This is a genomic window from Sphingomonas sp. GM_Shp_1 (assembly GCF_026540895.1).
Taxonomy (GTDB): Bacteria; Pseudomonadota; Alphaproteobacteria; order Sphingomonadales; family Sphingomonadaceae; genus Sphingomonas.
Map to the genome: position 1 here is coordinate 55,531 of NZ_JALNUR010000001.1, position 213,878 is coordinate 269,408.

A 213,878-nucleotide genomic window follows, 5' to 3' on the forward strand; every position below is an offset into this window, starting at 1 on the left:
CTGACCATCACCGACCTCGATCCCCTGAAGCTGGGCCTGCTGTTCGAGCGCTTCCTGAACCCGGAGCGCGTGTCGATGCCCGACTTCGACATCGACTTTTGCGAAACCCGGCGTGGCGAGGTCATCCGCTATGTCCAGGAGAAATATGGCCGCGATCAGGTCGCGCAGATCATCACCTTCGGTAAGCTGAAGGCGCGCGCGGTGTTGAAGGACACCGGTCGTGTGCTCCAGATGAGCTATGGCCAGGTCGACCGCCTCGCCAAGCTGGTGCCCAATCACCCGACCGACCCCTGGGACCTGAAGCGCGCGCTGAACGGCGTGCCGGAACTGGCGAAGGAATATTCCAACGACAACCAGGTCCGCCGGTTGCTCGACCTCGCCACCAAGCTGGAGGGCCTGCCGCGTCACTCCTCGACCCACGCCGCCGGCGTGGTGATCGGCGACCGGCCGCTGGCGCAGCTGGTGCCGCTCTATCGCGATCCGCGTTCGGACATGCCGGTCACGCAGTTCGACATGAAGTTCGTCGAGGGCGCAGGGCTGGTCAAGTTCGACTTCCTTGGCCTCAAGACTTTGTCCGTCCTGCAAAAGGCGGTGCAGTTGCTCGCCAAGCGCGGGGTCGAGGTCGATCTCGGCGCGTTGGCATGGGACGACGAAGCGACCTACGCCCTGCTCCAGAAGGGCGACACGGTCGGCGTGTTCCAGCTGGAATCGGAAGGGATGCGGCGCACCCTGTCCGCCGTGCGGCCGACCAATTTCGGCGACATCATCGCGCTCGTGTCGCTGTACCGGCCGGGGCCGATGGACAATATCCCCAGCTTCGGTCGCCGCAAGCAGGGGACCGAGGAGATCGTCTACCCGCACCCGCTGCTCGAACAGATATTGTCCGAGACCTACGGCATCTTCGTCTATCAGGAACAGGTGATGCAGGCCGCGCAGATCCTGGCGGGCTATTCGCTGGGCGGCGCCGACCTGTTGCGCCGCGCGATGGGCAAGAAGGTCAAGGCGGAGATGGACGCGCAGCGCGCCATCTTCGTCAAGGGATGCCAGGAGGTGAACGGCATTCCCGCGCAAAAGGCCAACGAGCTGTTCGACTTGATCGACAAGTTCGCAGGCTATGGCTTCAACAAGAGCCACGCCGCCGCTTACGCGCTGCTCGCCTATCAGACGGCGTGGCTGAAGGCGCATCACCCGCATGAATTCTATGCCGCGTCGATGTGCTACGACATGGCGCTGACCGACAAGCTGGCGATCTTCGTCGATGACGCGCGGCGCATGGGTGTGGCGATGCTGCCCCCGTGCATCAACGCCAGCCAGGCCGAGTTCGACGTCGAGCCACATGAGGATGGCCTGGCCGTCCGCTATGCGCTGGGCGCGCTCAAGTCGGTGGGCGAGGGGGCGATGGAGAAGCTGGTCGTCGAGCGTGAGGCGGGCGGCCCCTTCGCCTCGCTGGATGCGCTGGCCAAGCGGGTCGATCCGCGCCTGATGAACAAGCGCCAGCTGGAGACCTTGGCCTCGGCGGGGGCGTTCGACGGGATCGAGCCCAACCGCGCGGGTGTCCATGCGGTCGCCGAAACCGTCCTTGCCATCGCCGCGCGCACCCATGAGGGGCGGACCAGCGGGCAGGGCGGGTTGTTCGGCGAGACGGAAGTGGCGGGCGACGCCATCAAGCTGCCTTCGGGCGTGCGCTGGACCCTGTCGCAGCGGATGGAGCAGGAGAAGGAGGCGTTCGGCTTCTACTTCTCGGCGCATCCGGTCGACCGCCATGCGCATATCGCCAAGATGCACGGCGCGCGGACTTACACCTCGCTGACCGAGCTGATCATCCCCGACGACGGCGCGCGGATCGGCGCGACCATGGCGGCGCTGGTCGAGGATGCCCGCTGGCGGACCTCGGCACGCGGCAAGCGCTACATGATGGCGCAGCTATCGGATGCGACGGGGCAGTTCCTGGCAACCTGTTTCGACGATTCCGTCGCGGCCGATCTGGAGAAGGCAGCCAAGGAAGGCGATTGCGCGCTGATCACCGTCGAACTCGACCGCCGCCCCGGCGAGGAAGCACCGCGTGTCAGCATCAAGCGGGTGCAATTGTTCGACGGCCTTGCCAGCACGGCGAAATTCGTGGTCGAGGTGACGGTGACCGACAGGATCGCGTTCAAGGCCCTGCACGCCATGCTCGACCCCTTGCGCAACGGACGCGGCGAGGTGCGGGCGCGGATCAAGGGCGCGGATGGCGATACGCTGCTGACGCTGGGGCGCAATTTCTTGCTGGACGCCGAATTGGCGAGCCATATCGAGGATTTGCCCGGCGTGAAGGCCGTCGAGATGAAGTCGTCCGAAGCGCGCTTGGCGTTGGTCGGGTAACAGCCGCTCGTCGCCCTAGCGAAGGCTAGGGCCTTTGGCGAAGGCGCTGTTTCCTCGCCAAAGATGCCAGCCTGCGCCGGCATGACGTTATGGGGCCGATCAGCCGCCGACTTCGCGCCGGTCCTGCTCTTCCTCATCGGCATCGCCATGATTGCCATAGCCCGCACCCGAGCTGTCGGCTTCGTCCTCGTTCGGGATTGAATTGGGCTGGGTAGGCTCGGGGTTGGTCGTCATCGTCGCTCTCCTTCCTGCCCCCAACGCATCGGCCGACAGGGACGATCCTCAGAATAGCTCGCCTTGCGGGCCTTTGGGCGGACGGAACCGGCTGGTGTCGAGCATGGGTCGGTCGCGGTTCAGTCCGTGCAACCGGCATGCACGGTGAAAGCGGACGCGCAGCAGCTCCGCCCAAGGGCCCTGGCCCTTCATGCGGGTGAAGAAACCCGGATCATTGTCACGTCCGCCGCGCAAGGACTGGATGATCGCCATGACCTTGCCCGCCCGATCGGGGAAATGCGTGTCGAGCCAGGCGCGGAACAGGGGCGCGACCTCGTGCGGCAGGCGGACGGGGATGAAGAAGGCGTGACGCGCGCCCGCTTCCGCCGCGCGGGCGACCAGATGTTCGATCTCGTGATCGGTGATCGCCGGGATGACCGGCGCGATCGAGACATAGGTCGGGACACCCGCCGCCGCCAATTTCGCCACAGCGGCCAGCCGTCGCTCGGGCGTCGGCGCGCGCGGCTCGACCGTGCGCGACAGGCGCGCGTCGAGCGAGGTGACCGAGACACAGACGGTCGCCAGCCCCTTAGCCGCCATGGGTGCCAGAATGTCGAGGTCGCGCACCACCCGGTCGGACTTGGTGGTGATCGTGACGGGGTGATCGGTCTCGGCCAGCACCTCCAATATCTGTCGCGTGATACGCCATTGCTGCTCGATCGGCTGATAGGGATCGGTGTTGGTCCCCAAGGCGATCGGCGTAACCGCATAGCCCGGCTTGGCGAGTTCGACGCGGAGCAACGCCGCCGCATCGGGCTTGGCGAACAGCCGGGTTTCGAAGTCCAACCCCGGCGAAAGATCGTGATAGGCATGGGTCGGCCGCGCGAAGCAATAGATACAGCCATGCTCGCAGCCGCCATAGGCGTTGATCGACTGGCTGAACGGCACATCGGGCGAGCTGTTGCGGGTCAGGATCGTCCGGGATTTGACTACCGTCACGCTCGTCCGCAGCTTGGGCGGCTCGCCATCGATCAGCGGGCGCTGGTCCAGCCAGTCGCCGTCCGCCTCATGCTCGGGCAGGTTGAAACGCCTGCTCGTCGCATTTCCCGTCGCGCCGCGCCCCGTCATTTTCGACATGGGCGCACCGTCGTGAAAGGGACCATGACGTCCGAGGAATCGCGCTTGACCATGCGGTCAGATTAGATCATCAATCGGAACGTATCAAGAACATCAGGAGGTGATCATGGCGCGGTTCGATTATCTGGAGCTTCCGGTTTCCGATCGGGCGGAAGCCAAGCGTTTCTATGCCGAGGCGTTCGGCTGGAGCTTCACCGATTTCGGGCCGGATTATGCCGCGACGATGAGCGGCGACACCGACCTTGGCCTGGACGCCGCGTCCGATAAGGTGGCGGCGCCGTTGCCGGTGATCCGCGTCGATGATCTGGAGGCGGCACAGGCGGCGGTCGAGCGCGCGGGTGGGGCGATCAGCGTGCCGATCTTCGCCTTTCCGGGCGGGCGGCGCTTTCATTTCCGCGACGTCGACGGCCATGAACTGGCGGCGATGCAGGCCGACTGATCAGCGCTCCAGCAGGCGCGGCATCAACTCGACGAAGTTGCAGGGACGGTGGCGGCTGTCGAGCTGGTCGCGCAATATGCCGTTCCAGGCGTCCTTGACCGCGCCGGTCGAGCCGGGCAGCGCGAAGATATAGGTGCCACGCGCGACGCAGGCGCAGGCGCGCGACTGGATGGTCGAAGTGCCGATCGTCTGGAAGCTGAGCCAGCGGAAGAGTTCGCCGAAACCGGGGATCATCTTGGTCGCGACCCGTTCGACCGCTTCCGGGGTCACGTCGCGCCCGGTCACCCCGGTCCCGCCGGTGGTCAGGATGCAGTCGATGCTCGCGTCGTCGATCCAGCGATGGAGTTGCGCGACGATATGATCGACATCGTCGCGCAGGATCGTCCGCTCGGCCAGGTCATGCCCCGCCTCGGTCAGCAACCCGACCAGCGTATCCCCCGAGCGATCCTCGGCCAGTGAGCGGGTGTCGGAAACGGTCAGCACCGCGATGCGGACGGGAAGGAAGGGGCGGGTGGTGTCGATGGGCATGGCGGCTTTCGATACTGGGTTTCGCGGCTGAACGCTCGGGTGGGGATATCGGGGGCGGCTGGGCAGGTGGTGGAGCGTGCGCTTCGACTTCGCTCAGCGCGAACGGGGTTGGGGGACTATTTCTTCCGTCCGGCCTGCACTTTTACAAGGGCGAAAGCCGGGATCCCGTTGGCGTGGCACAGGTAAGTTGCTCCCATCGCTCCGCAACTGGACCCTGGCCTTCGCCGGGGTGGTGCAGAGGGGGAGTGGAAGGGCGACTTTTGTACCCATCCCCATTTGGCGAGTGCCGGGGCGTGCGCTTCGACCGCGCTCAGCATGAACGGAGGTTGGGGATGGAGGCAACGCGGTCATTCCCCGTTCCGCACAACCCGCAGTCCGTCCGGCCTGAGCGAAGTCGAAGGCCAAGCGACGCCGCCCGCGACCGCGCTCAATTCGCCTGAGGGACCGCCGTGCTGGATTGCGGGCTGATCGTGGCGTTCAGGGCGATCGTCGTCTTCGGGGGCACGCTCGCCTGCGCGACGTTGGGGCGTTGCAGACGGACCGCACTGGCCCCCGGCAAGCCCGGGAAGCGCGGCCACAGACCTTGCGCCAGCGCGGAACGGCTGGGCGACTTGGCCTTGCCGGTCTGGCTTTCGTACATCCAATAGTTGCGCAGGACCATGGTGACGTATCCGCGCGTCTCCCAATAGGGAATGCTCTCGATATAGAGGAGCGGGTCGCCATTGTCGCGGACGATGCTGTTCCACTCGCCCACCGGCTTGGGCCCGGCGTTGTAGGCCGCGATCACCTTGGGCAGCAGGCCGCCGGTGATGCCGGTCATGTCGCGGAGCCGCTCCAGATGGCGCTGGCCGATATCCATATTGGTCGACGGCTTGGTCAGTGCCGAGCGGTCGATCGACACGCCGCGTTCGCGGGCGAAGTCGGTCGCGGCGGCGGGCATGATCTGCATCAGGCCGTATGCGCCCGCCGGGCTGACCACCTTGTTGCGGAACCCGCTTTCCTGAAGGGTGTGGGCATAGACCAGCGCCTTGTCGACACGCCAGCCGCTGTCGGGCTTCCAGCTCGGCGTCGGATAGCGCGCCTCGGCGGTCGCGGTGACACCGGCGGGGCAGTTGTGCGCCAGCCACACCGTCGTCGCGGGCAGGTCGAGCGATTCGGCGAGGCGGACAAGGTTGCGGAACTCGGTGGGCTGGCCGATCCGCGCCTGCTGGCGGATCACCTGATCGGCCAGGTCGGTCTCGCCGATCTCGACCAGCGCGGCGGCGACCAGGATGTTGGGGCGTCGATCCAGCGCGGCCCAGTCGGTCGCGACCAACTGTCCGCGCGGCTCCCGCTCGCCGCGCATCCCCAACGCCTGACGCGCGAGCTGGCCATAGAAGCTCTCGCGGAATTGCGAGGCGGAGCGGAGCCGTCCCTCGATCCGGTCGGGACGGCCGCAGACCATGTCGGCGCGGGCGGCCCAATAGAGCGCGGCGGCGCGCAGATCGACATCGGTGGCGCGCGCGGCGGTACCCTCGAACGCGGTCGCGGCGGTCTGGCAGTCATTCTGGCGCCAGGCCGACAGCGCGACGGTCCAGCGACCCTGCACCGCCCATTCGCCATAGCCCTCGGCGGCCTTGGCGGCCAGCGTGCGGGCATTGGCATCGTCGCCCATCAGGAAATAAATCCAGGCGACCTTCTGCTGCCATTCGGTCAGCGCCTCGGGCGACAGGCCTTGCGTCGATTCGAGCAATGCCTGGGCGGAGGGGCCGTCATCCGCCTTGACGAAGGGTTGCATCTTCACCGCCAGATCGGCGGCGATCATGTCGCTTTTCACGCTCTTGGCCCGGACGCGGCGGGGTGCGCCGTCCTGCCAGATCAGGTTATGCGCCTCCGGCAGCGGGGGCAGGTCGTGTGCGCCGCGCGACCGGGCGAGGCGGGCAAGCTGCTCGGCCTGGGGCAGTTCGGGGGCTTCATTGAGCAGCGCGACCAGCCGCTCGACATCGACTTTGGGCGAGCCCTTGGCGGTATAGAGTTCGGCGCGGGCGATCGCATGGAGCGGGCCGGGCTTCAGCGCGTCGAGTTCGAGCTGCGCATCGGTCCAGCGGCTTTCGCGGATCGCAGAGAAGACGCGGGCATATCCCGCCTTCTGATCGGGATCGAGCAATGCGGGGATGCTGGGCGGCGCCTTGGCGGGGAGGGAAACCCGCGCGTCGCCACCGGCGGCGGGTTCGGTCGGAGCGGCGGAGGCACTTTGGCCGGCGGCGATCATCGCCCCCATGGTCAGCAGATACGCAACAAGCTGCCCCGGTTTCATCCTCGCATATCCCCCATCAGCATCTGCAAGTCCTTCCAGCTTTCCGCCTTGGCCATCGGCTTCTCGATGAGGAAGCGGGGATGGAAGCTGGCGATCGCCCTGCTTTTGCCGTTCTTATGATCAAGTTCGTGTGAATGTCCGCGTGCGCTGATGAGTTCGGTCCCGAGCACGGCACGGCTTGCCGCATTGCCCAGCAGCAGCAGCCCGCGCGGGGCGACCAGGCCGACATGGTGAAGCGCGATCTCGGCCAGTCGCGCCTCCAGCCCGGCGGGCGCGCGTCCGGCCAGCGGGCGGCGTGCGCAGACCGATGCGATGTGAACCGTCTCCCGCGACTGGCCGATCGCGGCCAGCATCCGGTCGAACAACCGGCCCGGCGCGCCGGACAGGATCTGTCCCGCGTCGCCGTCGTCGCGGTCGGGGCAATCGACCAACACCATCAGCTTCGCGTCGACCGGCCCCGTCGCGGCGAGCGATATGCCGTCCCATGCCGTCTCCGGCGCGGCGTCCGACAATCGCCATGCCAGGAACGCCTCCAGCGTATCGGGAAGGAGCGTGGGTTGTGCCGGGGCCAGCGCGACCACGCCGCCATGCATGGCGGGCGTAGCACTCGCCATGGTCGGCGCAGGGGGCGTGAAGGCGATGGGCCGCACCGGTTCGGCGGCCATCCAGTCGCGGGGTTCCTCCTCGACCAGTAAGTCGACGCCCGCGTCATGCCACCAATCGAGCACGCTGGCCGCCAATGCGGTGTCGAACGTCGGAAGAGCCCCCATATGACTTGCTTCCATGCTGCAAGGTTGACGTGCGCGTCAATCTGTCGGATCGACGGTCGGGACAAGATGTTTCCCGTCCGCGCCCGGACGAACCCGCCATAGCGGGACGCTACGGCAGCGGCGCGGTCACAATGCGAGGATGCCATGAGCGAACGCGAATCGATGCCCTATGACGTGGTGATCGTCGGCGCTGGTCCGGCGGGCCTGTCGGCGGCGATCCGCCTGAAACAGCTCGCGGGCGAGCAGGGCGGCGAATTGTCGGTCTGCGTGCTGGAAAAGGGGTCCGAGGTCGGCGCGCATATCCTGTCGGGCGCGGTGATCGACCCGATCGCGCTGGACGAACTGCTGCCCGATTGGCGCGAGGATGGCTGTCCGCTGGCCGAGGTGCCGGTGACGGAGAATCTCCACTGGATATTGAGCGCGGGCAAGCATCGCAACCTGCCCCACGCGCTGACCCCGCCCTTCATGCACAACAAGGGCACCTATACCGGAAGCCTGGGCAATCTGTGCCGCTGGCTGGCGGGCAAGGCCGAGGAGTTGGGGGTCGAGATCTTCCCCGGCTTCGCTGCCGCCGAAATCCTGTTCCACGAGGATGGCCGGGTAAAGGGGGTCGCGACCGGCGACATGGGTGTGGCACGCGACGGCACGCGCAAGCCCGATTACCAGCCAGGCCTCGAACTCCACGCCAAGTACACCTTCTTCGCCGAGGGCGTTCGCGGCCATCTGTCCAAGGAGATCATCCGCCAGTTCGACCTCGCCCGCGACAGCGATCCGCAGGTCTATGGCCTGGGGGTGAAGGAATTGTGGGACATCGACCCCGCCAAGCATGTGCCGGGCCGAGTGATCCACACCCAGGGCTGGCCGCTGGGCCACGACGCCAATGGCGGCGGCTTCATCTACCACCAGGCGGGCGGGCAGGTCGCGCTCGGTTTCGTGACCTGGCTGAACTACACCAACCCTTACATCTCCCCCTTCCAGGAGATGCAGAAGTGGAAGACCCATCCGGTCATCGCCGAACTGCTGAAGGGCGGCAAGCGCGTCTCCTACGGCGCGCGGGCGATCAATGACGGCGGGCTTCAGGCGATCCCGAAGCTGACCTTCCCTGGCGGCGTGCTGGTCGGCTGTTCGGCGGGTTTCCTCAACGTACCCCGCATCAAGGGCACGCACGGCGCGATGAAGTCGGCGATGCTGGCGGCGGAGGCAGCCTTCGCGGCGGTACAGGCGGGTCGCGAGGGTGACGAGCTGACCGACTATCCGGAGGCGTTCCGCGCCTCATGGCTCTACAAGGAGCTGTCGACGGTCCGCAACGTCGTACCGCTGGTCAAGAAATATGGCGACACGCTGGGCTCCGGCCTGGCGGGCGTGACCATGTGGGCCGAGCATTTTGGCCTCAAGATGCCCTTCACCATGAAGCACAAGCCCGATCACGAAAGCCTGTGGCGCAGGGATCAGGTGAAGAAGCCCGATTATCCCAAGCCCGATGGCGTGCTGACCTTCGACCGTCTGTCCTCGGTGTTCCTGTCGAACACCAATCATGAGGAGGATCAGCCGGTCCATCTGACGCTGAAGGACGCCAGCGTTCCGATCGCGCACAACCTGCCCTTGTTCGACGAGCCCGCGCAACGCTACTGCCCGGCCGGCGTTTACGAGGTGGTGGGTGTGGACGAGGGCGATCCGAAGTTCGTGATCAACGCCCAGAACTGCGTCCACTGCAAGACGTGCGATATCAAGGACCCGACCCAGAACATCAACTGGGTCGTGCCGGAAGGCGGCGGAGGACCCAATTATCCCAATATGTAAGCGTTCGTCCCTCGTCCGGGGCCCGGCCCTTGCCCTGATCGCGGCGATCGCGGCGATCGCGTCGACCCCGGCGGTCGCTGCGGTGAAGGCGGGCCCCGAGCCGCTCGCCGCCTATCTGTCCGCGCGGGTCGCGGCAGCGGAGGGACGTTCGGCGGCGGCGGCGAGCGACTATGCGGTCGTGCTGACCAACTGGCCCGACGATCCCGCCGTCGCGGTCCGGGCCTATCGCGAGGCGATGATCAGCGGCGACGAAGCGCTCGCCCTGCGCGCCGCCCGCGTGATGGAGGCCGAGAAGGTCGCGCCGATCGACGTGGCGCTGCTCGACCTGGCCATCGCGGCCCACAAAGGCGATCGAAAGGCGTATGATGGCGCGCTGACCCGGATCGATGGCGGTGCTCTGCGCATCCTGTCGCCGGTCCTGCGGGCATGGGGTGCGTGGGACCGCAAGCAGCCGGTCGAAGCGGCACTGGACAGCGCGGGCAAGGAGCCGGTCGCGCGGCGGCTGGCCGAGGAACATCGCCTGCTGCTGGCGCTGGCCGGGCGGCGGATGGACGATCCGGCGGCGCGCGTACTGCTGGAGGCGATGCGGGCCCCCGCCGACACGCGGATCGCAGCGGCGGAGTTGATGGCGGGGCGGGGCGATGAGGCCAATGCCCGTGGCCTGTTGACCGATCCGCTGGTGTCTTCGGAGCGCGGGAAGCTGGGCCGCAAGCCCGATCTCGGCTTCGGCGTATCGCGACTGTTCGCGCGCGTCGGGGCCGAACTGGTGGGCGAGGGGCCGCGCCCGCTGGTGATCGCGCTCGCCCGTACCGCCCTGATCGCCGATCCTGGCAACGACCGGGCCCGCCTGTTGATGGCGGAGGCGCTGGCCAAGGACGAGGCCTGGGACGCCGCCATCGCCGCGCTGGAGGGCGTCGATCCCGACCGCGCCTTCGCGCACCGGGCGGCGGTGGTGCGGATCGGCCTGCTGGGAGAGGCGGGCCGCCCGGGTGAGGCGCTGATGCTGGCGAAGGGGCTGGCGACCGCGAAAACGGCGGGGGTCGATGACTGGCAGGTCTATGCCGACCAGCTGATCGCCGCCAAGCGCCCCGCCGACGCCGCCCCCTGGTATGAACGCGTGACCCGCGCCGACCCGCCGCTGCCCTGGGCCGCCTGGCTGCAATATGGCGGCGCGCTGGATCAGGCGGGGCGCAAGGACGAGGCCGATGCCGCGCTCGCCCGTGCGGTGGCGCTGGGGCCGGACGAGCCGCTGGCGCTCAACTATCTGGGCTATGCGCGGATCGAGCGGGGGGAGGACGTGGCCGGATCGCTGGCGCTGCTCGAACGCGCGAGCAAGCTGGCGCCGGACGATGCCTCGGTCACCGACTCGCTCGGCTGGGGCTATCACAAGGCGGGGCAGACCGGGCGCGCGCTGCCCCTGGTCGAGCAGGCGGCGATGGCCGAACCCGCCAATAGCGAGATCGCCGACCATCTGGGCGATATCTATTGGGCGCTGGGGCGGCATTATGAGGCGCGCTATGCCTGGCGTGCGGCGGCGCTGACCGCCGACGATACCGAGCAGGCGGCGCTGGCGACGAAGCTGGCGCGCTGAACGACGTGGCGAACGGTCTTGCCGCGCCGCGCCGGGCGACGCATGGGCGGGGCATGACCGTCATCGTCGAGACCGCCCCCGCCAAGATCAACCTGGCCCTTCACGTCCGCCGTCGCCGCGCCGATGGCTATCACGATCTGGAAACGCTGTTCGCCTTTTGCCGCGACGGCGACAGGGTGACGGTCGAACCGGCGACGACGACCAGCCTGACCCTGACCGGCCCCTTTGCCGCGGTGCTGGCGGGCGAGGCTAAGGAGGACAATCTGGTCACCCGTGCGGCGCGCCGTTTTGGCGAGCGCTTCGGCGTCACCGGGGGTCATGCCATCACACTCGACAAGCATCTTCCCATAGCCTCCGGGATCGGCGGCGGTTCGGCGGATGCGGCGGCGACGCTGCGGGCACTGGCGCGGTTGCATGACGTTCCGCTCGACCATGCCGAGCTGTTCGCGCTGGCGGCCGGTCTGGGCGCGGATGTTCCCGCCTGTCTGCTTGGGCGGACGGCGCGGGGCGAGGGGAAGGGGGATGCGCTTCGGCCGCTGCCGCCGCTCGGCGACCGGCCGGTGCTGCTGGTCAATCCGGGCGTGGCGGTATCGACGGCGGCGGTGTTCGGGCGCTGGGACCAGGTCGATCGCGGGCCGCTGGGTGAGGGCGATGCGATGGCGGTCGCGGTGGACGGACGCAACGACTTGGAGCCCCCGGCCCGCGCCATCGCGCCGCAGATCGATGCGGTGCTGGCGCTGCTGGAGGGCGCGGCGGGCGTCGACTTGGCGCGCATGTCGGGATCGGGGGCGACCTGCTTTGCGATCTTCCGCGATGTGGCGGCGCGCGACGCGGCGGCGCGGACCGCTTCGGCACGGGGCTGGTGGGTCCTGCCGACATTTTTGCAGTGAGTTTTGTTCCGCTCTTGTTCTCACGGAACAAAACACATACATAGCAGATGCGTTGAATGGACCACGCGCATGGTCTAGCGAGGGAAGCATCTGATGGCCGCCAATCTGAAAGTGATCGAAACAGGCATGGCAACCGCAAACGCAGACCGGCAAAAGGCGCTCGACGCCGCGCTCGCCCAGATCGACCGGGCATTCGGCAAGGGCTCGGCGATGAAGCTGGGGCAGAAGGAAACGATGCAGGTCGAGGCGATCTCGACCGGCTCGCTGGGCCTGGACATCGCACTCGGCGTCGGCGGCCTGCCGCGCGGCCGTGTGATCGAGGTTTACGGCCCCGAATCGTCGGGCAAGACGACGCTGGCGCTGCACGTCATCGCCGAGGCGCAGAAGATGGGCGGCACCGCCGCCTTCGTCGACGCCGAACACGCGCTCGACCCCGTCTATGCCAAGAAGCTGGGCGTCAATATCGACGAACTGATCGTGTCGCAGCCGGACACCGGCGAGCAGGCGCTGGAAATCACCGACACGCTGGTCCGCTCGAACGCGATCGATGTGCTGGTGGTCGACTCGGTCGCCGCGCTCGTGCCGCGTGCGGAAATCGAGGGTGAGATGGGCGACAGCCATGTCGGCCTCCAGGCTCGTCTGATGTCGCAGTCGCTTCGCAAGCTGACTGGCTCCATCAGCCGTTCGCGCTGCATGGTGATCTTCATCAACCAGCTCCGCATGAAGATCGGCGTGATGTACGGCAACCCGGAGACGACGACGGGCGGCAATGCGCTGAAATTCTATGCCTCGGTCCGGCTCGACATCCGTCGCACCGGCGCGATCAAGGATCGTGAGGAAGTGACCGGCAACGCCACCCGCGTGAAGGTGGTGAAGAACAAGGTCGCACCGCCGTTCAAGCAGGTCGAATTCGACATCATGTATGGCGAGGGCATCTCCAAGATCGGCGAGATCCTCGATCTGGGCGTGAAGGCCGGGCTGGTCGAGAAGTCGGGGAGCTGGTTCTCCTACGACTCGGTGCGGATCGGGCAGGGGCGCGAGAACGCCAAGACCTATCTGCGCGACAATCCCGACATGGCCGATCGTCTGGAGCGCGCCATCCGTCAGCGGACGGAAAAGGTCGCCGAGGAGATGATGACCGGCCCCGATGCCGAGGATGATATCTGAACCAGGGGAACGGCCCGCCAGCGATGGCGGGCCGTTTCGCTTCTGGCGCATATGGGGTGGGGCGATGACCAGCGGACTGGATTGGCGTGGCCGGGTCGGCGATGTCTGGGCGGCGGAATGGCGTCGCACCGATCGCAGCCTCGCCGATCTGTCGCGCCACCTGAACGCCGCGATCGCGGCGGTCGCCCCCGAACAGGGGCTGGCGCTCGATATCGGAAGCGGGGCGGGTGCGACCAGCCTGGCGCTTCATGCCGTGCGCCCCGGGTTGCGCGTGACGGGGGTCGATCTGTCGCCGGATCTGGTAACCGTCGCGCAGGGTCGGGCGGCGGACGAGGGCGGCGGGGCGGACGAGGCGCATCTGCGTTTTCGCCGCGACGATGCGATCCAATGGGCGGCGCGGGAGGGGCCTTTCGACCTCTTCGTCTCGCGCCACGGCGTGATGTTCTTCCCCGATCCGGTCGCGGCTTTTAAAGGGTTCCGCCAAGCGGCGACCGATGATGCCGCGTTCATCTTTTCCTGTTTCGATGAGCGCGGGCATAACGGCTTCGCGACCCTCGCCGATGCGGTGATCGGACACACGCCCCCCACGCCCGCCGGATATGAGCCCGGTCCCTTCGCCTTCGCCGACAGCCATAGGGTGGCGGACTGGCTGGAGCAGGCGGGATGGGTGCCGGGCGCGGCGGCGCGCCTCTCCTTTGAATATGTCGTCGGAGCGGGCGACGATCCGGTCGCTGATGCGGTCGCCTTCCTGTCGCGTATCGGCCCCGCCGCTCGGGCGATCGGTGGGGCCACTCCCGATGAACGCGACCGGATCGTCGAGGCGTTGGGGCGGGCTCTGTCGGACTATCGGGTGGAGGATCGCGTCGTTCTGCCCGCGTCCGCCTGGATCTGGCGCGCCCATGCGCGAGGTGGTGTGGGATAGGCGTGTGGCGGTCGGGTCGGCGCGCCGACGTTCGATCTTACTTAGTTCCGATCGTTCGGGCCGCACTGCCTTCATTCCTCCCCTGCAAGGGGAGGGGGACCATGCGGAGCATGGTGGAGGGGTATCCCCCTATCGAGAGCGCGAGACCCCTCCGTCAGGCCTTGCCTGCCACCTCCCCTTCCAGGGGAGGAATGGGGAATGTCGATCGGCCTTGGTCGCTCGCGAACAGGGTTCGCGCAGAGAACGCAGAGGTGTTTGGCCGAGCATCCTGCCCGCGGGGTTCAATCTTGGCACATGGATCGGATCATGGCGGCCCGGTCCTTGCCCATCCTGATCGCGGCAAGCGACGACTTCCCCGAAGCCCGGATTGGGCCCCGCAGGACGATTGATGCGTTATCGCGCGCGCATCATGGGGAACAGGCATGACGATCATCGTCCATCATCTGGAAAACAGCCGCTCGCAGCGTATCCTCTGGATGCTGGAGGAACTCCGGCTGCCTTATGAGGTGAAGCGCTATGAGCGCGATCCCAAGACAATGCTGGCCCCGCGCGAGCTGCGTGCCGTGCATCCGCTCGGCAAGTCGCCGGTGATCGAGGATGACGGCATGGTGATCGCCGAGACGGGGGCGATCATCGAATATCTGGTCGGCAAGGGCGACGGCCGCCTGGGGCCGCCCGCGCATCGAGAAGCCATGCAGCGCTGGCGCTTTTGGCTGCATTATGCCGAAGGGTCGCTGATGCCGCCGCTGTTCGTCCTGCTCGTGCTCAGCCGCATACCGGTGATGGGCAAGGCCGCGATCAAGCGCTTCCGGCCGATGATCGACCGTCATCTCGATTATATCGAAAGCGAATTGCAACGCGCGCCCTGGTTCGCGGGCGAGCAGATGACCGCCGCCGACATCATCATGAGCTTCCCGCTGGAGGCCGCGCGCGCCCGCGCCGGTCTGAACGAAAGCCGCCCCGTGACGATCGCTTGGCTGGAGCGGATCCATGCCCGCCCCGCCTATCAGGCCGCGCTCGCCAAGGGCGGGCCCTATGCCTATGCGTGAGGGCGGAGGCTCGGGTTCATCCCATGCCCCGCCCGTTGCGACTTACCCGGCGTCGCTGAACCGCAGAGGATGGTGACGCGTCCGCGCACCATCCTCTGCGCGAACGGGCTCAATGCCCCCCGATCTGCCGAAAGCTGTCCGGCGCCGGCTCGGCGGGCGTGCCCGATGGCGCCCGCAGCGATTCGACGTCCACTGGCTCGGGCGGGTCGAGCGGGCCTTCCCATTTCGCGATCACCGCACTCGCCACCGCATTGCCGATGACGTTGGTCGCCGAGCGGCCCATGTCGAGGAAATGATCGACCGCCAGGATCAGCAGCAACCCGGCTTCGGGAATGTTGAACATCGGCATGGTCGCCGCGATCACCACCAGCGAGGCGCGCGGCACGCCCGCAATCCCCTTAGACGTGACCATCAGGACCAGCAGCATGGTGATCTGCTGCCCGATCGACAGGTCGATTCCGTAAGCCTGCGCGATGAACAGCGACGCGAAGGTCATGTACATCATCGAGCCGTCGAGATTGAACGAATAGCCGAGCGGTAGCACGAAGCTGGCGATGCGCGGCGGCACGCCGAACCGGTCCAGCCCCTCCAGGATGCGCGGATAGGCCGCCTCGGACGACGCGGTCGAAAAGGCCAGGATCAGCGGCGCGCGGATATGCGCGATCAGGTCGCGGATGCGCGGCCCGATGAACAGCGTCGCGATGCCGAGCAGCACGCACCACAGCAGCAGCAAGCCGAGGTAGAAGCTGCCCATGAAGATGGCGAGCTTGCCGATCACCGACGGCCCCTGCTCGATCAGCGTCCCCGCCACCGCCGCGAACACCGCGACCGGGGCGACGCGCATGACATAGTCGGTCACCTGCAACATGACGGCGACCAGCGCATCGACCGCGCGGACCAGCGGCGCGGCGCGCTCGCCGACCGCCGTGATCGCGACGCCCAGGAAGATCGATCCGACGACGATCTGCAACACCTCGTTGGTCGCCATCGATTCGATCAGCGAGGCGGGGACCAGATGGGTGACGAATTTCTGCAGGTCGAACCCCGCCTTCACCACCCCGCTATCGGCGGTGACGGCGGGCAGCGGCAGGTTCAGGCCGACGCCCGGCTGCAACAGGTTGACCAGGATCATGCCCAGGCTGAGCGAGACGAGGCTGGCCGAAATGAACCAGGCCAGCGAGCGGAAGCCGATCCGCCCCAATGCCTTGGTATCGCCCATCTGCGCGATGCCCGACACCAGGGTCGCGAAGACCAGCGGCGCGATGATCATCTTGATCAGGCGCAGGAACAGCCCGGTGACGATCGCGAAATATTTGGCGATCGTCGTCAGTTGCGCGCTCGCCGCCGCGCTGCCGTCGTCGAGCGAAAGGTTGATCGCAAGCCCGACGATCAGGCCCAGGACCAGCCCGATGAAGATGTACAAGGTCAGCCGCTTGGCCATGCATCCCCCAATATAAGTTCCACGCGCGAGCCAAGGGCATTGCGGCGCTCAGGTCAAGGACCCTATCGTGCCCGTCATGCCGACCCTGTTGTCCCGCCGCGCGCTGATCGCGGCCGCCGCCCTGCCGCTCCTGATCCGTCCGGGGCTGTTGCGCGCCGCCGAACCCGATCTGGCGGGACTGTCCGACGTGACCGGCGGTGCGGTGCCGATCGGGCCGGAAGAACGGGCGCGGCGGCTGGCGCGGGCGCAAGGACTGATGAAGGCGAAGGGCATCGGCGCGGTCCTGATCGAGCCGGGATCGAGCCTGGTCTATTTCACCGGTGTCCGCTGGGGCCGGAGCGAGCGGCTGACCGCCGCGATCCTGCCGGTCGAGGGCGAGCCGTGCATCGTCACGCCCTTTTTCGAGGAACCCTCGGTCCGCGAGACGCTGGCCGTCCCCGCCGAGGTGCGGGTTTGGCAGGAGGATCAGAATCCCCTCGCCATCGTCGCGGGATTCCTGCGCGACCGCAAGTTGACGGGGCGTCCCGTGGGCATCGAGGAGACGGCGCGCTTCTTCGCCTTCGACGGCCTCCAAAAGGCATTGCCGGACGCGCGGCTGGTTTCGGGCAATCCGGTCGTGCGTGGATGCCGGATGGTGAAGACCCCCGCCGAAATAGCGCTGATGCAGCTGGCGACCGATGTGACCATGGCCGCCTATCGCTGGCTCCATCCGCGTGTCGAGAGGGGAATGACGGGCGCGGAGATCGGCGCGCTGATGAGCGCCGCGACCCGCAAACTCGGCGGCAGCCCGGAATTCAGCATGGCGCTGATCGGCGAAGCCTCCGCCTATCCGCATGGCAGCAAGCAGGTGCACCGGGTCGCGGACGGGCAGGTCGTCCTGATGGACTGTGGCTGCACGGTCGAGGGCTATCAGTCCGACGTCTCGCGCAGTTGGGTACATGGCACGGCCAGTACGGAGCAGCGCAAGGTCTGGGACTTGGTCGCGCGCGGGCAGCAAGTCGCGCAGAGTGCGGCGCGCATCGGCGCTCCGGCCGGGAGCATCGACGATGCGGTGCGGCGCTTCTACACCGTGCAAGGGTTTGGTCCGGACTATCGCCTGCCGGGCCTGTCGCACCGCACCGGCCACGGCATCGGGATGGACGGGCATGAGCCGGTCAATCTGGTCCGGGGCGAGGCGACGCCGCTGGCGCCGGGCATGTGCTTTTCCAACGAGCCCGGGCTCTATCTGCCCGGCAAGTTCGGCATCCGAATCGAGGATTGCTTCCACATGACCGAAAGCGGGCCCGTCTGGTTCTCGCAGCCGCCGCGTTCGATCGATGCCCCGATCGGATGATGGCCGAACTGGACGAGCATGGTTATGCCCTAAGGCCGTCGCGGCTGGATGACGGGGAAATGGCCGAACTGGCCGCGCTGTTCGCCGATTGGCCGTCCGGTCGCCCAGGCCAGCGCATCGACCCAAGGCGAGCGGCCGCGCTGACGGGTGTCCGGCAACTGGTCGCGGATCGCGCCCCCACCATGCGCCCGGTTCGAGCCTTGCTGTTCGACAAGGCGGACGGAGCCAACTGGGCACTCGCCTGGCATCAGGATCGGACCATCGAAGTCGTTGAGCGGCGCGAGGTGGCGGGCTTCGGCCCCTGGACGGTCAAGCAGGGCCGGGTCCATGTCGCACCGCCCGTATCACTGCTGGAGCGGATGGTGACAGTGCGCTTCCATCTCGATCCCGTCGACGCCGACAATGCGCCGCTGATCGTCGCGCCGGGATCGCATCGACTGGGGCTCATTCCCGAGCCGTCCATCGAAGCCGCGGTCGCACGGCATGGCGATGCGATCTGCCTGGCGGAGGCGGGTTCGGTCTGGCTCTACCGCACCCTCATCCTCCACGCTTCGGCTCGGTCCAGCCCGGGCCGGCATCGCCGGGTGCTCCAGATCGACCTGTCGGCGGACGAGTTGCCCGACGGATTGCGCTGGGCATGCGATGCGGAAAGTGTCGATGCGACGGATCGCCCCGAATGCGCGAGCGCTTGAGCGCGCGCGAAACCTCGCCTAAGTCGCTTGGCCATGACCTCGACCAACGACATCCGCCGCGGCTTTCTCGACTATTTCGGTGCGCAAGGGCACCAGATCGTGCCCTCCGCTCCGCTCGTGCCGCAGAACGACCCGACGCTGATGTTCGTGAATGCGGGCATGGTGCCGTTCAAGAACGTGTTCACCGGCCTGGAATCGCGCCCCTATTCGACCGCGACCAGCTCGCAGAAATGCGTCCGCGCCGGGGGCAAGCATAACGATCTCGACAATGTCGGCTATACCGCGCGGCACCATACCTTCTTTGAAATGCTGGGCAATTTTTCGTTCGGCGATTATTTCAAGGAACAGGCGATCACCCATGCCTGGACCCTGCTGACCAAGGTCTGGGGCATTCCCGCCGAAAAGCTGACCGCCACCGTCTATCACACCGATGACGAGGCGTTCGACCTGTGGAAGAAGATTGCGGGCCTGCCCGAGCACAAGATCATCCGCATCCCGACCAAGGACAATTTCTGGGCGATGGGCGAGAACGGGCCGTGCGGTCCGTGCTCCGAAATCTTCTACGATCACGGCGACCATATCTATGGTGGTCCTCCCGGCAGCCCGGAGGAGGATGGCGACCGATTCGTCGAGATCTGGAACCTGGTCTTCATGCAGTTCGAGCAGGAAGCCAATGAGATCGTCGGCGAACTGCCCAAGAAGTCGATCGACACCGGCATGGGGCTGGAGCGGATCGCCGCCGTGCTCCAGGGTGTGCACGACAATTACGACACGGATACGTTCAAGGCACTGATCGCGGCTTCGTGTGAACTGACCCACACCAAGGCCGAGAATGGGCAGAAGGCCTCGCACCGCGTCATTGCCGACCATCTGCGCTCGGCGGGCTTCCTGGTCGCGGACGGGGTGCTGCCCGCCAATGAAGGGCGCGGCTATGTGCTCCGTCGCATCATGCGCCGCGCGATGCGTCATGCGCATCTGCTGGGCGCGAAGGAGCCGTTGATGCACCGGCTGGTCCCGGCGCTGGTCGCCGAGATGGGCGCGGCTTATCCCGAGCTGGTCCGTGCGCAGCCGCTGATCGAGGCGACTTTGAAGCAGGAAGAGACGCGCTTCCGCCAGACGCTCGACAAGGGTTTGAAGCTGCTTGACGAAGCGACGGCGGGCATGGCGCCCGGTGCGACGCTGGCGGGTGAGACGGCGTTCAAGCTCTATGATACCTATGGCTTCCCCTATGACCTGACCGAGGACGCGCTGCGGGCGCAGAACCTGTCGGTCGACCGGGCGGGCTTCGACGCCGCCATGGCCGAACAGAAGCGCGCCGCGCGCGCCGCTTGGAAGGGCTCGGGCGCGAAGGCGTCGGATGACGTGTGGTTCGACATCGCCGAAGAGACCGGCTCGACCGAATTTCTGGGCTATGCCTCCGACACGGGCGAGGGCGAGGTGCTGGCGCTGGTCAAGGACGGTGCGCGGGTCGACAGCGCGGCGGCCGGCGAGAGCGTCGCGATCATCGTCAACCAGACGCCTTTCTATGGCGAGAGCGGCGGGCAGGTCGGCGATACCGGCACCATCTCCAGCGATACCGGGCTGAAGGCGGTCGTCACCGACACCTCCAAGCAGCTCGGCCGCGTCTTCGTGCACAATGCCGAGATCCAGGAGGGCGGGATCAAGGTCGGCGACAGCATGAAGCTGGCCATCGACACCACCCGCCGCGCCGCGATCCGTGCCAACCACTCGGCGACGCATCTGCTGCACGAGGCGCTGCGCCAGCGGCTGGGCACCCATGTCGCGCAAAAGGGCTCGCTGGTCGCGCCGGAGCGGCTGCGCTTCGACTTCTCGCAGCCGGTCGGCATGACCGCCGACGACATCGCCGAGGTTGAGACGCGCGTGAATGAGCAGGTGCGCGGCAATGGCCCGGTCGTCACCCGCCTGATGACGCCCGACGAAGCGATCGAAATGGGCGCGATGGCGCTGTTCGGTGAGAAATATGGCGACGAGGTTCGTGTCGTGTCGATGGGCGAAGATGCCGACGGCACCTACTCTCTCGAACTCTGCGGCGGCACCCATGTGAACGCGCTGGGCGAGATCGGCGTGTTCAAGATCGTCTCCGAAGGCGCGGTGTCGAGCGGCGTTCGCCGTGTCGAGGCGCTGACCGGCGAGGGTGCACGCGCCTATCTGTCGCATCGTGACGAGATGCTGAAGGCGGCCGCCGCGACGTTGAAGACCACGCCCGATGAGGTGCCCGCGCGCATCGCCGCGCTGGTCGAGGATCGTCGGCGTCTGGAGCGCGAACTCGCCGAGGCCAAGAAGGCGCTCGCCATGGGTGGCGGCGCGGGCGGTGCGGCGGCGGGGCCGCAGCAGATCGGCGACGTGGCGTTCATCGGCCAGGTGCTCGAAGGCTTCGAGGCCAAGGGGCTGCGCGGTGCGGTGGACGATGCCAAGCAGCGGCTGGGGGGACCTGGCGTCGCGGTGATGGTCGCGGTGAATGACGGCCGCGCCTCGGTCGCGGTCGGCGTCACCGACGACCTGACGGGTAAGCACAATGCCGTCGAATTGCTGCGCAAGGCGGTGGCGGCGCTGGGCGGGCAGGGCGGCGGCGGCCGTCCCGACATGGCCCAGGGCGGCGGCCCGGACGGCACCAAGGGGGCCGAAGCGCTCCAGGCGGTTCGGGACGCTCTGGCAGGCTGAAGCCATATCGAAAGGAGCAAGCGATGCGAAAGACCATTTTGAAGGCTTTGACATTGCTTGCCTCTTTCGCCGGAGCATCGAACGGTGCCGTCACGCTGGCGCAGAGCGGCGCGACGGCGAGTGACCCGGTCGTCGTGACTGCACGACCCTTGCCCGACCGGCGGCAGACCCTGCGCTGGTTCGGTTCGATCTCCGGCTATCCGTCCGGCGACGAACCGCTGGCCCGCATGACCGAGCCCTTGTGCATCGCCATTTCCGGCATGTCGGCAAAGGCCGCGGTGCCGATCGCGAACCGCATTCTGGAGCATGCCGAGCGGCTGGGGATCAGACTGGGCGGTGAAAAATGCAGCCCCAATGTCCTCGTGCTGTTCGTCGAAAACGGCGCCCGGCAGGTCGCCTGGCTCGCCGATCATCGTCCGAGCGTGTTCGGCACCCTGTCCACGCATGAGGTCAGCGCGCTGACCCGCGACAAGGGACCGGTCCATGCCTGGAGCCTGACGGCGATCACCAGCCGCGACGGCGATCCCCTGATCCAGATCGGCGGCGGGGTGCCCACGCTGCGCATTCCGACCGCCAGCCGGATCAGCCTGTCCACCAAAGCCCATATCGCCGCCGCCCTGGTGCTGATCGACAATGGTGCGGCGGAGGGAAAGACCGTCAACCAGATCGCCGATTACACGACGATGCGGCTGCTCGCTCAGATCCGCCCGCGCAAGGGCGAAGGCGTGTCCACCATATTATCGCTGTTCGATGCCGACGGCGCCGCGCCGGAGGCGATGACGCCGTTCGACTGGGGGTATCTGCGCGGGCTCTATTCGGGTCCTGGCGACCGCCGACCCATGTTCCAATATGCCGCGATGGCGCGTTTCGTCGAAGAGGAAACGGCCAAGGGAGAGCCCAAGCCGTGAGTGCCCCCAACGGACGTCGTGACCTGACCGCGGGTCCGATCGGCAAGACGCTGCTGCTGTTCGCACTGCCCACTCTGGGGTCGAGCGTACTGCAATCGCTGAACGGCTCGATCAACGCGATCTGGATCGGCCAGTTTCTGGGCGAGCGCGCGCTGGCGGCGACGACCAACGCCAATATCATCATGTTCCTGCTGGTTGCCGCGACCTTCGGCTTCGGCATGGCGGCGACGATCCTGATCGGCCAGAATATGGGTCGGCGGGATGTCGAGGCGGTGCGCCGGGTGCTGGGATCGGCGCTGGGGCTGTTCGTGGTCATCTCGACCCTGACAGTGGTGGTCGGCTGGCTGGCCGCGCCCGCGATCCTGCGCGCGCTGGCGACCCCGGCCGAGGTCTATCCGCTGGCGCTCGCCTATCTTCGCGTGATCTTCGTGGCGATGCCGCCGGGGTTCATCGGCGTGCTGCTGACCATGGCGTTGCGCGGGGTGGGCGATTCGATCACCCCGTTGAAGTTCATGGCGCTGGGCTCGGTGCTCGACGTCGTACTGAACCCCGTCTTCATCCTGGGGCTCGGCCCGGCACCGGCGCTGGGGATCGAGGGCTCGGCGGTGGCGACGCTGATCGCCAATAGCGGCTCGCTGCTCGCGATGGTCGTCTATCTCTACGCCAAGGATCTCGTCATCCGGTTGCGCGGGGCGGAGTGGCGCTATCTGATCCCGACGCCGACGCTGCTCAAGACGATCGTGGTCAAGGGCTTTCCGATGGGGCTCCAGATGCTGGTCGTCTCCACCTCGGCGCTGGCGATGATGGGGCTGGTCAACCGGCATGGCACCGCGACCACGGCGGCTTACGGCGCGGCGAACCAGCTCTGGACCTATATCCAGATGCCCGCCATGGCGGTCGGCGCGGCGGTCAGCGCGATGGCGGCACAGAATATCGGGGCGGGCCAGTGGGACCGCGTCGACCGCATCACGAATGCGGGGCTTCGGATGAACCTGCTCCTGACCGGCGTGCTGCTGCTGGCGGTGACGCTGCTCGACCGGCACGTCCTGTGGCTGTTCCTGGGCAGCGAGCGGGATGCGATCGGGATCGCGACGCGGATCAACCTGATCGCCGGATGGAGCTTCATGCTGTTCGGCGTGTCGATGGTGCTGGCGGCAACGGTTCGGGCCAATGGCGCGGTGGTGGGGCCGCTCGTCATCCTGGCGATCTCGATGTTTCCGGTCCGCTTCGGCCTTGCCAATCTGCTGGAACCCAGCCTGGGGGCGGACGCGATCTGGTGGAGCTTTCCGGCGGGCTCGCTCGCCTCGATGGTGATGACGATCGGCTATTATCGCTATGGCAATTGGCGCAAGGGGCGGATGGCCGTGGTCGACAAGCAGGAATGCGAGGAACAGGTGCTGGCGGAAGGGCAACCGACGAACAAGGCGATGCCGGTCGGATAATCGCCAGCGGCGATGCCCCTCCACCACCGCTTCGCGGCGGTCCCCCTCCCCATCGGTGATGGGGAGGATTGGGTTACTCCGCCGGGGCCATCACCTCGATGATGCCGGGCGCGATCTTCGCGGTGACCGGGGTGCGGGCGAGCACCTCGCCGTCGATCGAGATGGGCAGCGGGGGAATGGTGTTCAGCTTGATCTCCCGGCCCCGGAACTCGCGGACCTTTTCCTTGCGATAGTCGCTGCGCAGGACGCTCGCCGCCCAGTTGACGATCAGGCGGCGCTTCACATGGCCGCACACCGCCTGCACCACGATCTCACCCGAATCGACCGCCGCCGATTCCACCAACTCGGTGCCGCCATGATAGGGACCGTTGGAGATACGCACCTCGACCACGCGGAGCCGCTCGCGCTTGCCGTTCTGCTCGACGATCAGGGTGAAGGGGCGGAAGCGCAGGAACTGATAGGCCGCCCAGCCGAGATAGCCCAGCCGCCCCGCCACGCGCTTCAGACCATGGGGCACGGTTTCGGCGATCTTGGGGCTCATCCCCATGGCGGCGCAATTGGCATAATAGTCGTTGTCGATCATGCCCAGGTCGATGCGGCGCGGGCGACCGGTGCGGATCACCTCCACCGCGCCCTCGATATCGAGCGGGATGTTCAGTGACCGCGCGAAGCTGTTCGCAGTGCCGAGCGGCAGGACGCCCAGCATCACGTCATGCCCGACTATCAGGTCGACCAGCCCGCTGATCGTCCCGTCGCCGCCGCCCAGGATCAGCAGGTCGGGCTTGGCCGCCAGCAACTCGCGGACCGTCGGTTCCAGATCCTCCGGGTCCTCCACCGCGCGCGCATCGACGGGGTAGGGGAGGCCGGACAAGGCGGCGCAGGCTTGTCGGAACAGCGCCTGTCCGCGCCGCGATTTGGCATTCACCACCATCGCGGCCGATCGTATCTCTCTCACCCTCATATCCTTTCGCACCCGGAACGCTCTCATCCAACGCTTGGCAAGCGCGGTACGATCCCCCAAATGCCATAAGGATGACCGCTTCCTATCCCGCGCTTCGCCTTCGTCGTACCCGCGCCTCCGACTGGAGCCGTCGGCTGCATGCCGAGAATGTGCTGACCCCCGCCGATCTGATCTGGCCGCTGTTCGTGACCGAGGGGCAGGGGGTGGAGGAACCCATTGCCAGCCTGCCCGGCGTATCGCGCTGGTCGCTGGACGGGATCGTGGCGCGGGCGCGCGAGGCGGCGGATCTGGGCATTCCGTGCCTGGCGCTGTTCCCCAACACGCCTTCGCACCTGCGCACCGATGACGGGCGCGAGGCGCAGAACCCCGATAACCTGATGTGCCGGGCGATCCGGGCGATCAAGGATGCGGTGCCGCAGATCGGGGTGCTGACCGATGTCGCGCTCGATCCCTATACCACGCATGGCCATGACGGGCTGGTCGATGCGGCAGGCTATGTCGTCAACGACAGCACGGCCGACGCGCTGGTGCAACAGGCCCTGACCCAGGCGCGGGCCGGGTCGGACGTGATCGCGCCGTCGGACATGATGGACGGACGCATCGGCCTGATCCGTGCCGCGCTGGAGGCGGAGGGCTTCGTGAATGTCCAGATCATGGCCTATGCCGCGAAGTACGCCAGCGCCTTTTACGGGCCGTTCCGCGACGCGGTGAACACGCGCGGTCTGCTGAAGGGCGACAAGCGCACCTATCAGATGGACTCGGCCAATGCCGAGGAGGCGCTGCGCGAGGTCGCGCTGGATCTGGCCGAGGGCGCGGACAGCGTCATGGTGAAGCCGGGTCTGCCCTATCTCGACATCATCCGCCGGGTTAAGGACGAATTCCGCGTGCCGACCTTCGCCTATCAGGTGTCGGGCGAATATGCGATGATCGAGACGGCGGTGGCCGCCGGGGCCGCCGACCGCGACGCCATGGTGCTGGAGACGCTGATGGCGTTCAAGCGGGCGGGGTGCGCGGGGGTGCTGACCTATCACGCCGCCCATGCCGCGCGTCTGCTGAACGCCTGAGCCCGGCACGGGAGTGATCGCCCGATCGTCCGGCCTGCCCGCGCGCGCGCTGTTCGTCGCGACGATCCTGACCGGATCGTTCCTGCTGTTCCTCGTCCAGCCGCTGGTCGCGCGGATGGCGTTGCCCCGGCTGGGCGGCGCGCCGGCGGTGTGGAACTCGGCGATGTTCGTCTATCAGGCGCTGCTGCTCGGCGGCTATGCCTATGCCCATGCGCTGGGCCGGTGGCGACCGCGGGTTCAGGCGGGCATCCATCTGGCGTTGCTGGCGGGCGCGGCGCTGTGGCTTCCCATCGGGTTGATGGCGGTCGAATTGCCGCCCGATGCGGAGCCCGCCTTGTGGGTGCCGTGGTTGCTGGGCCTGTCCATCGGGCCGCTTTTCTTCGCGGTGTCGGCGCAGGCCCCGCTGATCCAGCGCTGGTTCGCGCTCGCCGAGCCGGGGCGTAACCCCTATGCGCTGTATGCGGCCTCCAATCTGGGCAGCTTTGCCGGGCTGATTGCCTATCCCCTGCTGGTCGAGCCAATGATGACGCTTCATGGGCAGAGTCGGTTGTGGAGCGTCGGCTACGCCCTGCTGGCGGTGATGGTGCTCGCCTGTGCGACGCGGTTGCCGAGCGGGCAGGATCGGGAGAGGGCGGAGGCGCCCGTCTCGACGGCACCGGGATGGCGGAAGGTGGCGCTGTGGACCGCGCTGTCGGCGGTGCCCTCGGGGCTGGTATTGGCGACCTCGACCTATATCACCGCCGATATTGTGGCGATGCCACTGCTCTGGGTGCTGCCGCTGGGGCTGTATCTATTGAGCTTCATCATCGCCTTCGCGACGCGGCGCGCGGCGGCGGACACGCTGACCCGGATCGCGCCCGTCACCCTGTTGCTGTTCGGCGGGGTCATCATGGGCGGCTATCCGGGGCGGCCCTATTTCAATGTCGTCGTCGCGCTGCTGCTGCTCTTCATGGTGTCGGTGGCGTTGCATACCGCGCTCTACCGGGCGCGACCGGCGGTCGATCGGCTGACTGGTTTCTATCTGTCGATGGCGGTCGGCGGCGCGCTGGGCGGTGTGTTCGCCGGGATATTGGCGCCGGTGCTGTTCGACTGGACCTATGAATATCCGCTGCTGATCCTGACGGCGGGCGTGCTGATCCCGCAGCAGTTCATGACCATGGGGTTGCGCCATGCATGGCTGCGGCATCGCCGCGTCATGCTTGTCGCGCTGGTCTTCGTCATCGGCCTGTTGCTCGGCCTCAGGCTGCTAGGGCAGGCGGAGTGGTTCGGCGAGGAGCGGCAGGGGCCGATCTTCCTGGTGATCGCGCTGCTCGCCTTCGTGACGATCGGCGCGCGGACGGGCTTTGCCCTGTTGCTGGCGGCGGCGTTGGTGCTGTTCGGCGGCTATCGCGCCCTGTCGCTGTCGATGGAGCGCGACGCCCGGATGCGCAGCTATTTCGGCGTCTATACCGTGCGCGACGAGGTCGGTCGCCGCGAACTGGACCATGGGTCGACCGTCCATGGCATCCAGCTACGCGGATCGGAAGCGCGCGAGCGGACGCCAACCACCTATTATGCCCCCGATTCCGGCGTGGGTCGGGCCATGCGCGCCGCGCCCGCCATCTTCGGACCCTCGGCACGGATCGGCGTGGTCGGGCTGGGGACCGGAACGCTCGCCTGCTACGCCCAGCCGGGGCAGAGCTGGCGCTTCTACGAGATCGATCCCGTCATCGTCCGCATCGCGCGCGACACCGGCCAGTTCAGCTATTTGCGCCGCTGCCTGCCCGATCCGGTCATCCGCATCGGCGATGCGCGTATCCGACTGGCCGCCGAGGCGAGCGATGGTTTCGACCTCCTCGCGCTGGACGCCTTCTCCTCCGACGCCGTGCCCGCGCATCTGCTGACCCGCGAGGCCTTTGCCACCTATGCGCGGGTGTTGTCGCGGCGCGGGCTGCTGCTGGTCCATATCTCCAATCGTTTCGTCGATCTGGAGCCGCTGGTGGCCGCCGCCGCGCGTGATGGCGGCTGGGCGGTCGGTAAGCTGACCTATATCCCCTCGGACCTGGACGAGCAGGAATCGGCCACCACCTCGGTCTGGCTGGCCCTGTCGCGCGATGCGGACGTGCTCCGCGCGCTGGAGGCGAGGGGCGGCGACTGGAAACTCGCGACGGCCCCGCCAAGCCTTGCGCCCTGGACCGACGATTATTCCAGCGTCCTGCCCTTCATCCGGCGGTTCTGAGCGGATCAGCTGTTCGGCAGGCTGGCGGACAGCGCCGCGATCTGCTTCGCCTGACGCTCGGCCGCGCCAGCCACCCGCTCGCGCAGCGCGGTGAGCGCGGGATAGTCCGGTTCCAGCGCGGCCGCACGCGCGATGGCGCGGTCGTCGATCTCGGTCAGCAAGCCCGAAGTCCGCGCCCGGATTTCGTCCAGCGCCGCCAGATCGGTCTGCGCGGCCAGCCAGGTATCACTGCCCACGCTCTGCCCACGAGCCTTGGCCGCGCCGGCGCGGGCCTGGTCATAGGCCTTGGCGAATTCCCCCTCCACGGCGGTCAGGCGATCGGCGATCCCGGCGATCTGCGTATCGAGCGCGGGATCGGGGCGTAGCGCGACTGGCTTGGTCACCGGCTCGGCAAAGCCCTGCTTCTCGACCGGGCGGACCGCGAGCGAGGGATAGGGCATCGTGTCGCGGTCGCGCGCGCATCCGGCCAGCATCGTGGCGGACAACAGGCCGAGCAGCGCGATCATCGGGCCGGAGCGGATTGAGGGACGGATCGAGGGAAAGGACGGATGGATCATCGCAACCATCCTAGACGGAAGAGAGCGCTTGGGAAAATGCCTCACGGACGCTTTGCGGGCGCGTTCCGAAAAAATGTGGATAACCGGGCCGAAGGGCTTGCCATGATCCCGAACCGCTTCTAAGAGCCCACCTCCACAGCGCGCCCGTAGCTCAGCTGGATAGAGCATCAGACTACGAATCTGAGGGTCGGACGTTCGAATCGTTCCGGGCGCGCCAGTGGATCATATCCGGTCTTATCAGACCCCTGCGCGCCCGTAGCTCAGCTGGATAGAGCATCAGACTACGAATCTGAGGGTCGGACGTTCGAATCGTTCCGGGCGCGCCATTTCTTCCCCGTCATCGACATACCGGCTTCCAGGCCCCGGCTTTCGCCGAGGCCTTTCGTCGTCAGCGCCAACCGAGCGCGGGGGCGATGTGGCGCAGGATGTTCTCGATCACATGCGCGTTATAGTCCACGCCGAGCTGGTTGGGCACGGTCAGCAGCAGCGTGTCGGCCTCGGCGATCGCCTCGTCCGCGCGAAGTTGCTCGATCAGGCGTTCGGGCTCGGCGGCATAGGAGCGGCCGAAGACGGCGCGCATATTGTCGATGACGCCGACCTGGTCCTGGCTGTCGTCCCGCCCGAAATAGGCGCGGTCCTGATCCGTGGTCAGCGCGAAGATCGACCGGGAAACCGACACGCGCGGCGTCCGCTGATGCCCCGCCTCGGCCCAGGCCTCGCGATAGGCGCGGATTTGCTTGGCCTGTTGGACATGGAAGGGCTCGCCGCTCTCATCGGCCTTCAGCGTGGAGCTTTGCAGGTTCATGCCCTGCTTCGCCGCCCAGATCGCGGTCGCGTTGGAGGCGGAGCCCCACCAGATACGATCGCGCAACCCCTCCGAATGCGGCTCCAGACGAAGCAGGCCGGGCGGGTTGGGGAACATCGGGCGCGGATTGGGCTTGGCGAAACCCTGCCCCTTCAGCAGGTGCAGGAACACCTCGGCATGGCGACGGCCCAGATCGGCGTCGGTCTCGCCCTGGGCGGGGCCATAGCCGAAATGCCGCCAGCCATCGATCACCTGTTCGGGTGAACCCCGGCTGATCCCCAGTTGCAGGCGACCGCCGCTGATCAGGTCCGCCGATCCGGCATCCTCGACCATGTAGAAGGGGTTTTCATAGCGCATGTCGATCACGCCGGTGCCGATCTCGATCCGCTTCGTCCGCGCGCCCACGGCGGCAAGGAGCGGGAAGGGCGAGGCCAATTGCTGCGCGAAGTGGTGCACACGGTAATAGGCACCGTCCGCCCCCAATTCTTCCGCCGCGACCGCGAGGTCGATCGACTGGAGCAGCACGTCCTGCGCCGAGCGCGTGGCGGACTGAGGAGAGGGCGACCAATGGCCGAAGGACAGGAAACCGATCTTTTTCATGGGATCAAGATAGGTCACGCGCGGTCGTGATGCACCCCGGAGCATGGCGCGCCGGGCGAAACGCTTGCTTTCCGAAAGCGCGATTGGACGCTGGGGCGGGTCGATATTGAACCATTCCTCCCCTGGAAGGGGAGGTGGCAGGCCGTCAGGCCTGCCGGAGGGGTGTCGCGCTCTCGATAGGGGGGACACCCCTCCACCATGCTTCGCATGGTCCCCCTCCCCTTGCAGGGGAGGAATTGAAGACCTGCTGCCCGCACGTCGCTGACCTTCAGGAAGATCAGCGACTGCGCCAGTCCTTGGCGATGGCCGCCTTTTCGCCTTCCGCATCCAGCGGCATGTCGGCCATCATGTCCTGCGCCGCCGCCATCAGTTCGGCGTCGGACGATCCCGCCTGGGCATAGCCGCCGCCCGCTTTGGGGGCGCTGCCCGGCATGGTTCGGCGTAGCGCCCAGCCCTTGGCGTCGCGACAGGCGATGCCGTCGGCGGCGGCGGACTGGAAGACGCGGCAGAAATCATTGTCCGTCGCGCGGAAGCTGACCGCGATCCGCACCGCGCCCTCACCCCCGCTCGCCTGTCGGTCGAGCGCGCTGGCGAGAGGCCCGGCGGCGTAAAGTCCATGCTCGGTGGCGGAAATCGGCCCCTGATCCACCTGTCGCCCCAGCAGCACCCCGACCACCAGACACGCCGCCATCGCCGCCGCCGACTGCCACAACGGCAGCGACAGGCGCGAGCGTTGGCGTAGCGGCGGCTGCATCGGCACCACGATGCCGGTCAGCATCGCGGCCAGGCGATCGGGCACGGGCTCATCCGCAATGGGCGCATAGGCGCTGGCGAGCCTGGCCTTCAGGCGCCGATGGCGGGCGATTTCGTCGGCCAGCGCGGGGTTCTCGGCGATGGCGCGTTCGACCCGCTTGGCGCTCAGGGGATCGAGCGCCCCATCGGCATAGGCCATCAGCATTTCCGGTTCGATCGTCATGCCGCTTCTCCCAGTCGCGCCATCAGCGCCTGTCGTCCCCGCACCAGCCGCGAGGTCAGCGTGCCCATGGGAATGTCGAGGATCTCGGCGGCTTCCTTATAGGCCAGCCCTTCGACCAGGACGAGCGCCACCGCCTCGCGCTGTTCGTCGGGCAGGGTGCGCATCGCGGCGTCCACCTCGTTCAGCGCGACGCGCGCCTCGGCATTTCCGGTCGCGCCGACGGACAGCCCGGCATCCTCGCCGACGAAGGTTTGCGCCGCGCGCGAGCGGGAACGGGCGGTGTCGATCCAGGCGTTGCGCATGATCCGGTACATCCAGCTATCCAATCTCGTCCCCGCCTGCCACGATCCTTGCGCGAGCAGCGCCTTTTCGACCGTGACCTGGCAAAGATCGTCCGCGTCCGCCGCATCATGGGTGAGCGATCGGGCGAACCGCCGCAATCGCGGCAGCAGCGCCAACAACTCCTTCTCGAATGCAGCCAAGCGCGGTTCCTTCAATTCAGGGATGAAACGGACGACCCGGATCGTTTAATCCCTGTTCGTCTGATCCATGTCAGGATTGTTTTTTCAACAGGAGGGCGGCGGTGGGCAAGCGGGCATTTCGGTTTCTGGGCGTGATGGCCGCCATGGGCGGCTGTGCGCTCGGCGTCGGCGGGGCCCGGGCGCAGTTGGGCGGGACGCTGCCCAACCTGCCGTCGCTGCCGGGCGGGCTCCCCTCAACCATTCGGCCGATGGTCGACGGGGTGGTCGATCCGCTGCGGCGCGGGGTCGACCGGGTGGCGAGCACGACCGCCGCCAGGCTCGATGACCTGCGCCGCGCCGCCTATGCGCAACTGGTGCGCGATCACCCCGATGCGATCGCGCTAGACCCCAACGGCTTCCCGGCGCGTGCGGGCGAGGTGGTGGTGGATGGCCCCAGCGAGGCGCTGCTCGCCGCCGTCGCGGCACAGGGTTTCAGCGTAATCGAGCGGGACGATGTGCTGGGCGTGTCCTTCGTCCGGTTGCGCGTGCCGAACGGCCTTCCGCTCAAAAAGGCGCTGGCCGTGATCGACAGGCTGGGCGGAGAGGTCAGTGCGGATCAGCTCCATTTGCCGAGCGGCGCGAGCGCGGCGACGCTCGCCGGGGGCGCGGCGCCGGAGGGGCAGGGCACGATGGTCGGCGTGATCGACGGCGGTGTCGAAGGGGCGGCGGTGATCCGCGGCTTCGCGACCGGCGCTTCCAAGCCCGACGATCATGGCACCGCCGTCGCCTCGCTCATCAGCGGCAGGGGCGGCGTCCGGGGATCGCTGCCCGGTGCGCGGATCGCGTCGGCGGATGTCTATGGCACCGACCCGGCGGGCGGCAATGCCACCGCCATCGCCAAGGCGCTGGGCTGGCTGGTCGAGCAGCGCGTGTCGGTCGCGACGATCAGCCTGGTCGGCCCCTCCAACCCGCTGCTCGCGCGGGTGGTCGCGGCGGCGCAGGCGCGCGGGCTGATCATCGTCGCGGCGGTCGGCAATAACGGTCCCGCCTCACCGCCAGCCTATCCGGCGTCCTATCCCGGCGTGGTGGCGGTGAGCGGCGTCGATGCGCGCAACCGGCCGCTGATCGAGGCGGGCCGTGCCTCGCATATCGATTATGTCGCGCCCGCCGCCGACATGCTGGCGATCGGGCTGAGCGGTCGGCGGATGAAGGTGCGCGGCACCTCCTTTGCCGCGCCGCTGGTCGCGGGACGCATCGCCGCCGCCTATCCGGCGCTGAAACCCGGTCAGGCCCGTGCCGCGCTTGCGCGCGTGGATGGGGAGGCGAAGGATCTGGGGGCGCGGGGCCATGATAAAAATCATGGTCGTGGAATGCTTTGCGAGGAATGTCGCACTCGGGCGCAATAATTTTGGAGACGTCCGGGATTAAACCCGCAGGCGGCTTCGTTGTCGTTCCAGAAGTTAAGGAGAACGATGATGAAGACGTTTCTTTCCGGTAGCGCGATCCTTGCCGTTGCTCTGGTAGCGGCGCCCGCTTCGGCGCAGTTGCTTGGTGGCGCCGGTGGCCTGGGTGGCCAGCTCGGCGGCACGGTCGGCGGTCTGACCGGCTCGGCCACCGGTGCGGGTGCGGGTTCGCTGAGCGGTATGGCGGATCGCGGCCGGGTCGCGACGGACACGGCGACCCGGACGCGCGGGTCGGCACGGGCGGATCGCAATGTCGATCTGCGTCGCGGCCGGGTGGCGGCGTCGGGCGAAGCCTCGGGCGGCTCGACGCTGGATAGCGCGACGCGGATCGGGCAGGCCTCGGGCGGCGGTAATGGCTCGGCCTCGGGCTCGCTGGGCGGCGGAGTCGATGCGCAGCTGGTCGGAACCGACGCGGTGCGCGACGCGGCGGGTCGCGGAGTGAACACCGTCGGCAACGTCGCGGGGCAGGTCCGGGATACCGCAGGGGCAGTCGGCAACCGCGCGCGTGGCGCGGTGTCCAACCTGGCCGACCGGGCGGCGAACAGCGGTGCTGCTGTGGCGGGGTCCGCGACGGGCGCGGGATCGGGCGCGCTGTCGGCGGCGGGCGGTAGCCTGTCGGGTGCGGGCAATCTGGCGCTGGCCGGTAGCGGCGCGGCGCAGGGTGGGGCCTTCCCGGTCAATCCAGGCATGGCCGTCACCGACGCCCGTGGCCGTGCGCTCGGCGCGGTCCAGTCGGTCCGCACCAATGCCCAGGGCGCGGTCGAGCGGGTTCTGGTGAAGGTCGGCAACCGGGTCGCCGATCTGCCCGCCGCCAATTTCTCCGGCTCGGGCAATGTCCTGGTCTCGGCCATGGGGCAGGGCGATGTGAAGAGCGCCGCGCAGTAATCCTGGCCGATCCGAAAGATGCGCCCGACCTCCCTCGCGAGGTCGGGCGCATCGTCATGTCCGGCTCAGGCGGGGATGCCTTGCGCGGCGGGCAGTTCGACGATGTCGGAGGATTCGGCCCACAGGTTGATGCCGCCATCCTGTGCCGCCTGGTCGATCGCTGCCAGTTCGTCGTCGGTGAAATCCAGCCGCGACACGGCGTCGAGCGAATCGTCCAACTGCTCGACCGTCCGTGCGCCGATCAGCGCGGAGGTCACGCGCGGATCGCGCAACACCCAGGCGATCGCCATCTGTGCCAGCGTCTGCCCGCGTGCCTGTGCGATATCGTTCAGACGGCGGATGGCGGACACATTCTCTTCGCTCAGCAGCGACTGCGACAGCGAACCGCCCCGGCTGGCCCGCGCATCCTGCGGCACGCCGTTCAGATATTTGCCGGTCAACATGCCCTGCGCCAGCGGCGAAAAGGCGATGCAGCCGGTGCCGAGTTCGCCCAGCGTGTCGAGCAGATCGCGCTCGATCCAGCGGTTGAGGATCGAATAGCTGGGCTGGTGGATGAACAGCGGCACCCTCTCCTCCGCCAGGATCGCCGCCGCTCGCCGGGTCAATCCCGCGTCATAGGAGGAAATGCCGACATAGAGCGCCTTGCCCTGCCGGTGAAGCTGCACCAGCGCGCCCATCGTCTCCTCCAGCGGCGTCTCCGGATCGACCCGGTGCGAGTAGAAGATGTCGACATAGTCGACGCCCATCCGCTTCAGGCTCTGTTCGCAACTGGCGATGAGGTACTTCTTCGACGAGCCGATATCGCCATAGGGTCCCGGCCACATGTCCCAACCCGCCTTGGTCGACAGGATCAACTCGTCGCGGTGTGCGGCGAAGTCGCTCGCCAGCACCCGCCCGAAATTCTCCTCTGCCGAGCCATAGGGCGGACCGTAATTGTTCGCGAGGTCGAAATGGGTCACGCCGCGATCGAAGGCGCGGCGAAGGATGGCGCGGCCCGTCTCGAACACATCGGTGCCGCCGAAATTCTGCCACAGCCCCAGGCTGATCGCGGGTAGCTTCAGGCCGCTGCGTCCGGTCCGGCGATAGGGCATCCGGCCGTCGTAACGGGCCGGATCGGCGACATAGGGGGTGGGGAAGGGCATGGGACGGTTCCTCTCGTATCGGCGCGGTTCTTATGACGCCTGGCGATAGCGGCCAATTGCCTGGGTCAAGATGGCAGTCAGGCGAGCAGATCGGCCAGCCGTGCCAGCCGCTCGGCGGGAGCGTCCAGGCGTTCCTTCAGCAGGTAGCGGCCATTCTTCTCCTCAAGTCCCTCGATCCCGTTCAAATCGACATCCTTGCCCTGCGGCGTCAGGGCGATGGCGGCGGGCCCCGCGTCGATCCGGGCGATCCCCAGCATCCGCATCCGCTCGCGCAATCGGGCGAGCGCGATCAGCAGCGCGGCTTCTTCGGGCAGTTCGCCGAAGCGATCCTCCAGTTCCGCCTCGAAATTGTCGAGTTCGGCGTCGTCGCGCAGCCGCCCCAGCCGCGCATAGAGCGAGATGCGCAGATCCTCATCGGGTATCCATTCGGCGGGCAGGCGCCCCTCGACGCCGATGCGCAGTTCGGGCGTCCAGCGCTCGACCGTCTCGCCGCGGGCGGTGCGCAGCGCGTCCTCCAGCAATTGCTGGTAGAGTTCGACGCCGATCAGCCGCATATGCCCCGCCTGCGTATCGCCGAGCAGATCGCCCGCGCCGCGCATGTCCAGGTCGCGGGCGCTGATCGCGAAGCCCGCGCCCAGCCGGTCGAACGCCTCCAGGGTGCGCAACCGCTTCAGCGTGCGCGGCGCGATGGCGTCGTCGGTCTCGGTGAACAGTAGCACCTGGCCGCGCCGGTGCCCACGCCCGACGCGCCCGCGCAACTGGTGAAGCTGCGACAGGCCGAAACGGTCGGCATGGACGATCGCCATCGTATTGGCACGCGGCACGTCGAGCCCCGCCTCGATGATGTTGGTCGCCAGCAGGACATCGCCGTCGCCGCGCCCGAAGCGGACCATCACGTCATCGATCTCGGCGGCGGGCAGCTTGCCATGGGCTTGCAGCACCACCAGTTCGGGGACGATCTTGGCCAGCTTTTCGGCCAGCGGCGCCATGTCGGCGATGCGGGGCACCACGACGAAGCTCTGCCCGCCGCGCGACCGCTCCCGCAGCAGCGCCGCCCGCAACGTCTCCGGCGAGAAGGCGGAAACGGCGGTGCGGATAGGTTGCCGCCGGGCGGGCGGGGTCGCGATGATCGACAATTGGCGCAGGCCGACCAGCGCGGATTGCAGCGTGCGCGGGATCGGTGTCGCCGACAGGGTCAGGACATGACCCGCCGACAGCGCCTGGAGCCCCGCCTTGTCGCTCGCGCCGAAGCGCTGCTCCTCGTCCACGATGATCAGGGCGAGGTCCTTATAGGCCATGCCCTTGGCCGCGACCGCGCCGGTGCCGATCACGATCCGGATACTGCCATCGGCCAGCCCGGCCTTGACCCGGCGCTTTTCGGCGGCGCTGGACAGGCGCGACAGGCCCGCGACGGCGATGCCGCTGTCGGCGAAGCGCGCGGTGAAGCTGTCGAGGTGCTGGCGGGCAAGCACGGTGGTCGGGGCGGCCAGCGCCACCTGCCGCCCGGCGAGCGCGGCGATGGCGGCGGCGCGCAAAGCGACCTCGGTCTTGCCGAAGCCGACATCGCCGACGACCAGCCGGTCCATCGGGCGCCCGGACGATAGGTCGGCGCGCACCGCCTCGATCGCGGTCAACTGGTCGGGCGTTTCGCTGAACGGAAAGCCGGCGGCGAAGCGCTCATAATCGGCGACCGGGGGATCGAGCACGGGGGCATGTTGCTCGGCACGTTCGGCGGCCATCTCGGTCAGGCGGCGCGCGGTCTCGGCGATCGCCTCGTCGATGCCGCGGCGGCGCTCATGCCAGCTCTTGCCGTCGAGCGTGTCGGCGCGAACCGCATCGTCCTCGCCGCCATAGCGCCACAGCCGATCCGCCTCGGCCACCGGCACCAGTCGCGTCGCCGATTTGGCATAGACCAGCTTGATCGCGTCCCCCGTCACTCCGCCCTGCATATCGATCGGATCGAGCCCCGCGACGGTGGCGATGCCGTGATCCTCATGGATGACCATGTCGCCGACCCGGATTTCGGCGGTCTGGATCAGCGACAGGTCGACGCGGTGGGCCTTGCCGTCCTCGCGGTCCGCGCGACTGCCGAGCAGGTCGGCGGCGGTGACGGCCAGAATGTCCTTGCGGACGAAGCCCCGCTCGGCGGGCGCGACCAGCGTCAGCAGCGCGCCGGGCTCGGCCTTGCGGACCTCGCGCCAGCTATCGACGCGGACGGAAGGCGTGCGCAGGGCATTGTCGACCCGCCGCCCGAGGAAGCGCAGGTCGCGCTCGCTTCCGATCAGGACGACGCGGCACCCTTCATCTCGCGCGGCCCGCGCCGTCTTAGCAAAGTCCCGCAAGGGCGCACGGCGTTCCACGAAGCGGGGCGGGAGGTCCCCGATCCGGCCAAGGCTCGCGGTCTTGCGATCGGCGAGCAGCGCGGACCAGTGTTTGTCCGCGATCATGTCGCGCGCGGCGCGTCGGGAGCCGCGCTTGGCGACATCGGCGCTCAGCAGCAGCAGGCGACGGCGGCGTTCGTCGGCGGCGGGCTCGATGATGATTTCGGCACCGGGCAGATGCTCGATCAGACTGGTCGGGTCGGACGCCAGCGGCGGCTCGGCGACACGGCCCAGTTCGCGGCGATCCAACTCGCCGGTGCTCCGCTGGTCGGCGGGATCGTAGGACCGGATCGCCGCGATCCGCCCGTCGGCTACTTCGATCCGCAGCGGCTGTTCGGCGTCGGCGGGAAACACGTCCAGCACCTGTCCGCGAAGCGCCACCTCGCCGGGCTCGTCCACCCGCTCGTCGGCGATATAGCCCAGGTCGAGCAGCATGTCGTGAAGCCGGCTTAGGTCGCAGGGCTCGCCCTGGGCGACGCAGGGCGGCTCGGCATCGAAGGTCGCAGGAGAGGGCAGGGCGCGCGCCAACGCCTCTCCGGAGGTGACCAGTGCGATCCGACCCCGCTTCTTCGCCGCCGATGCGGCGCGCAGGGCGTGGAGCGCCGACACGCGCTGCCCGACATTGGCGGGCGAGGCGGGCGCATCGTCTCCCGGCAGCGCGTCCGATCCGGGGCAGAACAGGATCGTCGCGTCGGGTGCGATCGCGGTCAGGATGCGGGTGACGGCCATCGCGCGCGTCTCGTCCGTCGCCGCCAGGATGATGTCGGCCCGCTCCAGCCGCTCCGCCGCGCCCGCCGCCAGTTCGGCGACCCCCAGCAGCGGATGGGGCCCGTCGCCGGACGGGGGCATGGTGGCGATTTCGGCTTCGGACAAGGAACGCACGGTGGGGGGCTCTCCCAGAACTGGTTGCGATGGCGAACGGGCGGGAGGCGCGCGTCGTTCCGCTGGGGATCAAAGACTTATCGGCGGAACCCTAAGCCGCGTCGTCACTTCATCGGCACGGCATTGATCGGCATCGATGACATGGCTGACCGCCCGCCGAGGGAGAATGACGATGGATCTGGGTATCGAGGGCCGCATCGCACTGATCAGCGGATCGGATTCGGGCATGGGCAAGGAAACCGCGCGGTTGCTGCTGGAGGCCGGAGTGCGGGTCGCGCTGACCGACAAGCCGGGCGGGACCCTGGACGAGGCGGTGGCGGAACTGACCCCGCTGGGCGAGGTGATCGCCGTGACCGGCGACGTCACCAGGCCGGAGGAGGTGAAGTCGCTGTGGCAAGAGGTTCGCGAAAGGCTGGGCGAGCCCGACATCTATATCAACGCGGCGGGCGTGACGGGCGCGCAAGGCGATTTTCTGGATATTGGCGACGATGGCTGGCTGGAGACGCTGGACATCAACCTGATGGGCGCGGTGCGCATGTGCCGCGAGGCGATCCCGGCGATGCGGCGCAAGAGCTGGGGCCGCGTGGTCCTGTTCGCGTCCGAGGATGCGGTGCAGCCCTATGTCGAGGAACTCCCCTATTGCGCGTCCAAGGCCGCGATCCTCAGCTTGGCCAAGGGATTGTCCAAGGCCTATGGTGGCGACAATGTGCTGGTGAACACCATCTCGCCCGCGTTCATCGCGACGCCGATGACCGATGCGATGATGGAGAAGCGCGCCGAGGAAAAGGGCATCAGCTTCGACGAGGCGATCGAGACGTTCCTGGAGGAGGAGCGCCCCGGCATGGTGCTGAAACGGCGCGGCAGGGCCGAAGAGGTCGCCGCCGCCGTCGCCTTCCTGGTGTCCGAACGGGCCAGCTTCATCAACGGCGCGGGGCTCCGCGTCGACTCCGGTTCGGTCTTCACCATCGCCGGATGATTTCCCCGGCCCGTCGGCATGGTCTTTCCCGTTGGGGCCGATTAGGCTGACGGGCAAGATATTCGGGGAGAGTGGCGATGCGGCGATGGGCTTGGGCGATGCTGGCGGGCGTCTCGCTGCTGGCGACCGGTGGCGCGACCGGGCAGGAGACGCAGACCGCGACGCTGGGTGCGACCAACACCCATTATGACGGAGCCATGGCGGCGCCCAAATCCGCCCCGAGCTTCGGCGACGAATTCAACCGCGCGATCGATCCCCGCCGCTGGCGCTGGGACGTGTCGGCGAACAAGCGCGGCTGGCCCAATCACGAACTGCAATATTATGTCGGGCCGAAGCGGAGCAACGCGCGGATCGAGAATGGCGCGCTGGTGATCGAGGCGCGACGCGAAGCCGCCCGCGACGAGCCGGATTGGGGCGGGCAGGATTACACCTCGGCCAAGCTGGTGACGCAGAAGACGCTCGGTTTCGGCTTTTACGAGGTTCGCGCGAAGCTGCCTTGCGGCCGGGGCATGTGGCCCGCCATCTGGCTGCTCCCCATGGACGGCGTGCGCTGGCCCGATGGCGGCGAGATCGACATCATGGAGATGGTCGGCTGGAACCCCGATGTCATCCATGCGACCGTCCACTCCGCCGCCTATAACCACGTCAGGAAGACGCAGCGGGGCAGCCAGACCGACGTACCCGGCGCGTGCACGGACTTTCACCGCTATCAGCTTGACTGGACGCCCGATATGATCACCATCGGGGTCGATGGCCGCGCCTATATGCGGGTCAAGAACGACAAGCCCGGCGGCGCGGCGGCCTGGCCGTTCACGCGGCCCTATTCGCTGATCCTGAACCTGGCGGTCGGGGGTGACTGGGGCGGGCAGAAGGGCGTCGACGATGCCGCCCTGCCGCAGCGGATGGATGTGGATTATGTGCGCTACTGGAAGCGGTAACGGGGTGTTCGTCGCCCCGCTTACAGCAGCGTGCTCGACAAGATCGCCAGCGCGATGCTGAAATAGATCACCAGCCCGGTCACATCGACCAGCGTCGCGACGAACGGTGCCGAGGCGCTGGCCGGATCGAAGCCCAGCCGTTGCAGGACGAAGGGCAGCATCGATCCCGCCAGCGAGCCGAAGGTGACGATGCCGACCAGCCCCGTCCCGACCGTCGTCGCCACCAGCACCCAATGCGGTCCGTAATCGTAGAAGCCCAGCGTCTGCCACAGCGCGATCCGTGCGATGCCGAGCAGGCCCAGTATCGCCCCCAGCGTCATTCCCGCCGGAAGCTCGCGCAGCGCCACCCGCCACCAGTCGCGCAGCCGGACCTGGCCCAGCGCGAGCGCCCGGATGATCAGCGAGGTCGCCTGGCTGCCGCTATTGCCGCCCGAGCTCATGATGAGCGGGATGAACAGGGTCAGGACGACCGCGCGCTCCAACTCGCTCTCGAAATGCTGCATCGCGCTGGCGGTCAGCATTTCGGAAAAGAACAGGATGCTCAGCCACCCGGCGCGCTTGCGAATCATCGCGAGGAAGCCGGTTTCCAGATAGGGATTGTCCAGCGCCTCGACACCGCCGAATTTCTGCGTGTCCTCAGTATGCGCGGCGACCAGTGCGTCGAGCACGTCGTCCACGGTAACGATGCCGATCGGGCGGCCCTGTTCGTCGACCACGGGCAGGGCAAGCAGGTCGTGGCGGCGGATCAGATGCGCCACCTCTTCGCGGTCGGTGCCCGGTGCGACGGTGATCGGGTCATGCCCGCGCGCGAGATCGATGGCGGGCGAGTCCGGCTCGGCGGCGATCAATTGGCGCAGCGAGACGGTCGCGACCAGTCGCCCCTGCGGCTCCAGCAGGAAGACCGAATAGACGGTCTCGCGGCTCCGTTCGACCGTTCGGATATGCGCCAGCACCTCGGCGACGGTCGCGTCGGCGGGGGAGGCGACATATTCGGTCGTCATCATGCCGCCCGCGCTGTCCGGCGGCCAGCGGAGCAGAGTGTCGATCGAGGCGAGGATGGTGGCGGGAAGGTCGGCGCGGATCGGCGCAGCGTCCTCTTCCTCCATTGCCGCCAGCACGTCGGCGGCGCGGTCCTCCGCCATTTGCGAGACCAGGGCGGCGGCGCGCGCGGCGGGCAGCAGGGCCAGGATATCGGCGGCGCAGCGGAGTTCCGGGCTGTCGAGCACGGCGACGGCGCGCGCGTCGGGCATCTGGGTCAGGGCGTCGGCCGCTTCCGCCACGGGCAGCGACTGAAGCGTATCGACGAGATCGGCGATGGACAGGCCACGCCGGGAGGAGCGGAAACCGGCGGCGACGCCGGCGATCAGATCGTTGACCATTCAAAACCTTTCGTCCGCACGACCCGGGCGGACGAAAGCCAGTTTCGCGAAACTAGCGGACGACCCCGGGGCGTGCGGCGCTACTGGAACTGTCGATGGACATGTTCTCGCTTTCTGGAACGACGCGGGGGCTCCCGCGCCTGTCGGGCGCTCTGATCCTCTGCGGCCCGATCGTCAACACCGGCGGGCCACCTGACGAATTTTTCATCCGGGCACCAAGGTTTCGGCGCGAGGGCTCCGTCTGAACGGGCAAAGCGCACAAAGGGGACTTTATTCGTGCATCGCCTGCTCTTCGCCTCGACCGCCACGCTCGCCCTGGTGGCGGGGACGGCCGCCTCGGCCCAGACCGTCATCGATACCAAGCGTACCACCCCGGTCCGTACCGCGACCGTCAATAACGGCGGCGCGGGCGATGTCAGCATCGCCGCGGCGGGCAGCGTCGTGACCACCGGCGGTACCGCGGTGACGATCGACAGCAACAACAAGCTCGCCAATGCGGGCACCATCCAGATCACCGACGCCAACGATTCGATTGGTATCGGCGCGGCGGCGGGCGCGACCGGCGAGATCGCGAACACCGGCAAGATCATCATCGACGAAAGCTACACGCCCGTCGATATCGACAAGGACGGCGACTTGGACGGCCCCTTCGCACAAGGCGCGCGGCGGACCGGCATCCGCACCGCCGGGGCCTTTACCGGGGCGATCAGCAACAGCGGCGAGATCACCGTCGAGGGCAACGACTCGGCGGGCATCTATTTGACCGGCCCGCTGACCGGGAACCTCGCCCAGTCAGGCAAGATCAACGTGCTGGGCGACCGCTCGGTCGGCGTGCGGACCGGCGGGGTGTCGGGCAATGTCACGCTGGGCGGCACCATCGTCGCGGTGGGCCAAGGCGCGGTCGGCGCGCGGATCGACGGCGATATCGGCGGTGCGCTGACCATCGAGGGCGGGATCGGCTCGACCGGCTATCGCTACACCACGCCGCCCAGCGATGTGTCGAAGCTGGACCCGGACGATCTGTTGCAGGGCGGATCGGCGCTGGTCGTGGGCGGCAATGTCGCGGGCGGCATCACCCTGGGCAACGCCACCGGCAAGACGGCGGACATCATCTCCAACGGTGCGGCCCCCGCCATGCTGGTCGGTGCGGCGGACCGGGCGATCGTCATCGGCGCGACCGGCGGCAGCACGCCCGCACCGGGCCTGGTCGTCAATGGCCGGATCACCGGCAACGGCGTCTATAGCGGCGTGCGCGCCAATGCGCTGACCATCGGCGGGCAGGGCGGCAACGTCCAGATCGCGCAGGGCGTCGCGGTCGGCGGCACGGTGCAGGCCACCGCCAATGGCGCGGAGGCGACCGCGATCCGCTTCGGATCGGGCGCCTCGACGCCGGAATTGCGGGTCGGCGGCTCGGTGACGGCGACCGGCGGCGGCACGGCCTCGGCAGTGACGACCGCCGTGCTGATCGACAGCGGCGCTTCGGTGCCGACGATCCGCAACTCGGGCGCGATCCGCGCGACGGCGGCGGGTGCGAGCGCGACCGCGATCCTCGACCGGACCGGCGGCCTGACGCTCGTCGAGAATACGGGTGCGATCGCAGGCGCCGGGGCGGACAGCTCGCGCAGCACCGCCATCGACCTGTCGGCGAACACCATCGGCGCGACCGTTCGCCAGATCGCCCCCGCCGCCGGAGCCGCCGCTCCCACCATCACCGGCGCGATCCGTTTCGGCAGCGGTGATGACCGGCTTCAGATCGGCGCGGGTTCGGTGACGGGCGACGTCACCTTCGGCACCGGCAACAACCGGCTGGAGATGAGCGGGACGGGCACCTATGCGGGCAGCGCGACCTTCGGCACCGGCGCGGACACGCTGACCATCGCCGATACCGCGCGCTTCGACGGCGTGGCCGACTTTTCCGGTCTGGGCCAGGATGTGGTGGCGATCACGGGGAAGGGCGTTTTCGCCGGACGCCTGACCAACGCCTCCCATGTCGCGGTCACGGTCGCCAGCGGCGGCGGTACCTTCGCGGCGAACGGGGCGACCAATATCGCCTCGCTGACAATGGGCGACCAGTCGATCCTCAGCGTCGCGTTGGACAAGGCCAATCCCACCGCCAATCTGATCCAGGTCGGCGGGGCGACCACCATCGGCGCGAACAGCCAGTTGGCGCTGCGCGTGTCGGGCGGGACCGATGTGACGGGCCGCTATGTCGTGTTGCGCTCGGGCACGTTGACGGGGGCGGGCAACCTGACGCTGGCACCCTCGGCCATGCCCTTCCTCTACAAGGGCGCGATCGTCGCCGCCCAGCCCAACGAGATCGCGGTGGAGGTCAGTCGCAAGGCCAAGACCGAACTGGGCCTCAGCAACGCGGGCGTCAGCGCCTTCGACGCGATCGACGCCGCGATCGGGACCGACGCCAAGCTGTCCGACGCCATCCGGGGCATTTACGACGGCGCGGCCTTCCGGGGCGCGGTCGAGCAGATGCTGCCCAATTATGCGGGCGGCGTGTTCGAGGGGGTGACGCTCGCCTCGCGCGCCGCCGCCGCGCAGCTTCGCGAGCCTGCGGGCGAGTTCAGCGAAGAGGGCAAATGGGGCTATTGGCTCAGCCCGCTCGGCTGGGATGCGTCCAAGGGCGCGCGCTCCACGCAAAGCTATGACGTGCGCGGCTGGGGTATCAGCGGCGGCATCGAGCATAAGACCGATGCGGGCAATTTCGGCGCCTCGCTCTCCTATATGAGCGGACGCGACAATGAAGGCTCGGCGATCAACCGGGTGAACCACAGCCAATATGAGCTGGCCGGTTTCTGGCGCGCCCGCTGGGGTGCGCTGGCGGCGCAGGCCCGCGGCTCGGCGGCGTTCCTGTCCTTCGACTCGCAACGCCAGTTCGACGGCGTGGTCGGCACCGAGGCGGTGCAGCGCCGTGCGACCGCCGATTGGAAGGGCATGCTCTACTCGGGGTCTGGCTCGGTCTCGTGGGAGCATTGGGTCGGCCAGTTCAACGTCCGCCCGATCCTCGCGGTCGACTATTACCGGCTGAACGAGGACGGCTATCGCGAGAGCGGCGGCGGCACCGGATACGACCTGACCGTGCGCAAGCGGACCAGCGACGAACTCGCGCTGACCGCCAGCGTGGCGGCGGGCATCAATTTCGGCGGCGACAATCGCTACGCCCAGTGGAGCCGCTTGGAGATCGAGGGCGGTCGGCGCGAGCGGGTCGCGGGGACGCTGGGCCGCACGGTCGCCAGCTTCGGCGACGGCACGCCCTTCATCCTCGATCCAGAGGCGCGCGGCGGCGGCTGGATCGGGCGGGTGCGCGCGATCACCGGCACCAGCGAAATCCGGCTGAGCGGCGAGGTCAACGCCGAACAACGCCTTGGCAACGTCGCGCTGTCCGCGCGCGCTGCCCTTCAGTTCGCCTTCTAGGCGAGTTCGTCCGCGTGCATCCCCCCTGTAGCGTGCGCGGGCGTTCGGAGCCCCACCTTGCGTCCCGGTGGGGCTCCTTTTCATGGGCGGAAGCTTCGTCTAAACGGCGGGACTTCCGCCCATCTTGTCCGGTTCAGACCATGACGCCCACCGGGATCGAGGCCGTCTTCCTCGCCAATCGCGACAAGCTCGTGCGCTTCCTGACGGCGCGCGGCGCGGGCGATGCGGCGGAGGATCTGGTCCAGGACCTGTGGCTGAAGGTGTCGGGACGGATGGACGGGCCGATCGCCAATCCGCTGGCCTATCTCTATCGCGCGGCGGACATGCTGATGATCGACCGCTATCGCTCACGCCGCCAGGCCGAGCAGCGCGACCAGGCCTGGGCGGAAGGACAGGGCGGCCCTGAGCCGCCCGCCGCCGAACGCGCGGTTGCGGCGCGGCAGACCGCCGAGCGGGTGGCCGCCGCGCTGACTGCGCTGGGCGAGCGGCCCGCGCTGATCTTCCGCAGGGTGCGGATCGACGGCGTACCCCAGAAACAGATCGCCGCCGAACTCGGCATCAGTATCAGCACCGTCGAAAGCGATCTCCGCATGGCCGCCCATGCGCTCGCCGCCCTCAAGGAACAGATCGGATGAGCCAGGACCGCCATATCGCTCTCCCCGCCACGGATGCGGTCGCGCTCGACTGGGCGCTGCGGATGGCCGATCCGGCCCGCGCGGACTGGGACGCCTTCACCGACTGGCTGGAGGCCGACCCGGCGCACGCCGAACGCTATGACCGGATGGCCGCGACCCTGCTCGATGCCGAGGACGCGCTGGCCGCGCATCCCGAACTGCTCGACGCGCCCGCACCGCTGCCGGTCGAGGAGACGCCCCGTCGCCGCCCCCTGCGCTGGATAGGCGGGGCGGTCGCCGCCGCGCTGGTCGCGACGGTCGGCGTCACCGTCTGGCCGGAGCGCGCCCAGCCCTATGCGGTCGAGACGGCGGCGGGCGAGACGCGCAGCGTGCCCCTGCCGGACGGCAGCACGATCCTGCTCGCCGGAAACAGCCGGATCGAACTGGATCATGCCGATCCGCGCCGCGCCGTCATGGCGCGCGGTGAGGCGCTGTTCCGGGTGCGGCATGACGCAGACCATCCCTTCGCGGTGCAGGCGGGATCGCTGGCGCTGGTCGATCTAGGCACGGTGTTCGACGTGCGGCTGGGCCAGGCACGGACCCGCGTGGCGGTGGCCGAGGGTGCGGTGATGGTCGATCCCAAGGGTACGGCGCTGCGCCTGGATGCAGGGCAGGCGGTCGTCGCGACGCGCGACCGGCTGGAGCGGGAAAGCGTGACCCCGGCCGATGTGGGCGGCTGGCGCGAGGGGCGGATGGCCTATGACGGCGTGGCCTTGAGCGATGTGGCGGAGGACGTGTCGCGCTTCCTGCCGCAACCCATCGGCGTCGCGCCCGCGATCGCCGCCCGGCCGTTTCGCGGCACCATCGATCTGGAGGCGGTGCGGCGTGATCCCCGTCTTCTGGGCCCGTTGATGGACGTGACCGTGCGGCGCGAGGCCGCTGGCTGGATGCTGGAACCGCGCGGGTGAGGCTGGCGGGGGGCGGGATCGTCGGGATGCTGGTCGTCGCGGGTGCGCCCGCGATGGCGGCGGACCGCGTGCCCGTCGACCTGCCCGCCGGAACCGTCGGTACGCAGGTGATGGCGCTGGGGCGGCTGGCAGGAGCGAACATCGTCGTGCCTGACGCGCGGCTATGGGATCGGCCCGTGCCCCGGCTTCGTGGCCGATGGTCGGTCGAGCAGGCGCTGGCTTTGATCGCGCGGGGCAGTGGGGCGCAGGTCCAGCGGCTGGGACCGGCAAGCTGGCGGCTGGTCCCGCGCAAGGTCGTGCCGGTCGCCAAGGTCGTCCGCCGTCGCTTCACCCCGCCGCCGCCCGAAGTCCCCCCCGGCGATGTCGTCGTCACCGCCAGCAAGCGCGACACGACCCGCGATCATTTCGCCGGGCAGGTGGTGCAGGTGGCGGGTGCCGATCTGGAACTGGGCGGGGCGGGCGGCACGTCGAAGCTGGCCGACCGGATGACCGCCATCGCCTCCACCTATCTGGGCGCGGGGCGCAACAAGCTGTTCATTCGGGGGATCGCCGATTCCAGCTTCACCGGCCCGACCCAGGCGACGGTCGGCCAATATTTCGGCGACCTGCGGCTCAGCTACAACGCGCCGGACCCCGATCTGCGCCTGGCGGACCTGGCGGCGGTCGAGGTGCTGGAGGGGCCGCAGGGGACGCTTTACGGCGCGGGGTCGCTGGGCGGGCTGATCCGGCTGGTTCCCAATGCGCCCGATCCGACCCGCGCCGGGGGATCGGTGATGCTGGGCGGATCGGCCACGACGAACGGCAGCCCCGGCGTGGACGGGCAGGCGGTGCTCAACCTGCCGCTCGTCACCGACCGGCTGGCGGTGCGGCTGGTCGCCGACAGCGCGAGCGAAGGGGGCTATATCGACAAGCCGCTGCTCGGTCGCACCGACGTCAACCGCACCCGCATCACCGGCGGACGCGCCGCGATCCGCGCCGATCTGGGCGGCGGATGGAGCGTCGAGGCGATCGGCATTGGCCAGCGTATTCGGGGTGCCGACAGCCAATATGCCGATCGCGACGGCCCACCCCTGACCCGCTCCGCCCCCGTGACCGAGGGGTTTTCGGCGGATTTCGGGCAGACGCAACTGGTGCTGTCGGGGCGGCTGGGCCGGGTGCGCTTCCGGTCGAGCAGCGGCATCACCGCGCATGACCTGATGGAACGCTATGACGCGACGCCGCCCGGCGGCCCGGTTCAGCTCTTCGCCCAGGCCAACGAGACGCGGATGCAGGCCAATGAGACGCGGGTCTGGCAATCCGCACCCGACGGATCGGGCTGGCTCGCGGGGTTCAGCTATATCCACAACCGTACTCGCCTGACCCGCCTGTTCGGCGAGCCGGATGCGCTGGTGCCGCGTACGGGCGTCGTCAACACGGTCGAGGAGGCGACCCTTTATGGCGAGCGGAGCGTGCGGCTTCTCCCCGGCCTGCTCGCGACCGGGGGGCTGCGGGTGACGCATTCGGTGCTGGACGGCGCGGGCGAGGATCTGCCCGCCGCCTTGTCGTTCCAGGCGATGGTGCGGCTGGCCGAGGTGACGGCGCGGCGGGCGCAGACGATCCTGCTGCCCTCCGCCTCCGCGCTGATCGACCTGACGCCCGGCGCGCAACTGTTCCTTCGCTATCAGCAGGGGTTTCGTCCCGGCGGGCTGACGATCGAGGGGCCGCTGGTCCGGCGCTTCCGCAACGACCGGGTCGCGACGATCGAGGCGGGGTTGCGGACCGGCCAGCCGGGGCGCGATCGCTTCGACGCCTCGCTGACCCTCGCCCATACCGCCTGGCGCGATATCCAGGCCGATTTCATCGACGCGACGGGCCTGCCCAGCACCGCCAATATCGGCGATGGACAGCTCTGGACGGTCGAGGCGCTGGCGGGCTTCAAGCTTGCCCCCGGTCTGCGGATCGAGGGGGCCGTGTCCTATAACGACAGCCGCATCGACGAGCCGTCGAGCGCGCAGGCCTTCGCGCTGATGGACGGGCTGGCCGCCGATCCTGTCACCGCGCGCGCCGCGATCCTGGCGCGGCTGAGCCAGATTCCCAACATCGCCCGGATTACCGCGCGGGCGGGGGCGGTGTATCGCCGGACACTGGCCGGTGGACGCGACCTGCGGGTCGATGGCTGGCTGCGCTATGTCGGCTCGTCGCGGCTGGGCGTCGGGCCGGTGCTGGGCGAGTTGCAGGGCAGTTATCTGGACAGCGGCGTGACCGCGCGACTGGGCCTGGGCGCGTATGGCGTGACGGCGGGGATCACCAACCTGGCCGATGTACGCGGCAACCGCTTCGCGCTGGGCACGCCCTTCACCACCGGGCGGGATCAGGTGACGCCGCTCCGCCCCCGGACGATCCGGATCGGGCTGGACGCGGCGTTCTGATCAGCGGCGCGGCGGCGCTTTCCCGAACAGCGCCAGCGGCACCGCCTGCGCCATGACGCGGTAGCCCGCCGCACTGGGATGGAGGTGATCGCCGCAGTCATAGGCCGGAAGCAGCCGCGCGGGCTGCGCCGGATCGGCCAGCGCCTTGTCGAAATCGACCACGCCGTCGAACAGGCCGGAGGTGCGGATGAAGCGGTTGATCGCCTGTCGATCCGCCTCGGTTTCCGGGCCGGGATGATAATAGTCGTTGCCCTGGAACGGCGTGATCGTCCCGACGATCAGGCGGATGCCATGCGCGTGCGCCCGCTCAGCCAGTTGCTGATAGGCGAAGGTGATCTGGCGCACGATCGCCTGATGCGTGGCCGCGTCCACCGGATGCTCGCGGGTCAGTACGCCCAGATCGTTGACCCCTTCGAGCAGCAGCGCATGGGTGACGCTCGGCCGCGCGATCACATCGCGGTCGAACCGCGCCATCAGGCTGGGGCCAAGGCCGTCGAGCAGGACGCGGTTGCCGCCGATCCCCGCATTGACCACGGAGAAGCCCCGCGTGGCCGGGCTGACCGCCAGCCGCTTGGCCAGTTCGTCGGGCCAGCGCGTGTTGCTGTCGTCGGCGATGCCATAGCCGTCGGTGATCGAATCGCCGATCGTCACGATCGTCCCGGTCTGCGCCGCATTGCGGACCTCGATATCGGACAGGCTCCACCAGCCGCCGATCTTCTGCGCATCGGGGAGCGCCGGGCGGGCGGTGGCGTCGCTCGAAATCAGGAAGGTGGTCGATCGCGCGCCCGAATGGCCGGTCGGCGCGGTGACGGCTTCAGGAAAGTAGAGGCTGACCGCAACATCGCGGCCGCGCGCGACGGGCAGGGGGATGGGGTCGGAATAGATTTCGGCCCCCGGCGGCACGATCACATCGCGCGCGCCGTCGAACAGGACGGATTGCGGCGCGGTGACGTTCGACTGGCCGGGTTGCGCCAGGCCGATGGTGGCGGCGCCGATCTTCAGCGGCGTCGAGCCGGTGATGTTGGACAGACGCAGGCGGATGGTCGCGCCGTCTGCGGTCAGATGGACGATCTGCCGGATGGTGGCGGGCCCGGCCTTGGCGACCTTCTCGGCATTGGGGCCGTCCAGCCGCATCTGCGATGCACCCCATGCCGGTGTCCAGCGAACCTCCCGCGCCGGAGCCGCCGTCGCCAGCGTCAGCCCCAGGGCGATCACTCCGGTCAGCCAACCGGTTGCCCGGTGAAAGGCGCGCGCCTTGGTCATCTCCATCCCCTCCATATCGTCGATCCGCGCTTGCGGCCTCGCTCGATGGTAGCGATAACGAGGCTATAGGCCAATGAGAAGGCCCATGAAGCGCGAACGGCTTCGGGGCTGGGAGAGAGATAATGCGCCACCTGTTCTTGTCCGCCGCGCTGACGGCGCTGATACCGGGTGCGGCCTGGGCCGCGCCGGACTGCGCGGGGCCGGTCGCGGCGTGCGAGCGGGCGACGCCGGGCAGCCTGGCACTGCTGGCACCGGGCCGGACGACGACGATCATGGTCGATGCGGGCGACGAACCCGGCGTCGCGCGGGCCGCCGGGGATCTGGTCGCGGACCTGAAGGCGGTCGGCGGCGGCGATGTTCGGCTGAGCAACACCGCCTCGAACGGGGCCAGCGTGATCGCGGGCACGCTGGGGCATAGCGCGCTGATCGACGGGCTGGTCCGGTCGGGCAAGCTCGACGTGTCGGGCCTGGCGGGGCAGTGGGAGGGCTATGTCGAGCAGGTGGTCGACAACCCCATGCCCGGCGTCACCCGTGCGCTGGTGATCGCGGGGGCGGACCGGCGGGGCACCATCTTCGGCCTCTATGACATCAGCGCCAAGGCTGGGGTCAGTCCCTGGACCTGGTGGGCGGACGTACCCGCGCAGCGTCACCCGACGCTGTACCTGACAGCGGGTCGCGTCGCCGACCATCCGGTGGTCAAATATCGCGGCATCTTCATCAACGATGAGGAGCCGGGCTTCGGCGGCTGGGCGCGCGCCAGGTTCGGTGGGGTCAATCATTTGGCCTATGAGAAGGTCTTCACCCTGCTCCTGCGGTCCAAGGCCAATTTCCTGTGGCCCGCCATGTGGGGCAAGTCGCTATGGGAGGATGATCCCGCCTCTGCCCCCTTGGCGCAGGAGATGGGGGTGCTGCTCGGTACCTCGCATCACGAACCGATGCAGCGGGCGCAGGCGGACTGGAAGCGGGAGGGGCGCGGTCCCTGGGACTATAGCAAGAATGCCGATGTGCTGCGCGCCTTCTGGCGCAAGGGCATCGAGCGGCGGGGCAAGGCCGAGGATCCGGTGACGATCGGCATGCGCGGCGACGGCGACGAGCCGATGACCGAGGGGACCGCCACCGGCCTTCTGGAACGCATCGTCCGCGACCAGCGCCAGATCATCGCCGACGTGACCAAGCGGCCCGCCGGCGAGACGCCGCAGGTCTGGGCGCTCTACAAGGAAGTGCAGGATTATTATGACATGGGGATGCGCGTCCCCGACGACGTGACCCTGCTGTTCGCCGACGACAATTGGGGCAATATCCGCCGCCTGCCGCCGCTGGGCGAGCGGCGCGCGGGCGGGGCGGGCGTCTATTACCACTTCGATTATGTCGGTGGTCCGCGCAACTACAAATGGCTGGACACCAATGCGATTCCCCGCGTCTGGCAGCAGATGCGCATGGCCGACCAGTTCGGCGCGGACCGGCTGTGGATCGTCAATGTCGGCGACCTGAAGCCGATGGAATATCCGACCAGCTTCTTCCTCGACATGGCGTGGAACCCGGCCCGCATGGATCTGGCCGCGATGCAGGCCTATCCGGCCCGCTGGGGGACGCAGCAATTCGGTCCCGCTCATGGGGCCGAAATCGGCAAGCTCCTGACCCGCTATGGCCAGCTCGCCAGCCGTCGCAAGCCCGAGCTGATCGACGCCACCACCTATGGCCTGAAGAATGGGGAATGGGCGCGGGTGCTCGACGAGTGGAATGCCCTCGACAAGGCGGCGCGCGGGGTAGAGGCGCGGCTGCCCGCCCCTCTGCGCGACGCCTATTACGAACTGGTGCTGCACCGGGTCGAGGCGATGACCAACCTGCACCGTCTGTACGAAGCGGTGGCCGCCAATCGTGCGGCGGCGCAAGGAGGGGACGGCGCGGCGGCGGAGCGCTTCGCGACGGCGGCGCGGGGCTATTATGCCCGCGATGCGGCCATCCGCCGCCGTTACGAGGTGGAGACGGCGGGCGGCAAATGGACCAGCATGATGGCGCAGACCCATATCGGCTATACCGGCTGGCAACAGCCCGATACCGACGTCATGCCCGCGCTGGCGAGCGTCGCCAAACCCCTGCCGCTACCGTCCTCCACCCCGGCGCCGCGCCTGACACTGGCGGCGGATGCCGGTCGCGCGGTCGATGGGCGCGGCATAAGCTGGCAGCGTGTGGCGGGCTTCACCGCCGAAGGCGCGGCGATGGTCGCCAACCCCGCTTCCGCGCCGGTGATCGAGCGGCCCGGCGGCGACAGCCCGCATATCGTCTATGAGCTGAACTGGGATCGCACCGGCCCCGCCAGCCTGGGCGTGGTCGCCGCCCCCGGCCTGGACGTGCGCGGAGGGGGCAGGCACCGGATCGCGGTATCGGTCGATGGGGGCGCACCGGTCCTGCTCGACCTGATGGTGGGCGAAACGGAGGAACGCTGGGGTCGCGCGGTGATCGAGAACCGGCGCATCGCGACCACTCGCCTGGCCACTCTGACCAAGGGCAAGCACCGCGTCACCCTGTGGCTGGTCGATCCCGAAGTCGTGGTGGAGGGGATCACGCTCGATCCCGCCGCCTAACCGCCGCGAAGCATCCGCATGGCCTGGGCGCGGAGGATACCGATATTCTCCGCGCTCATGCCCAGCACGCCGTGCCGCTCCTCGGGCAGATGGGCCAGCGGGTGGCCGTCGGGGCGAAAGACATAATGGTCGAACCAGGCCCGCCACGCCGCACGCTCCGCCTCCGGGCGCGCGGCGATGGCGCTCATCGCGAGCAACAGGGGAGCGAAGGGCTGGTCCGGGCCGACGGGAAAAGCGTCCCACCAGTAATTGACCAGGATGTTGAGCGATCCGCTGGCCTCCACCCGGTGCCACCACAGCTTGGGCATATAGAGCGCGTCGCCCGCCGAGAGCTCGACTGTGATCGCACGGTCTCTCGCCTGCTCGAACCGGGGATAGCGCGGATCGTCGGGCGCGGCTTCGGCGGCGAGCGCGACCGGTTGTCCAGCCATGGTGTGGTCGATCGGCCCGACATAGAGATCGCCGATCGCATCGGGCGGATAGAGGGTGAAGCGCCGCTTCCCCGCCACGACGCAGGCGATATTGTCCATCATGTCGTAATGACAGGCGATGGTCGAGGCATGGCCCATCCAGATGCGCGGCGGCACGTTCGCCGGTGCGAAGGGCAGGATATTCTCTTCCGCCAGTCCGGGCAGGACGAGCGGGATGGGAAGCGACCCGACATAGAGGGTTTCGCCCTCATTGCGGGCCGTGACGATGCGTTCGACGGCCTCGCTCAGCGGCATCGACTCGCGCCGGAAATTGAAGCCCGACAGGTCGTCGGTATAGTGATAGCGCCCCGCGATCGCGGCATCGCCGACAAAGGCCTCGATCCGCCGCCCCGCGTCGAAGCGCGCGAGATACTCGCCCAGCGCCGCCCCGCCGGTCGCGGCGATCCGCGCCAGCGGCCAGTCGCGCACCGCGCCGCGAAGCACGACCGGGCGACAGGGTTCGGCCACGAGCCGCCGAAACGCCTCCGGCTCGTTCAGCGTGGCGGGGTCGATCTCGACCGCCGCGCCGCTCACCGGACCAGTCCGCTCAGCCGGTCGTTGCGACGCCGCGCGAGGAAGGGGATGTGCCGGACCGAGCCGGTGATGGCATAGATGAGTTGCAGATCGCCCGACCGGAACAGCGCCTGCGCCGCCTCGTCAGGCAGACCGTGAAGCGCGTCGAGGCTGATCGTGTAGAGTGCGTCCAGTCTCAGGCTCTCGCCATTGTCGAACTGGAAATTCAAGTCGATCGGCTCGACCAACTTGTGCTCCAGCAAGCGCGCGATGAACTGCTCCGTCTCGGGCAGGCCGACATGCAGGCGTCGCAGCGCGCCCTGCACCCGGCGGAGCGCCGGGGCCGCGCCGCCGTCCGATTCGAAGATCGGGTCTCCTTCCATCTGCGCCAGCGCGGGATGGGTGGGGTCGATCGCGATATTCTCGCCCGAGACGTAGAAACCCTGCCGCTCCAGATCGGCGGGGCGATAGCCTGCCAGGATGGCGTTGGTCGTCAGACAGAGATTTTCGTCCGGCACCAGCCCCATCAGCGCACCCGGATAGAGGTCGCCCGTTTCCGGGTGACGCGCGAACAGGATCGGGTAATGCAGCGCGGCCGGGAGGAACTCTTCCGCCACCAATTGCACGAAGTGGCGCGTCGCATCCGGCTTGGTCGAGACGCGAAGACCGGCATGACGCGCGCTGTCCAGCAATTCCATTTCGGCCATGGCGATTCGATCCTTTCGCATCCTCTCCGGCCCGATTCTGACGATGGAGCCGGACGACGAGGCCCCGGATTTGTCGGCATCCGTCACCCCCCGTCAAGGTGTCGGACTAGCGGGGGGAGTAGCGGGTTGCGAACGCTCTGACAAATGCCTTGTTTCGAAGTCATTATAACGCTAACATCGCGTCATCGAATGGGCGGTACGGTGGCGATAACCATCGATCGCGCATTGACTATAGAACCGAAGGAGAGGGGAAGATGGTGTCTCGCACTAGCTTTGTGGGCGCATTCGTTTCGCGCCGCGGCCTGATGACCGGCGTGTCGCCGCTCATGGCCCTGGCGATGATCGCGCCGGGCGCGGCCTTTGCTCAGACTGCGGCTCCCGGAGCCGTTCGACCGGACACCCCGGTTCAAGCCAACACCACCAGCGCGCAGGAAGCCGGAACCCCGCAGGATCAGGCGACCGCCCCCAGCGCGCAGAACAATGCGCCGTCTCCCTCGGGCGAGGTATCCGAGGGCGAGATCATCGTCACCGGTCTGCGCAGCTCGCTCCAGCGCAACCTCGACATCAAGCGGACCGCGACCGGCGTGGTCGACGCCATTTCCGCCGAAGACATTGGTAAGTTTCCCGATTCGAACGTCGCGGCTTCGCTCCAGCGTCTGCCCGGCGTGTCGATCCAGCGCTCCGGCGCGCGCGGCGAGCCGACCGGCATCACCGTTCGCGGTTTCGGCGGCGACTTCAACACCACCTTGTATGACGGTCGGCGCATCTCGACCGCGACGGGTGGTCGCCAGATCGATTTCAGCACCGTTGGATCGGACTTTATCGGCCAGTTGAGCGTGTTGAAGACGCCCGACGTGACGCTGGCCTCCAGTTCGATCGGCGCGACGGTCGACATCCAGTTCCCCAAGCCGTTCGACCATCCGGGCTTCCGCGTCGCGACCAGCGCCTCGGGCTCTTTGCAGGATCGGGCGGGCAAGGTCGTCCCGACGCTGGGCGCGCTGGTCAGCGATACCTTCGCCAATGATACGCTGGGTATCCTGTCCAGCTTCATCTATACCCGCCGTGATACCGATACCAACCGTGTCTATGTGTCGGGTTGGCCGGGCGGCAACTTCGCGCCGTGCCAGTTGGTAGGCAGCACCGCCGCGACCTGCAACCCGACCACCAGCGCCACCGCCGCCGCCAGCGACCGCCGCACCCTGACCGGTTGGTTTCCGCAGCAATATGGCGCCGAGCAGCAGCGGACCCAGGACGAGCGCGTCGACGGTCGCGTCGCCCTGCAATGGCATCCGAACAACGACCTGATGGTCACGCTCGACAACAACTTCTCGCGTCAGACGATCTCCACGGACATTTACGGCTTCGGCGTGTGGTTCAGTCAGGAGTCGCTGCGCAACGTCCAGCAGGACGCCAACGGCACGGCGGTCAGCTTTACCCAGGCCGGTTCGCCGACCGACTTCACCTCGGCGATGAACAAGCAGATCCTTCAGACCAACCAGACCGGTCTGAACGTCAAGTGGGACGTCACCGAGAAGCTGACCGTCGAGGCGGACGGCGCCTATGCCAAGAGCTGGCTGAACCCCGGCAACACCATCGGCAGCAGCAACGGCGATATCGGCTATGGCGGCGCGCTGGGCACCAATCTCGGCTTCAACGTCACGGCAGACAGCAACAAGGCGTTCCCGACGATCAGCAATTTCGGTCCGGCCGGCAATGGTGGTCGCTGGGCCGATCCGACCGCGATCGGATCGCACGTCACTGTGCTCCAGACCCAGAAGAACACCGACGAACTGAAGCAATTCCGTGGCGTCGTGACTTGGAAAGAGGACAATATCACCCTGAAGGCGGGTGGCCAGTATACCGACGACACCTTCAACCTGCTGAACCGCAGCACCTTCACTAACAATTTCTGGCAGGCCTATGCCGGTTATGGTGCGCCGTCGGGTCAGGGATCGGGCATCTCGCCGCTGCCGTCGAACCTGTATCAGGGGTCGATCAGCCTCAACAACTTCATTCCGGGCTTTGGTGGCACGCTGCCGCCGTCGGTCCTGATCTACAGTCCGCAGGCCTATCAGGCTTACTTGTCGGGTCTGGGCAATCCCTACGCGCAGAACGTTCCAGGCTTCAATTATCCGACGGCAACTGACACGACCAATGGTCTGCGCGGTTTCCGGGGTCAGTTTACAGAGGCCGTAGATCCCGGCAGCATCCTGTCGGTCAATGAGAAAACCCTGTCGCTGTTCTTCAGTGGAAGAATGGAGGGCCGGATCGGCAATATGCCGCTGCATGCCGCCTTTGGTGTGCGTACCGAAAATACCCGCCTTCTGTCGATCGGCCAGGGCCGTGCGCCGATCAGCATTACGGGTAGCACCGCCGACAAGACGTTGTTGTCGATCGCCTTCACCGACGTTCAGCCGATTTCGAACCGCAGCAGCTATACCTATGTGCTGCCCTCGGTCGATCTGCGACTGGAGGTGACCGACAATCTGCAATTGCGCTTCGACGCGTCGCGCTCGCTGACCCGTCCGGGCCTAAGCCTGCTGAACCCCGTCGTCGGCATCGGCAACGGCCAGCGCGTCGGCGCCCTGTCCGGCAGCGGCGGCAACCCGAACCTGAAGCCCTATCTCGCCTCGAACTTCGATGTCGCGGCGGAATGGTATTACCAGCGCAACTCGTACATCGCGGTCGACTTCTTCCTGAAGAACGTCAGCAACTTCATCGTCGGCGGCGTGACGAACCAGACCGTCGGCGGGGTGATCGATCCGACCACGGGCAACCCGGCGGTCTTCGCCATCACGGCGCAGGTCAACGGGCCCGATGCGACGGTACGCGGCGTGGAAATCGCCTGGCAGCAGGTGTTCGGCGACAGCGGCTTCGGCTTCCAGGCCAACGGCACCTTCGTCAACACCAACAAGCCGTACGATCCCAAGCTCGTCGGGCAGAGCGGCTTCGCGGTCACGGGTCTGGCGAATTCGGCGAACTTCGTCGGCTTCTATGACAAGAACGGCTTCCAGTTCCGCACCGCGCTCAACTGGCGCGACGAGTATCTGTCGGGCTTTGGCCAGAACCAGAATACCGGCTCCTACGGCGCCGAGCCGACCTTCGTGAACCAGAGCTTCCAGGTCGATCTGACCAGCAGCTATGACGTCACCAAGAACTTCTCGATCTTCGGCGAGGCGCTGAACATCAACAAGAACAAGCAGAGCACCCATGGCCGGTTCAAGAACCAGCTGCTCGACGTGTTCGATTACGGTCGGCGCTTCACCCTCGGCGCCCGCTATCGCTTCTGACGATAGCATCTGGTGGGGATGTCGGGCTGCGGCTTGACATCCCCACCGCTTCTTGGACCTTTCGGCCCCATGGTTCAGCCCGTTCAGCATATCGTAATCGTCGGCGGCGGGACCGCTGGCTGGTTGACCGCAGGCGTCATCGCCGCGCGCCACCAGGGGCGGCGACCGCATGGCTTCACCGTCACTCTCGTCGAGTCCCCCAATGTCCCGATCATTGGCGTGGGGGAGGGGACGTGGCCGACGCTGCGCACGACGCTGCGAAAGATGGGCGTGTCGGAAACCGCCTTTTTCCGAGAATGCGACGCCTCGTTCAAACAGGGCGCGCGGTTCAATCGCTGGACCACCGGTGCCGCGGATGACGGCTATTACCACCCGCTGATGCTGCCGCAGAGCTTCGGGCAGGTGAACCTCGCGCCGCACTGGCTGGCGGGTGAGGGGGATGCGAGCTTCTGTGACGCGGTGACGCCGCAGGGGCGGATCTGCGACGCGGGGCTGGCCCCCAAGACGATCGCGACGCCCGAATATGAGGCGCTGGCGAACTATGCCTATCATCTGGACGCGGGCAAATTCGCCGATTTCCTGCGCCGCCATTGTACCGAGCAACTGGGCGTGCGGCATGTGCTCGCCGATGTCGAAGAGGTGTTGCTGACCGAGAGCGGCGACATTCGCGCGGTTCGGACCGAGCAGGCGGGCGAGGTGACGGGCGACCTGTTCGTCGACTGCACCGGCTTCCGCTCGCTGTTGCTGGGCGAGGCGATGGGGGTGCCGTTCAAGCCGCTGAACGATGTGCTGTTCTGCGACACCGCGCTGGCCATCCAGGTGCCCTATGACGATCCCGAAGCGCCGATCGCCTCGCATACCATCTCGACCGCGCAATCTTCGGGCTGGATCTGGGATATCGGCCTGCCGACCCGACGCGGTGTCGGCCATGTCTTTTCCAGCAGCCATGTCGGGCGCGACGAGGCGGAGCGGGAATTGCGCGCCTATCTGGGCGAGGCGGGCCGCGATCTGCCCGTTCGTGAATTGAAGATCCGCGCCGGGCACCGGACGCGCTTCTGGGAACGCAATTGCGTCGCGGTGGGGCTGGCCGCAGGGTTTCTGGAGCCGCTGGAGGCGTCCGCCATCGTGCTGATCGAACTGTCGGCCAAGCTGATCGCCGAACAGATGCCGGCCTGTCGCGAGGTGATGGACACGGTCGCGCGGCGGTTCAACGATACCACCCTCTATCGCTGGGGCCGGATCGTCGATTTCCTGAAGCTCCACTATTCGCTGACCCGGCGGACCGATAGCGACTTCTGGCGCGACAATTGCCGCCCCGAGACCATGCCGGAGCGGTTGCAGGAACTGATGGCGCTATGGCGTTATCAGGCGCCGTGGATGCATGACGAATTCGACCGGGTGGAGGAGGTCTTCCCCTCGGCCAGCTATCAATATGTCCTCTATGGCATGGGCCAGCGGACCGAGATCACGCCCGGCAGCCTGGCCGCCGAGACGGTCGTGGCGGAGCGGGCCCGGCGCGAGAATGACGTGCAGACCGGGCGGCTGCTCGCTGGCTTGCCGCGCCACCGCGACCTGATCCGCAAGATCGTCGAGCGGGGATTGCCGACAATTTAGTCCGTTGGGGTGTAGCGTGGCCTTCGACTTCGCTCAGGCTGAACGGCTGTTGGGATGTGTGGTCTTCGACGCCGCTCCGTTCAGCCTGAGCGAGGTCGAAGGCCAAGGGACAACCTCTCCAGTCAGCGCCCCGTCAGCGTGAAGCTGTCCACATCCATCCAACCGCCCTTCGCGCCCGGATTATAGCAGAACAGCGCGAACTGCTGCCCCTGGAACGTGCCCGTCCGCCAGTCGAAGGCGAGCGGGAAATCCCCGCCCAGCGTCCGCCAGTCCCGCCCGTCCACGCTATAGGCCACGCTCGCCTTGTCGGTCTTGAAGTCCATGTCCGTGCGCAGGAACAGGCGGTTGCCCTCGACCGGCTGCGCATCGACGCGAAGCTCGGTCTTCTGCGTCGTCCCCTTGTCGGCGGCGACATCCTCGATCACCCGCATGGTCAGGGTCAGCCGTCCGTCGCCCCCGCGCCCGACCGCGATATGGCCGCTATATTTGCCAAAGGTGCCGAAGCCGCACTGGTCGCCCGCCACGATATGAGAGGTATCGATCGCCACCACGCCGCGACCGAACGGCCCCTGTCCTTTTTGCAGCAACGTATTGCGCGCGCTCCACAACGCGGGTGCCTGCGTGGCGTGCAGCCGCAAAAAGCCTGGCCGCTCGGTCAGCGACCAGCGATCCGGCAGCGGGTTGTGGTTCCACTGCCATTGCAGGCCGAGCTTCGGCTTCGCGAAATCGTCCGAGGCGGGGAGCGAGGCGATCGGCTGCCCCTTGATCGGCTTGGTCGCGGTGGCGGGCACCCGGCCGGGCGCGTCGGGCGTGCCCCAGACCGGCCAGCCGTCCCTCCAGAAGACCGGGCTGATATTGGTCATCCGCCCGATCGCGCCCGCATCGGTCATCACGAAGCCATAGTCGGTGCCGTCGGGCAGGTCGACGATCGCGCCCTGATGCCCGCCGGTCGTGTCGTCGATCTGGTCGCGCGTTTCCCATGGTCCGAACAGGCTCCTGGCGCGCGACACCGTCATGCCGAGCCGCCGGGGGATGGCGTTGAACATGTAGTAATAGTCGCCGCGCCGGACGATCTTGGAGCCCTCCGCCCCCTTGTTGAAATAGACGACGCGCTTGCCGGTGACGGTGCGCAGATCGCGGCTGAGGCTGAGCAGCGTCGTCGTGCCGTCCGATCCGACCGACGTCATGACATAGGCGCTGCCGTCCTTGTCAATGAACAGGCCGGGGTCGAACGCCGCCTCGCTCAGCCGGTTCATCTCCCAGGGGCCGCGAATGTCGCGCGAGCGATAGATGCGCGTCTTCTCGCCCACCGGCGTCACCGCGATGTAGAAGACGCCGTCATGATAGCGCAGGCTGGGGGCGAAGATGCCTTTGCGGTACGCGCCGCCGTCCTTCAGGTCATATTGCGGCAAGCCCTCCAGCCGGTCGATGACATGGCCGACGAAGCGCCAGTTCACCAGATCGCGCGAGGTCATGATGGTCAGGCCGGGGACGTTGGCGAAGGTCGTGGTGATGAAGTAGAAATCCTGACCCACCCGGATGATGTCGGGATCGGGATAATCGGCATAGAGCGGCGGATTGGCATAGGTGCCGTCGCCGCGATCCGACTGCCACACTTGCGCGGCCGCCATCGCCGACACGCCACCGAGCGACAGCATCGCAAGAAGAAGAATCCGCCGCATCACCGCGCCTCATAGACATAGGGGCCGATCACCGTGCCGACGAAGCCGCCCGCGCGCGCCGTGCTGAGGAAGCGCACGTCGAGATCGGGTTTCAGCGTCGCGGTCTTGCCGCCGACCGCATAGTCGAACGCCATCTCTCCGCCCTTGGCATGGATGGTGAGCGTCACCGGCCCCTTGCCCGTGAAGGGCGCGGAGGCGACGAGCGTTTCGGGCGCGGTTTCGTCGCGGGTGTTCTTCCCCTCCCGCTTGTAGAGGGCGATGCGCGGCTGTCCGTCGATACGGGTCAGGCCGAAGAACAGATAGGCATAATCGTTCTGCATCGCGACCAGCCCGGCGCGGGCGCCGTCCTTGGCGGGCGCATAGCGGAGCGTGGTAGAAACATCGGCGATCGCATGTTGCTGGCGTCGTCCGACAAAGCCCGGCACGCCCTGTCGGTCGCCCAACGCATCGCCGCCGCTCATCTGCAACATGCCGTTCGCGAGCCTGTAGAAGGACGTTCTGGGCGTGCGGACGCCGATCCATTGCATCGCCAGCTTCGCGCCGTCGAACTCGTCGGTATAGCCGAAATCGCCGCTGGTCGGCAGCTTGGGCGGCGGCGAGGCGGGGAGCCCGGGCTTGGCGAGCGTCCAAGGCACCGTCTTGCCCTTGTCGAGGATGATCGGCCAGCCGTCCTTCCAGGTCACCGGCAACAGGAAGGTCTCGCGACCGATATTATAGTAATCGTCCTGATAGGGCCGCGTCGCCAGGAAGGTCGCCCACCAGTCGCCGTCCTGCGTCTGCACCAGCTCGGCATGGCCCGCTGCGCTGATCGGGTGGGGGCGCTTCGGGTCGAGATCGCGCTGGGTCAGGATCGGGTTGCCCGCGAACGGGATATAGGGGCCGCGCAACGCCTTGGACCGCAGCACCACCTGCGAGTGGTTGACGCTGGTCCCGCCCTCGGCGGCGGTCAGATAATACCAGCCGTCCTTCTTGAAGATATGCGGCCCCTCGATCCAGACCGGCTTCTTGGACAGGTCGACGCCGCCATTGATCAACTGCGTGCTCTCGCCGACCATCTTGCCGGCGCGCCAGTCATATTCCTGGACCCAGATGGCACGGTGGCCGTCATAGCGCGGCGGCTCATCGGGCGCGCGGTTGTTGACGATATAGGCGCGGTCGCCCTCCCAATAAATGGACGGGTCGATCCCCTCGAAGGGCAGCCAGATCGGGTCGGACCATGGCCCCGCCGGGTTCTTCGCGGTGATGACGAAATTGCCCCGACACTGGACGCAGGTGTTGACGATGTAGAAGGTGCCGTCGTGATAGGTGATATCGGGCGCGAACACCGCCTCCGACACCGCGCGGCCGGTAAAGTCGAGTTGGCCGGGGCGGTCGATCGCATTGCCGATCTGGGTCCAGTGGACGAGGTCGGTCGAATGGAAGATCGGCAGGCCGGGAAAGTGCGCGAAGGACGAGTTGACCAGATAATAGTCCTTGCCCACCCGCGTCACCGATGGATCGGGATAATAGCCCGAGAGGATGGGGTTCAGATACTCCCCGGCTTTCGGCGCGACCTGTTCGATGGAGCGGCCCTTATAGGTGAAGCGCTCGAACGTCGCGGTCTGGGCCGAGGCGGCGCCGGACGCGAACAGCGACAGGGCGAGGGCGGTGAGGGGGCGGCGGATCATGCGATACCCTTTCGGACGGGGGCGGCACGCAGGGCATCGGCGATGGCGGCGCGCAGCGGCTTGGGTTTCAGGGCGTCGTCATAGGGCAGGGGCCGCTGCGGCAGGCCGTCGGCGCGCGGCGCGAAGCCGTTCAGCCAGCTATGCTTGTCCCACAGCCCCCAGCACAGCAATTGGTCGAGCTGCGGATAGGCCAGCATCATGTCCAGATAGCTTCTGGCGACCGCCGCCACCTGCATATCGCGCCGGGCGATGTCCTTGGGCATTTCCCGGTCGTTGATGTCGAACTCGGTGATGAGCAGGCGATAGCCCAAGCCGGTGACCTCATCGAGGAAGCGTTTCCACTCGGCACGCTGTGCCCTGGAATGGCTGCCGTCATTGCCGAGATGGCTCTGGATGCCGAGCGCGTCGACGGGGACATTCTCTTTGCGGAACCGCTCCAGCAGGCGGAGCACGCCCGTCCGGTGGGTTTCGTTGCCGACCTCCCAGGACATATAGTCGTTATAGACACGCTGGGCGTGCGGCGCATGGTCGCGCGCCGTCTCATAGGCGATCTTGAACAGGTCGAAGCCGAGCGCCTGGTCGAACACCGTGCCCCGGACTTGGCCGGTCTTGGGATCGATCGTCTCGTTGACCACGTCCCAGCTATAGATCTGGTCGCCGAAATGCCCGGCGACCTGCGCGATATAGGCGCGCAGCCACTTCTCCGCGCCCGTCGAGCGGACCCGCTCGGCCAGCGCGGGGGAGATATATTTGTCGTAGTTCCACAACAGCGTATGGCCGCGCAGCTTCAGCCGGTGGTCGTGCGCGAAGCCCGCGATACGGTCGGCGGGCGAGAAGTTCAGATGCTCGGGGTCGTTGCCGAGGACATAGACCTTCATCTCGTTCTCAGGAACCAGCACGCCGCATTCGCGCGTGACGATCGCGGCATAGGCGGGGTCGTTGATCGGCGAGCCGCGGCCCGCGTTGATCGCGGTGCCGAACAATATGCCCTTCTGCGCGGCCAGATCGCGCAGCGGCGTCTCGTCGGCTGCCGCCCATGCCATCGACGGGAGCGCTCCCATCGTAAGGCCGCCCGCCATGCCGACCAGATGCTGACGACGGGTCAGCATCGGCCCCTTCTCATTGGGTTTCATCACCCTCTCCCTATGTCTTTGCGCCGACAGTCGCATGGTGGCCTCGAAACGGCAAGGCCATGCGATGGCGCTTTAAATCCACTCGGCTCCAGACCCTTAGTCGAGCAACCGCGCGTCGCCCCACACCACCGGCAGCGCCGCTTCGAGAGCGCTATCGGCGCGCGCGACCAGTTCGATCAGCTTGCGGCCCCGCACGTCCGCCTCGATCGTCGAGGGCGCTTCATTCAGGCCCATGGCGCGCGACCGGGTGAGCAGTTTGCCGTCGCCATAAACCTCGAACACCACGCGCCGCCCGCGTGCGGTGCCGGAATCGTCGACGCCGATCGTGGCGGCGAAGCGGCTCTGCCCCGGGTTGCGCACCTCCAGCCGCGAATTGGCAAGCACACCCAGCCCGGTGTCATAGGCTTTGCCCGCCATCCGCAGCGGCCGACCGAAAGGCGTGCGGTCCGCCTGCGCGCCGCCCCAGCCACCATATTGCGGAAAGTCGCCTGGCCCCTTGCTGCCGCCCCAGGGGCTCAACTCGTGATGGATGGTCGGATCGCCCTCGGGCGTCCGGACGCCGTCTTCCGCCGGGTTCACATCGCCCGGCGTCTCCGACAGATAATGGCCGCGCGGCAGACGACGCTCGCCGGAGACGCGGTAGAGCAGCGTCTGGTGCGGCGCGAGCGTCAGTTTCGTCTCGCCCGAAAACCCGCTCTTCTGCCCGGTCCACAGGTCGGTCATGGCGACGAGGCGATCGCCGCGCAGCTTCAGGTGATCGGCGGTCAGGACGGGCTGGACCGGCCCGGCGGTGCGGTTGAGGATCGCCACTGCCTTGTCGCCATCGGCCAGCGTCTTCACGAAGATCTGAACGTCGTCGGACAGATAGGCCGGGGTCGCCTGATGCCCCGCCGGGTCCTGGTTCAGCGCGATGATCGCCCGGCTGCCGAGAAGCGCGATCTGCTCGGCATTGGCCTTGCGCAGGTCGAAGCCGATCAACAGCGGCGCGTTCATCATCGCCCAGAGCGCGAAATGCGACCGCGCCTCGGTCATATGGTTCGCATCGAACTCGCCCGAGCCGACGAACAGCATATCGGGGTCGTTCCATGTGTGCGGATGCGCGTAGAGGGCACGGGTCGCGCTGGTGTCGAAATTGGTCAGCATGCGCGACCAGTGCGCGGTGATATCGTCGCTGGTGCGCGAGACATTGCCGATCTGCTTGCCCCAGTTGCGGACGTCGGACGATCCCCAGAGGCAGAGCGAGAAGATATAGTCGCCGTCCGGATTTTCCCGGCGCAGCGCCGTCGCCACCTGGTCGTAAAGCGCGCGCACCGCCGGAATATCGGTCCGTGCGAGCGAGTTCATGTCGATCAACGGGGGCAGTTCGCGATAATCGCCCTTGCGGACATGGTCGCTGTCCTTGCCCAGCCCGCGAATGCCGCAGCCATCGACCTTGATGTAATCGAAGCCCCATTCGCGGAAATAGAGTGCGATGTCCTGATCGATATGGCCGTAAAGCCCGACCTCGCGCTCGGCGACGCTACCCTCGGGCTGGTTGGCGAAGTTGGGCGTATAGACCTGGCCGCAACTGTTGCGCCCGATATCCGAATAGATGCCCGCCTTGAACCCCATAGCATGGAGTCGGTCGGTGAGCGGGCGGAAGCTGGTCTGCTGGTTGGGGCCGGCGGCGGCGGAGGGAAATTTGTCGGTGCGGATCACCATCCGGCCATCGGGCTGGCGACGGCGAAGCCACCAGCCGTCATCGATGTTGATGTAGCGATAGCCCGCATCGCGCAGCCCCTTGTCGACGATCAGCTCGACCGAGGCCATCACCTTGTCCTCGTCGACATCGCTGTTGAACGCGTTCCAACTGTTCCAGCCCATCGGGGGCAGGCTGGCCCGGCCGTCCTGATTGGCGCTCCAGCGTCCGGTCGGCGCCAGCGGATCGATGGCCGCCGTCTGAGCAACGCTCACAACGGGGGTCATGAGCCCCAGCAGCGCTACGCCACTTGCCAAAATCAACCGCTTCGTCCGGGGCATAGCCATCCTCCCAATCTGTTTTGCCGACATCTTGTCGGACTAAAAAGAGGCTGTCCACCGCCTGTGATCGATTGCCATGGATTTGCCGGGTGGACAGGGTGGCGGCGGGTGATAACGGTAACAGAAATAACGATATCGGGAGTGGATGGTCATGAAGGCATGGCGTGGATCGATCTTGGCCGCCCTGGCGCTATCGGCGGCGCATTCCGCTTTGGCGCAGTCGCAAGGCGGCGGCGAGCAACAGGCCGATGCGCTTGCCGAGCGGCTGGTCGCGCGGATGACGACCAACGAGAAACTGGCGCAGTTGCTCAACACCGCGCCCGCCATCCCTCGGCTGGACGTGCCCCCCTATAATTGGTGGACGGAGTCGCTGCACGGTGCGCTGGGGCCGGTGCCGACGACCAATTTTCCGGAGCCGGTCGGGCTGGCGGCGACCTTCGACGAAGCGCTGGTCGGCCAGGCGGCACAGGTCATCAGCCGCGAGGTGAGGGGGCTCCATGCGCTTGCCCGCCAGACGGGGCGGATGGGGCGGATCGGCACCGGGCTGGATACGTGGTCGCCCAACATCAACATCTTCCGCGATCCGCGCTGGGGCCGGGGGCAGGAGACCTATGGCGAAGATCCGTTCCTGACCGCGAAGATGGGCGTGGCGTTCGTTCGCGGGATGCAGGGGACCGATCCGACGCGGATCGACGTGGTAGCCACCCCCAAACATTACGCGGTGCATAGCGGCCCGGAATCGACCCGGCACGAGGCGAATGTCTATGTGTCGCGACACGATCTGGTCGACACCTATCTCCCCGCCTTCCGCGCGGCGATCGTCGAGGGTGGGGCGGGGTCGATCATGTGCGCCTATAACCGGATCGACGGCCAACCGGCATGCGGCAGCGACCTGTTGCTCAAGGAGTATCTGCGCGGGAGCTGGGGCTTTCGGGGCTATGTCGTGTCCGATTGCGATGCGGTGAAGGATATCGCCGCCAACCATCATTACGCCCCCGACGCCGCCACCGCGGTCGCCGCCGCGATGCGGGCGGGCGTCGATAACGAGTGCAACAATGCGACGCTGACCGATACGGACGGACTGACCAATCCGTACCGCGACGCCCTGTCGCGCGGCCTGATCTCGGTCGCCGATATCGACCGCTCGCTGACGCGGCTGTTCGCGGCGCGCTATCGCACCGGCGATCTGCCGGGCCTGCGTCCGCTATCGACCCAGACCAGCTCGCCCGCCGATGTCGATACGCCCGCGCATCGGGCGCTGGCGCTGGAGGTCGCGGAGAAGAGCCTCGTCCTGCTCAAGAACAAGGGCGTCCTGCCGCTCAAGCCCCAGGCACGGATCGCGGTGATCGGGCCGCTGGGCGATGCGACGCGGGTGCTGCGCGGCAATTACTCCTCCTCGCTGTCGGGGCCTGCCTTCTCGGTGGTCGACGGACTGCGGCAGGCCATGCCGGGCGCGCAGGTGCGCTATGTCCCCTTCGCCGAGACCTTCACCGACGGCGATCCGATTCCGACCAGCGCGCTCAGGACCGAAGACGGCCAGCCCGGCCTGCTCGCCCGCTATTACAACGTCGTGGGGCACATTCCCGAGCGTTTCGCCCCCGGTGCGCTGGGGGAATGGCTGAAGACCGCAAGGTTCGAGGATCGCCCGGTCGTCACCCGGATCGAGGCCAATGCCGCCTCGCGCAGCCTGGACCTGTCCTCGGTCCGCGACGTGCACCGGGCGGTCTGGACCGGCTATCTCGTTCCGCCGGAGACGGGGCGTTACCGGCTGGGCATATCCGGGTTCAACGGCGCGATGACGCTCGACGGACAGCCCTTTGTCGATCTGACCAAGGCGTCGTGGAACAGCCTGCCGACGATGCGCACCGTCACGCTGGAAAAGGGGCGGCGCTACCCGATCACGGTCACGACCGAGGCGCGTATCCTGACCGGCATCAACCTGGTGTGGAAGCGCGTGTCCGACGATCCAGCGGGCGAACTCCGTGTGGCGGCGAAGGCCAGCGACGCGCTGGTCGCGGTGGTCGGCCTGACCTCCGACCTGGAGGCGGAGGAAGCGCCGATCTCGGTTCCGGGCTTCAAGGGCGGCGACAAGACGACGCTCGACCTGCCCGCCGATCAGCAGGCGCTGCTCGAACAGGCCAAAGCCACCGGTCGCCCGCTGATCGTCGTGCTGATGAACGGCAGCCCGGTGAACCTTGCCTGGGCGAAGGCCAATGCCGATGCGATCGTCGAGGCCTGGTATCCGGGGCAGGCGGGCGGGGTGGCGGTCGGCAATGTCCTGTCGGGCAAGACCAATCCGGCGGGTCGCCTGCCGCTGACCTTCTATCGCTCGGTCGAGGATCTGCCGCCCTTCGGCGACTATGCGATGAAGGGGCGGACCTATCGCTACTTCACCGGCACGCCCGTCTATCCGTTCGGTTACGGTCTCAGCTATACCAGCTTCGCCTATGCGCCGGTGTCGGTCCAGCCGGGCGCCGACGGGGCGATGCGCTTCACGACCGAGGTGTGCAACAGCGGTCGCCGGGCGGGGGACGAGGTGGCGCAGCTTTACCTGAACTTCCCCAAGGTCGACGGCGCCCCCCGCATCGCGCTGCGCGGGTTCCAGCGGGTGCATCTGGCCCCCGGCGAGCGGCGGCGGCTGACCTTCACCCTGACCCCGCGCGACCTGAGCGCGGTCGATGCCGATGGCGCGCGGATGGTGATGAAGGGCGATTACCGCGTCTCGATCGGGTCGGGACAGCCCGATACCGGCGTGCCTGTGCGGAGTGCGGCGTTCCGGATCGACACCCCCCGGACGATCCCGGATTGATCCTCCCCGGCACGGGGAGGTGGCAGGGCGAAGCCCTGACGGAGGGGGGCTTCGACGGAACATGTCCCACGCGGCACGCCCCCTCCACCATGCTCCGCATGGTCCCCCTCCCCGTGCCGGGGAGGATAGAGATTACTTCGTCACCAGCGACCGGCCGAAGAACGGCAACACCTGCTCCTGGAACCGCACGCCGATCCGGTTGACGTGGTCGCCGTCATAGATCTCGAATGTGTGCGCGATGCCATAGCGGTCCATCGCATCGTGCAGCGCCTGTGCGTCGGCCTTCAACCCGTCCTGCGACCCGACGTCCAGCGCGATCGCGCGGTAGCTGCGCAAGGGGGCGACATATTGATCGACAAAGGCGAGCGGCGTGTTGGCCAGCCATTTGGCGGTGATGTCGTCGCGCATCTTGCCGTCCTTGACCGGCAGGTCGAGATAGAGCGGCGGGTTCTTCGGATTGGGCGACCAGGCGGCGGAAGCGGCCAGCATCGCGCGCTGGCCCCAGTTCAGCTTCTCCGATTCCCGGGGCGATGACAGGCTGGTCAGCAGCTTCTCGTCGGTCCCCTCGGGCCGGGCCATCATGCGTGGCGACAGGCAGCAGGGGCTCATCATATAGATGGCGCCGTACCTATCGGCATGCTTCATCCCGATGCGCGCCGTGCCATAGCCGCCCATCGAATGGCCCGCGAGGCCACGGGCTTCGCGGCGGGGAATGGTGCGGTAGCGCGCGTCGATCGCGGCGATCAGGTCGTGGCTGACGAACCGCTCGAAATCGCCGACCGTCTGCGAGGACGAGTACATCGATCCGTTGTGCATCGTCTTGCTGTCGGGGAAGACTAGGATCATCGGCGCCACCCCGCGCGCGAAGGCCCCTTCCACCGAGGCGGGGACATGGATTTCCCGGGTCCACTGGTCCGCGCCGATCGAATAGCCGTGCAGCGCATAGACCACCGGATAGCGGCGCGTCTTGTTCCTGGCATAGTCGGGCGGCAGGACGACGATGACGTCGCGGTCGGCGCTGTTCCCCTCCAGATTCCCCTCGATCGCCGCCGAATGAACCTTGATCCGTTCGACCGTCACCGGCTTGGCGCCCGGCACCGTGGCGGGGGTCTGCGTCGTCATTTGGGCGGGCAGCGCGGCGAGCGGCGTGCAGGCCAATCCGGCGGCGAGCAGCCAGTGCATCTTCGACATAGGACATGCCATGCGGGTGATCCTCCCTCTTGAAACGATGCCGACATGGATGTGCCGGTCTTCGATATGGTCGTGAAAAGCCGTGCCCCGCGATGAGACGGGCGGGACGGATATCGTTACCAACAATGCGGGTTCGTCCTTGTCAAGCGGGGTGGCGGAGGTTTCCCTTGGCCTTCGACTGCGCTCAGGCTGAGCGGAGGTCGGGGATAGAAGACCACACGCCGTCGCTCCGTTCAGCCTGAGCGAAGTCGAAGGCCACGCCCCGACCGCCGTGGCCGGAAAACGATGAACCGCCCTTGCATCCTCGTCGCTGATAGCGCTATCGTGCGATCAAAGCCCTGGATACGGGGCGAATGGGAGAGAGGAAGCGATGAAGCGCTTGATGATGGCCAGCCTGATGCTGGGGCTCGGCACGGCGGCCTGCGGATCGCCGCAAAATGCCGATAATGCGGCGGCGGACAATGCGGCGACCGCCGCGACCTCGAACGAGACCAATCCGATCTCGCCCGATGGCCGTCACTATCTGTCGCAGCCGCTGGTGCGCGAGATCTTCACCGCCGATCCCTCCGCGCATGTCTGGGGCGACGGAAAGATGTATATCTATCCCAGCCACGACGTGCCGACCGATACGCCCAACGACGATCTAGGCAACCAATATGCCATGCGCGATTACCGCGTCCTGCGCATGGACGAGCCGGGCGGGCCTGTCACCATCGGCCCCGTCGCGCTCGACGTGAAGGACGTGCCTTGGGCCTCGCAGCAGATGTGGGCCCCCGACGCCGCCTTTAAGGACGGCACCTATTATCTCTATTTCCCCGCGCGCGATAAGACCAAGGATCGCAACGGCCTGGGCGCGTTCCGCATCGGCGTAGCGACCTCCAGGAACCCGATGGGCCCGTTCAAGGCCGAGCCGGAGGCGATCCCCGGCAGCTTCTCGATGGACCCCGCCGTGTTCCAGGACGCGGACGGCCAGGCATATATGTATTTCGGCGGCATCTGGGGCGGTCAGCTTCAGCGCTGGAAGGACGGCAAGTACGACCCGAACGGCAGCGATACCGACCTGAAGCAGGACGATCAGCCCGCGCTGTCGGGCAAGGTCGTCAAGCTGAACCCCGACATGAAGACCTTCGCCGAGACCCCGCGCGACGCGGTGATCCTGGACGAAAAGGGCAAGCCCGTGCTGGGCGGCGCGCATGACAAGCGCTTCTTCGAGGGATCGTGGGTCTTCAAGCGCGATGGCAAATATTATTACACCTATTCGACCGGCGACACGCATTTCCTGAACTATGCGATCGGCACCAGCCCCTATGGTCCGTTCACCTATAAGGGCCATATCCTGAAGCCGGTTCAGGGCTGGACCACCCATCACTCGATCGTCGAGTGGAAGGGCAAGTGGTGGCTTTTCTACGCCGACACGCAATTGTCGAACAAGAACCACCTGCGTAACGTCAAGATGACCGAACTGACGTTCAACCCGGACGGCACGATTCCGACCCTCGACCCGTTCGTGAAGTAAGGACATCGGATGTTTCTAGGCATCGATATCGGCACCTCGGGCGTGAAGGCCGTCGTGCTGGACGAACATGGCGCCGTGGTGGGGCAGGGGACGGCGGCACTAACCGTGCAGCGTCCCCAGCCGCTCTGGTCCGAACAGGACCCCGAGGCCTGGTGGCAGGCGACGACGGCGGCGGTGCGCGCGATCGACCCGGCGGTGCGCCGGGCGGTGCGCGGCATCGGCCTTGCCGGGCAGATGCACGGCGCGACACTGCTGGGCGCGGACGATCAGCCGCTGCGCCCCGGCATCCTATGGAACGACGGGCGCAGCCATGCCGAATGCGCGGAGCTGGAGGCCAAGGCCCCCGAGCTTCACCGCATCGCGGGCAATCTCGCCATGCCGGGCTTCACCGCGCCCAAGCTGCTCTGGGTCGCGCATCACGAGCCAGAAACGTTTTCGGCGATCCGCACCGTGCTGCTGCCCAAGGATTATGTCCGGCTGCGCATGACCGGCGAAAAGGCGTCGGACGTGTCGGATGCGGCGGGTACCCTGTGGCTGGACGTCGCCGCGCGCGAATGGAGCGACGAGATCCTCGCCGCGACCGGCCTGACCCGCGATCAGATGCCGCAGGCGGTCGAGGGTACGGCACAGACCGGACGCCTCCGCGCCGAGGTGGCCGAGGCCTGGGGCATCGATCAGGTACCCGTAGCGGGCGGCGGCGGCGACAATGCCGCAGGGGCCGCGGGCGTCGGCGTGGTCAAGGACGGCGACGCGCTGCTGTCGCTGGGCACCTCGGGCGTGATCTTCGCCGCCACGCGCGAGTTCCGGCCCAATCCGGCGGGCGCGGTTCATGCCTTTTGCCACTGCCTGCCCAATGTCTGGCACCAGATGTCGGTGCATCTGTCGGCGGCGGCGTGCATCGACTGGGTCGCGCGGCTGACCGGCACGCCGGGCGCGGCGGAACTGTTCGCGCGGGCCGAAAGCGTCGGTCCGGCGAGCGGCCCCGAAATCTTCCTGCCCTATCTGTCGGGCGAGCGGACGCCGCACAACGACGCCGAGGTGCGCGGAGCGTTCCTGGGCCTCGACCATGACACCACGCCGGAGCGGCTGGCGCAGGCGGTGCTGGAGGGCGTGGCTTTCGCGCTCGCCGATGGCCTGTCGGTGCTGCGCGACGCGGGCACCGAGCTTTCGCGGCTTTCCGTGATCGGCGGCGGCGCTCGCTCTTCCTATTGGGGGCAGACGCTGGCCGCCGCGCTGGGCGTCGAACTCGTCTATCTGAAGGGTGGCGAGGTCGGCCCCGCGCTGGGCGCCGCGCGACTGGCGCAACTGGCGGTCGATGGCGGTTCGCCGGAGGAGGTCTGCGCGCCGCCGCCCGTCAGCCACACCATCGCCCCCGACGCCGCGCTCGCCGAGCGCTTCGCCCCCAAGATCGCGCGTTTCCGCGACAGCTATTCCCGCATCACTCCGAGGAACCGTTAAATGGCTACCGACTTTTTCGCCGATATCCCGACGATCCGTTACGAAGGCCCCGACAGCGAGAATGAACTCGCCTATCGGTTCTACGACAAGAACCGCGTCGTGCTGGGCAAGACGATGGAGGAGCATCTCCGCTTCGCCGCATGCTTCTGGCACACCTTCTGCTGGCCGGGTTCGGACGTGTTCGGCGGCGGCACCTTCAACCGCCCGTGGCACGCCGGCGCGAACGACAGCGCGGCGGCTGCACAGAAGCGCGAGGTCGCATTCGACTTCTTCTCGAAGCTCGACATCCCCTATTACTGCTTCCACGATGTCGACGTGATGGCCGATGCGCAGGGTGTCGCCGAGCATCGCCGCTATTTCGCCGAAGCCGTCGATCATCTGGAAAAGCTCCAGGCCTCGTCGGGCCGCAAGCTGCTTTGGGGCACCGCCAATCTGTTCAGCCATCCGCGCTTCGCCGCCGGTGGCGCGACCAACCCGGACCCCGAGGTCTATGCGTTCGGCGCGATGCAGGTCCGCGACGCGCTGGAAGCGACGCATCGTCTGGGCGGCGCGAACTACGTGCTGTGGGGCGGTCGTGAGGGTTACGAGACGCTGCTCAACACCAACATGAAGCGCGAGCTCGACAATCTCGGTCGCTTCCTGTCGCTGGTGGTCGAGCACAAGCACAAGATCGGCTTCACCGGCACCATCCTGATCGAGCCGAAGCCGCACGAGCCGACCAAGCACCAGTACGACTTCGACACCGCAACCGTGTACGGCTTCCTCAAGGCTTACGGCCTGGAGAACGAGGTCAAGGTCAATATCGAGGCGAACCACGCCACGCTGGCAGGCCATACCTTCGAGCATGAGATCGCCACCGCCGGCGCGCTGGGCATCTTCGGTTCGATCGACGCCAATCGCGGCGATCACCAGAATGGCTGGGATACCGACCAATTCCCCAACTCGGTCGAGGAACTGACGCTGGCGGTGCTGGAGATCATCCGGGCGGGCGGCTTCACCACCGGCGGCTTCAACTTCGACGCCAAGGTGCGTCGCCAGTCGATGGATGCGGTCGACCTGTTCCACGGTCATGTCGGTGGGATCGACGTGGTGGCCAAGGGCCTGCTCAACGCCGCCGCGCTGATCGAGGACGGTCGCCTGGATGCGATCAAGGCCGAGCGTTATGCGGGTTGGGACGGCGACTTCGGTCAGCAGGTGGGTGGCCTGGACCTCGCCGGGATCGCCGATCTCGCCGTGGAGAAGGCGGTCGATCCGAAGCCCCGTTCGGGCCGTCAGGAGCGGATCGAGAATATCGTCAACCGCATCGTGAACTCGAGCAAGTAAGGGGTGGGGCCGGGTGATCCGGCCCGCCTGTCGATTGGGGGCGCGTCCGATGATCGGGCGCGCCCTTTTTTGTGCCCGGTGGATGAGGGCTGGGGGCTGATGGATTCCCTTGGCCTTCGACTACGCTCAGGCTGAACGGGGGATAGTATAGCAGGCTGAACAGAGCCAACCTCCGTTCAGCCTGAGCGCAGTCGAAGGCCAAGGGCCAACGTCCGCCAAACGCGAACGCTGGCCCCGGACGTTACGCTACCCCGTTCGCCGCCATATCCCGCAGCGCCGCATGAAAGCGCCCGATCGCTTCCGTGCTGAACCCGGCAATGTTGATCCGCCCCGATCCGGCCATGTAGATGCCGTGCCGGTCGCGCAGCCATTCGACCTGGGTCGGGCTGAGCGGCAGGGTCGCGAACATGCCCTTGCCCCCGGCGACCGCCGCCAGATCGATCGAGCCGATCCGGCCACCCGCCGCCAGCGCGGCGCGCAGGCTTGCCAGCCGCTGTCGCATCGTCTCCAGTTCGTCGCGCCATTCGCGGCTCAGCGCCTCATCTTCCAGAATGATGCGCACGATGGCCGCGCCGTGATCGGGCGGCATCGACCAGTTGGCGCGCGCCAGCGACAGCAGGTTGGACAGCACCACCACGCCGGTATCGGCGTCGGGCGACAGGGCGAACAAGGCTCCGGTCCGCTCGCGATACAGTCCGAAATTCTTGTCGCAGGAATAGGCGAGCAGCGCTTCCGGCACCGCCGACAGGATGGTGCGGGCACCCGCCGCATCCTGATCGAACCCGTCGCCCAGCCCTTGATAGGCGAGATCGACGACCGGGGTCAGCGCCTTGTCGGCGACATGGCGCGCGATCGCGGTCCATCCGGCGGCATCGGGGTCGATCCCGATGGGGTTGTGACAGCAACCATGCAACAGCACCGCCTCGCCCTCCGCCGCGCTGTCCAGGCCGCGAAGGAAGCCGTCCAGATCGAAGACCTGGCTGGTCAGGTCGTAGCAGGGGATCATGACCGGCTCGACGCCCGCCTGTCGGAACAGCGGCGCGTGATTGGCCCAACTCGGGCTGCCGATCCAGATCCGGGGAACGCCCGCGCGGGCGAGCAACTCGGCGGCGAGGCGGAGCGCACCCGTACCGCCCGGGGTCTGGAGACCGACGACGCGATCGGCGGCGACGGTGTCGGCCAGGACCAGCGCGGCCAGGGCCCGGACGAAACCGACATCCCCCTCGGGCCCGAGATAGGATTTGCTGGGCTGCTCGGCGAGCAGGCGGGCTTCGGCGGCCTTGACGGCGGTCATGACCGGGGTGCGCCCTTCCTCGTCCCGGAACACGCCGACGCCCAGGTCGATCTTGTTGGCGCGCGGGTCGGCGGCGTGCTGGCCGATGATCCGCAACAGGGCATCGTCGGGTTGGCGGGTCAGGTTCGCGAAACGCATGGCAAAGCCTCTTGGAGGGAAAGGCGCGCACCATAGGGTCCCGGCGGGGAAAGGGAATGCCCGGCGGATCATGCGCGGCGGTCGCGGCCCATCCGGCGGGCGGGATGCCCGCACCCACCCACAATGGTTTGAATCATCATATCGTCGCGTTTGCGAAACTAACGCACGAAAAACGTTACATATTGATATGCATTATGGAGCGTATCCCCCGGTTGTTCGTAGACCTTGTGGACGGAAATTCCGGTGGCGCCCAGCTCGCCCTGCCATGACCGTGATGGCACGCCGATCCTGGGCCTTACCAACGGTTCGGCTCCGTCGAACCTTCAGTAGTGTCAGGCCCGGTGACGTGTGTCGCGTCATCGCCATCGTCGTGCGACCGTGACGGGTCGGCGGCGTGATGAGGATAGTTTGCGATGAACATCTGCCGGCCCATCTCGCCCGTTCGGACGATCCACCTATCGATGCCGCGACCCGTGCGGTGCGATCATCGTGCCGGTTTCATGCCGGTGGAAGACAAGCCATGACGCTCGGTCTGGTCCGCCCCGCCCAGGGTCATTCGCTGCCGGCGCTCAGCCGGTTGTCGCGGCTGGCCTCGCTCGACAAGATGGCGGAGGCTGCGCTGATCGAAGCGATGGCGCGCCCGCAGTTATTTCGTCCCCGCCGCGACCTGATGGTCGAGGGACGGGATATTGCCACCCCGCATCTGATCCTGTCGGGCTGGGCCGCGCGGGTCCGCATCCTGCTCGACGGACGGCGGCAGTTCCTGAACTTCCTGCTGCCGGGCGACGTGGTCGGGCTGTATCACCACCACAAGCCGCTCGCCCCGACCAGCATCATCACGCTGAGCGAAGTGACCACCTGCGCTCCCCCCGCCTGGGGCACGAACCCGTCGCTGGACGAAGCCTATGGCGTCGCGCATGCGCTGGACGAGGCGTTTCTGCTCGCCCAGATCGCGCGGCTGGGCCGGATGAACGCGATGGAGCGCATCGGCGACCTCATGCTGGAATTGCAGGAACGGCTTGCCATGAGCGATCTGACCCACGGCCCCAGCTTCGAATTGCCGATCACGCAGGAGACGCTGGCCGACGCGCTGGGGCTGACGGCGGTGCATGTGAACCGGATGCTTCAGGCGGCCCGGCGCGCGGGCGACCTGATCTGGTCCTCGCGGTCGATCACCATCCCGGACCCCAAGGCGCTGGCGCGCAAGGTCGGTCGCGTGCCCATTCGCGTGTCGGGAAGCTGACCTTGCGAGCCGCCCGTCGATCACCCCGACCTTCCGTCTTGATGTTTATCAAGATATTGGAAAAACATGTTTAAATAAGGAACAACCATCCTCATCCAACGCTGTCCGGGCAAGGAATGAGGAGAGAGGCTTGTGCCGGACATCGCCGACAGACCCTATGACGACGCACCCGTGTCGACGTCGAAGGACAGCGACGCCGCTGTAAAAACCGCGATCAGCGAGGGGATCGAGGAACAGGGCGACAGCCTTGCCGCCTGGGCCGTGACGATCAATCGCCCCGCTGCCGAACTCTATGCCTGGTGGCGCGACTTTTCCAATCTGGCCAGCGTGATGGAGAATGTCGATCGGATCGATGTGCTCGACGCGCAACGATCTCATTGGGTGGTCAAGGCGCCCGGCGGTTCCACCGTCGAATGGGATGCGATCGTCACCGAGGAGCGGGAGGGATCGCTGATCGCCTGGACCTCCGACGAAGCAGCCGATGTCGCCAATTCGGGCCGCGTGACCTTTCGTGACGCGGGCGCGCGGGGCACCGTCGTCTCCGCCACCATCCTTTATGACCCGCCCGCCGGGGTGATCGGCAAGCTGGTCGCCAAGCTGTTCCAGCGCGAGCCCAATATCCAGGTCCGCCGTGATTTGGCGCGCTTCAAGCAGCTTATGGAAACCGGCGAGGTCGCGACCAACGCGATGAACCCCAGACAGCTTGAGGAGCAGGGTGCATGAAGGCGCTGACCTGGCACGGCAAGCATGACGTCCGCATCGACAATGTGGACGATCCCGCCATCATCAATCCGCGCGATGCCATCATCAAGGTGACCGCGACCGCGATCTGCGGATCGGACCTGCATCTCTATGACGGATACATCCCGACGATGCAGTCGGGCGATATCCTGGGCCATGAATTCATGGGCGAGGTGGTCGAGACCGGCTCCGCTTCCACCCTGAAAAAGGGGCAGAAGGTGGTGGTGCCGTTCACCATCGCCTGCGGCTCCTGCTATCATTGCGGCAAGCATCAATATTCGGGTTGCGAGAACGGCAACCCCGCCGACAATCAGGATATCGCGCGCGAGCTTTACGGCCAACCGATGTCCGCGCTGTTCGGATATAGCCATATGACCGGCGGCTATGCGGGCGGTCAGGCGGAATATGTCCGCGTGCCGTTCAGCGACACTGGCCCCATCGTCATTCCGGACGGGGTGGAGGACGAGAAGGTCCTGTTCCTCTCCGACATCCTGCCCACCGGCTGGATGGCCGCCGAGAATGCGCAGATCGAACCGGGCGACACCGTCGCCGTCTGGGGCTGCGGCCCGGTCGGGCTGTTCGCGGTCCAGTCGGCCTTCCTGATGGGCGCGGAGCGGGTGATCGCGATCGACCACTTTCCGCACCGGCTGGAGCTGGCGCGCAAGTTCGGGGCGGAGACGATCAACTATGAACAGACCTCGACCTATGACGCGCTGATGATCATGACCGGCGGGATCGGTCCCGACGCGGTCATCGACTCGGTCGGGCTGGAGGCGCACGGCCTGTTCGTCGACAATGCGATCGACCAGATCAAGGCGTCGACCTTCCTCGGCACCGATCGCATCCACGCCATTCGTCAGGCGATCATCGCCTGTCGCAAGGGCGGGCGGGTGTCGATGCCCGCTGTCTATGGCGGCTTCGTCGACAAATTCCCGCTCGGCGCGGTGATGCAGAAGGGGCTGACGCTCAAGACCGGGCAGACGCATGTCCAGCATTACCTGCCGGGCCTGCTCGACGCGATCATGGAGGGGAAGATCGATACGACCTTCCTGATCTCCCACCGCCTACCGCTGGAACAGGCGCCCGATGGCTATCGCATGTTCCATGACCAGCAGAATGAAGTGACCAAGATCGTGCTGAAGCCCGGTCAGTCGGTCGCGAAGTGACGGAGGCCGATATGGCAGGGAAATTGGCGGTCGTGACCGGTGCGTCGAGCGGCATCGGCTATCATCTGGCGGCCTGCGCGGTGCAGGACGGTTATGACGTGGTGATCGTCGCGGACGAGCCCGAAATCCGCAGCGCGGCCAGCGAACTGGCGGGGCAGGGCGGACAGGTTCAGGCGATCGAGGCCGATCTGTCCTCGCTGGAGGGCGTGGACACCTTGCTGGCGGCGGTCGGCGGGCGGCGGATCGACGTGCTGTGCGCCAATGCCGGAAACAGCAAGGGCGGGCCGTTCCTCGACCAGTCGGTGGAGATATGGCGTCGCTCGGTCGATACCAATGTGACGGGCACCGTCTATCTGCTCCAGCGCGTGTTGTCGGCGATGATCCGGCAGGGTGAGGGCAAAGTGCTGGTCACCGGCTCGATCGTCGGTTTCATCCCCGGCCCCTTCAACGCGATCTACAATGCGACCAAGGCGTTCATCGTCAACTTCACCGAGGCGCTGCGCAACGAGATCAAGGAGCAGAAGGGCGTCACCCTGACCACCCTGATGCCAGGCCCGACCGAGACCGAGTTCTTCGCCCGCGCCGATATGCTCGACACCCGGGTGGGTGCCAGCAAGAAGGACGACCCCGCCGAGGTCGCCCGCAAGGGCTGGGACGCGATGCTGGCGGGGGAAGGGCATATCGTCCCTGGCCTCGCCAACAAGGCCCAGGTCGCCGGGGCCGGCGTGGTGCCGCAATCGGTGCTGGCCGAGGCGCATCGCAAGATCGCCGAACCCGGCTCGGCCGACCGCTGACCCCTCCAAAGGAGACCGACCATGGGCCTGTTCACCAAGGATATCGCGACGCTGGACGACCTGTTCGTCCATCAGCTTCAGGACATTTATTACGCCGAGCACCAGATCACCAAGGCGCTGCCCAAGATGATCGACAAGGCGACCGATCCGCAGCTCAAGGCCGGGTTCGAGCAGCATCTGCGCGAGACCGAGGGGCAGATCCGGCGGCTGGAACAGGTGTTCGAGATGCACGGCAATTCGCCCAAGGCGGTCACCTGCCCGGCGATCGACGGCATCATCAAGGAAGCCAATGAGGTCGCGGGCGAGGTCGCCGACAAGCGGGTCCTCGACGCGGCGCTGATCGCGGCGGCGCAGGCGGTCGAGCATTATGAGATCGCCCGCTACGGCACGCTGGTCGCCTGGGCGCGGCAATTGGGACGCAGCGATTGCGCGGCGATCCTCGACGAGACGCTGGCCGAGGAAAAGGCGACCGACGAAAAGCTTACCGGATTGGCCGAAGGCGGGACCAACGCGGCGGCGCAAGCCGCCGAACCCGCCTGACGCGCCACCGGTAGTCGGGGCATCGTCGCCGGAATACCCTTCCCCGAAGGCGATGCCCCATCCTCCCCGGCACGGGGAGGGGGACCAGCGAAGCTGGTGGAGGGGGGCTTCCACAAGGGACATGCCCTGTGAAAGCCCCCTTCGTTCAACCCGAAATCAATGGGCGAAGTGCGTCACGCCCAGCATCAGCACGATCCCGGCGACAGTCGCCAGACTGGTGCGGAAGCGCGGATCGAGCGACTGGCTGCGCGGCACCAGTTCGCACGCGCCGATATACAGGAACACCCCCGCGAAGAGCGCCATGACCGGCGCCAACATGCTCGCCGGAATGGCGATGCCCAGCCCGATCAGAACGCCCAGCATCGGCGCGATCCCGTTCAGGATCAGCCAGCGCCGCGCCGCCGTTTCCGACCGTGCGGCCAGGCTGAGGCTGACGGTATTCACCCCGTCGGCCACGTCATGGGTCAGCACCGCCAGCGCGATCATCCAGCCCGCCGCGGTATCGATCTGAAAGGCCAGGCCGATGCCCAGTCCGTCCATCAGGCTGTGCAGGCACAGCATGGCGGGCCCCAGATCGCCACGCCACGACGCCGCCGCGCGGGGGATCCGCGCCAGCAGTCGGTCGAGCAGCATATAGCCCGCCAGCCCCAGCGCGGTGAAACCCATCATCTCCCGCACCGCCCAGCGGTCGCCCGCCAGTTCCAGCGCCTCGGGCACCAGGTCGAACAGCGCCACGCCGACCACGATCCCGGCGGTCACCCCCAGCACCATGCCGATGCGATGCCGCAGGCGAAGCGCGAGCATCCCGCCCGCCAGCGTCGCCACCATCGCCGCCAGGCCGAACGCCAAAGGGATCAGCGTCATCGCGCGGACCCCATGGCGAGGGCGTGGGGATACGGTAGCGGTCGCAGCATCGCGGGTTCATGGACCAGCGCATGTGACGTTACAAGGTCACGCATGCCGAATATCGGGCACCGGTGCGGGCGGTCGCCTTCCACGGGCGAAACGCCCTATCCCTTTGCGATCGCGTCGAGAACGCGTTCGGCGACTTCGCGGCGGCAGATCAGCAGATCGGGCAGCAGCGGGTTTTCGCAATTGTAGATCAGCGGTCGGCCATCGATGCGCGAGGCATGGAGCCCGGCGGCGAGCGCGACGGCGGCGGGGGCGCAATTGTCCCACTCATATTGCCCGCCGTCATGGAGGTAGACATCGGCCCGACCCTCGACCACGGCCATCGCCTTGGCGCCGGCGGAGCCCATCGGGATCAGCGTTGCGCCCAGCCGATCGCCGACGCAACGGGCGATGTCGGGCGCCCGGCTGCGGCTGACGACGACGCGCAGGCCTTGGGGGCAGGGGGGATGGTCGGGGGGGAGGTCGTCGGTCGCGAAGATCCGGTCGCGGTCGGGCACCGCGACGGCGCCCAGTGCGGGGCGGCCATCGATGGCGAGGCCGATATGCACCGCCCACTCATCCGACCCACTCGCATATTCGCGGGTTCCGTCGAGCGGATCGACGATCCAAACCCGCCGCGCCGCGCAGCGGGCACGGTCATCCACCGACTCCTCCGACAGGATGAAGTCGTCGGGCCGAGCCGCGCGCAGCCGGTCGAGAATCAGCGTGTTGGCATCCCGGTCGCCCAATTGGCCCAGCGCCGCGCCGTCCAGCCCGCTCGACGCGCGCAGGTCCTTCAGCAGTTCGCCCGCCTCGATGGCGACCGACCGCGCGAGTTCGGCGTCGGTCACAGGTCGTAGCTCCAGATGCCCAGCACATGCTCGACGATCCGCGACGCGGCCTGTTCCGCCGTTTCCCTGGTCGTGTCGACCCGGATTTCGGGTCGCTCGGGCGCTTCATAGGGGCTGGAGATGCCGGTGAACTCGGCGATCTCACCCGCTCGTGCCTTGGCGTAGAGGCCCTTGACGTCGCGTTCCTCGGCGACCGCCAGCGGCGTGTCGATGAAGATCTCGACGAACTCGCCCTCGGGCAGCAGCGCGCGGACCATGTCGCGCTCGGCGCGGAAGGGGGAGATGAAGGCGGTCAGGACGATCAACCCAGCATTCGCCATCAGCTTGGCGACCTCGCCCACGCGGCGGATATTCTCCACCCGGCCCGCTTCGGAGAAGTCCAGGTCCCGGTTCAACCCATGGCGGATATTGTCGCCGTCCAGCAGGAAGCTATGGCGCCCCATGCTATGCAGCTTCTGCTCGACCAGATTGGCGATGGTCGACTTGCCCGAGCCCGACAGGCCGGTGAACCAGAGGACCTTTGGGGCCTGTCCCTTCTGCCGGGCATGGGCTTCGCGGGTGATGACCGCCGACTGCCAATGGACATTCTGGGCGCGGCGCAGCGCATGGTCGATCATCCCCGCCGCCACGGTCGCATTGGTCGCGCGGTCGATCAGGATGAAGCCGCCGAGCGTACTGCCCTTCGCATAGGGCTCGAAGACGATGGGACGGTCGGCATAAACCTCGGCCAGCCCGATATCGTTGAGCGCCAGCGTGTCGGCGGGGCGCTGTTCCTGGCTGTTCACATCCACGACATGGCGCGGCGGCTGCACCGTCGCGCCGACCAACTGGGTACCGAGCTTCAACGAATAGCTGCGTCCCGGCACCAGCGGCGCGTCCGCCATCCAGACGATGGTCGCGACGAACTGGTCGGCGATTTCGGGCGGGTCCTCGGCCGCGGCGATCACGTCGCCGCGCGAGCAATCGACCTCGTCGGCGAGGACCAGCGTGACGGCCTCGCCCGCGATCGCCTGTGGTCGGTCACCGTCATAAGTGACGACCCGCGCAATCTCGGTGGTCTTGCCCGAGGGGGCGATCCGTACCCGGTCGCCGACCGACACCCGGCCACTCGCGATCAACCCGGCAAAGCCCCGGAAGTCGAGATCGGGCCGGTTGACCCATTGCACCGGCATGCGGAACGACGCTGCGACCGCGCGATCGCCGTCGATGGCCACCGTCTCCAGATGCGGCAGCAGCGCCGGGCCGTCATACCAGGGCATGTCGGGCGAGGGCGTGGTGACGTTCGCGCCGGTCAGCCCCGACAGCGGGATGGCGGTGAAGCGCTCGATCCCGATGCCGCGCGCAAAGGCGGCATAATCGGCGACGATCGCGTCGAAGACCGACTGGTCATGCCCGACCAGGTCCATCTTGTTGACCGCCAGCACGATCTCCTTGATCCCGACCAGATGCGCCAGATAGCTGTGCCGCCGCGTCTGGGTGAGTACGCCCTTGCGCGCGTCGATCAAGATCACCGCCAGGTCGGCGGTCGAGGCGCCCGTCACCATGTTGCGGGTGTACTGCTCATGGCCGGGCGTGTCGGCGACGATGAACTTGCGCTTCTCCGTCGCGAAGAAGCGATAGGCGACGTCGATGGTGATGCCCTGCTCGCGCTCGGCGGCGAGGCCGTCGACCAGCAGCGCGAAGTCGATATTGGCCCCTTGCGTGCCGACCCGGCGGCTGTCCGCCTCCAGCTGGCTGAGCTGATCCTCGAAGATGGTCTTCGAATCGTAGAGCAGCCGCCCGATCAGCGTGGACTTGCCGTCATCCACCGAGCCGCAGGTGATGAAGCGCAGCATCGACTTGGCGGCATGGGTGGCGAGATAGGCGTCGATGTCGGCGGCGATCAGCGCATCGGGTTGATAGGCGGTCATCTCAGAAATACCCCTCGCGCTTCTTCTTCTCCATGCTGGCGGCCTGATCGTGATCGATCGCACGCCCCTGTCGCTCCGAGGTGGTGGTCAGCAGCATTTCCTGGATGACTTCCGACAAGGTCGCGGCCTCGCTCTCGACGGCGCCGGTCAGCGGATAGCAGCCGAGCGTGCGGAAACGGATGGAGCGTTCGACCGGCACCTCGCCGGGACGCAGTTTGAACCGATCGTCATCGACCATCAGCAGCATCCCATCGCGCTCCACCGTCGGGCGGGGGGCGGCGAAATAGAGTGGCACGATTTCGATGCCTTCCTGAAGGATGTACTGCCAGATATCGAGTTCGGTCCAGTTGGACAGCGGGAAGACGCGGATGCTCTCCCCCTTGTGGATGCGGCTGTTATAGAGGTTCCACAGCTCGGGCCGCTGCGCCTTGGGGTCCCAGCCATGCGCGGCGGAGCGGAAGGAAAAGACGCGCTCCTTGGCGCGGCTCTTCTCCTCGTCGCGCCGGGCACCGCCGAACGCCGCGTCGTATCCGCCTGCGGTCAGCGCCTGCTTCAGGCCCTCGGTCTTCCACATATCGGTGTGGCGGCTGCCATGGTCGAAGGGATTGATGCCCAGCGCCTCCGCCTCCGGGTTGCGGTGGACGATCAACTCCATGCCCGCCGCCTCGGCCGCGCGGTTGCGCAGCTCGTACATGGCGCGGAACTTCCAGGTCGTGTCGACATGCAGCAGCGGGAAGGGCGGCCGCGCCGGGAAGAACGCCTTCTTCGCCAGATGCAGCATCACGGCCGAATCCTTGCCGACCGAATAGAGCATCACCGGCCTTTCGGTCTCGGCAACGACTTCGCGCAGGATATGGATGCTTTCGGCTTCGAGCCGTTGAAGGTGGGTAAGGCCAGTCATCGGATTGTCAGATAATGTCGCCAGCGAACCGCGCGACCAACTTATCCTGTCAATCGCGATAGTCCCGCTCCAGCGAGTCCAGGATTCGTGCGCCAGCCATGAACACCGCAATGGGGCAGGCGGCGAACAGGATCTTGCCCGGAATGCCCGGATAAGCCTGAAGATAGTGCATGCCCCGCTCGACCGCGCCCAGGCCGAGGCCATAGATGACGAGGAACGCCTCGAACTTCGTCTTGATCGTGAACAGGGCGACGATGCGGGACCACATGGGTGTGGTTACACCACCGCATCGCGAACAGGCCAAGCCCTTAAGTCGCGGCCAAAATGAGACAGTCCAGTTCGCTCAACAGCGCGATCCGCGCCGTCTCGATCCGTTGGATCAGCGCGGGGTCGCCGATGTCGGCGGGGGCGATGGCTTCGGGCCAATGGGTCTTGATCACGGCGGCGATGCGGTCGAGCCTTGCATGATCGACCAGGAAACGCGGGTCGATCGTGGCGGGGTCGGCGACGACGCGCAGGCGAAGACAGGCGGGGCCGCCGCCATTGGCCATCGATTCGCGGACATTCACCACCTCCAGCCGGCGGATCGGGCCGTTGCCCGCGACATGCTCCTGCAACCAGGACCAGACCGCGTCATTGTCGCGCGCCTCCTGCGGCAGGATCAGCGTCGGCTCGCCGCCCGGCGGGGTCACCAGCTGCGCGTTGAACAGATAGGAGGCGATGGCATCCTCCAGGCTGACACGGGCGGCGGGAACCTCGACGATCTCCACCTCGGGCAAGATCGTGCGCAGGTCGTCGTAGAGGCGGGCGGGGTCGGCGAAGGCCCGCTCGTGCGCGAACAGCACCCGTTCGTTGGCGACGGCGACCACGTCATTGTGGAACGCCCCCGCCGCGATCGCCGCATCGGACTGGCGCGCGAAGAGGACGCGGTCGGGGGACAGGCGGTGCGCGCGGGCGATGGCCTCGCTGGCTTGGCGATGTTGGCGCGCGGGGAAGGGGCCACCGCTTTCGCCATAGACGAAGACCTCGACGCCGGGATGGTCGTGCGCGGCGCAGAGCCGCATGTGATTGGCCGCCCCCTCGTCGCCAAAGGGTGCGGGCACCGGCGAATGGACGATGAAGGCCGGGTCGGCGAAGGCGAGGCGAAGCTGGGCCAGGGTCGCGGTCCATTCATGGCTGCGATGCGGCATGGTCAGCAGGTTGGCGACGGTCAGGTGACACCGCCCGTCGCGCGTGTCGGGCGCGGGAGAGACGGTCGCGGCATTGGCCGCCCACATCGCCGACGCGGACAGCGCCTGAGCCTTGAGCACCGGAGAAGCCGCATCATAATCGGTCGCCAACCGCCCCAGCCAGGGATGATCGGGGCGCGGATGGGGCAGAAAAATCCCCTGCACCAGCCCCAGGTCGAGGTTCGCGCGCATCTTCGCGATCCCCTGCAATGCGGCGGCCCGGGGGTGGGAGGTCTTGCCCGCATTGCGCGTGGCGGCGAGATTGCCGTGGCTGAGCCCCGCATAATTGTGGCTGGGGCCGATGATGCCGTCGAAGTTGATCTCTCTCAGCATGGCACTCACCGATCGATATGGAGGACGCTGTCGCCGACCGACAGGTCGAGCGTGCGCGCCGTGTCTTCGGAGACGATGACCCCATCATCCCCATCGCGGATCTCACCCAGCGCGCAGCGGAAGTCGGTCAGCCGTCCGGCGGCGACCAGCGCCTCGCGACCCGAATGAACGTCGATCCCGACGACCCGGCTTTCGCGCGCATCGCGGATCGAGCGGACCTGGTCGGTCCGCGCCGTCATGGTCGGGCCGCCATCGAAAATGTCGATATAATGCTCGAAGGCGAAGCCCTCATTCTCCAGCATCCGCATCGCCGCGCGGCCCGAGGGGTGGGGCAGGCCGATCGCGGCGCGCGCGGTCTCGGTCAGCATCGCGGTGTAGATGGGATGCTTGGGCATCAGGTCGGCGATGAACTGGTGCCCGTGGATCGCGTTGAACTCGTCCGCCTGCTGGAAATTCATCCCGAAGAAGCGGCCCGCCAGACCGTCCCAGAAAGGCGATCCTCCCGCCTCGTCGATCACCCCGCGCAACTCCGCCAGCACCCGGTCGGCGAAGCGCGGGCGGTTGGCGCGTATGAACAGGTAACGGCTGCGCGCGAGCAACAGGCCAAGGCCGCCCGCACGCTCGCCGGGGTGGAGGAACAACCCGCCCACCTCGCTCGCGCCTTCCAGATCGGTGGTCAGCGACAGCATCTCGGCGCGGAAAGTGCGGTCCAGCTCGCGGCTATGCTGGGTCAGCGTGCCGATGCGATAGCTGTAAAAGGGGTGCTTCTGCCCGACATGGGTGAAGATCTGGCAGGTGCCGCGCACCTCGCCGGTCGCGCGGTCCTCCAGCATCAGGACGAACAGTTCGTCCCGGATGCTGCCGTCCGCCTCGCGTCCGAACGCATCGTGGCTGCGCGCCAGCTTGGCGGTCAGGGCGCGGCGGTCGGGGGGCAGGTTGGTGAAGCCGCCGCCGGTCAGCTTGGCCATTTCATACAGGTGACGAAGGTCGCTATCGACGGCGGGGCGGATGCGAAAGCTGCTCATGCGGCACCGATGATGCGCAGGATCGTCAGCGCCGACAACCCCGCCCGCTCGGGCAGGCTGTCGATCAGCATATACTCGTCCGGCGAGTGGATCGCGCCGCCGCGCACGCCCATCGTGTCGACCACCGGCACGCCCGCCGCTGCGATATTGTTACCGTCGCACACGCCGCCGGTCGCCCGCCAGCCGATCGACAGGCCCAGATCGGCGCCGGCCGCACGCACCGTCTCGAACAAGGCCGCTGCGCCGTCGTCTATGGGTTTGGGCGGGCGGTTGAAGCTGCCATGGATTTCGACGCCGACCTCATGCTCGGCGGCAATGCGCTCGGCGATGGCCTTCATCGCGGGGCCGGTCCGCTCGATCGCGGCGAGCGCGCGGGGGCGGAAATTGACCTGGAGCATGGCGAGGTCGGGCACGACATTGTTCGGCCCGCCGCCGTCGATCCGCGCCGGATTGACGGTGATGTCGTCGGCGGCAAGTTCGCTGAGTTCCAGCGTGATGCGCGCCGCGGCGACGATGGCGTTGCGGCCCTCGTCCGGGTTGCGGCCCGCATGAGCGCTTCGCCCGCGCACGACGATGGTGAAGTTCCCAGTTCCGCCACGGGCCCCGGCCAGCGTGCCGTCGGGAAGTGCGGGCTCATAGGTCAGCGCGGCCACCTTGTCCGCCGCCAGCCGCGCGATCAGCGCCGCCGAGGAGGCCGATCCGGTTTCCTCGTCCGAGTTGATGAGCACGTCATAGCCCAGCCGTCCGGCGAGCGGACTCGCCTCGACCGCATGGAGCGCCCCGAGGAGGACGGCGAGCCCACCCTTCATATCCGCGACGCCGGGGCCGCCCAGCCGGTTCGCGTCGATCCGCGTGACGGCCTGAAAGGGATGATCGATCGGATAGACCGTATCCATATGGCCGGTGAACAGCATCCTGACCGGCGCATCGGGGCGGACCGATAGATGCAGGTGGCGGCCATGGTCGAGCGCAACCGGACGGCCGTCCGCCCCGACCCGCTCGACCGGTTCGGGCGCGACCATGGTCAGCACGCCGGGCAGCGTGCCGAAACGCTCGGCAAGCTGGTCCGCCATCGCCTTCAGGCCGGACAGGTTCCGCGTTCCGCTGTTGATCGCAGCCCATTGCTCGGTGAGGGACAGCATCGGGTAGGCGGCGGCGGACGCCACCGCGTCCCGCTCGATCGTGTTCAGTCTCTCCATAACCATAGCCTAGGCCATGGAAGGGGGGAAGGTGAACCCCGCTGGCAAAATTGGCTTAGGCCGACATCTATCTCCCCCTCTCCCCTATCCAGGGGAGAGGGGGAAGATGCTCTTAGAAGCTGTACACCACCGAGGCGCGGGTGATCGTGTCGGTGGTCTGGCGGCCGAGCGGCGGCTCGCTTTCATATTGGACGTTGTAGGAGAATTGCGCCGACAGCGGCCCGAACACCTTGGCGTTGAGCGAGGAATTTGTGCCGACCGTGCTGTTGAACTTCTGAAGATAGGCGGACGCGGTCTGGTTGAACGAGATGGCGGGCGTCAGCTTCCAGGTGAAGTTCAGATTGCCGCGCGCCGCCAGCGCGCTTTCGATCCGGGCGTCGGTGAATTCGGTGTGGCGGAATGCGGGGCCGAGTTCAACGTCGAGCGTCATGTTGGGCTTGCGGATCGCGCTGTAACCCGCACCCGCCGAAGCCGAGAAGCGGTTGAAATAGCCCAGGAACCGGTCGCTCTCATATTGCGCGGCGCCATAGACGTAGTTGTTGGCGTCCAGTTTGAAATTGGGCTCATAGGACGCGACATAATGTTCGCGGCTGACGACCTTGAAGCTTTCCTGATAATCGCCCTGCAGGTGCAGCTTGTGCCGCCATTGCAGCCCTTCGCGGGTCAGGTCGACGATGCCGGTCAGGCCGATATTCTGGCTGTTGCCCGTCGTCGCGAAGCCGCCCAGCTCGACCCGGCCATGCCACAGGTCGAAGAACGTCGCCTCGCGGATCGTCCGGCTGCGGCTGGCGGTCTTCTCGTCGCGCCAGACATCGGCCATCGCGTCGATCGCGTCGGCGGCTTCGGGAACGGCGTTGCGGGCATAGCGGACGACGGTGGTGATGTCGTTCTCGTTGCCGCTGGCGATCGCGGCCTCCAGCATCGCGCGGATCTGCGGCGGGATCAGCGCGGGGTCGGGATCGTTCGGTTCGGCATTGGCCAGCAGGCCCAGCGCGATGGGGATCAGCAGCAGCCGCTTCGTCATGATGCGCGCCTTATGCCTTTCGCGACCCGGCGGGAATGGCGGCATCCCCATGCGGTGCGGCGAAATGCTCCGCGAAGACGACCAGCAGTTCCTCGTACAGCGCCTTCTTGAACGGTACGATCATCGCGGGCAGCGTTTCCGGCTCGGTCCAGCGCCAGGCGCGGAATTCGGGATGCTCGGTGTCGATATGGATATCGCCGTCCTCGCCCAGGAAGCGGTAGAGGAACCAGGTTTGACGCTGGCCGCGCCACTTGCCCTTCCACACCTTGCCGATCATGTCCTCGGGCAAGTCGTAGGTCAGCTCGCGCGGGGCACGGGCAATCAACTCGACCTTGTCGGCGGTGACCCCGGTCTCCTCGAACAGCTCGCGCAAGGCGGCCGCATCGGCGTCCTCGCCCGGATCGATCCCGCCTTGCGGAAGCTGCCAGGCTTCCAGCGTGGAATCGATCCGCTGCCCCACGAAAACGCGGCCGTCGCGGTTCATCAGGATGACGCCCGCGCAGGGGCGATAGGGGAGATCGGTCATCATCATTGTCCCATGGGGCGTGCCGCCACCGCCTCGGCGATCAGCGCGCGCAACGCAAGCAGGAATCCGGTCAGGTCGGCCACGCCCGAGGGGATCGCCTTGCGCAGCGTAGCGAAGCCGTGGATCGTCCCCCGCGCCTCCCGGAAGCAGACCGGCACCCCGGCGCGGACGAGCGCGGCGGCATAGGCGCGGCCCTGATCGCGGATCGGGTCGCACTCAGCGGTGACGATGACGGCGGGCGGCATGGCGGACAGATCGCCGCGCATCGGGGCGGCGCGCACATGCTGAAGATCGGCGGCATAACAGGCGACGAACCAGTCGAGCATCGCGCGGGTCAGGAAATGGCCGTCCGCAAAGTCGCGCAGCGACGGATGCGCGCGGCCCATATCGGTGGCGGGATAGAGCAGCCCCTGCGCCAGCACCGGCACGGCGCCGGGGCGGTCGCGCAAGGTCATCGCCGTCACCGTCGCCAGCGTGCCGCCCGCGCTATCGCCCATCAGGACCAGCCCCGTGGTGCCGGGCTGTTCGGCCAGCCAGCGCGCCGCCGCCTCGCAGTCGTCCGGCGCGGCGGGCCAGACATGTTCCGGGGCGAGCCGATAGTCGAGCGAGACGACCGGCAGGTCGAGCGTCCGGGCGATCTCGGCGGCGAGCGGTGCATGGGTGTCCACGTCGCCCAGCACGAAACCGCCGCCATGCAGGAACAGCACGACCGGCCCCGCCGCCCTGTCTTCGCGCGGATCGAACAGCCGCGCGGGCATCGCGCCGCCCGGCCCCTCGATGGTGAAGCGGCGGTCGGTGCCCAGCGGCCCGATCGGCGGGTCGGTCAGGTCGCGGGCCGCGCGCATCATCGCCCGCGCCGCCTGTGGCCCCAGTTCCTGCTGGGGCGGGCCGGGCAGTCGGTTGTAATAGCCGAGAAAGCGGCCGACGTCGGCGCGCAGTTCGGGCAGCGGGGCCGGGGCCCTCCTATCGCGGGTCATGGCACCCTAACTAGGGCGCATGATCCATGTCGTCCATCACCCGGCCTATGTGACCGAGGCGCCCGCCCGCTCCACCTATCGCTGGGGCAAGAATGGCGCGATCCGCGACCTGTTGCGGCGGGAGGGGGATGCGGTGGCCTGGACCGAACCCGCGTTGATGCCGCCCACATGGATCGAGGCGGTGCACGACCCCGACTATGTCGCCGAAGTGCTCGAGGCGCGAGTGCCGCCGGAGAAGACGCGGCGCATCGGCTTTCCGATCACCGAGCAGGTGGCGTACCGCGCGCGGGCGGTGCCGGGGGGAAGCTGGACCGCCGCGATGCTGGCGCTGCGGCACGGCTTCGCCGCCAATACCGCCGGCGGCAGCCACCATGCGCTGGCCAATACGGGGGCGGGCTATTGCATCTTCAACGACCTGGCGATCGCAGCGAACCGGCTGGTCGAGGAGGGGACGGTGGCCCGCGTCGCGATCGTCGACTGCGACGTGCATCAGGGCGACGGCACCGCTGCGCTGACCGCCGGGCGGAGCGATATCGTGACCTACTCCATCCATGCCGAGAAGAATTTCCCGGCGCGCAAGGCGCGTTCGACGCTGGATGTCGGACTGCCTGACGGGGTGGATGACGACGGCTATCTGGCGGCGCTGGACGCAACGCTCCGCCCCTTTCTGGACGAGCATCGGCCCGACATCATTCTGTATCAGGCGGGGGTCGATCCCTTTGCCGGGGATCGGCTGGGGCGGTTGTCGCTGACCCGTGAAGGGCTGGTGGCGCGCGAGAATCTGATCGCCGATCTGGCGCTGGTGCGGGGGCTGCCGCTCGCGAGCACGGTGGGCGGCGGTTATGGCGACGATGTGATGGCGATCGCGGAGCGGCATGTGACCGCCATCCTGACGCTCGGCAAACGATTGGGCGTCCGGGAACCGGGGGACAAGCGAAGCGTAGCGCTGGGATGAATGCTGCCCCCTCCATCCTGTGGTTTCGCCAGGATCTCCGCCTTCACGATCAACCCGCGCTGCTGGCGGCGGCGGAGGCGGGGCCGGTCATTCCGGTCTATATCCTCGATGACGACACGCCGGGCGACTGGCGGATGGGCGCGGCGCAGCGTTGGTGGCTGCACCATAGCCTGACCGCGCTGGCCGGGGATCTGGAGACGCTGGGCAGTCGCCTGATCCTGCGGCGCGGGCCGGCGGTGAAGACGCTTCGGGCTCTGATGACGGAAAGCGGGGCGGAGGCGATCCACGCCATCCGTCATTACGAACCCTGGTGGCGCGCGGCGGAAGAGGAATTGGGCGAGGCGCTGTACCTGCATGACGGCAATCATCTTGCCCGCCCCGAACTGGTCACGACCGGCGGCGGCAAGCCGTTCCGCATCTACTCCGCCTTCTGGAAGGGTTTGCAGGGCCATCTGCCGCCCGAACACCCGCTCGATCCGCCGGAGGTACTGACCGCGCCCGCGCATTGGCCGAAGAGCGAGACGTTGTCCGACTGGGCGCTGCTGCCCACCAAGCCCGATTGGTCGACCGGCTTCGACGCGGACTGGACGCCGGGCGAGGCGGCGGGGCGCGAGCGGATCGAGGATTTCGTCGCCAAGGCGACCGCCTATGACACCGCGCGCAACATGCCTTCGGAGGAGGGGAGCTCACGCCTGTCGCCGCACCTCCATTTCGGCGAGGTGTCGCCGCGCGCCGTCTGGTATGCGCTCGACCGGCATGCCGATACCGAGACGTTCCGCAAGGAACTGGCCTGGCGCGATTTCACCGATGGCGTGGTGATGGCGCTGCCCGACTATGCCGACCGCAACGGACGCGAGGCGTTCGATCGCCTTCCCTGGCGCAAGGGGAAGGAGGCCGATGCCGACTCGAAGGCCTGGCAAACGGGGCGCACCGGCTATCCCATCGTGGATGCGGGGATGCGACAACTCTGGACGACCGGCTGGATGCACAACCGGGTGCGGATGATCACCGCCTCGTTCCTGATCAAGCATCTGCTGATCGACTGGCGCGAGGGCGAGCGCTGGTTTTGGGACTGTCTGGTCGATGCGGATTACGGGAATAATTCGGTCAACTGGCAATGGGTCGCGGGGACGGGGATCGACGCCAATATGTTCGGCCGCATCATGGCCCCGCTCAGCCAGTCGGAAAAGTTCGACGCGGGCGACTATATCCGCGAATGGGTACCGGAGTTGAAGCATCTGCCCGATGCCGCGATCCACGATCCGGACGCGACGGGGTGTCGGCCCAAGGGCTATCCAGCCAAGATCATCGGCCATCGTGAAGGCCGCGACCGGGCGCTGGCGGCGGGGAAGGCGGCGCGAGGATAGGCCGGGGCGTGCGCTTCGACTTCGCTCAGCGCGAACGGGGTCGGCGACTTGATCCCAACTTCCGTTCAGCCTGAGCGAAGTCGAAGGCCAAGAGATGACATCTCGCCTACCCCCAGACACGAAAGGTCAAAGCAAACCCTTACCGCTTCCGCCGACACGCATCCGAACAATAGACCACCTGATCCCAATCCCGCGCCCATTTCTTGCGCCAGGTGAAGGGCCGCCCGCAGGCCGGGCAGGTCTTGCTCGGCAAATTCTGCTTGGCGACCCCGTTGGGCATCAGCGGGGTTCGCCGTCCAGGAAGGCGGTGACGTCGGCCAGATCGACGGTCTTGTCGAGATAGGTCCGCCCGATCCCGCGTGCGAGCAGGAAGGGCAGGGTGCCCGCCGCCATCTTCTTGTCGTGCTTCATATGCTCGACCAACGTCGCGGACGGCGCATCGATCCCGGCGGCGGCGAGGCCGTCGGGCAGGCCGATCGCGCGCAGATGCGCGGCCACCCGCTCGGCATCCTGTCGCTCGCAAATTCCCTTGCGGACCGAATAGCGGAAGGCGAGCGCACAGCCCGCCGCGACGCCCTCACCATGGAGCAGCCGGTCCGAGAAACCCGCCTCCGCCTCCAGCGCGTGGCCGAAGGTGTGGCCGAGGTTCAGGAGCGCGCGGATGCCGTTCGTCTCATGCTCGTCCGCCGCCACGATCCGCGCCTTGGCCGCGACCGAATGCGCGATGGCATGGATCCGCGCGTCCGCATCGCCCGCCAGCAGCGCGGGCGCGTTCGCCTCGCACCATTCGAAAAAGGCGAAATCGTCGATCAGGCCGTATTTGACGACCTCCGCATAACCGGCGCGCACCTGGCGCGCGGGCAGTGTATCGAGGACTTGCGGGTCGATCAGCACCATGGCGGGCTGGTGGAACGCGCCGATCAGGTTCTTGCCCGCCGAGGTGTTGATCGCGGTCTTGCCCCCTACCGACGAGTCGACCTGGGCCAGCAGTGTCGTCGGGATCTGGACGAAGCGGCAACCGCGCTTGACGATCGAACAGGCGAAGCCGACCAGATCGCCGATCACCCCGCCGCCCAGCGCGATGACGTGATCCGACCGCTCCACCCCCAGTTCCAGCAACCAGTCGCAGACATGCTCCAGCATCGCCCAACTCTTGGTCTTCTCGCCGGGGGGCAGGATGATCGCCTCGCTCTTCACCCCCGCGGCGGTCAGCGACGCCTGCAACGCTTCGAGATGGGAGCGGACATTCTCGTCCGTCACGATCGCCATGCGCCGCCCGCGCGCCAGCGGGGCCAGCCATTCGGCGGCGCGGGGCAGCAGCCCGGCCTCGATATGGATGGGATAGCTGCGGTCGCCGAGCGACACGGTGACGGTCTTCATCGTCCGATGGCTTTCAATATGGCGTTGACGGTGGCCTCGTGGGGCCCGCGCTTGCTGGTGACGTGGATGGGGGCGAGCGCATAGATCGGGTTGCGGACCGCCGACAATTCGCGAAGCACCTTCAGCGGGTCCTTGCCCCGAAGGAGCGGGCGGGTGTCGCGCCGCCTGACCCGCTCGGCCAGCACCTCGGGCGTGGCGTTCAGCCAGATGGCGGTCGCCTGTTCCAGGATCAGGGCGCGTGTCTCGTCGTTGATGAAGGCGCCGCCGCCGGTCGCGATCACCTTGGGCCGACCATCGACCAGCCGGGCGATGACCCGCCGTTCGCCGTCACGGAAATAGGGCTCGCCGAACTGGGCGAAGATTTCGGACACGCTCATGCCCGCGGCTTCCTCGATCGCGGTGTCGGCGTCGACGAAGGGCAGACGCAACCGATTCGCCAGGCGGCGGCCCACGGTCGACTTGCCCACGCCCATCAGCCCCACCAATACGATGGGTGACCCGTTCCAGCTTGCATCTACAGGGTTGTGGCTTTGCAACATTGCACTCTGCGCTATACAGCGGGCGCGCGCCCGGCAACACCGGCCGGGCTTTCACGGGTCCATTATAAGGTTTAGCGTTTCATGTCCCGTATGGTCGTTTCGCTCATCGTCCTCCTCGTCGTGATCGTCGGGGGGCTGTTCCTGCTCTCGGGCCGGGCGACCGAACGGCCGACGACTCAGGTCGAGAAGGCGGTCTCGCTTGGCAACCTGCAATAAGCGGAAGGCCGTTTTCCGCCATCTGCCCCGCGCCGTCGCGTTTCTGATGGTCGGGGCCGCCGCGCTGGCGGCGGCGCAGGATCGGCCCGAATCGCTGCTTCCCCCGGGCTTCGGCCAGCCGAGCGCGCCGCCCAGTCCCCGGCCGACGCCGCGCGGCACGGCGACCCCGCGCGTGGCGCCGGGAACCGCGCCGACCCCGGTGGCCGTACCGACGCCCGCGCGGACCCCGGCCGATCCGGTCGGCGCGCTGATCGAATCGCTGTCCACCCCGACGCCCACGCCGACCCCGTCGCCCAGCGCGACGATCGATCCGCGTACGCTGGCGGAGTATGAACTCCCCGCCTCGGCGCGGCGGTCGCTGGCGCTGGTCGGTCCCGCCGGTCCGCGTGAGGGCGCGCTGGACCAGCGGGTGTTCGCGGGCGCGGACGGGCGGGTGGCCGAGGCATTGATGCGGCGTCTGTCGGCCCCGCTGCCGTCGCGCTGGACCTCGATCCTGCTGCGCCGGACGTTGGCTGCGCAGATGATCACGCCGCGCGGCGTCAACGGCGCGGATTTCGCAGCCGAGCGCGCATGGCTGTTGCTCCGAATGGGTGAGGCGCAGGTCGCGCGCGCCGTCGTCCAGTCGGTCGATGCAGGCAATTATACCCCCAAACTCTATCAGGTCGGCATGAACGCGCTGCTCGCGTCGAGCGACCCGGCGGGGCTCTGTCCCCTGGCCGATGGCGGTGCCGCCGTTACCGGGCTGGGCGGCTACCGCGTGGCGCAGGGCATGTGCGCGGCGCTGTCGGGCGAGGCGGCGCGGGGCAGCGCGATCGTGCGGCAGGTCCGGCGTCAGCGTATCGCGGACGATTTCGACCTGAAGCTCGCCGAAAAGCTGATGGGGTCGAGCGCGGGGGGGCGTCGGGCGGTGTCCCTCGACTGGACCGGCGCGGATCGCCTGACGGTCTGGCGCTTCGGCCTCGCGACCGCCACCGGGCTGGGCGTGCCGCCCGAATATCTGTCCTATGCGGGCCCGCAGGTGCGCGGCTGGCTGGCGACCTCACCCGCTATCGCCGCGAACGACCGGGCGAGCGTGATCGATCAGGCGGCGAGCATGGGCGTGCTGTCCAACGCCGCGCTGGTCGATTTCTATTCGGCGCTGGCGGACGACGATCAGGCCAGCCGGGCGTCGGGCGCGATCGGCAATGACCTGCGCAACGCCTATGCCGCCAATGACGAGGGGCAGCGGCTGTCCGCGATCCGTTCGCTCTGGGGCGATGACGATCGCACGCCCTATGGCCGCTTGATCCTGACGGCACGCGCGGTGGCGCGGCTGCCGGTCGTGGCGTCCGACAGCGATTCGGACCGGCTGGTCGCCTCGATGCTGTCCGCCGGACTGGACCGGAGCGCGGGCCGCTGGCGCGGTGCCGTCAAACAGGGCAGCGACGCCTGGGCGATGATCGAACTCAGCGACCCGGACCGGCAGGGGCAGGTCGGCTATGACCAGGTGACGGCCTATGGCGGCAATGGCGACGCGCTGAAGCAGCGCCTCTTCTTCGCCGGGATGGCGGGGCTGGGCCGCTTGTCGCAGGGCGATACCGAACGCGGTGCCGAGGCGCTGGATGTGCGGATCGGACAGCGCAACGCCTGGACCCAGGCGCTCGACCAGGCGGTGGCGGATGAGCAGACCGGCATGGTCGTGCTGCTCTGCGCGATCGGGATGCAGACCAACGACTGGCGCGGGGTGCCGCCCCAGGCGCTGTATCGGATCGTCCAGGCGCTGCGCTCGGTCGGGCTCGACACCGATGCGCGGATGATCGCGGCGGAGGCGATCGCGCGGGCATGATGTCTCGCGACGCCGCGCTCCTCGACCGGTTTCTGGAAATGATGGCGGCGGAGGCGGGCGCGGCGGGCAACACGCTCGCCGCCTATCGATCGGACCTGCGGCTGGCGGGCGAGGCGATGGGCGGGCTCGCCGATGCGGATGAGGGCGCGCTTCGGGCACTGGCCGATGGCTGGGCCCGGCTGGCCAATACGACCGTCGCGCGCAAGGCGGCGGCGCTGCGGCGCTTCTACGCCTTTCTGCATGAAGAAGGGCTGCGGCCGGATGACCCCTCGACCGCCTTGCCGCGTCCGGGCCAGCGTCGGAGGCTGCCCAAGGTGCTGAGCCATGCCGATATCGACCGGCTGTTCGCCGCCATCGCCGAGCGGACCTCCATGCCGCATCCCTTGCCCAATGATCTGCGACTCGGGGCGCTGATCGAACTGCTTTACGGGTCGGGACTGCGCGCCAGCGAACTGGTCGCGCTGCCGCGCAATGCGGTCCATCCCGACCGGCCTTTCCTGATCCTGAAGGGCAAGGGCGGGGCGGAGCGGATGGTGCCGATCTCCGACCGGGCCCGCGCGGCGGTCGCGGCGTGGCGGAACCATGTGCCCGCCGACACGCCCTGGCTGTTTCCCGGCGGCAAGAAGCATCTGACCCGCATCCGCCTTTATCAACTGGTCAAGGCGCTGGCGGCGGAGGCGGGGATCCCGCCTGACCGGGTCAGCCCGCACGTGCTGCGCCACGCCTTCGCCACGCATCTGCTGGGCGGGGGGGCGGATTTGCGCGCGGTGCAGGCCATGTTGGGCCATGCCGATATCGCCACCACCGAAATCTACACCCATGTCGAGGCGGCGCGATTGGTCGAACTCGTCAACGCACGCCACCCGCTCGTTGATTTTCGGAACAAGCGCCCTTAGGCGCTAGGCCCATGTCAACGACCTTCCTCGATTTCGAGAAACCGATCGCCGAGCTACAGAGCCGGATCGACGAACTGCGCGATACCACCGCCGAAGGGACGGTCGATATCGGCGCGGAGATCGCCAAGCTTCAGGCCAAATCGGACAAGCTGCTGCGCGACACCTTCGCCAAGCTGACCCCTTGGCAGAAGACTCAGGTGGCGCGCCATCCGCAGCGCCCGCACTTCAAACACTATGTCGCCGGGCTGTTCGACGAATTCGTGCCGCTGGCGGGCGACCGCGCGTTCGGCGACGATCAGGCGATCATGGGCGGTTTCGCCCAGTTCCGCGGCCAGCGCATCATGGTGCTAGGCCATGAAAAGGGTGAGGATACCGCCAGCCGACTGCGCCACAATTTCGGCATGGGCAAGCCCGAGGGCTATCGCAAGGCGATCCGCCTGGTCGAACTGGCCGACCGATTCGGCCTGCCGATCGTGACGCTGGTCGACACCTCCGGCGCGTTCCCCGGCATCCAGGCCGAAGAACGTGGCCAGGCGGAGGCCATTGCACGGTCGACCGAAGCCTGTCTGGCGGCGGGCGTGCCGGTCGTCTCGGCGATCGTCGGCGAGGGCGGCTCGGGCGGTGCGGTGGCGCTGGCGGCGGGCAACCGGGTGCTGATGTTCGAGCACGCCGTCTATTCGGTGATCTCGCCGGAGGGTTGCGCCTCGATCCTGTGGCGCACGGCGGACAAGGCGGCGGAAGCGGCGGAGGCGATGCGCGTCACCGCACAGGATCTGAAGAGCTTCGGCGTCATCGACACCATCGTGCCGGAGCCGGTCGGCGGCGCGCATCGCGACCCGGCGGGTGCGATCGCCCATCTGGGCGATGCGATCCAGAAGGCGCTGGGCGATCTGAGCGGTGTCGGCCGCGACGAATTGAAGCGCGGTCGGGCCGCGAAGTTCCTAGCGATGGGTCGCCTTTAACCGGATCGGGAGCGGATGACGCCGCGCGCGTCATCCCGGACCTTGTCGGGGCGGCATCGTAAAGCGCGAACGCCTCGATAGGCCCAAGACAAAGCTTCGGGCGCTGGTGACGATTGCATTATCGAGATCGATCGGGCGGGGGATATCTCGACCCGTTGCCCTGTCAAAAAAACACTTCGGCCGGATTGCGTGCTGTCCGTAAAGGCGCAATCCGACCGAAGGGAAGTTCCGCAATATGGCGGACCCGGGCTGAACCGACGGCGACGACGTCAAGCCATTCGGTCAGCGCGCTGGATCAGGGATTCGCCAGCTTGCCGCTGATGTTGTTGAACGAGGTGTTCAGCTGGGTACCGAGACCCTTCATGGCGCCGATGGCGGCGACGGCGATCAGGGCCGCGATCAGGCCATATTCGATGGCCGTCGCACCCTTGTTGTTCTTCAACATCTTGCGGATCGTCTTCATTCCGGTCTCCGTTGTCTCTAAAACTTTGTCGATCACCCGGCTGAGCCGGAGAGCCGGATCAGCTTCGTGCCATTTAAGCGCTAAGTGGTTGACGAAGGCTTAAGTTTGCAGCCTTCGCTATGAAATCTAACCGGTGGCGTTCTGGAGATGATCGGCCAGCGTCTGCATGACGCCTTGCAGGCTTATCCCCAACTGAGACAGGCCCACGATCAGGACCAGCATGATGCTGGCGATGATCAGGCCATATTCCACAGCGGTGGCGCCGCGCGTATCGGCGCAGACACGTTGCATGGTGCGGAGGATCTCGGACGCTTTCATGGTGTACCGGCATAAGGGGGAAGAGTTAAGGAATGGTCGATAGAGCCGAAGCGGAGCCGATCGTGCCCACGCCCCTGTTCCCCGTCGTGGCCGCCGCTCTGGTCGATGAGGCGGGGCGGGTCCTGCTGCAACAGCGTCCGGCGGGAAAGACCTTGGCCGGGCTGTGGGAATTTCCGGGTGGCAAGATCGAGGCGGGGGAAAGTTCGGAAGCGGCGCTGATCCGTGAACTTCACGAGGAACTGGCGATCATGGTCGAGCCCGCCGCGTTGGAGCCCGCCGGGTTCGCGACCGAGCCGCTGCCCGGTCGCCACCTCATGCTGCTTCTCTATGTCGTACGCCACTGGTCGGGCACGCCGGTTGCGCTGGAGGCGGACGGCCTGATCTGGTGCGAGCCGGCGGCGATGGACGCATGGCCCATGCCGCCGGCCGATGTGCCGCTGGTCCGCCAGCTTCGCGCCTATCTGGCCGACAGGACCAGTTGCGTCGGCGACGCGGGCAGCGGAACGCTGTAACCGCCGCGCTCCATCGTGCCGCGATCGGGGCGATAGGAGCGGCCGCCGGGCGTCGTCGTCTCGACGAACAGCCGTGCGGTCGGCGTCGCGGGATCGGCGGGGTCCAGGGTCAGCCGGACCGTCCGCGCCGCCGGGTCATAATCGACCGCCGCGATCTTGCCCGCTTCCAGCGTCAGCCAGAGTCCGGCGGGTGCGACGAAGAAGCGGCTGCGGGCCCCGTCGCGCGGCTCGACATGGATCGTACCGCCGCTCTGCGACAGATTGCCGCCATAGCTCAACCAGCCGAGCGCGGGGTCGTCGACCAGATAGGTCGCCGCCGCATAGGCATGACCGAAAAAGCCCATGCCGTAATCGCCGCTATACGGGTCCCACTCCATCCGGTCCGGCCAGCTATGGAAGGCGGCCGAGGAGGCGCCCTGCTGGTCGATATTGGTGATCCCGCCGAGCAACCCGCCATAGGCGACGCGCAGCAGATGCATGTCGCGCGGAGCGCGGCGGAAGGAATCGAACAGCGGAATGGCGTTCAGCGTCGATCCGTAATGATGGATCTGCCGCTCCAGCCGGGGATATTTGCCGCCGTATAGAAAGTCCCAATAGCGGCGCGCATTGCCGTTATAGCCCCAATGCGGGATAGACGGGTCATAGCCCAGTATCACCTCGCGCGTGACGTCCGCCTGCGGCCCGTATCCGAAATAGCGCATCCAGGCATAGACCTCCGCCTGGCCGGTCGAGTCCCATGCCATCTCGCTGCCGAAGGGATATTTCAGGGTCCGCCAATGGTCGGCGCGGCCCTTCATCAACCGCTCCACCTCGTCCGCCTTGGCCGTCCAGCCTTCGCGTTTCAGGTCGGTCAGGATGTCGACGAAGACATCGCCCTCCATCAGCCCGAATTGCGCATAATGCGGCGCGTCGCGCATCATCGCGACGATGGTCTGATAGGCATGGTCGAGATACCAGTCCCAGCCATGCACCTTGGTCATGCCGGGATGGTTGCGGGCGATGCGGTACAGCACCCAATGCCCCGCCGCGACATGGGGGTAGTTATAGGCGCGGCCCAGATCGTCGGCCTGATCCTTCTTCCACGAGGTCCAGCTCTGCCAGTCCTTGGTGGGCTGGTAGAGATCGGGGAAGGCGGCGGGGTCGTAATAGAACAGGCTCTTCTTCACCCCGCCCGCATGGGGGCCGTCGGCGACCTGGAGGCGGCCGACCACCGTCTTGTCGACCAGTTGCTCGATCCGCGCGATTTCGGCGGCGTCGGGATTGGCGAGCTGCTTCATCACCGCCGCGACCCAGCTTCCCGCGCCGCCCTCGTCGCTCATCCCCGAAATCCAGACGCGGGGATCGTCGGTGACGATCCGGTTCGCCTCGCGGTCATAGGTCAGGATGGCGGGGGAGCGGCCGAAGGGATCGCCCTTGCCCTCGAACCATTGTCGCGTGGTCGAGAAGCGGCCGAGATCGGCCATAGTCCGCTCGAGCGGCTTGGTGACGAAATACTGCACCGTCTGCACCCTGCCATCGGCATAGTTGAGGGTCAGGCGCGCGCGGCCCCATCGCTTTCCGCGTACCGACAGCCGGGTCCATCCGGGCTTGCCGGGCTGACGCGTCACCTCCAGCGCGCCCGCCGGATAGCTGGCTATGTTGGTGATGGCGGAGGCCGCGCGGACGAACAGCGCGGCGTCGAGGTCGGTCGGCACGACATAGCCCGGAACACCCACCACCACCGGGCGCGCCTGTGCCGTCAGTGTCCGTTCGATCCCGCGAATGCTGGGCGCGGCGGCGAAGCGCAGACCGATGCGGCGGCTCTCGCCCGGCGCCAGGCGGAAACTGGTCGCCTCGTTCCAGGGTTGCCCCGCCTTGGCCCAGTCGGTTCGGGCATAGGCCGCGCTGGCGACCGTCCAGTCGTAAAATCCTTCCGAGGTCTGCGCACGCGGGCTCGCCTCGACGATCACCGCCTTGCCGCCCGTCTCGCGCATCGTCGGGACGGGGACATAGGCCTCCAGCGGGGTGTTCCGCTCGGGCAGGACCAGCAGCGCGGGGCCCGCGCCATTCAGGCGGGTGACCTGAACATAGCCCGCATCCTGCCCGATATAGGGATCGGCGAAGCTCGCCTGGGCATGGGCCTGTTCCAGCGTACGGTCGGAGATGATGTTGTCGAACACCATCGGCATGCCCAGTCCGCCGACCTCGACCGGATCGCGCGACGCGTTGGTCAGGGTGAAGCGCAAGGCGGGCACGCCGCCCTCATTCACCCATTCGCGGATGATGCGCAGCGGCAGGCCGGTGCCCATCGTCGCGGTGATGTCCGCCGCCGCCAGCACCTTGCCGCGCGCCGGGAGAGGCCGCACCGGCTTGCGGTCGCGGGAGGAGGAATAATCCTGCCACGGTCCCGCGCGGGTGCGGAGACGCAGATGGATATCGCCCAAGTGGTTATAGCCATTGCCCGCGCGCTCCTTCGACCGTCCGATCGGCAGGAAGTCGAAGCCGGGCGTGCCGATCGGCGACAGGCTCCGCGCCGTCTGGCTGGCGGGGTCGAGGCGCAGCCGGAACGCGCCGACACGCAGGGTGGACGTGGCGGAACGCACCGGAACCGCACGGCGCTTGGGCGTTTCCGCCGATCCCGCGCCTTGCCAGGCCGCCGCCATCGACAGGGTCGCCAATGTGACCGGCAGGAGCCGCAAGAGCTTGTGACGCATCGAAATTCTCTCCCTGTCGGGGTTCGCCGCGCCGCTGTTCGTCACGATTGACCCCCATGTCATCGCCCGATATAGTATACAGTATAGGCTGGAGAGCAAGATGCTGCGGACAAATAGACGCGATTGGATGCGGGGAGCGGCGACGGCCGCATTACTGGGTGCGGCACCCCGTGCGGTGGCGGCGGGCGCCTCGATCTTGCCGTCCAAGGCGGAGCCTCTGCCGCTGACGGCGGTACGGCTGCGCCCCTCGATCTATGCGACCGCGGTGGAAACCAATCGCCGCTATCTCTATCGGCTGAGCGCCGACCGGCTGCTTCACAATTTCCGCGTCTATGCGGGGCTGGAGGCCAAGGCGCCCATCTATGGCGGGTGGGAAAGCGACACGATCGCGGGCCATACGCTGGGCCATTACATGTCGGCGCTGGTCCTGACCTGGCAGCAGACGGGCGATCCCGAGATGCGCCGCCGCGCCGATTACATCGTGACCGAACTGGCCGAGGCGCAGGACAAGCGCGGCAACGGCTATGTCGGCGCGCTGGGACGCAAGCGGCCCGATGGCAAGGTCGTCGACGGCGAGGAGATTTTCCCCGAGATCATGGCGGGCAAGATCAAGTCGGGCGGGTTCGACCTGAACGGCAGCTGGTCGCCGCTCTACACGGTGCACAAGCTGTTCGCCGGTCTGCTCGACATTCATGGCGGCTGGGGCAATGCGCAGGCGCTGGACGTCGCGGTCAAGCTGGGCGGCTATTTCGCGCGGGTCTTCGCGGCGCTGGACGATGCGCGACTGCAAGAGGTGCTGGGTTGCGAATATGGCGGGCTGAACGAGAGCTTCGCCGAACTCTATCAGCGGACGAACGACCGCCAGTGGCTGGCGCTGGCCGAGCGCATCTATGACCGCAAGGTGCTCGACCCGTTGGTGGCGGGGGAGGACAAGCTCGCCAATTTCCACGCCAATACGCAGGTGCCAAAGCTGATCGGGCTGGCGCGTATCCATGAGATCACCGGCAAGGCCGAACCAGCCAAGGGCGCGAGCTTCTTCTGGGAGAGGGTGACCGGGCATCACAGCTATGTCATCGGCGGCAATGCCGACCGGGAATATTTCTCCGCCCCCGACACGATTGCGCGCCACATCACCGACCAGACGTGCGAGCATTGCAACACCTATAATATGATGAAGCTGACCCGGCATCTGTATGGGTGGAAGCCCGATGGGCGGCTGTTCGACTATTATGAACGCGCGCATCTGAACCACGTCATGGCGGCGCAGCATCCGGAGAATGGCGGCTTCACCTATATGACGCCGCTGATGTCGGGGGCGGCGCGCAGCTTTTCCTCGACCGCCGACGATGCCTTCTGGTGCTGTGTCGGCTCGGGGATGGAGGCGCATGCCAAGCATGGCGAGTCCATCTTCTGGCAGGGCGGCGAGACGCTGTTCGTCAACCTCTATATCCCCTCGGAAGCGCGCTGGGAAAAGCGGGGGGCGCTGGTCACGCTCGACACCGCCTATCCGATGGAGGGTAGCAGCGTCGTGACCTTCGCCCATCTGGCGCGGCCGGGGCGTTTCCCGCTGGCGTTGCGCGTGCCCGGCTGGGCCAACGGACAGGTGGATGTTGCGATCAACGGCCAGCCCGTTACGCCGGTGATGGAGCGCGGCTATGCCGTGGTCGATCGCCGTTGGAAGGCGGGGGACAAGGTGGAAATCCGCCTGCCGCTCGACCTGCGGCTGGAAACCACGCCGGGCGACGATACGGTCGTCGCGGTGGTGCGTGGACCGATGGTGATGGCCGCCGACCTCAGCCCTTCCGAAACGCCGTGGGATGCACCGGACCCGGCGATGGTCGGGGCCAATCCGCTGGCCTCCTTCACCGCCGCCGATGCGGCCAAACCCCGCTATGCCGTGGGCGATGCGTTCCGCCCGATGGGGCTGACCTTCGTGCCCTTCTATAGCCAGTATGACCGGCGCAGCGCCGTCTATTTCAAGCGCTTCACCGAAAGCGGCTGGAAGGCGGAGGAGGCCAATTACCTCGCCGAACAGGCGGCGGCGCGCGACGTCGCGGCCCGCTCGGTCGACGTGATGTATCTGGGCGAGATGCAGCCCGAGCGTGACCATGGGCTGACCTCTGACATCTCCTATCCGGTCTCCTATCTCGGCAAGCAGGGGCGCGATGCCCGCTCGGGCGGCTATTTCGAGTTCACCATGGCGGTGCGGCCCGGCCCGCTGATACTCCAGGCGACCTATTGGGGCGAGGAGCGCGCGCGCGACTTCGACATATTGGTCGACAATGTGAAAATCGCGACCCAGCATCTGGAGAATGATAAGCCCGGCAAGTTCTTCAACGTCGACTATCCGCTGGCCGAAGCCCTGACAAAGGGGAAGAAGAACGTCCGCATCCGCGTGGTGCCGCATGATCGCAGCACCGCCGGGCCGATCTTCGGCATGCGTCTGTTCACCGCGAAGAAGGCGACGACCGCGTGACCGGTATCCGGATGACGCTGGACGAATTGCGGACGCTCGCCCGTGCCAAGCTGCTGGGCGCGGGGCTCGCCCCCGCCCATGCCGAGGCGGTGGCGGAGACGATGGTGGCGGGCGAGCGGGACGGTTGCGCCTCGCACGGGATCTACCGGCTGCTGGTCGCGGTCTCCAGCATCGATAAGGGCGTCGTGGTGCCCGATGCCGAACCGGTCCTGACCGAACCGGCGCACGCGCTGGTGCGGGTCGATGGCGGCGGCGGCTTCGCGCAACTCGCCTTCCAGACCGGCAAGCCGATGCTGATCGAAAAGGCCAAGGCCAACGGTATCGCGGCGCTGGCGCTCAACAATGTCGTCCACTTCGCCGCGCTCTGGCCCGAGGTCGAGGAACTGGCCGAGGCGGGGCTGGTCGCCTTGGCTTTCACCCCCAGCCATGCCTGGGTCGCGCCGTCGGGCGGGGCGGAGCCGGTGTTCGGGACCAACCCCATCGCCTTCGGCTGGCCGCGCCCCGATGGCCCGCCCTTCGTCTTCGACTTCGCGACGAGCATGGTCGCGCGCGGCGAGATCGAGCTTCATCGGCGCGCGGGCAAGTCGGTTCCCGACGACTGGGGCGTGGATGCGGACGGCCATGCGACCACCGATCCCGCCGCGATCCTGTCGGGCGCGATGCGGACCTTTGGCGGGCATAAGGGATCGGCGCTGGCGGCGATGGTCGAGTTGCTCGCCGGGCCGCTGATCGGCGACATGACCAGCCGCGAGTCGATCGAATGGGACGCGGGGCGGGGCGGTTCGCCCTTGGGCGGCGAACTGATCATCGCCATCGATCCCAAGGGCTTTCTGGGTGATCTTCTGCCGGAGCATCAGGCGCGGGCAGAGGCGATGTTCGGGGCGATCACGGGGCAGGGGGCGCGTCTGCCCTCGGCGCGCCGCTATGCCGCGCGAGCGGTGTCGCTGGTCGAGGGGGTGGAGATTTCCCCCGACTTGCACCGCGACGTGATGGCGCTGAACGGTTGAACAAAGGAAATCGAGCATGATGAACCGGACCATGATGCTGCTGACCGGTGTGGCGCTGGCGATCCTGCCGGTCGGGATCGCCGATGCGAAGGTCGCGACTCCAGCGCGGTCGAGCAAGACGACGGCGAAGGCGGGAGAGACGGCGGCCGACGCCCGCTTCCGCACGCTGTCGGAGGCGGAGTATAAATGGCGCATCAGCCAGAGCGCCGCCGATGAGGACAGCGGTAGCGCCGGTTCGCGCAAGCTCCCCGATGTCGGCCCCGCCGCCCAGGCCGCGCGGCTGGCGCGGTGGGAGGCGACGGCCAAGGCGCTGGAGGCGATCGATCCCGCCGGCCTCTCGCCCGATGTCCGCACCGATTACATGGTCTATCGCGGCCAGATCGACGCGCTGCTCGCCGCCCAGCGGTTCCGCGAATATGAAAAGCCGTTGAACGCCGACACCAGCTTCTGGGGCAATCTGGCGAGTTGGGCGCGGGGCAGCTTCACCAAGGAAAGCCAGTATCGCGATTATATCGCCATGCTGCACCAGATGCCGCGCTATTTCGATCAGCAGATTGCGAACATGCGCGCCGGGCTCGACCGGGGTTTCACCGTGCCGCGCGTCACGCTGAAGGGGCGCGACATCGGCGTCGCGCAGGTGATCGATGCGGGAGCGGGCGAGGGTCAGCCCTTCTACGAGCCGTTCAAGACGATGCCCGCCAATATGGCCCCCGCGACGGCGGCGGCGCTGAGGGCCGAGGCGAAGGCGGCGATCCGCGACGATGTGCTGCCCGCGCATCAGCGGCTGCTGACTTTCCTTCGTAACGATTATATGCCGCGCGCGCAGGCCAGCACGGCGGCCTATGACCTGCCCGACGGCAAGGCCTATTACCGGTCCAAGATCCGCGAATATGTGACCGCCGACATGACGCCCGAACAGGTCCACGCCATCGGCCTGTCGGAGATGCAGCGCATCCGCGCGCGGATGGACCAGGTGATGAAGGAGGTGAAGTTCAAGGGCGACTTCCCCGCCTTCCTGACCTTCCTGCGCACCGACCCGCAATTCTACGCCAAGACGCCGCAGGATTTGCTCGACCGTGCGGCCTGGCTCGCCAAGAGTTTCGACGGGATCGCGTCGGACTGGTTCGGACGCCTGCCGCGCAGCCGGTTTGCGATCAAGCCGGTTCCTGCCGACCTCGCGCCCTTCTACACCGCCGGGCGTGGCGGGACGGGCATCTATCTGGTCAACACCTATGACCTGCCGTCGCGCTCGCTCTACGCGCTGCCCGCGTTGACCCTGCACGAGAGCGCGCCGGGCCATGCGTTCCAGATGCCGCTGGCCGCCGAGAACAAGGAGCTGCCCGCCTTCCGCCGCGACAGCTATCTGTCGGCCTATGGCGAGGGCTGGGCGCTCTATTGCGAGGCGCTGGGCGAGGATATGGGGTTCTACAAGACGCCCTATGACCGGTTCGGCATGTTGTCCTATCAGGCATGGCGCGCGGCGCGGCTGGTCGTCGATACCGGGATTCATGCCATGGGCTGGAGCCGGGAAAAGGCGCAGGCCTATCTCCACGACAATACCGCGCTGTCGGATCATGAGATCGAAACCGAGGTCGATCGCTATATCGCGTGGCCGGGACAGGCGCTGTCCTATTATATGGGGCAGCTCGCCTTTCAGCGGGCGCGGGCCAAGTCGGAAAAGGCCTTGGGAGCGAAATTCAATATTCGCGCCTGGCACGATGCGATGCTGCAACTGGGATATGTGCCGCTCGGCGTGATCGACCAGCGCAACGACCGCTTCATCGCAGAAGGCGGCAAGGGGCCATATCCCGATGAGGAATGACGATTGACCTGAGGCAAGGACCGCGCTAAACAGTATACGATATCTAAAACAATAGCAGGAAGACAGATTGTGAGCATCGGCTGGCGCGGCGTATTCCCCGCAGTGACGACCCAAATCCGGGAAGATCTGTCGATCGACCTCGCCGATACGCAGCGCGTCGTCGACGACCTGATCCGCGACGGCGTGACCGGCGTGATCGCGCTGGGCACGGTCGGCGAGAACAACTCGCTCGACTATGACGAGAAGGTCATGGTGCTGACCGGGATCGTCGAGGCGGTGGCCGGTCGCGTGCCGGTCATCACCGGCGTGTCCGAGTACGACACCCGCCGTGCCGTCCGTTACGCCCAGGCCGCCGAAAAGGCCGGGGCCGACGGCCTGATGCTGCTGCCGCCGATGGTCTATGTGCCCAAGGCGCATGAGCTGGTGAACCATTTCAAGGGCGTGGCGGACCAGACCGGCCTGCCGATCATGCTCTACAACAACCCGCCCGCCTATCGCACGGTCATCGACCAGACGGTGCTGGAAGCGCTGGTCGATGTGAAGAACATCGTCGCGGTCAAGGAATCGGCCCCGGACACGCGCCGCTTCACCGATTTCCGCAATGCGTTCGGCGATCGCTACACCCTGTTCGCCGGGCTGGACGACGTGGCGCTGGAGGGCCTGTATCTGGGCGCGCAGGGCTGGGTCTCGGGCCTGACCAACGCCTTCCCCAAGGAATCGGTCGAGCTGGTCGCGGCGTTCGACCGTGGCGACCATGCCAAGGCGATGGAAATCTATCGCTGGTTCATGCCGCTCCTCCACCTCGATGCCGAGCATGACCTGGTCCAGTCGATCAAGCTGGCCGAGCAGGTCATGGGTCGCGGTTCGGAGCGCGTGCTGCCGCCGCGCTACGTGCTGGAAGGCGAGCGCCGCGCCGAAGTGATTGCGATGGTCGAAAAGGCCGCCGCGACCCGTCCGACCCTGGGCCAGGCCAAGGCCGCCTGATGGCGACGATGCCCTCGCCCCTGGACAATGCGCTCGATGACGGGCGTCATCGGGGCGAGGGCGTCATCGTCGTCCAGACGCTGGCGGACCGTATCTTCGCCATCGTCCGGGAACGGATCATCGCGGGGGCGATCCCCCCCGACCGACCGATCCGTCAGGACGCGCTGGCCGCCGAACTGGGGGTCAGCAAGATTCCGCTGCGCGAGGCGATGGCCCGGCTGGAGCAGGAGGGGCTGCTCCACGGGGTCGCCAATCGCGGCTATATGATCGGCGCGCTGTCCGTCGAGCAGGCCGAGGATATCTACGGCCTTCGCCTGAAGATCGAGCCGATGGCGGCGGCGAGCGCGGCGCTTGTCGCCGATGACGAGGATCGCGCCAAGCTGGTCGCGGCCTTCGAGGCGTTGGACCAGGCCGCGGCCAGCGATCTCGCGCGCGTCGCCATCTGCAACCGCCAGTTCCACATGGCCATGGTCCGCCCGGTGCGGCGGCCCCTGACCATCCAGCTCGTGCGCCAGCTCGCGGTCCTGGCCGAGCGTTACGTCGTCGCCCATCTGCAACCCGCTGGGCGCGACGCGCGGGCACATCTGGAGCATCGCGAACAGCTTGAGGCCTTCATGGCACGCGATGCCGAACGGCTTCAGGGATTGCTTGATGCCCATATCCGGTCCACGCTGATCGACCTGAAAGGCGGGTTCGCACCCGTCGTCTGACAATCATAAGCCCATGGGACATGGAGCCTTGGGGCGGGGGGATTTCCAACGATGTTCGGACCGTTCAAACCGCTGGGCAGCGCGACCCAGCATGGCGAGGGGCAGGCGCTGGCCAAGACGCTCAGCTGGCCGCACCTGATCGCCCTGGGGGTCGGCGCGATCGTCGGCACCGGCATTTACACGCTGACCGGCGTCGGCGCGGAGCGGGCGGGGCCCGCCGTCATCCTGGCCTTCGCGATCGCGGGTGCGGTCTGCGCCTGCGCCGCGCTGGCCTATGCCGAACTGGCCACGCTGATCCCGGCGGCGGGCAGCGCCTATACCTTCAGCTATACCGCGCTGGGCGAGACGCTGGCCTGGGTCGTCGGGTGGAGCCTGATCCTGGAATATTCGCTGGCCTGTTCGACCGTGGCGGTGGGCTGGTCGGGCTATCTGGTCGGCTGGATACAGGCGGCGGGGGTGCATCTGCCGCCCGAGCTTCTGTCCGGGCCGCATGGCGGCGGCATCATCAACCTGCCCGCCGTGATTGTCGCGCTGTCGGTCATGGGGATGCTGGTGGCGGGGACGCGCGAGAGTGCGACGCTCAACATCATCCTGGTCATCGTGAAGCTGGTCGCGCTGGGCGTGTTCGTCGCCTTCGCGATGCCGGCCTTCAATGCCGACAACCTTCATCCCTTCATGCCCTATGGCTTCGCCGCGCATGAGGTGGACGGGGCCAAGCGCGGCGTGATGGCGGCAGCGGCGATCGTCTTCTTCGCCTTTTACGGGTTCGACGCGGTGGCGACCTCTGCCGAGGAGGCCAAGAATCCGGGTCGCGACCTGACCATCGGTATCGTCGGTTCGATGCTGGTCTGCACCCTGATCTATATGGCGGTCGCGGTCGCCGCGATCGGATCGCTGCCCTTCCAGCAACTCGCCAATTCGCCCGAACCGCTGGCGCTCGTCCTGCGCTCGCTGGGCCAGCCGACGGCGGCGCATCTGATCGCGCTCGCGGCCGTCATCGCGCTGCCCTCGGTCATCCTGGTGATGATGTACGGGCAGAGCCGCATCTTCTTCACCATGGCGCGCGACGGGCTGCTGCCCCAGTCGCTGGCGGTGGTCAGCAAGCGGAGCGGCGCGCCGACCCGCATCACGCTGGTCACCGGCGTATCGATCGCGCTGGTCGCGGGCATCTTCCGCCTGGACGAGATCGCCGAACTGGCTAATGCGGGCACGCTGCTGGCGTTCATTTCGGTCGGGGCGTGCCTGATGGTACTGCGGCGCAAGGCGCCCGAGGCCAAGCGGCTGTTCCGTTGTCCGCAACCCTATCTGGTCGGCACGCTGGCGATCCTGGGTTGCCTCTACCTGCTGTTCAGCCTGCCCAGCTCGACCATCGTTCGTTTCGCGATCTGGAACGCGGCGGGCCTGGCCTTCTATTTCGCCTATGGGCGTCGGCGCAGCGCCCTGGCGCGCGGCTGATCCCGATCGGGACGATCCCCGGCGCGCCCAGTCGCTCGCCGGGGCTTTCCAAACCGCTCGGATAATTCTATACCGAGTGTTATGAAAAACCTATTGCCCGTATGCAAGGGGCGGCCACGCGAATTCTGCACCGACAAGGCCCTGGCGGCCGCGCTCCGGGTGTTCTGGAGCAAGGGCTATGAAGGCGCGTCGATGGCCGACCTGACCGAGGCGATGGGGATCACCAAACCCAGCCTCTACGCCGCGTTCGGCAACAAGGAAGCCTTGTTCCACAAGGCGCTGGACCTCTACGAAGCCGAAAAGCTCGCTTATATCCGCGAGGCGCTGGAACAGCCGACCGCGCGGGCGGTGGCCGAGCATCTGCTGCGCGGCGCGCTGGAGGCGCAGACCAGCCAGAGCGAACCGCAAGGCTGCCTGGGCGTAATCCACTCGGTCGCCTGCGGGGCGGAAGCCGAATCGATCAAGGCCGAGGTCGTGGCGCGCCGGGCATCGGCACAGGCCGCGCTTCTCGCACGGTTCCAGCGGGCCAAGGAGGATGGCGACCTGCGCGACGGTGTCGATCCCGAGGGGCTGACGCAATATCTCTATGCGCTGTTCCAGGGGATGGCGGTGCAGGCCGGTTCCGGCGCGACGCGCGCGGAGCTGGAAACGCTGATCGAAACCGGCATGGCGCTCTGGCCGTCGCGTTAGATACCATCCGGTATGAAAGTGCTTGACGGGCTTTCAATCCGTTAATATACCACTCGGTATGGAAGGCGCTTCGGGCCTTCCGGTTCGATAACAGGCGAGACAGCACGGCGGCGGACGAAGGACTGCCGATCGCGGCGGGCACATGGCCCGGCGTGCGGGATGTCGCGCGACGCAAGGGGAAGTCTCATGGCCTATGTCGCTTTTCAGGAAATCGGTGCAGCCCGCGTCGCGGTCGATGCCGCCATCACCCAGCGGGGCGTGTCCGCGATCCGTCCCGATGCCCGCCTCTCCGCGCTGGAGTGGCAGGTCGTGGCGCTGGCCCGGCGCGACCGCATCTCCAGCCTGCGCGCGCCGTCCAAGCTGGGCCGGGCGCTGGGCAGCATCTTCGGCGACACGCGCAACCCGCGCCTCGCCGACCCCTCGCTCGAGGCGCTGCGCCGCATGGCGGTGCTGAGCTGGCACCATGGCTACAGCGTCCCGTCGCATGAAGTGCGGGCGTTCCTGGCGGCGGGCTATACCCCCGATCAATATGAACTGATGGTCGACAGCATCGCCACCGCGCTGAGCAGCGCACGGCGTCCGGCGCGGCTCGCCACGTCGGAATGACCCAGGGGTAAGGCGACGCCCTCTTGCCCTTCGCCGCGAGAGGCGTAGCTTAGGGGGCCCATCGACGGAGCAGACCATGACGGCCGAACTGCGTCTGAACGACCCCTTTTCGATCATCACCCTGCCGATGGCGGGGCCCGCGGCGGGTGCCGAGCGGGCCATGCCCTGGGAAAACCTGTTCGCCTGGCCGCGACAGGGCGATGTCCAGCTTCACTTCGATGATTCGTCGCGCGAGGCGCGGGATATCTGGGCGACTCGCCTGGACCATGCAGTGGCGCAGGCCGACAAGGCGGTGCTGCTGGTCGCGGAAGGCGCCGCGTGCCTTGCCAGCATCTGGTGGGCGCGGCTGTCGCCCAGCCATTATGTCTCCAAGGTCGCGGGCGCCTTGTTCTTCCAGCCCCCGGAGACGGCCGCGCTGGATCGCACCGGCGGCCAGCTGTTCGCATCGCCCGAGGCGGCGCTGCCATTTCCCTCGCTGATCGTCGATGGTTCGAACCATGGCTCCGCGCTGGCGACCATGTGCGGCGGGCGGTTGCTCAAGGCACCCGTCGCGGCCCCGCCGCCGACCGGCATGTGGCGTCAGGCCCAACGTCTGATCGAGCGCTTCTCGGCGGGGGTCGTCGAGCAGGATCTGCGTATCCTGCGCACCTTGGGTCACCCGGAACGCTGACAAAAAAGGCCCGGCGGGTTCATCCGCCGGGCCAGTCGATCGCCGCTGGGAGCTTCCTTTGGCGAGCAGGAGCAGTGTGAGGCCCGGTCAGGGCCCGCCACCGAGGGAAATCAGTTCGCGTTGAGTGCGTCGGCCTCCGCCACATTGTCGCCCACCACGTTGCCGAGCGCATCGTTGTCGAGCAGGGCGCCCTCGTCATTGGCCAGGACCTCATTGGTCAGCGCGGCCGACGACTCATTGTCGGTCGCCGTGATGTTCCCGGACCCGGAGGGCGAACAGCCCGCCACGCCGACGGCGGAGGCGAGAAGGATCAACGGAAAGGCATGGCGTCGCAACATCGTATCGGTCCCCTGTGTTATCCGTGTATCGCCGCTTTCCGGCTTCCACTGAGTAATACATACCAAATAGATGGGATATAACCAACGCTATTCTTTTCGTGCCGATAGCTGGGCTTTGCCGTGGCTGATCGTGATAGCGGCCGTTGCGCTCGGCTGGGCCGGGCGGGCGTCGGCGCAAGAGCCGGTGTCGGTTCCCCTGGGCGGTGCCGCCTCGCTCGCGCTCGACGCCGCGCAATATGGTTCGGTGTCCGGCCTTTCCGCCGTGCAGGCGTCGCAGGAACTGGCGGTGCAGGAGGCGTCGGTCCCGGTGACCGATGCGTTGGCGGTCGAGTTCGCGGATCGGCTCGCGGGCCTGTCGGTGGGGCATAGGCCGTTTCGGATCGATGTGCTCCTGACCGGCGATGCACCGGTGGCGGACCGGGTCGTCCCGCTGGCGGGCCAGCCGGTCGCGATCCGTTTCCGCACCGGCGCCTATGCGACCCATCACCAACTGGTGGTCGCGCTGGCGCTGCATCAGACCGAAATCCGTGCCAGCCTGACCCAGCCGCCGGGGATCGGGGTCGATCCGCGAATCGGTGCGCTGGTCGTCATGGTCGGCCAGGCGGACCTGCGGGCCGAGCCGGTCGAGGCCATGCGCGACCGGATCGCGCGGATCGCGGGCGTGCCGGTCAAGATCGCCACGCTGGAGACGCCAGATATCGATCTGGCCGATCTTCAGGGCGGCATGCGGCTGGTCGGTGTCGATCCGGCCAATGGGCGACGCTATGCCTGTACCAGCGGCTTCGTCGTGCGGCGTGGCGTGGAGAGCGCGATCGTCACCGCCGCGCATTGCCCCGACGACCTGTCCTGGATCGACGCGGCGGGGGGCGCGCATCCGCTGCGCTATGCCGGGCAATGGGGCTGGGGCTATCAGGATGTGCAGGTGAATGTCGCCGACCATGGGCTGCCGCCAGTTTTCTGGAGCGACACGGCCAAGACCGTCAGCCGGACGGTCACCGGCGCACGGGCCCGCGCCTCGACGCGTGCAGGGGATATCGTCTGCCACCGGGGCGAGCGGACGGGCTATAGCTGTGCCGAGGTCTGGATGCCTGACTTCGCGCCCGCGGGCGATCTGTGCGGCGGTGGCTGCACCCCGACATGGGTCGCGGTGCGCGGTCCCACCTGTCGCAGCGGGGATAGCGGCGGCCCGGTCTTCCTGGGCGGCACCGCGTTCGGGATCGTGAAGGGCGGCAGCTATCGCGGCGACGGCGGCTGCGCCTTTTACTATTATATGTCAGTCGATTTCCTGCCCGATGGGTGGGTGCTGGCGACCGGCTGAGGGATCGCATCGCGCCGCGCCCGCGTTTTTAGCGCCATCCACATGACAGTGATGAAGGCGATGGCATGAAAGCGATGATCCTCGACGCGCCCGGCGGGCTGGACCGGTTGCGGATGGTCGAGCGGCCCGATCCCGGCGCGCCGGGGCCCGGCATGATCCGCGTTCGCCTGCACGCGACCTCGCTCAACTATCATGATTATGGCGTGGTCGCGGGCAAGATGCCGACCGAGGATGGCCGCATTCCGATGGCCGACGGCGCGGGCGTCGTCGAGGCGGTCGGGGAGGGGGTGACCGACTTCGCCTCGGGCGACGCGGTGGTTTCGTGCTTCTTCCCCGATTGGCAGGAGGGCCCGCCGCGCGTCGGCGACTTTTCGCGCGTGCCGGGGGACGGGATCGATGGCTATGCCTGTGAGTTGGTGGTCGCCCCCGCCACGGCCTTCACCCGCGCGCCCAGGGGCTATGACCATGCCGAAGCGGCGACGATCACCACCGCCGGGCTGACCGCATGGCGCAGCCTGGTGGTGGATGGCGGGCTCAAGGCCGGGGACACGGTGCTGGTGCTCGGCACCGGTGGCGTATCGATCTGGGCGCTTCAGATCGCGCGGATGATGGGCGCGCGGGTAGCGGTCACATCCTCGTCGGACGAGAAGCTGGCGCGCGCCCGCGAACTGGGCGCGGCGCATGTCATCAACTATCGGACCCATGAGGATTGGGGCCGGAGCGTCCATGACTGGGCGGGCGAGGGCGTCGACCATGTGATCGAGGTCGGCGGTCCGGCGACGCTGGCCCAGTCGATCGACGCGGTTCGGATCGGGGGCCATATCGGGCTGATCGGCGTGCTGACCGGGATCGCCGGAGACGTGCCGACCGCCACGCTGATGCGCAAGCAGGCGCGGTTGCAGGGCTTGATCGTCGGCAGCCGACGGATGCAGATGGAGTTCGTCCGGGCGCTGGACGATGCCGCGCTTCGCCCGGTGGTCGATCGCCGCTTCGACCTTGCCGACCTGGCCGAGGCGTTCCGCCTGCAGGAACGCGGAGGGCATTTCGGCAAGATCGCGGCGACATGGTAAGGGGAAAGGGATGAGCGCCGCGACGGTCGATCCGAACTGGCCGCATGTCGTCATCGTGGGGGCGGGCTTTGGCGGGCTCGCCGTCGCGCAGGGGCTGGCCAACGCCCCCGTCCGCGTGACTGTGATCGATCGCAACAATTATCACCTCTTCGTGCCGCTCCTCTATCAGGTGGCGACCGCCGCTCTCTCCCCCGCGGACGTGGCCGAGCCGATCCGCCATGTGCTGGGCCGCTATCCCAATATCCGCGTCGTGCTGGGCGAGGTGGCACAGGTCGATACGGACCGGCGCGAGGTGGCGCTCGCGACCGGCGAGACGCTAACCTATGATCGGCTGGTCGTCGCGACGGGATCGACGAGCAGCTATTTCGGCCATGACGAATGGCGGGCTTTCGCCCCCGCCTGCAAGTCGATCGAGGAGGCGCGCGTCATCCGGTCGCGCGTGCTGGGCGCGTTCGAGGAAGCCGAGCGCGACGGCACGGCGGATCGTCAGGCGCTGATGACCTTCGTGATCGTCGGCGGTGGCCCGACCGGTGTCGAGCTGGCGGGGTCGGTGGCGGAACTGGCGCGCCATGCCCTGGCTTCCGACTTCCGGCGCATCCGCCCCGAAACGGCGAAGATCATCCTGGTCGAGGGCGGTCCGCGCATCCTGGCCGCCTTTCCCGAATCGCTTGCCCGTTATGCCGAGCGCGCGCTGGAGCGGCTGGGTGTGGAGGTACTGACCGATATGCCGGTCGAGGCGATCACGGCGGAGGGCTTGAAGGCCGGGGGCCGGTTCATCCCCGCGCGCACCGTCCTGTGGGGCGCGGGCGTGGCGCCGACCGGGGCGGCGAAGCTGCTGGGCGTCGCGCCAGGACCGGGCGGGCGAGTGCCGGTTGGTACCGACCTGAAGGTCGAGGGGCTGGACGGCGTCTATTCGCTGGGCGATGTCGCGGCCTGCCCGGGCGAGGATGGCAAGCCGCTGTCCGGACTGGCGCAGGTCGCGCAGCAGCAGGGCCGCTATCTGGGCAAGGCGCTGCGCGATGAACTGACCAAGGGGCGCGTGGCCAAGCCCTTCCGCTTCCACAATCGCGGCAATGCGGCGATTATCGGTCGGCACGCCGCCATTTTCGACTTCGGCACTTACCGGATGAAGGGTTATCCGGCCTGGATGCTCTGGGCGATCGTCCATGTCGTGCTGCTGGTCAGTTTCGCGCAGCGAATCCGGGTCAGCCTGCAATGGCTATGGCGTTACCTGACCTATCGCCGAGGTGCGCGGATCATCACCACGCCCTATGTCCGACCCCCCGGCTGAGCGGATCAGCGGCCCAGTTGCGCGCGCAGATCGACCAGCGTCGCGCCGATATGCTCGGTCAGGAAACCGGCCACCCGCGCCTCGTCGCGGGCCAGCCAGGCGTCGAGCAGTTCCTGATGCTCCTTGTGCGCCCGGGTCTCGCGCCCGGCGGGCTTGAGATGCTGGACGACATAGCGCTCGGCCAGCACCTGCAACCGCTCGATTAACTGAAAGGTCAGCGCGGCCCCCAGCGGGCGGACCAGCGCCAGGTGGAAGGCGCGGTTGCGCAGGGCGACCTCGTGCAGCGCCTCATGCGCCGCGACGTCCAGCGCGGCCAGCGCGTCCTTCGCGACCTGCTGATCGGCGGCGGTGGCGACCCGGCTGGCGCGCGCGGCGGCATCGGGTTCGAGCGCTAGGCGAAGTTCGTAGATTTCCTCCGCCTCGCTGGCCCCCAGCGAACGGACGAAGAAGCCGCGATTGGCCTGGCTGGTCAGCAGCCCTTCCTGTTCCAGACGGGCCAGCGCCTCGCGCAGCGGAATCTTGCTGACGCCCAGTTCGTTGGCGAGCGCGTCCTGGCGGATCGGCTGATCTTCGGTCAGGTCGCCGCTGATGATCCGTTCGCGAATGATCGTGAAGATCTGTTCGGACAGGGTGCGAACGACAAGGCTCATGATCTCTCTCGTGCCGACAGGCCAGGAGGAGCCTGTAATTCTGGAATAAATGTGACGAACAAGACAGCATAGACCTGTTCGAGGCTCACTGCCAAGTGTGTGATGTCAGTGGGGCGGCAGCGCGTCGCTCAACTCCGCCAGCCAGACCGATGCGCGACCGTCCGATGGCGCCCGCCAATCGCCGCGTGGCGACAGTGCGCCGCCGGGCGAAACCTTCGGCCCGTTGGGCAGGGCGGAGCGCTTGAACTGGCTGGTCTGGAAGAAGCGGGTCAGGAACCGCTCCAGCCAATGCCGGATCGTCGGCAAGTCATAGGCGACCCGCGCGTCCGCCGGCAGATCCTCCGGCCAGCCGCCCGCGTCGATATCGCGCCAGGCGTGCCAGGCGAGGAAGGCGATCTTGGACGGCTTCAGGCCATAGCGGATGACGTAATGCGCGAAGAAGTCGTTGAGCGCATAGGGGCCGATCATCGCCTCGGTCGACTGCATCGCGCCGCTGGCATCGGCGGGGACCAGCTCGGGCGAGATTTCCTGCGCCAGGATCGCGGCGAGGACCGTGTTGGTCGCGTCGTCATATTGGCCGGTCCGGATGCACCAGCGGATCAGGAACTGGATCAGGGTCTTGGGCACGCCCGCATTGACCGCATAATGGCTCATCTGGTCGCCCACGCCATAGGTGCACCAGCCCAGCGCCAGCTCGGACAGGTCACCGGTGCCCAGCACGATCCCGCCCCGCTGATTGGCCAGCCGGAACAGATAATCGGTGCGAAGGCCTGCCTGGACGTTTTCGAAGGTGACGTCGTGCACCGGCTCGCCTTGCGCGAAGGGGTGGCCCATGTCCGCCAGCATCCGTTGTGCGGCAGGGCGGATGTCGATCTCCTCCGCGCTGACGCCCAAGGCACGCATCAGCGACCAGGCATGGGCCTTGGTCCCTTCGCCCGTCGCGAACCCCGGCATGGTGAAGGCCAGGATACGCTCGCGCCCCCAGCCCAGCCGGTCGGTCGCCTTGGCCGCGACGATCAGCGCATGGGTGGAATCGAGTCCGCCCGACACACCGATGACCAGCGTCTTCGCCCCGCTGGCATCGAGCCGCTTCGCCAGCGCCTCGACCTGGATATTATAGGCTTCGTAGCAATCCGCATCCCGCCGCGCGGGGTCGTCGGGGACGAAGGGGAAGCGATGCACCGCCCGGCGCAGGCCATGATCGGCGGGTTCGGCACCATGGACGAAGCCGATCCGGCGGAAGCGCTGCTCGGGATGGCCGGCAAAGGCGGCGGCATCGTTGAACGTCCCGAAGCGCAGCCGCTCCTGCACGATCCGCTCGACATCGACATCGGCGGTGGTCAGCGCAGGCTCGCGCAGGAAGCGTTCGGACTCGGCCAGCGCCTCGCCCAGTTCGTGGACCAGACCCTGTCCGTCCCAGGACAGGTCGGTCGTGCTCTCCCCGATCCCGGCGGCGGAATAGACATAGGCGCAGGCCGCGCGCGCCGACTGGGCGGCGGCCAGCATCGCCCGGTCCCGCGCCTTGCCGATGACGATGTTGGACGCCGACAGATTGCAACAGATCGTCGCCCCCGCCAGCGCGCCCGCGGTGGAGGGCGGGGTGGGGGCCCAGTAATCCTCGCAAATCTCGGCATGGACGACGAAGCCCGGCACGTCCTCCGCCGCGAAGATCAGGTCGGTGCCGAAGGGCACGCTCTGCCCGTCCAGTTCGATGGTCAGCCCGGTCAGCCCGGCGCCGCTCGCGAACCAGCGCTTCTCATAATATTCGCGGTAATTGGGCAGGAAGGTCTTCGGCACCACGCCCAGGATCCGCCCGCGCGCGATCACGACGGCGCAATTGTACAGCCGCCCGTTGCGCGGCAGCGCCGCCCCGACCAGCATGACCGGCGACAGGGCCGCGCTGGCATCCACCATCTCGCCCAGCGCCTCCAGCGTCGCGGCGTGCATCGCACCCTGAAGATGCAGGTCGTCGATCGCATAGGAGGTCAGCGACAATTCGGGAAAGACGATCAGGTCGACCCCATCCTCATCCGCGACCCGCGCCAGATCGAGCATCGCCGCCGCATTGGCATGCGCATCGCCGACCGAGGCGGCGGGCGTGGCGGCGGCCACGCGGATCAGACCGTGGGTGTGAAGCGCGTAGAAGGGATGGTCCTGCATGCGAACGGGATAGCGGGATGGGGAAGGGGGCGCCACCCCATGCGGCTTGCCACGGGTTAGGATGGCGTAGGGCGAGGTTCGCCCTTGGCCTTCGACTTCGCTCAGGCCGAACGGCTGGCGGGATGGTCCATCTCCCTCGCTCCGTTCAGCCTGAGCGAAGTCGAAGGCCACGCCCACCCTATCCTGCTGCATTTCCCGACCGACGTCGATAAAGGCCCTCCCATTCCCATCATCCAGAGGCGTCTCATGACCGTCCAACTCTACGGCATCCCCAATTGCGACACGATGAAGAAGGCCCGCATTTGGCTCGACCAGCAGGGCGTCGCCTATCGCTTCCACAACTACAAGACCGACGGCATCGACGAGGCGACCCTGCGCCGCTGGGTCGATCAGGTCGGTTGGGAAGTGCTGCTCAACCGCGCCGGCACCACCTTTCGCAAACTGGACGAAGCGGACCGGCAGGATATCGACGCGAACAAGGCGATCCGGCTGATGCAGGCGCAGCCTTCGCTCATCAAGCGCCCCGTCCTCGACCGTGACGGCACACTGACCGTGGGTTTCAAGCCGGAACGCTACGCCGAAATCTTCTGAGCGGAGCCAAGGGGGTGGAGCCGGTCGGGCCGGGGGAGTAAGGGCCGAACCATGTCCACGACCTACACGCTCGACACCGCGACGAGTCGCGCCACACCTATGCCCGCCCCGATGAAGCGGCTGACCGTTCCCGCCATCCGCCGCGCCAAGGGGGCGACGCCACTGGTCATGCTGACCGCCTATACGGTGCGGTCGGCGCAGCTGCTCGATCCGCATTGCGACATGCTGCTGGTCGGCGACAGCCTGGGGCAGGTGATCTACGGTCTGCCCTCGACCGTGCCGGTCACGCTTCAGATGATGGCGGCGCACGGTGCCGCGGTGGTGCGGGGCAGCTATCACGCGGTCGTGGTCATCGACCTGCCCTTCGGTAGCTATGAGGCGAGCCCCGAAAAGGCGTTCGAGAATGCCGCCTGGCTGCTCAAGGAAACCGGCGCGGCGGCGGTCAAGCTGGAGGGCGGCGTGGCGATGGCGCCGACCGTGCGCTTCCTGGTCGAGCGTGGCATCCCGGTGATGGGCCATGTCGGCCTGACGCCACAGGCGGTGAACGTATTGGGCGGATATGGCGCGCGCGGACGCACGCCCGAGGAAGCGGAGAAGATCGTCACCGACGCCGTCGCCATCGCCGAGGCGGGCGCCTTTTCCGTGGTGATCGAAGGCGTGGTGGAGCCGATCGCGATCGAGATCACCAACCGCATCGCCTGCCCGACCATCGGCATCGGCGCATCGGCGCAGTGCGACGGCCAGGTTCTGGTCGGCGAGGATATGCTGGGCCTGTTCGACCGCACCGCGCGCTTCGTCCGCCGGTACGAGACGATGGGCGACCGGATCGGCGAGGCCGCGCGCGCCTATGCCGAGGATGTCCGTGCCCGCCGTTTCCCCGGACCGGAACAGATCTATGCCCCGCGCGACGGTGGATAAACCAAGGCCGCTTCCCACCGGGCTCGCTCCTCGCTAAAGGTCGCGGCTTCCAATTGCCTTGATCCAGAATAGCGGAGCCCGTCTTGGCCCTAACGCCCCAATCCAGCCAGGCCTTTATGAGCGAGGTCGACGACGAACTGCGTCGCGATCGGCTGACCAGTTTCTGGACCCGCTGGGGCCTTATCGTCGGTGCGCTGGTCGTCATCGCGCTCGCGGCGTTCGGCGGCTATCTCTATTGGCAGCATCACCGGACCCAGGCGGCGGCGGCGGATGGCGAGCAGTTGCAGTCGGCCTATGACGCGCTGGCGGAGAACGACACCAAGACGGCGGACGCCAAGCTGAAGTCGCTGGCCGCCTCGAACGTCGATGCCTACCGCGCGCTGGCGCAGTTCACCCAGGCCGACATTCTTCTCCAGAAGGACGATCTGAAGGGGGCCGCCGCGCGCTTCGCGACGGTCGCCAACGACGCCTCGCTCGCCAAGCCGTTCCGTGACCTGGCGCTGATCCGCCAGACCATGGCCGAATACGACACGCTGAAGCCCGAGGCCGTGATCGCGCGGCTGGGCGGCATGGCGGTGCCCGGCAACGCCTATTTCGGCAGCGCGGGCGAGATGGTCGCCATCGCCTATCTCCGCCAGAACAAGCGCGCCCAGGCCGGTCGCCTGTTCGGGCAGATTGCCAGCGAGAAGGATGTGCCCGATACGTTGCGGCAACGTGCGGTTCAGATGGCCGGCGTATTGGGGGTCGATGCCGTCGGCCAGAGTGAGGACACCAAGACCCAATGACGAAGCATTTCCGCACCTCGGCCGCGCTCGCCGCGTTGATGGCGCTCGGCGCCTGTGGGGTGTTCAAGAGCGCGCCGAAAAAGACCCCGACCGTGGGCAACAGGGTGCCGATCCTCGTGTCCGAAACCGGGGTCGAGGCCGATAAGACGATCGCCGATGTGCAGGTCCTGCTGCCCGCGCCCGAGACGAATCCCGAATGGGCGCAGCCCGGTGGCAACGCCGCCAAGTCGATGGGCCAGTTGGCGCTCGGCGAGCAGCCGCAGCGTCTGTGGGAAGCGACGATCAACGGCGGTTCCGCGCGTGACCCGCTGGGGGCCGCGCCCGTCGTCGCCGAGAACAAGCTGTTCGTCGTCGATGTCGAGGGCAATCTCCAGGCACTGAACGCCGAGACCGGCGCGAAGCTGTGGTCGACCGGGATCACCGAGGGCGACGGGAACCGTCTCGCCCGGTTCGGCGGCGGTGCCAGCTATGACAGCGGCACGGTCTATGCCACCGATGGCCTGGGCGATGTGATCGCGGCCAATGCCGCCGATGGCAAGGTGCTGTGGCGTGCCAAGCCGGGCGGCCCGTTGCGCGGATCGCCGACCATCGCCAATGGCAATGTCTATGTCCTGACCCAGGACAATCAGCTTTACGCGATCAACCAGGCCGATGGTAAGATCGTCTGGGCCGGGCAGGGCACGCTGGAGACCCAGGGCGTGTTCGGTGTCGCCGCCCCCGCCGCCAGCCAGGGCACGGTCGTCGCCGGTTTCTCCAGCGGCGAGCTGAACGCCTATCGCTACGAGAATGGCCGCATGTTGTGGCAGGACGCGCTGTCGCGAACGAGCATTTCGACCTCGGTGTCGACGCTGTCGGACATCGACGCCGCGCCGGTGATCGATCAGGGCCGCGTCTATGCGCTGGGCCAGGGCGGCCGCATGGTCGCGCTGGAACTGTCGACCGGCCAGCGTCTGTGGGAACAGAATTTCGCCGGCATCTCGACGCCGTGGATCGCGGGCGAGTGGATATTCCTCGTCACCGACGACGCCCGTCTGGTGGCATTGGCCCGGTCGAGCGGCAAGGCGCGCTGGATTTCGCAGCTTCAGCGTTTCCATAACGAGAAGAAGAAGAACGGCGCCATCACCTGGTTCGGACCGGTGCTGGCAGGCAATCGCCTGATCCTGACCAATTCGGAAGGGCAGATCGTCTATGCCAATCCGGGCGACGGATCGGTGCAGGCGACGGTCGAGGCCAAGACGCCCTTCGCCCTGCCGCCGATCGTGGCGAACGGGACGCTCTACGTCCTCGATCAGAAGGGCCGGATCGCCGCCTATAAGTGATGAACAGCCGTCCCTCCGGCGCGCGCCGGGGGGACGGTATGTTTTGTACCGTGACGAAAGGCTCGCCTTTCGCTAACGGACGGCGATGGCAAAACTCCCTATCGTCGCGATCGTCGGCCGTCCCAATGTCGGCAAGTCGACGCTGTTCAATCGTCTTGTCGGAAAGAAGCTGGCGCTGGTCGATGACCGGCCCGGCGTGACGCGCGACCGGCGTGAAGGCGACGCGCATCTGCTGGGCCTCGATTTCCGTGTGATCGACACGGCGGGCTATGAAGACGAAGACCCCGATACGCTTCCCGGCCGCATGCGCCGCCAGACCGAGGCGGCGGTGGGCGAGGCCGATGTCGCGCTGTTCCTGGTCGATGCCCGCGCCGGGATCATGCCGCTGGACGAGGAAATCGCGCGCTGGCTGCGCAGCTCGGACACGCCGATCGTCCTGGCCGCGAACAAGGCCGAGGGGCGTGCGGCGGAGCAGGGCATTCTCGAAGCGCTGGCGCTCGGCTTCGGTGATCCAGTCCAGCTTTCCGCCGAACATGGCGAAGGCGTGGGCGATCTGTTCGAGGCGCTGCTGCCCTTCATCGATGTCGAGATCGAGGAAGAAGAGGAAGTCGACCTCGAAAACCCCTTCGCGCCGCTGAAGCTGGCGATCGTCGGGCGGCCCAATGCGGGCAAGTCGACGCTCATCAACCGTTTCCTCGGTCACGATCGCCTGATCACCGGGCCGGAGGCGGGGATCACGCGTGATTCGATCGCGATCGACTGGGAATGGCGCGACCGCGACGGCGAGGTGCGGCAGGTTCGCCTGATCGACACGGCGGGAATGCGGAAGAAGGCCAAGGTTCAGGACAAGCTGGAAAAGCTGTCCGTCGCCGACGCCCTGCGCGCCGTCGATTTCGCCGAGGTCGTCGTGCTGCTGCTCGACGCGACCCTGGGGCTGGAGTCGCAGGATCTGCGCATCGCCGACCGCGTTCTGGAAGAGGGGCGTGCGCTCCTCATCGCGCTCAACAAATGGGACGTGGCGGAAAACCCGTCGTCGCTGTTCAACGGCGTTCGCAAGGCGCTGGAGGATGGGCTCAGCCAGGTGAAGGGCGTGCCGTTGCTCGCGGTGTCGGGGGCGACCGGCAAGGGGCTGGACACGCTCATCGAGGCGGCGTTCGAGACGCGCGCCGCCTGGTCGAAGCGCGTGCCGACCGGCGAGCTCAACCGCTGGTTCGAAAAGGCGGTCGACGCCAACCCGCCGCCCGCGCCCGGCGGCAAGCGGATCAAGCTGCGCTACGTCACCCAGATCAAGTCGCGTCCGCCGAGCTTCGTGATCTTCGGGACGCGGGTGGACCAGTTGCCCGCCAGCTATGAGCGCTATCTGGTCAATTCGATGCGGCGGGAACTGGGCTTCGGCGCGGTGCCGGTGCGCCTGACGCTGCGGGCGCCGAAGAATCCATTCGCCAACAAGGACTGAGGGCAGGGGCGCAAGCCCCGCCTGCTACTCATTCCACCCTTGGGCTAGTTCCAGCCCTACCTCCGTTCAGCCTGAGCGAAGTCGAAGGCCACGGGATTAGCTCGGCCAACTCCAAAGGGGGCTTTGTCACGAAGGGTTTTCCGTGGCCTTCGACTTCGCTCAGGCTGAACGGATGTTGGGGGTCAGTCGCCTGGACGGCGGGAACCCAAAAGCAGGAACGGGGGGCGGGCTCTGAAACCCGCCCCCGCCGCCATTACCCCTGCAAGTGCGGCGCCGCGCCCGACTTGGGGGCGTCGTTTTCCGCCATGGCGTTCAACTGGACATAGTTCTGGATGCCCATGCGCTCGATCATCTCGAACTGGCGTTCCAGCGTGTCGACATGCTCTTCCTCGCTGGCGAGGATGCGCTGGAACAGGTCGCGGCTGACATAGTCGCGGACTTCCTCGCAATAGGCGATCGCGCCCTTGAGCTGCGCCACCGCCTCGATCTCAATGGCGAGGTCGCCCTTGAGCACCTCTTCCACCGTCTCGCCGATGCGCAGGCGACCGAGCAGCTGAAAATTGGGCAGGCCGTCCAGATACAGGATGCGCTCGGCCAGCCAGTCGGCGTGGCGCATCTCGTCGATCGACTCCTTATACTCGAACTGGGCGAGCTTGTAGACGCCCCAATGGTCGAGCAGCCGGTAGTGCAAGAAATACTGATTGATCGCGGTCAGCTCGTTCTTGAGCGCCTCGTTCAGAAACTCGATGACCTTGGGGTCGCCCTTGACTGCCATTGCCTTCATCCTTCGTAAATCGGCTCGCCAACCACATTAGTGGAATATTCGTGAGGACGGCAAGGAGATTTTCACAAGTAAAAATGCGAACCATTTTCAGGTCAGCAAAGTTGTGAGGCCCGCGAATGAAGTTGCAAGGCGTTTGCAGCTTCGTATGGGCGGTAAGATAGAGCAATTGAGCTGGACGCTGGAGATATTTCTCAAGGGATTGTGCTCGCTGATCGAGGAAGTCGGGGTTTTCGAACTGCCGATGCCTCCCAATCTCGCGTCGAAGTTCAGCAAGGCTGTGTTGGCAGCGTCATCTCTGCGCGGAAATATCATTGGTTTGGAGCTGGCCAGAGCGCCTCGGCGATCGCCTATATTGCGCGGACATCGGAAGTGCTGGTCTAGCAGGACTACACGCAAGGCGCAGTGGGCCCAGGATGCACGCGGCCAGTGCAGGTAATGCACGAATGGGGATTGGTGGGCCCGGCAGGACTCGAACCCGCAACCTAGCCGTTATGAGCGGCCAGCTCTAACCATTGAGCTACAGGCCCCACCGAAAATGTCCGTAGCGTGACGACGCGCGCGTTCGCAACGGGGGATTGGCGATCCCATAAAAGAAAAAGGGCACCTTCGCGAGGAAGGCGCCCTTTTCCGACAAGCAGTCGGCGCTTCGGACCCGAGGGTCCGAGGCGGCATTACTGCATGTTGTCCGCCTTGGCGTCGGCAGCGTCACGGACGTTGTCGGCAGCGGCGTTCATGTTGTCGGCAGCGTTCTCGAGGGTCGAGGCAGCAGCACCGTTCGAGGTGTTGTCGGCAACCGCTTCGAGGTTGTCGGCCTGCATTTCCATGTTGTCAGCCAGCATGTCCGCGTTGTTTTCAACAGCGGCCGCCTCAGGCGACTTCGTGCAGGCGGCCACGGACATCAGGCCGGCGGCAGCGAGAACAAAGGCAATCTTCTTCATTCGAATGCTCCCAAGCATAAGCAATCATCGCGGCCGACCCGAATGCCGTCGCGAAGCGGCTCAAATAACGCGCGGTTCATCGCGGTCAATCCGCAAAATTCACATGACCGCAAGGTTCGCGACGAACCGATGGCACGGATCGGGCTTTTTCAAGGCGTTGGCGTTACCAAAACGTTACCGGCACAGCGCGATACCAGCGGCCATCAGCGCGGCGTAACCGGGCCGATCGCCTCGGGCGCGTTGGCGACGACCGCCAGCATCGCGGTCCAGGCCGCCACATTCTGCCGCAATGCCGCCGGATCGACCCGGTCCAGCACGTCGTCGGGCGTGTGATGGGTGTCGAAATAATCCCATCCCGACTGGTTCAGGTCGATCGCGCCGGTGCCCAGCTTCAGCGTCGGGCCGATATCGGTGCCGTCGCCGCCCAGCCCGCTGCCCCGCGTGATGCCCAGCGGCGCGAGCGCGGTCTGGAGCCGGTCCGCGACGGGCTGCGCGGTGGCGGGCAGGTTGACCTCGAACCGCCAGACCCGGTCCGCGCCGAAGTCGCTCTCCGACGCCGTGGCGTGACGCTCGTCGGCGTGCGCCTTGGCATAGGCCGCGCCACCCATGCCACCGACCTCTTCCGCGCCGAACCAGACGATGCGGATCGTGCGGCGCGGCGTGCCCGCATCCATGATCCGCTTGGCCGCCGCCGCGGTGATCGCCACGCCGCTGGCGTCGTCGATCGCCCCGGTGCCCAGGTCCCAGCTGTCGAGATGGCCGCCGACCAGCACGATCCCCGCCGACGGATCGCTGCCCGGCACCTCGGCGATGACGTTGCCCGATTCGCGCGTGCCCACCATGCGCGGGGTGAGGACCAGCTTCATGCGCACCGGCTGACCCCGGCTGGCGATTCGCTCCAGCTGTTCGGCATCGGGGACGGACAGCGCCGCCGCCGGGATCGGCTTCACGCCCCCAGGAAAATTGGTCGTGCCGGTGTGCGGAAAGCGGTGATGGTCGGTCCCGATCGAGCGGATGACGATCGCCACCGCGCCGCGCTGGGCCGCCAGCGCCGGGCCGGTGAAGCGTGCGGTGCCATAGGCGCCATAGCCCGCGCCGTCCTGCGTCCTGGGCATGGCGTTGCCGATATAGACGATCCGCCCCTTGATCGCGCTGTCCGGCGCGGCCTGGAACGCGGCCATGCTGGGGAAGACAGCGACCTCGGCGGTCAGCCCCGCCGCCGGGGTCGCCCCCGAATTGCCGAGCGCGGCGAGCGTCAGCTTCTGCGGAAAGGGGGCGAGGATCTCGGCGCTCTCCGCACCGCGTTCCCAGACCGGCATCCGATAGGGTTCGATGCGCACATTCTTGAAGCCCAGTGCGGTCAGCCGCGCGACGGCCCATTGCCGCGCGCGCGCCTCCGCCTCGGTCCCCGCCAGACGCTGGCCGACCTCGGTGGTCAACCCCTCGACGATGTCCCAGGCCACCGTGTCGGTCAACGCGGCGTCGCGCAAGGCGGCGACCTCCGGCGCGATGGCGGCGGGCGGGGGCGGTGGCGTCCGCTGTGCCAGAACGGGAGAGGACAGGGCGGTGGCGGCAAGGGCCGCGAGGAGGAATCGCTTCATGGCCCCGACTGTTGCGCAGCCAGTCCCGTTTGCCAACCGCCCGCCCACCGACTACATGGGCGGTAAACCATCCTACAGTCTAAAAGCACGGAGCCCCGCGCCGCCATGGCCGTCCAATATACCTATGTGATGAAGGGTCTGACCAAGACCTTCCCCGGCGCCAACAAGCCTGTCCTCAACAACATCCACCTTCAGTTCCTGCCGAGCGCGAAGATCGCGATCATCGGCCCGAACGGCGCGGGCAAGTCCACGCTGATGAAGGTGATGGCGGGCATGGACACCGACTTCACCGGCGAGGCCTGGGCCGCCGATGGCGTCCGCGTCGGCTATCTGGCGCAGGAGCCGCAACTCGATCCGTCCAAGGACGTGATGGGCAACGTCAAAGACGGCGTTCGTCCGATCGCCGACCTGGTCGATCGCTTCAACGCCATCTCGGCCGAGATGGGGGACCCGAAGGACGACACCGATTTCGACGCCCTGATGGAAGAGATGGGCGAGCTTCAGGCCAAGATCGACGCGGTCGACGGCTGGTCGCTCGACAGCCAGCTGGAACAGGCGATGGAAGCGCTGCGCTGCCCGCCGGGCGATGCCGACGTCACCCGTCTGTCGGGCGGTGAGAAGCGTCGCGTCGCGCTGTGCAAGCTGCTGCTCGAAAAGCCCGATATCCTGCTGCTCGACGAACCGACCAACCACTTGGACGCGGAAAGCGTGTCGTGGCTTGAGAATTACCTCAAGGAATATACCGGCAACGTCATCCTCGTCACCCACGACCGTTACTTCCTGGACAATGTCGTCAACTGGGTGCTCGAACTCGATCGCGGCCGCTATTACACGTACGAATCCAACTATTCCGGCTATCTGGAAAAGAAGGCCAAGCGGCTGGAGCAGGAAGAGCGCGACGAGGCGGGCAAGCAGAAGGCGATCGCCGACGAGCTGGCCTGGATGCGTCAGACGCCCAAGGCGCGCCAGACCAAGTCGAAGGCGCGTATCCGCGCGTTCGAGGAACTGATGGAGAAGCAGGAGAACCGCGTCGCGGGCAAGGCGCAGATCCTGATCCAGATCCCCGAGCGGCTGGGCGGCAAGGTGATCGAGGCCAAGGGGCTGACCAAGTCGTACGGCGACAAGCTGCTGTTCGAAAATCTCGACTTCATGCTGCCGCCGGGCGGGATCGTCGGCGTGATCGGGCCGAACGGCGCGGGCAAGTCGACGCTGTTCAAGCTGATCACCGGCCAGGAACAGCCCGATGCGGGCACGATCGAGATCGGCTCGACCGTCAAGCTCGGCTATGTCGACCAGAGCCGCGACGAGCTCGATCCCAACAAGAATGTCTGGCAGGAAATTTCCGACGAGCTGGAGGTCTTCCGCTTCGGCAAGCAGGAACTGGGCACGCGCGCCTATGTCGGCGCGTTCAACTTCCGTGGCCCCGACCAGCAGAAGAAGGTCGGCCAGCTTTCGGGCGGTGAGCGCAACCGCGTCCATATGGCCAAGATGCTGAAGGAGGGCGGCAACGTCCTGCTGCTCGACGAACCGACCAACGACTTGGACGTGGAAACGCTGCGCGCGCTGGAAGAGGCGCTGGAGACGTTCGCGGGCTGCGCCGTGGTCATCAGCCACGACCGCTTCTTCCTCGACCGCCTCTGCACCCATATCCTGGCGTTCGAGGGCGACAGCCATGTCGAATGGTTCGAGGGCAATTACGAATCCTACGAGGAGGACAAGCGTCGTCGCATGGGCGATGCCGCCGATCGTCCGACCCGGTTGGCGTATAAGAAACTGACTCGCTGATCCCCATCCGGACCAGCAACGCGGACGCCCTTCCCGAGCGATCGGGGAGGGCGTTTTTGCGTCCGATCGGCTCAACTCGGCCCGTAATGCGGGGGCTTCGGGTTTAAATCGATTAACCAAAGCCCTATTCTGATGCGACAAGGGTGAGGATGACAGGGGTTCGATCACGAATGGCGGTAGTGGAACAGGCGCAGGGCGACGATCGGGAAAGCGCCGGCGCGGGTCAGCTGCATTATCGCCTTCGGCAACAATCGGTGCTGGCGGCGTTCGGGATCGCGGCGTTGCGTGCACGTGATCTGGACCCGATGCTCCAGCGGGCGACCGAGCTGTGTGCCGAGGGGATGCGTTCGCGTTTCTGCAAATTCCTGGAATATCGGCCGGATCATGAGACCTTGCTGGTGCGCAACGGCGTCGGCTGGGGGCCGGGGGTGGTCGGATCGACCGAGATGCGGACCGATATGGGCTCGCCCGCCGGCTTCGCGCTCCAGACCGGGCAGGGTGTCATCTCCAACCATCTCGACCAGGAAGAACGGTTCCGCACCCCGCAATTCATGGCCGATCACCAGATCCGGCGGGCGATCAACGTGCTGGTCGAGGCGTCGGGCCGACGCTACGGCGTGCTGGAGGTCGACAGCCCCGATGAAGGGCGCTTCGAGGAGGCCGATCTGGCCTTCATGCAGGGTTTCGCCAACCTGATCGGCGTCGCGATCGAGCGGCAAGAGGCCGAGCGTCGTCTGGCCGAGGCGGTCGAGCATCAGCAATTGCTGACCCGCGAGGCGAGCCACCGGGTGAAGAACAGCCTGGCGCTGGTCTCCGCGATGCTGAACCTGCAAAAGCAGGAGGACGACGACCCCCGCGTGTTGCGGATGCTGAACGATGCGCAGGCGCGGATCACCGCGATCGCGCAGACTCACGACCAACTCTGGCGCGGCGAGCGGGTGGGGATCGTCTGCCTCGACGATCTGGCCTGCGGCATCGCAGAACAGCTGGCGCAACAGGCGCAGAATCATCAGGTTCGCTGCGATATCGAGGCGATCGAGATGAACGCCGATACCGCCATTCCGATCGGCCTGATGCTGACCGAGTTGCTGACCAATGCGATCAAATATGCCTATGACGAAGGCGGCGGCACGATCGATGTCGGGTTGCATGCGCGGGACGGCCATATCGTCCTGTCGGTCCGCGACCGGGGCAGGGGCCTGCCCGAAGATTTCGACATGAAGGCCGCATCGCGGCACAGCCTGGGCATGCGGATGATCGCCAGCCTGGCGCGCCAGTTGCGCGGCGAGGTGCGGTTCGAGGATGCGGGGCCGGGCACCTGCGCGACGCTGACCATGCCCGATCCCAGGGACTAAGCCGGATCGACATTCGGATATGCCCTTCTTTCTCCCTCGCCCCTCATAGAGGGGAGAGGGTTGCGCAGACTTCGTCTTTGCGAAAGCAAAGGCTTAGAGCAGGATGTCATGGATTCGACCCGAGCCGAGCCCCTCCCCTTCAGGGGAGGGGTTGGGGTGGGGCATCTCCGCAGGCGCCGCGTTTGTGGAAGCGCCCCACCCCCGGCCCCTCCCCTGAAGGGGAGGGGTGGAGCAACCTGATGTCATCCCGCTCTATTCGGAGCTGGGTGAGGGGTGTTGCGCTCTCGAGCCGAGCGCGCGAGCCTGCGGCTCGCTCGACCCCTCACCCAAGCTGCGCTAGCCAGCAAGCTGGCAAGCTCCGCTAACCCTCTCCCCTATCCAGGGGAGAGGGAAGAAAGAGAAGGAGCATGAATGTCGATCGGCCCTAAAATCCTCCCCTTCCAGGGGAGGAATGAGATTTACCGCACCCGCTTGACGAAGGTGCGCCCGTCCTCGCGCCGTTCGGTCTGGAAATTGGGGACGGCTTCGATCAGGTCTGACAGCCGCTTGAACCCGTAATTGCGCGTGTCGAAGCTGGAGCGATTGCCCGCGAGCTGCCCCATGGCGGACAGGCTGGCGAAGCCGCGTTCGTCGCGCTTCACGCTGTTATAGGCATCGACCAGTAACTTGAGCAGTTCGTCGTCGATCGGGCGGGGCGTGCCCGCCGTCCGCTTGGACTGCTCGATCGACGGCGGCAGCGAGTCCGACAGCGGCACGTCGGTCGCGGTCGGCTTGGCGGCCATGGCGGGGCGCGTCGCCTCGTTGATCAGCGCGCCGACATCGATGAACCGGCTGCACGCCTGCTGGAACGCCTCCGGCGTGCGGCTGTTGCCGAAACCATAGACGGGAAAGCCGTCCTGCCGGATGCGGGTGGCCAGCGGCATGAAATCGCTATCCGAAGACATGATCCCGAACCCGTCGATCCGCCCCCGAAACAGCAGGTCCATCGCATCGATGGTCATCTTCATGTCGGTGGCGTTCTTGCCCTTGGTCAGGTCGAACTGCTGCTGCGGCTCGATGCCATGCTTGACCATGACGTCGCGCCAGCCCTTCAGGCCGGGCTTGGACCAGTTGCCATAGGCGCGGCGGACATTGACCGTGCCCAACTCCGCCAGGACGGTGAGCACGGGGTCGATGGCCGCCGACTGGGCATTGTCGGCATCGATGAGCAGCGCGATGTTGCGGGTCAGGGCATTCATGCGCCCTGACTATCAGAGCGCCGCGTCAGCTTCCACGCCGCATTGCATCGACCCCGATCGATCCGCCGCCCGCCGCCGCGAGGTACAGGAAGGCGAAGCAATAGAGGATCGCCGCCTCACCGCCATTGGCGAGCGGCAGAAACCCTTGCGGCGCATGCGCCATGAAATAGGCGACCGCCATCTGCCCCGACAGGATGAACGCCACCGGGCGGGTGAACAGCCCGATCAGCAGCAGCGCGCCGCCGACCAGCTCCAGCACGCCCGCCGCCGTCAGCAATGGGTTGAGCGGCATGGGGAAGGGCGGAAGGCCGAAGAATTTCGACACGCCATGCGACAGGAAAAGCAGGCCGAACACGGCCCGGAACAGCGACAGCAGGGGGGCGGACCAGCGGGCGGGAATGGGCATGGCCGATGACTTTCGCAAACAGCCGCGCCGATCGCGGCCTTATGGCTCCATCATGGCCCATCCTTGATCCATGGCAAGTATCGCTTGCGAAACGATTCGTTACCCTACGTGCTCAGGCATCGGGATAGGTGATTGCGATCACCTCATATTCCCGCTCGCCCGCAGGCAATACGACCCGGCGGAGGTCGCCGACGCCCGCGCCCCGCAGCGCGCGGACGAGCGGGGCATTCCAGCCGACCCGGCCCTGGCCCGCATCCGCCTCGTCATCGCCGACCAGGGTCAGCACCCGTTCGTTGTCATCCTCGTCGGCGATGGTGACGGTCGCTCCGAACCACACCTTGCTGCGGTCCTCCTGGCGCGCGGGGTCGATGACCTTGGCGGCCTTCATCCGCTTGGACAGCCAGCCCAGCCGCCGGTCGATCTCGCGCAGCCGCTTGCGACCATAGATATAGTCGCCATTTTCCGACCGGTCGCCATTGCCCGCCGCCCAGGCGATGGTGTCGACCAGCTTGGGCCGCTCGACCGCGAACAACGCCTCATATTCCTGGCGCAGCGCGGTATAGCCCGCAGGGGTGATATAGTTGGGACGGTCCATCATCCCGCTCTATCGCCTGAGCGTCTCCGATCAACCCGGACGCGACTTGCCGAGATACCAGCTGAGCGGGGTCGCCCCCCGGCTGGTGGCGCGGCCGGGGTTCATCAGGTCATAGACGACCGCATTCTCCAGCACGCGCTGCACATAGTTGCGCGTCTCGGAATAGGGGATCGCCTCGATCCAGTCGACGATATCGACCGCGCCGGTCCGGGGATCGCCGTTGAGCCGCAGCCATTTGTTCACATTGCCGCCGCCCGCATTGTATGCGGCGATGGCGAGCGGATAGCTGCCGTAATTGTTGCGGATCCGCTCGAAATAGCTGGCGCCGAGCTGGATCGACAGGTTCGGATCGGTGGTCAGCGAAGCCGGCGAATAGGCCAGCCCGATCTTGCCCGACTGCTCGGCCGCGGTGGCGGGCATCAACTGCATCAGCCCGCGCGCGCCCGCATGGCTGACGGCGGCGCGGTCGAACTGGCTTTCCTGCCGCGCGATGGCGTGGATGATCGTCCAGCTCGATTCATAGCCCGACGGGACCGGCACGATGGGGAAGCCCGCCGCCGAATAGTCGGTCAGCCCGTTCTGCATCGCGCTGCGCCCCACCATCACCGCCAGATCGGGGCGGTTGATCGTGCGCGACAGATCGGCGGCGAGCAGGTGATCGCTCTCGCTCTCGGCATCGGCGGCGATCTGGCGGACAAAGGCGCTCTGGTCCTGCCACTGGCCGATATTGCCCAGGAACTTGGCGGCGCGCACCGTCTCGCGCGCGTCGAAGGCGGCGCGGGTCGCGGGCGGCACGTTGGTCGCCGCGATGGCGGGCGGGGCGACCAGCGGGCGGCCGGTGCGCTCCAGCGCCAGTTGTCCGTAGAACTGATCGCGATACTGCGCCGCGCGATTGTAGAATCCCGCCGCCTCGGTCGAGCGCCCCGCCGCCTCCGCCGCGCGACCCGCCCAGTAAAAGCCCTTGGCCCGCGTCTGGGGCGACTGGCTGCCCCGGCCATAACGGTCGAACAGCGTCATCGCATCGGCGGGCCGCGCCAGCTTCATCGCGGTCTGCCCGGCCAGCCAGACCAGGCTGGTATAGTCGTCCCGCTCGCCATAAGGCTTGGTCGAGACATCGGTCCCGGCGGGATAGGCGTCGTCCACCTGCCGCGCGATGTCATAGGCGGTCTGAAGCTGATTGTCGGACGCCGCCGCGCGGGCGTTGAGCAACAGCGTTTCGTAGAATTTCTCGACATTGCCGGGGCGGATGCTCAGATTCCGCGACCGTGCGAGCCAGGAGCGCGCGGTCAGGCTGTCGCCGGTATCGCGCAGCCACATGGCACGGTCCGCGACATAGCCCGCGTCGTTGGCATAAAGCTCCGCGGTCGAGGCCGACAGGCTGGCCGCCTCCGCCGACTTGGTGCGGAAGGCGAGGCGGGCGGCGAAGACCGGGCGTCGCGCCGAACTGGTATAGCCGAGCTGCCGGGCGGCGGCGCTGGTCTGTCCGCTCCACAGCAGCGAGTCCATCCGCGCATCATGATCCTCGGGCGTCAGCGAGGCGGCGAAGGTCGACATGACCAGCGCTTCGTCGGTCGGCGACAGCGTTCCCCGCCGCCACGCGGTCCGCGCCGCCTGTGCCGCTTCGCCCGGTGCGCCGGTCGCGAGCAACGCGCGGGCATAGGCGACGCCGCCCGCCGCCGACAATGGCGGGAAGCGGCGGAAATAGGCGACGATGCTGGACGGCGCGGCGGTGAAGTTCGCCGCCTGCCGCTCCGCCGCGCGCCGAAAGCCCGCCTCGCCCGGCCAGCCGGGATGCGCCATCAGGAACCCGGCATAGCTGTCGAAGGGCAGCGAATCGGTCTGTTGCAGCGCGCGCCACTGCGCCAGAGCCGCCGCGATCGCGCCGTCGGCCGGGCTGGGCATGCCCTGCGTACTCTGGTTGGGGCTCATATTCGCCATCTGGGTGCGATAGCGGTCGAGCTGGTCCTGCCCGCCCGGTGCGACCATCGATCCCGCCAATGTCGCGAGGAGCGCCCCCGCCTTCGTCAATGCCATCATAGTGGACAGAATAGGGACTCTACCCGTACATGTCCTGAACAAATTCCCTCATCCGGCCTAATTTCGGCGCAGCAGGAGCGCGTTTCCTCTCATGTTTTCAGGGTCCATTCCGGCGCTTGTGACGCCGTTCGACGATCGGGGCGATCATGTCGGCGGAGCATTCGACGAAGCGAAATTCCGGGATTTCGTCGAATGGCAGATCGCGGAGGGCTCCACGGCGCTGGTCGCGTGCGGCACCACGGGCGAAGCGGCGACCATGCCCAAGGACGAGCATTTCCATGTCGTCCGGGTCTGTGTCGACCAGGCGCGCGGGCGGGTGCCGGTGATCGCCGGGGCAGGCTCCAACGATACGATCGTGGCGATCGAGAACCTGAAAGCCGCGCGGGAAGCGGGCGCCGATGCCGCACTGATGGTGCCGCCCTATTACAACCGCCCCAGCCAGGAGGGGATCGCCCGCCACTTCGCCGAGCTGGCCAAGTCCGCTCCGCTGCCGATCGTGCTCTATAATGTGCCGGGCCGCACGGTGACCGATATCCAGCCCGCGACGCTGATCCGCATCGTCCAGGCGGCGCCCGAGATATTCGTCGGCGTCAAGGATGCCAGCGGCGCGCTGGCCCGCGTGTCGCATCATCGCGGTGCGCTGGGCAGCGATTTCTGCCAGCTTTCGGGCAATGACGATCTGGCGCTGGCGTTCAATGCGATGGGCGGCGTGGGCTGCATCTCGGTCACCGCCAATGTCGCGCCGCGTCTGTGCGCCGATTTCCAGGCGGCTTGCGCGGCGGGGGATATGGCCCGCGCGCTGGAACTGCACGACCGGCTGTTCCCGCTGCACGAGGCGATGTTCGCCGATGCCTCGCCGGGGCCCGTCAAATATGCGCTCAGCCAGATCATCGGACATTTCCCGACCGGCGTCCGCCTGCCCATGACCTGGCCGTCCGAGGCGGCGCGTGCGCAGGTCGATGTCGCCTTGGCGCATGCCGGACTGATCTGACCCGGCCTTTCTCGCGCCGCAATCCCGGACGAACCTCGGCGTCGCCGATCGGCGGCGTGGGGAGAGTCGGGCGATGTGGACGCTGGTGATGATCGCACTTCAGTCCGGCGCGGTGGCGGGGCCTGTGCTTCCGGCACCCCGGCGATCGCAGACGGCGAGGCGTTGTCCGCCCAGCGATGCGGGCGACGACGTGATCGTGTGCGGCCGGTCGTCCGACGCCTACCGGATCGGTACGATCCCCGACTATTCCTCGCCGACAAGGCTGCCCGAGGCGCGGACCGACATTCCCGGTCTGGGCACCCTTTCCGCCGAGACCGAGCAGGCCGGGGTCGGCGGCTTTCCCAGCAACCGGGCGATGATCCGGCTGAAGATTCCGCTGGGCGGTCGTCGCAAGCGCTGACCGTTCCATTCCGGAAACGAGACAAAGGCCGAACAGCGGCTTTTCATGTTCGGTTCGAGCGCCTACATCGGCCCGTCCATGCGCCCGAAACCCCAAACCTTCGACAAGAAGAAGATCGTCGCCGAGAACCGGCGCGCCCGATTCGATTATGCGATCGAGACGACCTATGAGGCGGGGATCGCCCTGACCGGGACCGAGGTGAAATCGCTTCGCTTCGGCGAGGGATCGATCGCCGAGGCCTATGCCGAGGTTCGCGGCGAGGAGGTGTGGCTGGTCAATTCCAACGTGCCGGAATTCAGCCATGGCAACCGCTTCAACCACGAAGCGAAGCGCCCTCGTAAATTGCTCCTTCATGAGCGCGAGATAAACAAGCTCCACGGTGCGGTGGCGCGCGAGGGCATGACCCTGGTGCCACTGATGATCTATTTCAACTCGCGCGGTCGCGCGAAGGTGGAGCTGGCTTTGGCGAAGGGCAAGAAGGCGCACGACAAGCGCGATGCGATCAAGGAACGCGATTGGAAGCGTGAGCAGGGCCGTATCCTGCGCGATCGCGGTTGATGGCTTCGGCCGTGCCCACCCTGTGGGGCCGTTCCATGGCCTGGGTCCGGCGCAACATGCCGACCCGCGATTCGATGGAGAAGAACCGGCTGCTCCGGCCGGTCGCGCACCGCGTGCTCGCGCCCGAACTGTGGCGCTTCACCCGGCGGTCGGTGCCGCGCGGCGTGGCGCTGGGCGTGGTGGCGGGCTTCCTGTTCCCGGTGGCGCAGATCGCCATCGCGGCGGTCTTCGCGCTCCCCTTCCGCGCCAATGTGCCGGTCGCGGCGCTGACCACCTTCATCACCAATCCGCTGACCACGCCGATCCTGTGGGTGATCGCCTATCGGATCGGCACGCTGCTTCTGCACAGCGACACGCCGATCAATACCCAGCCGGTGGCCGAGGCCGCGACCGGGTGGCTGCAATGGGCGTTCAGCGCCTTTCACTGGCTGTGGGAGCAGGGCCCCGCCTTCGGTCTCGGGCTGTGCGTCCTGACCGGCGGATGCGCCGTGGTCGGCTATGCCGCCTCGGCGCTCGGCTGGCGGCTGTGGATCGCGCGCAAGTGGCGTAACCGTCGGAGATCGCCTGCGATTTGATAGCGGTATCGCGCTTTGACTTGCATTTCTAACGGTTTGACTGGGCGTATCGGCTCGCTACAACAGCGGCATCCATCTCCTTTTCGGGAATTCCGATGCGCTCTCTGCTGATCGCCGCCCTCCTCACGACTGCCATTTCCCCCGCCATCGCTCAAACGAAGAACCCGGTCGACAAGGCCGCGGTCGGTCCGGTCAAGCCGGGCGCCAAGAACGGCCCCGAAATCGGTGACTTCGGCTTCGACATGGCCGGTCGCGATACCACGGTGAAGCCGGGTGACGACTTCTTCGATTACTCCAACGGCACCTGGTACAAGGCGACGACGATCCCCGCGGATCGGTCTTCCTATGGCATGTTCCATGTTCTGCAGGACCGCTCGCTGGAGCAGACCCGCACCATCCTGGACGAAGCCGCCAAGCAGCCGGGCAACAAGGCCGGTGACTTCTACGCCAGCTTCATGGACGAGGCCGCCGTCAATGCGAAGGGCGTGACCCCGGTCAAGCCGTGGCTGGACCAGCTACGCGCCACCAAGGACCGCGACACGCTGGCGGTCGAGATCGCCAAGCTCCAGCGTCAGGGCGTCGGTTCGCCCTTCGGCGTCTATATCGGCCAGGATGACAAGGCGCCCGATACTTATATCCCCAATTTCGGCCAGAGCGGCCTAGGCCTGCCCGATCGCGACTATTACCTCAAGGACGACGCCAAGCTGGCGACGATCCGCACCGCCTATCAGGCCTATCTCGCCAAGATGCTGACGCTGGCGGGCGAGCAGAATGCCGAGGCGCGCGCCGCCGCCGTGTTCAACTTCGAAAAGGCGCTGGCGAACGTCCACTGGACCCGGATCGAAAGCCGCGACGCCGACAAGACCTATAACAAGTGGATGCCCGCCGATTTCGCCGCCAAGGCGCCGGGCTTTCCCTGGGCGCAATATATGCAGACGCTGGGCGTCGCGGGCCGCCCGGCCTATCTGGTTTCGCAGCCCAGCGCGATCACCGGCGAGGCCAAGATCTATAGCGAGACGCCGCTGAACGTCCTTCAGGACTATGCGATGCTCAAGGTCCTGCGCAGCTATGCCGGTTATCTGTCGAGCGATTTCGACAAGACCAACTTCGCCTTTTACGGCACCACCCTGTCGGGCACGCCCGAGCAGCAGGCGCGGTGGAAGCGCGGCGTCGGCCTGGTCTCCAACGGCCTGGGCGAGGAAGTCGGCAAGCAATATGTCGCCAAGTATTTCCCGCCGGAATCGAAGGCCGCCGCCGATGCGCTGGTCAAGAACCTGATCGCGGCGATGGGCGACCGGCTGCGCAATCTGGAATGGATGGCGCCCGAGACCAAGCAGAAGGCGCTGGCCAAGCTCGCCGCCTTCACGCCCAAGATCGGTTATCCCGACAAGTGGCGCGATTACTCGGCGTTGCAGATCGTTCGTGGCGACCTGATCGGCAATGTCGCGCGCGCCAATGCGTTCGAGTTTCAGCGGGACCTGAACAAGCTGGGCCAGCCGATCGATCGCGGCGAATGGTTCATGACGCCGATGACGATCAACGCCTATGCCAACCCGCCGATGAACGAGATCGTGTTCCCGGCGGCGATCCTCCAGCCGCCCTTCTTCGATCCGAAGGCGGACCCGGCGGTCAATTATGGCGGCATCGGCGCGGTGATCGGGCATGAGATCAGCCATCACTTCGACGATCAGGGTCGCAAGTACGACGCGACCGGCAAGCTGACCGACTGGTGGACCGAGCAGGACGTGGCGCGGTTCAAGACCTTCACCGATGCGCTGGTGAAGCAATATGACGCGTACGAGCCGCTTCCCGGTCAGCATGTCCAGGGCGGCCTGACGCTGGGCGAGAATATCGCCGATCTGGCGGGGCTGACGGTGGCGCTCGACGCCTATCACAAGTCGCTGGGCGGCAAGCCCGCGCCGGTGATCGACGGCACCACCGGCGACCAGCGCTTCTATTATGGCTGGGCGCAGGTGTGGCGGACCAAATGGCGCGAACCCGCGCTGCGCCAGGCGCTGCTGTCCGACCCGCACTCGCCGGGGCATGAGCGGGTGTTGACGGTCCGCAACCTCGATCCCTGGTATGCCGCCTTCAAGGTCCAGCCGACCGACAAGATGGCGTTGACCCCCGAGCAGCGCGTGCGGATCTGGTAAAGTCCTGTCGGGAGACGCGTTCGGGCGCAGGATCGCGCTTGACCCATGCCGGGTCGCCGGATGAAGAGTTTCATCATGGCGATCGCGTCTCCCGAAAGATTTACCCCGGTCCGCATTGCGGCCCTCGTCTCGTTGGTGAGCGGGGTGGGGGCGGCGGCGCTGCTGTTCCTGGCGATCGGCAACTGGATCGTCGCGGCGGGATTTCTGGCCGCCGCGCTGCTCGCCTTCGGGCTGATCCTCGTCTGGCGCATCCTGACCCCCCGGGTCGAGCAGACGCGGCGGAGCGTCGACTGGGATTTCGCGCGCGTCGTCGCGGATGCCAGCCATGATGCGATCGCGGTGACCGACCGAGCGGGGCGGCTGGTCTGCGCCAACGACGCCTATGCCTCGCTCTTCCCGATGATGCCGACGCCGCCCGGCGTGCCGCTGGACGCGCCCTCGGTCGAGGCGCTGGCGCAGGCCGGGCGGGCGGCGTGGCGCGACGGGCTGGGCCGGGCGGACCGGATCGCGGTGATGGGGACCGAATTGTCGGTGCTGGTGACGCGCGCGGGCGACGAGGCCGACCTGCTCGTCTGGCGTTTCGCGGTCGCGCAGGAACAGGATCTGGCCGAAACGGTCGAGCGGTTGATCGGCGGTATCCAGGGCGATCGGCTGGGCGCGGCGGGGATCATGGCGGCGCTGATCGCTCCCGATGGCCGGGTGCGTGCCGCCAACCGGGTGCTGTGCGCCCGCGCCATGGGCGGCGAGATGATGTCGATCGTCGGCCGCGACTTCGCGACCTTCCTGATGCACGATCCCGGCGGGCAGGTCCGCTTCGCCGCCGAACTTGGCAAGGGCGACGGGCGTCGCTTGCGCGTCCTGCAAATCCCCTTTGTCGAGGGGGAGGGCGCGCCGATGCTGGTCGTCCTGCTCGACGAGGAGGAGCAACTCGTGGCCCCAGCAGGCGCCAGCGCGGGCAGCCATGTGCGGGGGCTGGTCTCGCTGATGCCCTTCGGTATCGCGCTGGTCGATCGGGACGGGCGCTTCATTCAGATGAACTCCGCCTTCATGCGCGCCGCCGGGGTGAAGGGGACGACCCCGCCGCTCTATCCGGGCGATCTGGTGGTGCGCGAGGACAAGGCGGCGGTCGCCGATGCGATCCGGCGCTTTGCCGGGGGCGCGACCCATAGCGCCGACATGGCAGTCCGCCTGAAGGACCATCCCGAGGAGCCGGTGGCGCTGACCATCGCGGGCGCGCGGGGGCTGGGCGATGCGGCGGTGCTCCTCAGCCTGAAGGACAATTCGGAGGAGAGCCGCCTGAAGCGCGAAGTGGCGCAGGCGACCAAGATGCAGGCGGTCGGCCAGCTCGCGGGCGGCGTCGCGCACGACTTCAACAATATCCTGACCGCGATCATCGGGCATTGCGACCTGATGCTGATGCGCCATGCGCCCGGCGACAGCGACTATGACGATATCCAGCAGATCCGCACCAATTCCAACCGTGCGGCCAGCCTGACGCGGCAATTGCTCGCCTTCTCACGGCAACAGACGCTGCGCCCCCAGATCCTGCAACTGCCCGATGTCGTGTCGGAGGTGTCGAACCTGCTTAAGCGGCTGCTCGGCGAGCGGGTGCGGCTGGATGTCACCCATGGCCGCAATCTGGGCCCGGTGCGCGCCGATCCGGGGCAGTTGGAGCAGGTCGTCGTCAATCTGGCGGTCAATGCGCGCGACGCGATCCTCGAGAATGAGCCGGCGGGCGGCGGTATCCTGACCATCCAGACGCGGGCGGTGTCGATGGCGGATGCGCGCGCGCTGAACAACGACATCCTGCCCGCCGCCGATTACACCGCGCTGATCATCAGCGACAACGGGACGGGCATTCCGCCCGAAATCCTGCCCAAGATTTTCGAGCCCTTCTTCACCACCAAGGAATTGGGCAAGGGCACCGGGCTGGGCCTGTCGACCGTTTACGGCATCATCAAACAGTCGGGCGGCTATATCTTCGCCGATTCGCCGCCGGGCGGGGGCGCGAAGTTTTCGATATACCTGCCCGTCCATGCCGCGCCCGCCATGCCGACCGCCAAGGCGATCCCGGAAAAACCGGCGGCGCGCGCGACCACGCCATGGGGGTCGGGCACCATATTGCTGGTTGAGGATGAGGATATGGTCCGCGCCGTCGCCGAGCGGGCCTTGTCGCGACAGGGTTATACGGTGATCGCGGCGGAAAATGGCGAAGCGGCGCTGGAGATGCTCGACAAGCATGGCAAGCCCGATCTGCTGATCTCCGACGTGGTGATGCCGACGATGGACGGCCCGACCATGGTTGGCCTCGTCCGCAAACGCTATCCCGACCTCGCCGTGCTGTTCATGTCGGGCTATGCCGAGGAGCAGCTTCGCAAGTCGATCACGCTGCCCAATGTCGGCTTCCTGCCCAAGCCATTCTCGGTCCAGCAACTGGCCGAAGCGACGCAGGCCGCACTCTCGCGGGACGGCGGATCGTAACAAGCGGCTGGCGGATGGCGCAAAGCATGATATGGCGGTGCCGATGACAGAGCCCGTGCAGATCCTCATCGTCGAGGACGAACCCCTTATCGCCATGATGCTCGAGGATTTCCTGGACGTCCTCGACAAACAGGTCGCGGGCACCGTCGACAGCGTCGACGACGCGCTGGCCCGGGTGGCTCAGGGCGGTATCGACGCGGCCATCCTCGACGTCAACCTGCGGGGCGGCCAGAAGAGCACCCCCGTCGCCGAAGCGTTGGCGGAACGCGGCGTACCCTTCGTCTTCGCCACCGGCGGATCGGACGATTCGGTCGACGAACGCTTCCGCGACCGCCCGCGCCTGCAAAAACCGTTTACCATGGACGGCGTGGCCAAGGCACTAGGTTCCCTCTAAAAAATCCTCTCCATCATCGATGGGGACGGGGACCGCCGCGAAGCGGTGGTGGAGGGGCATCGCCTCAAAGGGCTCCGCCGAGGACGCTCCTCTTGCCAGACCTTCGGCCTGTTACCCTGCCGGGGAGGACCGCCGAAGCCCGTCACGACGAAATTTGCTTGCGTCAAAGGCCCGTCTCGCGACATAGGGCTGCGCCATGACACGCCAATTCGACAAGTCCCGCCTGCCGTCCCGCCACGTTTCCGTGGGCCCGGAGCGCGCGCCGCACCGCAGCTATTACTATGCCATGGGTATCCAGGAAGATGATATCGCCAAGCCCTTCGTCGCGCTGGCGAGTGCGGGCAACAATTCCGCCCCCTGCAACACCACCCTGGATGCACAGGCCGACGCCGCGCAGGGCGGGGTGATCCGGGGCGGCGGCATGCCACGCCGGTTCAACACCATCACCGTGACCGACGGTATCGCGATGGGCCATCAGGGCATGAAGTCCTCGCTGGTCAGCCGCGAGGTTATCGCCGATTCGGTCGAGCTGTCGGTGCGCGGCCATTGCTATGACGCGCTGGTCGGCTTTGCCGGGTGCGACAAGTCGCTGCCCGGCATGATGATGGCGATGCTGCGCCTGAATGTGCCGTCGATCTTCGTCTATGGCGGCTCGATCCTGCCCGGTCGGCACCATGACCGCGACGTCACCGTGGTCGACGTGTTCGAGGCGGTGGGCCAGCATGCGGCGGGCAATTGTCCGTTGCACGACCTGATCGCGCTGGAAAAGGTCGCCTGCCCCGGTCACGGCGCGTGCGGGGGCCAGTTCACCGCCAACACCATGGCGTGCGTCGGCGAGGCGATCGGCCTGTCGCTGCCCAACAGCAACATGATGCCCGCGCCCTTCCTCGATCGCCACGGCATCGCCGAGGCGGCGGGCGAGCAGGTGATGGAGCTGGTCGCGCGCAACCTGCGCCCGCGTGACATCTGCACCCGTGAAGCCTTTGAAAACGCCGCGCGTGTCGTGGCGGCGACGGGGGGCTCGACCAATGCCGGGCTTCATCTGCCCGCGATGGCGAACGAGGCGGGGATCGAATTCGACCTGTTCGACGTGGCCGAGATCTTCAAGACCACGCCCTATATCGCCGACCTGAAGCCGGGCGGCCGCTATGTCGCCAAGGACATGTACGAGGCGGGCGGCGTCTATATGCTGATGAAGACGCTGTTGGCGGGGGGCTTCCTGCACGGCGACTGCATGACCGTGACCGGCAAGACGCTGGCCGAGAATATCGACGAGATCACTTGGAACCCCGATCAGAAGGTCATTTACGACGTGAAGACGCCGCTGTCGCCGACCGGTGGCGTGGTGGGTCTTCGCGGCAGCCTCGCGCCTGAGGGGGCGATCGTGAAGGTGGCGGGCATGAAGCGCCTCCAGTTCGAGGGCGTCGCCCGCGTCTTCGATTGCGAGGAAGAGGCCTTCGCGGCCGTCGAAGCGCGCGACATCGCCGAGGGTTCGGTCATCATCATCCGCTATGAAGGGCCCAAGGGCGGCCCCGGCATGCGCGAGATGCTGTCGACCACCGCCGCTCTCTATGGACAGGGGCTGGGCGAGAAGGTCGCGCTGATTACCGATGGCCGTTTCTCGGGCGCGACGCGCGGCTTCTGCATCGGCCATGTCGGCCCCGAAGCGGCGGATTGCGGCCCGATCGCGCTGGTTGAGAATGGCGATCTGATCCGCATCGACGCCGAAGCCGGGACGATCGACCTGGAGGTCGAACCCGCCGTGCTGGACGAGCGCCGCGCCCGCTGGACCCCGCGCGTGAACGATTACCAGTCGGGCGTGTTGTGGCGCTATGCCCAGAATGTCGGCCCCGCGCATCAGGGCGCGGTCACCCATCCCGGCGCCAAGTGCGAGCGCCATGTCTATGCGGATATCTGATCCCCGCTGGCTGGCCGGTGCCCTGGCGCTGGCCGGCTGTTCGGGTGGGCAGGGGGCGGAGCAGTCCGACACCCCTGCCGCCGCCGAAAAGCCCGGCCTGCCGATCGATTGCGCGCTGGCGGGGGCTCAGGCCTTTCGCCGCGACTGCACGGTTGAGCAGTCCGCGGCGGGGGCGGGCGTGATCCTGACGCTGCGCCATGCCGATGGCGGTTTTCGGCGGCTGCGGGTGACGCAGGACGGGCACGGCGTCGCCAGTGCCGACGGCGCACTGCCCGCCCAGGTTGCCCTTGCGGGGGGCGATCAAATCGAGGTTCGGGTCGGTGACGACCGATATCGCCTGCCCGCGACGGTCGGCACACGATGAGCCCGATCGATGGCGCGCCTGTCCTGACCGCTGCACAGATGCGCGCGGCGGAAGGCCAGGCCATGGCCGGGGGCGTATCCGAGGCGGAACTGATGCAGCGCGCCGGGGAAGGAATCGCCCGCGCGGTCGCGCGGGTGGCGGCGGGGCGTAAGACACTGATCCTGTGCGGCCCCGGCAACAATGGCGGCGACGGCTATATCGCGGCGGCGGCGTTGCAGCGGCAGGGCTTGAGCGTCCGGGTCGCAGTCAGCGACGAGCCGCGCAGTTACGGCGCGCGCCGGGCCAAGGCGGCCTGGAACGGTACCGTCGAAGCCATGGCCGATGCCGAACCCGCACCCGTGCTGGTGGACGCGGTGTTCGGGACCGGCCTTTCGCGCGCTCCCGATGCGGCGGTTCAGGCGGCCTTGCGCCGATTGGCGTCGGCGGCGTGGCTGTGCATCGCGGTCGATCTGCCGAGCGGGATCGCCAGCGACGATGGCACGCCTTTGGGTGCCGTGCCGGGCTTCGACGTGACGCTGGCGCTGGGCGCGGTCAAACCCTCTCATCTGCTCCAACCCGCCGCCGGGCTGATGGGGCAGGTCCGGTTGATCGAGATCGGCGTCGCGGTGGATACGAAAATCCGCGTGATGAAGCGGCCCGATCTGCCTCAGCCCGACGCCACCTCGCACAAATATAGTCGCGGGATGGTGGCGATCGTGGCGGGGAGCATGTCGGGCGCGTCCGAACTGGCGGCGATGGCGGCATTGCGTGCCGGGGCGGGCTATGTCCTGCATCTGTCGTCCGATCCGCCGAGTGGTTCGGCGCGTCCGCATGCCGTCGTCCGCCGGGCCTACGCCCCCGATGCGCTGCGCGAGGATCGGATCGGGGCGGTGGTGATCGGCCCCGGGCTGGGCCGGGATGAGGATGCACGGGAACGGCTGGAAACCGCGATCGCGAGCGGACGGCCTTTGGTGATCGACGGCGATGCGCTGCGGCTGGTTGATATCGCCACGCTGCACCGGCATGAGGGCCGCAAGATCCTGACCCCCCATGGCGGCGAGTTCGCGCATCTGTTCGGCGAGATGCCCGAAGGCAAGCTGGCTGCCACCTTGCGTGCCGCCGAGCGAAGCGGGGCGGTCATCGTCCATAAGGGCGCCGATACCGTCATCGCCGCCCCCGATGGTCGCGCGATCCTCTGCCCCGAGGCGAGCCCTTGGCTGTCGACCGCCGGGACCGGCGATGTGCTGGCCGGGGCGGTCGGCGCGATGCTGGCGGCGGGGATGGAGCCGCTCGCGGCGGCGGAGGCGGGGGTGTGGCTCCATGCGCAGGCGGCGCGGGCCTGCGGCGCGGCTTTCATCGCGGACGACTTGGCAGAAGCGCTTTCCGCCGTCAGAGGCTGATCGGATGAACGATATCATCATCCGCGTTGCCGCTCGAGGCGACGGCGTGACCGAAAATGGGCGACATGCCGCTTTTGCCGCGCCCGGCGACACCCTGTCGGCGGACGGCGCGGTCATCCCCGGCCCGCATCACCAGACGCCGCCCTGCGGCCATTTCCCCCGCTGCGGCGGGTGCCAGCTTCAGCATCTGGACGACGAAAGCTATGCGGGCTTCGTCACGGATCGCATCGCCGCCGCGCTGGACGCGCAAGGGCTGACGGCTCCGCTTCGCCCCGCGCATCTCTCCCCGCCGCGCAGTCGCAGGCGGGCGACGCTGCATGCCGAGGCCAAGGGGGGGCGCGTGCTGATCGGCTTTTCGGAGGAGAAGAGCCACGCGATCGTCGATATCGCCGAATGCCATATCCTCGATCCGCAACTGTTCGCACTGGTCGCACCCTTGCGGGGGCTGTTGCAGCGTCTGGGGTTCAAGCGGCGCGGCGATGTTCATCTGGCGCTGGCCGATCAGGGCGCGGACGTGCTCGTCACCAATTTCTCGCCGGATGGGCTGGAAGCGGCGGAGACGATCATCGGCTTTTGCGAGCGCCACGGCGTCGCGCGCTTCTCGGTCGATGACGGGCTGGGTGCCGAGACGCGGTGGGAGCCGGAGCCGGTGACCATCACCCTGGGCGGAGTCGCCGTTCCCCTGCCGCCCGGCGCCTTCCTTCAGGCGACGCCGGATGGCGAGGCGGCCTTGGTCGCCGCCGTGCGCGAAGCGGTCGGCCAGCCGCGCACGACCGCCGATCTGTTCGCGGGGCTGGGCACCTTCGCGCTCGCGCTGCCGGGCAAGGTCTATGCGGCGGAGGGCGCGCGGGATGCGATCCTGTCGCTGAAGGGCGCGGCCAATGCGCAGCACCGCCCGGTCTTCGCGGAGCATCGCGACCTGTATCGTCGCCCGCTGACCAAGGCGGAACTGGACCGGTTCGACGCGATCGTCCTCGACCCGCCGCGTGCGGGGGCGCGGGATCAGGCGGATGCGCTGGCCAGCGCCGATGTTTGGGCCGTCGCCTATGTCTCGTGCAACCCGGCGAGCTTCGCGCGCGACGCCAAGGCGATGGTCGATCAGGGCTGGCAGTTGCAATGGGTGCAGCCGGTGGGGCAGTTCCGCTGGTCCACCCATGTCGAACTGGCGGCCAGCTTCGTGCGTCAGCCCGCGTCCGGGTAATCCGCCGCCACGAAGAACAGCCCGTCGGACGGCGCGTTGAGCCCCAGTTGCGCGCGGTCACGCGCCGCCAGCGCCGCCGCGACATCGTCGGGCGACCAGCGGCCCATGCCGACCAGCGCCAGGCATCCGACCATCGACCGCACTTGATGATGCAGGAAGGAGCGGGCGGCGGCGCGGATATAGAGCCGTGCGCCGTCCCGCTCGACCGACAGCAGGTCCAGCGTCCGCACCGGGCTGTCCGCCTGGCAATGGACCGAGCGGAAGGTGGTGAAGTCGTGCCGCCCGACCAGATGTGCCGCGGCCTGAGCCATCGCGGCCTCGTCCAGCGGCTGAGGCACCTGCCATGCCAGCCCCGCCTCGAAGGTCAGCGGCGCGCGGCGGTTGACGATGCGATATTCATAGGACCGGCGGATGCATGAGAAGCGCGCGTGCCAGTCGTCCGCGACCTCGACACAGTCCAGCACCGCCACCGGCGCGGGCCGGGCGCGGGCGTTGATCGCCTCCATCAGCCGAAAGGGCGCGATCGGCTTGGCGACATCGACATGCGCGCGCATCGCCAGTCCATGGACCCCCGCATCGGTCCGTCCCGCCGCATGGACGGCGGTCCGCTCGCCCGTCACGGCATGGATCGCGTCCTCCAGCGTCTGCTGCACGCTGGGCCCGTGCGACTGGCGTTGCCAGCCCATGAAGGGCCGCCCGTCATATTCCACCGTCAGGGCGAAGCGCGTCAAAGCCGAGTGCCCGCCGGGATCGGAAAGCCGCGCAGCAAATCCTCGGCGCTCGATACGCCGCGTCCGGCGCGCTGGACGGTGATCGGGCGGATCGCACCTTCGCCACAGGCGATGGCCAGCCGGTCGTCCAGTACCTCGCCGACGGGACCCATCCCATCCTCGACCTCGGCGGACAGGACTTTGATCCGCTCCCCCTGATATTCGAACCAGGCGCCGGGGGCGGGGTGGAAGGCGCGGACCTGTCGCTCCAGTTCGACCGCGCTTCGGGTGAAGTCGAGCCGTGTCTCGGCCTTGTCGATCTTGGCGGCATAGGTGACGCCCTCGACCGGCTGGGGTCGGGGCGGATAGCGCTCCGGATCGGCGAGCACACGGACCATCAGTTCGGCCCCCATGGCGGCGAGTTCGTCGGTCAGCTCGCCGGTGGTCTTGCGCCCGATCCGGGCAGATCCCTCCAGCCGCACCGGACCGGTATCGAGCCCCGCTTCCATCTGCATGATGCCGACGCCGGTTACCACATCGCCCGCCAATATCGCCCGCTGGATCGGCGCCGCGCCGCGCCACCGGGGCAGCAACGAGCCATGGACGTTCAGGCACCCCAGGCGCGGCGCGGCCAGGATCGGCGGTGGCAGGATCAGGCCATAGGCCGCCACGACCGCGATATCGGCACCGAACGCCGCGAAGCGCTGCTGCTCATCGGGATTGCGCAGGCTGACCGGGGTCAGGATCGGAATGCCCAACGCCTCCGCCGCCTGCTGCACTGGCGAGGCCACCAATTGCCGCCCGCGCCGTCCGCCGGGGCGCGGCGGCTGGCTATAGCTGGCGACGATCTCGTGTCCGGCCCGTGCCAGCGCTTCCAGAACCGGGACGGCGAAGCCCGGCGTACCCATGAAGATGATCCGCATGACCCATGTCTCTCTTCGCTGGCGGGATGGCGCGCAACCCCCTATCTGTTCGTCATGGCATCCCCCGAGATCGAGGCGCTGACCCAGGCGCTGGCGCGTATTCCCGGCCTTGGCCCTCGCTCGGCCCGGCGCGCGGTTCTGCACCTGCTCAAGAAGCGTGAGGCGGCGCTGACCCCGTTGCTGACGGCGCTGGCGGCGGTGGAGGAGCGGCTGGAGACCTGTGCGGTGTGCGGCAATATCGATACCGCCAATCCTTGCGCCATCTGTGTCGATCCCCGGCGCGACGCGGGCGCGCTGTGCGTCGTCGAGGAGGTGGCCGACCTTTGGGCGCTGGAGCGGTCGCGGCTGTTTCCGGGGCGCTTTCATGTGCTGGGCGGACGGTTGTCGGCGCTGGAAGGCATCCGGCCCGAGGATCTGGCGATCGACGCCCTGGTCCGCCGGATCGAGGAAGGCGGGATCGACGAGGTCGTGCTCGCCATGAACGCCACGCTGGAGGGGCAGACCACCGCGCATTACATCGCCGAGCGGATCGAGCGTTTTCCGGTCCGGGTGACTCAGCTGGCGCATGGCCTGCCGGTCGGGGGCGAACTCGACTATCTGGACGAAGGGACGCTGGCACAGGCGTTGCGGGCGCGGCGTCCGGTGATCTGATGCGCCGTCTTGACGGTCCACGGCCCGCACCGTAGCGAAACCGTCATGGCCATTCTTCCGATCGTCGAAGTTCCCGACCCCCGCCTGCGTCTCGTCTCCAAGCCCGTGGAGGCGGTCGATGACTCGATCCGTCAGCTTGTCACCGACATGATCGACACCATGTACGACGCACACGGCATCGGACTGGCCGCGATCCAGGTGGGCGTCGACAAGCGCGTGCTCGTCATCGATCTTCAGGAGGAAGAGGATGAGGAAGGCAAGCCGGTCAAGAACCCGCGCGCCTATATCAACCCCGAAATCCTGTCGGTCAGCGACGAATTGTCCACCTATAACGAGGGCTGCCTGTCGATCCCGGAGCAATATGCCGAGGTGAAGCGGCCCGCCAAGTGCCAGGTCCAGTGGCTGGACGAAAAGGGCGAGGCGCATGAGGCCGAGCTGGACGGCCTGCTCGCCACCTGCATGCAGCATGAGATCGACCATCTGAACGGCGTGCTGTTCATCGATCATGTCAGCCGGTTGAAGCGCGACATGCTGATGCGCAAGCTGACCAAGCTGCGCAAGGGCTGACCCCAACCGCATAAATCGGGCGGGGTCGATTGACCCTATTCGATGTCGATCGTTCGTTCTATGTTCCGACCTGTCCTTGGTTCTGACAGGTTTACATGATGCCCGAATTGATCGTCGTCGCGCTTTTGGCGCTCTTGGTCGGGGGGCTGGCCGGCTGGCTGGCCGCGAAGCGTACCGCCGATAGCCTCGCCGCCGAACTGGCCACCGCAAAGGCCCGCGCGGCGGAGGTCGATCCACTGCGAGCCGCCCGCGATACGGCCGAGCGCGAGAAGAGCGAGGCGCTACAGGCACTGGCCGAACTACGCGGGCGTGCCGCCGATCTGGACGTGATCCGGGCGGCGCGCGACGCGGTGGAGGCGGAGCGCAACGTCGCGCTGCGCGAACTGGCGGAATTGCAGGCGCGCGCGCAGGAGCGCGAGGCGGCGCATGCCCAGACCTTGGAGGCGCTGGGCAAGGCGCGCGAACAGATCAACACGCAATTCGGCGAAGCCGCGGCGCGCGCACTGGAAGTCGCGCAGCGCCAGTTCCTCGAACGTGCCGAGGCGCGGTTCCGCCAGTCGGAGGAGGCGTCGGGGCAGACGCTCAAGGCGCTGCTCGACCCGGTCCACCAGCGGCTGCAACGCTATGAGGAGGGCGTGCGGAAGGTCGAGGACGAACGCCGCGACGCCTTCGGCGAGCTGAAGGGCCAGATCGAGGCGATGCGGATCGGGCAGGAGCGTGTCTCGGGCGAGGCGGCCAAGCTGGTCAACGCGCTGCGCAACGCCCCCAAGGCACGCGGACGCTGGGGCGAGCAGCAGCTTCGCAACGTGCTGGAAAGCTGCGGCCTGTCCGAACATGCCGATTTCCAGACCGAGGTCAGCGTGGCGGACGGCGAGGGCGGGCGGCTCCGCCCCGATGCGATCGTGCGCGTGCCGGGCGGCAAGGCGCTGGTCATCGATGCCAAGGTGTCGCTCAACGATTATCAGGACGCCTTCGGCGCGGTCGATGAGGTCGAACGGCTGGCGGGCCTGTCGCGCCACGCCGCCGCGATGCGCGCGCACGTCAATGGCCTGGGCAATAAGAGCTATTGGAACCAGTTCGACGACGCGCCCGACTATGTCATCATGTTCGTTCCCGGCGAGCATTTCCTGTCGGCGGCGCTGGAGCATGACCCGACCCTGTGGGACTTCGCATTCGACAAGCGGGTGTTGTTGGCGACCCCGACCAACCTGATCGCCATCGCCCGCACGGTCGCGGCGGTGTGGCGGCAGGAGAAACTGGCGCAGGAAGCACGGCAGATCGGCGCGCTGGGCAAGGAGCTTTACGCGCGGCTCGCGGTGATGGGCGGCCATGTGTCGAAACTGGGCAAGAATCTCGACACGGCGATGACGGCCTACAACGCCTTTGTCGGCAGCCTGGAAAGCCAGGTGCTCACCAGCGCGCGGCGGTTCGAGGCCCTGAACATCGACACCGGCGGCAAGAGCATCGAACAGCCCCCCATTGGCGAACAGGCGACCCGTCCGCTGACCAAGCTGATGCCGGTCGCGGAATTGACGGACGGCGGCGAGGGGGCGGAGGTTTCCTGACCTTCGTCGACGGTCGCGGGGGCTCGGGTTCGCGATGGTGACCGCCGATCGCAACGAGCGAAGTCGAAGGGCATGAGATTGCGCTCGCGGTTAGGGCGCGGCGTGGCCTTCGACTTCGCTCAGGCTGAACGGGGGTGGGGATGGTTTCAGGCGCCTTTGCGTCGCCCGGTCGCCATATTTAGAACGCCCGGCATTCCTGAACCTCCGTTCGCACTGAGCGAAGTCGAAGTGCACGGGGTCGCGCTCGCGACTAAGGCGTGGCGCGGCCTTCGGCTTCGCTCAGACCGAACGGAAGCCCAAAACGGCGGTCACCCCGCCTTTGCGCCACCTTGCTGGGCCAGCACCTCATAGGCCATCACCGCCGTGGCGACCGCCGCGTTGAGGCTATCCGCCTTGCCGAGCATCGGGATCTTGACCAGCGTATCGCAGGCGGCGGCATAGTCGTCCGGCATCCCTTGCGCCTCGTTGCCGGTCAGCAGGAAGGTCGGAGCCGAGTAACGCGCCGTGCGGTAATCCGAATCGGTATCGAGGCTCAGGCCGACCAACTGCCCCGGCCCCTGGCGCAGCCAGTTCAGGAAAGCCTGCCACTCGCAGCGCACGATCGGCACGGTGAACAGCGCGCCCATGCTGGCGCGCACCGCCTCGACCGAGAAGGGGTCGACGCATTCGCCGATCAGGATCAGGCCGCCCGCACCGACCGCGTCCCCGGTGCGCAGGATGGTCCCCAGATTGCCCGGATCGCGCAGCCGTTCGGCCACCAGCCAGATGCCCGAGGACGACCGGTCCAGCGTGTCGAGCGTGACCGCGAGTTCCTCGAACACCCCGACCACGGCCTGCGGATTGTCCTTGCCCGACAGCTTGGACAGGATGTCGGGCGTCGTCTCGATCGCCTCGCCCTCCGACGCTTCGACCGCGTCGATCAGTTCGCGCACCAGTGGATGGCCCGCCGATGGCTTGGCATAGAAGAGCAAGGTGGGCAGACGCCCCGTCTCGCGCGCCTCGGTCAGGATGCGCAGGCCTTCGGCGAGGAACTGGCGCGACTGCTTGCGGTGGCGCTTGTCGCGCAGGTCGCGGGCCCACTTGATCAGCGGGTTGGAATAAGCGGTAATCTCGCGGGGCATCAGTCTTCGCCGAACTTGGCTTCCACGAGCGCGACCAGCGCCTCGACCGTCTCACCGGCGCCGTCGCCTTCGGCGCTGATCGTGATGGTGTCGCCCATCGCGGCGCCCAGCATCATCAGGCCCATGATCGAGGTGCCCGTCACCATGCTGCCGTCCTTGCCGACCCGGACTTCGCAAGGCTGGCTGGAGGCGAGGGTGACGAACTTGGCGCTGGCGCGGGCGTGAAGGCCACGGCGGTTGGTGATGAGGACGGTCCGCGTCTGCTCCGTCATGCGGCGGCCTCGCCCAGCACTTCGGAGGCGACCGAGATATATTTGCGCCCCGCCTCGCGCGCGGCGGCGACGGCGTCGACCACCTGCATCGACTTGCGCGCGGAACCCAGGCGGATCAGCATCGGCAGGTTCATCCCCGCGATCACTTCGACCCGGCCCCGCTCCATCAGCGAGATGGCGAGGTTGGAGGGGGTGCCGCCGAACAGGTCGGTCAGCACGATCACGCCGCGCCCCGCATCGACCGTGCCGATGGCGGCGGCGATGTCGGCGCGCCGTTCCTCCATATCGTCCTCGGGCCCGATCGCGATGGTCGCGATCCGCTCCTGTGGGCCGACCACATGAATCATCGCGGTCACGAACTCATCGGCGAGCCGCCCGTGCGTCACCAGAACCAGACCGATCATGTCAGACACGCATATCCATCATTGCTTGGCCGGCCCGGCTTCCAGTGAGTCTTTCGGCACGGCACTCAAATCACGATGTACCACCGTGGGGGAAAAACCGTCCCGGCGCAACCGTCCCGCGATCCGTTCGGCGACATGGACGGAGCGGTGTCTCCCTCCGGTACACCCGATCGCGATGGTGATATAGGACTTGCCCGAGGCGATGTAGCGGGGGACCAGCGTTTCCAGCAGTGTCTCGATCTGGCCGAGCGAGGTTTCATAGGCCGGGTCGTGCCGGATATAGTCGATCACGCCCTGATCCAGCCCGGTGCCGGGGCGCAACTCGGCGGACCAGTGGGGATTGCGCAGGAAGCGCATGTCGAACACCAGGTCGGCGTTGCGCGGCAGCCCCTTGGAAAAGCCGAAGGACATGACGGTCAGCACCGGCTCGCTCAGCCCTTCGACCGCATAATTGGCGCGGATCCACTGGCCCAGATCGTTGCTGGTCATGTTGGTCGTGTCGAGCAGCCGGTCGGCCATGTCGCGCAAGGGAGCGAGCAGGGTGCGCTCATGCGCGATCCCGTCATCGGCGGCGCGGTCCATCGCCAGCGGGTGACGGTGGCGCGTCTCGGCATAACGGCGCTTCAATTCCTCGCCGCCGCAATTGAGGAACAGCGTCTCGATCGCCAGATTGGGGCTCTCGTTCAGGCGGCGGATGCTCTGGGCGAGGTGCTCGGGGGCGAAGTCGCGGGTGCGCACGCCGATGCTGATCGCCAGCGGGCGGTTCTTTCCTTCCATGCCGCGCGGCGGTGCGGCTTCCAGCAGGCCGTCGAGCAGGAAGAGCGGCAGGTTGTCGACCACCTCCCACCCCAGATCCTCCAGCGTCTTCAACGTGGTGGAGGTGCCGGCGCCGGACATGCCGGTGACCAACAATATGCGTTTGCGATCCATCACGGACGGTCCTTGTGACGCTTGGCCAGTAATTCGACCTTGATCGGGGCCGAAGCGGGGAAGGGGTTCAGCCTGTAGAGCGGAAGTGTGACGCCCGCGATGACCCTTTCGGCGGGCTCGGGTAAGCGGTCTTTGGCCTCGGCGCTCAGGTCGATCACGAGGGATATGGTGGTCGCACGGCGATGCGCCAAGGTGACGATCCCCACGCCGCGAACCTCGATCAGCCCGGCGATCGTATCCGGCACCGTCGCGCGAAGGCGTTCGTTCAGGGCATCGACCCGGACATAGTCGTCGCTGACCAGGACCGCCCCCCGATCGATAAGACGAAGGGCAAGGTCCGACTTGCCCGCACCCGATGGTCCGCATAGCAACAGTCCGACCTCGCCGATTGCGATGCAGGTCGCGTGGACCAGCTCGTCCGCTCCGGCGGATGGCGCTTCCCCGATCATAGGACGGGCGCCAGCGGCAGGCGGACGACGAAGCGGGCCCCGCTCAACCGATCCTCGCGCGATTCGACATGGATGCGGCCCTGATGCGCCTCGACGATGGTGCGCGCGATGGCCAGGCCCAGCCCCGAATGCTGGCCGAACCCTTCCGAACTGGGGCGGATCGAGTGGAAGCGGCGGAAGATCGCCTCGCGCGCGTCTTCGGGAACGCCCGGGCCTTCATCCTCGACCCGGACGACCAGATCGTCCTGCTCGCGCGACAGGCTGATCGCGACGACCGCCTCGTCGGGGGAAAAGGACAGGGCGTTGGAAATCAGATTCTCGAACACCCGCTCCAGTCGCGCGCCCTCGCCCGCGATGATCGCGGGGCCGGGTTCGGTGGAGTCGAAGCGCAGGCGGATGCCACGCTCGACCCCACGCGCCTCGCGCTGGTCGATCAGTCCGGCGAGCAGGGCGTGGAGATCGACCGGATCGAACTTGGCGCGGCTCAGCTGCGCATCGAGCCGCGAGGCATCGGATATGTCGGTGATCAGCCGGTCGAGCCGCCGCACATCGTCGCGGACGATCGCCAGCAACTGCGCCTGGAGATCGGGGTCGTGGACCGTCTCCAGCGTGTCCACGGCGGAGCGGAGCGAGGCGAGGGGGTTCTTGAGCTCATGCGTGACGTCGGCGGCGAAGGCCTCGGTCGCGTCGATCCGGGCGCGCAGGGCCAGGCTCATGTCGGACAGCGCGCGGGCGAGCATCCCCAGTTCATCGCGACGATCGGGCAGGCGGGGCACCACGACCTCGCGCGCGCGCCCCAGCCGGACGCGGACGGCGGCGCGCGCCAGCCGTCGCAACGGACGGACGATGGTGCGGGCGAGGAACAGCGACAACAGCACCGAGATCAGCGCGACCAGCGCCAGGAGGACGCTCAGCCGGAACCGCTCGATCCGTACCGTCTCGGTGATGAAGCGCGCATTCTCGGTCGCCATGATCGCGCCGCCGCTGGGCAGGGCGGCGGCGGCGGTGATGACGGGGGTGCGATCGGGCGCGCGCCAGACCGAGGCGGAGATGCGCCCCGCCCGCGCCGCGCGGACATCGGGCCATTCCGCGCCTTCGCGCCGCTCGCGGTAGAGGGGGGGGCGGGCGGCGCCGACGACGGTATCGATCCCGGCGTCGAGGAAACGCGCGATCGACTGCCCCAGGTCCTGCTTGTCGGGATCGCGCAGCACGACGTTGCGGATGCCCAAAGCGCGGCTGTCGCCGACCAGTCGCCCGGCCGCGTCGAACAGCCGGACCCGCGCGCCCGTATCCCGTGCCAGCCGCGTGACCAGCCGGTCGCGCTCCTCGCTCCGTACCGAGGTCAGCGCCTCGCCCATCAGGCGAACCTCGCGCAGCGACTGGGCGACGCGATTGTCGAGCAGCCGGGCGCGATAGGAGTCGAGATAGAAGAAGCCGCCGGCGAGCAGCAACAGGGCAAAGATGTTGATCGCCAGAATTCGCTGGGTCAGCGAAATCTGGCCCGACCAGCGCAACGCCAGGTCGGGGGCTTCACTCCTCGGAGAATCGGTAGCCGGCGCCATAGAGCGTCTCGATGGCGTCGAATTCAGGGTCTACCTGCCGAAATTTGCGGCGCAGGCGCTTGATATGGCTGTCGATCGTGCGGTCGTCGACATAAATGTCGTCCTGATAGGCCGCGTCCATCAACTGATTGCGGGTGCGCACGATGCCGGGGCGCTGGGCCAGCGTCTCCAGGATCAGGAATTCGGTGACGGTAAGGGTGACGGGCTCGCCCTTCCACGTCACCCGGTGCCGCGCCGGGTCCATCGCCAGCGCGCCACGGGTCAGCGGCCCCTGCGCATCGGCGGCGGGCGTTCCCTGCGGCGTGCCGACATATTCCGACCGGCGCAGGATCGCACGGATGCGCGCGATCAGCAGCCGCTGAGAGAAAGGCTTGGCGATATAATCGTCCGCGCCCATCGCCAGGCCCAGCGCCTCGTCCAGCTCGTCATCCTTGCTGGTCAGGAAAATTACCGGGATCTGGCTCTTCTCACGCAGGCGGCGGAGCAGTTCCAGCCCGTCCATGCGCGGCATCTTGATATCGAAGATGGCCAGATCGGGGGGATTGTCGATCAGCGCCTTCAACGCCGCTTCGCCATCGGCATAGATTCGCGTGACGAACCCTTCGGCCTGAAGCGCGATCGATACGGATGTCAGGATGTTACGGTCATCGTCGACCAGCGCGATCGTCGCCGTCATGCGATCAACCCCAGACCATTGTCGTGCGAAGGAACCGCCATGCGCCTCGGTTAAGCCAAAGCGGGACACGGCTCAACCGTCTTTGCACATCCGCCTGTTTGACGTGTTAAACAAACGCGCTATGGATCGTGCAACGCATACCTATTCGCATGCGGTGAGAAACGGTGCCCGGTCCATCGCGGTCGGCACCCCTGGGGAACGAGGAAGCTCTTATGAACGAACGGATTCCGGAAATCGGTTTGCAGGCGCAGGGGATCGAGACCCGCGCGACGCTCCACTGGAACCTGGTCACCGCGCGGCTGATCGAGACCGCCGTGGCGCGTGGTGAGGGCAAGCTGTCGGCGGACGGTCCGCTGGTGGTCGAGACGGGCGAGCACACCGGGCGTTCGGCGCAGGACAAGTTCATGGTCCGCGATGACGAGACCCGCGACACCGTCTGGTGGGGCAAGACCAACAAGCCGATGAGCCCCGACGACTTCGCCGCGCTGAAGGCCGATTTCTTCGCCGCGCTCGGCCAGAAGGAAAATCTGTTCGTCCAGGATCTGTACGGCGGATCGCAGCCCGAGCACCGGGTGCGCGTGCGCGTCATCAACGAGCTCGCCTGGCATAATCTGTTCATCCGCACGATGCTGGTCCGCCCGGAAGAGCATGAGCTGCGCAAGTTCGTCGCCGACTATACGATCATCGACCTGCCCAGCTTCCGCGCCGACCCCGCGCGTCATGGCTGCCGCTCCTCGACCGTCATCGCGGTCAACATGACCGAGAAGCTGATCCTGATCGGCGGCACGCGTTATGCGGGCGAGATGAAGAAGTCGGTCTTCGGCCTGCTCAACTATCTGCTGCCGACGACGGGCGTGATGCCGATGCACTGTTCGGCCAATATGGGCGCGGACGGGTCGACGGCGGTGTTCTTCGGCCTGTCGGGCACCGGCAAGACGACGCTGTCGGCGGACGCCAGCCGCACCCTGATCGGCGATGACGAGCATGGCTGGTCGGACACGGCGGTCTTCAATTTCGAGGGCGGCTGCTATGCCAAGATGATCCGCCTGTCGCCCGAGGCGGAGCCGGAGATTTTTGCGACCACCAAGCGCTTCGGCACGGTGCTCGAGAATGTCGTGATGGACCCGGTCACGCGCCAGCTCGACCTGAATGACAACAGCCTGGCCGAGAACAGCCGGGGGGCGTACCCGATCGACTTCATCCCCAATGCGTCGAAGGACAATATGGGGGGCGTGCCGCGCAATATCGTGATGCTGACGGCGGACGCTTACGGCATCCTGCCGCCGATCGCCAAACTGACCCCCGAACAGGCGATGTACCACTTCCTGTCGGGCTATACCGCGCGCGTGGCGGGCACCGAGATCGGCGTGACCGAGCCGGATGCGACCTTCTCGACCTGTTTCGGCGCACCGTTCATGCCGCGTCATCCGTCGGTCTATGGCAATCTGCTGAAGGAGCGGATCGCCAAGGGCGGCGTGGATTGCTGGCTGGTCAACACCGGCTGGACCGGTGGCAAGTACGGCGTCGGCAATCGCATGCCGATCAAGGCGACCCGCGCGCTGCTCAACGCCGCACTCGATGGCAGCCTGAACCAGGTCGAGTTCCGCACCGATCCGAATTTCGGCTTCCAAGTGCCGGTTGCGGTACCGGGCGTCGATCCGGCGATCCTCAACCCGCGCGACACTTGGGCCGACAAGGCGGCCTATGACGCGACGGCGGCCAAGCTGGTCGATCTGTTCAACGAGAATTTCCAGCAGTTCGCCGAGCATGTCGACGAAGGCGTCCGCGCGGCGGCACCGAAGGTTTCGGTCATGGTGTAATCTGAAGGCGGGGAGGGCGCTCGGGTGAGCGTCCTCCCTTGGCCTTCGACTGCGCTCAGGCTGAAAGTACGGACCGTCGCCCCAGCGCAGGCTGGGGCCTTTGGCTATGGAGGAAATCCTCTCGGAAGATCCCAGCCTTCGCTGGGATGACGGGATTATCTGCATACAGCTTGAGCGAAGTCGAAGGCCACGCCCCACCGCCAGCCTCAGTCTAAAGGCTCGACCAACAAAACCCCGCCATCGACATGCGCGACCCGCAACCGGGTTCCGCTCTCCGCGTCCGGCCCGCGCACCGGCCACTCGCCATCGCCCAACCGTGCCCGACCCTCGCCCCCGACGATCGGTGTCGTGACGGTAACGACCTGCCCCCGCAACCGCAGCGCGGGCGCATTCAAGACCGGGGCGTCGCTCTCGACCGGAAAGTCCCGGTACCAGCGCCGCCCGATCACCACGCACACCACGCTCCACACCGCGAAATCGGCGAGTTGCAGCCCGATCGGCAGGTCCGGCAGCGCCCAGGTGGTCAGTGCCGTCACCCCCGCCGCAATGGCGAGGAAGATCAGGAAAACCCCCGGCACCAGCAGTTCGGCGATGCCGAGCGCCAGCCCTGCCGCCAGCCACAGCGCGGCGGGATCGATTTCGCCGAACGTCACGACTGTGACTGGTCGAACGGCCCCGGCTTGGTCGTGACGCGCGGGGTGGCGGCGTCGGACTTGTTGGGGGCGAGAGCTTCCTTGGCGAGTTCGCCGATCCCGCCCAGCGTGCCGATCAACTGGGTCGCCTCGACCGGGAACAGGATCGTCTTGGCATTGGGGCTGGTCGCGAACTTGCCGACCGCTTCGACATATTTCTGCGCGATGAAATAGTTGATCGCCTGCGTCCCGCCCGACTCGATGGCTTCGGAGACGACGCGGGTCGCCTTGGCCTCGGCCTCGGCGGCGCGTTCGCGGGCTTCGGAGTCGCGATAGGCCGACTCGCGGCGGCCCTCGGCTTCCAGGATGCGCGCCTGCTTCTGCCCCTCGGCGCGCAGGATTTCCGACGCGCGCGAGCCTTCGGCCTCCAGGATATTGGCGCGCTTCTCGCGCTCGGCCTTCATCTGGCGGGCCATGGCGTTGACGATGTCGACCGGCGGGCGGATGTCCTTGATCTCGACACGGGTGATCTTCACGCCCCAGGGCGTCGTCGCATGGTCGACGACGTTGAGCAGCCGCGCGTTGATCTCGTCTCGCTTGGACAGGGTTTCGTCCAGATCCATCGATCCCATGACGGTGCGCAGGTTCGTTGTGACCAGGTTCAACAGCGCGACATAGAGGTCGGACACCTCATAGGCCGCCTTGGGGGCGTCTAGCACCTGGAAGAAGACGACCCCGTCGGTGGAGATCATCGCATTGTCCTTGGTGATGATTTCCTGCCCCGGAATGTCGATCACCTGCTCCATCATGTTCACCTTGCGCCCCACGCGGTAGAAAAAGGCGGGGTAGAAGTTGAAACCGGGGACGGCGGTGCCGGTATAGCGGCCGAAATGCTCGATCGTGTATTGGTAACCCTGGCGGACGATCTTGATCGACATCATCAGGTACATCAGCACCAGCAGGACCGCGAGCGCGGCGATGATCAGTCCCATGGACGGCTCCCCCATATCTGTCTGACCGGCATTCTAGCATGGCGGTGCAGCAAGGGCCTAGCGGGAACGGCTCGCTTTGGTTACATGGCCCGCCACTTGTTCCCTCCGCAGGATTTGGCAGCCCCATGGATATCCGCCTCGGCCTCACCTTCGACGACGTGCTCCTCGTGCCCCAGGAGTCCGACGTTCTGCCGAGCACCGCCGACACGCGCACGCAACTGACCCGCTCGATCGCGCTCAACATCCCCGTCCTGTCGGCGGCGATGGACACCGTGACCGAGGCCGACATGGCGATCGTCATGGCGCAGCTGGGCGGCATGGGCGTGCTCCACCGCAACCTGACCGTTGAGCAGCAGGTGGCGGCGGTCCGGCAGGTCAAGCGGTTCGAGAGCGGCATGGTCGTCAACCCGATCACCATCTCGCCCACCGCGACGCTGGCCGAGGCGCAGGCGCTGATGGCGCGGCACCGGATCAGCGGCATCCCGGTGGTGGAGTTCGACGGACGTCTGGTCGGCATCCTGACCAACCGCGACGTGCGCTTTGCCGAAAACCCGCAGCAGCCGGTGTCGGAGCTGATGACCCGCGACGATCTGGCGACGGTCAAGGTGGGCGTGGGCCAGGACGAAGCGCGCCGTCTGCTTCATGCGCGGCGGATCGAAAAGCTGCTGGTCGTCGATGAAAGCTATCGCTGCGTCGGCCTGATCACGGTGAAGGACATCGAAAAGGCCGTCACCTATCCATCGGCGACCAAGGACGCCGCCGGTCGCCTGCGGGTCGCCGCCGCCTCGACCGTGGGCGAGAAGGGTTTCGAACGGACCCGTGCGTTGATCGAGGCGGAGGTGGACTGCGTCATCATCGACACGGCGCACGGTCATAACCGCGATGTCGCGCGCGCCGTGGAAGCGGCCAAGAAGCTGTCCGACACGGTGCAGGTGATCGCCGGCAATGTCGCCACGGCGGCGGCGACCCGTGCGCTGATCGACGCGGGCGCGGATGCGGTGAAGGTCGGCATCGGGCCGGGCTCGATCTGCACCACCCGCGTCGTCGCGGGCGTCGGCGTGCCGCAGCTGACCGCCGTCATGGACTGCGCCGAGGAAGGCTGGAAGTCGGGCGTCCCGGTGATTGCCGATGGTGGTCTGCGCACCTCGGGCGATCTCGCCAAGGCGTTGGCGGCGGGTGCGGGGGCCTGCATGGTCGGCTCGCTGCTGGCCGGTACCGAGGAAGCACCGGGCGAAACCTTCCTGTACCAGGGCCGGGCGTACAAGTCCTACCGTGGCATGGGATCGGTCGGCGCGATGGGCCGGGGTTCGGCGGACCGTTATTTCCAGGGCGATATCAAGGACCAGATGAAGCTGGTTCCCGAAGGCATCGAGGGTCAGGTCGCCTATAAGGGCCCGGCGCGCGATGTGATCCACCAGCTGGTCGGCGGCATCAAGGCGGCGATGGGTTATACCGGCTCGGCGACGCTGAAGGATTTGCGTGAGCGGGCGCAGTTCGTTCAGATCACGGGCGCGGGGCTGAAGGAAAGCCACGTCCATGACGTGACCATCACGCGGGAAGCTCCCAATTACCCGACCCGCTGACCTGAAAGGCTTGTCCGCATGACGCCTGCCGCACGCACCCAGGCGGCGATCGAGTTGCTCGACGCGATCGTCGCCGCCGCGGCGAGCGGCGGGGCGGCGGCGGATACGCTGATCGCGCGCTATTTCGCCGCGCGTCGCTATGCCGGATCGAAGGATCGGCGGGCGGTGCGCGAACTGGTCTATGCCGCCATCCGCCAGGCGGGGCCGGTGCCTGTCTCGGGCCGCGCCGCGATGGTCGCGGTGGCGGATCGTGATCCGGCGCTCGCCGCGACCTTCGACGGGCAGGGCCATGGGCCCGCACCGATCACGCCGGACGAACCCCGCGCCGAGGGGGGTATCGCACCCGATTGGCTGGTCGAGGCGCTGACCGCGTCCGGGCTGGACGAAACGCAACAGGCCGCACTGGTCGATCGCGCGCCGCTGGACGTTCGGGTGAACAGCCTCTCGACGACGCGACAGGCGGTGCTGGAGCAACTGCCCGACGCCATCCCCACGCCGCTCGCACCGCTGGGGCTTCGCCTGGCGAGCGGAACGCCGATCGAGCAATCCGATCTCTATCGCGCCGGTCTGGTCGAGGTGCAGGACGAGGGCAGCCAACTGGTCGGGGCCGCGCTGGCGGCTCGGCCCGGCGAATGGTTGGTCGATCTGTGCGCCGGAGCGGGCGGCAAGACGCTCCAGATCGCCGCGGCCATGGACAATCGTGGGGCGCTGCTCGCCTGCGATATCGACCGGGCACGGTTGCAGAAGCTGCCCCCGCGTGCCGAACGCGCAGGGGCGACGATCATCGAAAGCCGCTTGCTCAATCCCGGTCATGAGGCGGAGATGCTGTCCGACTGGGCGGGCAAAGCGGACGGGGTGCTGATCGATGCCCCCTGTTCGGGCACCGGCACCTGGCGCCGCAACCCGGAGGCGCGCTGGCGGCTGACGCCCGATCGCCTGGCGCGACTGCGCGTGATGCAGGAGCAGGTCTTGTCGGTCGGGGCCGGGCTGGTCAAGCCGGGCGGGCGGATGATCTATATCGTCTGCTCGCTGCTTGATGCCGAGGGGACGGAGCAGGTCGCGACGTTCCTGGCGAGCCATCCGGGCTGGTCGGCCGAGCCGGTCGAACCGGCGGTCGGTGCACGGCATGGCCTGGGCCATCGGCTTGATCCCGCCAGCCACGGCACCGACGGCTTTTTTGTCGCCTGCCTTCGGGCGCCATGCTAGCATTCGGCTCAGTGCCCAGTCCGGAGTTCCTCATGCGTTTGACGTCCCTGGCCGCCGCCGCCGCACTGGCGGTGGTTTCGGTTTCCACCTCGCTCAGCGGCCAGCGCCCCGACAGCCAGATCGATGTCCGATCGCTGCAACTGCTGGAGCAGGGACGCAGCCTGAAGGCGGCGGGCAATCTGGACGGTGCGACCGACGTGCTGGAAACCGCGGTGACGGTCGACCCGCGCAACCGTGCCGCCTTCGTCCTGCTGGCCGAGGTCGCCGATGCGCGCGGGCTGCCGGGCAAGGCGATCCGGCTCTATCGCGAGGCGCTGTTGCTCGATCCCAATGACCTGAAGGCGTTGCGCGGGCAGGGCGAAGCGCTGGTGCAGCGCGGCGCGGTCGCGCGGGCGAAGGACAATCTCGCCAAGATCAAGACGCTCTGCAAATCCGACTGCGCCGAGGCCACCGCGCTGGCCGCGCAGATCGCCAAGGGCCCGCCCGCCCCCGTGACGACCGCGCAGGTCGATACCAAGGGTCAGACGAAGCAGTAACGATCCTCCCCGCGAGTGGGGAGGATGTTCAGCCCAGCGCGCGGGCCAGGGCGATGAACTCTTCGACCGACAGCGTTTCTGCCCGACGCGCGGGGTCGATCCCGATCGACTCCATCGCCTCGACCGCACCGGCGACCGGCTTCAGGCTCTGGCGCAGCATCTTGCGACGCTGGCCGAAGGCGGCGGCGGTCAGGCGCTCCAGAGTACGGAAGCCGACCCCCTCCGGCGCGGGCTTGGGGGTGATGTGGACCACCGCCGACATCACCTTGGGCGGCGGGGTGAAGGCGGAGCGATGGACCGGCATTGCGATGCGCGATTCGCTCCGCCACTGAGTCAGCACCGCCAGCCGACCATAGGCCGACTGGTCGGGCGCGGCGACGATCCGCTCGGCGACTTCCTTCTGGAACATCAGCGTGCAGGACTGCCACCAGGGCAACCAGGCGCCCGACAGCCAGCCGACCAGCAGCGGCGTCCCCACATTGTACGGCAGGTTGGAGACGATGTGCGGCTTGCTCTCGAACAATTCCGGCGCGTTGATGCGCAGGGCATCGCCCTCGATCACCTTCAACCGTCCCGGAAAGGCCTCCGCCAGTTCGGCGAGGGCGGGGATGCAGCGGCGGTCGCGCTCGATCGCGGTCACCCGTCCGCCCGCCATCAACAGCGCGCGGGTCAGGCCGCCGGGACCGGGGCCGATCTCCAGCACGTCCTGGTCGGTCAGATCGCCCGGAATGGCGGCGATCCGGGCCAGCAACTGGCCGTCGAACAGGAAATTCTGGCCCAGCGACTTGGCCGCCGACAGGCCATGACGCGCGATCACCTCGCGCAAAGGGGGCAGGGGCGTGACGGGGTCCATGTCAGGCGGCGGCTTCGGCCCGGCGTCTGGCGGCATCGCCCGCCATGGCGATGGCGGCGATCATCGCGCCGGGATGCGCGCGGTCCTGCCCCGCGATACCGAAGGCGGTGCCGTGATCGGGCGAGGTGCGCACGATCGGCAGGCCCAGCGTGATGTTCACGCCCTCGTCGAAATGCAGCGTCTTGATCGGCACCAGCGCCTGATCGTGATAGCAGCACAGGGCGGCGTCATAAGCGGCGCGCGCGCGCGGGTGGAACAACGTGTCGGCGGCGAAGGGCCCCGTCGCGTCGATCCCTTCGGCGCGAAGCTGCGCGATGGCGGGTTCGATCAGCTCGATCTCCTCGCGCCCGATCGCGCCGCTCTCGCCCGCATGGGGGTTGAGCCCGGCAAAGGCGAGGCGCGGCGTCCTGATCCCGAAATTCTTGCACAGCCCGCGCGCGGTCGCCCGCCCCTTGGCGACGAGTAGGTCAATGGACAACAGCCCAGATACGGCGGCGAGCGGGACATGGGTGGTGATCGGCACGACCCGCAAGGACGGCCCCGCCAGCATCATCACGGCATTTTCGCCCGCGACCCCGCAACGCTCCGCGACGAACTCGGTCTGGCCGGGATGGCTGAAACCGATGCCGTAGAGCTGCGCCTTGCTGACCGGTCCCGTGACCAGCGCACTCGCCGCCTCCGAGCGGACCAGTCCGACCGCCAGCTCCAGCGCATGGAGCGCGCAGCGCGCGCCCTCCACGTCCGGCTGGCCAGGTCGAATCTCGCCCCCATCGTCGACGGACAGGATGGGCAGTGCTTGGTCGAAGGCGGCGACGGCGGCTGCCATGTCCGACACCCGGACGGTGGGACCGCTCCACACCCGCTCGATCGCGCGGGCATCACCGACCGCCAGAAAGGGCGGCAGTCCGGCATCGGCACGTGCGGCCCAGGCCTTGGCGATGATCTCCGGCCCGATCCCCGCCGGGTCGCCCATCGAGATCGCGAGTGGCCGGATCATCGCATCAGTCCCATCAGCGATATTCGATCACCGCGTCGCGACGAAGATCGCGCATCTTCTGGTTCGCGCGCAGGTTGACCCGCTGTTGTTCGACTTGGTTCTGGATCTGGTCGCTGGTCGGCAGATTGCCCGAACGCGGCTCCTCGCGGTCGCACAGCACCAGCGAGCGGACACCCTGTTCCGGTGAACCGAAGGGCGGCGTCGCCTGGCCGATCTGGAGTTTCAACAGGATTTCCTGAAGCGGCGCAGGCAACTGGCGGATGGTGACCTGGTCGTTGTCGACCACCTCGGCCTTCAAGGTCGTCGCCACGCGCTGCACGTCGCCGCAGCCCCGGATCGCCTGCGTCGCCTTGGCGAATTCGGCGGCACGTGCGCTGGCCTGGGCCTGGGTCGTGCCCGCCGGGAACTTCACGGTCAACTGCTTGAGTGAGAGGCGCGAATCGCGTGGATCGGCGGTCAGCACCTGGCGCTTGTCGGTCAGGTACAGGATCGAAAAGCCGCCCGGAATCTGGATCGGTCCGGCGACCTGGCCGACCTCCATCTGCTGCGCCGCCGACTGAAGCTCGGGCGGCAGTTGCGCGGCGCGGACCCAGCCCAGGTCGCCATTGACCGCGCGGGTCGACGCCTCGGAGAAGCTGCGCGCGAAATATTCGAAGGGCTGCTGCCCCTTCTGGATCTCGGCGATGATCTGGCGCGCATTGGCGAAGACCTGCTGCTGCGTCGCCTCGTTCGCCGAAAGGAAGATTTCCTTGAGGTTATATTCCTCGGTGCCCTTGGCGGCTTCCAGGCGGGCGCGGATCGCGTTCACCTCTTCGTCGCCGACATTGACGAACGGCTCGACCCGCTTGCGTAAGTAGCGGCTCCACGCCAGCTCGCCCTCGATCTGGCGGCGCATCGAACGATCCGACGAACCGACCGAGCGCAGGAAGGTCGTCATCGCGGTCGGCGTCTTGCCGAACTGTTGCGAGAAACGGGCATAGGCCTGGTTGATCTCGTCCGGCGTGACCGTGATGTCGGCGGTCTTCGCCTCCTGGATCTGCAACGTCTCGTCGATCAGCTGACGCAGGATCTGCATGCGCAGGCGGTCGCGATCCTCGGGCGACAGGTTGGTGACGTTGTTCAGCGCCATGGCCAGCGCCATGCGCTGGTCGATGTCGGTCTGGGTCAGGACCGTGTCGTTGACGATCGCGGTCGGCTTGCGGACATTGGGGTCCAGCTTGCCGAAGAGTTGCAGGTTGGAGGGGATGTTCAGCCCGCCCGTATCCGGCACCGCCTGATCGGGCACGGTCTGGGCCAGCGTGCCGGCGGCCGCCGCGGCCATCATCATCGTCACGCCCGCGCGAAGAAAGCGGCCCTTGGTACGAATGTCGTTCTTCACCGTGTCTGTGATCCTCATCGCGCCTGAATGGGGCGCGTAACCGTCGCGATATGGCTCGACCATGCTGAATACCGGCTTAGCGACCGAGATTGGTGAACGCCAGCGTCAACAGGAAGCTGTTGCCCGCCCGCGCGTCGCCGGTGTTCACATAGTCCCGGCGCCAGGTGAAGCCCAGGCGGAGGCAGTCATCCTCATATTGCACGCCCAGCCGGTGGCGAATCGGATCGAAGCCGTTGGACAGCGACAGCGCGTCCTCCCGCCGGTCGGTCAGGTCGATCACGGTCGATCCGAAGGCCGACCAGAAGCGCGCGAACTGCACCCGCCCGGCCAGCCGGACCTCCTCGCGATCCTGCAAATCCTCGATCGATGTGAAGATATTACGGTTCAACCGCAGATAGCCCGCCTGGAAATAGGTGGCGCGGGAGCCGACCGTCGCATCGATCTCGTTCCGGCGAACCGCGAAGCTGTCCTTGTCCAGCCGGAAGCGGTGGGTCAGCGAGACGAAATCGCGGAAGCGCAGCTCGGTCCGCCCGACGATATCCGACCAGCGATCCGACAGGCCGGTGCCCGGATAGAGGATGGTCGGGCGGTCGTTCAGGCGGAAACTCTGTCCGACGATCGTGTCGAAGGTGAAGCCCGGCAGGGTCAGTGCCCATTGCGCGCCATAGGTGATGCGGGTCGAATCCTCGAATCGGTCGTAACCGGGGAAGCGGTTCAGCGCGAAGAGGTTCGAATCCTCCAGATCGACCGAGCGGGCATCCTCGTTCGGGATTTCGATATTCTTGATCTTGGGGCTGGCGACGATCTGGACGCGCGGGGTGAAGCGCTGGCTGCCGCCCCAGAGCTCGCCGACGAACGGCCATTTCACATCGACCGCGAGCGCACCGATGGCGCGCCCCTGAAACCCTTCCAGCCCCTGATAGACGAGGGGAGTGGAGACGATGTTGTTGGAATTATAGGCATCGCCACGACCATAGGCGGTGAAGGTCACCTCCTGACCCCAGTTGGTCAGACGGCGCAGATCCCAGCGCAGGCTGGCGAAGGCACGCTGCGTATCCTGGCCCGCGGTGCGGCTGATCGCCAGGGTGTTGAGCTGCATCTCGAACTTGCCGCCGAGCAGGCCGTCGTCGAAGCGACGGCGATAGTCGATCTCGGGCAGGGCGATCGGCTGTTGTCCCTGCGGATCGTTGACGCGCAGCGTTTCGACATACCAGCCGGTCAGCGAGAAATAGCTGTCCTTGTCGATATGCTCGAGGCTGGCGGTGGTGCGCAGCCGGTCGTCGCGCGAAATGTCGTAGCGGCGCAGGAAGGTGCGGTCGGTGGTGATCCGCATCGACCCCGACAGGCTCCATTCGGGCGAGAACTGGTAGCGCCCGACCGCGTCGAGATAGCCGCGAAACGCCTGGGTCGTGTCGGTCGGGTTCAGGGTGTTCAGATCGTCGCTGCGGCGGCTGGCGGTGCCATAGCCGGTGACCCGGAACGCGCCCTTGGTGCTCAGCGCCTCATATTGCGCCTCCAGCATCGGCAGGACGGCGGTGAAGACATGGGGCGTGACGGTCAGCCCCCTGTTGGGCGCCAGCCGCCAGTAATAGGGGACCGCGACTTCGACGCCGTTGACCCGGTCCAGCCGGATATCGGGGGTCAGGAAACCGCTGTCGCCGCCTGGCCCGACCGGGGCGGACAGGCGCGGCAGCGGGATGGTGGGCAGGCCGAACAGGTTCAGCCGCGCACCGTTGAAATACACACGCTGACGGTCGGGGCGATAGGTGACGCGAACCGCCGTGATCTTCCACGACGGCTCCTTGGGGCAGCCTTCGGAGGTTTCGACGGCGCAGGGGGTATAGGCCGCGCGCTCCAGGTTGACGGTGCCGTCCTGTTGCCGCGTGCCCCGGTCGGCGGCCAGGCGTCCGCCCTGTTCCAGCACGACCAGCATATTGTTGACCACGCCGTCCTTCAACGAGTCGGTCAACTCGATCTGGTCGCCATAGGCGATATCGCCCTCGGGATTGGTGATGGCGATGTTGCCGGTGGCCAGCACCTTGCCCGTCTTGCGGTTCCAGGTGACCTTGTCGGCGCGCAGGCGCTCGCCCTCGCGGAACATGCGCACCTCGCCCGTGGCGGTGACGATGTCGGCGTTGAGGTCATATTCGAGCTGGTTGGCGCTGAACCGCACCTGATTGGGGTCTTCGGGTGCGGCCCCCTCCGACGGCGGCGGCGAGACGGCGCGGTCCTGAAGGTCCTGCGCGGCGGCGGGCGCGGCCGCCAGCAGGGCCAGGGACAGGGTGAAGGGCAGGGCGCTGCCGGTCAGAAGCGTCATTCGCAACACGATGATATCTGGTCCGTCCTTGCCGACACGAAGAGAAAGCCGCCCGGGCAGGGCGACGCCGCTGAACGCCCGCCTATCGCATCACCGGCGGCTTGCTGCAATCGCGCGCTTGCCACCACGGTCCAAGAGCCTAGATGATAGCAACTGTTACGAGTTCATCAGAGGGTTCCTATGCAGATCGCCTTTACTTCCACCGTCGACGCCAGCGACGTTCTCGTCGTCCCGATCTCGAAGGACGGCGGGTTTACCGGACCGGCGGGGGGCGAGAATATGGCGGCGATCGCCAAGGCCGCAGCCGAGGCGGCGAAGTTCAAGGGCGAGGCGGGGTCGCTGGTCGAGGTCTATGTGCCCATCGACGGTGCCGTGCGCCGCGTCGTGATGCTGGGTGTCGGAGAGGGCAAAGACGCCGAATGGCGCAAGGCGGGCGGCGCGCTGACCGCCAAGCTGCTGACCAGCGCCGGCTCGGCTACGGTGCTGCTGACCGGGCTGGGCACCAAGCCTTCGGCCGATGCGATCGCGGATTTTGCGGGTGCGGCGGTCCAGCGCGGCTGGCGTCATGACGTGTACCGGACCAAGCTGCCCGAAACGTCCAAGCCGACCCTGACCCGGATTGCGATCGTCGATGCCGGGGCGGATGCCGAAGCGGCCTTCGCGCGCGTTCATGCGGTCAATGGCGGGCTGGAGCTGACCCGTACCCTAGTGTCCGAGCCGCCGAACAAGCTCTACCCCGAAACCTTCGTCGAACGCGTGCTGGCCGATGTCGAAGGGCTCGGCCTGGAAGTCACCGTTCTGGACGAGGCGCAGATGCGCGACTTGGGCATGGGGGCGCTGCTGGGCGTCAGCCAGGGTTCGGTGCGTGAAGGGCGGCTGCTGGTCCTGAAGTGGAATGGCGGCGGCGCGGATGCAGAGACGCTGGCGCTGGTCGGCAAGGGCGTGACCTTCGACACCGGCGGCATCTCGATCAAGCCCGCCGCGGGCATGGAGGACATGAAGTGGGACATGGGCGGCGCGGGTGCCGTGGCGGGTGCCATGAAGGCGATCGCCGCGCGCAAGGCCAAGGCCAATGTCGTCGGCGTCATGGGCCTGGTCGAGAACATGCCCGACGGCAATGCGCAGCGCCCCGGTGACGTGGTCACCTCCATGTCCGGCCAGACGATCGAGGTCATCAACACCGACGCCGAAGGCCGCCTGGTGTTGTGCGACGCGCTGACCTGGGTCCAGAAGGTGCATGCGCCCTCGACCATCGTCGACCTCGCGACGCTGACCGGTGCGATGATCATTAGCCTGGGCAGCGAGCATGGCGGCCTGTTCGCCAACGACGACTCGCTGGCCGACGCACTGCTGGCGGCGGGCAAGGAGACGGGAGAGAAGCTGTGGCGCTTCCCGCTGGCGGACGCCTATGACAAGCTGATCGACAGCCAGATTGCCGACATGAAGAATGTCGGCCCGCGCGGCGGCGGCTCGATCACGGCGGCGCAGTTCCTGAAGCGCTATATCAATGAGGGCGTCGCCTGGGCGCACCTGGATATCGCGGGCATGGTCTGGTCGGACAAGCCCGGCGTCAACCATGACAAGGGCGCGACCGGCTATGGCGTGCGTCTGCTCGACCGGTTCGTCGCGGACCGGTTCGAGGCCTGATCGACGGAGGCGGCGCGGTCATGCAGGTCGACTTCTATCATCTGACGATCGCGCCGCTCGACCGGCTGCTGCCCGTCATCGCCGAGCGGGTGATGGCGGGGGGCAACCGTCTGCTGATCGTCAGCGGCGATGCCGACCAGCGCGCCGCGCTCGACCGGCAATTGTGGATGATCCCGCCGGACGGCTTCCTGCCGCATGCGCAGGCGGGCGAGGGCGACGATGCCGCGCAGCCGGTGCTGATCGCCCCCGACACGAAGGCGACGAACGGCGCGCGGCATGTGGCGCTGGCCGATGGGGTCTGGCGCGACGAGGCGCTGGACTTCGACCGGGCCTTCCACTTCTTCGACGGCGACCGGATCGGCGAGGCGCGTACCGCCTGGCGTACGCTCGCCGATCGGGAGGGGGTGGAGCGTCGTTACTGGAAACAGAACGACCAAGGCCGCTGGGAACAGGCGGCCTGACCCTGTCCAGGCAGGCGGTGCGGGCCAGAAAGCTTCGGCCCGCGATCCACCCTCACGCCGGTCGCTGATCCTCCAGCAATTGCAGGATCTGCCCGCGCGGCCCGAACGCGCCGATCGTGCCGTTCTGCATGTGCATGATATGGTCGACCCGGTTGAGCAGCGGCGGGCAGTGGGTGACCACGATCACGATGCTGCCCTCGTCGCACATATCGGCGATCAGCCCGGCCAGCATCTGCTCGCCATCGCCGTCCATGTTGGAGGTCGGATCGTCGAGCAGCAGAAGAAACGGCTTGCCGAAGACCGCGCGCGCCACCGCGATACGCTGACGCATACCGGCGGGCAGGGTCAGCCCGTCGCGACCGACGATGGTCTCATAACCTTCGGGCAGGCGCAGGATCAGGTCGTGCACCCCCGCACGCCGGGCGGCGGCGATGATCGCGTCGGTGGACGCCGCCGCATCGAAGCGGGCGATATTCTGCGCCACGGTGCCGTCGATCAGCTCGATATGCTGCGGCACATAGCCGATATATTTGCCGAGTTCCTCGGTATCCCATTGATCGAGCGACGCGCCGTCGAGGCGGATCACGCCGCGCGCCGCCGGCCAGACCCCGGCCAGCGCGTGGAGCAACGCGGTCTTACCCGAGCCGGTGACGCCCATGATGCCCAGCGAGTCCCCGGCGTTCAGGATGATGCCGATATTGCTGACCACCGGACGCTGGGCGCCGGGTGCGACGACGAAAAGCTGGTCGGTCGACATCTCCGCCTGGGGACGGGGCAGCAGCGTGGTGACGTCGCGCAAGGGCAACTGGCCGAGCAGGATGTTGAGGCGGTCGAGCGCGCCGCGCGCCGTCTTCACCTCGCCCCATCCGCTGACCACCTGATCGAGCGGCGCGAGCAACTGATAGAGCAGCAGCGCGGCGATCAGCGCGGTGCTCCACGCCGCGCGGTCGCTGAACGCCAGACCGGCACCGATGGACAAGAGGACGATGAACAGCATCAGGCGAACGCCGCGCGCCGCGCCCGCCAGCCCGACCGAACGCCGGTGCAGCGCCCGTTCGGTCAGGATGGTGTCCTGCGCCATGCCCAGCCAGCGCTGGCGCAGGCGGCTTTCCATACCCATGGCACGTGCGGTCAGCGCGTGGCGGCGCCCTTCCTCCGCCGACAGCCACCGCAGCGGGCGCATCTCGGCCAGCCATTCGGCCCGCCGCCCCGCCGATCCGCCCATCGCCCAGCCGACCAGCCCGGTCACGACCATCGCGGCCAGACCCGCGACGCCCAGCCAGACATGGAGCGCGAACAACATGATGAGCGCGATCGGCGCGACGCACAGGTCGATCAGCGCGGCGGGCATCGGGCCGGTCAGGAAATGGCGCAACCGGTCGGCGTCATGCACGGGGCCCAGGCCATCGCCTTCCAGCACGCCGGTCCGCGCGACGAAGGCGACGCCGTCATGGACGCGCGGCGCGAGCTGCTGATCCACGGCGCCCGCCACGTCGAAGAGCAGCCGCGCCCGCAAGGTATCGAGCAGCCCGAACACGCCGTACAGCACGACACCCAGCAACAGCAGGCCCCAAAGGGTCGCGACATTGCGCCCCGGCACCGCCGCATCCGCCAGCACACCGACCAGAAGCGCACCGAACATCAGCATGAGTTGCAGCACGACGCCGATCGCGACCGCCGCGATCACCCCGCGCCGCAAGGTCGAGGACAGGACCGCGCGGTCGTCCGGTGCGGCCGACAAGGCCGATGTACTCTCACCCCAGATGACTCGTGCCATGCGTATTTGGTCCCCTATAATGGCCCGGCTGTAACACGGCGTCCTGCACTCCGACAGCGGCGGCGGGCGGCGAAGACGGCTCGGTTTGACACGGTTTGCGGCCCTTCTATAGCGCGCAAGCGATTGGCAAGGGGGCAATGATTGAAACGGCTCGCGCTGATGGTCGGCTGGATGCTTCTGGCCCTGGCATGGGGGCTGGCGCTTTGCCCGGTGGTGGGGCGGGTCTGGCCGCTGGCGGACGCCTTCGCCTCCTTCCTGCCCCTGGCGCTGGCGCCGCTGGTCGCGGCATTCGCGATATCGCCGCATCGTCGGCGGGCGGCGTTCCTGATACCGGCGGTCGGGGCGTTGCTGTTGATCGCGTGGCCGATCGTCGGCGAAGTCTCCGAGAGGCCATCGGCGGGCACGATCCCGGCCGGGGCGACGCGGATCGTTCTGGTGACCCACAATCTGCACGGCGGGCGGACCAGCCCCGATCGCGCCGCGCGGGTGCTGATCGATAGCGGCGCGGACGTGCTGCTGCTTCAGGAAGCGACCGGGGCCGAGCCCTTGTTCGAGCGCTTGTCGCGGGCCTTCCCCTATCGCAGTGCGTGTCGAGGTTGTCAGTTGGCGATTCTCTCACGTCTGCCGATGGGGCCGGTCCGCTGGCGGCTGCCCGCGCGTGGGGGCGGCCTGGTCGGCCCCGCGCTCTTCAGGGCGGAGATCCCGCTCGATCGGGTCGGGACGCTGACCGTCGCGACCGTCCATGCGCCATGGCCCTTCCCGCCGGGACCGCAGGCGCGGTTCCGATCGTCGCTGATCGAAGCCGTTCGACAGGGGGCGACCGATCATCTGGTGCTGACGGGCGACTTCAACCTGACCCCTTGGGGGCAGGGCATGGCGATGCTGGACGATGGGCTGCGACCGATGACGCGGGTGACGCGCGCGGTCTTCAGCTTCCCCGCGCGCGTCGGCGGACGGGATTGGCCGTTGCCGCTGCTGCCGATCGATCAGATCTTCGTCGGGCGCGGGATCATCGCCGGGCGGGTCGAGACGCTGCCCCATACCGGCTCGGACCATCGTGCGGTGCGGGCCGAGCTCTATGTCCTGCCCGACCCCGCCTGAACGCGATCAGCGCCGGAGCGCGCGGTCCATCATGAAGGCGATCTTGCGGCGCATCCGGTCCGCCCGCAGGCGCATCTTGGCGGCGCGCGTCTGTTTCCCCGCAAAGCGCGCCGGACCGATGGTGGAGGGGCGATAGGCCTCCATGATGGGGAAGGGGAAGAGGCAGCGATTGGGAATGCCGTTTTCCCAGAAGCGATCCGTCTGATCATCGATCGGGCGGACCGCGTCGTTATAGAGTTCCAGGAAGCGTGCGGCGGCCTTCTTCGTGATGAAATAGCCCTGCGCACCATAAGGCTTGCCGTAGAGGCGCACGACGTAGAAGCCCGGAACCGGCCAGTTGCGACGATCGGGCAGATGCGGCGAGGGGAGTTTGTAGAAGAGCTTCAGATACTCCATCCCCTCGGCGGCATAGTCGATCGCGCACAGCATCCGGATCGCCGCCCAGTCGGCGATGACATCGTCCTCCAGGATCAGATACTGGTTGGTCGTCGGGTCCGCCACCAATTGCCGCCAGAGCGCGGCATGGCTGGAATAGACGCCGATCTCGCCGGGTTGCAGCGGACGGCCATGATGGCGGATCGCGGCGGCCTCGTCATAATGGATGCCGACCGGTTCGCGATGCGCATCGAAGAACCGCCAGTCGAGCTCCTGCCCCTCGATCGAGCGGGAGAAGGCCTCCCGCCGATCGGTGGCGCTCGTCAGGCTGATGACGTGGATCGGCGTCGTCATGGCGCTTTCCGTACGCGCATCGGTCTTGGCCACAGGCTATCCTTTTCGTCTGGCGATCGACGGGCGCAGTGTGATCAGCGCCCCGTCCGTGGTTTCACGATAGCGGGGGTGGCGGGCTCCGTCACCGGGGGAGCGGGCGGCACCTCCAGCGGAACGACCGCCGTGTCGACGCGCAGCGCGCCGGAGGGATCACGGATCGGGCGTTCGTCGCGGATGACGTTGCCGCTGACCAGATTGTCCGCCCCGGACAGCAGCGGGGTCAGCAACGGCACGTCGCCGCGCCGCTTCACGCGATCGAAATTGGCGTTGGTGTCATAGGCGGGCAGGCCGGTGATCAGCTTGGGCGCTTCCAGATTGCCCATCGCGGACAGAAGCTGCGCGCGGGCGATATATTCGCTCGCCTCGGCGGTGGCATAGCTGGTGCGGATGTTGAGCAGGTCGCGCGCCAGGTCGAGCACGTCGAGCGTGGTGCGGTCGCCCGCCTTTTCCTGGATGACCGCGCCGTCATAGGCCGCCTGCGCCGCTGCCGACGCGGCGCGCAGATGCTCGAGCGAGGCGAGCGCGGCGCGATGCGCGTCCCAGGCCTGGGCCACCGACTGCCGCGTCTCGCGCAAGGCGGCGTCGACCAGTCGCCAATCGGCGTCATTCTGTTGCCGCGCCCGCTCGATCGACAGGCGGCGTACGCCCGAATCGATCAGCGGCATGGTGACGACCACCGAGGAGCGCAGATCGGTCGTGCGAAGCTGGTTCTGATAGAGGTTGGTGGGACCATAGGTACCGCTGCTTTCCAGCGACACGTTCGGGTTGCGCTCCGCCTTGGCGGCGGCGACGGCGGCGCGCGACGCCTTCTCGCGCGACTGGGCGCCGCGGATGATCGGGCTGCCATTCTCCGCAATGCCATAGGCCGCTTCAAGCGAACCGACGCCCAGTGCGATTTGCGGCGGCGCGCTCAGCTCGCCTGGAAGACCGCCCGTCGCCTGGAGGAAGAGCGCCTGGCTCGCCCCCAATTGCCCTTGCGCGTTCAGCAACTGCGCCCGACCGAATTCGACGCGGGTCTGCACCTGTTGCAAGTCGCTGGAGGTGATGTCGCGGACCGCGAAACGCGCCCGCCCGTCGCTATATTGGCGTTCGAGCAGCGCGAGGTTCTGCCGCGCCAGTTCCACGATGTTGCGGTCGCGGATCACCCCGACATAGGCGGAGATGACGTCGAACATGGTCGACGCCTCGACCAGCCGGAGCTGTTCGCGCTCCAGTGCGATCTGGGCCAGAGCGTTCTGCTCCTGCGAGGCACGGCGACCGAAGGACAGGACCGGCTGCGAGAAGATGATCTGCGCGGTGCTGGAGAACCCCTCCGGCCGGTTGAACAGACCGGGGAAGATCTCGCTGCGGGTACGGGTGAACTGGTGCGAGCCCTGGAGCGTGACCTGCGGGCCGTAATTGGCGCGCGCCAGCGGGTAGAGCGTGTCCACCGACTTCAGGGTCGAGCGCTCCGCCACCAGCGTCGGATTGCTCCAATAGGCGCGCGCGATCGCAGCCTCCAGCGTGGTCAGCGTCGGCGTCGCATTGGCGGCCAGCGTGCCTTCCGGCGTCTCGCGCGGCAGTTGCGGCTCCAGCGGCTGCGGCATGCCGGCGGCGGTCGGAACCTGCGCCAGCGCCACGCCCGATGCCGACCCCATCAGGGCCAGGATCGTCAATCCGGCGCACACCCCCAGCGCCTTCCCCCTGTTCACCATCATTGCCCCACTCCGTATCTTAATTGTCTCGGAAAGCCCGCTCGAACTGATCGCGCAGCGGCTTCGTGATGTAAGAAATCATCGTCCGGTGGCCGGTTTCGATGAACACCTCGGCCGGAACGCCGGGGCGAAGCTGGATCTCGGGATAGCGGCGCAGCTCGGCCTCCTCGATCGCGACGCGCACCGGATAGAAGGCCTGCTTGCCCTCCGGGTCGGTCGAACGGTCGGCGGCCACGGTCACGACGCGGCCATGGATTTCGGGCGTCGCGGTCGAATTGAGCCCGCTGAAGCGGATACGCGCCTGCTGGCCGACCCGCACCTGATCGATGTCGAGCGGCGACACGCCCGCCTCGACCATCAGCTCGTCGCTGTCGGGCACGATCTCCATGATGACCTCGGCCCCGCGCACGACGCCGCCGATGGTGTTGAAGGCCAGCTTGTCCACCACCCCGTCATAGGGTGCGCGAAGCACGCTGCGGTCCTGCGCGTCGACCGCCGAGACGCTGCGCACCTGTTGCTGGTTCAGCGTGTTGTTGATCTCGGCCAGCCGCGTGCCCGCTTCCGAACGGCGGGTCTCGCCCAGCTGGATGATCTGTTCGCGCGCCTCGGTGATGCGCGCCTGGGTTGAGGCGATATTGGCCTGGAGCGCGCCGACATTGCCCTGAAGATCGGCGGCGGTGCGTTCCAGCTGGTTGCGGCGGCTGATCGTGACCAGCCCCTTTTCCCACAGATCCTTCACGCCCTGACGCTCGGGATTGATGAGCGCGGTCTGTTGTTCCAGCGCGTTGATCTGCGCGCGATAGGCGCCGATCTGCTGCTCATATTGCCGCACCCGCGATTCCAGCTGGGCGATCAGGCCCGACTGTTCGGTCTTGCGGATGGTGAACAGCTTGCGCTCGTCGGCCATGGCGCGCTGCGCACCCTCGCCGCCATTCACCAGTTCCGCCGGAAAGGTGATGGTCGGCGCCCCCAGCCGCTCCGCCTCGAGCCGCGCGCGCTGGGCGAGCAACTGGTCGACGCTCAGGCTGGAATAGCGGGCATCAGCGTCGGTCACCCGGTCGTCGAAGCGCATCAGCACCTGGCCCTTGCGGACTCGCTGGCCGTTCTCGACCAGGATCTCGGAAATGACGCCGCCCGCGGGATGCGCGATCCGCTTGATCCGGCTCTTCACCCCGACCTGGCCCGGGGCGATCACCGCGCCGCCGATCGGGATCAGCGCGCCCGCCAGCCCGAAACCCAGTACCAGCACGAGGATCGCGGTCAGCGCGATGCGGAACTGCCGCTTGGCGCTGCGCAGCGGATCGTAAAGAGGCGCGCCTTCGTCGATCGCGGTCAGGCGCGTGCCGGGGCCGCCGGTGGTGACGATGCCGTTCATGACTTGCTTTCCTCAAGGGTACGCTCGGGCGTGGGCGTGCCATTGGGCAGCGCCGCGCGCGTCAGATGCTCCATGACCTGATCGCTCGGCCCGAATAGCTCGATACGTCCGTCACGCAAATACATGATCTTGTTGACCTGTCCCAGAACGCTGGGACGATGGGCGATGACCACGACGATCCCGCCACGCTGGCGGATCGACCCGATGGCGGCGGCCAGGGCGGCCTCCCCCTCGGCATCGAGGTTGGAATTGGGTTCGTCGAGGACGATCAGGAACGGATCGCCATAGAGTGCGCGGGCCAGGCCGATACGCTGCCGCTGTCCGGCGGACAGCTCGCGGCCATCCTCGCCGATCTGGGTGTCGTAACCGGCGGGCAGGCTGGTGATCAGCGCATGGACGCCCGCATCGCGCGCGGCGGCGATGATCGCCTCCGACGTGGCCTCGGGGTCGAAGCGCGCGATGTTCTGCGCGATGGTGCCGCCGACCAACTCCACCGACTGCGGCAGATAGCCCAGCGACCGGCCCAGATCGTCGGGCCACCATTGATCGAGCGCCGCGCCGTCCAGCCGAACCGCGCCCGCCTGGGGCGGCCAGAGCCCGATCAGCGCGCGACCCAGTGTCGTCTTGCCGGCACCGCTGGGGCCGATCAGGCCCAGCGCGTCACCGGGATTGAGCCTGAACTGAACGCCGTGCAGCGTCGTGCGCTGCGTACCCGGCGGGCCGACGACCAGGTTTTCGACCAGCAGGCTCTGATGCGGGGCGGGCAGGCGGGTCATGCCGGGATCGGCGACGGGCACGCGCGAGAAGAGCTGCTTCAGCCGCGCCCATCCCTGACGCGCGCCGACCAGGTTGCGCCAGTTGGCGATCGCCTGATCGACCGGGGCCAGCGCGCGGCCCGACAGGATGGAGGAAGCGAAGATCACCCCGCCGCTCGCCTTGCCGTTGATGACGAGCAGCGCGCCGACGCTGAGGATCACCGATTGCAGCAGCAGGCGCAGCACCTTGCTGACTCCGCCCAGCTTGGCGCTCTCGCGCGAGACGCGGTTGGACAGGGTGACATACTGGTTGTTCACCCGCTCCCACCGGTCGCGCATCCGCTCGCGCATGCCGAGGGCGGCGAACAGCTCGACATGGCGCATATTGGATTCGGCCATGGCGTTGCGGACCGAGGACATCTGGTGAAGGTCCGACGACGGCTTCTTCATCACCCGATTGGTGACCAGCGTCAGCGCCAGCAGGATCAGCGCGCCGATCAGGGTCGTGACGCCCAGCCAGACGTGCAGCATGAACAGCACGCCCAAGAAGAACAGGATCCAGGGCAGGTCGATCATGGTGGCGAGACCGGTGCCGCTGATGAAGCTCCGCACCTGGTCCAGATCGCGCATCGGGCCCAGGCCGTCGCCCTGCGTCACCCGACCGTCGAGCGACATCTGCCCCATCGCGCCCTGCACCCGCCGCGACAGCGCACGGTCCAGCCCGTTGCCGACATCGGACAACAACCCGGCACGCAGATTCTCGAACAGCCCCTGAAAGGCATAGGCCAGCGTGACCATGATCAGCAGGCCGACCAGCGTCGGGATCGACCGCCCCGGCAGCACCGAGTCATAGACCATCATCATGTAGATGGACCCGGCCAGCAGCAATATGTTCAGGATGGCGCTGACCGCCACGATCATGCCGAAGACCGATCGAAACCGGCGCAACGCCATGCGCAGATCGTCTTGTCCCCCGTCGGCTGTACGCAAAACCCGGCCCTTCCTTACGCCACATGTTCCGTCGCGCCGGGTTCCCCGACGCTGTCATGTCCGTGGGCTATAGGCCCGATTGGTTAACGGGCCCATTCCTGCACCACCCCAACACGGCGCAATGTCACGATAATTGCAGGTTCGGCGTCGCTTCACCACGCGGGGAATTGAAACCGTCGTCACTTTTGTCCCCAAATGACACGCCCCGCCGGACGCTGCCGGGGACGGCCGTCACGCGAGCTTTCGGCGCAGCTTCCCCAGCATGGCGGCGGCATCGCGCTCCAGCCCTTCGGGGCGGCCCATCGCGAACCAGATGGCGAAGCGGGTCACCAGATAGACCAGACCGCCGACGATGACGCGCAGGATCAGTTCCTGGGCCAGATCGAAGCCCCCGATGACCCGCCAGCCGCGATCGGCGACGGCCCAGACGCCCAGCGACATCGTGATGCATCCGATCAGGGTGGGCATATGCGTGGCGATTTGCCGCATGATGCTGACGCCTGCCAGACGGCGGGCGAGCATCATCCCGACACTGACCTGATACAGCCCGGCCAGAACGCGCGTCGCCACGAGGCCGGGGACGCCGAAGAAGATGGCGCCCAACACCATCAGCGGCAGGCGGACGAGCAGCACCTGCAAATCGCGCATGAACAGCAACCGGACATAACCCAGCGCCATGCCCAGCGGCGTCGCCAGCCCCGCCACGCCCTGAAGCCCGAAGATCACCGCGAACGCCTGGATGATCGGCACGGCGGGCAGCCATTTGGCGTTGAGGAACAGCGCGACCATCGGTTCGGCGACCAGCGCGAAGCCGACCCCCACCGGCACGCCCAGCGCGACCAGCAACCGGTCGGCCTTGATATAGGCGGCGGTCAGGCGCGGCTTGTCGTGCTTGATCGAGGCGAAGGCGGGAAACAGCGTCTTGGTCAGCGGCAGCGTCGTCTCGCGCGTCGCCAGATTGGCGAGGTTGAATGCGACATTATAATAGCCGAGCACGGTGGGCGTCGCGATCTTGCCGACCATCAACTGGTCCGCGCGCCAGTTGAGCGCGTTCACCAGCTGCGACGCGCTGGTCCAGACCGAGAAGGACAACAGCGTCCGCCAGCTTCCCAGCGAGAAGCGGGGCAGGCGGGGCATGATGCAATAGGAGACGATGACGTTGGAGGCGTACATCGCCACGATCCCCGCGACGATCGCCCAATAGCTCTGGAAATACCAGGCGACGGCGACGGCGACGATGACGTTGCTCATCTTGGACGCGGAGGACAGGACGAATTCCTGCCAGAAGACCAGCCGTCGCTGGAACACCGCCAGCCAGGGATTGGCGAGCCCGGACAGCAGTGCACCGCCGCCCAGCACGATCAGGATCGGGATCAGCCGCTGATCGCCATAGATATTGGCGACGAAGGGGGAGGAGGCGGACAGCACGACCGCGATCGTGACCCCGCGCAACGCTGACAGAGTCCAGGCCGAATGGAAGTCGGCATCGGTCGGCTCATCCAGTCGGATCAGCGCCTGCGATAGCGACATTTCGGTAATGGAGGTGACGATCTGCATCAGCGTCGCCGCGATCGCGACCAGGCCGAAATCGGCGGGGACCAGCAGGCGCGCCAGGATGACGGTGCTGACCATCCCCGAAAGATTGACGACGACCCGCGCCGCCGTCAGCCACATGCTCCCCTTCGCGATCCGCTTTCCGACACCTCCGGCTGTGTTGCTCATGCTTTCCTATTCCCGATGCGGCCCGAATTCCGGCCGCCCGCCGCCCGTGCGACCGTGATGTGACGCGCCGCCGATACCCGCTCCATCGGGGCTTTCCTACAGCTATAAAAGGAACATATGAAGAACAATGTCCCGGACGGTCCCGTTCGCGGCATTTACAGGGGGAAGAATAGCCATGGCCGATCCGTTCAACATCGACAGCCTGAGCGCACCGTCGCGCGCACCGTTCGCCATCGCGCCGAGCGACAGCGTGCCCTTGGCCGTGGTGCCCAAGCGGCTGTTCGTCGGCACCGGCGGCCATATCACGCTACGCGGGGTCGATGGCACGGCGGACGTCGTCTATCGCAATGTCGCGAGCGGAGTTTACCTGAATGTCCGCCCCGGCTTCGTCCGCGCCACGGGCACCACCGCCGCCGACCTGATCGGGGAGGCGTGAGCGATATGGCGGGGGACTATGCGGGCAATCGCCCGGCCTTCGGCAATCCGCGAATGCTGGCGGATCAGGACCGCTATATGTTCTGGGCGACCGGCGCGCGGGTGCCTTCGGGCGTGCTCGTCACGGCGCAGGCGGACACGCGCTTCGTCATGACGAAGCTGATCTTCGGTTCACCGCAATATGCGATCGACCATCTTCGGCTTCATTATTCGGGCTTCGCCTGCACGGAAGGGGGGAACAGCCCGCAGGAGACGGTGCTGCCGGGAAATGCGACTGTCATATATGGTGTCTGGATCGCGGTGAACGGCGGCGAAGCCCGGGCGTGCGGCTTCGGGGGCGCGGCGGGGACGAACATCGCCAGCGGCGCGCTGGGGGCGTGGACCGACGACCTGTCGGTCGCGGTGCCGCCGCTGGCGCAGGTGACGGTCTATACGCTCTATGCGACCGCCGCCGGGGAGAAGCAGATCCCGGTGCATCAGATCATGCGCCAGCGCGGCGAGCGGGTATGGGGTGCGGACAATGCGGCGGCGCTGATCGCGCTGATCGGCACGGACACGGCCAGCACCGGCTCGCTCGAGGGGACATCCTTCCCGGCCTATTACGGGCCGGACTTCATGGTCGCCAAGGGATGGGACGGGCGTCCGGTGCCGCTGGTCGTGTGCGATTCGATCGGCGAGCGTCAGTCCGATAGCGTGCTGGCCGCCGATATGCGGCGCAATATGGGGTGGCTTCGTCGCTGGCTCGATCGGGACGGCCCCTATGGGCGTATTCCGCACATGATGATCGGCCTGCCGGGCGCGGCGTCCAAGCGCGAACTGATTGCGACCAACTCGGCCAAGCGCTGGGATATCGTCGATCAGGTGGTGGCGATGAACGGCGGGCGACGGCCCTTTACTTGCATCCTCAACCAGATGGGCCGCAACGATTATGAAAGCGGGAGCTATGCGACGACCCGCAGCAATTGGAAGGCGTTGAACGACCGTATCCTCGCGCGTCATCCCGGAACGCCGATCGTCGCGGTCGGGCAGGTCATCCATCCCAACTCCACCGACGGGTTCCGGACGCTCGCCAACCAGGCGTATCAGGCCGGTGGCGAATGGCCGAACGGTGTTCGTTATCAGTTGGAGGCGGACAAGCAGGCCGGGATGGACGGCACGCTGGCGGGCTATATCGACGTGGCGCGCGCGGTGGGTCTGGCCGACACGCAGGGCAAATGGCCCGAACCCTTCTTCGTCACGACCTTGGCGCAGCAGGCGGGGACCGACGGCACGACGACCTATGACAGCATCGTCCTGACCGATGCGCCGGAACTCGGGGACGTCCTGCAATGGATACCGGGTGGCGCGGTCGACTTCGCATCCGTCATCGCGATCACCGGGCAGCCGGGCGCCTGGACGTGCAAGCTCAGCTATAACGGCGCACGAACGGTGGTCGCCGCCGGAGGAGAGGTCTTCGCGCCCAACGCCAATGACGGATCGGGCACCCCGCGGACCGGCACCCATCCGCGACCGCGCATGATCCGGGCGATCGCGGAGCGTGTCTCCCAGATGGACAAGGGCAAGCTACGGTAAGGTCTTTTAAAAATTCATGGTCCGGGACCGCGATTCGGGTCTCGGACCATCTTTCGCGCGAATCCGATTCGTTTTTGCTTACGGCAGAACGTGCATCAGTAGCGATGAACCGTTACCCACGGGGGAGCGTCCTCATCTTCGGCCGGATGCCAAGCGCAATTCCGGCCTCTTGCCGCCGAGAGTCATCGCGCTTTCTTCATTCTGTAGTTTTATTTTCATCCAAACGGGCGAGCGGTGTCATTCGGACGACTGAATGACCTATCTGCGCCGGGGCCGCGCCTATCGGACAGGAACCGTTCATATTGGCAAATAAGGATCGTTACGATATGGTTATAATATCATATCGTTTGCAATCGCGGAAATCCGCCATTTTCGCAATGACCGATGTGTCGGAGCAGTTGCTACACTGACCAATGCTTCGTGATCTTGGTCCCCCGCCCAATGAACAAGGGCAAAAGGGGCAGAAGAACCCGGCAGGGTCAACTTGGTTCCATCGACAGAAACTGTGCGCCGCGCCGGGACTGCGCGCGCCGTCATATCCGCCTCATCATGGGACAGTCGCCAAAAGGCGCGAAACATTTCTGCTGTTTTCTGGTTAACACGGCGCTAACCATCTGGTCATCAACACCGGCCGCATGGCCAGCACTGCAATCCAAACCGCTATCAAAGCGAAAAACAGGGGAGTCCCTACAATGCCGAGTCGTCCCGACCTTCCGAACCAGAAGATCTCGTTCAACGAGAACGCCCGCTCCATCTCGGGCAACATCCTGCAGAACGCGACCGACGCCGACGGCGACACGATCACCGTTGCTCGCGTCAACGACGGCTATGTCGCTGGCACGATCGGTGGCGGCAAGGGCGGCAATGTCTTCCAGGGCAAGTATGGCACGCTGACCATCGCTCAGGACGGCACCTACACCTATGAGCTGAACGCCGGTCTGAACATCAAGGACGGCCAGAACATGGTCGAAGAGTTCAAGATCAAGGTCCGCGACAGCAGCGGCATGTACGATCAGGCCTATATCTCGTTCGACATCGGTGGCGAAGCCAACCGCAAGCCGGTCGCGATCGACGACTTCGTGTCGACCAATTCGGGCATCGTGGGCGGCAACGTCCTCTTCAACGACAGCGATCCCGATGGCGATACGCTGCACGTCGGCGGCGTGATCGATCTGGCCACCAAGACCAACTATCACATCACCGACATGACCGACGTGCAGATCAAGGGCGTTTACGGCACCCTGACGATCAGCAGCAATGGCGCCTTCACCTACCAGGTCGACTATTCGGACCCCGACACCATCGCGCTGGGCGGTGCTCAGGGCGTCGAGAAGTTCGCCTACAAGCCGCATGACGGCCAGAATGGCGAAGGCAACAACACCGACTACGCCCTGCTGAACATCGCGTTCAACTCGGCCGCGCCGGCTCTCTAATTCGCGATCGGTCGCCGCCCACACGGCGACCGTTTTCGAACTCCGCCGAACGCCGGTGGCCGCAAGGTCGCCGGCGTTCGTGCGTCCGGCGTCCAAGAACGCCCGATATCCGTCGTGGCAATAGCTGGCGCGCCGGCGACAGATGTTAACGGCATTGGCGGGTCGCGAAATTTACGTCGGTCCGACAGTGTTTTAGTGTGTACGAAACGTTAACCCTAGGATGTAACCCGTCGTTTCCTCCGTCGCTGCCACACGCTCCGCATCGGGAAGACCTCTGCTCTCTTCCCCGGAGAAGCCGGAACATGACGACCTATTATGTCGATGCCGCCAACGGTTCTGACAAGAACAGCGGCACGAGTGCGGGCACGGCGTTTCAGTCCGTCGCCAAGATTTCCAGTATGAAGCTCAAGGCCGGCGACACGGTTCTGCTGGCGCGCGGCAGCAGCTTTGCCGACATGCTGACCATCAACGGTTCGGGCACCACCGACCAGCCGATCACCATCGCGGCTTACGGGCAGGGCGCGGACCCCACCTTCGTCGGCAAGCAGGGGATCTACGGGACGAAGACGAGCAACATCGTCATCAAGGACCTGACCTTCTCGACCAGCTTCAACGCGATCTACGCGGCGCAGACCGAGAATTGGGTTATCGATCACGTCTCGCTGATCAATGCCGGGGCCGGGACGGGAACCGGCAGCATCTCGATGAAGACGAGCAAGAACGTCACCATCTCGAACAGCAAGTTCGACAATGTGTCGAACGACGGCATCTATGTCGTCGACATGACCGACCTGAAGATCGTCAACAACGTCATGACGAACCTGAAGGGCGGCACCGCCGACGGCATCCAGGTGACCAACTCGTCCAACGTCCGCATGACCGGCAACGTCATCGACCAGAGCACCTCGCCGGATTCGACCAAGGGCGGGATCATCGTCAACAATTCCTCGAACGTCGTCGCGTCGGGCAACGAGGTGAAGGGCGGCAGCTTCGGCATCGCGATCAACGGCTGGGACGTCGAGATCACGGACAACAAGCTGAGCGGCCAGAACAAATATGGCTGGTCCTCGGCGATCATGGCGAGCGCCGGGATCAACCTGGGCAACTACAAGATTTCGGGCAACGAGATCGTCGGATCGAACTTCGGCGTGGCGCTGACCGGTCTGTCGCGCGATGGCGACGTCACCCGCCAGAATATCGACATCAGCAAGAACACCTTTGTCACCGTCGCGACCGCCGCGCTGAAGATCGACAAGCAGACGACCGGCACCTTCCACGACAATGTGGTCATCGACAGCACCCTGTCGCAGATCAAGGGCAACGGCCTGATCGGTGCGTTCAATGTCGTCGGCAACGTCCAGACGACGGCGGCCAATGCCCCCTCGGGCCTGCAGGCCGAAGCCGCCGCCGCCGTTCAGGCCCAGGTCGACGCCGCCGCCAAGGCGCAGGCGGACGCCGCCGCGGCCAAGCTGCTCCAGGAAAGCTATAGCGAGAATCTGAACAAGGCGCTGAAGGTCGGGATCAACGCCGATCGCTATGCCATGGACGTGTCGGGCACCAAGATGTCGGGCAACATCATGGACAACGACATCAACGCGGCCGGCAACAAGCTGTCGCTCAGCTCGTTCAACGGCACCCGGATCGGCACCAGCGGCCTGGACCTGAAGGGCACCTATGGCACGCTCCACATCGATCAGAAGGGCCACTTCACCTATCAGTTGGACAGCAACGCGCTCGCCAAGCTGAAGAATGTCAGCGCTCCGGTCGAAAGCTTCCAGTACAAGGCCAATGACAGCGGCAAGGTCGTCACGTCGAACCTGACGATCGATCTGGCGGCCTATATCCGGACGCAGGATTCTGGCAGCGCGGCGGCCAAGGCGGCGCTGAAGGCCGGTCAGCCGATCGAAAAGGCCAAGGCGGTCGACGATTTCTACAAGATCGCTGCCAATGCCCAGACGGTGGTCGGCAATGTCTCGACCAACGACCTGACCTCGGACGGCAGCACCCTGTCGCTGCGCACGGTCGGCGGGCAGCAGTTGAGCAAGGGCGCGGTCGATCTGAAGGGGGTCTATGGCACGCTGCACATCGACGGCACCGGCGCCTTCACCTACACGCTGGACGCCGACGCCAATGCGCGGATGGTGGCCGACCACAAGACCAGCGACAGCTTCGTCTACAAGGCGGCGATCGGCGGCAGCTATGACCAGGGCGCGCTGGTCATCGACCTGACGCCGCACCTGAGCGCGGGCGACATGCTGGTGCTGTAATCCGGCGGTCGGCCGGGGGCCTGTCTCCCGGTCGGCGATCAGCGGACGAAATGATGGGCGGGCCGATCCCTATCGGTCCGCCCATCGTCGTTTTTCGGGCTTCGACAGCAGCTTGGCGGCAGCGACTGCGCCCAGTGGTGCATCGTTTCGGTTATAGCATGATCGCGCATGGTCCCGGGTGCTGGACGGCGATCGACCGCTCTGGAAGGAGCATCGCTGCAGGTAAGAAGCTTGCAGAGGATGTCGAGCAATGCAGGCAAGCGCGCCGAAGGCGGCGGACGTGGCATATCGCCGCGATATCGACGGACTGCGTGCGATCGCCATCCTGTTGGTCGTGCTGTTCCATTATGAGGTGCCGCTTTTCGCCGCGGGCTATGTCGGCGTCGACATATTCTTCGTCATCAGCGGTTTTCTGATCACCGGAATCCTGCGGCATTCGATCGAGACGGGGCGCTTCCGCTATCGCGACTTCTACCTGCGGCGCGCGCGGAGGCTGATCCCTGCGCTGTTCTGCGTCGTCATCGTCACGACGCTGGTCGCCTGCCTGATCCTGACGCCCTATGAGTTGAAGATCCATGCGCTGACCGCGGCCGCGACGCTGACCGGGGTCTCCAACATCGCCTTTCTGGCATTCACGGACTATTTTTCGCCCAAGGCCGTTCGGCAATTGCTGCTGATGGGATGGTCGCTCTCCGTCGAGATGCAATTCTATCTCGTCATTCCGCCCTTCATCTTGTTCGGACTTCGGCGAGGCGGCGATGGCTTGCGGCGGATCGTCCTGGTCGCGACGCTATTGTCCTTCGCCGCCACCGCCTTGACCGTTCACTATCGACCGGTGACGGCCTTTTATCTCATGCCGTTCCGCCTGTGGGAGATCGGGACCGGGTCCCTGATCGCGCTCGGTTGGAGTTTTGGCAGGCTGATCAGGCGGCGTGCGGCCCTGTTCCCGACGGCGGCCCTCCTGCTCGGCCTGGCACTGTTCCTCCCGCCGAGCCAGCCGGTGCTGGTCCGACAAGTCCTCGCCGTCGCCGCCGCCGGACTGATCGTCATGCCGGGCGCTTCCGGCTTGGGGCAGGGGCTACTCGCCTCGGCGCCGATGGTCGGGTTGGGGCGGGTGTCCTATTCCTGGTATCTCTGGCATTGGCCGCCGGTGGCGGTGGTGCATATCCTGGGGATAGAGGTCGGCGCCGCCGTAAGGGGTGGGCTGATCCTCGGCACGCTGCTGATCGCCGTCGCGACCTATCATTTCGTCGAGATTCCGTTCCGGCGGGGCGGTGGCGAACGCGTGATCGCGGCGCGGCGCTATGTCGTCCTCTGGGGAGCGGGGATCGGCTCGTTGTTCCTGATCTTCGTCAGCGGCGGGATGGCGCGCTGGGCCGCCGCGTCGGTGAGGCAGGTCGACGCCGATGTCCGCAGCGCGATCGGCAATGACTGCCTCGTGGCTTATGGCGCGACCGCCCCCCGATCGATGCGGGCCTGCCTTCCATCCGGCACCGGCGCGGCAATCGCGCTGATCGGGGACAGCCACGCCAACGCGCTGGTCGCCGGGATCGAGGATATGGCCTCGGCCCGTTCGCTGTCCCTGTACCAGATGACGAAATCCTCGTGCCAGCCGATCCTGGGCTACGACCATTTCCTCGCCAATCACCCGACCCATAGCGCGGAGTGCGCCGCCTTTCTGGCGGAGGCGCTGGCGATCGTCCGGACGCATCCCCGGATACGCACGGTCATCCTCGCGGGTTACTGGTCATCACTGTTGGACGCGAGCGCCGATGGCGGGGAGGACATGGCTAGGCGAAGGCTGGCGCTGGAGGCGGGACTGGGCCGGATGATCGATACCCTGAAGAGATTGGGGCGGACCGTCATCGTGGTGCAGGACATCCCGCGCTTCTCCGCCGATCCGCATAGCATGGCGTTGAACGATCTCATGCCGGTCCGCACCTCCCTCGCGCGCGTGCTGGGCGAGCGGGAAAGGGAGGTGCGGCAGGACCGCATGCCCTGGCAGGCCGTGATGCCGGATCACGCACGGGAGGCCATCGCGCGGCAGGTGGCGCAGCGCCCCGGCGTCATGCTGTTCGATCCGGTACCGCCGCTCTGCGATCCGTCCGGCTGTCTGTTCCGCGACGGCAAGCGCCGGGTCTTCTACGCCGATATGCACCATCTCTCGACGGCGGGAGCGATCTATACCGCGCGCCGCTTGGCGGGTGTCCAGTCCGCCTTCGAAATCCCCCGATCGGAGGGGCGGCGAAGGCGTCGCGTGCCGTCGGAAATGGCGATGCAATATAGCGACAGGACCAGGATCGGCCAGGTCGCCTGCGGGGCCAGCATCTGCCCCGCCTCGCTGGTGGACACGAGCAGCGCCATGACGATCGCCGCCAGCGCCTTCTGGATCGGGCGATAGTCGGGCGACGACGGATCGATCAGCAGGATGCCGCGGAAGATCGCCGCCAGCATGATCGCGACCCAGGTGAACAGCGCGGGGAAGCCCGAATTCAGCGCGATCTCCAGATAGGTGTTGTGGGTCGAGCGCGGCCCCCAGGCGATGGTGCTGGTGAACTGCTGGAAATAGGAGGTCTGGCGGAAGATCGCGAAGCCATGGCCCAGCCACGGCTTGTCGAGCGCGACCGGCCACAGCACTTCCCAGATTTCCGCGCGGCCCGACAGGGTCACGTCCTTGCCGAAGCTGCCCGCCACCTCGCCGAGCAGCGCGACACCCGCCCCGCTGGCGAGGACGATGACCAGCGACAGCGCCAGGGCGAAGGCGATGGCGCGCAGCGTGCGTTGTTCGATACGGCTCATGAAGCCGGTGATGACCACCACGCCCGTACCGACGATCAACAGGACGATCGCGGTCGACGACAGCGACAGCTTCGCCCCCACCGCCGCCACGGCGCACAGGGCCAGACGAAGCAGCCGGTCCCAGCGCCGAATGTCGAAATCGGGCGGCAGCAGCATGACGAAGGTCAGCGCGCAATAGGCCCCAAAGGCGTTCTTGTGCACGAACATGCCCCGCATCGCGCCGTTCAGCGATCCGCTCATGAAGGCGATGCCCGGAAACAGGATGGAATAGGTGAAGTTGACGACCAGCAGCACCGCCATCATTCGCCACACGATGTCGAAAGAGGCTTTCGCACCGAAACAGGTTGCCAGGTACATCATCGGCAGGACGATGAGCATCATGGCGATAAAGCCACGCAGCGAACTCATCGGATTGGCCGATGCCAGGATCGAGCCGATCAGGAATATGGCGAGCAGCCCGACGAGCGGCCCCAGTCGCAGCACCGCACGCGCGGCCATGCGCGGCAATGCGATGGTCGTCAGCGCGATGAACGGCACCAGCGAATAGAGCACCATCTGCATCAGGAATGGGTCGTTGCTGGCATTCTCCGTCTGGGACGTCGGATAGCCGTACCACATCTGCGTACTGCGATAGATGGCGATGATCGCGGCGGGCAGGATGAGGTAGAGGCGCACGAACCGGGCGATCTGCGCGGCGCGCGACGCCTCCGCCCGACGCCAGGGTTCGGCGGTCGCTCGACCCGCAGCCTCCAGTGCTTGATCCGTCAATCCCACCTCCACAGGCATTCATGCCCCCGGCGGGAGGCAGTCGTCATCCGGACCCGTCAACCGGGATCAGAACCGATAGGTGGCACTGACCGCGACCTGGCCGTCCTCCGGCCCCAGATCGAGATTGAAGCCACGATCGGTACGGCGAAGATAGCTGATCAGGGGCTTGATCGTCCAATGCCGGTCCACCAGCCAGTTCGCGCCCAGCGTCACGCCCGTCAAGGACGCGCGCCGTATGTCGTTGACATAGGTCGTCCATTGCTGACGCAGGCCGAGCGTCAGGATGAGATTGCGGCGAACCTCTTCACTGGCGCTGAGCGTCACGTTGGTGAACAGCGCCGCGCGCGCGTCCTGTTGTGCGGCGGTGCGCACCTCACGCGAGCCCGACAGCGATATCGTCGTCCGCTCGCGAACGAGCCAGTCGAGCTGGGTATCGAAGGTCAGGCCGGTGATGGACGGTGCGGACGGCTCCTGGAAGTCGACCCGGATGACGCCCACGCCCGCATGGCCCCGGATCAACTGGGTCAGCGCACCGCGCAAACCGGCGGTCAGGGTATAGACGTCGGCGTTGCTCCGCTGCCTGGCTTCGGCGAGGTCGAAGCGGCGACGCTCGACATTCAACTGGCCGTAGACGGCGCGGGTGCCCCAGACGTCATGTTCGATCCGTGCCTCGCCGTTATAGCCGGTGAAGGTCCGAAACCGCTGGTCGGTGATCTGTCCCGCCAGCGAACGATTGTCCCGAAACTCGGTCCGCGACACGCCGCCGGTAGCGGCCAGTCGCGTCGAGCCGTATTCGATGCGCGTGCCCAACTGACCCGAGGTCAGGTCGTAGATGCTGGGCAGCGCCAGGCTCGACACTTCCTCGACCGCGCTGCGCTCCAACTGGATGCGCTGGTGCGACGCCTCGGTGGTGAAGGAGATATGCGAGGTCGCGTCATAGCGTCCCGCCGTCACCACCCGGTAGGTCGTCGTGTTTTCCGAGGTATAGCGGGCATATTCGCGACGACGGATGAAGCCGCTGAGCACCGCGCGGTGCCGCCCCCAGTCCGACGTGGCGTCGAAGCCGCCCAGGATATGGGCGAAGACGTCGGTCCGCGGATTTTCCTCGGCATAGACATTGGCGTCATAGGCCAGGCCCGCATCGATATAGGGACGGAGCACCATCCCCCCGACCCGAAGGCCGGGCGGGTCATAGCCCGGGCGGCGGCGCGTCAGCACCGTCTCGCCCGGCAACCGCAAGGCGCTCAGCGCGCGATCCGCGACCCGCGCGGTCGGCACTTCGGTCTGCTGGGTCGAGCCGGAGGGCAGGGGAATATAGGCCGGGACGGGTATGGCGTCGCTCGACGGCGCGGCATCGACCCCCGTGTTCGCGACGCCCATGGGTTGCCCGCGCGCATCGACCGGCCGTCCGGTCTGCGGATCGACCAAGGGTGGCGGCACCGGCGTGCCGGGCTGTCGCGTGGCCATCGGATCGCTCTGGGCGGGCAAGGTCAGTCGCCCCGGCACCGAAGCGCCGGAGCGGGGCGTCTGCGTCGTCTGCGCCGTGGCGGGCATGGCCAGCGTCGACATCAACAGCAGCGTGGCGGACCCTGCCAGGGGAGAACGGACCACCCGATGACCCCTTGTCAGAAATGAACCTCGGGCACCCGGATCGTATCCCCCGGCTGCACCTCGACATCGGCATCCGGATCGACGCTGTAGAAGGTCGGACCATTGGCCCGGCGCAGCAGCACCCGATGCTCGTTGGCGCGGTAGGTATAGCCACCCGCCAGCGCCACCGCCGAGGTCAGGGTCGTACCCTCGCGCGCCGGATAGGCGCCGGGGCGCTGAACCTCGCCCAGGATGGCGAAGGTGCGGAAGTCATAGACCTCGACCGACACGCTGGGGTTGCGCACATAGCCATTGCCCAGCCGCTTGGTCAGCTCCGCCTCGACCTGAGCACGGGTCAGGCCCTTGACCGGTACTTCGCCGATCAACGGCATCGCGATTGACCCCGCGCCGCCGACGGCGAATTCGCCGCTCAACTCGGGTTCGCGATAAACGTTAACGCGTACCTTATCGCCGACCCCCAAAGTATAGGGCTGGCGCGGCTTGCCGATCTCGGATGCGGGCAGGGGCGGCGCATTGGTTGAGGCACAGCCGGACAGGGCGACGCTGGCGGTCAACAGCGCGATCATCGCCGGGCGCAGGCGGGTAAACCGCTGAAAGGTCGACATGGTATCCCCCTTGATCCGTTTCCGATCCGCAAATGGCATAGAAGACCATCGCTCGACAAGGCGCTGTAGGGCGACCAATTTCATGCCTAATTTTGCGTTAACCAGCGGGATTAAGTCTCATCTAAGCGGCAAGGGGTAAATCGGCCTTCGGTGCACTGTACCGTATGGGAACCCACATGCGAAACAACCTGGCTTACAAGAACAAGGGCGATGCCGCGACCGCGACCAAGTCGGGCGCGTCCGCCGACGCATGGCAGGGCCCGGCTGCGGGTTCGCCGGTCCACAGCTTGCAGGAAAGGCTGTGGAACGAGTTCGATAGCGAGCGCGAGCAGGCGGTTTTCGACAGCTTCAGCGCGAAGCACGCGGTGGCGCCGTCGCGCACCCGCTGGATGATGACTCCGGCGCTGATCCTGTCCGGTGCGGTCGGCGGCTGGGCGTTGTTCTATGCCGGATCGGTCGCCGGTCTCTACTGAGTTTTCCCGCCGGGCGTGGGGGCACGCCCGATTTTTCCCAATGTCCCGGATCGAGACATGAGGCTGGAAACACTCCAGCCCTTGTCGCGGTCCGGTTTCGTCACCCTCGGCTCTCCTAGAGCCTCACGCAGCTTCCTTTAAAGGCTAACGGGCATGAATCAGGCACACGTCGTCGACACCTTCGCCTATGACGACCGGTCGGAAGAGCGGACGCTGTTGCAGCGTCGCGGCGTTCTTCGGATCGATGGCGATGTGCGTCCTTATGACGTGGTCGTGCTCGACCTGACGCGCGAAGGGTGCCGGATCGACACGAACCTGCCCATCGCGGAGGGAACGGGGATCGAGATCGGGCTGGCCAATATCGGCCGCGTCCGCGCCACGGCGGTGTGGCAGGGCGTCGAGGGGCTGGGCTGTGTCTTCGACCAGCCGCTGCCGTCGGGCGCGATCACCGCGGCGCAGGGGCCGACGAACGTCTTGTCCTTCTCGGGCGAGGAGATGGCCAGTCAACAGGCCATGGGGCCCTATAAGCTGCGCGCGCGGACCCGGATGATGATCCTGGGCGGCGCATGCCTGTTGTCGTGGGGCGTGATCGCCGCCGGAGTGCTGTTGGCGGTCTGAACCGCCGACGATCCGCTTCAAAACCGCGCCGTCGCCTGGATTAGGCGGCGGCGCGTTCCTCTTCGATGATCGCGCGCGCGACGACCGCGCATTGTCCGCATTTCGGCTGGCGCCCGAGCGCCTGATACATCTGGCAGGGAGTCATCGATCCGGCCCGCGCACAGTCGCGGACTTGTGATTCCCGGATGGCATTGCACACGCAAACGACCAAGGCGCTCTCCATCATCTACGCCCTTCGTTTAGCGCTAATGAGAGTGGATCGCAAGGCTGTTGCGATGCGTTTGCAAATATTATCGGGCTCGATCTAACCCCGCTCGCACGCCTGCACGCCATAATCGTTCCAGCGGTCCCTGGCCGAAATAGTCGAGCCAGGGCTTCGACCAGAGCAGCATCAACCCCCACATCGGCACCACCAGCAGATACAGGCTCGCCCGTGTCCAGTGCGCGAACTGGCCCAATCCATGGCCATAGAAGATGAGGGTCATGACGATGCTGGTCGCCAGATAATTGGTGAAGGCCATGCGACCGGCGGCGGCGATTCGCACGGTCCACCAACTGCCGGGTTTGAGCAGGAGCAGGATGAGCGCGGCATAGCCCAGCGTACCGATCAGCCGGAACGGCACGTTGAGGAACAACTCCACCAGCGCTACCGCGCGTACGTCATAACCGCTGGCGATGACCGCACCCGCCATCGCCGCATAGGCCGCGCATGACAGGGTGACGCCGAAAGCGGCCCAGCGCCGATAGCTCCGTCGCGGCCATTGGCCGGTCAGGAACCCGGACTTCAGCGCCGCCATCCCGAGCAGCATGGCGCTGAGCGTATCGGGGCCGATCTGGATGAGGTCGAACAGGGGGTTGCCGTTATTCGCCAGCCGGTACGCCGTGGAAACGGCCCAGGAGCCGCGCATCGCCACGATCTCCGGAGCTAGGCGGGCCGGGTCAAGCGTACCGAAGGCGAGTTGATACAGGTCCCACAGCGCCACCGATTGCGGCGTGTCGCGCGCGGCGGCGGCGAACAGGCCGAAACATTCCAGCCAGCCCATCGCCATCGACAGCCCCGCCATGGTGATCGCGGTCCAGCACAGCGCCCGCGCGCTCAGTCCGACGAAGCCGAGCGCGATCACGCCGACCAGCGCATAATGGGTCAGGATGTCGCCCGACCAGATAAAGGTCAGATGGACGAGTCCGAACAGGAACAGCACCGCCATGCGCAGCAAATGGATCGACGCACCGTTCAGTCCGGCGGCATCCGCACGCTGGAGGATCAGCAGGGTCGATGCGCCGAACAGCAGCAAGAACAGGCCCCGCATTCGCCCGTTCACGAACGTCTCGGTCAGGAACCACGCGCCCAGATCGACCGGCCGTGTCCCGCCCCAGGCCATGGGGTTGGAATAGGCCGGGTCGGGCAGAGCGAAGCCCGGCAGGTTGGCAAGCAGGATCGCCATCACCGCCACGCCCCGCAGCACGTCCAGCGTCACCAGCCGTTCGCCCTTCTCCGCGACGGCGAGAAGCGAGGGGGCAGGGGCGGGACCGTCGACCAAAGCAATGCTCCGTTTGCGTATCGCGCGGACTTACCGGTCGCGGGTCAGGATGCAACCGCCCGTCCGCCGAAGCATTGCCATTCCATGGGATTATCACCTCGCCTGACCGGACGCGCCACCGCCCGCGCGCATCATTCACCGGCCGCCCAGGCGTTTCTTCACAAGGTCGAGCCGTTTTTCGCCGGGAGCGACGTTACCGGCGGGCCGCTGCTGATCGCGACGATACTGGCGCTTATCCTGACCAACAGTCCTTGGGCGGGCGCCTATGAGGGGTTCTGGGACACGCCCGTGGCGATCGGTTTCGGTACGGCGGAGGTGTCGCACAAGCTGGCCGAATGGATCGACCATGCGCTGTTGCCGCTGTTCTTCGTCATCGTCGGTGCGGATGTGAAGCGCGAGATGGTGACCGGGCCGCTTGCCCATTGGCGGAGCGCGGCCTTTCCGCTGGCCGGGGCGGTCGGCGGGATGCTGGTGCCGGTCGGGCTCTATCTGCTCGTCGCGGGGGGAACGCCCGCCGCGCCGGGCTGGGGCAGCGTGATCACCACCGATACCGCCTTTGGGTTGGCGCTGATCGCCCTGTTCGCGACGCGATTGCCGGTGGGGCTGCGTGCCCTGATGCTGGCCTTCGCGGCGGTGGACGATGTCGGCGGGCTGCTGGTCATCGCCTTTGCCTATAGCGATTCGATCGACGTGCGCGGGGTGATCACGGCGGGCGTCGCGCTGGTGGGGATCGTCGGCCTGCGCCGGGTCGGCTGGGTGTCGTCGGTCCCCTATGTCCTGCTGGCGTTGTTCGTCTGGGGCGGAGTGCTGGAGTCCGGCATCCACGCGACCATCGCGGGCGTCATGATCGGCCTGACCGTGCCGGTCGCCCCGCGCCTGGAACAGCGCGACTTCGCGCAGCGGGTGCAGCACCGGGTCGACGAATTCCAGAGCGCGCACGGCGCGGCGGAGCAGGCGGGCGACGGTGAGGAGGAACAGCAGTTGCGCGAGCGCGCCGAGGAGCGGCTGGGCTATCTTCAGGAAATGGCATCGGCGACCCGGGTCGCGAGCAGCCGCCTGATCGAGATACTGACGCCCTGGGTCAATTATGTCGTCCTGCCGCTGTTCGCGCTGTCCAATGTCCGCATCCACTTCTCATCGGATTTGCTGACGATGATCGGTAGCCCGCTGGTGATGGGGGTCGTACTGGGCCTGGTAGTGGGCAAGCCGATGGGTTTTCTGGGTTTTACCTGGGCGGCGAGTGCGCTGGGGCTGGCGCGGCGGCCCGATCAGGTGAGTTGGTCGATGGTCATGGGGGTGGGCGCGCTGGCGGGGATCGGCTTCACCATTTCGCTGTTCATCGCAGGGTTGGCCTTTGGCGATGGCGAGATGCGCGAGGCGGCATCGCTCGGCGTGCTGATCGCCTCGATCCTGGCGGCGGGGACCGGCTATGCGATCCTCCGCTTCTGCGCGGAGCCCCGGCATGCGGCCGAGGCTCTGGTAGAGACTTAGGGCCTACCGACATTCCCTATTCCTCCCCTGGAAGGGGAGGTGGCAGGCCGTTAGGCCTGACGGAGGGGTGTCGCCCGCTCGATAGCGGGGACACCCCTCCACCATGCTGCGCATGGTCCCCCTCCCCTCGCAGGGGAGGAATAGCGACCCTTCCGCTCGAATGTCGATCGGCGTTAGGCGAGCGCGGCGTCGGCGCCCATCAGCGTGGGGAAGAAGCCCTCATGCGCGCGGCGCAGATCGTCGAGCGAGACGACGAAATCGCCATCCTCGCGCTCGAAGATCAGGCGGCTGCCCGCCGTGCGACCGATCCGCTCGACCTCGACGCCCGCCTGATGCGCGTTTGCCAGGAAGTCGATCAGCGCGGTGTCCTCCACGGTGGCGACATACAGGCCCTGATCCTCGGCGAAGAGCTGGCGGCAGGCCTCGCCCGTTTCGGGGAATTGGATCAGTGCGCCGATATTCCCAGCCAACGCCATTTCAGCGACCGTCACCGCGATGCCGCCGTCCGAGACGTCGTGCACGGCGGTCAGATGCCCGGCGGTGATCGCCTCGCGGACCAGGTCGCCGGTGCGACGCTCGGCATCCAGGTCGATCGAGGGCGGCGGGCCCGCGTCACGGCCTTCGATCCCATGCACTTCGCGCAGCCACAGCGACTGGCCGATCTCGCTCTTCGGCGTGCCGATCAGGACGATGACGTCGCCGGTGCCCTTGAAGGCGATGGTCGCCGACTTGGACCAGTCCGCCATCAGGCCGACGCCGCCGATCGCCGGGGTCGGCAAGATCGCCGAGCCGCCGCCGGTCGCCTTCGATTCGTTGTAGAGCGAGACATTGCCCGACACGATCGGATAGTCGAGCGCGCGGCACGCCTGGCTCATGCCCTCCAGGCATCCGACGATCTGGCCCATGATCTCGGGGCGCTGCGGATTGGCGAAGTTCAGGCAGTTGGTGATGGCGAGCGGCTTGGCGCCCACCGCCGTGATGTTGCGCCACGTCTCGACCACCGCCTGCATCCCGCCGGTCACCGGATCGGCATAGCAATAGCGCGGGGTGCAGTCGGTGCTCATCGCGAGCCCCTTTTGCGTGCCGTGGACGCGGACCACGGCGGCATCGCCGCCGGGGCGCTGCACCGTGTCGCCGCCGACCATATGGTCATACTGCTCCCAGATCCACCGACGCGAGGCGATGTCGGGCGAGGCCATGAGCTTGAGCAGGTCCGCCGCCGGGTCCTGGCAGCCCGGCGAGGTGATCGCAGGGGGAACCTCGGTCGGTACATGCGGACGGTCATAGAGCGGCGCGTCGTCGGCCAGGGGGCCAAGCGGGATGTCGCACACCACCTCGCCCTTGTGGCGCAGGACCATGCGACCGGTCTCGGTCACATGGCCGATGATCGCAAAGTCCAGTTCCCACTTGCGGAAGATCGCCTCGGCAAAATCCTCGCGACCGGGCTTCAGAACCATGAGCATCCGCTCCTGGCTCTCCGACAGCATCATCTCGTACGCCGTCATGCCCTCTTCGCGCTGGGGCACGTCGTCCATGATCAGCTCGATGCCGACGCCGCCCTTGGACGCCATCTCGACCGACGAGGAGGTCAGGCCCGCCGCGCCCATGTCCTGGATCGCGACGATCGCGTCCGAGGCCATGAGTTCGAGGCACGCCTCGATCAGCAGCTTCTCGGTGAAGGGGTCGCCGACTTGCACGGTCGGACGCTTGGCATCCGCATCCTCGCCGAAATCGGCCGAGGCCATGGTCGCGCCGTGAATGCCGTCGCGGCCGGTCTTGGAGCCGACATAGACGATCGGATTGCCGACGCCGCTAGCGGCCGAATAGAAGATCTTGTCCTGATCCGCGACGCCGACGGTCATCGCGTTGACCAGGATGTTGCCGTCATAGGCCGGGTGGAAATTCACCTCGCCGCCCACGGTCGGCACGCCGACGCAATTGCCATAGCCGCCGATGCCGTGGACCACGCCCGAGATCAGGTGGCGCATCTTGGGGTGATCGGGACGGCCGAAGCGTAGCGCGTTCAGATTGGCGACCGGCCGCGCGCCCATGGTGAACACGTCGCGCAGGATGCCGCCGACGCCCGTCGCCGCGCCCTGATAGGGCTCGATGTACGAGGGGTGGTTGTGGCTCTCCATCTTGAAGATCGCCGCCTGGCCGTCGCCGATATCGATGACGCCCGCATTTTCGCCGGGGCCGCAAATGACCTGGGGCCCTTCGGTCGGCAGCTTCTTCAGGTGGATGCGGCTCGACTTGTAGCTGCAATGCTCCGACCACATCACCGAGAAGATGCCGAGTTCCACGAGATTGGGCTCGCGGCCCAGCGCGGTCAGGACGCGCTGATATTCTTCTTCGGACAGGCCGTGGTCGGCGACGATCTGGGGCGTGATCTCGGTCATGGCCCGCGCCTTTAACGTGGTGTCGCGGGTTCGTCACTATCGCTATGCGCGAAGATGCTATCCGAAGTGCATCGCCGCCGCGATCGCCAGGCCGGTAAAGGCCAGAGCGCCCGCGATCCAGCCCGCACCGATGCGGATCGCAGCCTCGATTCCGGCGGTGGAGACGGCGAGATGGTCGCTTTCGAGCTTGCGGGTCGTCGCGCGGATCAGGCGGGGCAGGTCGTCGCCCAGCCGGTCCAGTTCCAGCGCCAGCGCGGCGGCCCGCCGGGTCCAGCGTTCGGGCGACAGCCGCGCCTCGACGATCCGGGCGCTGGCCCGGCGCAGGGCGGCGGACAGGTCGAAGTCGGGCTGGATGCCGCTCAACACCCCGTCGATGGTGATCAGCGCCTTGAACAGCAGCAGCATGTCGGGCTGTAGGACGATGCGTTCCTCGCGCAGCACGGGGAAGATATCGCCCAGGATCGCCGTCAGTCGCAGCGCACCGCCGCCATGGCGGGCGACCAGCCGGTCGGCGACGGCCTGGAAGCGTTCGGGCGCGATATCATCGGTTTGCGACCAGTTCTTCAGCGTCTCGGCCAACAGGGCGGGGTCGCTGTTGGCGATCGACTGGGTGAAGGCGATCACCTCCTCACGGCGACGCGGGCTGACATGACCGATCAGCCCCAGGTCGAGCATCGCAATGCGGTTGCCGGGCAGGCAGAGCAGATTGCCCGGATGCGGATCGCCATGGAAGCGCCCGTTGATCAGCGTCATGTCGAGCACGATGTCCGCCCCCGCCTGGGCGATGGCGGCGGGATCGATCCCCGCCTCGCAGAGGTCGGCCGCGCTGCGGGGCGGCACGCCCGCGATGAAGTCCATCACCAGCAGCGTTTCGGAGCTATGGCTCCAATGGATGGCCGGCACCACGACGCGGGAATCGCCCGCGAAGTCGTCGCGCAGCCGGTCGGCGTTACGCCCCTCATTGGTGAAGTCGAGTTCTTCGAGGATGTCGCGGCCCAGCTCGCGGATCATCCGCACCGCACCATATCGCCGTGCCTCGGCATTGGTCGCCTCGACCATCGACGCCAGTTGGGTCAACAGGCGGAGGTCTGCCTCCATGATCGTGCGGATGCCGGGGCGGCGGATCTTCAGGACGACTTCGGTGCCATCGGCCAGCGCGGCGCGGTGGACCTGCGCGATCGAGGCGGCGGCAAGCGGTTCGGCGTCGAAGCGGGCGAAGGCGGTCTCGGGCGATTCGCCCAGGGCCGCCTCCACCTGGCCGCGAAGCTGGCCGAAGGGCAGGCGCGGGGCGGCGCTGTGCAGCCGCTCCAGTTCGGCAATCCATTCGGGCGGGAGCAGATCGGCACGCGTCGCCAGGATCTGGCCCAGCTTCACCCAGACCGGCCCCAGCGCCTCCATCGCCTGGCGCGTCCGGGCGGGGAGGTCGAATGGCAGGGCGTCGGGATCGCGCCGCGCCGGATCGAGCCCCAGCCGCGCCAGCAGCACGTCGAGGCCATAGCGCGATGCGGTCGCGATCACCTCGGCCAGTCGGGCGCGGTCGCGCGCCGCCACCCGGATCGCGCCCAGCATCATGGCCTCAGATATAAGGCGGCTGGGTATAGCCTGCCGGGCTGAGCGTGAAGATCTCGCAGCCCTCTTCGGTGATGCCGATCGAATGCTCGAACTGCGCCGACAGCGACCGGTCGCGCGTCACCGCCGTCCAGCCATCGTCGAGCAGCTTCACGTCCGGGCGGCCGATATTGATCATCGGTTCGATGGTGAAGATCATGCCGGGCTTCAGTTCGGGCCCGGTGCCGGGGCGGCCGACATGGACGACCTCGGGAGCGTCGTGGAAGAGCAGGCCCAGGCCATGGCCGCAGAAATCGCGGACCACGCCGTAGCGATGCTTCTCCGCATGCTGCTGAATGGCATGGGCGACGTCACCCATATGGTTGCCGGGCTTGGCCTGCTCGATGCCCAGCATCAGGCATTCATAGGTCACCTCGACCAGCTTGCGCGCCTTTAGCGGCACGTCGCCGATCAGGTACATGCGGCTGGTGTCGCCATGCCAGCCATCGACGATCGGGGTCACGTCGACATTGACGATATCGCCGGACTTCAGTGTCTTATCCGATGGAATGCCGTGGCAGACGACATGGTTGATCGAAACGCAGGTCGAATGGGCATAGCCGCGATAGCCCAAAGTCGCAGGGACCCCACCACGCTCGACGATGAAGTCATGGACCAGCCGGTTGATCTCGGCGGTGGTGACGCCGGGCACCATATGCGGCACCAGCATGTCCAGCGTCTCGGCGGCCAGACGGCCCGCCTTGTGCATGCCATCGAATGCCTCGCGGCCCCACAGCTTGATCGCGCCGGTCCGCCCCTGGGGCGCGTCGGCGGAAACGGTCACATAATCGGTCATGACGGCGATATAGCGTGGCGCGTCGGATTTTGCGAGGCTATGTCCGGCACCATGGAATCCGTGCCCAACCAAGAGCGTATCTGGACCGCCGCGCTGGTCGTCATCGGTGATGAGATCCTCTCCGGGCGAACGCAGGACAAGAACGTCGCGCAGCTCGCCACTTGGCTGAACGTCCAGGGAATCCGACTGGTCGAGGTGCGCGTCGTCGCCGACCGGACGGAGGCGATCGTCGAGGCGGTGAACACCCTGCGGGCGCGCAACGACTATCTGTTCACCACCGGCGGGATCGGGCCGACGCATGACGACATCACCGTCGATGCGATTGCCGAGGCGCTGGGCGTCGCGGTGATCGAACATGCCGAGGCGCGGGCGATCCTCGACCATTATTATGCCGAACGCGGCGGCGTCACGGCGGCGCGGGCCCGTATGGCGCGGACGCCGGAGGGGGCTTCGCTGATCCCCAACCGCGTCTCGGGCGCGCCCGGCATTCGCGCGGGCAATGTCTTCATCATGGCGGGCGTGCCGCATATCACGGCGGGGATGCTCGACGCGCTGACCGGCACGCTGGAGGGCGGGCGGCCCGTCGTGTCCCGCACGATCGGATGCTGGGTCGGCGAGAGCGAGGTCGCCGACCTGCTGCGCACCGCCGAAAAGGCGCATGAGGGCGTCGCGATCGGCAGCTATCCCTTTTTCCGCGAAGGACGGACGGGCGCGAATTTCGTCGTGCGCAGCGCCGATCCGGCTTTGGCCGACGACTGTATTCGGGCGTTGATCGACGCCCTGGAAAAGGCCGGACATGCGGTCGTCTACGACGGCATATGATGCTGGTATCCTTTCGTTAGTCTTGTTCCGCCAGAAGAAAGCGGGCGCTGCCGGTGAAAGGACAGCGCCACGAAAGGCCGTTATGAAGTGGTTTCCGATGCGAGGTGATGGCGGAGTGACGGGATCGTCGGTGTTTCGCGACATGATGGTCGGACGCTGACCGTCATGACCGCCCCCATATTGGTGACCGGCGCGGCCGGATTCGTCGGCCATGCCACCGCCCATCGCCTGCTCGCCCGTGGGGAGCGGGTGATCGGCGTCGACATCGTGAACGACTATTACGACCCCGCGCTCAAACAGGCACGGCTCACCAGTTTCGAGGGCATGGACGGGTTCACCTTCCATCGTCTGGACATTGCCGAGCCGGATGCCATCGCCGCGCTGATGCGGCAGCATGGGATCACCCGCGTCGTCCATCTCGCGGCGCAGGCGGGCGTTCGGCACAGTATCGACCATCCCTTCGCCTATGAACGCTCCAACCTGGCTGGGCATCTCGCGGTGTTGGAGGCCTGTCGCCACCAGCCGGGGTTCGCGCATCTGGTCTATGCTTCTTCCAGCTCCATCTATGGCGACAAGCCGATGGGCGGGCAGGGCTTTCGCGAGGACGAGCCCGCCATCGCGCCCGTCTCGCTCTATGCCGCCACCAAGCGGGCCGGCGAGCTGATGAGCCAGTCCTATGCCACCCTCTACGGCTTCGCGCAGACGGGTTTGCGCTTCTTCACCGCCTATGGGCCATGGGGGCGGCCCGACATGGCCTATTTTTCGTTCACCCGGCGCATCCTGGCCGGTGAGCCGATCGAGATTTTCGGCGAGGGCCGCATGGCGCGAGACTTCACCTATATCGACGATATCGTCGATGGCATCGTCGGCGTGCTCGACCGCCCGCACGACGGCGGCGAGCACCGCATCCTGAACATCGGCGGCAGCCACCCGGTCGGTCTGATGAGCATGATCGTCACGCTGGAGGCCGCACTCGGTTGCGAGGCGATCAAGATCATGAAGCCGATGCAGCCCGGCGACGTGACCGCGACCTATGCCGATGTCTCGCGGCTCCATGCCCTGACCGGTTATCGGCCGAAGGTGGCGCTGGAAGAGGGGCTGGGGCGGTTCGTCCAATGGTACCGCGACTATCACCGCGTCTGACCCACCGCTTTGCCCTTGCAACGCTCCGCCGGTTTGAATAGTGAGCGTGCACGCGATCGGACGAGGACATGCCCATCCGAATGCCCCGCGGGTGTAGCTCAATGGTAGAGCAGAAGCTTCCCAAGCTTACGACGAGGGTTCGATTCCCTTCACCCGCTCCATAGCATCCGTACATTCCTACAGGAACGGCTTTCCGGTCCCGCTTCACGGCACACCGGGGTTGTTCGCCCCGCTGTTGCAGTAAGAGCGTTTGCGGACCGGGTTCCCGCTGGGATGCGCTTCCCGTAGAGTCGTGGCATCACGATCCGCACAATCGTGATGCCACGCCGCATTTGAGCGGGAACGGGTTACCGGGCGAAAGCAGCTGTGCCCATCACCCGATTTTGGTGGTGCGCCCGTCGATCAAGGCAGTCGCCTCGGCGGTTCCTGCGGCAAGGCTCGTCTTGCCCGACTGGATGTCGTCGGCGATGGCCAGCAGGCGACCGCTGATCATGGTGCCGGTCTCGGCTTCTTCCGGGATCGCGATGCCGCCCTTGGTGTCGGCGACGCGGGTCCAGGCGGCTCGCACGGCGGCCCAATAGTCCTTGGTCTTGGCCCAATAATCGTCGGCGGCCTTCACATTATAGCCGTCGAACCGCTGGTAGGTGTTGAGCACCGATTCCTGGACGATAGGCACCAGTTTGCCGTCCTTCAGCGCCATCTTGGTATTGTCCTGCCAATGAATCCAGCCGGCCGGCGTCGGCTGGTGGCGGTTGATCGAATAGTAGCGGTCATAGACCGGATGGCGCACGGCATCGCGGCGGGCCAGCGGGCGCCAGGTCCAGTTGGAGCGCCAGCGGCGGACACCGGCCTGCGTCTCGAACTGGCCCCAACCGGCATAGCGCGGGCTGTCGTCGACCTGATAGACGGTCTGCGACCAGCGCCCGGCGCGCATCCGCTCGGGCACCGCCTCCCACACCCATTTCCCCTGGCCCGCATAGACCAGCACCCGCGACGGCTGGTAATCCCAGTCCTGGCGCCAATGCTTGATGACGTGCGTCTTGCCCTCATGCTCGATGACCAGCAGGTGTTGCAGGGCGATGTGGTCGGGCGTGTCCTCGATCACGCGCACCACCTCGTTCCCGCCGGAAATCTTGCGGTCGAGCGGCGTATAGCCCGCCGCCCAGGGCGTCGTTTCCTGCATGTCGAAACGCACCTTGTAGTTGCCCGCCATGGCCAGGATCTCGGCACGGTCGGCGACCTTGGCGGCCTGGGCCTCGGTGGCGGTCTGCTTCACCGGGCCATCGGCGAATGCGGGCACGGGCAGCAGCGCGAGCGCCGCGACGATCAGCATCGAACGGTTCTTCATCGGCTATGTCCTTTTCAAAAGCGGAAGGTGAGCGAGGCGCTGGCGTTGCGCCCCGGCTGGGTGAAGGCCACCGGGGGCACATCGGCCGCGCCGGTCGGCAGTGGACGCGGTACCGACAGGCCGCGCACGTCCGACCACCAGGCATAGGTGGCGTTGGTCAGGTTGAAGACGCCCGCGCGTAGGGTCAGCGCATCGTTCAGCCGGGCGAAGACGGTCGCGTCCAGGATGGTGAAGGCGGCGGGCCGGAAGCATTCGGTGCTGCACACACCGGTCGTGTCGGACAGGGCCTTGCGCGCGCTGTGCGTCATGACGATCTGCCCGCCGAACCGGCCCTGGCCCGGCTCGCGCCAGCCCACACCCATGACCAGCTTCAGCGGATCGACCGTCGACAGCGGCCTGCGCGTGCCATCGGGCGCGATCTGGTCCCCCTCGGTATAGGAGATGGCGAGCTGTCCGGTCAGGCCGTTGCCTGCGCGCGCATCCAGTCGTGCCTCGGCCCCCTTCACCTTGGCGCGGTCCAGATTGATGAACTGGTACACGGCCGGGTTCGCGGGAGTGAAGGCACCGCTGACCACCTCCTGACTGATGAAGTCGCGGTAGTCGGCGCGGAAAACGCTGGCCGATACGTCGACCGCCTCGCTGTTCAGCCTGAGGCCCGCCTCGATCGCCTCGCTGGTTTCGGGCCGCAAATTCGGGTTGGGGGCCGAGGTATAGCCGAAGGCGAGGTTGGAGAAGAACTGGTTGATCTGCCCCGGCTCCGGCGCGCGGAAGCCACGGGCATAGCTGGCGAACAGCCGCACCGTGGGGGCGAGCGCCAGCACTGCGCCGATGCGCGGGCTGACCCGGTCGGCGGACTGGCCCGCGCCGGTGAATTGGGGCAGCAGCGGGTCCTTGTCGGGCGACAGGCGATACCAGTCATAACGCAGCGCCGGGTGCAGGGTCAGCGGGCCGATGCCGATCTCGTCGCCGACAAAGGCGCCCGCCAGGGTGAAGTCGGTGCTGGGGAAAGCACGGGTCGGAAAGGTCTCGCCCGCAGGCGGCACCGTGCCGTCGCGCAGGCCCCGCTGGCGCAGGACGCTGGTATCGGCGCCCGTCACCAGCCGGTGACTGATCCCGCCCGTCGCAAAGCCCAGCCGCACCTCGCCCGATCCGCCATAGACCCGGTTCTCCAGCGTGTTGAGCCGGGTACGATCGGCCAGGGTGCGGCGATCCTCGGCGCTGAACTGGCGGTTCTCGGCATCCTGGACATAGACCGCCGCCCGCGCGAACTGGACCAGGCCGGTACCGTCATAGGTCCAGTCGAGCGCACCGCGCCAGCGCCGGCCCGTGTCGCGCGCCTGCAATCCAGCAACGCTGGTGTTGATGCCGGTCAGCACATCGGTCTCGACCCGATTGTCCAGATACTCGCCCGTCGCACGCAGGCGATGGCCGGGTGCCACGTTCCAGACCAGCTTGCCCATCAGCGCGTTGGACTGGCCGTCCTGCGGATTGGGCGCGGTGCGGGTGACGCCGGTGCCCTCGACATCGCCCTTGTTCTTCAGCTCGAAAAAATCGCGGCGGGTATAGGCCAGCATCGCGGACACCGCGCCCGATTGCCCCGCAACCACGGCGGATTGGGTATATTCGTCATCGGCCGAATTATACTGGGTGCGCAGCGATCCGCCGAACGACTTGCCCCCCAGAATGTCGGCCGGGTCACTGGTCGTGAAGCTCACCGCGCCCGCCAGCCCGTCGCTGCCATACAGCGCCGAGGCGGGGCCGCGTAGGAACTCGACCGACTTGACGAGCCCCAAGTCGACATAGTCGCCGCGCCCGACATCCTGTGCACCGAAGCTGAAGCCATAGGGCACGCGGACGCCGTCGACCTGGATCAGCACCCGATTGCCGCCGATACCGCGCACCACGAAGCCCTCATTGCCCGCGCGCCCGGTCGTGCCCATCGCCGCGCCGAAGCGGGTGGGCGCGCGCCGCACGCTGATGCCGGGTTCGAAGCGGACCAGCTCCTTGATGTCGGTCGCCAGTTCGTCGGCGATCTCGTCCGCGTCCTTGACCGAGACGGTGACCGGCGCGTCCTTCACCTGGATCGGCACACGCGTGGCGGTGACGACGACATCGCGTTGCTCGCCTGTGTCCTTACCGTCCTCCGCAGGCTCCCAAAGCGCTGCCAGCGCGGCGAGCGTCAAAAGCATGTTCAACCCCTTATTAGCTATCAACTATCATTCGCAATAAGAAGGTCGATAGCGACGAGCAAACAAAAAATGCGAATGCATCGCATTAGTGTTATTTGCGGGCGGGATATGTTTGAGGCGGATCGCGCAGTGGCGAGGGGCCCGAATGGGTGCGCAAAACGGCGGAAGGGTACGCTGACCGGCGAGGCGCCCGTGCAATCATGGACGCCGCCGCGCCTTGCCCGTCAGGTGTTGGAGCTTCGCCCGCTCTCGGTAGGGCAAGCGGCTGTTCCTGCCATTCACAGACCCGGTGATCCGGCTTCGGTTCAACCCAGGATGCTCTGGCCCATTTCCAACCGCTTGCCGTTGGTCACGATGACGCGGTCGCCCAGCTTGGTCGCGGCGAACAGTTTGCGCGCGAAGCCGAGCGGTACGCCGATACAGCCATGGGTCGCATTGCCATAGCGAACGTCGCTGGCGTGGATGGCCACCCCGTCATTGGTCAGCCGCAGCATATAGGGCATCGGCGCGTCGTAGAGGTTGGAGACATGGTCCGCGTCCTTCTGAAGGATCGGGAACACGCCGAGCGGGGTCGGCATATTGTCGGCGCCGAAGATCATCGCCGCCGCGCCGATTTCATGGCCGTCGCGGAAGATCGAGACGACCTGCGCCTCCAGATCGACGGTGATGACGACCGGCCCCTGCGGTGCGCCGCTTTCGTCCCAGACGAATTCGCCGTGATGCAGCGGCTTGTCGATCGGCAGGATGTGGCGGACGACGAAGGGAGCGGGCGTCGGGCTGGGCGTCGGCGACGGAGCGGGGGGCGCCGGCATGGGGCTGGCCCGGGTGGCGACCGGAGCACTCGGCTCGGCATCCGTCCGAGCGGCGTGGCGCGACAACATCACGCCACCGCCCACCGCACCCAGGAGGATGGCGCCCGCGAGAAGTTGCAAGGGTCGCATCGACGCCATCCTAGCGTCCCGTGCTGAACGAAGGGTTAGCGGACTTCGATGGTGACATGGCCAAGCGCGCTCATCCCGTCCAGCCGCCGGTGGATGCTGGCGCTGCTGGGCGTGGAGTCCAGCCCTTCGACCGCCAGGACCACCGCATGCGCGGTCGGCCCGATCCGCCAGATATGGAAGTCGTGGATACGCAGGTCGCCCGGCCCCTCGACCCGGTTGCGGACCTCGCTCGCCAGCACGGGGTCGGCGGCGTCGAGGAGAACGGCGGACGCCTGCCGCATCAGCCCGACCGACCAGTTGGCGATGACGACCGCGCCCAGCAGGCCCACCGCCGGGTCCAGCCATAGCCAGCCCAGATACCGTCCCGCCACCAGCGCCAATATCGCCATGACCGAGGTCAGCGCATCGGCCAGTACGTGGATATAGGCCGCACGCATATTGGTGTCGCCGCCATGCCGGTCATGCGCATGGTCGTGCCCGTGGTGATGATGATGACCGTGCGAGTGGCCATGATCGTGGCCATGGCTATGCCCGTGCCCGCCGCCCAGCATCCAGGCGCTGATCAGGTTGATAAGCAGGCCCAGCACCGCGACGAGAATCGCATCGCCGAACGCGACGGGATGCGGATCGCTCAGCCGCATGATCGATTCATAGGCGATGCCCAGCGACACCAGCCCCAGCACCATCGCCGATCCAAACCCCGCCAGTTCGCCGACCTTGCCGGTGCCCCAGCTATAGCGGGGATTGGCGACATGCCGCTTGGCATAGGAATAGGCGAGCGCCGCGATCCCCAGCGCGCCGACATGGGTCGCCATGTGGACGCCGTCGGCCAGCAGCGCCATCGATCCGGTCCAGTATCCCGCGACGATCTCCCCCACCATCATCCCCGCCGACAGCCAGACGACCAGCCGGGTGCGGCGCGCATTTTCGTCATGGGCATGGCCCAGATAATCATGGCTGTGGGTGGTCACGACATCGTCCTTTGCGATACGGTACGGGGTCATCGGGCTCAGCGGAAATGGCGGCGAAGCAGCTTGGCGAGTTCGGCGGCGGCGGCGTTGCGCTCCGCATCGCTTTGCCCCGGTGCGGCGACATGGGCATGGAGATGATCCTCGACCAGTTCGTCCATCAGCCCCGCCACCGCGCCGCGAACCGCCGCGACAAGGTGAAGCGTCTCGGCGCAATCGGCATCCGCGACGACCGATCGCTCGATCGCGGCGACTTGTCCCGCGATGCGCCGGACGCGCGCGACGATCTTTTCCTTGCTGGTGGTGACATGGGCCATAACGGATAGGGGTATAGGGTATATCGCCTAGGCCATCAAGTCGCGGGTTGCGTGCGCCGGTCGGCTTCGGCCACATGACGCAAAGACGGGATCGAATGGGGATGGATATGATGCGACGGACGCAGGGCTGGATAGCGGCGATAGCGGCGATGACGATGGCGGGGCCCGCCGCAGCCGAATCGATCCTGTTCGTCGGCAACAGCTTCACCTTCGGCGCGAATTCGCCGGTGATGCGCTATCGCCCCGATCTGGTCCGCGACCTGAACCGCGAGGGGATCGGCGGCGTCCCCGCGCTGTTCAAGACCTTCGCCGAGCAGGCCGGGCAGGACTGGACCGTCAGTCTGGAGACGGCGGGCGGGCGCGACCTGGCTTTTCACTATGAGCAGAAGCGGCGCGAGATCGATGCGCGTTGGGACGTGGTGATCCTTCAGGGCTATAGCACGCTCGACGCGCAACGCCCCGGCGATCCGACCCGCCATGCCGAGGCGGCGGGGTCGATCGCGGCGATGATGCGGCGGGCCAACCCCCGGGTCCGCGTCGAGCTGGTCTCGACCTGGAGCCGTGCCGACCTGACCTATCGCGTGCCCAGCCCGTGGCGGGGGCGGGCGGTCACCGCGATGGCCGAGGATCTGGCGGTCGCCAATGCCGGGGCGGTGCGGCGCTTTCCCGAGATTTCGGGCACCATCCCGGTCGGGCAGGCGTGGAACCGCGCCTGGGCGGAGCGGGTCGCCGATCCCAACCCCTATGACGGCATCGCCTTCGGCCAGGTCGATCTGTGGACCTGGGACCAGTATCATGCCAGCGCTGCGGGTTATTATCTGGAGGCGCTGGTGATCTTCGAAAAGGTCACCGGCTTCGACGTCCGGCGGCTGGGCGAGCAGGAGCGGGCGGCGCGCGACCTGGGGCTCGAGCCCCGGCTGGTCACGCGGCTGCAGGCGATCGCCCATGCCGAGGTGACAGCCGTCACGCCGTGACGATCGCCCCGTCGCGGACCGTGACCGGCCATGGCGTCAGCCGCTGTCCCATACATGGTCCGCCCAGGCAGGCGCCGTCTTCGACCGCGAAGAGCGCGCCGTGCCAGGAGCAGGCGATCCGCCGTCCGTCCGGGGTCAGATAGGCATCCAGTTCCTGCGCCAGCGGCAGCCCCATATGCGGGCATCGGTCGACATAGCCGTGCACCGCATCCCCTTGCCGCACGACGAAGCCATGAAACCGGCCCGCCCGCATCTGAAGCACGAAGTTGCGAGCGGCCCCGTCGGCGATGGTGTCGAGTGGGCCGAGCGCGATCCCCGGCGGCGTCGCGGACAGGCGTTCGTCACTCATGCCGCGTCGCCCTGCACCTCGGGCGCGGCCTCGGGCACGCGCTGGCGCAGCCGTGCGGCGGCGGCTGTCAGAAGGGGGTAGGGGGTCAGGTCCACCCCGAACCGCTCGGCATTATAGACCTGGGGCAACAAATGACAGTCGGCGAGCGTCGGCGTGTCGCCATAGGCATAGCCCGCCCCATGCCGCGCGATCAGCAGTTCCAGCGCCTGAAAGCCTTCGCCGACCCAATGCGCGATCCAGCGGCGCACGGCCTCCTCATCTGCGCCCATCTCCTGCCGCAGCATCGTCAGGACGCGCAGATTGTTGATCGGATGGATGTCGCAGGCGATGATCGCCGCCATCGCCCGGACCATGGCGCGTCCCGCGCTGTCGCTCGGCAGCAGGGGCGGGTCGGGATAGCGTTCCTCCAGCCATTCGAGGATCGCCGGGCTCTGGATCAACGCGCCATCGGGACCTTCAAGGACCGGCACCAGCCCCTGCGGCTGAAGCGCGCGATAGGACGCCTCCCGTTGGGCCCCGATGCGCAGGTCATGCGCGATGCCGGTATATGACAGGCCCTTCAACGCCAGTGCCAGGCGGACGCGATACGCCGCGCTCGACCGCCAGTAACCGTGCAGCGTCAGGCTCACGGCAGCCGGGCCTTGGGAAAGTCCTTCCACACCGCGTCATAATCGAGTTGCGCATGGGTAAGCGCATGGGCGGTGGGGCGATAGGGCCAGCAGCTTTCGACCATGAAGGCCATGGTCCCCTCGATCCGGTGCGGCTTCAGATCGGCGGCGCTCGCCCCCTGCCAACTCGCCAGGTCGGGGCCATGGCCCGCCATCAGATTGTGCAGCGACAGGCCACCGGGGCGGAAGCCCTCCGCCTTGGCGTCATAGGCCCCGGTGATGAGGCCCATCGCCTCCGACATGACGTTGCGGTGGAACCAGGGCGGGCGGAACGTGTCCTCCGCCACCATCCAGCGCGGCGGGAACAGGACCAGGTCGGCATTGGCGCGACCGGGCACGTCGCTGGGCGAGGTCAGCAGGGTGAAGATCGACGGATCGGGATGGTCGAAGCTGACCGTGTTGATCGTGTTGAAGCGCGACAGGTCGTAGCGCCAGGGTCCGAGATTGCCGTGCCACGCCACCACGTCGAGCGGGCTGTGGTCGAGCGTCATCGTCCAGAGCGAGCCGAGGAACTTCTGCACGACCTGGGTGGGTTCGTCGCGGTCCTCGAACCAGGCGACCGGCGTCTCGAAATCGCGTGGGTTGCCCAGGCCGTTCGCGCCGATGGGGCCGAGGTCGGGCAGGCGGAACAGGCTGCCGTGATTTTCCGCGACATAGCCCGCCGCGTCGCCGTCGGGCAGTTCGATGCGGAACCGCACGCCGCGCGGCACCAGCGCGATCTGGCCGGGTGCGATGTCGATCCGGCCGAGTTCGGTCAGGATGGTCAGCCGTCCCGCCTGCGGCAGGAAGACCAGCTCGCCATCCGCATCAACGAAGACGCGGTCCATGTCGCGGTTGCAGGCATAGACATGGACCGCGACGCCCTCCAGATCGGCGGGGTCGCGGTTGGCGAGCATCGTCGTCATCCCGTCGACCCAGTCGGTCCCCGCC

The 213,878-nt window shown here is 67.1% G+C and carries 179 protein-coding genes, 4 tRNA genes and 1 pseudogene (1 of these 184 running past the window's edge); 96 read left to right on the top strand and 88 right to left on the bottom strand.

Annotated elements, in window-relative coordinates:
- Positions 1-2,361: the 3' portion of a DNA polymerase III subunit alpha gene (gene dnaE / locus OXQ33_RS00290; RefSeq protein ID WP_267432459.1), read on the top strand. The gene continues 1,128 nt to the left of window position 1, outside the view; only the last 2,361 of its 3,489 coding nucleotides appear in the window; its start codon lies beyond the left edge, outside the window; its stop codon occupies positions 2,359-2,361.
- Positions 2,362-2,460: 99 nt separating this feature from the next.
- On the opposite strand, the gene OXQ33_RS00295 is transcribed toward dnaE, so the two are convergent.
- Positions 2,461-2,595 (bottom strand): hypothetical protein, encoded by a 135-nt coding sequence (locus OXQ33_RS00295; protein ID WP_267432461.1) that lies wholly within the window; start codon positions 2,593-2,595, stop codon positions 2,461-2,463.
- 48 nt (positions 2,596-2,643) lie between these two features.
- On the bottom strand, positions 2,644-3,711 hold the full coding sequence (locus tag OXQ33_RS00300; RefSeq protein WP_267432463.1) for a PA0069 family radical SAM protein: 1,068 nt from the start codon (positions 3,709-3,711) through the stop codon (positions 2,644-2,646).
- A 106-nt stretch (positions 3,712-3,817) separates the two neighbouring features.
- Between OXQ33_RS00300 and OXQ33_RS00305 the strand changes: the two genes are divergently transcribed.
- Entirely contained in the window at positions 3,818-4,150 is a 333-nt protein-coding gene (locus tag OXQ33_RS00305; RefSeq protein ID WP_267432465.1) for a VOC family protein, read from the top strand.
- Here OXQ33_RS00305 and moaB read toward each other — a convergent pair whose 3' ends face one another.
- The 3 genes from moaB to OXQ33_RS00320 all read right to left on the bottom strand — a co-directional run bounded on the left by moaB (position 4,151) and on the right by OXQ33_RS00320 (position 7,744).
- Positions 4,151-4,678, bottom strand: coding sequence for a molybdenum cofactor biosynthesis protein B (moaB, locus tag OXQ33_RS00310; protein ID WP_267432467.1), 528 nt, complete (start codon positions 4,676-4,678; stop codon positions 4,151-4,153).
- 427 nt (positions 4,679-5,105) lie between these two features.
- Entirely contained in the window at positions 5,106-6,974 is a 1,869-nt protein-coding gene (locus OXQ33_RS00315; RefSeq protein ID WP_267432469.1) for a lytic transglycosylase domain-containing protein, read from the bottom strand.
- Positions 6,971-7,744 carry a uracil-DNA glycosylase gene (locus OXQ33_RS00320; RefSeq protein ID WP_267432471.1) on the bottom strand — a complete coding sequence of 258 codons (774 nt, stop codon included), beginning with the start codon at positions 7,742-7,744 and terminating at the stop codon, positions 6,971-6,973. Before OXQ33_RS00320 ends, OXQ33_RS00315 begins: the two co-directional genes overlap by 4 nt.
- 144 nt (positions 7,745-7,888) lie before the next feature.
- Between OXQ33_RS00320 and OXQ33_RS00325 the strand changes: the two genes are divergently transcribed.
- The 6 genes from OXQ33_RS00325 to OXQ33_RS00350 all read left to right on the top strand — a co-directional run bounded on the left by OXQ33_RS00325 (position 7,889) and on the right by OXQ33_RS00350 (position 15,163).
- Positions 7,889-9,544 carry an electron transfer flavoprotein-ubiquinone oxidoreductase gene (locus OXQ33_RS00325; RefSeq protein WP_267432473.1) on the top strand — a complete coding sequence of 552 codons (1,656 nt, stop codon included), beginning with the start codon at positions 7,889-7,891 and terminating at the stop codon, positions 9,542-9,544.
- Between the two features lie 82 nt (positions 9,545-9,626).
- Positions 9,627-11,135 (top strand): tetratricopeptide repeat protein, encoded by a 1,509-nt coding sequence (locus tag OXQ33_RS00330; protein ID WP_267432475.1) that lies wholly within the window; start codon positions 9,627-9,629, stop codon positions 11,133-11,135.
- A gap of 53 nt (positions 11,136-11,188) precedes the next feature.
- Positions 11,189-12,025: a 4-(cytidine 5'-diphospho)-2-C-methyl-D-erythritol kinase gene (locus OXQ33_RS00335; protein WP_267432477.1), complete on the top strand. Its 837-nt coding sequence runs from the start codon at positions 11,189-11,191 to the stop codon at positions 12,023-12,025.
- 93 nt (positions 12,026-12,118) lie between these two features.
- Positions 12,119-13,192: a recombinase RecA gene (recA, locus tag OXQ33_RS00340; protein WP_276039583.1), complete on the top strand. Its 1,074-nt coding sequence runs from the start codon at positions 12,119-12,121 to the stop codon at positions 13,190-13,192.
- A 64-nt stretch (positions 13,193-13,256) separates the two neighbouring features.
- A complete protein-coding gene (locus OXQ33_RS00345) occupies positions 13,257-14,114 on the top strand; it encodes a class I SAM-dependent methyltransferase (RefSeq protein WP_267432479.1) in 858 nt (285 codons plus the stop codon).
- A gap of 422 nt (positions 14,115-14,536) precedes the next feature.
- The gene (locus OXQ33_RS00350; protein ID WP_267432481.1) at positions 14,537-15,163 is read left to right on the top strand and encodes a glutathione S-transferase; all 627 of its coding nucleotides are present in this window, start codon (positions 14,537-14,539) and stop codon (positions 15,161-15,163) included.
- 109 nt (positions 15,164-15,272) lie between these two features.
- On the opposite strand, the gene OXQ33_RS00355 is transcribed toward OXQ33_RS00350, so the two are convergent.
- On the bottom strand, positions 15,273-16,604 hold the full coding sequence (locus tag OXQ33_RS00355; RefSeq protein WP_267432483.1) for a dicarboxylate/amino acid:cation symporter: 1,332 nt from the start codon (positions 16,602-16,604) through the stop codon (positions 15,273-15,275).
- 76 nt (positions 16,605-16,680) lie between these two features.
- Between OXQ33_RS00355 and OXQ33_RS00360 the strand changes: the two genes are divergently transcribed.
- The 5 genes from OXQ33_RS00360 to OXQ33_RS00380 are packed head-to-tail and all read left to right on the top strand — an operon-like array spanning position 16,681 to position 23,661.
- A complete protein-coding gene (locus tag OXQ33_RS00360) occupies positions 16,681-17,937 on the top strand; it encodes a Xaa-Pro peptidase family protein (protein WP_267432712.1) in 1,257 nt (418 codons plus the stop codon).
- Positions 17,934-18,629 carry a phytanoyl-CoA dioxygenase family protein gene (locus OXQ33_RS00365; RefSeq protein ID WP_267432485.1) on the top strand — a complete coding sequence of 232 codons (696 nt, stop codon included), beginning with the start codon at positions 17,934-17,936 and terminating at the stop codon, positions 18,627-18,629. Before OXQ33_RS00360 ends, OXQ33_RS00365 begins: the two co-directional genes overlap by 4 nt.
- A 33-nt stretch (positions 18,630-18,662) precedes the next feature.
- Complete coding sequence (gene alaS, locus OXQ33_RS00370; RefSeq protein ID WP_267432487.1) at positions 18,663-21,311, top strand: alanine--tRNA ligase; 2,649 nt, start codon at positions 18,663-18,665, stop codon at positions 21,309-21,311.
- 23 nt (positions 21,312-21,334) lie between these two features.
- Entirely contained in the window at positions 21,335-22,219 is an 885-nt protein-coding gene (locus OXQ33_RS00375; protein WP_267432489.1) for a hypothetical protein, read from the top strand.
- Entirely contained in the window at positions 22,216-23,661 is a 1,446-nt protein-coding gene (locus OXQ33_RS00380; RefSeq protein WP_267432491.1) for an MATE family efflux transporter, read from the top strand. Before OXQ33_RS00375 ends, OXQ33_RS00380 begins: the two co-directional genes overlap by 4 nt.
- Before the next feature lie 73 nt (positions 23,662-23,734).
- On the opposite strand, the gene OXQ33_RS00385 is transcribed toward OXQ33_RS00380, so the two are convergent.
- Entirely contained in the window at positions 23,735-24,622 is an 888-nt protein-coding gene (locus OXQ33_RS00385) for a diacylglycerol kinase family protein (protein WP_267432493.1), read from the bottom strand.
- Between the two features lie 71 nt (positions 24,623-24,693).
- On the opposite strand from OXQ33_RS00385, the gene hemB reads away from it, so the two are divergent.
- Together hemB and OXQ33_RS00395 are read left to right on the top strand one after the other, a co-directional pair.
- Positions 24,694-25,686 carry a porphobilinogen synthase gene (hemB, locus tag OXQ33_RS00390; RefSeq protein ID WP_267432495.1) on the top strand — a complete coding sequence of 331 codons (993 nt, stop codon included), beginning with the start codon at positions 24,694-24,696 and terminating at the stop codon, positions 25,684-25,686.
- A 13-nt stretch (positions 25,687-25,699) separates the two neighbouring features.
- Positions 25,700-27,904 carry a fused MFS/spermidine synthase gene (locus OXQ33_RS00395; protein ID WP_267432497.1) on the top strand — a complete coding sequence of 735 codons (2,205 nt, stop codon included), beginning with the start codon at positions 25,700-25,702 and terminating at the stop codon, positions 27,902-27,904.
- 5 nt (positions 27,905-27,909) lie between these two features.
- Here OXQ33_RS00395 and OXQ33_RS00400 read toward each other — a convergent pair whose 3' ends face one another.
- Positions 27,910-28,461 (bottom strand): hypothetical protein, encoded by a 552-nt coding sequence (locus OXQ33_RS00400; RefSeq protein WP_267432499.1) that lies wholly within the window; start codon positions 28,459-28,461, stop codon positions 27,910-27,912.
- Positions 28,462-28,601: 140 nt separating this feature from the next.
- Here OXQ33_RS00400 and OXQ33_RS00405 point away from each other — a divergent pair.
- Both OXQ33_RS00405 and OXQ33_RS00410 read left to right on the top strand, forming a co-directional pair.
- Positions 28,602-28,678, top strand: a tRNA-Arg gene (locus OXQ33_RS00405).
- A 32-nt stretch (positions 28,679-28,710) separates the two neighbouring features.
- Positions 28,711-28,787, top strand: a tRNA-Arg gene (locus OXQ33_RS00410).
- A 62-nt stretch (positions 28,788-28,849) separates the two neighbouring features.
- On the opposite strand, the gene OXQ33_RS00415 is transcribed toward OXQ33_RS00410, so the two are convergent.
- From OXQ33_RS00415 to OXQ33_RS00425, 3 genes are all read right to left on the bottom strand, one after another.
- The gene (locus OXQ33_RS00415) at positions 28,850-29,866 is read right to left on the bottom strand and encodes an LLM class flavin-dependent oxidoreductase (protein WP_267432501.1); all 1,017 of its coding nucleotides are present in this window, start codon (positions 29,864-29,866) and stop codon (positions 28,850-28,852) included.
- 277 nt (positions 29,867-30,143) lie between these two features.
- Positions 30,144-30,842 carry an anti-sigma factor gene (locus OXQ33_RS00420; protein WP_267432503.1) on the bottom strand — a complete coding sequence of 233 codons (699 nt, stop codon included), beginning with the start codon at positions 30,840-30,842 and terminating at the stop codon, positions 30,144-30,146.
- On the bottom strand, positions 30,839-31,324 hold the full coding sequence (locus OXQ33_RS00425) for a sigma-70 family RNA polymerase sigma factor (RefSeq protein WP_267432505.1): 486 nt from the start codon (positions 31,322-31,324) through the stop codon (positions 30,839-30,841). The genes OXQ33_RS00420 and OXQ33_RS00425 overlap by 4 nt, the downstream gene beginning before the upstream one ends.
- Before the next feature lie 101 nt (positions 31,325-31,425).
- Here OXQ33_RS00425 and OXQ33_RS00430 point away from each other — a divergent pair, with 101 nt between their 5' ends.
- Both OXQ33_RS00430 and OXQ33_RS00435 read left to right on the top strand, forming a co-directional pair.
- The gene (locus OXQ33_RS00430) at positions 31,426-32,709 is read left to right on the top strand and encodes a S8 family serine peptidase (RefSeq protein WP_267432507.1); all 1,284 of its coding nucleotides are present in this window, start codon (positions 31,426-31,428) and stop codon (positions 32,707-32,709) included.
- 66 nt (positions 32,710-32,775) lie between these two features.
- Positions 32,776-33,651: a hypothetical protein gene (locus tag OXQ33_RS00435; RefSeq protein WP_267432509.1), complete on the top strand. Its 876-nt coding sequence runs from the start codon at positions 32,776-32,778 to the stop codon at positions 33,649-33,651.
- A gap of 65 nt (positions 33,652-33,716) precedes the next feature.
- On the opposite strand, the gene mgrA is transcribed toward OXQ33_RS00435, so the two are convergent.
- Positions 33,717-34,793, bottom strand: coding sequence for an L-glyceraldehyde 3-phosphate reductase (gene mgrA / locus OXQ33_RS00440; protein ID WP_267432511.1), 1,077 nt, complete (start codon positions 34,791-34,793; stop codon positions 33,717-33,719).
- Between the two features lie 77 nt (positions 34,794-34,870).
- Entirely contained in the window at positions 34,871-38,056 is a 3,186-nt protein-coding gene (locus OXQ33_RS00445; protein WP_267432513.1) for a TRCF domain-containing protein, read from the bottom strand.
- Between the two features lie 172 nt (positions 38,057-38,228).
- Between OXQ33_RS00445 and OXQ33_RS00450 the strand changes: the two genes are divergently transcribed.
- Together OXQ33_RS00450 and OXQ33_RS00455 are read left to right on the top strand one after the other, a co-directional pair.
- Positions 38,229-39,032, top strand: coding sequence for an SDR family oxidoreductase (locus OXQ33_RS00450; RefSeq protein ID WP_267432515.1), 804 nt, complete (start codon positions 38,229-38,231; stop codon positions 39,030-39,032).
- A gap of 77 nt (positions 39,033-39,109) precedes the next feature.
- Positions 39,110-39,970 carry a glycoside hydrolase family 16 protein gene (locus OXQ33_RS00455; protein ID WP_267432518.1) on the top strand — a complete coding sequence of 287 codons (861 nt, stop codon included), beginning with the start codon at positions 39,110-39,112 and terminating at the stop codon, positions 39,968-39,970.
- Positions 39,971-39,990: 20 nt separating this feature from the next.
- Here OXQ33_RS00455 and mgtE read toward each other — a convergent pair whose 3' ends face one another.
- Complete coding sequence (gene mgtE / locus OXQ33_RS00460) at positions 39,991-41,349, bottom strand: magnesium transporter (protein ID WP_267432520.1); 1,359 nt, start codon at positions 41,347-41,349, stop codon at positions 39,991-39,993.
- A gap of 276 nt (positions 41,350-41,625) precedes the next feature.
- Between mgtE and OXQ33_RS00465 the strand changes: the two genes are divergently transcribed.
- From OXQ33_RS00465 to OXQ33_RS00480, 4 genes are all read left to right on the top strand, one after another.
- Positions 41,626-44,772 carry an autotransporter outer membrane beta-barrel domain-containing protein gene (locus OXQ33_RS00465; RefSeq protein ID WP_267432522.1) on the top strand — a complete coding sequence of 1,049 codons (3,147 nt, stop codon included), beginning with the start codon at positions 41,626-41,628 and terminating at the stop codon, positions 44,770-44,772.
- Between the two features lie 140 nt (positions 44,773-44,912).
- Positions 44,913-45,407: an RNA polymerase sigma factor gene (locus OXQ33_RS00470; RefSeq protein WP_267432524.1), complete on the top strand. Its 495-nt coding sequence runs from the start codon at positions 44,913-44,915 to the stop codon at positions 45,405-45,407.
- On the top strand, positions 45,404-46,354 hold the full coding sequence (locus OXQ33_RS00475; RefSeq protein ID WP_267432526.1) for a FecR domain-containing protein: 951 nt from the start codon (positions 45,404-45,406) through the stop codon (positions 46,352-46,354). Before OXQ33_RS00470 ends, OXQ33_RS00475 begins: the two co-directional genes overlap by 4 nt.
- Positions 46,351-48,762 carry a TonB-dependent receptor gene (locus tag OXQ33_RS00480; RefSeq protein ID WP_346015329.1) on the top strand — a complete coding sequence of 804 codons (2,412 nt, stop codon included), beginning with the start codon at positions 46,351-46,353 and terminating at the stop codon, positions 48,760-48,762. The genes OXQ33_RS00475 and OXQ33_RS00480 overlap by 4 nt, the downstream gene beginning before the upstream one ends.
- On the opposite strand, the gene OXQ33_RS00485 is transcribed toward OXQ33_RS00480, so the two are convergent.
- Complete coding sequence (locus OXQ33_RS00485) at positions 48,763-50,025, bottom strand: SGNH/GDSL hydrolase family protein (RefSeq protein WP_267432528.1); 1,263 nt, start codon at positions 50,023-50,025, stop codon at positions 48,763-48,765.
- A gap of 122 nt (positions 50,026-50,147) precedes the next feature.
- On the opposite strand from OXQ33_RS00485, the gene OXQ33_RS00490 reads away from it, so the two are divergent.
- The gene (locus tag OXQ33_RS00490; RefSeq protein ID WP_267432530.1) at positions 50,148-52,610 is read left to right on the top strand and encodes a glycosyl hydrolase 115 family protein; all 2,463 of its coding nucleotides are present in this window, start codon (positions 50,148-50,150) and stop codon (positions 52,608-52,610) included.
- Here OXQ33_RS00490 and OXQ33_RS00495 read toward each other — a convergent pair.
- Positions 52,607-53,614, bottom strand: a complete 1,008-nt coding sequence (locus OXQ33_RS00495; protein WP_267432532.1) for a cupin-like domain-containing protein — start codon at positions 53,612-53,614, stop codon at positions 52,607-52,609. The genes OXQ33_RS00490 and OXQ33_RS00495 overlap by 4 nt on opposite strands.
- Entirely contained in the window at positions 53,611-54,300 is a 690-nt protein-coding gene (locus OXQ33_RS00500) for a SapC family protein (RefSeq protein ID WP_267432534.1), read from the bottom strand. Before OXQ33_RS00500 ends, OXQ33_RS00495 begins: the two co-directional genes overlap by 4 nt.
- Positions 54,301-54,554: 254 nt before the next feature.
- Between OXQ33_RS00500 and OXQ33_RS00505 the strand changes: the two genes are divergently transcribed.
- Together OXQ33_RS00505 and OXQ33_RS00510 are read left to right on the top strand one after the other, a co-directional pair.
- A complete protein-coding gene (locus tag OXQ33_RS00505; RefSeq protein WP_267432536.1) occupies positions 54,555-57,590 on the top strand; it encodes a TonB-dependent receptor in 3,036 nt (1,011 codons plus the stop codon).
- 69 nt (positions 57,591-57,659) lie between these two features.
- Entirely contained in the window at positions 57,660-59,204 is a 1,545-nt protein-coding gene (locus OXQ33_RS00510; RefSeq protein ID WP_267432538.1) for a tryptophan halogenase family protein, read from the top strand.
- A gap of 122 nt (positions 59,205-59,326) precedes the next feature.
- On the opposite strand, the gene OXQ33_RS00515 is transcribed toward OXQ33_RS00510, so the two are convergent.
- From OXQ33_RS00515 to OXQ33_RS00530, 4 genes are all read right to left on the bottom strand, one after another.
- Positions 59,327-60,886 (bottom strand): glycoside hydrolase 43 family protein, encoded by a 1,560-nt coding sequence (locus OXQ33_RS00515; RefSeq protein ID WP_267432540.1) that lies wholly within the window; start codon positions 60,884-60,886, stop codon positions 59,327-59,329.
- The gene (locus OXQ33_RS00520; RefSeq protein ID WP_267432542.1) at positions 60,886-62,553 is read right to left on the bottom strand and encodes a glycoside hydrolase family 43 protein; all 1,668 of its coding nucleotides are present in this window, start codon (positions 62,551-62,553) and stop codon (positions 60,886-60,888) included. Before OXQ33_RS00520 ends, OXQ33_RS00515 begins: the two co-directional genes overlap by 1 nt.
- A complete protein-coding gene (locus OXQ33_RS00525) occupies positions 62,550-63,686 on the bottom strand; it encodes an endo-1,4-beta-xylanase (RefSeq protein ID WP_267432544.1) in 1,137 nt (378 codons plus the stop codon). Before OXQ33_RS00525 ends, OXQ33_RS00520 begins: the two co-directional genes overlap by 4 nt.
- A gap of 96 nt (positions 63,687-63,782) precedes the next feature.
- Positions 63,783-65,651 (bottom strand): NPCBM/NEW2 domain-containing protein, encoded by a 1,869-nt coding sequence (locus tag OXQ33_RS00530; RefSeq protein ID WP_267432546.1) that lies wholly within the window; start codon positions 65,649-65,651, stop codon positions 63,783-63,785.
- 205 nt (positions 65,652-65,856) lie between these two features.
- Here OXQ33_RS00530 and OXQ33_RS00535 point away from each other — a divergent pair, with 205 nt between their 5' ends.
- The gene (locus OXQ33_RS00535) at positions 65,857-68,514 is read left to right on the top strand and encodes a glycoside hydrolase family 3 C-terminal domain-containing protein (RefSeq protein WP_267432548.1); all 2,658 of its coding nucleotides are present in this window, start codon (positions 65,857-65,859) and stop codon (positions 68,512-68,514) included.
- A 132-nt stretch (positions 68,515-68,646) separates the two neighbouring features.
- Here the strand turns inward: OXQ33_RS00535 and OXQ33_RS00540 are convergent, their stop codons facing one another.
- On the bottom strand, positions 68,647-69,717 hold the full coding sequence (locus tag OXQ33_RS00540; RefSeq protein WP_267432550.1) for an alpha/beta fold hydrolase: 1,071 nt from the start codon (positions 69,715-69,717) through the stop codon (positions 68,647-68,649).
- 358 nt (positions 69,718-70,075) lie between these two features.
- On the opposite strand from OXQ33_RS00540, the gene OXQ33_RS00545 reads away from it, so the two are divergent.
- Genes OXQ33_RS00545 through xylA form a run of 3 tightly spaced genes read left to right on the top strand, consistent with a single transcriptional unit; the run spans position 70,076 to position 74,002 of the window.
- Positions 70,076-71,221, top strand: a complete 1,146-nt coding sequence (locus OXQ33_RS00545) for a glycoside hydrolase family 43 protein (protein ID WP_267432552.1) — start codon at positions 70,076-70,078, stop codon at positions 71,219-71,221.
- Positions 71,222-71,230: 9 nt separating this feature from the next.
- On the top strand, positions 71,231-72,679 hold the full coding sequence (gene xylB / locus OXQ33_RS00550) for a xylulokinase (protein ID WP_267432554.1): 1,449 nt from the start codon (positions 71,231-71,233) through the stop codon (positions 72,677-72,679).
- Positions 72,680-74,002: a xylose isomerase gene (gene xylA, locus OXQ33_RS00555; RefSeq protein WP_267432556.1), complete on the top strand. Its 1,323-nt coding sequence runs from the start codon at positions 72,680-72,682 to the stop codon at positions 74,000-74,002. It begins immediately after the preceding gene.
- A 241-nt stretch (positions 74,003-74,243) separates the two neighbouring features.
- Here xylA and OXQ33_RS00560 read toward each other — a convergent pair whose 3' ends face one another.
- Positions 74,244-75,434, bottom strand: coding sequence for an aromatic amino acid transaminase (locus OXQ33_RS00560; RefSeq protein ID WP_267432558.1), 1,191 nt, complete (start codon positions 75,432-75,434; stop codon positions 74,244-74,246).
- 520 nt (positions 75,435-75,954) lie between these two features.
- Here OXQ33_RS00560 and OXQ33_RS00565 point away from each other — a divergent pair.
- The 5 genes from OXQ33_RS00565 to OXQ33_RS00585 all read left to right on the top strand — a co-directional run bounded on the left by OXQ33_RS00565 (position 75,955) and on the right by OXQ33_RS00585 (position 79,918).
- Complete coding sequence (locus OXQ33_RS00565; RefSeq protein ID WP_267432560.1) at positions 75,955-76,677, top strand: Crp/Fnr family transcriptional regulator; 723 nt, start codon at positions 75,955-75,957, stop codon at positions 76,675-76,677.
- A 132-nt stretch (positions 76,678-76,809) separates the two neighbouring features.
- On the top strand, positions 76,810-77,400 hold the full coding sequence (locus OXQ33_RS00570; RefSeq protein WP_267432562.1) for an SRPBCC family protein: 591 nt from the start codon (positions 76,810-76,812) through the stop codon (positions 77,398-77,400).
- A complete protein-coding gene (locus tag OXQ33_RS00575) occupies positions 77,397-78,584 on the top strand; it encodes a zinc-dependent alcohol dehydrogenase (protein WP_267432564.1) in 1,188 nt (395 codons plus the stop codon). Before OXQ33_RS00570 ends, OXQ33_RS00575 begins: the two co-directional genes overlap by 4 nt.
- A gap of 11 nt (positions 78,585-78,595) precedes the next feature.
- On the top strand, positions 78,596-79,378 hold the full coding sequence (locus OXQ33_RS00580) for an SDR family NAD(P)-dependent oxidoreductase (RefSeq protein ID WP_267432566.1): 783 nt from the start codon (positions 78,596-78,598) through the stop codon (positions 79,376-79,378).
- A gap of 21 nt (positions 79,379-79,399) precedes the next feature.
- Positions 79,400-79,918 (top strand): ferritin-like domain-containing protein, encoded by a 519-nt coding sequence (locus OXQ33_RS00585; RefSeq protein WP_267432568.1) that lies wholly within the window; start codon positions 79,400-79,402, stop codon positions 79,916-79,918.
- Between the two features lie 156 nt (positions 79,919-80,074).
- Here OXQ33_RS00585 and OXQ33_RS00590 read toward each other — a convergent pair whose 3' ends face one another.
- The 11 genes from OXQ33_RS00590 to OXQ33_RS00640 all read right to left on the bottom strand — a co-directional run bounded on the left by OXQ33_RS00590 (position 80,075) and on the right by OXQ33_RS00640 (position 90,784).
- Positions 80,075-80,782 (bottom strand): ZIP family metal transporter, encoded by a 708-nt coding sequence (locus OXQ33_RS00590; RefSeq protein WP_267432570.1) that lies wholly within the window; start codon positions 80,780-80,782, stop codon positions 80,075-80,077.
- Between the two features lie 146 nt (positions 80,783-80,928).
- A complete protein-coding gene (locus OXQ33_RS00595) occupies positions 80,929-81,660 on the bottom strand; it encodes a 3'(2'),5'-bisphosphate nucleotidase CysQ (protein ID WP_267432572.1) in 732 nt (243 codons plus the stop codon).
- Positions 81,657-83,570: a sulfate adenylyltransferase subunit CysN gene (gene cysN / locus OXQ33_RS00600; RefSeq protein WP_267432574.1), complete on the bottom strand. Its 1,914-nt coding sequence runs from the start codon at positions 83,568-83,570 to the stop codon at positions 81,657-81,659. The genes OXQ33_RS00595 and cysN overlap by 4 nt, the downstream gene beginning before the upstream one ends.
- A gap of 1 nt (position 83,571) precedes the next feature.
- The gene (gene cysD, locus OXQ33_RS00605; protein WP_267432576.1) at positions 83,572-84,471 is read right to left on the bottom strand and encodes a sulfate adenylyltransferase subunit CysD; all 900 of its coding nucleotides are present in this window, start codon (positions 84,469-84,471) and stop codon (positions 83,572-83,574) included.
- A gap of 49 nt (positions 84,472-84,520) precedes the next feature.
- Positions 84,521-84,739 (bottom strand): hypothetical protein, encoded by a 219-nt coding sequence (locus OXQ33_RS00610; RefSeq protein WP_267432578.1) that lies wholly within the window; start codon positions 84,737-84,739, stop codon positions 84,521-84,523.
- A 40-nt stretch (positions 84,740-84,779) separates the two neighbouring features.
- On the bottom strand, positions 84,780-86,033 hold the full coding sequence (locus OXQ33_RS00615) for an N-succinylarginine dihydrolase (RefSeq protein ID WP_267432580.1): 1,254 nt from the start codon (positions 86,031-86,033) through the stop codon (positions 84,780-84,782).
- A 5-nt stretch (positions 86,034-86,038) separates the two neighbouring features.
- On the bottom strand, positions 86,039-87,058 hold the full coding sequence (locus OXQ33_RS00620) for an arginine N-succinyltransferase (protein ID WP_267432582.1): 1,020 nt from the start codon (positions 87,056-87,058) through the stop codon (positions 86,039-86,041).
- Positions 87,055-88,257 (bottom strand): hydrolase, encoded by a 1,203-nt coding sequence (locus tag OXQ33_RS00625; RefSeq protein WP_267432584.1) that lies wholly within the window; start codon positions 88,255-88,257, stop codon positions 87,055-87,057. Before OXQ33_RS00625 ends, OXQ33_RS00620 begins: the two co-directional genes overlap by 4 nt.
- Before the next feature lie 112 nt (positions 88,258-88,369).
- Entirely contained in the window at positions 88,370-89,281 is a 912-nt protein-coding gene (locus OXQ33_RS00630) for a DUF481 domain-containing protein (RefSeq protein ID WP_267432586.1), read from the bottom strand.
- A 10-nt stretch (positions 89,282-89,291) separates the two neighbouring features.
- A complete protein-coding gene (locus OXQ33_RS00635; protein WP_267432714.1) occupies positions 89,292-89,807 on the bottom strand; it encodes an RNA pyrophosphohydrolase in 516 nt (171 codons plus the stop codon).
- 2 nt (positions 89,808-89,809) lie between these two features.
- The gene (locus OXQ33_RS00640; RefSeq protein WP_267432588.1) at positions 89,810-90,784 is read right to left on the bottom strand and encodes an alpha/beta hydrolase; all 975 of its coding nucleotides are present in this window, start codon (positions 90,782-90,784) and stop codon (positions 89,810-89,812) included.
- Between the two features lie 19 nt (positions 90,785-90,803).
- Here OXQ33_RS00640 and OXQ33_RS00645 point away from each other — a divergent pair, with 19 nt between their 5' ends.
- A complete protein-coding gene (locus OXQ33_RS00645) occupies positions 90,804-91,739 on the top strand; it encodes a histone deacetylase (RefSeq protein WP_267432590.1) in 936 nt (311 codons plus the stop codon).
- Positions 91,736-93,106 (top strand): deoxyribodipyrimidine photo-lyase, encoded by a 1,371-nt coding sequence (locus OXQ33_RS00650; protein ID WP_267432592.1) that lies wholly within the window; start codon positions 91,736-91,738, stop codon positions 93,104-93,106. The genes OXQ33_RS00645 and OXQ33_RS00650 overlap by 4 nt, the downstream gene beginning before the upstream one ends.
- A 139-nt stretch (positions 93,107-93,245) precedes the next feature.
- Here OXQ33_RS00650 and OXQ33_RS00655 read toward each other — a convergent pair whose 3' ends face one another.
- The 3 genes from OXQ33_RS00655 to OXQ33_RS00665 are packed head-to-tail and all read right to left on the bottom strand — an operon-like array spanning position 93,246 to position 95,025.
- Positions 93,246-93,386 (bottom strand): DUF2256 domain-containing protein, encoded by a 141-nt coding sequence (locus OXQ33_RS00655; protein ID WP_082898244.1) that lies wholly within the window; start codon positions 93,384-93,386, stop codon positions 93,246-93,248.
- A complete protein-coding gene (gene aroB / locus OXQ33_RS00660) occupies positions 93,386-94,486 on the bottom strand; it encodes a 3-dehydroquinate synthase (protein WP_267432594.1) in 1,101 nt (366 codons plus the stop codon). Before aroB ends, OXQ33_RS00655 begins: the two co-directional genes overlap by 1 nt.
- Complete coding sequence (locus tag OXQ33_RS00665; protein ID WP_267432595.1) at positions 94,483-95,025, bottom strand: shikimate kinase; 543 nt, start codon at positions 95,023-95,025, stop codon at positions 94,483-94,485. Before OXQ33_RS00665 ends, aroB begins: the two co-directional genes overlap by 4 nt.
- 81 nt (positions 95,026-95,106) lie before the next feature.
- Here OXQ33_RS00665 and OXQ33_RS00670 point away from each other — a divergent pair, with 81 nt between their 5' ends.
- Genes OXQ33_RS00670 through OXQ33_RS00685 form a run of 4 tightly spaced genes read left to right on the top strand, consistent with a single transcriptional unit; the run spans position 95,107 to position 98,924 of the window.
- The gene (locus OXQ33_RS00670) at positions 95,107-95,241 is read left to right on the top strand and encodes a hypothetical protein (RefSeq protein WP_267432596.1); all 135 of its coding nucleotides are present in this window, start codon (positions 95,107-95,109) and stop codon (positions 95,239-95,241) included.
- Positions 95,225-97,066 carry a hypothetical protein gene (locus tag OXQ33_RS00675; protein WP_267432597.1) on the top strand — a complete coding sequence of 614 codons (1,842 nt, stop codon included), beginning with the start codon at positions 95,225-95,227 and terminating at the stop codon, positions 97,064-97,066. Before OXQ33_RS00670 ends, OXQ33_RS00675 begins: the two co-directional genes overlap by 17 nt.
- On the top strand, positions 97,066-97,962 hold the full coding sequence (locus OXQ33_RS00680) for a tyrosine-type recombinase/integrase (protein WP_267432716.1): 897 nt from the start codon (positions 97,066-97,068) through the stop codon (positions 97,960-97,962). The genes OXQ33_RS00675 and OXQ33_RS00680 overlap by 1 nt, the downstream gene beginning before the upstream one ends.
- Before the next feature lie 11 nt (positions 97,963-97,973).
- Positions 97,974-98,924: an acetyl-CoA carboxylase carboxyltransferase subunit alpha gene (locus tag OXQ33_RS00685; RefSeq protein WP_267432598.1), complete on the top strand. Its 951-nt coding sequence runs from the start codon at positions 97,974-97,976 to the stop codon at positions 98,922-98,924.
- A 295-nt stretch (positions 98,925-99,219) separates the two neighbouring features.
- Here the strand turns inward: OXQ33_RS00685 and OXQ33_RS00690 are convergent, their stop codons facing one another.
- Together OXQ33_RS00690 and OXQ33_RS00695 are read right to left on the bottom strand one after the other, a co-directional pair.
- Positions 99,220-99,387, bottom strand: coding sequence for a Flp family type IVb pilin (locus OXQ33_RS00690; RefSeq protein ID WP_267432599.1), 168 nt, complete (start codon positions 99,385-99,387; stop codon positions 99,220-99,222).
- A 126-nt stretch (positions 99,388-99,513) separates the two neighbouring features.
- Positions 99,514-99,705 carry a Flp family type IVb pilin gene (locus OXQ33_RS00695; RefSeq protein WP_267432600.1) on the bottom strand — a complete coding sequence of 64 codons (192 nt, stop codon included), beginning with the start codon at positions 99,703-99,705 and terminating at the stop codon, positions 99,514-99,516.
- 32 nt (positions 99,706-99,737) lie between these two features.
- Between OXQ33_RS00695 and OXQ33_RS00700 the strand changes: the two genes are divergently transcribed.
- Positions 99,738-100,217 carry a (deoxy)nucleoside triphosphate pyrophosphohydrolase gene (locus OXQ33_RS00700; RefSeq protein ID WP_267432601.1) on the top strand — a complete coding sequence of 160 codons (480 nt, stop codon included), beginning with the start codon at positions 99,738-99,740 and terminating at the stop codon, positions 100,215-100,217.
- Here OXQ33_RS00700 and OXQ33_RS00705 read toward each other — a convergent pair.
- Complete coding sequence (locus OXQ33_RS00705; protein WP_267432602.1) at positions 100,163-102,910, bottom strand: DUF5695 domain-containing protein; 2,748 nt, start codon at positions 102,908-102,910, stop codon at positions 100,163-100,165. The two genes, OXQ33_RS00700 and OXQ33_RS00705, sit on opposite strands and share 55 nt — an antisense overlap.
- Before the next feature lie 100 nt (positions 102,911-103,010).
- Between OXQ33_RS00705 and OXQ33_RS00710 the strand changes: the two genes are divergently transcribed.
- From OXQ33_RS00710 to OXQ33_RS00750, 9 genes are all read left to right on the top strand, one after another.
- Complete coding sequence (locus OXQ33_RS00710) at positions 103,011-105,386, top strand: glycoside hydrolase family 127 protein (RefSeq protein WP_267432603.1); 2,376 nt, start codon at positions 103,011-103,013, stop codon at positions 105,384-105,386.
- 11 nt (positions 105,387-105,397) lie between these two features.
- The gene (locus OXQ33_RS00715; RefSeq protein ID WP_267432717.1) at positions 105,398-106,393 is read left to right on the top strand and encodes an Ldh family oxidoreductase; all 996 of its coding nucleotides are present in this window, start codon (positions 105,398-105,400) and stop codon (positions 106,391-106,393) included.
- Positions 106,394-106,409: 16 nt separating this feature from the next.
- Entirely contained in the window at positions 106,410-108,215 is a 1,806-nt protein-coding gene (locus tag OXQ33_RS00720) for a DUF885 family protein (RefSeq protein WP_267432604.1), read from the top strand.
- Between the two features lie 69 nt (positions 108,216-108,284).
- Positions 108,285-109,199 carry a dihydrodipicolinate synthase family protein gene (locus OXQ33_RS00725; protein ID WP_267432605.1) on the top strand — a complete coding sequence of 305 codons (915 nt, stop codon included), beginning with the start codon at positions 108,285-108,287 and terminating at the stop codon, positions 109,197-109,199.
- Between the two features lie 8 nt (positions 109,200-109,207).
- Complete coding sequence (locus OXQ33_RS00730) at positions 109,208-109,909, top strand: GntR family transcriptional regulator (protein ID WP_267432718.1); 702 nt, start codon at positions 109,208-109,210, stop codon at positions 109,907-109,909.
- A 51-nt stretch (positions 109,910-109,960) separates the two neighbouring features.
- Positions 109,961-111,364: an amino acid permease gene (locus tag OXQ33_RS00735; RefSeq protein ID WP_267432606.1), complete on the top strand. Its 1,404-nt coding sequence runs from the start codon at positions 109,961-109,963 to the stop codon at positions 111,362-111,364.
- A gap of 81 nt (positions 111,365-111,445) precedes the next feature.
- Positions 111,446-112,054 (top strand): TetR/AcrR family transcriptional regulator, encoded by a 609-nt coding sequence (locus tag OXQ33_RS00740; protein WP_267432607.1) that lies wholly within the window; start codon positions 111,446-111,448, stop codon positions 112,052-112,054.
- Positions 112,055-112,240: 186 nt separating this feature from the next.
- A complete protein-coding gene (locus OXQ33_RS00745; protein ID WP_267432608.1) occupies positions 112,241-112,660 on the top strand; it encodes a hypothetical protein in 420 nt (139 codons plus the stop codon).
- A 76-nt stretch (positions 112,661-112,736) separates the two neighbouring features.
- Positions 112,737-113,330, top strand: coding sequence for an alpha/beta hydrolase (locus OXQ33_RS00750; protein ID WP_267432609.1), 594 nt, complete (start codon positions 112,737-112,739; stop codon positions 113,328-113,330).
- Between the two features lie 110 nt (positions 113,331-113,440).
- On the opposite strand, the gene OXQ33_RS00755 is transcribed toward OXQ33_RS00750, so the two are convergent.
- Complete coding sequence (locus OXQ33_RS00755) at positions 113,441-113,668, bottom strand: hypothetical protein (protein WP_267432610.1); 228 nt, start codon at positions 113,666-113,668, stop codon at positions 113,441-113,443.
- Positions 113,669-113,738: 70 nt separating this feature from the next.
- On the opposite strand from OXQ33_RS00755, the gene OXQ33_RS00760 reads away from it, so the two are divergent.
- The 3 genes from OXQ33_RS00760 (at position 113,739) to OXQ33_RS00770 (ending at position 117,347) form a co-directional block, all read left to right on the top strand.
- Complete coding sequence (locus tag OXQ33_RS00760) at positions 113,739-114,986, top strand: hypothetical protein (protein WP_267432612.1); 1,248 nt, start codon at positions 113,739-113,741, stop codon at positions 114,984-114,986.
- A 65-nt stretch (positions 114,987-115,051) separates the two neighbouring features.
- Positions 115,052-116,056: an NAD(P)-dependent alcohol dehydrogenase gene (locus OXQ33_RS00765; protein ID WP_267432614.1), complete on the top strand. Its 1,005-nt coding sequence runs from the start codon at positions 115,052-115,054 to the stop codon at positions 116,054-116,056.
- Positions 116,057-116,066: 10 nt separating this feature from the next.
- The gene (locus OXQ33_RS00770; RefSeq protein WP_267432616.1) at positions 116,067-117,347 is read left to right on the top strand and encodes an NAD(P)/FAD-dependent oxidoreductase; all 1,281 of its coding nucleotides are present in this window, start codon (positions 116,067-116,069) and stop codon (positions 117,345-117,347) included.
- A 5-nt stretch (positions 117,348-117,352) separates the two neighbouring features.
- On the opposite strand, the gene OXQ33_RS00775 is transcribed toward OXQ33_RS00770, so the two are convergent.
- Both OXQ33_RS00775 and OXQ33_RS00780 read right to left on the bottom strand, forming a co-directional pair.
- Positions 117,353-117,997 carry a GntR family transcriptional regulator gene (locus OXQ33_RS00775; protein WP_267432617.1) on the bottom strand — a complete coding sequence of 215 codons (645 nt, stop codon included), beginning with the start codon at positions 117,995-117,997 and terminating at the stop codon, positions 117,353-117,355.
- Positions 117,998-118,102: 105 nt separating this feature from the next.
- Positions 118,103-120,157, bottom strand: a complete 2,055-nt coding sequence (locus tag OXQ33_RS00780) for an NAD(+) synthase (RefSeq protein ID WP_267432618.1) — start codon at positions 120,155-120,157, stop codon at positions 118,103-118,105.
- A 246-nt stretch (positions 120,158-120,403) separates the two neighbouring features.
- Here OXQ33_RS00780 and OXQ33_RS00785 point away from each other — a divergent pair, with 246 nt between their 5' ends.
- The 5 genes from OXQ33_RS00785 (at position 120,404) to der (ending at position 125,226) form a co-directional block, all read left to right on the top strand.
- Positions 120,404-120,748 carry an ArsC family reductase gene (locus OXQ33_RS00785; RefSeq protein ID WP_267432719.1) on the top strand — a complete coding sequence of 115 codons (345 nt, stop codon included), beginning with the start codon at positions 120,404-120,406 and terminating at the stop codon, positions 120,746-120,748.
- A gap of 51 nt (positions 120,749-120,799) precedes the next feature.
- A complete protein-coding gene (panB, locus tag OXQ33_RS00790) occupies positions 120,800-121,666 on the top strand; it encodes a 3-methyl-2-oxobutanoate hydroxymethyltransferase (protein ID WP_267432620.1) in 867 nt (288 codons plus the stop codon).
- 116 nt (positions 121,667-121,782) lie between these two features.
- The gene (locus OXQ33_RS00795; protein WP_267432621.1) at positions 121,783-122,451 is read left to right on the top strand and encodes a tetratricopeptide repeat protein; all 669 of its coding nucleotides are present in this window, start codon (positions 121,783-121,785) and stop codon (positions 122,449-122,451) included.
- Positions 122,448-123,770 carry a PQQ-binding-like beta-propeller repeat protein gene (locus OXQ33_RS00800; protein ID WP_267432622.1) on the top strand — a complete coding sequence of 441 codons (1,323 nt, stop codon included), beginning with the start codon at positions 122,448-122,450 and terminating at the stop codon, positions 123,768-123,770. Before OXQ33_RS00795 ends, OXQ33_RS00800 begins: the two co-directional genes overlap by 4 nt.
- Positions 123,771-123,855: 85 nt before the next feature.
- Entirely contained in the window at positions 123,856-125,226 is a 1,371-nt protein-coding gene (der, locus tag OXQ33_RS00805; protein WP_267432623.1) for a ribosome biogenesis GTPase Der, read from the top strand.
- Between the two features lie 253 nt (positions 125,227-125,479).
- On the opposite strand, the gene bfr is transcribed toward der, so the two are convergent.
- The 4 genes from bfr to OXQ33_RS00825 all read right to left on the bottom strand — a co-directional run bounded on the left by bfr (position 125,480) and on the right by OXQ33_RS00825 (position 128,549).
- Positions 125,480-126,001, bottom strand: coding sequence for a bacterioferritin (bfr, locus tag OXQ33_RS00810; RefSeq protein ID WP_261267856.1), 522 nt, complete (start codon positions 125,999-126,001; stop codon positions 125,480-125,482).
- A gap of 460 nt (positions 126,002-126,461) precedes the next feature.
- Positions 126,462-126,537, bottom strand: a tRNA-Ile gene (locus OXQ33_RS00815).
- 144 nt (positions 126,538-126,681) lie between these two features.
- Positions 126,682-126,948: a hypothetical protein gene (locus OXQ33_RS00820; RefSeq protein ID WP_267432624.1), complete on the bottom strand. Its 267-nt coding sequence runs from the start codon at positions 126,946-126,948 to the stop codon at positions 126,682-126,684.
- A 203-nt stretch (positions 126,949-127,151) separates the two neighbouring features.
- Positions 127,152-128,549, bottom strand: coding sequence for a M20/M25/M40 family metallo-hydrolase (locus tag OXQ33_RS00825; RefSeq protein ID WP_267432625.1), 1,398 nt, complete (start codon positions 128,547-128,549; stop codon positions 127,152-127,154).
- A 105-nt stretch (positions 128,550-128,654) separates the two neighbouring features.
- Here OXQ33_RS00825 and ettA point away from each other — a divergent pair, with 105 nt between their 5' ends.
- Together ettA and OXQ33_RS00835 are read left to right on the top strand one after the other, a co-directional pair.
- On the top strand, positions 128,655-130,334 hold the full coding sequence (gene ettA, locus OXQ33_RS00830; RefSeq protein WP_267432626.1) for an energy-dependent translational throttle protein EttA: 1,680 nt from the start codon (positions 128,655-128,657) through the stop codon (positions 130,332-130,334).
- 170 nt (positions 130,335-130,504) lie between these two features.
- A complete protein-coding gene (locus tag OXQ33_RS00835) occupies positions 130,505-131,689 on the top strand; it encodes a histidine kinase dimerization/phosphoacceptor domain -containing protein (RefSeq protein WP_267432628.1) in 1,185 nt (394 codons plus the stop codon).
- Between the two features lie 458 nt (positions 131,690-132,147).
- On the opposite strand, the gene OXQ33_RS00840 is transcribed toward OXQ33_RS00835, so the two are convergent.
- From OXQ33_RS00840 to OXQ33_RS00855, 4 genes are all read right to left on the bottom strand, one after another.
- The gene (locus tag OXQ33_RS00840) at positions 132,148-132,927 is read right to left on the bottom strand and encodes an NYN domain-containing protein (protein WP_267432629.1); all 780 of its coding nucleotides are present in this window, start codon (positions 132,925-132,927) and stop codon (positions 132,148-132,150) included.
- A gap of 25 nt (positions 132,928-132,952) precedes the next feature.
- Positions 132,953-133,333, bottom strand: a complete 381-nt coding sequence (locus tag OXQ33_RS00845; protein ID WP_267432630.1) for a DoxX family protein — start codon at positions 133,331-133,333, stop codon at positions 132,953-132,955.
- Positions 133,334-133,445: 112 nt separating this feature from the next.
- A complete protein-coding gene (gene greB, locus OXQ33_RS00850) occupies positions 133,446-133,931 on the bottom strand; it encodes a transcription elongation factor GreB (RefSeq protein WP_267432631.1) in 486 nt (161 codons plus the stop codon).
- A gap of 27 nt (positions 133,932-133,958) precedes the next feature.
- Positions 133,959-135,965, bottom strand: coding sequence for a lytic transglycosylase domain-containing protein (locus tag OXQ33_RS00855; protein WP_267432632.1), 2,007 nt, complete (start codon positions 135,963-135,965; stop codon positions 133,959-133,961).
- Positions 135,966-136,056: 91 nt separating this feature from the next.
- On the opposite strand from OXQ33_RS00855, the gene dapA reads away from it, so the two are divergent.
- The 11 genes from dapA to OXQ33_RS00910 all read left to right on the top strand — a co-directional run bounded on the left by dapA (position 136,057) and on the right by OXQ33_RS00910 (position 148,379).
- Positions 136,057-136,956 carry a 4-hydroxy-tetrahydrodipicolinate synthase gene (gene dapA, locus OXQ33_RS00860; protein WP_267432633.1) on the top strand — a complete coding sequence of 300 codons (900 nt, stop codon included), beginning with the start codon at positions 136,057-136,059 and terminating at the stop codon, positions 136,954-136,956.
- A 73-nt stretch (positions 136,957-137,029) separates the two neighbouring features.
- Complete coding sequence (locus OXQ33_RS00865) at positions 137,030-137,356, top strand: hypothetical protein (RefSeq protein ID WP_267432634.1); 327 nt, start codon at positions 137,030-137,032, stop codon at positions 137,354-137,356.
- 78 nt (positions 137,357-137,434) lie between these two features.
- Positions 137,435-137,914: an SsrA-binding protein SmpB gene (gene smpB, locus OXQ33_RS00870; protein WP_261267843.1), complete on the top strand. Its 480-nt coding sequence runs from the start codon at positions 137,435-137,437 to the stop codon at positions 137,912-137,914.
- Positions 137,915-137,949: 35 nt separating this feature from the next.
- Positions 137,950-138,489, top strand: a complete 540-nt coding sequence (locus OXQ33_RS00875; protein WP_267432635.1) for a DUF2062 domain-containing protein — start codon at positions 137,950-137,952, stop codon at positions 138,487-138,489.
- A gap of 95 nt (positions 138,490-138,584) precedes the next feature.
- Positions 138,585-140,642 carry a M13 family metallopeptidase gene (locus OXQ33_RS00880; RefSeq protein WP_267432636.1) on the top strand — a complete coding sequence of 686 codons (2,058 nt, stop codon included), beginning with the start codon at positions 138,585-138,587 and terminating at the stop codon, positions 140,640-140,642.
- A 75-nt stretch (positions 140,643-140,717) separates the two neighbouring features.
- Positions 140,718-143,123, top strand: coding sequence for a response regulator (locus OXQ33_RS00885; protein WP_267432720.1), 2,406 nt, complete (start codon positions 140,718-140,720; stop codon positions 143,121-143,123).
- 43 nt (positions 143,124-143,166) lie between these two features.
- Positions 143,167-143,517: a response regulator gene (locus tag OXQ33_RS00890; RefSeq protein ID WP_261267839.1), complete on the top strand. Its 351-nt coding sequence runs from the start codon at positions 143,167-143,169 to the stop codon at positions 143,515-143,517.
- 196 nt (positions 143,518-143,713) lie between these two features.
- On the top strand, positions 143,714-145,435 hold the full coding sequence (gene ilvD, locus OXQ33_RS00895) for a dihydroxy-acid dehydratase (RefSeq protein ID WP_267432637.1): 1,722 nt from the start codon (positions 143,714-143,716) through the stop codon (positions 145,433-145,435).
- On the top strand, positions 145,422-145,799 hold the full coding sequence (locus OXQ33_RS00900) for a hypothetical protein (RefSeq protein ID WP_267432638.1): 378 nt from the start codon (positions 145,422-145,424) through the stop codon (positions 145,797-145,799). The genes ilvD and OXQ33_RS00900 overlap by 14 nt, the downstream gene beginning before the upstream one ends.
- Entirely contained in the window at positions 145,796-147,178 is a 1,383-nt protein-coding gene (locus OXQ33_RS00905) for an NAD(P)H-hydrate dehydratase (RefSeq protein ID WP_267432639.1), read from the top strand. Before OXQ33_RS00900 ends, OXQ33_RS00905 begins: the two co-directional genes overlap by 4 nt.
- Before the next feature lie 4 nt (positions 147,179-147,182).
- Positions 147,183-148,379, top strand: coding sequence for a class I SAM-dependent RNA methyltransferase (locus tag OXQ33_RS00910; protein WP_267432640.1), 1,197 nt, complete (start codon positions 147,183-147,185; stop codon positions 148,377-148,379).
- On the opposite strand, the gene truA is transcribed toward OXQ33_RS00910, so the two are convergent.
- Together truA and fmt are read right to left on the bottom strand one after the other, a co-directional pair.
- A complete protein-coding gene (truA, locus tag OXQ33_RS00915) occupies positions 148,361-149,110 on the bottom strand; it encodes a tRNA pseudouridine(38-40) synthase TruA (protein ID WP_267432642.1) in 750 nt (249 codons plus the stop codon). The genes OXQ33_RS00910 and truA overlap by 19 nt on opposite strands.
- Positions 149,107-150,012: a methionyl-tRNA formyltransferase gene (fmt, locus tag OXQ33_RS00920; protein ID WP_267432643.1), complete on the bottom strand. Its 906-nt coding sequence runs from the start codon at positions 150,010-150,012 to the stop codon at positions 149,107-149,109. Before fmt ends, truA begins: the two co-directional genes overlap by 4 nt.
- A gap of 54 nt (positions 150,013-150,066) precedes the next feature.
- Here fmt and recR point away from each other — a divergent pair, with 54 nt between their 5' ends.
- From recR to rmuC, 3 genes are all read left to right on the top strand, one after another.
- Positions 150,067-150,663, top strand: a complete 597-nt coding sequence (recR, locus tag OXQ33_RS00925; protein WP_267432645.1) for a recombination mediator RecR — start codon at positions 150,067-150,069, stop codon at positions 150,661-150,663.
- 45 nt (positions 150,664-150,708) lie between these two features.
- Positions 150,709-151,230: a peptide deformylase gene (gene def, locus OXQ33_RS00930; protein ID WP_267432646.1), complete on the top strand. Its 522-nt coding sequence runs from the start codon at positions 150,709-150,711 to the stop codon at positions 151,228-151,230.
- Between the two features lie 98 nt (positions 151,231-151,328).
- Positions 151,329-152,795 (top strand): DNA recombination protein RmuC, encoded by a 1,467-nt coding sequence (gene rmuC / locus OXQ33_RS00935; protein ID WP_267432721.1) that lies wholly within the window; start codon positions 151,329-151,331, stop codon positions 152,793-152,795.
- A 308-nt stretch (positions 152,796-153,103) separates the two neighbouring features.
- On the opposite strand, the gene OXQ33_RS00940 is transcribed toward rmuC, so the two are convergent.
- From OXQ33_RS00940 to OXQ33_RS00970, 7 genes are read right to left on the bottom strand one after another with little or no spacing between them, the layout of a single operon-like run.
- Positions 153,104-153,916 (bottom strand): RNA methyltransferase, encoded by an 813-nt coding sequence (locus OXQ33_RS00940; protein ID WP_267432647.1) that lies wholly within the window; start codon positions 153,914-153,916, stop codon positions 153,104-153,106.
- Positions 153,916-154,188 (bottom strand): HPr family phosphocarrier protein, encoded by a 273-nt coding sequence (locus tag OXQ33_RS00945; RefSeq protein ID WP_267432648.1) that lies wholly within the window; start codon positions 154,186-154,188, stop codon positions 153,916-153,918. Before OXQ33_RS00945 ends, OXQ33_RS00940 begins: the two co-directional genes overlap by 1 nt.
- A complete protein-coding gene (locus OXQ33_RS00950; protein WP_267432723.1) occupies positions 154,185-154,592 on the bottom strand; it encodes a PTS sugar transporter subunit IIA in 408 nt (135 codons plus the stop codon). Before OXQ33_RS00950 ends, OXQ33_RS00945 begins: the two co-directional genes overlap by 4 nt.
- Positions 154,593-154,610: 18 nt before the next feature.
- Complete coding sequence (gene rapZ, locus OXQ33_RS00955) at positions 154,611-155,522, bottom strand: RNase adapter RapZ (protein ID WP_267432650.1); 912 nt, start codon at positions 155,520-155,522, stop codon at positions 154,611-154,613.
- Positions 155,522-155,971 (bottom strand): HPr kinase/phosphatase C-terminal domain-containing protein, encoded by a 450-nt coding sequence (locus OXQ33_RS00960; protein WP_267432651.1) that lies wholly within the window; start codon positions 155,969-155,971, stop codon positions 155,522-155,524. The genes rapZ and OXQ33_RS00960 overlap by 1 nt, the downstream gene beginning before the upstream one ends.
- Positions 155,968-157,533 (bottom strand): stimulus-sensing domain-containing protein, encoded by a 1,566-nt coding sequence (locus OXQ33_RS00965; protein ID WP_267432653.1) that lies wholly within the window; start codon positions 157,531-157,533, stop codon positions 155,968-155,970. Before OXQ33_RS00965 ends, OXQ33_RS00960 begins: the two co-directional genes overlap by 4 nt.
- Positions 157,502-158,209 (bottom strand): response regulator transcription factor, encoded by a 708-nt coding sequence (locus tag OXQ33_RS00970; RefSeq protein ID WP_267432654.1) that lies wholly within the window; start codon positions 158,207-158,209, stop codon positions 157,502-157,504. Before OXQ33_RS00970 ends, OXQ33_RS00965 begins: the two co-directional genes overlap by 32 nt.
- Positions 158,210-158,421: 212 nt before the next feature.
- On the opposite strand from OXQ33_RS00970, the gene OXQ33_RS00975 reads away from it, so the two are divergent.
- Positions 158,422-160,029, top strand: a complete 1,608-nt coding sequence (locus OXQ33_RS00975; protein ID WP_267432655.1) for a phosphoenolpyruvate carboxykinase — start codon at positions 158,422-158,424, stop codon at positions 160,027-160,029.
- A 206-nt stretch (positions 160,030-160,235) separates the two neighbouring features.
- Here the strand turns inward: OXQ33_RS00975 and OXQ33_RS00980 are convergent, their stop codons facing one another.
- Both OXQ33_RS00980 and OXQ33_RS00985 read right to left on the bottom strand, forming a co-directional pair.
- Positions 160,236-160,682 carry an NfeD family protein gene (locus OXQ33_RS00980; protein ID WP_267432656.1) on the bottom strand — a complete coding sequence of 149 codons (447 nt, stop codon included), beginning with the start codon at positions 160,680-160,682 and terminating at the stop codon, positions 160,236-160,238.
- Positions 160,679-161,653: an SPFH domain-containing protein gene (locus OXQ33_RS00985; protein WP_267432657.1), complete on the bottom strand. Its 975-nt coding sequence runs from the start codon at positions 161,651-161,653 to the stop codon at positions 160,679-160,681. The genes OXQ33_RS00980 and OXQ33_RS00985 overlap by 4 nt, the downstream gene beginning before the upstream one ends.
- A 125-nt stretch (positions 161,654-161,778) precedes the next feature.
- On the opposite strand from OXQ33_RS00985, the gene guaB reads away from it, so the two are divergent.
- Genes guaB through OXQ33_RS01000 form a run of 3 tightly spaced genes read left to right on the top strand, consistent with a single transcriptional unit; the run spans position 161,779 to position 164,978 of the window.
- Complete coding sequence (gene guaB, locus OXQ33_RS00990; RefSeq protein WP_267432658.1) at positions 161,779-163,236, top strand: IMP dehydrogenase; 1,458 nt, start codon at positions 161,779-161,781, stop codon at positions 163,234-163,236.
- 18 nt (positions 163,237-163,254) lie between these two features.
- Positions 163,255-164,442: an RsmB/NOP family class I SAM-dependent RNA methyltransferase gene (locus OXQ33_RS00995; protein WP_267432659.1), complete on the top strand. Its 1,188-nt coding sequence runs from the start codon at positions 163,255-163,257 to the stop codon at positions 164,440-164,442.
- Between the two features lie 32 nt (positions 164,443-164,474).
- Positions 164,475-164,978, top strand: coding sequence for a tetratricopeptide repeat protein (locus OXQ33_RS01000; protein WP_267432660.1), 504 nt, complete (start codon positions 164,475-164,477; stop codon positions 164,976-164,978).
- A gap of 28 nt (positions 164,979-165,006) precedes the next feature.
- Here the strand turns inward: OXQ33_RS01000 and rsmA are convergent, their stop codons facing one another.
- From rsmA to lptD, 4 genes are read right to left on the bottom strand one after another with little or no spacing between them, the layout of a single operon-like run.
- Complete coding sequence (gene rsmA, locus OXQ33_RS01005) at positions 165,007-165,831, bottom strand: 16S rRNA (adenine(1518)-N(6)/adenine(1519)-N(6))-dimethyltransferase RsmA (RefSeq protein WP_267432661.1); 825 nt, start codon at positions 165,829-165,831, stop codon at positions 165,007-165,009.
- Between the two features lies 1 nt (position 165,832).
- Complete coding sequence (gene pdxA / locus OXQ33_RS01010; protein ID WP_267432662.1) at positions 165,833-166,828, bottom strand: 4-hydroxythreonine-4-phosphate dehydrogenase PdxA; 996 nt, start codon at positions 166,826-166,828, stop codon at positions 165,833-165,835.
- 13 nt (positions 166,829-166,841) lie between these two features.
- Entirely contained in the window at positions 166,842-168,224 is a 1,383-nt protein-coding gene (locus OXQ33_RS01015; RefSeq protein WP_267432663.1) for a peptidylprolyl isomerase, read from the bottom strand.
- A 58-nt stretch (positions 168,225-168,282) separates the two neighbouring features.
- Positions 168,283-170,523, bottom strand: coding sequence for an LPS assembly protein LptD (lptD, locus tag OXQ33_RS01020; RefSeq protein ID WP_267432664.1), 2,241 nt, complete (start codon positions 170,521-170,523; stop codon positions 168,283-168,285).
- A 180-nt stretch (positions 170,524-170,703) separates the two neighbouring features.
- Here lptD and OXQ33_RS01025 point away from each other — a divergent pair, with 180 nt between their 5' ends.
- Both OXQ33_RS01025 and OXQ33_RS01030 read left to right on the top strand, forming a co-directional pair.
- Positions 170,704-172,170, top strand: coding sequence for a leucyl aminopeptidase (locus OXQ33_RS01025; RefSeq protein ID WP_267432666.1), 1,467 nt, complete (start codon positions 170,704-170,706; stop codon positions 172,168-172,170).
- Positions 172,171-172,190: 20 nt separating this feature from the next.
- Complete coding sequence (locus tag OXQ33_RS01030) at positions 172,191-172,631, top strand: DNA polymerase III subunit chi (RefSeq protein ID WP_267432668.1); 441 nt, start codon at positions 172,191-172,193, stop codon at positions 172,629-172,631.
- Between the two features lie 52 nt (positions 172,632-172,683).
- Here OXQ33_RS01030 and OXQ33_RS01035 read toward each other — a convergent pair whose 3' ends face one another.
- Complete coding sequence (locus OXQ33_RS01035; protein WP_267432669.1) at positions 172,684-174,408, bottom strand: ATP-binding cassette domain-containing protein; 1,725 nt, start codon at positions 174,406-174,408, stop codon at positions 172,684-172,686.
- A 141-nt stretch (positions 174,409-174,549) separates the two neighbouring features.
- Between OXQ33_RS01035 and OXQ33_RS01040 the strand changes: the two genes are divergently transcribed.
- On the top strand, positions 174,550-175,509 hold the full coding sequence (locus tag OXQ33_RS01040; RefSeq protein WP_267432670.1) for an endonuclease/exonuclease/phosphatase family protein: 960 nt from the start codon (positions 174,550-174,552) through the stop codon (positions 175,507-175,509).
- A 6-nt stretch (positions 175,510-175,515) separates the two neighbouring features.
- On the opposite strand, the gene OXQ33_RS01045 is transcribed toward OXQ33_RS01040, so the two are convergent.
- The 5 genes from OXQ33_RS01045 to OXQ33_RS01065 all read right to left on the bottom strand — a co-directional run bounded on the left by OXQ33_RS01045 (position 175,516) and on the right by OXQ33_RS01065 (position 182,813).
- Positions 175,516-176,271, bottom strand: coding sequence for a glycosyltransferase family 25 protein (locus OXQ33_RS01045; RefSeq protein WP_267432671.1), 756 nt, complete (start codon positions 176,269-176,271; stop codon positions 175,516-175,518).
- A gap of 41 nt (positions 176,272-176,312) precedes the next feature.
- On the bottom strand, positions 176,313-177,974 hold the full coding sequence (locus OXQ33_RS01050) for a TolC family protein (RefSeq protein ID WP_267432672.1): 1,662 nt from the start codon (positions 177,972-177,974) through the stop codon (positions 176,313-176,315).
- A gap of 16 nt (positions 177,975-177,990) precedes the next feature.
- The gene (locus OXQ33_RS01055; RefSeq protein ID WP_267432673.1) at positions 177,991-179,346 is read right to left on the bottom strand and encodes an HlyD family type I secretion periplasmic adaptor subunit; all 1,356 of its coding nucleotides are present in this window, start codon (positions 179,344-179,346) and stop codon (positions 177,991-177,993) included.
- Positions 179,343-181,055 (bottom strand): type I secretion system permease/ATPase, encoded by a 1,713-nt coding sequence (locus OXQ33_RS01060; RefSeq protein WP_267432674.1) that lies wholly within the window; start codon positions 181,053-181,055, stop codon positions 179,343-179,345. Before OXQ33_RS01060 ends, OXQ33_RS01055 begins: the two co-directional genes overlap by 4 nt.
- Before the next feature lie 267 nt (positions 181,056-181,322).
- Complete coding sequence (locus tag OXQ33_RS01065; protein WP_267432675.1) at positions 181,323-182,813, bottom strand: lipopolysaccharide biosynthesis protein; 1,491 nt, start codon at positions 182,811-182,813, stop codon at positions 181,323-181,325.
- 175 nt (positions 182,814-182,988) lie between these two features.
- Here OXQ33_RS01065 and OXQ33_RS01070 point away from each other — a divergent pair, with 175 nt between their 5' ends.
- The 5 genes from OXQ33_RS01070 (at position 182,989) to OXQ33_RS01090 (ending at position 190,921) form a co-directional block, all read left to right on the top strand.
- Positions 182,989-183,249, top strand: a complete 261-nt coding sequence (locus OXQ33_RS01070; RefSeq protein ID WP_267432677.1) for a hypothetical protein — start codon at positions 182,989-182,991, stop codon at positions 183,247-183,249.
- Complete coding sequence (locus OXQ33_RS01075; protein ID WP_267432678.1) at positions 183,246-184,820, top strand: hypothetical protein; 1,575 nt, start codon at positions 183,246-183,248, stop codon at positions 184,818-184,820. The genes OXQ33_RS01070 and OXQ33_RS01075 overlap by 4 nt, the downstream gene beginning before the upstream one ends.
- Before the next feature lie 692 nt (positions 184,821-185,512).
- Positions 185,513-186,253, top strand: a complete 741-nt coding sequence (locus tag OXQ33_RS01080; protein WP_267432679.1) for an Ig-like domain-containing protein — start codon at positions 185,513-185,515, stop codon at positions 186,251-186,253.
- A gap of 302 nt (positions 186,254-186,555) precedes the next feature.
- Positions 186,556-188,520 (top strand): right-handed parallel beta-helix repeat-containing protein, encoded by a 1,965-nt coding sequence (locus tag OXQ33_RS01085; protein ID WP_267432680.1) that lies wholly within the window; start codon positions 186,556-186,558, stop codon positions 188,518-188,520.
- A 280-nt stretch (positions 188,521-188,800) separates the two neighbouring features.
- Positions 188,801-190,921 carry an acyltransferase family protein gene (locus OXQ33_RS01090; RefSeq protein WP_267432681.1) on the top strand — a complete coding sequence of 707 codons (2,121 nt, stop codon included), beginning with the start codon at positions 188,801-188,803 and terminating at the stop codon, positions 190,919-190,921.
- 71 nt (positions 190,922-190,992) lie between these two features.
- On the opposite strand, the pseudogene OXQ33_RS17415 reads toward OXQ33_RS01090, so the two are convergent.
- From OXQ33_RS17415 to OXQ33_RS01105, 3 genes and pseudogenes are all read right to left on the bottom strand, one after another.
- Positions 190,993-192,105: pseudogene (locus OXQ33_RS17415) on the bottom strand (O-antigen ligase family protein); the annotation flags it as partial.
- Positions 192,106-192,153: 48 nt separating this feature from the next.
- On the bottom strand, positions 192,154-193,698 hold the full coding sequence (locus OXQ33_RS01100) for an outer membrane beta-barrel protein (RefSeq protein ID WP_267432682.1): 1,545 nt from the start codon (positions 193,696-193,698) through the stop codon (positions 192,154-192,156).
- Positions 193,699-193,712: 14 nt separating this feature from the next.
- On the bottom strand, positions 193,713-194,303 hold the full coding sequence (locus tag OXQ33_RS01105) for a polysaccharide biosynthesis/export family protein (RefSeq protein ID WP_267432683.1): 591 nt from the start codon (positions 194,301-194,303) through the stop codon (positions 193,713-193,715).
- Positions 194,304-194,479: 176 nt separating this feature from the next.
- On the opposite strand from OXQ33_RS01105, the gene OXQ33_RS01110 reads away from it, so the two are divergent.
- Both OXQ33_RS01110 and OXQ33_RS01115 read left to right on the top strand, forming a co-directional pair.
- A complete protein-coding gene (locus tag OXQ33_RS01110) occupies positions 194,480-194,776 on the top strand; it encodes a hypothetical protein (RefSeq protein ID WP_267432684.1) in 297 nt (98 codons plus the stop codon).
- Between the two features lie 153 nt (positions 194,777-194,929).
- Positions 194,930-195,394 (top strand): PilZ domain-containing protein, encoded by a 465-nt coding sequence (locus tag OXQ33_RS01115; RefSeq protein WP_267432686.1) that lies wholly within the window; start codon positions 194,930-194,932, stop codon positions 195,392-195,394.
- Between the two features lie 40 nt (positions 195,395-195,434).
- Here the strand turns inward: OXQ33_RS01115 and OXQ33_RS01120 are convergent, their stop codons facing one another.
- Both OXQ33_RS01120 and OXQ33_RS01125 read right to left on the bottom strand, forming a co-directional pair.
- Complete coding sequence (locus OXQ33_RS01120) at positions 195,435-195,605, bottom strand: (2Fe-2S)-binding protein (protein WP_267432725.1); 171 nt, start codon at positions 195,603-195,605, stop codon at positions 195,435-195,437.
- A gap of 79 nt (positions 195,606-195,684) precedes the next feature.
- Positions 195,685-196,935, bottom strand: coding sequence for a DUF418 domain-containing protein (locus tag OXQ33_RS01125; RefSeq protein WP_267432688.1), 1,251 nt, complete (start codon positions 196,933-196,935; stop codon positions 195,685-195,687).
- Positions 196,936-197,019: 84 nt separating this feature from the next.
- Between OXQ33_RS01125 and nhaA the strand changes: the two genes are divergently transcribed.
- Positions 197,020-198,426: a Na+/H+ antiporter NhaA gene (gene nhaA, locus OXQ33_RS01130; RefSeq protein ID WP_267432689.1), complete on the top strand. Its 1,407-nt coding sequence runs from the start codon at positions 197,020-197,022 to the stop codon at positions 198,424-198,426.
- A gap of 173 nt (positions 198,427-198,599) precedes the next feature.
- Here nhaA and purL read toward each other — a convergent pair whose 3' ends face one another.
- From purL to map, 3 genes are read right to left on the bottom strand one after another with little or no spacing between them, the layout of a single operon-like run.
- Entirely contained in the window at positions 198,600-200,825 is a 2,226-nt protein-coding gene (gene purL / locus OXQ33_RS01135; RefSeq protein WP_267432690.1) for a phosphoribosylformylglycinamidine synthase subunit PurL, read from the bottom strand.
- Between the two features lie 57 nt (positions 200,826-200,882).
- Positions 200,883-202,394, bottom strand: a complete 1,512-nt coding sequence (locus tag OXQ33_RS01140; protein WP_267432727.1) for an AarF/UbiB family protein — start codon at positions 202,392-202,394, stop codon at positions 200,883-200,885.
- Positions 202,395-202,401: 7 nt separating this feature from the next.
- Positions 202,402-203,229 (bottom strand): type I methionyl aminopeptidase, encoded by an 828-nt coding sequence (gene map, locus OXQ33_RS01145; RefSeq protein WP_267432691.1) that lies wholly within the window; start codon positions 203,227-203,229, stop codon positions 202,402-202,404.
- A 39-nt stretch (positions 203,230-203,268) separates the two neighbouring features.
- On the opposite strand from map, the gene OXQ33_RS01150 reads away from it, so the two are divergent.
- From OXQ33_RS01150 to OXQ33_RS01160, 3 genes are all read left to right on the top strand, one after another.
- Positions 203,269-204,051 (top strand): molybdopterin-binding protein, encoded by a 783-nt coding sequence (locus OXQ33_RS01150; RefSeq protein ID WP_267432692.1) that lies wholly within the window; start codon positions 203,269-203,271, stop codon positions 204,049-204,051.
- A gap of 165 nt (positions 204,052-204,216) precedes the next feature.
- Positions 204,217-205,194, top strand: coding sequence for an NAD-dependent epimerase/dehydratase family protein (locus OXQ33_RS01155; RefSeq protein ID WP_267432693.1), 978 nt, complete (start codon positions 204,217-204,219; stop codon positions 205,192-205,194).
- 87 nt (positions 205,195-205,281) lie between these two features.
- Positions 205,282-205,355: transfer RNA gene (locus OXQ33_RS01160), tRNA-Gly, on the top strand.
- A gap of 212 nt (positions 205,356-205,567) precedes the next feature.
- On the opposite strand, the gene OXQ33_RS01165 is transcribed toward OXQ33_RS01160, so the two are convergent.
- From OXQ33_RS01165 to OXQ33_RS01185, 5 genes are all read right to left on the bottom strand, one after another.
- Complete coding sequence (locus OXQ33_RS01165; protein WP_267432694.1) at positions 205,568-206,542, bottom strand: DUF6607 family protein; 975 nt, start codon at positions 206,540-206,542, stop codon at positions 205,568-205,570.
- 14 nt (positions 206,543-206,556) lie between these two features.
- The gene (locus OXQ33_RS01170) at positions 206,557-208,731 is read right to left on the bottom strand and encodes a TonB-dependent hemoglobin/transferrin/lactoferrin family receptor (protein WP_267432695.1); all 2,175 of its coding nucleotides are present in this window, start codon (positions 208,729-208,731) and stop codon (positions 206,557-206,559) included.
- Between the two features lie 305 nt (positions 208,732-209,036).
- Positions 209,037-209,672 (bottom strand): L,D-transpeptidase family protein, encoded by a 636-nt coding sequence (locus tag OXQ33_RS01175; RefSeq protein ID WP_267432696.1) that lies wholly within the window; start codon positions 209,670-209,672, stop codon positions 209,037-209,039.
- A gap of 35 nt (positions 209,673-209,707) precedes the next feature.
- Complete coding sequence (gene dmeF, locus OXQ33_RS01180) at positions 209,708-210,643, bottom strand: CDF family Co(II)/Ni(II) efflux transporter DmeF (RefSeq protein ID WP_267432697.1); 936 nt, start codon at positions 210,641-210,643, stop codon at positions 209,708-209,710.
- Between the two features lie 38 nt (positions 210,644-210,681).
- Positions 210,682-210,957, bottom strand: coding sequence for a metal/formaldehyde-sensitive transcriptional repressor (locus OXQ33_RS01185; protein ID WP_267432698.1), 276 nt, complete (start codon positions 210,955-210,957; stop codon positions 210,682-210,684).
- A 107-nt stretch (positions 210,958-211,064) separates the two neighbouring features.
- Here OXQ33_RS01185 and OXQ33_RS01190 point away from each other — a divergent pair, with 107 nt between their 5' ends.
- A complete protein-coding gene (locus OXQ33_RS01190; protein ID WP_267432699.1) occupies positions 211,065-211,931 on the top strand; it encodes a PEP-CTERM sorting domain-containing protein in 867 nt (288 codons plus the stop codon).
- On the opposite strand, the gene OXQ33_RS01195 is transcribed toward OXQ33_RS01190, so the two are convergent.
- The 3 genes from OXQ33_RS01195 to OXQ33_RS01205 form a co-directional block, all read right to left on the bottom strand.
- Positions 211,921-212,280, bottom strand: coding sequence for a Rieske (2Fe-2S) protein (locus OXQ33_RS01195; RefSeq protein ID WP_267432701.1), 360 nt, complete (start codon positions 212,278-212,280; stop codon positions 211,921-211,923). The genes OXQ33_RS01190 and OXQ33_RS01195 overlap by 11 nt on opposite strands.
- Positions 212,277-212,909 carry a maleylacetoacetate isomerase gene (gene maiA, locus OXQ33_RS01200; protein ID WP_267432703.1) on the bottom strand — a complete coding sequence of 211 codons (633 nt, stop codon included), beginning with the start codon at positions 212,907-212,909 and terminating at the stop codon, positions 212,277-212,279. Before maiA ends, OXQ33_RS01195 begins: the two co-directional genes overlap by 4 nt.
- The coding region (locus OXQ33_RS01205; RefSeq protein WP_267432704.1) for a homogentisate 1,2-dioxygenase at positions 212,906-213,878 on the bottom strand (973 nt) is incomplete at its 5' end. The genes OXQ33_RS01205 and maiA, both read right to left, overlap by 4 nt.

Excerpts from the sequence above, each read along its gene's own strand:
- OXQ33_RS00720 (WP_267432604.1), top strand. The coding sequence starts at position 106,410 with ATGATGAACCGGACCATGATGCTGCTGACCGGTGTGGCGCTGGCGATC.
- OXQ33_RS00945 (WP_267432648.1), bottom strand. The coding sequence starts at position 154,188 with ATGACGGAGCAGACGCGGACCGTCCTCATCACCAACCGCCGTGGCCTT.
- OXQ33_RS01035 (WP_267432669.1), bottom strand. The coding sequence starts at position 174,408 with ATGGCACGAGTCATCTGGGGTGAGAGTACATCGGCCTTGTCGGCCGCA.
- OXQ33_RS00890 (WP_261267839.1), top strand. The coding sequence starts at position 143,167 with ATGACAGAGCCCGTGCAGATCCTCATCGTCGAGGACGAACCCCTTATC.
- OXQ33_RS00855 (WP_267432632.1), bottom strand. The coding sequence starts at position 135,965 with ATGATGGCATTGACGAAGGCGGGGGCGCTCCTCGCGACATTGGCGGGA.
- OXQ33_RS00505 (WP_267432536.1), top strand. The coding sequence starts at position 54,555 with ATGGTGTCTCGCACTAGCTTTGTGGGCGCATTCGTTTCGCGCCGCGGC.
- greB (WP_267432631.1), bottom strand. The coding sequence starts at position 133,931 with ATGATGGACCGTCCCAACTATATCACCCCTGCGGGCTATACCGCGCTG.
- OXQ33_RS01055 (WP_267432673.1), bottom strand. The coding sequence starts at position 179,346 with ATGAACGGCATCGTCACCACCGGCGGCCCCGGCACGCGCCTGACCGCG.
- OXQ33_RS00875 (WP_267432635.1), top strand. The coding sequence starts at position 137,950 with ATGGCCTGGGTCCGGCGCAACATGCCGACCCGCGATTCGATGGAGAAG.
- OXQ33_RS00740 (WP_267432607.1), top strand. The coding sequence starts at position 111,446 with ATGAAAAACCTATTGCCCGTATGCAAGGGGCGGCCACGCGAATTCTGC.
- OXQ33_RS01030 (WP_267432668.1), top strand. The coding sequence starts at position 172,191 with ATGCAGGTCGACTTCTATCATCTGACGATCGCGCCGCTCGACCGGCTG.
- OXQ33_RS00320 (WP_267432471.1), bottom strand. The coding sequence starts at position 7,744 with ATGGGGGCTCTTCCGACGTTCGACACCGCATTGGCGGCCAGCGTGCTC.
- rapZ (WP_267432650.1), bottom strand. The coding sequence starts at position 155,522 with ATGGATCGCAAACGCATATTGTTGGTCACCGGCATGTCCGGCGCCGGC.
- OXQ33_RS00960 (WP_267432651.1), bottom strand. The coding sequence starts at position 155,971 with ATGATCGGGGAAGCGCCATCCGCCGGAGCGGACGAGCTGGTCCACGCG.
- OXQ33_RS01140 (WP_267432727.1), bottom strand. The coding sequence starts at position 202,394 with ATGCTGGGCGCGATCCGGGTGGCGGCGCGCGACCGCGCCCGACTGGCC.
- OXQ33_RS01000 (WP_267432660.1), top strand. The coding sequence starts at position 164,475 with ATGCGTTTGACGTCCCTGGCCGCCGCCGCCGCACTGGCGGTGGTTTCG.
- OXQ33_RS00305 (WP_267432465.1), top strand. The coding sequence starts at position 3,818 with ATGGCGCGGTTCGATTATCTGGAGCTTCCGGTTTCCGATCGGGCGGAA.
- OXQ33_RS00585 (WP_267432568.1), top strand. The coding sequence starts at position 79,400 with ATGGGCCTGTTCACCAAGGATATCGCGACGCTGGACGACCTGTTCGTC.
- OXQ33_RS00420 (WP_267432503.1), bottom strand. The coding sequence starts at position 30,842 with ATGACGATCGAACCGGAAATGCTGATGGCCTATGCCGATGGGGCGCTC.
- mgrA (WP_267432511.1), bottom strand. The coding sequence starts at position 34,793 with ATGCCCTTCCCCACCCCCTATGTCGCCGATCCGGCCCGTTACGACGGC.
- OXQ33_RS00475 (WP_267432526.1), top strand. The coding sequence starts at position 45,404 with ATGAGCCAGGACCGCCATATCGCTCTCCCCGCCACGGATGCGGTCGCG.
- OXQ33_RS01185 (WP_267432698.1), bottom strand. The coding sequence starts at position 210,957 with ATGGCCCATGTCACCACCAGCAAGGAAAAGATCGTCGCGCGCGTCCGG.
- OXQ33_RS00375 (WP_267432489.1), top strand. The coding sequence starts at position 21,335 with ATGCGAAAGACCATTTTGAAGGCTTTGACATTGCTTGCCTCTTTCGCC.
- OXQ33_RS00300 (WP_267432463.1), bottom strand. The coding sequence starts at position 3,711 with ATGTCGAAAATGACGGGGCGCGGCGCGACGGGAAATGCGACGAGCAGG.
- OXQ33_RS01110 (WP_267432684.1), top strand. The coding sequence starts at position 194,480 with ATGCGAAACAACCTGGCTTACAAGAACAAGGGCGATGCCGCGACCGCG.
- OXQ33_RS00880 (WP_267432636.1), top strand. The coding sequence starts at position 138,585 with ATGCGCTCTCTGCTGATCGCCGCCCTCCTCACGACTGCCATTTCCCCC.
- OXQ33_RS00450 (WP_267432515.1), top strand. The coding sequence starts at position 38,229 with ATGGATCTGGGTATCGAGGGCCGCATCGCACTGATCAGCGGATCGGAT.
- OXQ33_RS01170 (WP_267432695.1), bottom strand. The coding sequence starts at position 208,731 with ATGCTTTTGACGCTCGCCGCGCTGGCAGCGCTTTGGGAGCCTGCGGAG.
- OXQ33_RS00685 (WP_267432598.1), top strand. The coding sequence starts at position 97,974 with ATGTCAACGACCTTCCTCGATTTCGAGAAACCGATCGCCGAGCTACAG.
- cysN (WP_267432574.1), bottom strand. The coding sequence starts at position 83,570 with ATGACCGCCTATCAACCCGATGCGCTGATCGCCGCCGACATCGACGCC.
- OXQ33_RS00615 (WP_267432580.1), bottom strand. The coding sequence starts at position 86,033 with ATGCTGAGAGAGATCAACTTCGACGGCATCATCGGCCCCAGCCACAAT.
- OXQ33_RS00625 (WP_267432584.1), bottom strand. The coding sequence starts at position 88,257 with ATGGAGAGACTGAACACGATCGAGCGGGACGCGGTGGCGTCCGCCGCC.
- alaS (WP_267432487.1), top strand. The coding sequence starts at position 18,663 with ATGACCTCGACCAACGACATCCGCCGCGGCTTTCTCGACTATTTCGGT.
- OXQ33_RS00905 (WP_267432639.1), top strand. The coding sequence starts at position 145,796 with ATGAGCCCGATCGATGGCGCGCCTGTCCTGACCGCTGCACAGATGCGC.
- OXQ33_RS01050 (WP_267432672.1), bottom strand. The coding sequence starts at position 177,974 with ATGATGGTGAACAGGGGGAAGGCGCTGGGGGTGTGCGCCGGATTGACG.
- OXQ33_RS00590 (WP_267432570.1), bottom strand. The coding sequence starts at position 80,782 with ATGACGCTGATCCCTTTGGCGTTCGGCCTGGCGGCGATGGTGGCGACG.
- OXQ33_RS00655 (WP_082898244.1), bottom strand. The coding sequence starts at position 93,386 with ATGCCCAACGGGGTCGCCAAGCAGAATTTGCCGAGCAAGACCTGCCCG.
- OXQ33_RS00795 (WP_267432621.1), top strand. The coding sequence starts at position 121,783 with ATGAGCGAGGTCGACGACGAACTGCGTCGCGATCGGCTGACCAGTTTC.
- pdxA (WP_267432662.1), bottom strand. The coding sequence starts at position 166,828 with ATGATCCGGCCACTCGCGATCTCGATGGGCGACCCGGCGGGGATCGGG.
- OXQ33_RS00470 (WP_267432524.1), top strand. The coding sequence starts at position 44,913 with ATGACGCCCACCGGGATCGAGGCCGTCTTCCTCGCCAATCGCGACAAG.
- OXQ33_RS00695 (WP_267432600.1), bottom strand. The coding sequence starts at position 99,705 with ATGAAAGCGTCCGAGATCCTCCGCACCATGCAACGTGTCTGCGCCGAT.
- OXQ33_RS00680 (WP_267432716.1), top strand. The coding sequence starts at position 97,066 with ATGTCTCGCGACGCCGCGCTCCTCGACCGGTTTCTGGAAATGATGGCG.
- OXQ33_RS00510 (WP_267432538.1), top strand. The coding sequence starts at position 57,660 with ATGGTTCAGCCCGTTCAGCATATCGTAATCGTCGGCGGCGGGACCGCT.
- OXQ33_RS00575 (WP_267432564.1), top strand. The coding sequence starts at position 77,397 with ATGAAGGCGCTGACCTGGCACGGCAAGCATGACGTCCGCATCGACAAT.
- OXQ33_RS00565 (WP_267432560.1), top strand. The coding sequence starts at position 75,955 with ATGACGCTCGGTCTGGTCCGCCCCGCCCAGGGTCATTCGCTGCCGGCG.
- OXQ33_RS00775 (WP_267432617.1), bottom strand. The coding sequence starts at position 117,997 with ATGAGCCTTGTCGTTCGCACCCTGTCCGAACAGATCTTCACGATCATT.
- OXQ33_RS00840 (WP_267432629.1), bottom strand. The coding sequence starts at position 132,927 with ATGAATGCCCTGACCCGCAACATCGCGCTGCTCATCGATGCCGACAAT.
- OXQ33_RS00630 (WP_267432586.1), bottom strand. The coding sequence starts at position 89,281 with ATGACGAAGCGGCTGCTGCTGATCCCCATCGCGCTGGGCCTGCTGGCC.
- recR (WP_267432645.1), top strand. The coding sequence starts at position 150,067 with ATGGCATCCCCCGAGATCGAGGCGCTGACCCAGGCGCTGGCGCGTATT.
- rsmA (WP_267432661.1), bottom strand. The coding sequence starts at position 165,831 with ATGGACCCCGTCACGCCCCTGCCCCCTTTGCGCGAGGTGATCGCGCGT.
- OXQ33_RS00295 (WP_267432461.1), bottom strand. The coding sequence starts at position 2,595 with ATGACGACCAACCCCGAGCCTACCCAGCCCAATTCAATCCCGAACGAG.
- bfr (WP_261267856.1), bottom strand. The coding sequence starts at position 126,001 with ATGGCAGTCAAGGGCGACCCCAAGGTCATCGAGTTTCTGAACGAGGCG.
- OXQ33_RS00825 (WP_267432625.1), bottom strand. The coding sequence starts at position 128,549 with ATGAAGCGATTCCTCCTCGCGGCCCTTGCCGCCACCGCCCTGTCCTCT.
- OXQ33_RS00325 (WP_267432473.1), top strand. The coding sequence starts at position 7,889 with ATGAGCGAACGCGAATCGATGCCCTATGACGTGGTGATCGTCGGCGCT.
- OXQ33_RS00865 (WP_267432634.1), top strand. The coding sequence starts at position 137,030 with ATGTGGACGCTGGTGATGATCGCACTTCAGTCCGGCGCGGTGGCGGGG.
- aroB (WP_267432594.1), bottom strand. The coding sequence starts at position 94,486 with ATGAAGACCGTCACCGTGTCGCTCGGCGACCGCAGCTATCCCATCCAT.
- hemB (WP_267432495.1), top strand. The coding sequence starts at position 24,694 with ATGACCGCTTCCTATCCCGCGCTTCGCCTTCGTCGTACCCGCGCCTCC.
- lptD (WP_267432664.1), bottom strand. The coding sequence starts at position 170,523 with ATGACGCTTCTGACCGGCAGCGCCCTGCCCTTCACCCTGTCCCTGGCC.
- OXQ33_RS00315 (WP_267432469.1), bottom strand. The coding sequence starts at position 6,974 with ATGAAACCGGGGCAGCTTGTTGCGTATCTGCTGACCATGGGGGCGATG.
- OXQ33_RS00735 (WP_267432606.1), top strand. The coding sequence starts at position 109,961 with ATGTTCGGACCGTTCAAACCGCTGGGCAGCGCGACCCAGCATGGCGAG.
- OXQ33_RS00765 (WP_267432614.1), top strand. The coding sequence starts at position 115,052 with ATGAAAGCGATGATCCTCGACGCGCCCGGCGGGCTGGACCGGTTGCGG.
- OXQ33_RS00515 (WP_267432540.1), bottom strand. The coding sequence starts at position 60,886 with ATGCGGCGGATTCTTCTTCTTGCGATGCTGTCGCTCGGTGGCGTGTCG.
- OXQ33_RS00845 (WP_267432630.1), bottom strand. The coding sequence starts at position 133,333 with ATGCCCATTCCCGCCCGCTGGTCCGCCCCCCTGCTGTCGCTGTTCCGG.
- cysD (WP_267432576.1), bottom strand. The coding sequence starts at position 84,471 with ATGACTGGCCTTACCCACCTTCAACGGCTCGAAGCCGAAAGCATCCAT.
- OXQ33_RS01070 (WP_267432677.1), top strand. The coding sequence starts at position 182,989 with ATGGCCGATCCGTTCAACATCGACAGCCTGAGCGCACCGTCGCGCGCA.
- OXQ33_RS00500 (WP_267432534.1), bottom strand. The coding sequence starts at position 54,300 with ATGGCCGAAATGGAATTGCTGGACAGCGCGCGTCATGCCGGTCTTCGC.
- OXQ33_RS00650 (WP_267432592.1), top strand. The coding sequence starts at position 91,736 with ATGAATGCTGCCCCCTCCATCCTGTGGTTTCGCCAGGATCTCCGCCTT.
- OXQ33_RS01190 (WP_267432699.1), top strand. The coding sequence starts at position 211,065 with ATGATGCGACGGACGCAGGGCTGGATAGCGGCGATAGCGGCGATGACG.
- OXQ33_RS00580 (WP_267432566.1), top strand. The coding sequence starts at position 78,596 with ATGGCAGGGAAATTGGCGGTCGTGACCGGTGCGTCGAGCGGCATCGGC.
- OXQ33_RS00715 (WP_267432717.1), top strand. The coding sequence starts at position 105,398 with ATGACGCTGGACGAATTGCGGACGCTCGCCCGTGCCAAGCTGCTGGGC.
- OXQ33_RS00520 (WP_267432542.1), bottom strand. The coding sequence starts at position 62,553 with ATGATCCGCCGCCCCCTCACCGCCCTCGCCCTGTCGCTGTTCGCGTCC.
- ilvD (WP_267432637.1), top strand. The coding sequence starts at position 143,714 with ATGACACGCCAATTCGACAAGTCCCGCCTGCCGTCCCGCCACGTTTCC.
- OXQ33_RS00485 (WP_267432528.1), bottom strand. The coding sequence starts at position 50,025 with ATGACCAAGGCGCGCGCCTTTCACCGGGCAACCGGTTGGCTGACCGGA.
- der (WP_267432623.1), top strand. The coding sequence starts at position 123,856 with ATGGCAAAACTCCCTATCGTCGCGATCGTCGGCCGTCCCAATGTCGGC.
- purL (WP_267432690.1), bottom strand. The coding sequence starts at position 200,825 with ATGACCGAGATCACGCCCCAGATCGTCGCCGACCACGGCCTGTCCGAA.
- OXQ33_RS00780 (WP_267432618.1), bottom strand. The coding sequence starts at position 120,157 with ATGCAGGACCATCCCTTCTACGCGCTTCACACCCACGGTCTGATCCGC.
- OXQ33_RS00705 (WP_267432602.1), bottom strand. The coding sequence starts at position 102,910 with ATGCGTCACAAGCTCTTGCGGCTCCTGCCGGTCACATTGGCGACCCTG.
- OXQ33_RS00355 (WP_267432483.1), bottom strand. The coding sequence starts at position 16,604 with ATGGCCAAGCGGCTGACCTTGTACATCTTCATCGGGCTGGTCCTGGGC.
- OXQ33_RS00800 (WP_267432622.1), top strand. The coding sequence starts at position 122,448 with ATGACGAAGCATTTCCGCACCTCGGCCGCGCTCGCCGCGTTGATGGCG.
- OXQ33_RS00350 (WP_267432481.1), top strand. The coding sequence starts at position 14,537 with ATGACGATCATCGTCCATCATCTGGAAAACAGCCGCTCGCAGCGTATC.
- OXQ33_RS00560 (WP_267432558.1), bottom strand. The coding sequence starts at position 75,434 with ATGCGTTTCGCGAACCTGACCCGCCAACCCGACGATGCCCTGTTGCGG.
- OXQ33_RS00385 (WP_267432493.1), bottom strand. The coding sequence starts at position 24,622 with ATGAGGGTGAGAGAGATACGATCGGCCGCGATGGTGGTGAATGCCAAA.
- OXQ33_RS01115 (WP_267432686.1), top strand. The coding sequence starts at position 194,930 with ATGAATCAGGCACACGTCGTCGACACCTTCGCCTATGACGACCGGTCG.
- dapA (WP_267432633.1), top strand. The coding sequence starts at position 136,057 with ATGTTTTCAGGGTCCATTCCGGCGCTTGTGACGCCGTTCGACGATCGG.
- OXQ33_RS01085 (WP_267432680.1), top strand. The coding sequence starts at position 186,556 with ATGACGACCTATTATGTCGATGCCGCCAACGGTTCTGACAAGAACAGC.
- OXQ33_RS01150 (WP_267432692.1), top strand. The coding sequence starts at position 203,269 with ATGTCCGGCACCATGGAATCCGTGCCCAACCAAGAGCGTATCTGGACC.
- OXQ33_RS00415 (WP_267432501.1), bottom strand. The coding sequence starts at position 29,866 with ATGAAAAAGATCGGTTTCCTGTCCTTCGGCCATTGGTCGCCCTCTCCT.
- OXQ33_RS00745 (WP_267432608.1), top strand. The coding sequence starts at position 112,241 with ATGGCCTATGTCGCTTTTCAGGAAATCGGTGCAGCCCGCGTCGCGGTC.
- OXQ33_RS01015 (WP_267432663.1), bottom strand. The coding sequence starts at position 168,224 with ATGAGGATCACAGACACGGTGAAGAACGACATTCGTACCAAGGGCCGC.
- OXQ33_RS00490 (WP_267432530.1), top strand. The coding sequence starts at position 50,148 with ATGCGCCACCTGTTCTTGTCCGCCGCGCTGACGGCGCTGATACCGGGT.
- OXQ33_RS00525 (WP_267432544.1), bottom strand. The coding sequence starts at position 63,686 with ATGAAACCCAATGAGAAGGGGCCGATGCTGACCCGTCGTCAGCATCTG.
- OXQ33_RS00335 (WP_267432477.1), top strand. The coding sequence starts at position 11,189 with ATGACCGTCATCGTCGAGACCGCCCCCGCCAAGATCAACCTGGCCCTT.
- OXQ33_RS00540 (WP_267432550.1), bottom strand. The coding sequence starts at position 69,717 with ATGGCATGTCCTATGTCGAAGATGCACTGGCTGCTCGCCGCCGGATTG.
- xylA (WP_267432556.1), top strand. The coding sequence starts at position 72,680 with ATGGCTACCGACTTTTTCGCCGATATCCCGACGATCCGTTACGAAGGC.
- map (WP_267432691.1), bottom strand. The coding sequence starts at position 203,229 with ATGACCGATTATGTGACCGTTTCCGCCGACGCGCCCCAGGGGCGGACC.
- OXQ33_RS00965 (WP_267432653.1), bottom strand. The coding sequence starts at position 157,533 with ATGGCGCCGGCTACCGATTCTCCGAGGAGTGAAGCCCCCGACCTGGCG.
- OXQ33_RS00985 (WP_267432657.1), bottom strand. The coding sequence starts at position 161,653 with ATGGGACTGATCATCGCCGCGCTCGCGGTCCTGCTGGTGCTGATGTAC.
- OXQ33_RS00885 (WP_267432720.1), top strand. The coding sequence starts at position 140,718 with ATGGCGATCGCGTCTCCCGAAAGATTTACCCCGGTCCGCATTGCGGCC.
- OXQ33_RS00455 (WP_267432518.1), top strand. The coding sequence starts at position 39,110 with ATGCGGCGATGGGCTTGGGCGATGCTGGCGGGCGTCTCGCTGCTGGCG.
- OXQ33_RS00665 (WP_267432595.1), bottom strand. The coding sequence starts at position 95,025 with ATGTTGCAAAGCCACAACCCTGTAGATGCAAGCTGGAACGGGTCACCC.
- OXQ33_RS00910 (WP_267432640.1), top strand. The coding sequence starts at position 147,183 with ATGAACGATATCATCATCCGCGTTGCCGCTCGAGGCGACGGCGTGACC.
- def (WP_267432646.1), top strand. The coding sequence starts at position 150,709 with ATGGCCATTCTTCCGATCGTCGAAGTTCCCGACCCCCGCCTGCGTCTC.
- rmuC (WP_267432721.1), top strand. The coding sequence starts at position 151,329 with ATGCCCGAATTGATCGTCGTCGCGCTTTTGGCGCTCTTGGTCGGGGGG.
- panB (WP_267432620.1), top strand. The coding sequence starts at position 120,800 with ATGTCCACGACCTACACGCTCGACACCGCGACGAGTCGCGCCACACCT.
- OXQ33_RS01080 (WP_267432679.1), top strand. The coding sequence starts at position 185,513 with ATGCCGAGTCGTCCCGACCTTCCGAACCAGAAGATCTCGTTCAACGAG.
- moaB (WP_267432467.1), bottom strand. The coding sequence starts at position 4,678 with ATGCCCATCGACACCACCCGCCCCTTCCTTCCCGTCCGCATCGCGGTG.
- OXQ33_RS00670 (WP_267432596.1), top strand. The coding sequence starts at position 95,107 with ATGTCCCGTATGGTCGTTTCGCTCATCGTCCTCCTCGTCGTGATCGTC.
- OXQ33_RS00400 (WP_267432499.1), bottom strand. The coding sequence starts at position 28,461 with ATGATCCATCCGTCCTTTCCCTCGATCCGTCCCTCAATCCGCTCCGGC.
- guaB (WP_267432658.1), top strand. The coding sequence starts at position 161,779 with ATGGATATCCGCCTCGGCCTCACCTTCGACGACGTGCTCCTCGTGCCC.
- OXQ33_RS00535 (WP_267432548.1), top strand. The coding sequence starts at position 65,857 with ATGAAGGCATGGCGTGGATCGATCTTGGCCGCCCTGGCGCTATCGGCG.
- OXQ33_RS00750 (WP_267432609.1), top strand. The coding sequence starts at position 112,737 with ATGACGGCCGAACTGCGTCTGAACGACCCCTTTTCGATCATCACCCTG.
- mgtE (WP_267432520.1), bottom strand. The coding sequence starts at position 41,349 with ATGGTCAACGATCTGATCGCCGGCGTCGCCGCCGGTTTCCGCTCCTCC.
- OXQ33_RS00755 (WP_267432610.1), bottom strand. The coding sequence starts at position 113,668 with ATGTTGCGACGCCATGCCTTTCCGTTGATCCTTCTCGCCTCCGCCGTC.
- smpB (WP_261267843.1), top strand. The coding sequence starts at position 137,435 with ATGCGCCCGAAACCCCAAACCTTCGACAAGAAGAAGATCGTCGCCGAG.
- OXQ33_RS00760 (WP_267432612.1), top strand. The coding sequence starts at position 113,739 with ATGGGATATAACCAACGCTATTCTTTTCGTGCCGATAGCTGGGCTTTG.
- OXQ33_RS00975 (WP_267432655.1), top strand. The coding sequence starts at position 158,422 with ATGAACGAACGGATTCCGGAAATCGGTTTGCAGGCGCAGGGGATCGAG.
- OXQ33_RS01060 (WP_267432674.1), bottom strand. The coding sequence starts at position 181,055 with ATGGCGTTGCGCCGGTTTCGATCGGTCTTCGGCATGATCGTGGCGGTC.
- OXQ33_RS01105 (WP_267432683.1), bottom strand. The coding sequence starts at position 194,303 with ATGTCGACCTTTCAGCGGTTTACCCGCCTGCGCCCGGCGATGATCGCG.
- OXQ33_RS00820 (WP_267432624.1), bottom strand. The coding sequence starts at position 126,948 with ATGAAGAAGATTGCCTTTGTTCTCGCTGCCGCCGGCCTGATGTCCGTG.
- OXQ33_RS00785 (WP_267432719.1), top strand. The coding sequence starts at position 120,404 with ATGACCGTCCAACTCTACGGCATCCCCAATTGCGACACGATGAAGAAG.
- ettA (WP_267432626.1), top strand. The coding sequence starts at position 128,655 with ATGGCCGTCCAATATACCTATGTGATGAAGGGTCTGACCAAGACCTTC.
- OXQ33_RS01155 (WP_267432693.1), top strand. The coding sequence starts at position 204,217 with ATGACCGCCCCCATATTGGTGACCGGCGCGGCCGGATTCGTCGGCCAT.
- OXQ33_RS00360 (WP_267432712.1), top strand. The coding sequence starts at position 16,681 with ATGCCGACCCTGTTGTCCCGCCGCGCGCTGATCGCGGCCGCCGCCCTG.
- OXQ33_RS00700 (WP_267432601.1), top strand. The coding sequence starts at position 99,738 with ATGGTCGATAGAGCCGAAGCGGAGCCGATCGTGCCCACGCCCCTGTTC.
- OXQ33_RS00635 (WP_267432714.1), bottom strand. The coding sequence starts at position 89,807 with ATGACCGATCTCCCCTATCGCCCCTGCGCGGGCGTCATCCTGATGAAC.
- OXQ33_RS00645 (WP_267432590.1), top strand. The coding sequence starts at position 90,804 with ATGATCCATGTCGTCCATCACCCGGCCTATGTGACCGAGGCGCCCGCC.
- recA (WP_276039583.1), top strand. The coding sequence starts at position 12,119 with ATGGCCGCCAATCTGAAAGTGATCGAAACAGGCATGGCAACCGCAAAC.
- OXQ33_RS01175 (WP_267432696.1), bottom strand. The coding sequence starts at position 209,672 with ATGCGACCCTTGCAACTTCTCGCGGGCGCCATCCTCCTGGGTGCGGTG.
- xylB (WP_267432554.1), top strand. The coding sequence starts at position 71,231 with ATGTTTCTAGGCATCGATATCGGCACCTCGGGCGTGAAGGCCGTCGTG.
- OXQ33_RS01195 (WP_267432701.1), bottom strand. The coding sequence starts at position 212,280 with ATGAGTGACGAACGCCTGTCCGCGACGCCGCCGGGGATCGCGCTCGGC.
- OXQ33_RS00970 (WP_267432654.1), bottom strand. The coding sequence starts at position 158,209 with ATGACGGCGACGATCGCGCTGGTCGACGATGACCGTAACATCCTGACA.
- OXQ33_RS00640 (WP_267432588.1), bottom strand. The coding sequence starts at position 90,784 with ATGACCCGCGATAGGAGGGCCCCGGCCCCGCTGCCCGAACTGCGCGCC.
- OXQ33_RS00835 (WP_267432628.1), top strand. The coding sequence starts at position 130,505 with ATGGCGGTAGTGGAACAGGCGCAGGGCGACGATCGGGAAAGCGCCGGC.
- OXQ33_RS00900 (WP_267432638.1), top strand. The coding sequence starts at position 145,422 with ATGCGGATATCTGATCCCCGCTGGCTGGCCGGTGCCCTGGCGCTGGCC.
- OXQ33_RS00435 (WP_267432509.1), top strand. The coding sequence starts at position 32,776 with ATGATGAAGACGTTTCTTTCCGGTAGCGCGATCCTTGCCGTTGCTCTG.
- OXQ33_RS00530 (WP_267432546.1), bottom strand. The coding sequence starts at position 65,651 with ATGACCCCCGTTGTGAGCGTTGCTCAGACGGCGGCCATCGATCCGCTG.
- OXQ33_RS00690 (WP_267432599.1), bottom strand. The coding sequence starts at position 99,387 with ATGAAGACGATCCGCAAGATGTTGAAGAACAACAAGGGTGCGACGGCC.
- OXQ33_RS00365 (WP_267432485.1), top strand. The coding sequence starts at position 17,934 with ATGATGGCCGAACTGGACGAGCATGGTTATGCCCTAAGGCCGTCGCGG.
- OXQ33_RS00995 (WP_267432659.1), top strand. The coding sequence starts at position 163,255 with ATGACGCCTGCCGCACGCACCCAGGCGGCGATCGAGTTGCTCGACGCG.
- OXQ33_RS01065 (WP_267432675.1), bottom strand. The coding sequence starts at position 182,813 with ATGAGCAACACAGCCGGAGGTGTCGGAAAGCGGATCGCGAAGGGGAGC.
- OXQ33_RS00940 (WP_267432647.1), bottom strand. The coding sequence starts at position 153,916 with ATGCCCCGCGAGATTACCGCTTATTCCAACCCGCTGATCAAGTGGGCC.
- OXQ33_RS00950 (WP_267432723.1), bottom strand. The coding sequence starts at position 154,592 with ATGATCGGTCTGGTTCTGGTGACGCACGGGCGGCTCGCCGATGAGTTC.
- OXQ33_RS00620 (WP_267432582.1), bottom strand. The coding sequence starts at position 87,058 with ATGAGCAGCTTTCGCATCCGCCCCGCCGTCGATAGCGACCTTCGTCAC.
- OXQ33_RS01025 (WP_267432666.1), top strand. The coding sequence starts at position 170,704 with ATGCAGATCGCCTTTACTTCCACCGTCGACGCCAGCGACGTTCTCGTC.
- OXQ33_RS00710 (WP_267432603.1), top strand. The coding sequence starts at position 103,011 with ATGCTGCGGACAAATAGACGCGATTGGATGCGGGGAGCGGCGACGGCC.
- OXQ33_RS00770 (WP_267432616.1), top strand. The coding sequence starts at position 116,067 with ATGAGCGCCGCGACGGTCGATCCGAACTGGCCGCATGTCGTCATCGTG.
- OXQ33_RS00730 (WP_267432718.1), top strand. The coding sequence starts at position 109,208 with ATGCCCTCGCCCCTGGACAATGCGCTCGATGACGGGCGTCATCGGGGC.
- fmt (WP_267432643.1), bottom strand. The coding sequence starts at position 150,012 with ATGCGGATCATCTTCATGGGTACGCCGGGCTTCGCCGTCCCGGTTCTG.
- OXQ33_RS00545 (WP_267432552.1), top strand. The coding sequence starts at position 70,076 with ATGAAGCGCTTGATGATGGCCAGCCTGATGCTGGGGCTCGGCACGGCG.
- OXQ33_RS01165 (WP_267432694.1), bottom strand. The coding sequence starts at position 206,542 with ATGAAGAACCGTTCGATGCTGATCGTCGCGGCGCTCGCGCTGCTGCCC.
- OXQ33_RS00345 (WP_267432479.1), top strand. The coding sequence starts at position 13,257 with ATGACCAGCGGACTGGATTGGCGTGGCCGGGTCGGCGATGTCTGGGCG.
- OXQ33_RS00610 (WP_267432578.1), bottom strand. The coding sequence starts at position 84,739 with ATGTGGTCCCGCATCGTCGCCCTGTTCACGATCAAGACGAAGTTCGAG.
- nhaA (WP_267432689.1), top strand. The coding sequence starts at position 197,020 with ATGGGATTATCACCTCGCCTGACCGGACGCGCCACCGCCCGCGCGCAT.